Below are 230,686 nucleotides of genomic sequence, written 5' to 3' on the forward strand. Positions count from 1 at the left end.
TGGACGCGATCGACACCCCGGACGGCGTGGCCGCCTGCCAGTCGGTGCGCGCCTGCACCCGACAGTGCCCCCGCGGCATCGACGTCGGCGAGGAGATGTGGCAGATCGTCGCCAAGGTGCGCGAACGATAGGACGAACAGGCCGGCGGGCGACGGACCGCGCACGGCGGACGACGATTCTTTTCCCGGGGACCGCGAGGGTCCCCGGCATCCCAAGGACAGGTTGACGGGTTATGGACAGGAAGCAGTACACGAATCTGGCGCAGGCCTGGCAGTACGTGGAGGACCACGCGCGGGCCGCCCAGTCCCCGGAGCTGCGTGACGTGCGCTCCAGCGCCGAGGAGTCGGGGCTGCCGCAGTCCTCGGCCGCACAGGCGGCCTTCCTCGCCATGCTCGTGCGCATGACCTGCGCCCGTTCGGTCATCGCCGTGGGCACCGGCTCGGTCGTCGAGACGCTCCAGCTCGCCAGCGGCCTCAACGGCGAGGGGCAGCTCACGGCCGTCGACTCGTCCACGCAGGGCATCGCCCTGGTGCGCAGGGCGTTCGACCGCGCCCAGGACTCCACGTCGACGAAGCTGCGCGCGGTCAACGCGCCCGCCCACGTGTTCCTGCCCCGTCTCAACGGCGCGAACTACGATCTGATCGTCGTCTCCGGCGACGCCGGCAACTACGCGACCACCTTCGCCCAGGCCCCGCGCCTGCTGCGCGGCCACGGCGCGATCGTGTTCACCGACGTGCTGGCGTTCGAGGACTCCACGGTGCACGGCGGCGTGCCCGATCCGGCCGACCGGGGCGAGAAGGCGACCGCGATGCGCGAGCTGATCGAGATCGTGGAGTCGGACGAGCGCTTCTCGTCCACGCTCACCGCGGTCGGCACGGGACTGCTTGTCGCCGTCATGAACTGACCGATAGGCCCGCCCCGGCCTTATCGGCCGATCGCGCCCGTCGCGACCGACACGGCCTCGTCCACGTCGTCGGTGATCGTCACCAGACGCGGGTCGACGCCGGAGATCATGCCGTGCCCCCTGACCGGGCCGTTCAGCCAGTCGAACAGGCCCCTCCAGTATTCGGCGCCGTAGAGCGCGACCGGCATGGACGCGACCTTGTGCGTCTGCACCAGGGTGAGCACTTCGAACATCTCGTCGAGCGTGCCGAAGCCTCCCGGGCACACGATGATGCCCGACGAGTACTTGACGAACATGAGCTTCCTGACGAAGAAGTAGCGGAAGCTCATGCCGAGGTTCACGTAGTCGTTGATGCCCTGCTCGTGGGGCAGCTCGATGCCCAGGCCCACCGACTTGCCGCCGGCCTCGGCGGCGCCCCGGTTCGCGGCCTCCATGACGCCGGGGCCTCCCCCGGTGATCACCGCGATCCCCCTGGAGGCGATGAGCCCGCCCATGCGGCGCGCCGCCTCGTAGTCGGGCGAGTCGGCGGGCATGCGGGCGGATCCGAACACCGAGACCGCCGGCCCCAGCTCGGCGAGGGCCCCGAAGCCGTCGACGAACTCGGACTGGATGCGCAGCACGCGCCATGGGTCCATGTGCAGCCAGTCGGTGCTCTCGTCGGGTCTGAGCAGACTCGCGGTCGAGCTGTTCGCGGGGATCATGTCGCCGCGCAGAATGACCGGCCCCTGATGGTAGGTCTGCCCGTACGGGGCCGATGCGGTGGAATCGGATGCGTCGTTCATGGTCGTGCTCCTTGTCCGGCCCCGCCGTCACGGGAGGCCTCGGATACGTGGGGATACGGGAATACGGGATGCTTTTTCGCAAGGGGGCTCAGTCGGCGGATGCGCCGGCCGAACGCGCGCCCTCCCGCTCGTACCGGGCGGACTGGCGGCTGAGCAGCACGCCGGAGAACGCCGCGGCGATCAGGGAGCCGGCGAGCACGCCGAAGCGCGCCTCCGCCGACAGTTCGGGGTTGTCGTAGGCGAGCGAGGCGATGAGGAACGAGACGGTGAAGCCGATGCCGCAGGCGCACGCGGCGGGGAACATGTCGCGCACGCGCAGCCCCTTGGCCATCCTGAGCCCGCCGAGGTGCGTGGAGACCCATGCGGTGGTCATGATGCCCAGGGGCTTGCCGACCACGAGCGCGACGATCAGCGCCACGACCAGCGGCGAGAGCAGGAGCGCGGGGCTCAGGGACTCGAAGTGCACGCCGGTGGCGAACAGGGCGAAGACCGGCAGGGCGAGCAGCGTGGAGAACGGCTGGAGCCTGTGCGCGTAGCGGGAGGCGCGCGGCGTGGTCTCGCCGTGGATCTCCCGCGCCGGGGTGAGCAGGCCCACCAGCACGCCGGCCAACGTCGGATGCACGCCGACCTCGAACATCGAGACCCATGCGAGGACGCCGACGAGGGCCACGAGCGGCCACGGCACGCGCCTCATGCGCACGAGGAGGGCCCAGAGGGCCGCGCACAGGGCGATGCCGCCGAACCAGTACCAGGCGTTGAGCGAGGAGAAGAACACGGCGATCAGGATGATCGCCAGCAGGTCGTCCACGGTGGCCAGCGTCATCAGGAACGCCCGGATCGAACCGGGCAGCGCCTTGGCGAACAGGGCGAGCACCGCGAGCGAGAACGCGATGTCCGTGGCGGTGGGCACCGCCCATCCGCGTGCCATCTCGGCGAACGTGATGACGGATCCGGTGGTGGTCAGGACCAGTCCCCCGGACGGTCCCGGACCGTAGAGGGAGAACAGGGCCGTGACGGCGACGAACAGGATCGGCGGAGTGATCATGCCGCCCACGGCGCACAGCATCGGCACGGCGGCGGCCCTGGGGTTGGCGAGGGATCCGGTGGTGAGCTCCTGCTTGAGGTCGAGGCCGACGGTCAGGAAGAAGACGGTCAGCAGGCCGTCCTGCGCCCAATGGCCGACGGGCAGGTCGATGTTCGTGCGCGGCAGGGCGATGCGGGTCTCGGCGACCGCCTCGAACAGGTGGGCCGTGGCGGGCAGGTTCGCGAGCACCAGACTGAGGAGGGCGAACCCGAGCATGATGAGCCCGGAAAGTCGGTCGGAGGCCGCGACGCGGCGGACCGCCGCCCACGCTCCCCCGCCATGCACGCTGTCCCGATCCGTCATACCGCCACGCTCCTTGCACGAACGACCAGAAAGATTGGAAAAGCCCCTGCCGCATGCGCGGAAGGGGCTTTATCGTGCGCCGGACAGGATTCGAACCTGCGACCTGCTGATCCGTAGTCAGCTGCTCTAATCCGCTGGGCTACCGGCGCATACCGCTTGTTTATCCTCTTGGGTTAAGAGGTGTGCGCCGGACAGGATTCGAACCTGCGACCTGCTGATCCGTAGTCAGCTGCTCTAATCCGCTGGGCTACCGGCGCATACCGCTTGTTTATCCTCTTGCGGTGAAGAGGTGTGCGCCGGACAGGATTCGAACCTGCGACCTGCTGATCCGTAGTCAGCTGCTCTAATCCGCTGGGCTACCGGCGCATGTTGTCTTCGTGAAGCAACTCGAGATATATTACGTGCTTTTGCGTTCTTCGCAAGTCGGCGTGTCGCGATCGCGCGTCGCCCCGCCTCCCGGTCGCGCGCTCACGCGGCGCGGAGCTGCTCGGAGCGTACGAGTTTCGGGGGCGCGGTGCCCAGCACGGCCGCCTCGTCGACGATGACTTGGCCGACGTCGGGCATGCTGGGCAGACGGAACATCGTGTCCTGCAGCGTGCGCTCGATGATCGAGCGCAGTCCTCGGGCGCCGGTGCCCTGGCTGATGGCGGTCGAGGCGATCGCACGGATGGCCTTCTCCGTGAAGGCGAGGTCGACGCCGTCGACGGCGAATAGCTTCATGTACTGCTTGACGAGCGAATTGGCCGGCTTGACGAGCACGGCGGCCAGATCGTCCTCGGTGAGCTCGTCGAGGACGCTGATGACGGGAAGCCGGCCGATGAACTCGGGCAACAGCCCGAAGTCGGCGAGATCGTCGGCGGTGACGTGGCGCAGGATCTCCTCGTCGGGGACCTCGTGGTCGCGCCACGAGGCGCCGAATCCGCTCTCGCGGGCGCCGAGACGGTTCTTGATGATGTCGGCGAGCCCGACGAACGCGCCGCCGCAGATGAACAGGATGCCGCGCGTGTTGATCTGCACGGTCTCCTGATCGCGGTGCTTGCGCGTGCCCTCCTCGGGCACGGAGGCGATGGTCCCCTCGAGGATCTTCAGGAGCGCCTGCTGCACGCCCTCGCCGGACACGTCGCGCGTGATGGAGGTGTTCTCCCCCGACTTGCGGGCGATCTTGTCGATCTCGTCGATGTAGATGATGCCGTGCTCGGCGCGGGACACGTCGCCGTCCGCCGCCTGGATGAGGCGCTGGAGGATGGTCTCGACGTCGTCGCCGACGTATCCGGCCTCGGTCAGCGTGGTGGCGTCGGTGATGACGAACGGCACGTTCATCACCCTGGCCAGCGATTGGGCGAGATACGTCTTGCCCACTCCGGTCGACCCCATCAGCAGGATGTTCGACTTGGCGACCTCGACGCCGGCGAGCGGATCGAGCCCGTCGGCGCCGGGCATGCCGCCGTGCGCCCGGCCGAGCTGGCCGGCGGCCTCATCGAGCTCCATGTTGACGCGCTTGTAGTGGTTGTACACGGCGACGGACAGCGCCCGCTTGGCGTCCTGCTGGCCGATCACGTACTGGTCGAGGTAGGCGTTGATCTGCATCGGCTTGGGCAGCTGCAGCGCGTTGACCTCGGCGTCCTTGCGCCGCTCCTCGGAGATGATGCCGACGCACAGTTCGATGCACTCGTCGCAGATCGCGGCCCCCTGCCCGGTGACGAGCTTGCGGACCTGATGCTCGGTCTTGCCGCAGAACGTGCAGGCCGGAACCCCGTCGTTGTAGCTCACCACGCGACCCATGCGCCACTCTCCGTCGGTTGATGCAGTAGAAACAGTCGAAATACAAGACTACCCCCGGTCCGTGGGAACCGGGGGCATTGACGGGCCGCCTACTGGCGGTGTTCGAGCACCTCGTCGACGATGCCGTACTCCTTGGCCTCCTGGGCCGTCAGGAACGTGTCGACCTCGATGTCCTTGCGGATGCGCTCGACGTCCTGGCCGGTGTGCTTGGCGAGCGTGTTCTCGAGCCACTCGCGCATGCGCAGCATCTCGCGGGCCTGGATCTCGATCTCGGTGGCCTTGCCGAAGCCCTGGTCGATGGCCGGCTGGTGGATCAGCACGCGGGCGTTCGGCAGCATCAGGCGCTTGCCCTTGGCGCCGGCGGCCAGCAGGATCGCGGCCGCGGAGGCGGCCTGGCCCAGGCACACGGTCTGCACGTCGGGCTTGATGTACTGCATGGTGTCGTAGATCGCGGTCATGGCGGTCATCGAGCCGCCGGGCGAGTTGATGTACATCATCACGTCGCGGTTCGGATCCTGGGACTCGAGCACGAGCAGCTGCGCCATGATGTCGTCGGCGGAGGTGTCGTCCACCTGCACGCCCATGAAGATGATGCGGTCCTCGAACAGACGCGTGTACGGGTCCTGCCTCTTGAAGCCGTACGGGGTCTTCTCCTCGAACTGCGGCAGGATGTAGCGGTTCTGCGGGGCGAACGCGGCCTCGCGGCGGGCGGACGGCATGAAGCCGACGACGCCGGCGGGGCCGGCCAGACGGTCGGCGCGGGCGGCGAACTTCGCTTCCTCACTTGCCATATCGGTCACTCTCCCTTCGTCATCGAATCGTGCGTGGTGATGATCTTGTCCACGAAGCCGTACTCCAGCGCCTGCTGGGCGGTGAACCAGTGGTCGTACTCGTTGTCGCGGTAGATCTCCTCGACGGTGTGGCCCGTCTGCTCGGCGGTCAGCTCGCTCATGGTCTTCTTCATGTCCATGATGAGCTCGGCGTTGATGCGCACGTCGGTGGTGGTGCCGCCGATGCCGCCGGACGGCTGGTGCATGAGCACGCGGGCGTGCGAGGTCAGGAAGCGCTTGCCCTTGGTGCCCGAGCTCAGCAGGAACTGGCCCATGGAGGCGCACAGGCCGAGGCCCACGGTCGCCACGTCCGGCTCGATGAGCTGCATCGTGTCGTAGATGGCCATGCCGGCGGTGATGGAGCCGCCGGGCGAGTTGATGTACAGCCAGATGTCCTTCTTCGGGTCCTCCGCGGCCAGCATGAGCATCTGCGCGCAGATGCGGTTGGCCATGTCGTCCTTGACCTCCTCACCCATCCAGATGATGCGGTCCTTCAGGAGACGGTTGAAGACCGGGTCGGCGAATCCGGCCGGCGCGTCGTCGCCCGCCATGACCGGGAGGGTTGCAAGAGTGTTGCTCACCATATTCTCCATTTCGAATGCAATTCGTCAAACATCGTCCAGACTACCGCCTTCAAGCGACGGAGGCGCCCGGAACGGCCGTTTTCGGCTCGCCGCGTAGGATTCGCCGGACGTGAGGGCCCCTACCGATTCGCCCTCGCGCCGCTCCAGGCGGCGAGCAGCCACTGGGAGACGAAGGCCGAGGCGGCCACGGCCAGTCCCACGGGGACGAAGAAGGTCAGCGGCGCCTCGGTCAGCTCCATCACGAGGCACATGGCCATGAGCGGTGCCTGCTGGGAGGCGCTCAGCAGCGCGGCGGCGCCGATGAGCGCGCAGGCCGTGACCGAGTCGGAGGGGAAGGCGAGCATCCAGATCAGGCCGAGCATCGCGCCCAGCGTGGCGCCGAGTGCGATGCCGGGCTGGAGCACGCCGCCCGAAGCGCCGGAGCGGATCGTGACGAGCGTCATCACGGCCTTGGCCGCGAACGTGAGCGCGAGCACGCCCAGGATCGGCCAGAAGGCGGAGAGGGACAGCACGGCGCCGGCGTTCGGCGCGGCTCCCCCATTGGCCGCGAGCAGGGTCCACGGCGACGCCGCGGCGGAGGCGGAGGACTGCGCCGCGCCGGACTCGCCGGCAATCTGCGGGATGAACGTGGACAGGCCGAGCTGCGCGGCCGCGCGGCCGTTGCCCATGACCTGCGGCACGACGAGGGCGACCAGGCCGGTCAGGACGCCGGCCAGCGGCATCTGCCACAGGATGGCGGCCCCCGTGGGCTTGTGCTTCTCGGCCCACGACGATCCCCTGCGGAAGAGCGCGCCGGCCACGCCGCACGCCGCGCCGCACAGCAGGGCGAACAGCATGAGGCTGGGCGTGGACTGCGGCTGCATCGCGGTGATGTCGTAGAAGGTGTGGTGCCCCTTGATGGCGGCCGCCGTGAACGCCGCCGTGGCGGACATGCCCAGTCCGAACGCGACCTTCTCGATGGTCACGTCGGCCAGCAGGATCTCGACGGCGAAGAACATGCCCGCCAGCGGCGCGTTGTAGACGCCGCCGAGACCGGCGCCCGCCGCGACGGCCACGATCATGCGCCGGTCGATCGCGCCGTCTCCGTCGCCGCCGATGTGCAGCAGGTCGCAGAAGCGCTGGGCGAGCATCGCGCCGAGCTCGCGCGGGGCGACCTCACGGCCGATCGAGGCCCCCGAGCCGACGATGAAGATCTGCAGCACGACGTGGGCGATGGTCTGCCAGAACGGCATGCGTTCGCCCGCGACGGCCTTCTTGACGGACGGCACCTTGGCGCTTCTCGTGCGCAGCAGATACCAGGCCACGCCCGCGACGGACAGGCCGACGGTCACGGAGACGGCGCGGCGCAGGCCGGGCACACCGAACGGCCCCGGCAGTCCCGCGCCCTCGACGTAGCCGAGCATCATGTGCTCGATGCCGTAGAGCAGCAGGGTGAGCAGTCCCGCGCCGGCGCCTATCAGCGCGCCGAGCGCCAACGTGGCCGCGGTCAGCCAGCCGATGCGTCTGGGGTCGATGGTCCTCATGTCCGTTCCGTCCTCCATGTACTCCGTCGGCCGCCGGGGATGCCGGGGCCGAATCATGGCGCCACGCCGATGGGCGAACCGTTATTTCAGAGCGACGCCGTGGTGAAATTTTTATTTCACCACGATACCCATCGCTTTGTAACGTCGACGTGTACACGGATCGGCGGCTCCGATACGACGAAGGGCCGGTGCCCCGTATGGGGTCCGGCCCTGAATCGTCATGCGTCAGCGACGGTCATCCGGCGTCGACGCGGCGAGCGAAATCGCTCACTCGCCGTCCTTGGCGGACAGCTCGTCGGCGACCGCGGCGGCGGCGGAAGCGGCCTCGACGGACTCGGCCTCCTCATCCTCGGCGGCCTCGCCGAGGAAGGCGGACAGATCCACCTCCTCGCCGTTGGCGGTGAACTTGACGGCGCGCATGCCGGCCAGCAGACCCTTGGAACGGCCGACCTCCTGCACGGCAGAGCCGAGCTGGCCGTTCTTGATGATGGCCTGGATGAAGGCGTTCGGATCCATGCCGTACTGCTGGGCGATGGAGGCGAGGAAGTTGAACACGTCGGCCTGGGAGACCTGGACGTCCATCTTCTCGGCGAGGGTGTCGAGCAGGATCTGGTCCTTGAGCTCCTTCTCGGCGCCCTCCTCGGCCTGCTGCTTCTGCTCGTCGGTGGCCTTCTCCGGATCCGGGGTCAGGCCCTTGAGGTGCTCCTCGACGGCGGCGGCCTTCACGCCCTTCGGCACCGGGATCTCGAGGCCCTCGGCCAGCTTGGCCAGGAAGGCGTCGCGGGCCTCGGTGGCCTGACGGCCCTTGGCGTCCTCGCCGGCGGCCTTGCGGATGTCGGCCTTGAGCTCGTCGAGCGTGTCGAACTCGGAGGCCTCCTGGGCGAAGTCGTCGTCGAGCTCCGGGAGCTCCTCGGCCTTCACGGAGTTGACCTTGACCTTGACGGTGGCCTTCTGGCCCTCGTGCTCGCCGGCCTCCAGCGTGCCCTCGAAGGTGGTCTCCTCACCGGCGGACAGGCCCTCGAGGGCCTCATCCAGACCGTCGAGCATGGTGTTGGAGCCGAGCTCGTAGCTCACGCCCTCCTGGGAGTCGACGGTCTCGCCGTCGATCTCGGCGGACAGGTCGATGTTCGCGTAGTCGCCCTTGGCGGCCGGACGGTCGACGCCCACCAGGGTGCCGAAGCGCTGGCGCAGGGTCTCGAGGCGCTTGTCGACGTCCTCGTCGGTGACCTCCGGGGCGGAGATGGCGATCTCCATGCCCTCGAGCTCCGGCAGCTCAATGTCCGGGCGGCGCTCGACGGTGGCGGTGAACTTGAGCTTGGTCTCGTCCTTGGCGGATTCCGGAACGTCGACGACGTCGAACTCCGGCTGGGCCATCGGGTGGATCTTCTTCTCCTCGAGGGCCTTGGAGTACAGCTCCGGCACGCCATCGTTGACGGCCTGACCGGCGACGGCGCCGAAACCGAAACGCTGGTCGATGATCTTGCCCGGAACGTGACCCTTGCGGAAGCCCGGCACGTTCACCTGCTTGGCGATGTCCTTGCGGGCGGCATCGAGGTACGGGTCGAACTCCTCCGGTTCGACGGTGATGGTGAGCTTCACCTTGGTGGGTTCGAGGTTACGAACGCTGATCTTCACGCTAAACGCTCCTGAAAAGTCGTGTTTTCCTAATACTGCCCGAAGGCAACCGTCATAGTATAGCGCGCGACACGGACGCGGCGATCAACGCCACCTGCCAGTCGCGGGCTCCCTGCTCCCTGAGGAACGCGTCCACGTCGCGTCCGGCGGGATCGTCGGTCCAGCACAGGTTGCGGATGATCTGCGGCTTGATGATGACCTCGGCCGGGGTGCGCGTGTCCTCGGCGATCTGGTTGATGACGCGCCGCACGCGCTGCAGGCGCTCCCTGCGCTCGGGGCGGCGGTCCCACAGGCGCATCGCGCGCGGCGCGTTCGCCTCGGCGTCGTTCGCGCAGCCGCCGGCCGGCATGGACGGCAGATCCCGGGGCGGCAGGGCCAGGGCCTCCTGGATCGCGGTCTTCCACACGGACGGCTTCACGGCGCGCTGGATCGGCGCGTAGCGTTCGAACATCTTGTCCTGCTCGCCGCCGGTGTGGATGCGCACGCGCTCGTTGAGCGAACGCACGGCGCGGAACTCGCGCGCGTTGCGCGGCTTGCGCTCGGCCGCCTCGATGATGGAGGCGTCGGAGAGCAGCAGCGTGGGGGCGATGTCGTAGCTCCGGGCGAGCTCGTCGCGCCTGGTCCACAGCGCCCGCGCCACGGCCAGGCCCCGACGGTCCCTGGCGAGTCTGGTGATGTGCGAGATGCGCAGCCACGGGACCGGGTGCTCGTGCCGGGGCACGCCGGAGGTGCCCTCGGCGAGGATGTGAGAGAACTCCTCCTCGGCCCAGCCCGTCTTGCCGTGGCGCTCGAGGTCGGCGCGCATCAGGCGTTCGAGCTCGATGAGCAGCTCGACGTCGAGTGCGGCGTAGTTGCGCCAGTCGCGAGGCAGCGGACGGTACGACCAGTCGGCCGCGGAGTGCTCCTTGGCCAGCGTGATGCCGAGGTAGTGCTCGGTGACGGCGGCGAGGCCGAAGCGGTGGAGTCCCAGCAGCCGGGCGGCCATCTCCGTGTCGAACAGGCGGCGCGGTCTCAGGCCGAGGTCGGCGAAGCCGGGCAGGTCCATCATCGCGTCGTGGAGAATCCACGTCGCGTCGCCGACGGCGCCGTTGAACTGGTTCCAGTCGACGCCGGCGCGCGTGAGCGCCACCGGATCGAGCAGGAAGATGCCCGCCCCCTCGCGTTTGAACTGGATGAGCCAGTCCTCGTGTCCGTAGCGGAAGCCGGAGGCGCGTTCGGCGTCAGCGGCAAGCGATCCGGACGCCGAGGCCAGCGCCTCGCATGCCCTGTGGTACCCGGCGATGGTGTCGGTGACGTCCGGCACTCCCCCGCGCGGTTCGGTCTGCAGTCGTGGTTCCTGTCTGGGATCAGTCAACGGTTGCGTCCTCGTTGAAGTGGATGGTGGATCTGAGGAATCGGGCCCATGACGCGACGTACGCGCCGGCGTCGAACGGGACGCCTCCATGGACCGCCGGGGTAAAGGATACACGCATCTCGCAGCCGGCGGAGTCGCCGGCCCCCAGCGAGCCGAATGTGGTGTTCTGCGTGACGGTGACCGTGCCGCCCACGCTGTCCGGCTCGACCCCCTCGAGACGGGCGCACATGTCGTCCCAGTACATGCCCGGCGCCAGGGAGTCGTTCTCGACGCTGGACAGGGGCAGACGCGCGAATGCGACGCAGCGCCAGCGCGACCCCCAGTCGGGACGGATGTCGTTGGAGTAGAGCAACATGATCCAGCCGGTGGCGACGGCCGGGAACGGATCGCCGTCATAGGGGAACCCCGTCGTCCCCCCGCGCGATCCCGATTCGAGCTCCACGCCGATGCCGAAGTCGGCCAGAGTGGAGGGCACGGGGATCTCCCGGTAGCGCACGTCGTCCAGACGGCGCATGGCGCGCACCGACTCGACCGCATCCCACACGGCGTCCGGCACGCCGACGGGCCGCCCCGGCAGATCCGGCGCGGCGTCGCGCGCGGCGTGATGCGGATTCACGCCGGTGGGAAACGCATAGATGTCGGCCATGTCTCCAGCGTACGTGCGCGCGCCTGGTTTCGTGGTATCGACACGTGAATTAATAGACGGTGAAGCCGTGGTCCTTGAACTGGTTGGCGACGCGTTCGCGCGTGGCGGCGTTCGGCCCCTTCTGGTTCTCCAGCGGATACGGGATGCGCAGCTCATGCCATTTGGGGCGTCCGAGCTGATGGAAGCCGAGGACGTCGATGTGCTCGACGGCGTCGCCGAAGCTCTCGCAGATCTCGGCCACCTTCTCGACGTTCTCCTCGGAGTCGGTCAGACCGGGCACGAGCACGAAGCGCACCCAGATCTTCTTGCCGGCCCGTGCGAGTCTGCGGCCGAAGTCGATGGTGGGCTGGAGCACGCCGCCGGTGACCTTGTGGTAGGTCTCCTCGTCGCCGGACTTGACGTCGAGCAGGCACAGGTCGATGTCCTCGAGCATCTCGTCGGTGTAGTTGGTGTTGAGGAAGCCCGAGGTGTCGAGACAGGTGTGCACGCCCATCTCCTTGGCCGCGTGGAACACGCGGGAGACGAACGCCGGCTGCATCATCGACTCGCCGCCGGAGAACGTGATGCCGCCGTGGGTGGCCTTGAAGAGGTCCTTGTAGCGATCGACCTTCTTGATCATCGCATCGAGGTAGACGGGCTTGCCGTCGCGCATCTTCCAGGTATCGGGGTTCTGGCAGTACTGGCAGCGCAGCGGGCAGCCGGACATGAAGACGGTCATGCGGGTGCCCGGACCGTCGACGGACGTGTTGATGTCCCAGGAGTGGACGAAGCCGATGTCGCCGGATTTGAGCGCGGCGATGCGGTCCCTGCGGTCGAGCCCGATCGGGGACTCGAATCCGGACAGGCCGCCCATGAGGGTCTGGGACGCGTACGACTTGGATTCGCGCAGCATATGGCGCGTGGTGGTGCGGAACTGGGTTTCGGGCATCGTTGTCCTCCTGTTCCAAAAACGTGATGCGGGGTGTGTGCGGATGGATGGGGCAAAGGGAAGGGGTGGGACGAATCCCACCCCTTCATCGTGCTACCGTTTCACGCGGTCGCGTCCGTCCGACGGATCAGTCGGTGACGGCGCCCTGGTGGAAGGTACGGGAGATGACGTCGAGCTGCTGCTCCTTGGTGAGCTTGACGAAGTTCACCGCGTAGCCGGAGACGCGCACGGTCAGGTGCGGGTACTTCTCCGGGTGCTCGACGGCGTCCTCCATGGTCTCCTTGCGCAGGACGTTGATGTTCGCGTGGTAGAGGCCGTGGCCGTTGCCGGCGTCGAGGATGCCGACCAGGTTGCCGATGCGCTCCTCCTCGTCGCGGCCGAGGCCGTCGGGGGTGATGGTGTTGGTCAGCGAGATGCCGTCCAGCGCGTCGTTGTAGTCGATCTTGCCGACGGAGAACATGGACGGCAGCATGCCGTGGGAGTCCATGCCGTTCTCCGGGTTGGCGCCCGGGGCGTACGGGGTGCCCTTCTTGTGGCCGGACGGGAAGGAACCGGTGTTCTTGCCGTACTCCACGTTGGAGGTGATCGTCAGGATGGACTGGGTCGGGACGGCGCCGCGGTAGACCGGCAGGCGCTTGACCTGGCCCATGACCGTGGAGACGACCCACTTGGCGATGTCGTCGGCGCGGTCGTCGTCGTTGCCGTAGATCGGGAACTCGCCCTCGGTGCGGTAGCCCACGACCAGATCGTCGTCGGCGCCCTCGACGTACTCGTACTCGTGGCCCTCGAGGTTCTTGGCCTCGGCGTTGGTGATCGGGTACACCTTGGCGTACTTGATCGCGGCGAGGGAGTCGGCGGCGATGGACAGACCGGACATGCCGCAACCCAGGGTGCGGTACACCTCCTTGTCGTGCAGGGCCATCTCGATGGACTCGTACGCGTACTTATCGTGCATGTAGTGGATGATGTTCAGGGCCATGACGTAGGTCTCGGACAGCCACTCGAGAGCCTTCTCGTAGTTGTTCTTGACCTTCTCGTAGTCCAGGGAGCCGTCGGCCTCCGGGGTGATCGGGTCGATCACGCCCTTGTCGATGACCTGCATGCCGGTCATCTCGTCACGGCCGCCGTTGATCGCGTAGAGCAGCGCCTTGGCGGAGTTCACGCGGGCCGCGAAGAACTGCATCTGCTTGCCGACGCGCATCGGGGACACGCAGCAGGCGATGGCCGCGTCGTCGCCCCAGTGGCCGCGGATCTCCTTGTCGGACTCGTACTGGATGGCCGAGGTGTCGATGGAGATCTTGGCGCAGAAGCGCTTATAGCCTTCCGGCAGCTTCGGATCCCAGAAGATGGTGATGTTCGGCTCCGGGCCGGGTCCGAGGTGCTCGAGGGTCAGGGTGTTGAGCAGACGGAACGAGGTCTTGGTGACCAGCGGACGGCCGTCGTCGCCGAAGCCGGCGTCGGACCAGGTCGCCCAGTACGGGTCGCCGGAGAAGATCGCGTCGTAGTCCTTGGTGCGCAGGAAGCGCACGATGCGCAGCTTCATGACGATGTTGTCGATGAGCTCCTGGGCGTCGGTCTCGGTGATCTTGCCGGCTTCGAGGTCGCGCTGGATGTAGCAGTCGAGGAAGGCGGAGTTGCGGCCGAAGGACATGGCGGCGCCGTCCTGGGACTTGATGGAGGCGAGGTAGCCCATGTAGGTCCACTGCACGGCCTCCTGGGCGGTCTGGGCCGGACGGGTCAGGTCGAGGCCGTACTCGTTGCCGAGGTTGATCAGCTGCTTGAGGGCCTTGATCTGCTCGTCGTGCTCCTCGCGGAAGCGGATCCAGTGCTCGATCTCCGGCTCGGTGAAGTCGTTGCGGTACGGCACGGAGTCCTTGTCGCGCTTCTTGAAGGCGATCAGCTTGTTGACGCCGTACAGGGCCACACGGCGGTAGTCGCCGATGATGCGGCCGCGGCCGTAGGCGTCCGGCAGACCGGTGAGGATCTTGTTGTGGCGGGCGACCTTGATCTGCTTGGTGTACACGCCGAAGACGCCGTCGTTGTGGGTCTTGCGGTACTTGGTGAAGATCTTCTTGATCTCCGGATCCGGCTCCTTGCCGGCCTCCTTGATGGCCTGCTCGACCATGCGCCAGCCGCCGTTCGGCATCATCGCGCGCTTGCAGGGGACGTCGGTCTGGAGACCCACGATGACGTTGTCGACCTCCGGGGAGTCGATGTAGCCCGCCGGGAAGGCGTCGATGCCCGCCGGGGTGTGGGTGTCGACGTCGTAGACGCGCTGCTTGCGCTCGACGGCCAGGTAGTTGTCGTCGAGGTACTTCCACAGGTGCTTGGTCTTCTCGGTGGCCGGGGCGAGGAAGCTCTCGTCGCCCTCGTACGGGGTGTAGTTCTTCTGGATGAAGTCGCGAACGTCGATGTCCTTCTGCCAGTTGCCGCCTTCGAAGCCGTCCCACGCCTTGGCGTCGAGCTCTTCCTGGGTAAGTGCAGCAGATTCAACAGCTGTCATAACCACTCCTTGGTGTTGTTCGTTCCGACGCACCTTCGTCGTCGTTGGTTCCCAGTCTAGCCGCTGTTCACTGGGGGTTCGCACAAAATGCGCGTGAGATATCTCACATTCTGTTATCGTTCACAGGCCCGTCTTCCTCCGGCTTCGCGGACCTCGCGGGAGCGTCCCAGCCGAGATTCCACCGCCGGTCCTGCTCCTTCCACAGGGTCTCGCGCTCCTGGAAGATCCTCCACGCGTCGAGCGCGTCCTCGCGGCTGCGGTACGGTCCCATGCGCTGTTCGATCGGGGACTTGGGCCCCAGTTCTGGCTCCCCCGTGCGGATGTTGAAGTACCACTGCTTGCCCTGGTCTGCCATCGTCTTCGTCCTTTCCCTGTCCATCGTCCGCCGCATGCGCGGCCACGGCCATACGGCTATTACATATGGATACGCCCGGATGATGAATCCGGGCGTATGGTTCGTTTCCCGTTCGCTATTCGCGGAACGCGTTGGTGATCGGCAGTCGGCGGTCGCGTCCGAACGCGAGCGCCGTGACCTTGGGACCGAGCGGGTACTGGCGACGCTTCCATTCGGCGCGGTCCACCAGCCTCATCACGGTGTCCACCGTCCGCTCGTCGAAGCCGTCGGCGAGCAGGTCGGCGCGGCCGTGCGCGTGTTCGATGTACGCGGCGAGGACCTTGTCCAGCAGCTCGTATTCCGGCAGCGAGTCGGAGTCCTTCTGCCCGGGGCGCAGCTCGGCGCTCGGCGCCTTCTCGATGGAGGCGACGGGGATCATCACGCCGTCCTTGAGCGGCGTGCCGGGGGCGCCGGCCTCGTTGCCCACGATCCTGAGTCCGCCGATGCCGACGCCGGCGGCCGCGGCCCTGTTGCGCCAGCGGGACAGCTCCCACACGCGCGTCTTGAGCAGGTCCTTGATCGGCGCGTATCCGCCGACGGCGTCGCCGTAGATCGTCGAGTAGCCGCAGGCCAGCTCGGATTTGTTGCCGGTGGCCACGGCGAGCAGTCCCTTGGAGTTGGAGTAGGCCATGACGATGACGCCGCGGATGCGGGCCTGCAGGTTCTCGGCGGCCACGCCGTCGAGGTCGAGCTGGCTCTGGAACGCGGTGAACAGCGGTTCGATGGGCTGGACGTCGTAGTGGGCGCCGATGTTGGCGGCCAGGTCGGCGGCGTCGTCCTTGGAACCGTCGGAGGAGTACATCGAGGGCATGGAGATGCCGTGCACGTTCTCGCCGCCGACGGCGTCCGCGGCCATCGCGGCGACCAGCGCCGAGTCGATGCCGCCGGAGAGCCCCAGCGTCACGCCGGTGAAGCGGTTCTTGGCCATGTAGTCCTTGAGACCGAGCACGCAGGCGGTGTACACCTCCTCGTCCGGGTCGAGCGCGGGCGCGACCTCGGCCTTGGCCTGATGGACCGTGGTGGTGTCGAGCGTCCAGAAGGACAGATCCTCCATGAACATCGGGGCGCGAGCCAGCAGGGTGCCGTCGGCGTCGACGACGAAGCTGCCGCCGTCGAAGACGAGGTCGTCCTGGCCGCCGACCTGGTTCAGGTAGATCAGCGGGGCCTCCACCTCGGCCGCGCGGCGCTTGGCCAGATCGAGGCGGACGTCGGTCTTGCCCTCCTCGTACGGGGAGCCGTTGATGGTGACGAGCGCGTCGATGTCGCGGCCGGCGAGTTCGGCGACCGGGCCGCCGTCCTGCCAGATGTCCTCGCAGATGGCGACGCCGAGGCGTGCGCCGTCCACGTCGAGCACGACGGAGCGGTCGCCCGCCTTGAAGATGCGGAACTCGTCGAACACGCCGTAGTTGGGCAGGAAGTGCTTGTCGTATCCGGCCCACACCACGCCGTCGTGCAGGACGACCAGACGGTTGTAGGGCTTGTCGGTGGCGTGGTCGGTGCCGACGGTGCCGACCACGACGTACAGGTCGCCGAGTCCCTCCCTCTTGAGGCCGGCGGCCAGCTCGTTAGCCTTGTCCCATGCGGCCCGGCGGAAGGTGCGGCGCAGGGCGAGGTCCTCGATCGGGTATCCGGTCAGGGTCATCTCGGGGAAGACGACGACCTGGGCGTGGCCGGCGTCGGCCCGGCGTGCGTAGTCGAGCACCTTGGCGGCGTTGGCGTCGAGCGCGCCGACGCAGGTGTCGATCTGGGCGAGTGCGAAACGAATCTGGGTCATGTTCCTATCCTATGCCCTTCCGCGCGTCAGGCGAGTTCGCGGCCGACGCGGAGCGCCGCGTTGACGTAGAAGTTCACGAACGTCGGCAGCGAGGCGTCGAGGCCGACGAAGTGCGGGCTGTGCCAGTCGGGGCACCCCGGTTCGCCGTTCGAGCCGATGAACGCGAACACGGAGCGGGTCACCTCGGCGAATTCGCAGAAGTCCTCCCCCGCCATCGACGGGCGGATCGGCTCGAGCCGGGCGTAGTCGCGCACGTCGTCGGCGACCTTCGCCACGAGGGCGGCGTCGGAGACGACCGGGTCCTGGAAGTCGTCCCATTCCACGTCGGCGGAGATGCCGAACGCCTCGGCGGTGTGCCCGACGATCGCCTTGAAACGGCGTTCGGCGAGCAGGCTGTCCTCCTTGTGGAAGTAGCGCACGGTGCCCTGGAAGCCGGCCTCGGCGGGCACGACGTTCCACACGCGCCCGCCGTGCACCTCGGTGATGGAGAGCACCAGCGGGTTGAGGGCGGAGATGTTGCGGCTGACGATGGTCTGCAGCTCGAGCACCATGCTCGCCATCGCCTCGATGGGTCCGGTGCCCTTGTGCGGGTATCCGGCGTGCGTGCCGTCGGCGTGCAGCGTGACCTGGAAGCGCACGCAGCCGGCCATCATCGGGGTCGTGCCGACGGCGATCTCGCCGGGCGCGTAGTTGGGGTTGTTGTGCGTGCCGATGACCGCGTCGACGTCGTCAAGCAGACCGGCGTCGATCATCGCGCGGGCGCCGCGTCCGGTCTCCTCGCTCGGCTGGAAGAGGATCTTGATCGATCCGGCGAAGCGGTCGCGGTGGTCGGCGAGCCAGAAGGCGGCGCCCAGCAGGCCGGTCATGTGCAGGTCGTGGCCGCAGCCGTGCATGACGCCGGCGTTGACGGACGCGAAGTCGAGACCGGTGTCCTCGACGATGGGCAGGCCGTCGATGTCGGCGCGCAGGCCGACGCGGGGGCCCGGCCCCGCCTCGCCGCGGATGAGTCCGACGACGCCGGTCTCCAACGGGTTGTCGAGGATCTCGACGCCGTGCGCACGCAGCTGGTCGGCCAGATAGATGCTGGTGTCGAACTCCTTGAAGCTGCGCTCGGGGTGGGCGTGCAGGTAGTGGCGGATGGCGATGAGGTTGGAATCCAACTCGATATGCTCGGTCATAGTCCGTATTATGCCGCGGGACCGTGTCCGAGTCGCGCATCATTCCGATACTCGTCGCGAGGATGCCGCAATCGGCGATGGGTGTCGCCCGGCCGGTGACCCTACACTGGTTGGGTGAGATACGGAGATCCGTACGGTCCGGGAAGACCGGAAAGTCCGGAATATACAGGAAAGGACGGGAACAGCATGACCATCGCCGACGCCGCATCCGCCGTCAGCGCCGACATCAAGGGCGTGTTCTTCGACATCGACGGCACGCTGACGAGCTTCGTCACGCACGTCGTCCCGGATTCCACGATCGAGGCGCTGCACCGGCTGCAGGCCAAGGGGATCAAGGTGTTCATCTGCTCGGGGCGCGCGCCGAGCCACATGACGGTCGTGCTCGACATGATCCCGGTCGAGTTCGACGGCATCGTCGGCCTCAACGGCCAGTACTGCTGCGATCCGCAGGGGTTCCTCGCCAAGGAGCCGCTCGGAGATGACGACGTGCGCACGATCACCGCGTGGCTGGACGCCCATCCGGACATCGTGGCGAACTACTGCGAGTCCGACTACGTGTACTTCAACCAGGTGACCGAGGCGATGCGCGCCACGTGGCGTCAGCTCGGCAAGACGGCGCCCGAGGTCTTCATCGACGACCCGCACACGCGTCCCGCGACGCACGAGACGTTCCAGGTCAGCCCGTACATCGGCCAGACCGAACAGGACGAGATCGTCTCGCTGTGCCGCAACGTGCAGGGCGTGCGGTGGCACCCCGACTTCGTCGACCTGATCCCGGCCGACGGCGGCAAGCCCGTCGGCATGCGCCGCTTCATGGACCGCTACGGGTGGACGCGCGACGAGGTCATGGCCTTCGGCGACGGCGGCAACGACGTCACGATGCTCGAGTTCGCGGGGATCGGCGTGGCCATGGGCAACGCCACCGACGAGCCGAAGCGCGCCGCGGACTGGGTGACCGACGACGTGGACCACGACGGCGTGATGAACGCACTGCGGCACTTCGGCGTTCTCGACTGACCGCGGACGCCCGGCGCAGGCCGGGACGGGGCGTTTCCCGGCGTCCTCCCAGCCCTATGCCGGGCGTGTCGCAACAACGCCGATAACACCCTATAAGCAACGTCGATTACCATGCCGCGCGGTTCCCCCTCGGGGTTTTGTATAGTGGCGAATCGTTGGGACCGGCATGCCGACGCATCGCGGGCGGCACGGTCCATCGTCGATTCACGCGAACACGCACTGAGAGAGGAAGAGATCATGCGTTTCACCAAGACCGCGGCCGCCGTCATCGCGGCCGTCACCCTGACGACCTTCGGCCTGGCCGGATGCGGCAACGCCTCCACCGCCACCAGCTCGGAGGACGACAAGACCATCACCGTGGCCGCCAGCCCGACCCCGCACGCCGAGATCCTCAACAAGGCCGTCAAGCCCCTGCTGGAGAAGGACGGCTACAAGCTGGAGGTCAAGGAGTTCACCGACTACGTCCAGCCGAACACCGCCACCGAGGACGGCGAGGTCGACGCCAACTACTTCCAGCACAAGCCCTACCTCGACAACTTCAACAAGGAGAAGGGCACCCACCTGGTGTCCGTCGAGGCCGTCCACTTCGAGCCGTTCGGCCTGTACCCGGGCAAGACCTCCTCGCTCAAGGACCTCGCCGATGGCGCGACCGTCGCCGTGCCGAACGACGCCACCAACGAGGCCCGCGCCCTCCTGCTGCTGCAGGACGCCGGCCTGATCGAGCTCAAGGACCCCGAGGACATCAACGCCACTCCGAAGGACATCTCCTCCAACCCGAAGAACCTGCAGTTCAAGGAGCTCGAGGCCGCCGTGGTCCCGACCGTCATCAAGGACGTGGACATCGCCGCCCTTAACGGCAACTACGCGATCCAGGCCGGCTTCGACCCGACCAAGGACGCGCTCGAGACCGAGAAGGCCGACGGCCTGGCCGCCAAGACCTACGCCAACATCCTCGTGGTCAAGAAGGGCAACGAGAACACCGCCAAGACCAAGGAGCTCAAGAAGGCCCTGACTTCCAGCGAGGTGCGCGACTACATCAACGACAACTACAAGGGCGCCGTGGTCCCGGTCTTCTGATCGGCGCGCCCCGCGCACTCCACACCTTCCGATACGATGCCGCACGGCACGGGTCCCGATTCTTCTCGCCCGTGCGTGCGGCATCGCCGTGTTTTCCACGACAAGGACAATCACATGATCCAATTCGACCATCTGAAGAAGAGCTACGGCACCGGCGCGGACGCGCACGAGGTGCTGCACGACATCAATCTGACCATCGAGGACGGCGAGGTGTTCGGCTTCCTCGGATCCTCCGGCGCCGGCAAGTCGACGCTGGTGCGCACCATCAACCTGCTCGAGCGCCCCACCGAGGGCAAGGTGATCATCGACGGCGCGGACGTCTCGCACGTCTCCGGCCGCGACCTCGCCGAGCTGCGCACGAAGATCGGCATGATCTTCCAGGACTTCAACCTGTTCCAGCAGCGCACGGTGCTGCGCAACGTGACCTTCCCGCTCGAACTCGCGCACCGCCCCAAGGCGCAGCGCATCGAACGCGGCAGGCGCCTGCTGCGTCTGGTGGGCCTCGAGGGCTTCGAGGACCGCTACCCCAGCCAGCTGTCCGGCGGCCAGCAGCAGCGCGTCGCCATCGCGCGCGCCCTGGCGAACGAGCCGAAGATCATGCTGTGCGACGAGGCGACGAGCGCCCTCGACTCGACCACCACCGTGCAGATCCTCGATCTGCTGCGCCGCATCAACCGCGAGCTCGGCGTGACCCTGGTGATCATCACGCACTCGCTGTCCGTGGCGCGCAACATCTGCGACCGCGTGGCGATGATCGACGGCGGCAACATCGTCGAGGTCGGCGAGACCGCCGAGCTGTTCGCGAACCCGCAGAGCGACATCCTCAAGGCGCTGATCGCCAGCGCGAACGAACAGAACGGACGCGACGAGGAGACCGTCGAACGCGCCGAGAACGAGAAGAAGGGCCGCTGACCATGGGACAGATCGTTTCGCAATTCATCGCCGACTACGGCGAACTGCTGCTCGAGGGCACGCGCGACACCCTCATCATGACCACGGTGTCGACGCTGCTCGCCTACGTGATCGGCGTGCCGCTGGGCGTGCTGCTGACCATCACCGGCCCCAAGTCCATCCTGCCGAACCGTCCGCTCAACACGGTGCTCGGCTGGATCGTGAACATCGGCCGTTCGATCCCGTTCATCATCCTGCTGGTCGCGATCATCCCGTTCACCCGTCTGCTGGTCGGCACGTCGCTCGGCGTGCAGGGCGCGATGGTGCCGCTGGTCATCTCCGCGGCGCCGTTCGTGGCGCGCGTGGTCGAACAGTCGCTGGCCGACGTGGACGGCGGCCTCATCGAGGCGGCGCAGAGCTTCGGCGCGAGCAACTGGCAGATCGTCACCAAGGTGCTGCTGTTCGAGAGCCTGCCCTCGCTGGTGCGCGGCGCGGCCATCACGTTCATCAACCTGTTCGGATACTCGGCCATGGCCGGCACGGTCGGCGCGGGCGGTCTCGGCGACATCGCCATCCGCTACGGCTACCAGCGCTACCAGTACGACGTGATGCTCGTCGCCGTGATCCTGTCCGTCGTGCTCGTGCAGGTCATCCAGTCGTTCGGCGACTGGTTCGCGGCGCGTATCGACCATCACGCGCGCTGAGCCACCCATCCGCGGGCGCACATCGGGGACGGATTCCACACGTCGTGGACCGTCCCCTTTCCTTTGCGTTAGACTGGTGCCCTATGAGCACTATCATCATGCACACCTCCGAAGGTGACATCACGATCAACCTGTTCGACGACAAGGCCCCGGAGACGGTGAAGAACTTCCTCGGCCTCGCCACCGGCGAGAAGGAGTGGAAGGATCCGTACACCGGAGCGCCCTCCCACGAGAAGTTCTACAACGGCCTGACCTTCCACCGCATCATCAAGGACTTCATGATCCAGGGCGGCTGCCCGCTGGGCAACGGCACCGGCGGCCCCGGCTACGACTTCGACGACGAGATCGATCCGTCCCTGAAGTTCGACCGCCCCTACCTGCTGGCCATGGCGAACGCCGGTCTGCGCCGCGGCATGGACGGCAAGATCCACGGCACCAACGGCTCCCAGTTCTTCATCACGACCGTGCCGACGCCGTGGCTCGACGGTCACCACACGATCTTCGGCGAGGTCGCGGACGACGAGTCCAAGGCCGTGGTCGACAAGCTCGAGGCGCTGCCGACCGACCGCATGGACCGTCCGACCGAGCCGGCCGTGATCCTGTCCGTCGACGTGGCGGAGTAACCGCCGGGCCGACCTCGACAACGATATGACAAGTGCGGCTCCCCTCCTTCGAGGGGAGCCGCACTTGTCATATCCGTCCCGAAATCCTACTTCATCTTGCGCAGACGCGGTTCGGCGGAGTCCTTGGCGCCGGTGATGCGGTAGACGTCGAACACGCCGTCGATCTTGCGCACGGCGGCGAGCAGCGTGTTGAGGTGCTGCGGATCGGCCATCTCGAAGCTGAACTGGCTGGTGGCCACGCGGTCGGAGCCCGTGGAGATCGAGCCGGAGATGATGTTCACGCCGTGGTCGGAGAGCACGCGCGTCACGTCGGACAGCAGGTTGCGGCGGTCCAGCGCCTCGACCTGGATCTTGACCATGAACACGCCCTTGGTGCTGGTCCACTCCACCTCGACGACGCGTTCGGACTGCCGCTTCTCCAGATCGATCATGTTCTGGCAGTCGGTACGGTGCACGGACACGCCCTGATTGCGCGTGATGAAGCCGATGATCTTGTCGCCGGGCACCGGCATGCAGCAGCGGGCCAGCTTGACCCACACATCGCCCACGCCCTTGACGGACACGCCGGACGAGCTGTTGACCTTCTGACGGTTCTCGACCGGCTTGAGCGGCAGGACCTCCTGCTCGATCTCCTCGTCGACCTCGTCGGCGCCAGCGTCCTTGACCAGATGGGAGATGACGTTCTGCGTGGAGATCTGGCCGTCGCCGATGGCGGCGAACAGGCCGTCCACGTTCGGGAAGTTGAGTTCGTCGGCGACGCCGACCAGCGCCTCGGGGGTGAGCAGCGTGTTGATCGGCAGACTGCGCTTGCGCATGGCGCGCGTCAGTTCGTCGCGCCCCTCCTCGATGGCCTCGGAGCGGCGCTCCTTGGAGAACCACTGACGGATCTTGTTGCGGGCCTTCGGGCTCTTGGCGAAGCTCAGCCAGTCGCGCGACGGGCCGGCGGTGTCGGACTTGGAGGTGAGGATCTCGACGGTGTCGCCGTTCTCCAGCTTGGTGTCGAGCGGCACGAGACGCCCGTTGACGCGGGCGCCCATCGTGCGATGGCCCACCTCGGTGTGCACGGCGTACGCGAAGTCGATCGGCGTGGCGGCGGCCGGCAGGGAGATGATCTTGCCCTTCGGGGTGAACACGTACACCTCGGCCGAGCCGAGATCCTCCTTGAGGGAGCCGAGGAACTCGTTGGAGTCCGGGGTCTCGCTGGTCCAGTCGGCGAGCTGCTGGATCCACTTGAGGTTGTCGGCCTCGCTGAGCTCCTGGCTCTCGGAGCCCTCGCGCTTGCGATCGGACTTGTCGGGCGAGCTCAGCGCGCGGCCCGCCTGACCGTTCTCCTTGTACTTCCAGTGCGCGGCGATGCCGAATTCGGCGCGGCGGTGCATGTCCCACGTGCGGATCTGGATCTCGACGGGCTTGCCGCCGGGGCCGACCACCGTGGTGTGCAGCGACTGGTACATGTTGAGCTTCGGCATGGCGATGTAGTCCTTGAACCGGCCGGGGACCGGGTTCCACCGCGCATGCACGGCTCCGAGCGCCGCATAGCAGTCCTGGATCGAATCGACGATGATGCGCACGCCCACCAGATCGTAGATGTTGGCGAAATCGTGGCCGCGCACGATCATCTTCTGGTAGATGGAGAAGTAGTCCTTCGGGCGTCCGGTGACGTACGCCTTGATGTGCTGGGCGTCGAGGTCCTCGTTGATCTCGGCCAGGATCTGCTTGAGGTAGACGTCCCGCTGGCCGGCGCGACGGGCCACGAGCACGACGATCTCGTTGTAGATCTTCGGGTAGATGACCTTGAAGCTCAGCTCCTCGAGCTCGGTCTTGATGGCGTTCATGCCGAGTCGGTTGGCCAGCGGCGCATAGACGTCGAGCGTCTCGTGCGCCTTCTTGACAGCGCTGGAGGTCTTCACGTAGCGCCACGTGCGCGCGTTGTGCACGCGGTCGGCGAGCTTGACGACGAGCACGCGCACGTCGCGGCTCATCGCGACGACCATCTTGCGGATGGTCTCGGCCTGGGCCGAGTCGCCGTACTCCATCTTGCTCAGCTTGGTGACGCCGTCCACGAGCCCGGTGACCGTGTCGCCGAATTCGGACCGGCACTGGTCGAGCGTGTAGTCGGTGTCCTCCACAGTGTCGTGCAGCAGACCGGCGGCGACGACGAGCGGACCCATGCCGAGGTCGGCGAGGATCTGCGCGACGGCCAGCGGATGGATGATGTACGGCTCGCCGGACTTGCGCCGCTGCGCCGAATGCTGGATGACCGCGCGGCGGTAGGCGCGTTCGAGGATGGTCAGATCCTCGCCGGGATGGTGGACGCGGCATGCCTGCATGATCGGCAGCAGCGGGTTGATCGGATCCGTGCTGACCTCGCACCCAAGCTTGCGTGCGGAATCGAATTCCATATCATCGCCTGCCATGGCCACCTCCCTCGGTTCGTTCTCTGGCTCTCTATCCTAACGCGTCTCAGGCCACGCCGGTGGAACCGAATCCACGTTCCGCGCGATCGGAGCCGGGAAGGCTTTCGGCGGGAACGAATCTCGCCTCGACGTAGCGCTGGATGACCAGCTGCGCTATGCGGTCGCCCACCTCGAAGTGCGCTGTGCGTTCCGGATCGAGATTGATCAGCGGCACCTTGATCTCGCCGCGGTATCCGGCATCGATGGTGCCGGGCGCGTTGAGCACGGTGACGCCCTGCTTGACCGCCAGTCCACTGCGGGGATGGACGAGGCCCACGTATCCGTTGGGCAGGGCGATGGCCACTCCCGTGGGCACCAGCGCACGTTCGAAGGGCTTGAGATCGAACGCCTCCGCGGCCCTCAGATCGGCACCGGCGTCTCCCGCGTGCGCGTAGAACAGCCGCGCAAGCTCGGCCGGCTGACCGGGATTGACCGCCTTGACGAGAACCTCGGTGTTCTCCGGTTCGTTGTATGCGGGGTCGAAGGTCATATCAGGCGGCGCACTCCTGGCACACGGGCTGGCCGTCGTCGGTCATGTAGGCGAGCTGGCTGCGGTGCTTGACCAGGAAGCATTCGGAGCAGATGAACTCGTCGCCCTGCATCGGGATGACCGTCACGGAGGAGTCCTCGTTGCTCAGGTCCGCGCCCGGCAGCTCGTAGTCCTCGGCAATGGCGTTCTCGTCGTCGTCGATGTCGCTCGAAGAGTTCTGAGAGCTCTTTCCCAGAGCCTGCAGCGATTCCTCGTCCTCGTCCTTGTTGCGGGGGGAATCATAATCCTGAGCCATCGCTATCCTTCCGTCCTTGCGCCGCGCCCCGTGGGAGGCGCGAACATAATGACCAGCTGTGTTTACTCGGCATAGAATACACGATTTGAAATACTCGTAAAGTTCGACACGTGGGGCATACTTGAAGAAGTAACCAAGTTTTACAGAAAGTGGTGCGCGCATGCCTGAGAATTCGCCGAGGGGGGCCCGTCTCGACCATGTTTCCGATGCGGGCGACCTGGTGTTCGAAGCGGGTGGTGAACGGTTCGTCGTCACGGTCGACGACGCGCTGGAGCGTGCGGTGCTCGCGGCGAAGCAGATCCGCATGGAGTCGCGCAGACTGCGTCAGCCGCGCGCGAACGACGCCCTGCCCATCTCCAAGATCCAGCAGCTGATCCGCGCCGGTGCGGATCCCGCCCAGGTCGCGGAGCGCTACGGTCTCGACCAGGCGCTGGTGCGCCGCTTCTCCGCGTCGGTGCAGATGGAGAAGCAGTACGCGATCGAGCAGTTCAAGCGCGTCCCCGCGCCGAAGGAGAGCCGCGTGCGCACGGTGGAGGACCTCATCTACATGACGATGTCGCTGGCGCGCGTCGACCGCAACACGCTCGTCTGGCAGGCCACCCGCCGCGGACACGAGCCGTGGCACATCTGCGCCACGTTCCTCGCCTCGGGGCGCAAGGTGCGCGCCGAATGGACGTGGGACATGCACGACAACACCGTGGTGTGCCTGAACCCGGCTGCCAAGAAGCTGCTGGGCGAGCAGAACCTCGGCCTCGGCGACACGGACGGGCGCCGGGGCGATCTGACGCCGATCATCGAGGAGGGTATGGCCCCGTCCGGCGGGCAGACCTCCGGGGACATGGATTTCCCGTCCGCGAAGACCGATGCCGAGGGCGAACAGGATGTCCGCAATGTGGACTTCTCCGGCGTGGCGCCGGCCGCACCCGCGGTCTCGGCCGCGCCGATCGCGCCGGCCGAAGGCCCCGCCTCGGGCACGGACTCCGGCGTTCCGAACGAGACGCCGTCGTCCACGATGGGAGACATCCCGGCGATCCGGCCCGCGGAGACCACGGCGCCGGCCGCCGCTCCCGCGGACGGCGCCAGCGGCGATCTGCCTCCGGTCCCCGATCCGACCGACGAGGATCGGGCCAACGCCGCGCGCAACTCCGCCAATCCCGCCGCCCCCAACGCCGACGGCGATCAGACGGTCAGAAAGCACCGCACGCGGCGGTCCGCGATCCCGAGCTGGGATCAGATCCTGTTCGGGGAGTGACCCGCCCGACGGACCGGCACGCTCACGCCATGTCGACGAGGCAGGGGATGTCCATCTCCAGCATGGTCTGCGAACCATGCACGCTGGGCAGCCGCGTGGCCTTGTCGGATTGGATGCGCGAATCGACCAGCGTGACCGCCCCGGCGGCCTGCACGACGACGTCGCCGAGCATCGGCTCGACGCGCGGATCCACCGGCCCGAACAGGCCGTCGGCGATGGCCTCGGCCTTCGTGCGCACCAGCGCCCGCTCCCCCAACCGTTCGCGCCATCGGCCGGCCACGTCGTCCGGGCTCGCGTCGTCGTCGACGTAGAGCATGAGCGCACGCGGCTCGCCGCCGACCAGCCTCACGCCGCGCGACAGGAGCGGCTCCTCGGCGATGTCGATGCGCTCGGCCGGATCGGTGGTGACCATACCATGGTCGGCGACGATGACGATCAGCGTGCCCTTCGGGGCCTCGCGGCGCAGCAACGACAGCTGGGCGTCGATGCGCTCGAACATGCCGACCCACTGTTCGGAATCCCATCCGTCGGCATGGCCGACCTTGTCGGCGTCGCGAATGTACAGATAGGACAGGCCCGGTTCTCGCGCGGCGGCAGCGGCTGCGCGCACGCGGTCGTTCGGGGTGACGTTGGGCACGTAGTGCGCCCCGCGCAACGCCGCCTCGGTCAGCGGCGAGCTCCTGAACTTCGCCAGTCCCGAACTCGTGACGCTCACGTCCATGGCGGCGAGCCGCTCGAATACGGTCGGCTCGCGCTGCAGGTCGTGCGGGTCGACGACGGGACCGGCCTTGTCGCTTTCGGCCTTCGGCAGCAGCGGGTCCTTGAACTGGATCAGCTGGACGATCCTCCCGCTCCCGGGATCGAGCTGCGTGTATCCGGCCATGCCGGTCAGGCCGGGGCAGGTGCCGGTGCCGAACACGCCCATCGCGGCCACGGTGGTGCTGGGCGCGCAGGTGGAGATCGGCCGCTGGTTGGTCGTCTCCCGCATCAGGGCGCGCAGATAGGGCGCGTGGCCGAGACGCATGTTGAGGTTCCAGTAGCCGAGGCCGTCCACCAGCACGACGATCGCGGACCGCGCGTCCGGCAGGCCAAGCGCGCGCTGCAGCGCCTTCGGATCGACGTGGACGCGAGTGGCGACCGGATGCCCGATCGCGGCGGACACGGCCGGCAGCACGGAGGACAGGTGCAGCGCTCCCCCGCGCGTCTGCGGGGACCCGGCCGGGCGCTCCCCCACACGCCCCTCCGGCGTCCGGTCCCCGTATTCCGCGGTCGGGACCAGTCGCAGCAATTCGTTCATCTCCGGTACGTCCACACTCATACGGCCCATAGTAATCGTCGCGCGTCGACTTCCCGGTATGCGGGAGACCGTCGCCCCGGTGCCGGCAGCGCTGCTGTTACTATGGTGCGGGTCTGATTTTTCCAAGGAGTCCGCATATATGGCATCGCATCGCAGGAACACCACCTCGGCATATGATCCGCGCACGGTCAAGGAGCATATCGTCGAAACGCCGTTGAACGAGGAGATGAGCAAGTCGTTCCTCGAATACGCGTATTCGGTGATCTACGCGCGAGCCCTGCCGGACGCGCGCGACGGCCTCAAGCCGGTGCAGCGCCGCATCATCTACCAGATGGGCCAGATGAACCTCACTCCGGACCGTCCGTACATGAAGTCGGCCCGCGTGGTCGGCGAGGTGATGGGCAAGCTGCACCCGCACGGCGATTCGGCGATCTACGAGGCGATGGTGCGTCTCGCCCAGCCGTTCGCGATGAGGCTGCCGCTGGTCGACGGCCACGGCAACTTCGGTTCGCTCGACGACGGCCCGGCCGCCTCGCGATACACCGAGGCCCGTCTGGGGCCCGCGGCCCTCGCGATGAACGCGGACATCGACGAGGACACGGTCGACTTCACGCCGAACTACGACAACAAACTCAAGGAGCCGACGGTGCTGCCGTCCGCGATCCCGAACCTGCTGGTCAACGGCGGCTCGGGCATCGCCGTGGGCATGGCGACGAACATGGCCACGCACAACCTCGGCGAGGTGGTCGCGGCCGCCAAGCACCTCATGGCCCATCCGGACGCGACGCTCGAGGAGCTCATGCGCTACGTGCCGGGACCGGACTGGCCGGGCGGCGGCATCGTCATCGGCCGCGACGGCATCCGCGAGGCGTACGAGACGGGCCGCGGCACGCTCACCACGCGTTCGAAGACGCACATCGAGAACGTGACGGCACGCAAGAAGGCGATCGTCGTGACGGAGCTGCCGTACATGGTGGGCCCCGAACGCGTGCTGGAGCGCATCTCCGAGGGCGTCAAGTCGCGCAAGCTGGAGGGCATCACCGGCGCGATCGACCTGACCGACCGTCACAACGGCACGCGCATCGTCATCGAGATCAAGACGGGCTACGATCCGGACGCGGTGCTCGCGCAGCTGTTCCGCCACACCCCTCTGCAGGACAACTTCACCATCAACAATGTGGCGCTGGTCGACGGCCGCCCGCACACGATGGGTCTCAAGGAGCTGCTCGACGTGTGGATCGAGCACCGTCGCGTGGTGGTGCGCCGCCGCAGCGAGTTCCGCCGCAGGAAGGCGCTGGAGCGTCTGCACCTGGTCGAAGGCCTGCTGCTCGCGATGGTCGACATCGACGAGGTCATCCAGGTGATCCGCTCCTCCGACGACGCCGACGCGGCCAAGAGCCGGCTGATGGCCGTGTTCGATCTGGACGACATCCAGGCGCAGTACATCCTGGACCTGCGTCTGCGCAGGCTGACCCGCATGAGCCGCATCGAGCTCGAGGCCGAGCGCGACGACCTGAAGCAGCGCATCGCGGAGCTGGAACGCATCCTCGCCTCGGCCGAGGAGCTGGACCGCGTGGTCGTCGACGAGATGGACAGGACCGTCCAGCAGTACGGCACGCAGCGTCGAACCGTGCTGCTGGACGAGAGCCCGGACGGCTCGCTCGTGCCGGTCGTCGCCAAGGGCGACGACTCCGGGCTGTCGCATGCGGCGTTGGAGGCCGCCCGCGCGGCGACGAACCTCACGTCCGTGCAGGCCGACGTGGCCGCCGCGAACGCCGCAAGGAGAGCCGGCGAGGACGAGGCCGCCGCGGCCGCGCTGCAGATCGGCGACGAGCCGTGCGTGGTGATGATGGGCGCGACCGGGCTCATCGCGCGCACCACGCCGTCGGCGATGGACGTGTACAAGTCGCGCTCCGCCTCCGACAGACGCGTGAAGGACGACCAGATCACGACGATCTTCGCCACGTCCACGCGCGCCACGTACGCGCTCATCACCTCCGCGGGCCGTCTGGTGCTCGCGCACGTGGCGGATCTGCCCGCGCTGCCTCCGTCCGAGACGCTGAGCGTGACGGGCGGGGTGAAGGCCGACGAGCTGATCGGCATGACCGAGTCGACCGACCCGATCCCCGGCGAGCATGTGGTCTCGGCGATCGCGATGGCTCCGGCGGAGGAGGGCGGCGAGCTGCCGTCGCTGGCAATCGGCACGCGCAACGGCGTCATCAAGCGCTGGAACCGCGAGGCTCCGACGACGATGGATTCATGGCCCGTCATCGACCTCAAGGACGGGGATACGGTGCTGTCCGCCGCGCCGGCCGCGGACGAGGACCGTCTGGTCTTCGTCTCCTCCGATTCCTCGCTGCTCACGTTCGAGGCGAGGAACGTGCGTCCGCAGGGCCGCACGGCCGGCGGCATGGCCGGCATCCGTCTGGCCGAGGGCGCGCACGTGGCGGCGTTCGCCGTGATTCCGGCCGGCAAGGTCGCATGGACGTACGAGGAGGGCGAGAACGGGCTGACAGCGGCGTCCGGCGCGGTGGTGCTCACCGTCGCCGGCGACGAGGACGCCCTGCCCGGCACCGAGAACGGATCGGCGAAGGTGACCCCGTTGGAGATGTACCCGACCAAGGGACGCGCGACCGGCGGCGTACGCTCGCAGCGCTTCCTCAAGGGCCAGAACACGCTGATCTTCGCGTGGGTGGGTCTCTACCCGCTCAGGGCCTCGACCGATTCGGGAGCCCCGGTCGAACTACCGAAGCCCGACATGCGCCGCGACGGCTCCGGCGTGGACCTCGCCGCCCCGATCGCGATCATCGGCTAGCCGGAGTCTTCATGGAGGGTCGGGCACCGTCGCGGCACGCGGCGTTGCAGCCATCGCATCCCTCGTATGGGGAAACCGCATGATTCCGCGTACGAGGGATGCGATATCGCGCCATCGTACGCGGAAAACGGTTGATACCGTATACGGAAGTACGGCAGTCAGCCCCGAAAATCATTGAAATTCCGCCGTTTTCCCGTATGGCGACACGAAACGGCCAGGAGATCGCCGTACCCCCCCCCCCCCCACGGAATCTGTACCTTCCGGCCGTACGGGGGCGCACGATTGTTGACAATGTTTGACGGCAACATATGTTGTCAAGTATACTTGTGTTGTGAGATTCGAGAACGAGGACGACGAGCCGTTGATCCTGCCGTCGGCGCTCAAGCACGGGGTATCCGAAAACGACATCCTGCACGCCTGGCGCGAGGCGCGGGGACCGGTGGACATCAACTACGATCGCGACCCGCCCACGTACATGTACGTGGGCCCTGGGGTCTCCGGGGCGGTGTGGTACGAAATCGGCACCGCGTCGAGGGCTGGGTACGACGTGGAGCTGATCGTGCATGCGATGAAGGCCCGGAAACGATACCTGCAAAAGGAAGGACTGCAATGAGATTCGAGGATCTCCCCAAGGCCGAACAGGAGGCACTGGCCGCGTACGGCTATGAAATCGCGGCCGAGATGGAGGCCAAGGACGCGCCTTCGCCGGGCGACCCAACGAAGGATCCGCGCTATGATCCCTCGCGCGAGCTGCGCCGGCTGAACTACCAGCGGCACGCGCTCGACCGCGAGATCGAACGCACGGTCGAGGCCAGCCGCGAGCATGGGCAGTCGTGGAACACCATCGGCAGGGCGCTCGGCGTGACCGCCGAGGCCGCACGCCGACGTTACGGCGTCCGTAAACCCCAGAACATCTGAGCCTCTCGGGAAATCCGCTCACTGCAATCTCAGAGAACGAATTTCCCCGGCTCAAGTCGCCACGTCACAGCGCGGCGGCGGCCATGATGGCGGTTTCGTCGTTGTCGACGGCGCCGATGGCGACGAGCAGGGCGACGACGATCGTGGCGACCGACTCGTCGAGCACGCTCACCTCGCGGTCGTAGGCCGAAAGGAACCGCTGCCGCGCACGGGCGACCGTCTCGCCGTCGCGCGTGACAGTGAGGTCGGAGTTCAACCAGTCGCCCTTCGCCTCGAGACCGACGCCCTCCATGAGATACCGCTTGGTGAAGAACGTAGTCTTCGCGACGATCGACGTGGCCTCGCGACCATCGATCGTGATGGTGAGCTTCGGCGCGAGGCCCGACTGCCTGCGTTGGACCACCGCCACCTCGGGGGCGGAGTCGTCCTCCCCTGCGAAGATGCGGAACGTGCTGGACATGATGCCGACGTTGCCGCGCACGACGTAGCGTACGACGCCGTATTCGTCCGTGACCACGGAGTTCTCCCCCATGAGTCCCTTCTGCTTGATATTGAGGTCCAGCACCATCGCCGACCGCCTTTCATCGCCCTTCACGGCCACGGGATTCCCCATGCCCGCTTCCAGTGTACGGTACGAAACCGGTCCATACGCGGCACTGGATGCGAATTACGGTGATTATCGCGCGTCGTACTGGCTGGCTTCGCGCACGATTTCCCACCATTGTTCGGGAAACAATGGAAACCCGCCCGGCGTCCGCAGCCGAACGTCGCGCTTACGGATTGAGCCCGAGCCATCCGGCGACCCGACGCATGGATACTACACTGGTAGGCGGGAGGCGATTATGAGACTTCTGGTGGCGGTGCGGAACATGGCGTTGTCCCATGCGATCCAGGGCGCGCTCAACAACGCGCGGTACGAGGTCACGGCAATCGAGCCGAAGGACATGGCGGCGGACGGTCCGGCCGCAAAGGCCGTAACGGCGGTATTCGACGAGGAGTCCGCCCCGTTCGACATCGCGGTCGTCGACGCGCCGGGGCTGGTCGCGGCCGCGAAGGCGGCACAGCCGTCGGTACGCACGCTGCTGCTCGCCGCCACATCACTGCGTCGGAATGGCACGTCCACCAGCGGCTCCGCGTCTCTGACTCCGGACTTCCCCGCGACACCGGAAGCGACGCTCAGGCTGCCGTTCTCGGACACCGAACTGCTCTCCTATGTGGAGATGCTGGCGCGCGAGTCGTCCGGCGCCGGCATGGGGACGATGCTCATCCGCGGGGACCTGACGCTGGACCTCAAGAACCGCAAGGCGTACTTCGCGAGCACGCGCAACGCGATGCCGCTCTCCCGCCTCGAATACGACATCCTCGAGACGCTGGTGCGCGCGAGCGGCCGGTTCGTCGGTCTCGACGAGCTCCAGCACGCCGCAGGCGGCTCGTACTTCACGCAGGAGGGACTGGTGCGCCGCGGCGTCGAATCCCTCGACCGCAAACTGCGCAACGCCGGCCTCATCATGACCAAGCGCGACGGCCAATACCGCGTGCTGTAGCCCGTCCGTCCCTCCGCACCCCTCCACTCGCACCGTAACGCTCGAGGCCCGTGCCATGTCCATGGCCATGCCCGCGACGGCATCCGGATACGGCGACATGCGCCCCAAGGCAACATGGCCGATACGTCGCGGGGCTACCATCACGCGCCAACGGAGCAATCCGCGCATCACACGACATCCGGAACGCAAGGGAGGCAGCCGCCATCATGAAGATGCTCACCGTAGGACCGAAGGACATCCACCAGTTCGACACGGTCAAGGAGTTCGCCGAGGAGTTCGGGCTCGGCCCGCGCGATCTGGTCGTCACCATCGGCATGATCCACGACGCGTTCCTCAAGCCGTATCTCAACGGCGCGAACGTGCTGCTCGTCGACAAGTACGGCAACCAGGAGCCGACCGACGTGATGATCGACGCGATCATCGCGGACGCGAAGGCGTTCGACTACGACCGCATCGTCGCGATCGGCGGAGGCGCCGTGATGGACATGTCGAAGATCGTGGCGGTGGCCGGCGGCGCGTCGATCGACGAGGTCATCGACCATCTGCCCGACTTCAAGCGCACGGTGGGGCTCGTACTCGTCCCCACCACGTGCGGCACGGGCAGCGAGGTCACGGAGATCGCGGCGATCAACCGCACGCGCCTCGGCTGCAAGGCGGGCATCGCCGGCCCAGAGATGTTCGCCGACCATGCGGTGCTCATCCCCGAACTGCTGTACGGACTGCCCGACCACGTGTTCATGACCAGCTCGCTCGACGCGCTCGTCCATTCGGTCGAGTCCACGCTCTCGCCGAACGCGACTCCGTACACGCGCCTGTTCGGCTATGAGGCGATGCGCATGATCGTGGGCGGATATCAGGCCATCGTCGAGGCCGGAGGCCCGGACGGCGACGCCGAGAAGCGGCGCGTGAGGCGCAACGAGCTGATGACCGACTTCCTCATCGCCTCCGACTACGCAGGCATCAGCTTCGACACGGGCGGCTGCGCGGCCGTGCATGCGCTGAGCTACCAGCTGGGCGGCAAGTACCATGTGCCGCACGGCGAATCGAACTACGCGATGTTCACCGGCGTGCTGCGCAACTACATGGAGATCAAGCCGGATGGCGAGATCGCGAAGCTCAACGGCGTGCTCGCGGGGCTTCTCGGCTGCGACGTGACGGTCGTGTACGACGAGTTGGAGAACCTCATCAACCGTCTGTTGCCGAAGAAGGCGCTGCACGAGTACGGCGTGACCCGCGAGGACCTGCCCGAGTTCACGGAACGGGTGATGACCACGCAGGCGCGTCTCATGCGCAACAACTACGTGCCGCTCGACGCGGCCCGCGTGCGCAAGATCTTCGAAGAGCTCTACTGACCTCGATTCCCGCCGATGGTTCGTCGGGCCGGACCCGTCTCGCCCCTTCACCGGACGGCCGGCTCCGACGAACCGAACGGATATGGCGGGAGCGCCGTCCAGCGACCGTCCAGCGGCCGTGATGGGAGCGCGGCGGCATGAAACTTGTTTCCGTTGTGGAAAGTGATAGTATTTTCCACAACGGAAAGAGGTTTCGTTCCGAGAGGGGGCATCATCATGACGGACGACATCCGCCGCGAGGCCATATCATCCGGCCCGACGGGCAACGCACCCGACGACGACCGCGACGACTGCTCCGGGGAGGGCGCGGAGCACGCCGCGATGCGCGGCGACGACGTTCCGCACACCGCGTCCGATACGACCGACACGTCCAGAACGTCCGACACGGCCGACGCGACAAACACACCGGACGTTCTGGACGCGCTCGAATCGCTGCACGCGCTGGACACGGACCGCAGGGCGGTCAACGACCGGCTCATCACCGCGACGATGGCGACGTGGAGCGCGGCGCTCATGGGCGTCATCATGGCCATCAACGCCGTCGCCTACTGGCTTCTGGGCTGGACCGTGCTGGGCGGGCACGCTGCGTTCACCTGGACCGAGTACTGGCTCTACATCGGCGGCGCTGTGCTGCTCGTCACGCTGTCCGCCGCACTGCTGGCGTACGGTCAGAAGCACAGCGGCATCGGAATGTGGAACGGCAGGCAGTTCTGGCCCGACAAGCGCCTTCTGAGGGACGGGCGATACCGTCGGATCTTCACCGCCTATCTCGCATGCGTGGTCGTCGTACCCGTGATGATGGCGCTGATCGGCGCCCTCTGCGCGCCGTGGTGGCCGGTCGTCGTGCTCGCGCCGATATGCGGGCTCGTTCCGGCATGGCTCTGCCGCCGGCAGACCGAGGAGTACACGCGGATCATCACCACCCCGCTGGCCCCGGACGCGCCACACGATGCATCGGACTCGCCGGATACGCCGGACTCGCCGCAAGGGACGCACGGAGCACACGAAACGGAGACGTCCCATGGCCTCGAATGATCCGGAACCCGTCTTCAACGAGGTGATCCACGCGCCGGTGCGACTACGGATATGCGGACTGCTCGACACGTACGGCACCGTCCGGTTCGACATGCTGCGCGACACCATCGGCGTGAGCGACGCCGTCTGCTCCAAGCATCTGAAGACCCTCGCCGAGCACGGCTACGTGACGCTCGATAAGAAGGCCGACGGCGGAGGCAGGGCGTACAAGGTCACATGGGTCAGACTCACCCCCGAGGGCGAGGCCGCGTTCCGCTCGCACGTCGCGGCGCTCAAACGCATCGTCTCGGGACAGTAAAGCCGGTCGGGCAACCGTCCGCAACCACACCGTCTCCGACCGGAGACGAATCACACCATCACTTCCCCGTACGGACCATCCCGGCCCGCTTCGCGAGCCGATTCCCACCGGCGAAAGCCGACACACATCACCATCCGGGCGTGAGCCTGCCCGAAAACGGATTCGACCCACCATCCAATTCTCATCCGGCTCATCACCATCACTCCTCGAGGCACATCATGACAGCGATTCTCTATAAGGACCTCATGCAGTTGAGGCACAACACCGCGATGCTGGTCGTCGCCGTTGTCGGCGTCATCATGTCGACACTGCTCGTCGCGCTCATCCCGGTCACGGGCATGGGTGCGACGACGGCGAACGTCGTATACCGGTTCGCCGTGATCGCGCTCGCCATGTGCCTGGCGCCCACGATGTCGTTGGACGCAATCCGCGACGACCTCACCAACGGCGTCATCCCATCGGTCAGGGCGTGCGGACGCCCCTTAAGCCGGTATCTCGCCGCGCAGCTCGTCTACGCACTCGTCCCGATCACCATGCTGTCGCTGGCACTGACGGCGGTCTCGTACCTGTCCGCCTCCGCCCTGCGTCCCTTCATCACGAGCTCCCAAGGCTTGGCGACGGCGTTCATCCCGACGACCGCCGCGCTGGTGATGACCCTGTGGTCGACACTCATCAAAGGAAAGGCAATGACCATGACCGCAACCACGCTTGACCCCGTTCCCACTCCGGTCTCCACCGCATCCGACGCCGTCTCCGCGGCGCACATCCCCTCCGCCCCGACCGCCGTCCGCGTCACGGATATGACGTTCGGTTATCGCCGCAACAAGCCCGTGCTCGAGCACATCGACCTCAACGTGCCGACAGGACAGTCGCTCGGCATCCTCGGCTACAACGGCGTGGGCAAGACCACCCTGTTCGGTGTCATCACGGGACTGTTGCGACCGCGGCACGGCTCGGCCGCGATCAACGCCGACGTGTTCCATTCGATGCGCGAGGTGTTCCAGCTCACCGATTCGGGCAACCTCTCCGCGAACATGACCGTGCGCGAGAACCTGAGGTTCCGCGCGATGCTGTACGCCACGCGCGATGACCCGCATCCGATCGATTTGAAGCACCTGGGCGACCTGCCGATGGTCAGGGCGTTCGAACTTCAGGACCATCTCGACAAGAAGGTCGGGGATCTCTCGTCCGGGCTTCGCAAGCGCGCCGGCATCGTGGCGGGCATGCTCTTCGACCCCAAGCTCATCCTGCTCGACGAGCCGACCAACGCGGTCGACCCGATCACCCGCCAGCTGCTCATCGACCTGATGAGGCAGCTCAAGGCGGACGGCCGCACGATCCTGACCATCACGCACGATCTCGACTACTGCTGGCAGGTCGTCGACCGCGTCGTCATCCTCGACGACAGGCACTTGGTCAAGGACGTCATGCTCGCCGATTTCCCCGACATTGACGCCTTCAAGCGGGCCGCCACGCTCGGCCGCGAGCGCGGCCACGTCGATTTCGGTCTCGGCGTCACCGCCGTCAAGGGGACGGAACCCGCCACCGTCTGAACTTCATACCGGTAAGGAGCATCATCATGAAGGCATTGCTGTATCGTGATTGGCTGTTGTGGCGCAGGAGCCGTCTGTGCGTGGCCGCGGTCGTCGTGGCCTGTCTGTTCATCCCGGTCGTACTGGCGGTGCTCGCGGGCTCGGATCCGCGGGGTGCCGATTCGTTCGAGGCGCTGCCGGTGCTGGAGTCGCTCGGCCCCTGGTACGGCTATGTCGCCGCATTGCTGTCGGCGTACACGTTGTTCTCCAACGCCACCACGATGGATATGGGCGCCACGTTGCTCGCGGACGGCACGTTGGAGAACTACCGCGGGTCGGGACGGTCCATGCTTGGCTACTGTCTGGGCAAGAGTCTGCTGCCGATGCTGCTCGCGGAGGTCATGACGGGTTCGCTGTTCGCGTATCTCCTCTGGGCGGGGTTGGCGCATGCCGGTTCCGGCCCTGTCCTTTTCGTGGTGTTAGGGGCCATCGGCGCGATCGCCGGCCCCGCGGTGCTCGCGTTCGCCACCGTGCAGATGCTGCTCGCCACGCATGCGGCCACGGCCGGTTCGTTCTCGATGGTGACGTTCGTCGCGGCGATTCCGATGACCGTGTTCATCGTGCTTGGTTTGAGGCTTTCCTCCCTCTGGCAGCTGGTCACGTTGATTGCATTCGGCATGATCGCGTTGCTGTATACCGCGGCTTCCGTGCGTCGTCGCTATCCGAACACACTGCGTGCGGTCGACGGATGAGCTACCCGACGGCCGAGCCTACAGGATCGGACGTTTTCGGAACGGAAACGGGGCCGCAAACATCCGAATCTGTAGAATCGGACGTTTGCGCGGCCACGGCCCCGCCCTACACGTCCGATTCTGCAGTATCCGTCGTTCCTCCGGACTGCGGATGTCCGAGCCTGTAGGATCCGTGCGATAATCCATGAGGAAACCCTCGTAGCATCCACACGGAAGGGGCCGGCCATGACACCGATCGAATTGGAGACGCGGCGGCGCGTCACGGGATTGACGTCGAGCGAGTTCGCGAGGCTGTTCGTGACCATCGAGCGGAAGATCGACGGCGAGTCGGCGCAGTGGGACGCCTCCGACGTCGAATCGTGGGAGATCGTGGGACCGCCGGTGACCGCCGACCAGCACATCATCGACACGTTGGCGGCGGCGAACGAGTTCGTCGCGACGCTTGCGCAACGGCTCCACCGCATGATCACGCCGGCCGATGAGGACACGGTCGTCACCGCGTTCGCCGACGATATCACGTTCTGGGCCGACCAACCCGATCTGGGCGGCATCCCGCATGCGTTGTGGAACATCGCCGCGTTGCAGGCCGTCGAATGGGTGCGTCAGGAGACGGGCGTGGTCTGCACGATCGACACGCGCCCGTCGATCGTCTGACGCGAGAGCGACGTCGCGTACGGCCTGGAAACGCACGTATGTGACGTGAAAGGAACCACATCATGACGAAGACGCATGGCCAGTCGTCCACGTCCGACACGACGCCGACCTCGACCGGTGCCCCATCGAAGTCCCGTGGCTGGCCTCAGCCGAAGCGCAACGGCGGTCTGCCGGCGAACGATCCGAAACGAGAGTTCGCGAATGCCGTCCGGTCCAATGCCGTCAGGCGCGCGATGCCGTTCAAGGCCACCGGCCACAAGGGCGGCATCAGTTTCCGGTAGGCATAAGTCCCCCATCCAACTCGCCCACGCCACACATCCGCGAATGCCCGTGTTATGCCCCACGGCTTCTCGGCGCCATGACACGGGTACACGCCACCTTCAGTAGAGTCGCATGCCTTGGGGAACGGGGGTGAAGCCCGACTGGTGGAGAACGCGCGCATAGGGGCTGCGCCCGTTCAGGGGCTCGCCGTTGATGTCGGCAAAAGTGGTTGTGCCGGGCCCTCCGCGACGCATCACATAGGCCAGTTCGGCGAACGCGGGACGCAGGCGGGAAACGTCACCATCCCGCATCACTCCAGCCGATGCCGGCGATGCCGATGGATCCGGCGAGGATGCCGGAGACAAAACGGGCTTACCATCCCCGGCATCCGTCCTGCGTGTTGCGGACCGTTTACGATCGAACACCGTTAGACGTTTGGATTTCGGAGCGGCGTAGATGCGGGGTTCGCCGTCCACGAAGACCACGATGCCGCCTTCACGTCGTACGGGCTTGGCGGCGCCCTTTATCACGGCCGGCCATGCGATCGCGGAACCGTACAGGTTCGCGGGATCGAGCACACTGATAGCCACCGGCGAGCGCATGTGGCCACCATCCGTCGCGGACGATGCCGGGAATGGTTCCGGGACGGTGGATTCCTTCGGACGGGCTCCCCCTCCGGTCATGTCCGAATCGGCGTCCGGTATCTTCGTCCCACCCGCGTCGCCCTCGCCGCGGGCCGAACCGTCCCGTACCGGTTCCATGCGGCGTAGCGCGTCGACGGTGTCCTTCTCGGCGAACTGGGCGGCGCCGAAGCCTTGCACGAACATGCCACGGACGAGGCGTCCGTGTTCCTCCATGCGTTTGAGCAGCGGGTACAGTGCGGAGAAGCCTCCGGGGATGTTCTCCCTGTCGACGAGCGGTTGGGCGATGACGCCGTACCGGTCGAGCAGGATCTCCACCCGTTCGAGGGCCCGTTGCTCTGGGGTGACGGCATCGACGGGCGTGCCCGTGTCGAACGTGTCCGATGACATCGGGACGGTACCGGCGGCGGCATCGGGGCCGTTGCGCCGTATCGACGACGTGATATCGGACTCCTTCGGACCGTCGAGATCCACATCGCCGACCAGCGACCACAGGCCGCCCAAGGTCATCGGGGTACGGACGATCGGCATGCGGACGCGGCGGCGTGACGCCCGGGCGGGGACGCGGACCGCGCGTTTGCCGGAGCCGGCGCACAGCGCGCGCACGGGCGTGAACGAGCTGTTGGTGACCTCGCCCCGCCATACCAGCGACCACAGGGCCTCCTCGAACTGGCTGTCGGACCATGGCGGTGTTCGATCGTCCGGCATGGACGGCATCGTGATGATCTCTCCGGTTTCCGGGTCGACGGTCTCGATGGGTCCGTTGGTCCCGATTGCGTCGCCCTGCCGGCCGGCGTTCGCGGACTGCCACCGTTCGCGGGTCATCGCGGCGAGCTGCGTTGCGTGGTAGGCGCCTCCCGTGGCGAGCACGGCGAGTATGGATTCGGGAATGGTCGTCCGGGATGACATGTTCCCATCGTTCGTGTCGTCTCCCACGACGGCTTCATTGACAACAGTCCGATGTCCGGGTTCCGTCACCGCCCTCTGCAGCAGCATCGAGTCGGCGGGATGGAAGGCGACGAGTCCAGGCTCGTTCGCCCTGGTGTCGCCGGTCTTGGAACCGACCCATACGATCTCGCCGCCGGCGAGCAGTTCGTCGAGCAGCGCGAGCGAGTATCCGGCGACGCGCGCGGGGAACACCGATGATTCCCATACGCCCGCGGGCAGTGCGACGCCTTCGAGCTGTTCGATGACGCGCATCAGCCCGTCCGCGCCCTCGTACCGTTCACCGCCGACCGGGCCGACTCCCTGCCGGTCGAGCAGAAACGACTGGTATACGGCCGGGGCGACAGGTTTGACCGCTTCGCGCGCCTTGGCGAGGGACCGTGCGCGGATGCGGCGGAACACGTCCTTGTGGAGCCATTGCGTCGTATCCGAGACGCCGGACGAACCGTCGACCGCATCGTCACTCCTGTCGACGAAATGGCCGGAGAGCAGTTCGCCGTGTTGCGCGAGTTCGTCAAGTGCGTGTACGACGTCGGCAGCGTCGAGTTTCAGATCGGCGATCATCCGGCTTGCGGTGAACGGTCCGTGGGTCTTCGCGTAGCGGGTCACGCGTCCGGTCACGTCGTCTGGCGCGAGTTCGTTCCAGAACGTGCGTCCGGCGAGCTCCCCCTCGACCTGCGCGATGACGGCCGGGTCGAGCACGGTGGCCATGTCGGTCGTGCCAAGCAGTTTCTCCAGCACCTCGGGGTCCATCGACAGCAGGCGCACGCCGCGTTCGGCCTGCGGCACGTCGTACTGGTACATGACCGAGCCGACGAAGCCGAACAGCAGGTTCTCGGCGAACGGCGACGGGGTGTCCGTCGCCGTCTCCCTGAGCGTGATGGTCCCGACGTTGAGCCCGTTCATGAGCTTGCGCAGCGCATTGAGGTCGTAGACGTCCTGGAGGCATTCGCGGGCGGTTTCGAGCAGCAGCGGGAAATTGCGCCGCGTGCGGGCGGCGTTGAGCAGTTGGGCGGCGCGCAGACGCTGCTGCCACAGGGGCACGCGTCTGCCCGGTTCGGTGCGCGGCAGGAACAGGGAGCGCGCGGCGCATTCGCGGAATCGGGCGGCGTACAGGACGCTCTCCCCCACCCGGGTCTCGACGATGCGCGTGAGCTCGTCCGGGTCGAACAGGAGCAGGTCGCGGATGGGGATCTCGCCGATGCCGTCGGGGATGCGGATGACGATGCCGTCGTCGGCCGCGTATGCCTGTCCATCGAAGCCGTAGCGCTGCCGGAGACGGGTGGCGACGGCCATCGACCATGGTTCGTGGACGCGACGTCCGTACGGCGAGTGGATGATGACGCGCCAGTCGCCCTCCTCGTCGGGGCAGCGTTCGACGACGATGGTCGCATCGGAGGGGACGACGCCGGTGGCCGCCCGCTGTTCGGCGAGGAGCCGGGCGAGGTTGGCGACGGCGTTGCCGTCGAGGCCGTCGGCGTGGAGACGTCGGAGGATGGGCGGAGTGAAGGTGGGGGTGGTGTCCGCGGGGCGCGCGGGACGGCTCCTCTCAGTCTGCATTGCGGACGTTTCCCCTCCCAGAGGGGAAACGGAATGGGACGGAACGCCGGCGTCGTTCCCTGGAAGCCTGAGGCCCGCGGCGACCTCGCGTAGGAATCGGCCCTTGGCGCGGCCGAAGCCGGCGTCGCGGCCGGATTCCTCGCCGTGCCAGAACGGCAGGCGCGCGGTGCGGCCGGGGGCGGGCGTGACGACGACGCGGTCGCGGGTGATCTCCTGGATCTGCCAGGTGGATGTGCCGAGGGTGATGACGTCGCCGACGCGTGACTCGTAGACCATCTCCTCGTCGAGTTCGCCGACGCGGCGTTGCCCCCTGCCGACGTCGGCCTCGGGCAGGACGACCGTGTAGAGGCCGCGGTCGGGGATGGTGCCGCCGGAGGTGACGGCGAGCCGCTGCGCGCCGGGGCGGGCGGAGATGAGGTCGGACTCGCGGTTCCACATGAGGGGCGGGCGAAACGCGGAGAAGTCCTCGGTGGCGTACGCGCCGGTCATCATGCCCATGACGCCATCGAACATGCCCCGGTCGAGGCCGGAGAAGGGCGCCGCGCGGCGCACGGTCGCGTACCAGTCGTCCGGTCTGAGGTCGTCCATCGAGGCAGCGGCCACGGTCTGCTGGGCGAGGACGTCGAGCGGGTTGCGCGGCACGGCCAACGGTTCGATGTCGCCCGCGCGCATGCGTTCGATGGAGGCGGCGACGCCGACGATCTGCTCGCGCGTCAACGGGTAGAACAGGGCGTGCGAGACGCCGCCGACGCGATGGTCGGCGCGACCCACGCGCTGTAGACCGGAGGCGACGGACAGGGGCGGCGAGATCTGGATGACGAGGTCGACGGACCCCATGTCGATGCCGAGTTCGAGGCTGCTGGTCGCGACCACGCACCGGAGTTCGCCCCGCTTCAGCCGCTCCTCGATCTGCTTGCGACGGTCCTTGGAGACGGAGCCGTGGTGGGCCATCGCGATGACGTCGTCCGCGCCGTGCGAGCCGACGAGCATCGTGGTGGAGCCGACGACCGCGTCGTAGTGCCGCGCGAAACCCTCGCGCCCCTCCGGAGAGCCTTTGTCGGCGGACATGCCGGACGACCCGGGAATGTCGAAGCACGCGGACGAGCCGGAACCATCGGACGAACCTGGACCGCCGCTCCCCCGCCGTTCGGCGTACAGGTCGTTCAGCCGGGCGGTGAGCTTCTCGGCCAGTCCGCGCGAGTTGACGAACACGAGCGTGGTGCGGTGCGCGAGGATCTCGTCGAGCACGCTCGCCTCGATCACCGGCCATATCGACCCTGACGTGCGGTCGCCGGCGGCACTGGTGATCGCGGACGAATCGGCGTTCCATCGGCCCGCTCCCGCTCCGCCGGAGTCATCGGAGCCTCCGGATCCGCCGTCGACGAGCCCCCTGCGCTCGGCGAGACGCCGCATGGCCGGAGTCACACCGGAGATATGGGGCGTCGTCAGGCGTTCGGCGTCCACACCACCGGCGCGATGCGTGACGTTCGCGGATTGCAGGTCGCGCATGTCGCTCAGGGGCTCGACGACCTTCAGGTCCATGTCGGGTCGTTCGCCGGGATCGACGATGGTGACGGGCCGAGACCCGCCGAGGAATCGCGCGGCCTCGGCCGGCGGGCTCACGGTGGCGGACAGGCCGATGCGCTGCACCGGACCGATGCCGGAGGATTCCGGCCTTCCCGATTCGTCATCACGCCCCGCGCCCGTACCTTCATGGCCGTTTCCCGACCCTGCCGACGGCTCCGCCCCATCATCCGGTTTCCGTTTGCCTGTGATAAGGTCGTCGAGGCGTTCGAGGCTCAGCGCGAGGTGGGCGCCGCGTTTGGTGCCGGCGAGCGCGTGGACCTCGTCGACGATGACGGTGTCGACGGTTCTGAGGATTCGCCGCGCCTTGGAGGTGAGGATGAGGTAGAGGGATTCGGGGGTGGTGACGAGAATGTCCGGCGGATGCGTGGCGATGGCGCGGCGTTCGCGCGGCGTGGTGTCGCCGCTGCGCGTGGCGACATGGATGGTGGGCGCGGGAAGTCCCATCGCCTCGCATTCGCGGGAGATGCCGTCCAGTGGCGCTTCGAGGTTTTTGGCGACGTCGACGGCGAGCGCCTTGAGCGGCGAGATGTAGAGGATGCGCACACCCTTGGTTTTGCCTCGACGGGGCGCCGTGGAGTCGTCCGTCATGAGCCGGTCGATGGCGGACAGGAAGGCGCACAGGGTCTTGCCGGAGCCGGTGGGGGCGATGACGAGCGTGTTCGCGCCGGAGCGGATGACGGGCCAGGCCTCGCGCTGCGCCTCGGTGGGCGCGTCGAAGGCGTGGCGGAACCATTCCCGGGTGGGTTTCGAGAACGACTCCAGACATTCGCACATATGTTCGATTATGTGCGGCGGCGGGGACATACCGAACCGGGGGCTGCCCCCATGTCCAGAGTCGCGCGCACCGTTCACGCGTCTTGGTCGTCGACGTATTCGAGGATATCGCCGGGCTGGCAGTCGAGGACGCGGCAGATGCGGTCGAGCGTGGTGAAGCGCACGGCCTTGGCGCGCCCGTTCTTGAGGATGGACACGTTGGCGGGGGTGATGTCGATGCGTTCGGCGAGTTCGTTGACGCCCATCTTGCGCCTGGCGAGCATGACGTCGAGGTTGACGCGGATGGCCATTCAGATCACCTCCGCGAGCTCGTCGCGTTGGGCGATGGCCGATTTGAGGAGCGACCGCATGACGAGCATGAGGAGGATGAACGCGGCGACGAGCAGCAGTCCGACGACGCAGCCGGCCGCCACGATGGGCATGGTCATCGACGCCCGGAAGCATTGCCCGTCCGCTGGGTTGCAGTATTGGAAGTCGGCGAGTTCGCCGAACAGGAGCACGAACAGCACCAGTGCGCCTTCGGCGGCCGCGCATCCGATGATGGCGTCGACCAGGGGCACCGCACGTCCGGAGAAGACGTCCCGGCGTTTCGCCAGCGTCAGCAGTCCCCACAGCGGGATCATCGCGGCTTCGAAGCAAGCTACGCCGAGTACGCCGGCGATGGCGTAGGGCCAGCGGGCCGGGGCCGTCTCCGGGTAGAGCGTGGCGATGTCGCCGGACATGACGACGAGCCCGTACTGCATCCACACGCAGATGAGTTCGAACAGCACGATCAGCCCTTTGAGCACGCCGATCGCGAGGGGATGGTATTCGCCGCGCCGAGCGGCGTCCCCGGCGTTGGGCGCCTCGCCCGGCCGGCTGGGGTTCATGTCTGCCATGATATTGCCCTCCATATCGAAACATATCGAAAAATGATTGCAATTCGATAATAACCTATCGTTTTTCGATACGCAACGGCGAAACGGGATGCAGCGGCGCCACCGGCGGACCTTCACCGGACCATCACGGGACGCATCGCGCCGTCACCGCGGGGACGGCGCGGCGGAGCCCGACATCACGCGCGCTTGCGGCGCAGCGATTCATGCATCCACACCATGAGCGCGAGGAAGACGAGCAGATACCACGGGAACAGGTCGATGGTCACGTATTGGGCGATGAGCCCGAACAGCGGGGGCATGAGCATCGAGCCGATGTACGCGCACGCCATCTGCACGCCGACGATGGCCTGCGAGTTCTCCTCGCCGAAGTAGGCGGGCGTGGAGTGGATGATGCACGGGTAGACGGGCGCGCAGCCGAGGCCGACGACCGTGAGCCCGGCGAACACGCCGAGATGGTTCGGCAGCGGCAGCATCATGACGACGATGCCGGCGAGGATGAGCGCCTGTCCGAGCCGGATCATCTCGTGGTCGGCGAGGCGCATGGTGAGGAATCCGCTCAGCGCGCGTCCGACGGTGATGCCGATGAAGAACAGGCTGATCCAGCTGGCGGCGGACGCCTTGCCGATGCCGTGGCCCATGACCATGTAGCTCGCGCCCCACAGCATGCAGGTCGATTCGATGGCGCAGTAGCACAGGAACATGAGGAGGATCTCGCGGGCGCCCGGGATGGCGACCACGCCGCGCAGTCCCAGCGGTTTGCGTTCCGAGGCGCCGGAGGCTGCGGAGTCGTCGACGGCCGAGGCGACCGAGTCCGCCCCCGCGACTCGCGCCTTCCACAGCGGCAGGCTCACGACGATGACGGCGGTCAGCGCGATCTGGATGAATCCGATGTAGCGGTAGCCCCACGGCCAGCCCTGCCCGCCGGAGAGGGCGTAGCCCATCACGTACGGTCCGGTCAGGGCGCCGACGCCCCACATGCAGTGCAGCCAGCTCATGTGCCGGCTCTCGTAGTGGATGGCGACGTAGTTGTTGAGCGCCGCGTCGACGCCGCCGGCGCCGAGTCCGTACGGGACCGCCAGGGCGACGAGCGTCCAGTAGTTCGGCGCGAACGAGAAGCCCATGAGCGCCGCGGCCGTCAGGGAGACGGACGCGGCGGTGACGCGGCCCGCGCCGAAGCGCATGGTCATGCGGTCGCTCATCAGGGCCGAGCAGATGGTCGCCGCGGAGATGGTCATCGAGATGCCTCCCGCCCACGAGACGGGCGCCCCGAGGTCCTGGCTCATCGTCGGCCAAGCGGCGCCGAGCAGCGCGTCGGGCAGTCCCAGGCTGATGAACGACAGATAAATCACGGCGAGCAGCAGGCTTGCCATTCGGCCCTCCTTCGGGTGACGTCACACGATATGTACGACCGTACATAGTACGGGTGCCCGCGGATAACGAAAAGCCGGGGTCTCCGTGCGGAGAACCCCGGCGATTCCTCGTCCGGACATCGGACGGCGCCGGTCAGAACGGCGGCGCGAAGTACTCGGCGACCTCATGCGCGGAGCCGAAGGACGACTGCGCGCCGAGCTTGGTGGCGGCGAAGGCGGCCACGTACGAGGCGATCTGCGCGGACTGGAGCAGCGTGTAGCCGGCGGCGAGGCCGGCGAGCACGGTGCCCATGAACGAGTCGCCGCAGCCGGTGGTGTCCACGGCGTCGACCTTCGCGGCGGACACGCGGTGCCAGCGCCCGTCGTCGATGACGATCGAGCCTCCGGCGCCCAGCGTGACGATCGCCTGATCGAACCCGTAGTCGGCGAAGCGTTCGACCACGTCGGACCAGTCGAGCTCGCCCCAGTCGCCGCCCTCCGGCGGGTCGAGCTCGAGCAGCTGTGCGGCCTCGTGCTCGTTGACCAGCAGGATGTCGGTCGCCTCGACGAGTTCGTGCGGCAGTTCCGGAGTGAACGGGGATTCGTTGAGCAGGACGGCCACCCCGTCGGCGTGCGCGGCCTCGGCGGCGGCGATGACGGTGGTCATCGGGCTTTCGAGGCACAGGCCGAGCACGCTCGCCTCGGTCAGTCCGTCGCGGTGCGACTGCACGTAGCCGGCGCTGACCTTGCCGTTCGAGCCGGGCGAATACACGATGGTGTTCTCGCCGTCGGCATCGACGGTGATGACGGTGGTGCCGCTCGCGCCCTCGGTGTGCAGGATCTCGGAGGTGTCCACGCCGGCGTCGTCGAGCTTGCTCAGGAGGAATTCGGCGTTCGCGTCGTCGCCGACGGCGCCGTACATGCACACGTTCGCGCCCAGACGCGCGGCCGCGGCGGCCTGGTTCGCGCCCTTGCCGCCGGGCAGGATCCTCAGGGCGCCGCCCTTGACGGTCTCGCCGGGCTCGGGCAGGCGGCGCGTGGTGATCGTGTAGTCGGCGTTCATCGAGCCGACCACCGCGACCGTGCCCTCGGCCTGTCCCAGGCTCATCAGACGCTCGCACACCACGTCGGGCATGACCGGATGGCCGGCGGGACCGAGGATGACCGACGGGATGACGCCCGTCGAGGCGAGGGGCCGTACGCGCGTGGCCTGTGCGGTCTGCACGGGCTGCGCCGGGAGGTCGTCCGGAACGGGCGTCTCCTCGGGCTCCGCGGCGCGCTCCCCGGCATCGGCCGTCTCGTCCGATGCCGCGGCCGGTTCCGCGGGCACCTCGACCGGGGACTCCCCCACGACCACGACCGGCGCCTGCTGCGCGGTCGGCTGGATCACCGGGGATGTGGGCGGAATGGCCGGCGGCTGCGGCTCCGCCTCGGAATGGACCACGGGGATGAGTTCCGTGACGGCGCTGGGCTCGTGCCCCTTGCCGCCGTCCGCGGCCGGGACGCCGTCGGCGCCCTCCGCGACGATCGCGATGCCCGAGGGCATGTCGTCGTTCGATGCTGCGTTCTTCTCGCTCTCGCTGTTCACGTTCGACAAGCATAGTCGCGTCCGTGCCGCCCGGCGACCAACGCGTCGTGCGGCACGGACGCCGGATAGCCCGGGGATCAGGTGTCGATCTTGGAGCGGTCGAAGTCGTCCGCGTTCTCGACGATGAACGCCTTGCGCGGCGGCACGTCGTCGCCCATGAGCAGGCTGAAGATGCCGGACGCCTCGGCGGCGTCCTCCATGCGGATGCGGCGCAGCATGCGCGTGCGCGGGTCCATCGTGGTGTCGGCCAGCTGGTCGGCGTCCATCTCGCCCAGACCCTTGTAGCGCTGGATGTCCGGATTGTAGGAGATGCGGCGGCGTTCCAGATCGGCCAGCTTGCCGGCGAGCTCGTCGTCGGAGTACGTGTAGATGTACTCGCCCTTGTGCGAGCCGGCCAGCGCGATGCGGTGCAGGGGCGGCACGGCCGCGTACACGTAGCCGTGCTCGATGAGCGGACGCATGTAGCGGTAGAAGAGCGTGAGCAGCAGGATGCGGATGTGCGCGCCGTCCACGTCGGCATCGGTCATCATGATGACCTTGTGGTAGCGCGACTGCTCGATGTCGAAGCTCTGCCCGGAACCCGCACCCACCACCTGGATGATGGCCGCGCACTCCTTGTTCGACAGCATCTGCGTGATCGACGCCTTCTGCACGTTGAGGATCTTGCCTCGGATCGGCAGCAGCGCCTGGAAGCTCGAGTTGCGGGCCGCCTTGGCGGTGCCGAGCGCGGAGTCGCCCTCGACGATGAACAGCTCGGCCACGTCGTCGTTGCCCGGCTGGCAGTCGGACAGCTTGGACGGCATGGACGCCGATTCGAGCGCGTTCTTGCGGCGCGTGACCTCCTTGGCCTTGCGCGACTGGACGCGGGCGTGCATCTCGCCGACGATCTTCTCGAGGACGCGCGCCGACTGCTCCTTGTAGCCGCGCTTGGCGCCGGAGATCATCTCGCCGAACTGCCTGTCCGCCATGCGGGTGACGATCGGCTTGACCTGCGCGGTGCCGAGCACGTCCTTGGTCTGCCCCTGGAACTGCGGCTCGGCGATGCGCACGGTGACGACGGCCACGAGGCCCGCGGTGATGTCGTCGCGCTCGACGCGCATGTTGGAGTCCTTGAGGTTCACCTTGAGCTTGCGCGCGCTCGCCTCGACGGCCTTGCGCACCTGCTTGGTGACCGAGTTCATGAGGCCGTCGACGTGCATGCCGCCGCCGGGGGTCTCGATGATGTTCACGAAGCTGCGGATCGTGGTGTCGTAGCCGTTGACCCAGCGCAGGGCGATGTCGACGCCGCAGGTGCGGGTGACCATCTGCGCGTGCAGTTCGCCGTTCTCGCCGACGGCCTGCGTCTCCTCCTCGTAGGTGTCCTCGCCCTGGATGCGCCAGATGTCGGAGACGGGTTCGCCGTGCGACAGGAAGTCGACGAAGTCCTTCACGCCGCCGGTGTGGCGGAACTCCTCGACGCGAGCGTGCGTATGGCCGGCGGCGTCGGCCTTGGCGACCGCGACGGCGTCAGATTCGGACTCCGCGGTCCCGGGATCGGAGCCGGCCGTATCCGTGGCGACTTCCGAGGCCGGCACGATGCCGTCCGCGTCGACCTCGAGCATCTCGTCGACGGACGCGTCGCCGGTCTCCGGCACGTTCTCGTCGACGACGGTGATCTTCAGGCCCGGTACGAGGAAGCTGGTCTGCCGCACGCGGTCGATGAGCTGCTCGTACGAGAACTCGGCGGTCTTGTTGAAGATCTCCGGATCGGCCCAGTAGCGGATGCGCGTGCCGGTGCGCTTGGCCGGTACCTTGCCGATGACCTCAAGCTCGGTGGGGCGGTTCTTGCGGGTGCGCTTGAACGGCGAGTCCGGCGAGGGATGCTCCGGATCCGCGTCCGCGTACACGCCGGGATGGCCCTGGTGGAACGACATGTGGTGCGTCAGGCCGTCGCGGTCCACCTCGACGTCGAGCCTCGAGCTCAGCGCGTTGACCACGGACGAGCCGACGCCGTGCAGACCGCCGACCGCGTTGTAGGACGAGTTGCCGAACTTGGCGCCGGCGTGCAGCTTGGTCAGCACGACCTCCACGCCCGACAGCCCGGTCTTCGGTTCCTTGTCGACGGGGATGCCTCGCCCGTTGTCCGCGACCTCGACGGAGCCGTCGGTGTGCAGGGTCACGACGATGTCGTCGCAGAACCCGGCCAACGCCTCGTCGACGGAGTTGTCGATGATCTCCCACAGGCAGTGCATGAGGCCCTGGCTGTCGGTCGTGCCGATGTACATGCCCGGGCGCTTGCGCACCGCATCGAGGCCCTCAAGGACGGCGAGGTCCTTGGCGCCGTATTCTTCCTTCGCCATAAGCTCCTAGTTGGTGTGTGTCCTGCGTCGGGATAATGCCCGCTGATGTCGGCATATGGATGGCTCCGTCGGGGAACGGTCCACCGGACCGTTCCCCCTCCTCGCGTGAGGCGCGCTGCCGAGCGGCGCGCCTCACTGATCGAGGAAGTCGCGCAGGGTCTGCGAACGGGACGGGTGACGCAGCTTCGACATGGTCTTCGACTCGATCTGGCGGATGCGCTCACGGGTCACGCCGTACACGCGGCCGATGTCGTCGAGGGTCTTGGGCTGACCGTCCTCGAGGCCGTAGCGCATCTTGATGACGCCGGACTCGCGCGGGGAGAGCGTCTCGAGCACGCTCTTGAACTGCTCCTGAAGCAGCGAGAACGCGACCGCGTCGGACGGCGCGATGGCGTCGGTGTCCTCGATGAGGTCGCCGAACTCGGAGTCGCCGTCCTCGCCCAGCGGGGTGTGCAGCGAGATCGGCTCGCGACCGTACTTCTGCACCTCCTGCACCTTCTCGACCGGCATGTCGAGCTCGCGGGCCAGCTCGTCCGGCGTGGGCTCGCGGCCCAGATCCTGCAGCATCTGGCGCTGGACGCGGGAGAGCTTGTTGATGACCTCGACCATGTGCACGGGCACGCGGATGGTGCGGGCCTGGTCGGCCATGGCTCGGGTGATGGCCTGACGGATCCACCACGTGGCGTACGTGGAGAACTTGAAGCCCTTCTTCCAGTCGAACTTCTCGACGGCGCGGATCAGACCGAGGTTGCCCTCCTGGATGAGGTCGAGGAAGAGCATGCCGCGGCCGGTGTAGCGCTTGGCAAGGGAGACCACGAGTCGCAGGTTGGCCTCGAGCAGGTGGTCCTTGGCCTTCTTGCCGTCGTTCGCGGCCCACTTGAGCTCGCGCTTGCGCTTGAAGTCCATCTTGTCGCCCTCGGTGTCCAGCAGGTGCTGGGCGTACAGGCCGGCCTCGATGCGCTCGGAAAGATCGACCTCCTGCTCGGCGTTCAGCAGGTTCACGCGGCCGATCTGCTTGAGGTAGTCCTTGACCGGATCGGCGGTGGCGCCGGCGGTGATCACGCGGCGCTTGGGGTTGCCGGCCTTGCCGCGGCGACGGGGCTCGTCGTCGTCATCGTCGTCGCGCACGACGAAGGCGCCCTTCTGCTTGGGCTCCTCGACGACCTCGGGCTTGTCGTCCTCATCATCATCGTCGTCATCGTCCTCATCGGACTCGTCGTCGGCGTCGTCCTCGTCCTCGGCGTCCGGGTCGTCGACGTCCTCGCCGTCGAGATCCTCGTCGATGTCGTCGATGTCGTCGACCTCGAGATCGTCGCCGTCCTCGCCGTCGAGCTGGTCGACGGCCTCCTCGTTCTCGTTGTCCGCGGGCTTGACGGGCTCCTCCGTCTTCTTGCGGCTGGTGCGCCTCGTGGCGGTCTTGCCGGCTGCGGTCTTCTTCGCGGTCGACTTCCTTGCGGCGGTCTTGCGCGTGGTGCTGGCTTTCTTGGCGGAGGCGGCCTTGGTCTCGTCCTTCGTGTCCTCGGTCTTGTCGCCGGCCGTCGTGCTCTTAGTAGCCAAACTTTCCTCCTCGCGTTCCTCGCCCCGGCCCGCATATACCACATGGGCACACTTATGGCAAGGGCAAATCGTCAACTATGTGAGTAAACCACCTCATAGGGACGATTATTCCCGCAGCCGATTCCGCCGCGTCGGATGATGGGGCGCGGGAACGGCGCGCGGCCCACGACTGCACGCCGTGGGCCGCGACGTCGGGCTCCCGGATGAACGTGAGGATCCCGATGAACCGTATCGGGGAGGTCAGCCGCACTCGAAACAGCCGGACGGATGCACGTCATGGTCGGCCGCGGACAGCACGAGCGCCGCCAGGGAGCACGTGTCGTCGGCCTCGAGGCTGCGCAGCGCGTAGAGCGGCGCCCGACGGTCGTCCAGCCACCACAGGATGTAGGCGATCGAGGCCAGCGGCTGCGCGCTCATGCGGTGGGGAACCAGCAGTCCCATGCCGCTGAGCATCGTGATCCCGTCTCGGCAGCGGCGCATGTCCGGACGGCGTCCCTCCCCGAGGGAGCCGAGCATCAGGTCGCGCACGGTCGCCGCCACCTCGGGGGCGTGCGGTCGGGCGATGATGTCCATCATCACGTCCCGGTCGCACTCCTCGCCGTCGAGGACCATAGACAGGATCAGCGCGTCGCGGATCGACAGCGTCTCGTTCATGCCGACGGCGAGCGCGGCCATGACGTCCTCGTCGAGGTCGAAGCGGTGTTCGTCGAGCCGGTCGAGCCAGTCGTCGAGCGGTCCGTCCATCCACGCCGCGTTGGCGCGTTCCGGTCCGCGTTCGCGCCGGTCGCCGCGCAGTCTGGAGCCCATCTCCTCGATGAGTCCCTCGTCGGCGGGCTCGATGGAGTCCAGGAACGCCATGCGCTCGGCGTCGTCCCGTCGGCGGGCGCGTCGGCGTCCCGTCCCGCCGGCGATCGGGGTCTCGTCGTCGTATCGTCTCGTGTGTCCGCTCATGTCATCCTCCTTGATGATCGATGGTGGTTGCATGCGGCCGTGCCCTTCACGTCCGTCGCCAGTCAGTATGCGGTGCCGCCGGTCCCCTGCGCCAAGGTCCTCGCCTGTTGTGGATGGGGCTTCGCGATGCCTTGGAAATACTGGGTTCTTGTGTTCGCGGCGCATTGTGGATAACTTAGAGGCATGTGCAGAATCGACGTTGACCGTTCCCTGATCGAACCCCGTATCGCCGCGTTGGTGGCCCGCCGTTCGGGCGTGCCCGCCGGCGAGGGGGTGCCGGACGCGTGCCGGGCGATGATGGACGAGGTCGTCGCACAGGGCGTGTCGTCGAGCGAGGGGGGCAAGCGTCTGCGCGCGCTGCTCGCGCTGTGCGCCTATGACGCGTTCGGCGGGGATCCGGCGCGTCGCGATGCGATGGTGGACATGGCGTGCGCGATCGAGGTGTTCCAGACGGCGGCGCTGGTGCATGACGACATCATCGACGAGTCCGATCTGCGCCGGGGCAGGCCGAGCGCCCATCGCGCGCTGGAGGATTGGACCGGGGACCGGGCCATCGGCCGCGGTCTGGGGCTGATGCTCGGCGATCTGCTGGCCACCGCGTGCGTGGCCATCGCCAACGACGCGGCGGGTCGGCTGCCGAACTCCCCCGCGCTGGTGGACGCGTTCCTCACCATGCAGCGCGAGGTGGAGATCGGCCAGGTGCTCGATCTGGCGGTGGAGCGGGCGTCCCTGCTCGATCCGCAGGCGCTGGCCGAGGCCTCGCTGGGCGTGTTCCGGTGGAAGACGGCCAGCTATACGACGATCGCCCCGCTGCAGCTGGCGATGCTCGCCTCCGGGGTCGATCCGGAGCGGGCCCGCGGGGTCGCGATGTCGATCGGCGGTCCGCTGGGTCTGGCGTTCCAGCTGGAGGACGATCTCATCGACGTGATCGGCTCGAGCCGCACCAGCGGCAAGCCGGTCGGCGGGGACATCCGTGAGGGCAAGCGCACGGTGCTGCTCGCCGACGCGATCGGCATGGCGGACCCGGACGAGCGCGGCGAACTCGTCGCGATGTTCGAGGCCGGGGCCCGGTCGGAGGAGGATGTGCGCCGCGCGATCGGACTGTTCCGCTCCACCGGGGCCGTGGACCGCTCGAAGTCGCGCATCGAGGCGCTGTGGGCATCCACCCGCGCGGCCATCGGCGACGCAGGTCTGGACGCCGGCGCCGAGGGGCGTCTGACGGCCATGTGCGCCCGGTTCGTCCCGGACGTGGCCGGCCGGTAGAGTAGTCCGTGACATTTCCAGCACATCGAGGAATCTACGATAACCACTATGAGTGAAGCCGCAAACGCGCCCGAAGGCCAGTTGATCGAAGGACGGTACCGCATCGTGCGCAGGATCGCGCAGGGCGGCATGGCCACGGTGTACGAGGCGCGCGACGAGCGTCTGGCGCGCACGGTCGCCATCAAGGTCATGCACACGCAGCTGGCGCAGGGCCCGCACCGCGACCAGTTCATCGAACGGTTCAAACGCGAGGCCCGGTCGGCGGCGCAGATCGCCAACCCGCACATCGTGCAGGTGTACGACACCGGCGAGTTCAACGGTCTCGCCTACCTGGTGATGGAGTACGTGCACGGCGTGAACCTGCGTCACGAGATGAACCTGCAGGGCACGTTCACCGTGCGCGAGACGCTGCGCATCGTGGCCGAGACCCTGGACGGGCTCGCCTCCGCGCACCGGGTGAACGTGGTGCACAGGGACATCAAGCCGGAGAACATCATGCTCAACGACCGGGGCCGCGTGCAGATCACCGACTTCGGTCTCGCGAAGGCGACCTCGCAGGCGACGCTCTCCTCCACCGGCATGCTGCTGGGCACGGCCGCGTACCTGCCGCCGGAGACGATCGAACGCAACGAGGCCACGCCGCAGGGCGACCTGTACGCGGTCGGCATCATGGCGTGGGAGATGCTCTCCGGCGAGGTGCCGTTCATCTCCGACAATCCGGTCACGCTGGTCTTCAAGCACGTGCACGAGGACGTGCCGTCCGTGTCCGTGGTCTGCCCGGGCATCGACCCGGCGGTGGCGGAGTTCATCGAGCATCTGACCGCGCGCGCGATCGAGGCGCGTCCCGCGAACGCGGCGGCCGCGCTCGACGAGCTGCGACGCATCAGCGGCACGCTGTCGATGGACGCGTGGCAGTACCGCAGGCCGGTCGGTTCCGGGCAGGACGTGCATCCCGTCGCCGCCGGCCCCATGCTCGCCGGCGTCGCGACGAACCCGGGCGAGCCCGGGGCGATCGGCTCCCCCGCCGCCGAGCGTTCCCGGGACGAGGCCGGCGCGGCGGACGGCTCCTCCGACATCGAGGCGAACACGCTGCGGTCGTCCCGTCTGCCTCCGGTTCCCCTGGCGCCCGCTCCGTCGGCCGCCGCCGCTCCCCCCGCGCCGCCTACGGCCGACGCAGTGCAGCCGACCGTCGCGATCGGCGACGCCGCGACCCGGATGATGCCGCCGATGGCCCCCACCGGCGAGACGCGGGCGATGCCGGCCGCATCCTCGTCCGGCGACGCCGCGACCCCGGCGGACGACACCGGGCAGGCGGACGCGCCGAAACCGGCCAAGCGCCGCGGGGGCGCGAGGAAGGCGATCATCATCACCGTGTCCGTCCTGCTGACGCTCGCGTTGGCGGGCGGCGGCGCCGGCGCATGGTGGTACTACCTCGGACCGGGCAGCTACTGGGCGCTGCCCAAGCCCGCGGACGTGAGCTGCACGGACGGGCAGGCGTGCACGATCGCCGGCGCGAAGTGGCAGTCGTACGAAAGCACGCTCAAGGTGTCGGGCATCCCGTACAAGACGTCGCAGGAGTACAGCGACACCGTCGCCGCGGGGTCGATCATCTCCGCGAAGATCGGCGGCGCGGACGCCACGGTCGACGCCCACGTGAGCAAGCGGCACACGCAGACGCTCGACGTGGTCGTCTCCAAGGGCGTGAGGATGGCGACGATCCCGACCGACATCCTCGACCCGAGCTCGGCGAACGGCAAGGCGCCGCTGGACGCGCTCAAGAAGGCCGGATTCACGAACGTCAAGCACGACGAGTCGAAGGACGCGTACTCGGAGACGCTGCCCGAGGGCGTGACGCTGAGCGTCTCCCCCGATCCGGGGACCACGCTCAAGCACAACGCCGAGGTGACGGTGACCCTGTCGAAGGGCCCGATGCCGGTGCAGATGCCCGACATCGTCGGCCGTTCCAAGGACGAGGCCGCGCAGTCGCTGAACGATCTGAAGCTCAAGTCGAACTTCACCGAGCAGTACAGCGACACCGTCGAGGCGGGCAACGTGATCTCCGCGTCCGTGACGAAGGGCGCGCAGCTGCACTGGGGCGATTCGGTCGACGTGGTCGTCTCGAAGGGTCCGGAGATGGTGACGATGCCGGACGTGCGCGGCCAGACCTACGACGACGCCGCCAAGACCCTGCAGGCGCTGGGGCTGGACGTGCAGAAGACCGCGCCGCTCGGCGACCTGACGCACACGGTGCGTCTGCAGGACCCGGAGCCCGGCCAGCAGGTGCGTGTGCGCGACACGAGCGGCAAGAAGACCGTCGTCACGCTCACGGTCGTGTGAGATGCGGCGACGGGGCGTACGGCACGTCCCGTCGCCATCGGTGATGCGCGAGGCATACGGAACGGGGCGGGCCCCGACCGGCGATGAGATCCGGTCGGGGCCCGCCCCGTTCGTTTGCCGCGCCCGTCGCGCCCGCGATGCCGAGGGCGACGGGCCGGGAGGGTATCTTCTATCGATCCCCGGCCTCGGCCTCCTGCTTGGCCTTGAGCTCGGCCTTGACCTTCTGCGCGTACTCGGGCACGTACTCCTGACCGCTGAGCTTCTGGATCTCGGCGGTCAGATGGTCGGTGAGCGAACGCAGGTCGTCGTGCGTGATCTCGTCGGCGGGCTTGCGCTCGACCTTGATCGGCTTGCCGTAGATCACCTGGGTCCTGCCCTTCGCGGGGATCGTGGTGCCGATGGGCTGGAGCTTGTCGGAGCCGATCAGCGCGGTCGGCACGATCGGGCAGCCGGTCTCGAGCGCGAGTCTCGCCACGCCGGTGTGTCCCTTGTACAGGCGCCCGTCGGGGCTGCGCGTGCCCTCGATGTGGATGCCGAACAGATGGCCGTCCTCGATGATCTCGCGCGCGTGCTCGAGCGCGCCGAGCGACTTGTTGCCGCCGGAACGGTCCACCGGGAACACGCCGACGGACGTGAACCACCACTTCTTGAACCTGCCCTTGAGGCCCTTGCCCTCGAAGTACTCGGCCTTGCCCATGAAGTGCACCATGCGCGGGCACGTGATGGGGATGAGCGCATCGTCGATGACCGCGAGATGGTTGGCGGCGATGATCGCCCCGCCCTTGCGCGGGATGTTCTCCAACCCCTTGGCGGTGGGGCCGAGACGATGACGAGCGATGGGACCGAAGACCTTGACGAAGAACCAGTAGAGCACTGCGTTTCCCTCCCCGCGCAAACACCCGCGGCAGATTAAAGTGGTGAGTATGACTGAACTCAACAATACCAACGCGGGTGACGAGCGCACAAACCCCGCGCCGGGCGGCAACGGAGCCGCCGGAAACGCGCGGAAGGGACCGGATCTCGGCAATCTCAACGAGGCGTGGGCCGCCTTCCAGGCCGAACACAAGGACGACCTCGACGCCGTGGCCTCCTCGCGCAACGCGAAACGCTTCGAGAAGCACGCCGAGCGCAGGGAGAAGGAGATGCTCCTGCACGTGCGCGACCTCGACCCGTCGTCCTTCTCCCGCACGGGATCGACGCACGGCCCGCGTGACTTCACCGGCTCCAGCTGGCTGGACGCGGACACGGTGCTGGACGCCGGGGAGGACTTCGTTCCCCCGAACCCGAGCATCGGTCCGGTGAGGAAGTCGAAGCTCGTGTTCTGGATCATGCTGATCGCCGGCGTGGCCGGCATCATCGTCTCGGCGTTCCTGCCGTTCCTGACGTGGATCCTCAGCCCGATATTCGGTCTGTGCATGCTCATCGGCGCCGGCGGCCTGATCGTCCAACACAAGGGCCACACCGAGACCCGCGAGGACGAGTTCGACGACGGCGCGCGGGTGTAAGCGGCTCCGACTCATGCAACGGGCCCTCCCCTCGATGATGAGGTGAGGGCCCGTTGCATGTCCGGATCACGGTTCCCGGATCACGACGCGAAGTCGATGGACTCCTGCAGTTCGGCGATCATCGCGTGTGCCGCGTCGATCGCCGAGCGCTTGCCGAAGACGACATCCTGCTGGTAGCGGATGATGGTCTTGTCGAGCTCCGAGGCGCCGTTGGGGGTGATCGACGGTGCGTCGCCCAGCGTCGGCCGGATCTTGTCGATGAAGGCGAGCGCCTTGCGGTCGGTGCCGGTCGCGTCCTTCGCGAGCGCCCTGCGGATGCCGTCGTTGGCGGGGATGCCGCGTTCGGTGCCGAGGATGGCTCCCGCTCCCCCGTCGTTGATCAGATAGTCGACGAGCATGGCGGCCTCGGCCGGATGCTGGGACTGCGACGAGACGGACCAGTACATGCCGGGCTTGAGGTACATGGTCCTGGAGCCCGGATCGATCTGCGGCAGCGGCACGATCGACATGTCGTCGGTGCCGGCGGCCTGGGCGTACGGCGTGATCATCGTGGCCTGCGTGATCATCATCGCCTGCCGTCCCTTGCCGAAGTCGCTGTCGTTGAGCGCGGCGGCACTGTTCTCGCTCCACCGCTCGCGGCTGCCCTCGACGCCGTCGACGGCCCAGTCGGCGGGCAGTTTGAGGAACGAGGCGAGCGTTTCGGGCGGGATGACGATGCGGTTGCCGTCGAACAGCCGATCGCCGTGCTGTCGGGCCCACAGCTGCAGGGCGTAGCCGTTGTTCGGGGCGAGCGATCCGATGATCCTCCCGCCGGATTTCTCGGTGACCTGCCCGGCGAAGTCGGCGAATTCGCTCCACGTCCAATGGTCGGTGTCGGGCAGGGTGAGTCCGAGCTCCCTGAGGACCGCGTTGTTGACGATGACGCCGTACTGGGCGGTGGTGGCGGGCGCGGCGACCTGCCTGCCCTCGACCACGCCCATCGACCTGAGCGATGAGTCCATGCCGTCGAGGTCGAGGTACTTCGACGCCTTGTTCAGGTCGAGCAGCGATCCCATCGACCCGTAGAAGGCGAGGTAGAGCTCGTCCATCTGCATGACATCGGGGGCGTTGCCGCCGGCGGACTGGACGGCGAGCTTGTCCCAGTAGCCGGTCCAGTCGGAGTATTCCATGTCGACGTGGATGTTCGGATGCAGCTTCTCGAACGCGGCGACCGCCTTCTCGGTCGTCTCGACGCGCGAATCGCCGCCCCACCAGTCGAGACGGATCGTCACGTCGCCGTCCGAGGGGACGACCGGCACGTCGGACGCACCGACCGAGCTGCCGCACGCGGCGGACACGCACAGGGCCACGGCCGCCATCACCGCGGCCAGATACCTTCTCCACATACGATTGAACATCACTTGCCTCCCGTGGTGGCGATGCCTTGGACCAGATACTTCTGACCGAACGTGAAGACCAGGAACAGCGGGATGAGGCTCACGACGCTCATCGCGAACATCGGGCCGTAGCTGGACTGGGACTGCGAGTCGATGAACGTGCGCAGCGCGATCGGCACGGTGTACATGTCGGGCTTGGTCAGGTACAGCAGCTGGCTGAAGAAGTCGTTCCACGTCCAGATGAACGTGAACACGGCGCACGTGCCGATGGCCGGCTTCATGAGCGGCAGCAGGATCTGGAAGAAGATGCGCGCGTGCCCGGCGCCGTCGATCTTGGCGGCCTCGTCGAGGTCGCGCGGCAGCCCGCGCAGGAACTGGTAGAACAGGAACGTGAAGAACCCGTCCATCGCGAGGAACTTCGGCACGATCAGCGGCACGAACGTGTTGATCATGTGCAGCGAGTTCCACATGATGTACTGCGGGATGACGACCACGTGGATCGGGATCATGAGCATCAGCAGCATGAAGCCGAACAGGACGCCGCGGAACCGGAAGTTGAGGCGTGCGAACGCGTAGGCGGCCATTGAGCAGGTGAGGATGTTGCCGACGATCGCGAACACGACGATGATCAGCGAGTTGAGGACGTACCGTCCGAACGGGTGGCTCAGCGCGTTCCACCCGGCGACGTAGTTCTCCCACAGCGGATGGGTGACGACGAGTCCCATGTTGGTGAAGATCTCGTTCTGCGGCCGCAGGGAGCTGGCGATCATCCACAGGATCGGGTAGAGCATGAGGATCGCGAGCAGCAGCACGACGACCTGCTTGATGATGGAGATGATCACTCGTCCGGCCGCGCGGACGCGGTCGGGCCGCATGCCCTCCCCCGGCCCCAGGTCGGCGTATGCGGATGTCATATCGTTGGTCATGACGGATGTCCTTGTCGTGTCAGTCATCGTAGTGCACCCAGAACTTCGAGAGCGCGAAGTTGATTCCGGTCAGCGCGGCCACGATCAACACCATGATCCAGGCCAGCGCGGAGGCATATCCCATGCGCAGCGAGGCGAAGCCCTGCTGGTAGAGGTACAGCGTGTAGAAGAGCGTGGAGTCGGACGGTCCGCCGGTGCCGCCGGAGACGACGTACGCCTGCGTGAACGTCTGGAACGAGTTGATGACGCTCATCACGAGGTTGAAGAAGATGATCGGCGAGAGCATCGGCAGCGTGATCGAGCGGAACTGCCTCCACTTTCCGGCGCCGTCGACGCTGGCCGCCTCGTACAGCTCGCGCGGGATCTGGCGGAGCCCCGCGAGGAAGATGACCATCGGCGAGCCGAACTGCCAGACGTGCAGGGCGACGAGCGTCCAGTTGGCGGTGTCGGGGTTGGCGATCCAGCTCATCGAGGTGTCGACGCCGAAGAACCCGAGGAACGCGTTGAACAGGCCGTCGGAGCCGAACACCATCTTCCACAGGACCGCCACGGCGACCGACCCGCCGAGCATCGACGGCAGGTAGAAGGCGGAGCGGTAGAACGACAGACCGCGCATGCCGCGGTCGAGCACCACCGCGAGGGCGAGGGCGGCGACCAGCTGCAGCGGCACGGAGACGACCACGTAGGTGAGCGTCACCTGAAGCGAGCTCAAAAACCTTGGATCGGCGAGCATGTGCCGGTAGTTCATGAGGCCGACGAACCGCGGCGGCTTGATCATGTTGTATTTGGTGAACGAGATCGCGAGCGAATACAGCATCGGGATCAGGCTCAGGAAGAACGCGCCGATGAGCCACGGCGCGAGGAATCCCAATGCCACTTTGGTATCCGTCGGCTTGTCCTTGGGCCTGTGCCGGTTTTTGACCAGCGCCCCGAATTCCGTGAACGAACTCACTGTTGTCCTCCTGCCTGCATCGACCTTCATCGGCCTGATGCCATCCACGATATCGGAGGAGACGTTTTGTTGCCGGCGGTTGCCAAAGTTGCCAAACGGACGGGTCGGGGCGTACGGAAAAGCCCCTTCCGTGGGGAAGGGGCTGTGCGGGTGCGAATTCACAAATCGAGAGCCCGGCCGTGCCGATGCGCATCCGCATCGGCGTCGCGGCCGGACGACCCGGTCAGGCCTTGGACTTGGCCGTGGCGATCCACTTGTCGAGCAGGGCCTGGGCCTCGCCGGAGTCGACGGTGCGCTCGGCGATCGTGTAGGCCTCACGGAAGCGCTCGGCCAGCGTGCCGTCGCCGACCAGATGACCGTCGGCCACGATGGCGGACGCGGCGTTGAGCAGGGCGGTCGTACGGGCCGGAATGTCCTTGCCGGCGAGGAAGTCGCGGAACGCGGCGGCGTTGACCTCGGGCTCGCCGCCCTTGAGCTGCGCGACGTCGATCTTCTCCAGCCCCAGTTCGACGGTCGGGTCGAACTCGGTCTCGGTGACCTTGCCGTCGCGGATCTCCCACACGGAGACCGGGCCGGTGGGCGCGAGCTCGTCGAGGCCCTCGTGGGAGGTGTAGACCATGCCGGACTGTCCGTTGGCGGCGTACACGGCCGCCATGATCGGGCTGACCTCGCGCTTGGCGCAGCCGATGGCCACATGGGCGGGCTTGGCCGGGTTGGTCAGGGGGCCGAGCACGTTGAACACGCACGGGATGCCGAGCGCGGCGCGGATCGGGCCGACGAAGCGCATGGCCGGGTGGAAGGTGCGGGCGAACGCGAAGGTGATGCCCACCTCGTCGCCGATTTCGCCGACCGCCTCGGGCTTGAGCTCCAGCGGCAGTCCGAGCGCCTCGAGCACGTCGGCGGCGCCGCACTTGGACGACGCGGCGCGGTTGCCGTGCTTGACGATCTTCACGCCGGCCGCGGCGGCCACGACCGATCCCATGGTGGACAGGTTCACGGTGGCGAAGCCGTCGCCGCCGGTGCCGACGATGTCGGTGGTCTCGCCGCTCACGTTGAGCGGCACCGCGTGCGAGACCATGGCCTTGGCGGCTCCGGAGACCTCCTCGGGGGTCAGGCCCAGCTGCTGCTGCATGGCCAGGGCCGCGCCCACGGCGGCCGGGTTGGCGTTGCCCCTCATCAGATCATCGACGAACCATTCGGATTCCTCGGCGCTCAGGTGGTCTCCCCCGACCAGCTTGGTGAGAATCGACTTCCATGTGATCTCTGCCATTGTTCCTCCTTGGCGCGATGCGGCGCCCGATTCACCAGTAACGCGGCTCATTGTAGCGGCCGCGGATTTCGCGGAGCCGGGTTTTCCATATTGCAGAACGCGGGACGGCTCCCCCTGAGAACACAGGGGGAGCCGGAACGGGAACGGCGGCGCGTCTGCAACCGCACCGCCGTCGGATCGGCGCCCATCGGGACATGGGCGCCGAACACCGAATCATGATGTCGGTCGGGCGTCACTCGGTGGTCTGCGGCCAGCACTTCTCGTAGGCGATGCCGGTGAGCTGCTCGACGACCTTCTTCGTGTCCGGGTCGACGTCCTTCTTCAGGCCGCCGTTCTTGAGACGGTCGATCTCCTTGAGCAGGACGGCGTCGGTCTTCTTGTCGAGCTTCATCGTGAAGGAGATGATCCAGGCGACGGCGAGACCGGCGATGATCCACCACACCAGCACGGTGCCGATGGCGTTGACGGCCTGGTCGGGCTGGGGCTTGCCCGCCTTGAAGGCGTCCTCGACGAAGCCGTTGGCGCCGAGGAACCAGCCCCAGGCCATCGCGGACAGGCCGGCGGTGATCTTGCGGGCGAACTGCTGGAAGCCGATGTAGAGGCCGCCGCGGTTCTCGCCGGCCATGATCATGTCGACGTCCGGGATGAACGGGAACACGTTCCACGGGATGAACCAGGTCATGGCGCGGAAGATCAGCCACCAGACCATGACCACGTAGAGCGCGGCGTTCCAGGCGGCGGTGTCGTTCTGGGCGGCGGTCTGCCACAGTCCCCACAGGCCGAGCAGGCCGAGGATGGCGCCGGCGAAGTTCAGGGAGAACATCCTGCGCGGACCGAGCTTGGCGAAGATCCAGCCGAAGACCGGCTTGAGCGGCTCGCCGATCAGCGCCATGCCGAGCAGGGCGGAGCCGAAGGCGACCGGCTTGTTGAGGTTGTAGAGCACGAAGAACAGCCACACCTGGCCGAAGATGTCCAGGAAGGACTGGCCGAGCAGGTAGATGAGGATGTGCTTGCGGAAGGTCTTGTTGCGCAGGGTGGAGAAGTAGCCGACGAAGATGTCGGCGACGCCCCTGAGCCACTTGCCGAAGTCGAACGGCTGCTTGGCCTCGGCCTCGATGGCGGCCTCGTCGAATCCGGCCTCCTCGGGGGTCAGCTCCCAGGTGGACTTGTAGGCGATGAACACGAACACGGCGAACAGCACGATGAAGAAGCCCATCGAGATGGTGTAGGAGGAGCTCTGCTTGTCGCCGAGCGCCTTGAGGAAGGCGGCCATGCCCAGCGGGATCACGGCGGTGGAGATGCCGGAGAACAGCATGCGCGTGGTGGACAGCATCGTGCGGCCGTTGAAGTCGGTGGTCATCTCGTTCGGGAGCACCGAGTACGGGGTCATGATGAGCTGGTTGGCGATGATCCACAGCGCGTACATCACGAAGTACGCCCAGAACGGCAGTCCCGGCACGAACATGAGGATCGTGACCAGCAGCAGCGGCACGCCGAGAAGGATCAGCAGACGGCGACGGCCGAACCTGCGGCCGATCCTGTACTTGTACAGGTTGTCGGACAGGGTGCCGAACACCAGCGCGGAGAAGGCGGCGAGCATCGTCGCGATGCCGACGATGGATCCGGCCTGCGCGACCTTGAGGCCGGCGAACGTGGTCCAGAAGAGGGTGAGGTAGGTGGCGATCTGGCCGAAGCCGCCGCCGTAGAAGTCGCCGAACGCGTACCCGATCGCGTTGATGAGCTTGATCTTGCGTCCCTGAGGCGCACTAGCCTTGGGGGTGGTTGTCTGCTGTGTCATTGCAGCATCCTTTCCGTTACCGCACGTGGGAGGCACCCCACGTGCGGGTTCTCCACCGTTCCTCGGGAGGCACCCCGCGGAACGGTTTTTCTTTTCCTTGACGACGACGGAAGGCACTCCGTCATCGCGCATGTCCTTTCCCGGCCCTCCCGGCGGGAGCGCCGGAGGGGAAGGTCACTTGGCCCACTTGGCCTTCATGGCCTCGAAGATCTCCTGATCGGTGGGGTGGTTCTCCATGTTCATGATGACGTACACGTCACGCTCCCACTCGGGGTAGGTGAAGTCGCGCAGCCACTGGAAGTAGTGGGGGCCGTCACCCACGCAGCGCAGGTAGCCCATGAGCTGCCTGGCGACCCAGGCGGACTGCTTGACGTCGGTCAGGCAGTCGTTGCGCCAGAAGTTCGCCCACACGCCGTGCTCGCGGTCGCGCATCGCGCGGTCGCCGGCGGTGAACTCGTCCGCCGCCAGACCCGCGGAGTAGAACGCGTGCTTCCAGTCCTCGTCGTAGCCGGCGAGCAGGGCGTCGCACACGTGCACGGACGCGGCCACCGAGTGCTCGTAGATGCCGGCCTCGACGCCGATCGAGTCGCGGATGAGCTCGGCCGCGTCGTCCTGGCCGCGCAGTTCGGCGGCGATGGCGGCGAGCTCGACGTGGTCGGACAGTTCGCGGTAGCGTTCGACGGCCGGGACGATCAGGCCGCGGTAGAACTCGATCTGCTCCCTGAGCGTGGCGGCGTCGTGCATCCAGCGCAGGTCCTGTGCGGGGGCCTGACGGTCCCGCAGCCACTGGGTGATGAGCATGCGCGGCACATGGTTGAAGTACTGCTCGCCGGCGTGGTCGTCCCAGTTGGGACCGTACTGCACGGCGGCCTTCCAGTACTCCTCGTACAGGCCGAAGACCGCGTCGACGTTGTCGGCGCCGTAGTAGTCGGCGATGTAGTCCCTGGCGACCTTCTCGAAGTCGATCCTCCCCTCGCGCCAGATGGCGGCGATGAAGTTGAGGAAGTACACGTGGGGCTTGATGTTGGAGGCGTTGATGATCCACACGTCGTCGCCGCCGTGCTCGATCACCTGCTCGAGCTCCCCGGCCACGAGGCGCGGGTCGTTGCAGATGTCGGTGGTGTGGTTGGCGGCCTGCAGGTCGTAGAAGCTCGCGTGGTAGTAGATGCCGTTGTCGCCGTCGTTCGTCGGCATGGCGGGCACGCGCGGGTTGTTGTTCTCCTGACGGCGGGAGACCATGCGGCCGAAGCCGTTGTCGGCCCAGATCTTGGCGACCTGCTTCGGGTAGGTCAGCACGCCCGCGCGGTAGAGCTCCATGGCCTCGCCGTACAGGTAGATTACGCACTGGGCGCCCGGATCGGACTCCTGCACGAGGTCGTACTGGCGCTGGATGATCTCGGAGAGCAGCTTGCCTCGCGCCTCGTCGGTCGCGTAGCGCGGGTCGGCGTTCCAGAACGGCTGGTCACCCTGACCGCGGAAGCCGAGGGTCCAGACGGTGCGCTTGCCCTTCTGCGCCTCGATGGCCTCGCGCCACAGGGCCTCGAAGCGGGGCTCCTCCTCCGGCCACTTCGGCTGCACGCCCGGATAGGCGGCGGCGAACATGCGGGCGCCGAGCGGGCAGGCGTGGTGCTGGTTGATGTAGAAGCCCATGTCCTGCGCAAGCCTCAGGTGCGGCTCGCCGCGCTGTCCGGAGCCCGGGATGACCATGTTGCCGCCGAGGCGGTAGACGGTCTCGAAGGCGAGGCGCCACGGCTTGTCCCTGTCGTTGTCGACCTGCCAGTCCTCGAGCAGCACCTCGTCGTTGACGAAGAAGCCCTTGTACTTGACGGCGGTCGGCTTCGAGACGAGCGTGAAGTCGTCAGCGACCTCGATGGACGGGACGGGCTCGAACCGCTGGTCGTTCCAGAACCAGAAGTCCTTGACGCCGAGCAGTTCTCGGCTCACGGCGTACAGGCCGTAGATGAAGCCGAAGTCGTCGCCGGCGTGGATCTCGAGGTTGCCGTCGGCGACGCGCACCTCGTACGTCTCCGGGTTGTGCGGCCCCTCGACCAGCACGATGTCGGCGCCGGCCTTGTCGGACGGGGACACGGTCTTCCCAAGGTCGCGCTCGATGTCCTCGACCGCGAACGCGACCGCCTTCGACGGCGTCGCGCCGGTCACCCTCGTCGCGGATGTGATGAATACGGACATGGTTCCTCCAGGTGAACTTGTCGCTGTACTTGTTCATGTGGCCCGGGCCTCGACGCCCCGGAACCGTTTACAGGATTAATGTTCGCGCGCACGCACCACCACATTGCGATTGTTGCCAAAGGTTGCCATAATGTTGCCGGAACCGTCGTCGACGCCGATCGGAGGCACCGGGCATGAGAGGCAAGACCACCATCTACGACATCGCGCGCGAGGCGGGCGTGAGCCCCTCGACCGTCTCGCGGGCCCTGTCCCAGCCGGGGCGCATCTCGGCGAAGACGGAGTTCCGCATCCGACGCATCGCCGAGCAGCTCGGCTATCTGACACCCGATGCCGACGGCTCGGGCGAAGGGATGCCCGCCACCGGCATGCTCGCCGCCATCGTGCCCACCCTGACCAACTCCCTGTACGCGGCCACGGTCAACGCGATGCAGCGCCGGCTGGAATCCAAGGGGTACGGCCTGATCACCCTGGACACGGACCAGAAGCCCGCGGTCGAACGCAAGGCCATGTCATACGTAATGCGCAACGTGGACGGCGTGGCGCTGCTCTCCTCGAGACTCAGCGAACCGGACATCCGGCGCATCATGCTGGTCAAGCCGGTCATCCTGCTCAACCGGTCCGTGCCGGGTCTGGCGAGCGTCACGGTCGACGCCGCACGCGCCATCGACGACGCGACGCGACGGCTCAAGGAGACGGGGCACTCGTCCATCACCTATCTGGCCGGCCCCGCAAGCTCGTGGTCGAATGAGTACCGGCGCCGTTACATCCGCGCCGCCGCGTTCCGCTACGACATGACCTACCGCGTGGTGCGCGAGTGCGATCCGAGCATCGCCGGCGGCGCCAAGGCGGTCGACCAGTACCTCATCCGCCCCACCGACGCGGTGTTCGCGTTCAACGACAACCTCGCGGCCGGATTCATCACGGCGGCGAGGCGCAACGGCCTGCGCGTACCGGAGGATGTGTCGGTGATCGGCTTCGACAACACGGAAATGTCGTCGCTGCTCTCCCCCACGCTCGCCACCATCGACATGAAGGGCGAGGACATGGCCGTCGCCGCGGCCGACGCACTGGTGAACGCGGTGCGCAACCCGGTCGGCGTCCGTCCCGAACCGATCTCCCTCGAGGCGGCGTTCGTGCCGCGCGACTCGGTGAACCCCCACAAGCGTTCGACGATGAAGCTGGGACCGTATGCGGAGATCAGGCGCTCGAGCGACACCATCGTCGTCACGGTGCTGTCCAATGCCTTCAACGAGACGATGCCGCGCATCAACGAGTTCATGCGCACGCATCCGCACATCGTCATCGACCCCATCGAGGGGCGCACGCAGGACAACACGCTGTCCCTGTACTGGGAGCGCGTCATCAACCACCGTTCGGTGCCCGACGTCATCAACGTCGAGCGCACCGCCCTCCCCCAGCTGGCCGCCTCCGGCGCCCTGCAGGATCTCACCGACGAGCGGCTCGAACGCGATCTGGGGCCGCGCGTAGACAGAGCTGCATGGCGTTCGGCGCACTACGCGGGAAAACTGTACGGCATCCCCGGCGACCAGTCGCAGACCGTGATGTTCTACCGCACGGATCTGCTGGAACGCTACCGGCTCCGGATGCCGCGCACGTGGGACGAGTTCTACGAGGAGGGCGTGGCGCTGCACTCGCGCAACCCCCAGCGGTTCATGGGCGCGCTCGACACCAACGACGTGCAGCACTACCTGTCGTTCTTCCGCGCGGCCGGAGTCCGGCCATGGACGGTCGAGAATGATTCGACGATCGCGTTCCACATGACCGACGAGATGGTCGTCTCGGTGGCCCGCTTCCTCCAGCAGTGCGTCGACGACTCGGTGCTCAAGGCCGAGCCGTTGTGGGACAACCGCTACATGACCCCGCCGGATTCCGGCTCGTACCTGACCATCACCTACGCCAACTGGCTGGGCAAGATCCTCGCCACCTCCTATCCGGCGGACAGGGGCCTGTGGAAGGTGGCGTTGCCGCCGGCGTTCGCCGATCCCTCGACGGTGCAGACGGCGGAGATCGGCGGCTCGACGATGGCGATCAGCGCGGGACTTCCCGAGATCCGCCGACGCGCGGCGCTGACGTTCATCACCTGGTTCCAGCTCGACCCGGCGTCGGTGGAGCTGCGCGCGCCGGGCGGCGTGTCCGCGGCGGCCGGCTACGTGGAGGACCTGACGCGCCGCGGCACGACCGACCCGTACTTCGAGCAGCCGATCTACGACGTGTACGCGAAGTCCGCGACCCGAGTGAACCGCGATTGGGACAATCTGCCGTTCTACAGCCAACTCGACGCCGAGTTCACGCGCCTGATCGCTCCGGCGCTGCGCCCCGGCGGCGACAGCGCCGCCCTCCTGCCCGAGTGGGAGCGGCGCCTGAAGCTCTACGCCGTCTCCCAGGGCTTCACCGTGAAGTGAGCGCGGGGCACGCGGCGACACGCTCACGCGCTGACCGACACACCGCTGACGTCGACGTACGTGTCGGAGCAGCCGTTGCGCTTGCCGCTCTTGTAGAACCATTCGGTCGGGTCGTCCAGGGCGGTGACGCGCAGCCTGTACGACCCGCGGTCGAGCCGGGGACTGACGAAACGCAGCTCATGGTGCAGCCTCGTCGGCCCATAGAACGTCACCAATTGCGAGATCACCGTGTCTCCGTCGCCGTCGACGATCTCGACCCGGCCATAGGCGTTGTCCGGCGATACGTCGGAGTACAGCGCCACTCCCGTACCCGTGAACGGCAGTTCGACGCCGGCCCCCTTCACCTTGGAACGGAACGAGAAGGACTCGTCCACCCCGGCCGGCTCCCGCCTGGCACCGGTGAACGGGTCCCACGAATCCCAGAACTCGTCGGGAAGCCGCAAGGCGCCGTCATCCGTCACCCGCAGCGGCAGCCATACCTGGGTGGCGCAGGATACCTGATGCGGGAATGACCAGCGGTCGCCCATGTAGATCGGCGTGACGCGTCCGTCCGGAGTGCGCAGCATGAGGATGAACGAGCACTGCGAATCGTAGGTGCGGCTGCCCTCCGGGGCGAACAGCCCCCGGTGCGTCCACGGCCCCGCCGGGGACGGCGCGCTCAGGTAGTAGTTGTCGTTCGACCCCCATGAGGTCTTGTTCGAGAACATGATGTAGTAGGTGTCGCCCCATCGGAACATGGCGGGCGACTCCCCTCCCTCGGCGATGTTCTCGGCCACCAGCTCCTCGGCGCTCATGTAGTCGTCCGCGAGGCGATAGATGTTGCCCTCGTGCGTGAGCAGGTATCCGGTGCCGTCCTCGTCCTGGAACGAGCCGATGTCCCACATGCGGATCGGTTCGCCGTGGTATTCGAGCGGCCCGATGAACTCGTACGGACCCGCCGGAGCGTCGCTCACCGCCACCGCCGTGTACGGGTCCGTATAGGTGAGGTCATCGGAATGCATGAGCATCACGTACTTGCCGGTCTTCGGGCTTCTCATGACCTTCGGGCGTTCCCCGATGCGCTTCGATCCCATCGGTCCCCCGTCCTCGGGGGCGAGGGCGAGCCCGTCGAAACGCCAATGGGCCAGATCGTCCGACTCGTAGCAGGAGAATCCCGCGAACCGGTTCTCGTCGTCGGTCTTGTACTCGCCGAACAGATAGAACCGCCCGTCCTCCTCGAGGACGCACACGCCGTGCGCGTTGACCACGTTCCCTTCATCGTCATGCCACGGCACGCCGTTGCAGACCACACGCTGTTCCTCCACCATCGGATTTCTCACCTTTCCGTCTCCCCTCCGGGAAACCATTCGTATGCACGGATGACAAAAGGGCGCCGTATCCTCTGCAACGGACACGGCGCCCACATGTACTCGATTCGGCGGAGGTGCCTCACCGCCGAATCTCATACGGGGCGGGATTCATCGGCCGGCGGCAACCACGGAGCCGACCGCGCATCCCACGTCTATTCGTTCGCGCCGACTCACTTGTCCTCGGGCCAGCACTTCTCGTACCTGACGCCCGTCAGGTTCTCGACGACCTTCCTGGTCTCGGGGTCGACGTCCGCCTTCGAACCGCCGGCCTTCAGACGCTCGACCTCCTTGACCAGGATGCCGTGGGTCCTCTTGTTGAGGTTGTAGGTCAGCGCGATGATCCACACCAGGACGATGCCGGCGACGACGATCCACACGTAGGAGTTCATCAGCGCCTGCAGAGCCGAATCGGGCTGGCTCTTGGCGGACGCGTCGAATCCCTGGGAACCGAGGTAGACGCCGAGCAGACCGACGGCGAGGCCCTGGGTCACGCGGCGGAAGAAGAGGATGGCGCCCATGTACACGCCCTCGCGGCGTTCCTTGGTGACGATCTCGTCGATGTCCGGCAGGTACGGGTAGGTGACCCACACCAGGTAGTAGAGGTTCTGACGGAAGAACATCCAGATGCCCTGCAGGATGAACAGCGCCGGAATCCACATGACGGTCGGGATGGAGTCGTGGTTGATGGCCAGCAGGGCGTAGGCGCCCAGACTTGCGATCGAGCCGAGGCACGCCACGGTGTAGGAGCCGCGCACGCCGGTGCGCTTGAAGATGGCGCCCTCGATCGGGGCGAAGACCGCACCGAGGATCGACAAGGAGCCCAGCGCCGTGGACAGCGCGACGGAACCGGAGAGCACGTACACCACGAAGAAGGTGAAGCAGTAGTTGGCGACGTCGAGGAACGACTGCACCAGCAGGTAGAGGGCGAGATGCTTCTGGAACGCGCGGATGCGCAGCGTGGTGAAGTAGCCCAGCACGATGTGGCCGAACTCCTTGAGATGATCCGACAGGCTCTGCCTCCTGTCGAACTCGGCCTCCGTGATGCCCATCTCCTCGGGGGTGCGCTCCCAGGTGGCCTTCACGGAAGCGCCGATGCACAGCACGTAGATGGCGATCATCACGATGGCGAGCACCGTGTAGGTCCAGGAGTTCTTCTCGCCGAGTCCCTTGAGGATGGCGACGGTGAGCCACGTCAGGCCGAAGTTCACCAGTCCCGGGATCATCGTACGCATCGTCTGGAGCTCGGTGCGCTCCTCGAAGTCATCCGTCATCTCGGAGCTCAGGCAGTAGAACGGGATCATGATGACCTGGTTCGCGGCGGTCCACAGGAAGAAGATCACGAAGTAGAAGCCGTAGTTGAACCCGGGCAGCCACATGCTGATGGCGAGCACCAGGATCATCGCGCCGATGAGCATCAGCGGACGACGACGGCCGAATCTGCGGCCGAACCTCGTACGGTAGAGGTTGTCGGAGACGCCTCCGATGATGATGGCCATCACGGCGGAGAGCACCGTGCTGATGCCCATGATACCCTGGGCCTGGGTGATGGTGAGACCGCAGAACGTGGTCCAGAACAGGGCGAGATAGCCCGACTGGAGACCGCCGTAGCCGCCGCCGTACACATCGCACAGGGAGAACGCGGCCGCACGCAGCTTCGTGACCTTCCGTTTCGAGGACTGCTGCGGTACAGTCCTCGTCACCGTTTGCTCCGTCATTGCAGAGATTCCTTTCCTGACTCTCGAACGGAAACCCCACGGACTGCCACGTCCGAACCAACGGGGTTTCGTTGTTGACGGTTATGAATATATGTCCGCCCGTCATACGGCAAGAATAATATTGCCCTTGTTGCCATAGCCATCGAACAAGCTGGCTCGCACATCCGAGAGCACCGCGCCGAAGCGCCGCGCGGAGTCCGGAGAGGAGGCCTTCATGGGTGCCGGCAGACCATCGACCGGAAAGACGACCATCTACGACATCGCGAGGGAGACCGGACTGTCCCCGTCCACCGTCTCCCGTGCGCTGACCCGTCCGGGCCGGGTGTCGGTCCGCACGGAGATGCTGGTGCGCACCACCGCGGAACGGCTGGGATACCGTTCCCAAACCGGCATCGATTCCACGGCATCCACGTCGAGCGTCCGATCAGAGCTCGTCGCCATCGTCTCCCCGGACAACATCAATCCCCTCTACGCCCGATGCATCCGCAGCGCCCAGATCCGGCTGGAGCGTGCGGGATACCGCGCCGTCATATTGGATTCCCACGGCAGCACCGACGCCGAACGCGATCTCATCCACCGGTTCTCCGGCAAGGCGGACGGATTCATGCTGGTGTCGCCGAGGTTGAACGAACCGGAACTGCGCCGCGCCGCCGCGGCGACGCCGACGATCATGCTGCACCGGCGGATATCCGGCCTGCCCTCGGTCGTCTCGGACGTGTATCCCGCGGTCGTCGCCGCGATACGCACGTTGCACGACACCGGGCATCGAGGCGTCACCTACCTGTCGGGACCGGAATCGTCATGGTCGAGCGAGTACCGGCGGCGTTGCATCTGGCAGGCGGCCGGGCAGTTCGACATGACCTACAGGGTGGTCCGCCAATGCGCCGGCACCATCGACGGCGGACATGATGCGTATGCGCGGTTCGGCGAGCAGCCGACCGACGCCGTCATCGCGTACAACGACCAGCTGGCGGTGGGGTTCGTCAGGGAGGCGACGGCGGACGGCACACGCGTTCCCGATGACGTCTCCGTGATCGGATTCGACGATACGCTCGTCGGACGCATGATCACACCTTCCCTCTCATCGATCGGCCAATCCGACGAGCAGGTGGGCGACATGGCGGCCCAGGAGCTCCTGACCGCCATCCGACGCGGCTCGACCGGCGGGGAGACCCTGTTCAGCGTGCCCGCCGTGTTCCTCCAGCGCGACAGCATCGCCCGCAAACGCCTCTCCGTTCCTCCGCGGACGTTCAGAACCGACACCCTGACCACGTTGCGGAACTCCGAGGTGGAGCTCACGCTGTTGACGGGCATCGCGGAGGAGATGGCGCCCGCGCTCGACGCCTTCATGGAACGCTACCCGAAGTTCCGCATCCGTCCGCTCGAGACCGGCACCCAGGCCGAAAGCGTCGGCCGCCTATGGAACCGTCTGCAGGCCCGTCACAACGTACCCGACCTGTTCCGCATGGAATACGACAAGATGCCTGAGTTCGCCATCAACGGCACGATACTGAACTTCCGCAATCCACGGTTGGAGCGCGAATTCGAATCGCGGTTCGCCCCGCGGCCGTGGAGGGCCTGTCATTTCGCCGGAGGCCTGTTCGGAGTGCCCGCCGACATCACCCCGGTGGCCATGTTTCGCCGTCTCGACGTCCTCGAACGGTTCGGTCTTCCCGTACCGGCCACATGGGAGGAGTACCACGACATCGGCGTCGAGCTGCACCGTGCCGATCCGAGCCGTTACATGGGATTCATCAATACGTCCGATGCCCAGCACTATCTGTCGTTCTTCCGCATGGCGGGACTCCAGCCGTGGCGGGACACCGATTCGATCGAGATCGACGTGGACCTGACGACGGACGCCATGCTCGAGACCTCCGGTTTCCTGCAGCGGTGCATCGACGACGGGGTGCTGAGCGCCGAATCGACGACGGTGCCCGGATTCCGCGAACGGCTGCGCGACGGACGCTTCGTCGCACCGATTCAGGCGGACTGGTTCGGCAACGTCATCATCGCCGCCGACCCCGAAGGCTCGGGACGCTGGGGCGTATCCCTGCCGCCGGCGGTGCGCCCGGGCGAATTCCACTCCGCGGAGGTCGGCGGATCGATCCTGACGATCAACAGCCGGATCCCACGCGAGAAGCAGGCGGCGGCCATCGCCTTCGCGTACTGGCTGATCGCCAATCCGACGGCGGTCGACATGAACCCGCTGCCCGTCTACTATTCGTCGACCACGTACTTCGCGGACAAGCCCGATCTGGATACGCGCATCGATCCTTACTTCGGGCAGAACATCTACGGCGTCTTCCGCGAATCGGCCGCCCATCTCGATGTGCCGTGGCGACCGCTGCCGTTCATGAGTCAGGTGGATGCCGATTTCCGCGACACGATGATCCCCTCGCTCACCCCCGGCGGCGACTCGGTCCATCAAATGGCCGAATGGCAGCAGGGCATCATCGGCTACGCGCAGTCGCATGGATTCAGGATGAAGTGACCGCCGATACGATTGAAGGCCTCCCTCATTGACGAGGGAGGCCTTCAATCGTCATGCGTCACATGACGTTACGCGCGATGCGTCACTTCTCGTTCTGGCCGTGGCACATCTTGTACTTGCGCCCCGAGCCGCACGGGCACAGCGCGTTCTTGGGCGTACCCGGGAAGGTGCGACCGTCGGCCCACGGGGTCTTGAGCTCCTCGTTCTTCGGGCGCTTGTTGGCCGGGACCTTGCCCTCGGCGTGGCTGATCGGAGCCGGGCCGGAGATGGCGGAGGTGGTCTCGCCGGCCTCGGAGGCGGCGGCCGCCTCGGCGATCGCCTGCTTCTCCTCGGCATCCTCCTCGGACTCGGCCTCGCCGGCGGCGGCCTCGGATGCGGTCTCGCCGTTCTCGTCCGGACCGGTGGCGTCGATGACGTCCGCGGCCGCGGCGGCATCGGCCTCCTCCTCGGCGTCCTCGGTCCTGGCGACCTGCTGGATGTCGACGTGGAAGAGCAGCTGGACGGTCTCCTCCTTGATCGCGTCGATCATGGAGTTGTACATCTGGTAGCCCTCGCGCTGGTACTCGACCAACGGGTCGCGCTGACCCATGCCGCGCAGGCCGATGCCGTCCTTGAGGTAGTCCATCTCGTAGAGGTGCTCGCGCCACTTTCGGTCGAGCACGGCGAGCACGACGCGGCGCTCGAGCTGACGCAGGCCGTCGGAGCCCAGCTTGTCCTCGAACTCGGCGTACTTGGCCTTGGCGTCGGCGACGATCACGTCACGCACGGCCTCGACAGCCTTCTCGCCCTTCTTGCCCTCGGCGGCCTTCTCGACCTCCTCGACGGTCACCTCGGTCGGGATCACGGTGTTCAGGGCCTTGAACAGGCCCTCCCAATCCCAGTCCTTCGGCTTGTCGGAACCGTTGTTGGCGCCCTTGACGTAGCTTTCGACGGTGTCGTTGATGAAGCGCTCGATATCCTCGTGGATGTCCTCGCCCTTCAGCACGGCCTGACGCTCCGCGTAGATGACGGTGCGCTGCTTGTTCATCACATCGTCGTACTTGAGGACGTTCTTGCGGATCTCGAAGTTCTGCGACTCGCGGGCCTTCTGCGCGGTGCGCACGCCCTTGGAGACGCTCTTGGAGTGGATCGGCTCGCCCTCCGGCAGACCCTTGGCCATCACGCGGGCGACGAGCTGCGTGTTGAACAGGCGCATCAGGTCGTCCTCAAGGGACAGGTAGAAGCGGGACTCGCCCGGATCGCCCTGACGGCCGGAACGGCCGCGCAGCTGGTTGTCGATGCGGCGGGACTCGTGGCGTTCGGTGCCCAGCACGTACAGACCGCCGAGCTCCTTGACCTCCTCGTGCTCGTCCTTGACCTGGGCCTTGACCTCGGCGAGGGTGCCCGGCCAGCGCTTCTCGTACTCCTCCGGGGTGTCCTCCGGGGAGTAGCCCTCGGACTTGAGCTTGGCGTCGGCGAGGAACTCGACGTTGCCGCCGAGCATGATGTCGGTACCACGGCCGGCCATGTTGGTGGCCACGGTGACGGCGCCCTTGCGACCGGCGACCGCGACGATCGCGGCCTCCTTGTCGTGCTGCTTGGCGTTGAGCACCTGATGCGGGATCTTGGCGACGTCGAGCAGCGTGGAGACGACCTCGGAGCTTTCGACGGACGCGGTGCCCAGCAGGACCGGCTGGCCCTTGGCGTGGCGGGCGGCGACGTCCCTGATGACGGCGGCCAGCTTCTCCTTCTTGGTGCGGAAGATGAAGTCGTCCTGGTCCTTGCGGATCATCGGGCGGTTGGTCGGGATCGGCAGCACGCCCAGCTTGTAGGTGCTCATGAACTCGGCCGCCTCGGTCTCGGCGGTACCGGTCATGCCGGCGAGCTTGTCGTACATGCGGAAGTAGTTCTGCAGGGTGATGGTCGCGAAGGTCTGGTTCTCGGCCTTGACCTCGACGCCCTCCTTCGCCTCGATGGCCTGATGCAGGCCCTCGTTGTAGCGGCGGCCCGGCAGCACGCGGCCGGTGTGCTCGTCGACGATGAGGACCTCGCCGCGGGTGACGACGTAGTCGCGGTCGCGCAGGAACAGCTCCTTGGCCTTGATGGCGTTGTTCAGGTAGCCGATCAGGGCGGTGTTGGCCGGCTCGTACAGGTTGTCGATGCCCAGGAAATCCTCGACCTTGGTGATGCCCGGATCCTTGATGCCGATGACCTTCTTCTTCTCGTCGACCTCGTAGTCCTCGTCGCGGGTGAGCTTGAGGACCAGCTTGGCGAAGGTGCGGTACCAGCGGGTCACGTCGCCCTCGGCCGGACCGGAGATGATCAACGGGGTACGGGCCTCGTCGATGAGGATGGAGTCGACCTCGTCGACGATGGCGAAGTGGTGGCCGCGCTGCACCAGCTCGCTCTTCTCCCACGCCATGTTGTCGCGCAGGTAGTCGAAGCCGAACTCGTTGTTGGTGCCGTAGGTGATGTCGGCGTTGTACTGCTTGCGGCGCTCCGGCGGCTTCTGCTCGGTGAGGATGCAGCCGACGTTCATGCCGAGGAAGCGGTAGATGCGGCCCATCAGCTCGCTCTGGTAGCTGGCGAGGTAGTCGTTGACGGTGACCACGTGGACGCCCTTGCCCTCGAGCGCGTTCAGGTAGCTCGGCAGGGTGGCGACGAGGGTCTTGCCCTCGCCGGTCTTCATCTCGGCGATGTTGCCCCAGTGCAGGGCGGCGCCGCCCATGAGCTGCACGTCGAAGTGGCGCTGGCCGAGGGTGCGCTTGGAGACCTCGCGCACGGTGGCGAACGCTTCGGGCATGATGTCGTCGAGCTTCTTGCCGTTGTCGAGCTGCTGCTTGAACTTGGGCGTCTGGGCCTTGAGCTCCTCGTCGGAGAGCGCCGAGATCTCATCCTCGAGCGCGTTCACGGCCTTGGCCACGTTCTCGAGCTTCTTGATCTGGCGGCCTTCGCCCATGCGCAGGGCCTTATCAACGATATCTACCACTATTCGCTCCTGTGTCGTTCCTTCGGCCCGCCGCGCCGCCCATCCGGTGTGTCGGAACAGGGTATGCGGCGGACACACTGCCGACCATCATACGCGACATTGCCGATAACGTGGGCATATTTCCGTATTCGGTCGCTTTCCGACGGGCCGGATCCGCCGATGAAGACGACGAGGGGGTCTTTCCCGTCGATGCTTTCGACGGGAAAGACCCCCTCGTGGTTCAATCCGAATTCATCGGTCCGCGGAACGTACGTGGACCGGCCGGCACATCACTTCTTGGCGACGTTCTCCGGAGTGTCGATCTCGAACACGCCGTAGCTCCAGCCGTGACGGTGGTAGACGACGGACGGACGACCGGTCTCCTTGTTGACGAACAGGAAGAAGTCGTGTCCGATCAGCTCCATCTCGTACAGGGCCTCGTCGATGCTCATCGGCTCGGCGATGTGCAGCTTGCGGCGGATGACGATCGGCGTGTCACCGACCTGGACCTCCACCGACTCGCCCGGGCCGAGATCGGAGGCGACGGCGGCGGCGGGGCTGTTGTTCGGCTCCTCCGGCTCGCTCTCCTCCGCGGCGGGCTCGACGACGCCCAGATCCACCGGGGCGGGGTTGGTGTAGCCGCGGCGATGGTCCTTGCGGCGGTCGCGGGTGCGGCGCAGACGCAGGGTCAGCTTGTCGAGCGCCATGTCGAGCGCGCTGTACTCGTCGGCGCTCGAGGCCTCGGCACGCACCACGGTGCTTCCGGCGATGATGGTGATTTCCACGCGCTTGGCGGTGTCCGCCTGGCGCGGGTTGCCCTCGTGGGTGACCACGATCTGCGCGCGCTGCGCATCGGGGGCGATAGCGGTCACACGATTCATCTTGTTCTCTACGACATCACGGAACCTCTGCTTGATCTGCGTGTGACGTCCGGTAACGACGATTTCCATGTGGACCTCCCTTAACTCAAGCGGTTTCCCGCTATTTGCGGTCCGATTGGCGTCTTCACCAACCGGGTACGATTCATTGTAGACGACGAGCGCGTAAACGACGGGAGAACTCGCGGGGAGCGATATGTTTCTTTTCCGACTCCCGCGTGAAATATTCCGGTGCATAGACTGTGCGTTTGCCATGCGCTCCGAAGCGGGGCGGAATCCATGGAGATATGAGGTGTGAGACCCCTTATACCCCGGGTTCTGTCGGTTCTCCGCGCGAACGCGGATCCCCGGATGGCCATCCATCTCGACCTGACGTCGCCGCCAGGCTCTAGCAGCCTACCCGATGGCACGGGCGAGCAGCCCTTGCCGCCATCTGCTTGGCCTTGCTCCCGATGAGGCTTGCCATGCGGCCGACTGTTACCAGCGGCCCGGTGGTCTCTTACACCGCCGTTTCACCCTTACCCGTCGTGGACGGGCGGTCTGTTCTCTGCTGCGCTATCTCTCAGGTCGCCCTGGGCGGACGTTATCCGCCATCGTGCTCTATGGAGCCCGGAAGTTCCTCAGTCACTCGCAATGAAGTCCGTGACCGCGGCCATCAAGAGGTCTCACAAGCGGACCATTATACATGGGCCGCGGAGAAGTGCGTACGCGTCGCGACCCGGCGCGTACGATCACGCCCGGAGCGCGAGAAGGAACGCGTGAGGGGAAAGGCGCACGGCACGCAGTGCAATCAGTCGAGCAGCTCCCGGGCGATCCTGCGCAGCGTTTCGGGATCGTGCCCCTTGCGGCCGCCCGCCGACCAGAACCGGCGCTGCCTGACCTGACGGTCGAGGCCATGGGTCCTGCGGGCGACGGAACGCCCCAGCTCCCATGCCGCGTCCTCGAACGCGCCCGCCCGTTCGGCCTCGTCGACGACCTGCGCGGCGACCGCACGGTCCACGCCCCTGCGGGACAGCTCCGCGGCCGCCCCGCGCCTTCCCATCATCCGGGAGACGCAGGAGCGGACCACCGATTCGGCGTAGCCGCGATCGTCGATGAGTCGGAGCTCCTCCAGACGGAGCATAACCCGTTCGACGACGTCGGCATCGTATCCCCTGTCCAGCAGGCGGTCGCGCAACGCGCCGGAGGAACGCGCCGCCGCGTCCAGCAGATGCAGCGCCGACTCGCGGCAGGCGTCGACGTCCGCCGGGTCCTCCACCTGCGCGCCGTTCCTCCACCGCGAGGGTCCCGACGCGCGCCGTCGGAACGATCGCGCGGACCCGTCATCCGACGGCGCGTCGTCGGCGGAAGCATCAATCGGGATGTCGGCGACCTCGATGCCGGGCGCATCCGCCGCCGGGTTCCGCGGAGCCCCGGGCTCCGGCGATGCAACGGGATGACGGCGGAGGAATTCCTCGGCGCTGATCATCGTCAGGCCTTGGCGCCGGACTTCGCGGCGGATGCCGGCGAGGACGCCGTAGTCTTATCCTTGCCCGTGTTGCCTTCGGTGACGGCGACGGACTCGGTGTTGGCGTCGGCCTCGGAGGCGGCCTTGGTGGCGTCGTCCTCGGCGAACTGGTCGGTGGGCTTGATCAGGCCGAACGCGGCCTTGACCTTGTTCTCGATCTCCTCGGTGACGGCCGGGTTGTCCTTGAGGAACTGGCGGACCTTCTCGCGGCCCTGCCCCAGCTGATCGCCCTCGTAGGTGAACCAGGAGCCCGACTTCTTGACGACGCCGACCTGGATAGCCATGTCGAGAGCGGAGCCCTCGCGGGAGATGCCCTCACCGTAGAGCATGTCGAACTCGGCGGACTTGAACGGCGGGGCCATCTTGTTCTTGACGACCTTGACGCGCGTGCGGTTGCCGACGGCCTCCTCGCCGTTCTTGATGGTCTGGATGCGGCGGATGTCGAGACGCACCGACGAGTAGAACTTGAGCGCCTTGCCGCCGGTGGTGGTCTCCGGGCTGCCGAAGAACACGCCGATCTTCTCGCGCAGCTGGTTGATGAAGATGGCGGTGGTGCCGGCCTGGGCGAGCGCGCCGGTCATCTTGCGCAGCGCCTGGCTCATCAGCCTGGCCTGCAGACCGACGTGGCTGTCGCCCATGTCCCCCTCGATCTCGGCCTTGGGCACGAGCGCCGCGACGGAGTCGACGACGATGACGTCGAGCGCGCCGGAGCGGATGAGCATGTCGGCGATCTCCAACGCCTGCTCGCCGTTGTCCGGCTGGGAGACGATGAGCGAGTCGGTGTCGACGCCGAGCTTGCGGGCGTAGACCGGGTCGAGTGCGTGCTCGGCGTCGATGAACGCGGCGACGCCGCCGGCCTTCTGCGCGTTGGCGACCACGTGCAGCGCCAGCGTGGTCTTGCCGGAGGACTCCGGTCCGTAGATCTCGATGATGCGCCCCTTGGGCAGGCCGCCGATGCCGAGCGCCATGTCGAGCGCGAGCGAACCGGTGGGGATGACCTCCACGTTCTGCTCCGGCCTGTCGCCCAGCCTCATCGCCGATCCCTTGCCGAAGCTCTTCTCCACCTGCGCCAGCGCGGTGTCGAGCGCGGCCTTGCGGCGGGGGTCGATCTCGTGCCTCGCGCCCTGCGGCGCCTGCTCCTTGGCCTTTGCGGCGGGAGCGGCGCTTGTCTTCTGTGCCATGATGTTCTCCTTACACGTTGTGGCGAATCGTCGTCCCTCACGCTACGGAACGCATTCCGCTCGGGGCAAGCCGCGGCGGCCATGTGGTCGAAGCCCCTTGCGGAGGGCGTGCTGTGGACAACTATAGACCATAAACGCGAACATTTGTTCGAATGTTCGAAAGGACACGCCGGCGCGACCTCCCCGTCACCTCGCGGGCATCGGCGGCGCGTTGTGGTCGCTCCCCCAACGCTCGGCGTCGGGGATCCCCATCTGATCGCACAGCACGTTCCATACGACGCGGGGCTCCTCCCCCGCGTCCAGCGCCTCGACGACGGTCATGTTGTTCAACGCGGTCAGCTGCTGGTCACGGGACAGGGCCCTGCCGTAGCCGCGCCCGAACACCTCCTCGAGCAGCTGCCAGAATTCACGTTCCCTCACGAACGCCCCAGTGTAGCCGAGGGACCGCGCCGTCGCGAGCGACGCGGGGACACGCGGAACGCGAAAAGGCCCGGCCGGAGACCGTCGTCCCCGACCGGGCCGGTACCCGGTTGCATGTGCTGCCGCCGCATGCCGTTACGCCTCGACCATGTCGAGACGATCGGCGACCATGCGCAGCAGCTGTGCGGTGCTCACGCCGAGCGCCTCGGCGATGGAGCTGAGCAGTTCGGAGCTGGCCTCCTTCTGGCCGCGCTCCACCTCGGAGAGGTAGCCGAGCGACACCCCCGCCTTCTCGCTGACCTCGCGAAGGGTCTTGTGATCACGCGAACGCAGGTCGCGCAGCACGCGGCCGATGGCCTCGCGCAGCGTCAGTTCGGCCGTGTCACGCGTCTCGGCCTTGGCGGCCGCGGTGGCGGCGACGGAGGCGCGGGGCGCACGCTCGGCGTTCTCCGCCTCGTCCCACATGCGGCGACGGGCCTCCTCCGCCTCGTCCTTCGCCTTCTTGGCGGCGCGCGCCCTGATCACCTGCTGCTGGGCGAACATGACCGCGCGGCGCTGGGCCGGGGTCAGTTCGCGCATGCGCGCGGAGCCGGGGCGGACCATCGCCGCGGCGTTGATCTGCGTCTGTTCCTCGGTGCGAGTCATCGTATCCATAATCCCCATCCCTTTCATGCGGGTTCGATTGCTTCTATTACGACCAACAGCGAAAGGGACGGGTTTTATTCCTGTGAAATTCCTAAAAGAACGCTCACCGTTCGCAGGACGCTGCCGACGGTGCGCGTGCGGACCTGTTCGCGGGTGCCGTCGATGCGCAGTTCGACGGCCACGGTGAGACGCCCGTCCCGGCCCTCGACGACACCGCATCCGCCGGGGACGGACTCCATCGCCCGCAGCGGATCGGGCAGGCCGAAGGCCGCGGGGATGGAGACGCCGATGTACACGAGTCCGGCGGGTTTGTCGCCGTCGGGACCGGGACCGGCCACGCCGGTCGTCGACAATCCCACGACCCTGCCGTCGTACTCGGGCTGATCGTACAGACGCGCGGTGCGGGAGGCCATCTGACGCGCGACCTCGGGGTGCACGGCGCCCTCGCGTTCGAGCAGCGCGCGGTCCACGCCGAGGATTTTGGCCTTGGCCCTGATGTCGTAGGTGACGGCGGACCCCAGAAAGACCTTGGAGGCCCCCGGCACGCGCACGAAGGCGTCGGCCAGAAGACCTCCCGTCAGCGATTCGGCGCAGGCGATCCTGAGCCTGTTCCGTTCGCACCACCGCAGCAGCGCAGCGGCGAGCGTCTCGGGTTGCATGATCGCTACTTCTTCTTGGAGCCGATGAACGTGTTGTACAGGTACACGCCGCCGGAGTAGAGGCACAGCACCAGCGCCACGTACAGCAGCGCGTAGGTCAGGAAGTAGTAGACCTGCAGCCACGTCGGCAGCGCCTGGCCGCCGTCGAGGGTCCAGAAGGGCAGGAGCAGCATGGACAGGCCGATGCACTGGAAGAGGGTCTTGAGCTTGCCGGGCCAGGCGGCGGCGATGACCTTGCCACCCGGACGCTCCATCACGAAGAAGCGCATCACGGTGATGCCGATTTCGCGGATCAGGAACAGCGCGGTGGCCCACCAGGGGAATTCGGCGAACACGGAGGCAACGATCAACGCGCCGCAGGTGAGCAGCTTGTCGGCGATCGGATCCATCAGCTTGCCGAGTTCGGTGACCTGGTTGAACGTACGGGCCATCCATCCGTCGAGCTTATCGGTGGACGCGGCGACGATGAAGATGATGGCGGCGGCCCAGCGCATGGCGGGGTTGTCCTCGCCCCAGGAGCCGGCGGCGATGTAGAGCCCGAGGAAGACCGCCACGAGCACGATGCGCGAGTAGGTGACGAGGTTCGGCGGGGCGTTCCAGCCATCAAAAAGCGACGACTTCTTGTTTTCGATAGTCTGTTCGTCTGTCATAATCCTCACACTACCCTTACTTCTCTACACCTTGGCTGGGGCTTGCCTCACCGCGAAGTGCACGGAAGCTGACAATCGGCTGCACGCAGGCGCGGACGACGCCGTGCGCGGACCGCCGGAGGCCGGGCCCCGACCGGCCCGCGCGCCGGACACCGTCAGACGCCGGACTCCGGCGCGGACGTCTGCAGGGAGCCGGTCTCGCCGCGGATGAAGGCGAGCACGGCGGGCAGATCCTGCGGCTGGACGAGGACCTGACGAGCCTTCGACCCCTCGGAGGGGCCGACCACGCCGCGCGACTCCAGCAGGTCCATGAGGCGGCCGGCCTTGGCGAAGCCGACCCTGAGCTTGCGCTGGAGCATCGAGGTGGAGCCGAACTGCGTGGTGACGACGAGCTCGGCGGCCTGCAGCAGCACGTCCATGTCGTCGCCGATCTCCTCGTCGGGTTCGAGCCCCTTCTTCTCCGATTCCTGGGCCATCTGCTCGATGTCCTCGCGGTACTTGGGCTTGCGCTGCGTGCGCACGAACTCGACGGCCTTGCGGATCTCCGATTCAGACACCCACGATCCCTGCACTCGGCGGGGCTTGGCCTCGCCCATCGGCAGGAACAGGGCGTCGCCCTGGCCGATCAGCGTCTCGGCGCCGGTGGTGTCGAGGATGACCCTCGAATCGGTGGCGGACGACGTGGCGAACGCGAGTCTTGACGGGATGTTCGCCTTGATCAGGCCGGTGACCACGTCGACGGACGGTCGCTGCGTGGCGAGCACCAGATGCACGCCGGCGGCTCGCGCGAGCTGCGTGATGCGCTGGATGGAGCTTTCGACGTCGTTCTTGGCGACCATCATCAGGTCGGCCATCTCGTCGACGACCACGAGGATGTACGGGTACGGGGCGACCTTGCGGTTCGAGCCGGCGGGCGCGTGCACCTTGCCGGCGCGCACGGCCTCGTTGAAGTCCTTGACGTGGCGGAAGCCGAAGTACTCGAGGTCGGAGTAGCGCGAGTCCATCTCCTTGACGACCCATTCGAGGGCCTGCGCGGCCTTCTTCGGGTCGGTGATGATCGGGGTCAGCAGGTGCGGGATGCCGGCGTACGCGGACAGCTCCACGCGCTTGGGGTCGACCATGATCAGGCGCACCTGATCGGGCGTGGCGCGCATGATGATCGAGGTGAGCATCGAGTTGATGAAGCTGGACTTGCCGGAGCCCGTGGCGCCGGCGACCAGCAGATGCGGCATCTTGGTCAGGTCGGCGGTGACGAACTTGCCCTCGACGTCCTTGCCCACGCCCGTGAGCATCGGGTTCGGGTCGCTCACCGCGCCCTGGGAGCGCAGCACGTCGCCGAGGTGCACGATCTCGCGGTCCTCGTTCGGGATCTCGATGCCGATGGCGGACTTGCCCGGGATCGGCGAGAGGATGCGCACGTCGGAGCTCGCCACGGCGTAGGCGATGTTGCGTTGCAGGTTGGTGACCTTCTCGACCTTGACGCCGGGAGCCAGCTCCACCTCGTACTGGGTGACGGACGGTCCGCGCAGGAAGCCGACGACCTTGGCGTCGACCTTGAACTGCTGGAACGTGGAGGTCAGGGCCCGGATCACGCGGTCGTTGGCCGGCGTGCGCGCCGCGTGCGGCTGGCCCTTGACGAGCAGGTTCAGATCGGGCAGACGGTACGGCGCCTCGACGGCGGGCATGCCGTCCGCGGTGTCGTCCGACGGCTCGCCGGACGCATCGGACATCGCGGCCGGGGTCCGGTCGGCGGCCGCGGAGACGTCCGCGTCACGGACCCGGCTCTCCTCGCCGGTGTCGGCGCCGTATGCGCCCGATCCGGCGCCCATCGCGACGGTGGCGGGTTCGCCGGCCGGCGTCCCGGAGGCGATCGGCGCCCACGGGTCGACGCCGACGGCGCTCGGCACGGCGGATACGGGCACGGCGGACGTGGCGTCGTCCTGACCGACGGCGCCGAACGACGAGGAGATCGGGACCATCGGCACGGTGGACGACATGTCGACGACCGGCGTCTCGGCGGTCTGCCCGTGATGGCGCGCGGCGTTGACGAAGGGATCGTCGGCCTCGTAGCGGTCCAGGGAGCGGTCCTCGTCCCCCCTGCCGCGGCGGCCGAACAGACGCTCGAACAGGGAGGGGCGGCGTTTGCGCGGCGCGGTCCGGTCATCCTCGTCGGTGCCGTCGTGCGCGGGCACGCCGTCGGCGAACCGGATCGTGTCGTCTCCGACGCGCACCTCGCCGGTCTCGCGGTCGACCTCGGGATCGTCCTCGCCGGCGCTCACCTTGGCGGCCGCCTCCCTCGCCAGATCGGGCAGATCCGTGACGTGCACCCCGGCGATGAGCATGACGGAGAACAACGCGATGACGACGAAGACGACGATCGCGAACGCCTTCGACAGCCCGACCTCCAACGGCATGCCGAGCACGTAGCCGATCAGGCCGCCGGCATTGCGCAGCTCCTCCCAGCTGAAGCCGTTGGCGCCGGCGGCGAGCGCGACGTCGATGATCGAGCACACCGACCACAGCAGCAGCCCCCATCCGGTCATGACGCGGGGGTTGCCCGATCCGGTGCCAGAGTTGCGCATGAGGCGGATGGCGGTGAGGAACAGCAGGACCGGCAGCACGACGCTCATCATGCCGAGCACGCCCGCCGCGATCGCGTGCAGGAGCACTCCGAACGGGCCGGATACGCGGAACCACTCCGAGGCGCAGAAGAGCACCGCCAGCACGATCAGGATGAAGCACAGACCGTCCCGGCGGTATGCGGGGTCGTACTCCCCCACGCCGGATATCGAACGGACCGCCGCGCCGATCGCGCGCGGCACGGCGAGCAGCACCGTCTCCCACATCGGTTCGTCGGGGGACGCCCCGGAACCACCCGCACTTCTTCCAGTGCCTGCATTGGATCGTTTCTTTGCCATAACGCTACCAATCTACCGAACCGGACGTATCCGGTGCCCCGTCTTCACTCAATCGTCGCGAACTCTTCCCGCGCGCGATGGTCTACCATATTGGTATGACTCCTGCAGAACGTGCGAGCGCAGTCGCATTTGCACTCAAGAACTGCGCGCTGGAAGCGATGACGCCGGGCGATGCGACGATGCGCGCCGCGGCGGACTACGAGGCCGGTCACATCGACGTGGCGCGGCTGATCGACGTGGCCGACGGGGAGGGGGCGCCGGCGTCCGGCGTGTTCGCGCGCACCGTGCTCCTCGCCGAACGGGGCTGGCGCCCGACGGGTGATCTGGCCGAGCTCACCGCCATTCACAGGGGGTTGTTCGAGGGCGTGTTCGACGACGCGGGCCTGCTGCGCACGTCGGACACGACGCGCAAGGCGACGCACGACGAGTCGCGGGCGAGCAACCCGGAGGCGTTCTTCCCGGCCGCGCTCATCGAGACCGGCGCGTCGAACATCGCCTCGGAGCTGGCGGAGAAGCGCAATCTCCAGGTGCTGGATCGTCCGGCGTTCGTGCGCGAGTTCGCCCACGTCTACGACGAACTCGGCTACCTGCACCCGTTCCGCGGAGGCAACGCGATGACGCTGCGCGTGTTCGGCTCGCGTCTGGCGCATGACGCCGGCTGGGACCTCGACTGGGGTACGGTGACGCGCGAGGCGTACCGGCAGGCCAAGCATGCGGCGTATCTGGCGGACACCTCGGTGTTCGAGCGGCTGTTCGCCGGGATCGTGCGGCCCGCGAACCCGACGAGGGTGTTCCTCATCGCCGGGTTCGAGCAGGGGCCGGCGCACTGACCGCCGGGTCCGGCCGGACTCAGGCGATGTCGCCGAGGTGATGCTGCGTGTATTCGTCGGCCTGCGCGTCGATGGCGTCGTAGTCGCCGGCGTCGGCGTGCGCGATGATCGCCATCGCGTTGTCCACCAGACGCGGGTTGAGCGCCTCGAGCCAGTGGATGCGCGGGTCGCGGCCGAACCATCCCATCTGCTTGCGGGCCAGGCGGCGGGTCTTCTGCGCGATGTCGAACCACGCGTCGTCGTCCTCATCCCACATGCCGTCCAGCAGATCGATCATCTGCTGGTAGCCGAGCGCGCGACCGGCGGTGAAGCCCAGGTGCGGGCGCAGGCGACGCACCTCCTCGAGGAAGCCCTGTTCGCGCATCCGCGCGGTGCGGATGTCGATGCGGCGGTCGAGCTCCCTGCGGTCCAGATCGAGGCCGATCTGGACGGACGGGATCACGTAGCGGTATCGCGGCAGGCTCGCCGAATACGGCCGTCCGGTGATCTCGATGACCTCGAGCGCGCGGATCGTGCGGCGCGGGTTGCGCGGATCCATGCGGGAGGCGGCCTCGGGATCCCTGTCCCTGAGTTCGTCGAACAGGGCGCCGGCACCCTCCGTCCGTTCGCGCTCCTCGAGCCTCGCCCGCACGTCGGGGTCGGTGCCCGGGAAGCTGATGTCGTCGATCGCGGCCCTGGCGTACAGGCCGGAGCCGCCGACGAGGATCGGGCGCACGCCGCGCGACTTGAGGTCGGCGATGGTTTCGCGCGCGAGCTTCTGGAACTTCGCGACGGTCATCGTCTCGTCCGGGTCGATGATGTCGATGAGGTGGTGCGGCACGGCCGCCAGCTCCTCGGCGGTCGGCTTGGCGGTGCCGATGTCCATGCCGCGGTACATCTGGTAGGCGTCCGCGTTGACGATCTCCGCCCGCTCACCCTGTTCGGCGAGACGCCTGGCGACGGCGATGCCGAGGCCGGTCTTGCCGGACGCGGTGGGACCGACGATGGAGACGACGCGGGGTTCGCGTCCGGTGTCAGTGGCGGACATGGTAGGTCTGCCCCTTCCTCGGATCGGGGTCCGCGATGAGGTTGTGGCGGCCTGCGTGGGTGACGGTGACGGTGACGAAGTCGCCGATGACCGGCTCCGGCTCGCCCTCGGGCACGCCGATGTGGACGAGCACGCCGGTCTTCTCGCGCCCGGTGACGCGGTGCGTGTCGGAGTCCTTCTTGCCGTGCATGCCGGTGATCATCACCTCGACGTCGCGCCCCTCGAACGTGGCGAGGTTCTCCTCGGTGATCCTCTCCTGCAGCTCGACGAGACGATCGAACCGTTCCTGGACCACGTCGCGCGGGATCTGGGGCATGGATGCGGCGGGGGTGCCGGGCCTGGGCGAGTAGATGAACATGAAGGCGGACGAGAAGCGGGCCCGGCGCATCACGTCGAGCGTGGCCTGGAAGTCCTCCTCGGTCTCGCCCGGGAAGCCGACGATGACGTCGGTGGAGATCTGCGCGTCCGGCATGGCGGCGCGGATCCTGCCCAGGATGTCCAGGAATTTCTCGGCGCGGTAGGAGCGGCGCATCGCGCGCAGGATGCGGTCGGAGCCGGACTGCAGCGGGAAGTGCAGCTGGTGCATGACGTTCGGGGTCTCGGCCATCGCGGCGATCACGTCGTCGGTGAACGCGGCCGGGTGCGGCGAGGTGAAGCGCACGCGCTCGAGGCCCTCGATCTCGCCGCAGGCGCGCAGCAGCTTGCTGAACGCGTAGCGGTCGCCGATGCCGTAGCCGAACGAGTTCACGTTCTGGCCGAGCAGCGTGACCTCCTTGGCGCCGTTGGCGACGCACCGGCGGATCTCGTCGAGGATGTCGCCGGGGCGACGGTCCTTCTCCTTGCCTCGGGTGGTGGGCACGATGCAGAACGTGCAGGTGTTGTTGCAGCCCACGGAGATCGCGACCCAGGCGCTCACGCGCGAGGCGCGGGCGGCGGGCAGCTCGCTGGGCAGCAGGTCGAGCTTGTCGGCGACCTCGACCTGCGGCTTGCCGGTGAGGCGGTTCTGGTCGAGGAGCCTCGGGAGCACGTCGATGTTCTTCGTGCCGAAGACGGCGGACACCCAGGGCGCCGTGTCGGCGATCTTGCGGCGGTCGAGCTGCGCCATGCAGCCGCCGACGGCGATCTGCAGGTTCGGACGGTGCAGCTTGATGCGGTTGTAGCGGCCCACGGTGCCGTACATCTTCTCGGTGGCGTTCTCGCGCACCGCGCACGTGTTGAGCACGATCAGGTCGAGGTCGCGGTTGGCGACCTGCTCCTCGGTGGCGGGCACGTAGCCGTCGGCCTCGAGCACGCCGGCGATGCGTTCGGAGTCGTGCACGTTCATCTGGCATCCGAGCGTGTCGATGTGGAACACGCCCTTGCCGCGGTCGCCGGCGATGGCCCGCGCGTCGGCGGAGCCGGCCTCAATCGAGGCGCGCTCCGCCTCGGTCATCATGTCTTCGTTCATAGCCGCTCATTCTATGGGACGGTCGGGTCATGAAGCGGGCGGATCATGTATATGGGGGCGCGGATCGTGCGAAGATTCCCCGGCAACGTTCAGGTTCGGCGGCCAGCGGACGCTAGAATTGTCTTCCGTGATACTTGACCGACAGTCCAAAATGAGCACTACCGACCTCAAGGCCCGGCTCAAGGGCCTGAGTCTGGCGGACGGCACGTTCAACACCGACCAGATCACCGAGTTCATCGACCTCATGCAGGTGTACGAGGGCGCGATGTACGAGATCTCGACGAAGCTGGAGATCCTCGACGGCGAGTTCCAGGTGCGGTTCAGCCACAACCCCATCCACCACATGGAGCGCCGCCTGAAGTCGGTGAACTCGATCATCGGCAAGCTCGAGCGCAAGGGGCTGCCGGTGGCCGTGAACTCCATCAAGGACAACTTGTTCGACGTGGCCGGCATCCGCGTGATCTGCAACTACCGGGACGACGTGTACTCGGTGTCGAACTACCTGTCGGCGCAGTCGGACATCCAGGTGCTGCGCGTCAAGGACTACATCAAGAACCCGAAGCAGAACGGGTACCGTTCGCTGCACGTGATCTACGCGGTGCCGGTGTTCCTGTCCTCGGGCGCGCACTACACGCCGGTGGAGGTGCAGTTCCGCACCATCGCGATGGACTACTGGGCGAGCCTCGAGCACGCGCTGCGCTACAAGACGGATCTGCCGGACGCCAAGCTCAGCGAGCATTCGCAGACGCTGCTCGACTGCGCGCGCAGCCTGCAGAACATCGAGGTGCAGATGCAGAACATCCACCGCGACATCAACGGCGCGCCTCAGGTCGAGGAGACGCCGAAGACGACGAACTGAACCATTTGGGCAGTTTCGCCGGAGCCTGCGCCAGCAGGGTGCCCGCGAAGATGAGGGCGCATCCGAGGTATCCGCGCGGCGTCATCACCTCGCCGAGGAAGACGGCGCCGCCGACCACGGAGAAGAACGATTCGAGGCTCATCAGCAGGCTCGCGCGCGTGGGCGGCACCCACTGCTGGCCCACCACCTGCAGCGTGTAGGCGATGCCCACCGAGCCGATGCCCGCGTAGACGATGGGCGGCCATGCGGCCAGCGCGCCGGACCAGTCGATCGACCCCTCGAAGGCCGAGCCGATCCAGCTCAGGACGGCCGTGGTGCAGAACTGGACGAACGAGAGCGTCAGCGCGTCGACGCGGGCGCCGAGCTCGTCGATGACGAGGATGTGCACGGCGAACAGGACCGCGGTGAACAGCAGCAGCAGATCGGCCAATCCCAGCGAGCCGAAGCCGTCGGTGATGCACAGGAAGTAGAATCCGGCGACCGCGAGGACGACCGCGACGCCGACAAGGACGCCGATGCGCCGGTGCAGGAACGCGAAGGCGAGCAGCGGGACCATCACGATGTACAGGGCCGTGAGGAACCCGGCGCGGCCGGCCGACTTGCCGTACAGGATGCCGTACTGCTGCAGGGTGCTCGCCGTGAACAGGACGACGCCGCAGAGCACGCCCACGGCGACGGGGCTGGAGAGCGGGTTAGCGCGACGGGTCGGCGAAGCGGGCGACGGCTTTCCGCCCCTCTCCCCCGACGAGGCCGCGGCGCCGTCCGACGCATGCGTGCGGCGGGCGCGCAGGACGAGCATCACCGGCAGCAGCGACAGGGCGCCGAGCGTGAATCTCGTGGCGTTGAAGAACAGCGGCGTGACCGCGTCCATGCCCTGCACCTGCGCGACGAACGCGAACCCCCAGATCAGCGCGCATGCCACGAGGCACAGCATTCCCACGATTTCCTGTCTTCTCATAGGTCTCCAACCTAGCGCCGGGCCGTTTCGACGCGAAAAGGCCCGACCACATGGTGGTCGGGCCCGCATGACCGTCACGATCCGACGGTCGAACGTACCGGTCTTTCCGGAACGGGATCAGTCCCTGCTGCCGAACAGCTGGAGGATGTACAGGAACATGTTCACGAAGTCGAGGTACAGGTTCAGCGCGCACAGGATGGAGATCTTCCTGATCATCTCCGGGCCCTGCGCCTCGTACTGGGCGAACAGGGCGCGGGTGGACTGCGCGTCGTACATGGTCATGCCGGCGAACAGGATCAGACCGATCGCGCACATGACCTGGGTCATGCCGGAGACGCCGGGGATGAGCATGAGCACGAACTGGGAGACGACGAGCACGATCAGACCGACCATGAGGATCGGGCCGAACTTGAGCATGTCGAACTTGGTGGTGAGGCTGAACATCGTCAGCGCGAAGAAGAACGCGGCGGTGATGCCGAGTGCGACGCCGATCGATCCGAGATCATAGACCATGAAGATCGAGCTCAGGGTGAAGCCCATGAGCGCGGCGTACACGTAGAACATGACGCGCGCGGAGGTCGCGCTCATCCTCATGATGCGCGCGCCGAGCGCGATGGCCAGACCGATCTGCGCGATGCACAGGGCGATCATGCCGAGCATGCCGGTGGTCATGAGGAAGGCGTAGTACAGGCCGGTGGCCTGACCGAGCACCGCGACCACGGCCGTGACGATCAGGCCGATGGTCATCTCGCCATAGGCCTTGGTGACGGAGGCGCGGCGCGCTTCGTCGTAGGAATAGGCGACCTGGCCGTCGATCGCGGCGCCGCCGGCCGCGCCGTTGCCGGCGTAGGCGTACTGGGGCTGGCCGTACGGCTGCTGGTACTGCGGCTGCTGGTTCGCGTACTGGTACTGCCGGTACTGCGGCTGTGCGCCGTACCCGGTGTTGAGATTGCTGCCGCCCTGCGGCTCGTAGTTCGGATTGGGCTGGGGCTGCTGACCGAATGTCATGATGGCTCCTTTTGTATGCGTTCCACCCATACTAGGGGAACAAAGCTTACGATTTCATGAATACGTTCGCTCTGGACGTACCGCGCGCATGGTCGGCGGACCCGTTTCCGTATGGATTCGGGTCCGCCGACCATGCGCGGACGGGCGTTCCGTCGGGCGTACGGGCCGCAGGTCGCCGTCCGCCCTTTCCCGGCCACGACCGTCCTACTCGCTCAGGTCGTAGATGGTCACGCCGTCCACGGTCTGGGCCTCGTAGTTCTCGGCCACCCAGGAGGCGATCTCGCTGGCGGCGTCGGAGCCGCCCAGCTGGTTGCCTCCCATGCCGCCGCCGGAGATGTAGTAGTGGATGAGCCCCTGCTTCACGTAGCTCTTGAACTGCTCGAGGGTGGGCGCGGGGTCGGACCCGTTGAATCCGCCGATGGCCATGACGGCCTCCTCGCTGGCGAGCTGATAGCTGGCCGCGTTCTGCGAGCCGGTGGTGGCCGCCGCCCAGCGGTACTGGTCGGCGTCCTTCTGGAGCAGGGAGACGACCTCGCTGCTGGCGGTGCCGCCGCCGAGCAGACCGCCGCCCATGCCGCCGCGGCCCCCGGGACCGTTCTGGGAGTTCTGGGATTCGCCGGAGCCGTCGGACTGGGACTGGCCATCGGAGGACTGGTCGTTCTGGTCGTCCTGGCCGTCGGAGGACTGGCCCGGCATGCCCATGCCGCCGCCGGGACCTCCCTGGCCTCCGGGGCCGCCCATGCCGCCGCCGGGACCACCGCCCATGCCGGTGGAGTTGGTGACGTTCGGACCGGCCGTGACGATCGAGCCGGTATGCCCGGTGGAGACGGTGTACGCGGTCCATGCCAGCGGACCGGCCATCAGCGCCACCGCGGCGAGCGCGCCGCCCACGACGCCCATGACGGAGATCATGCGGGTCATGCGCTCCGTGCGCAGGAAGCGCATGTCGCGCATCGGCACCGCGGCCGCGGCGGCGACGATGAGCAGCAGCGTGGCGACGAGGCCCGCGGCCATCACGACGTACTTCAGCCAGGGCAGCCAGGTGGATCGGCCGAGCAGTTCGACGGCCCAGAACGTGTTGACGAGCGTGAGGAGCGCGGCGACAGCGCGGGCCCAGAACAGGTCGCGCTTGGACCACAGCCCCGCGAGCGCGATGGCTACGAGCGCGGCGACCGCCGGCGCGAGGGCGACGGTGTAGTACTGGTGGAAGATGCCGGCCATGAAGCTGAAGGTGAGCCAGGTGACGACGAGCCAGGAGCCCCATGCGAGGACGTTGGCGCGGCGCAGGTCGGTGCGCAGGCTGTGGCGGGCGACGATCAGGCCGATGGCGATGCCGACGAAGGCGATGGGCGCGAGCCATGCGATCTGCCCGCCGTACTCGCCGTCGAACAGTCGGCTCAGGCCGGTCTGCCCCCACATGCCGCCGGCGTTGCCTCCGCCGCCGCCACCGCCCACGACGGCGCCGGTCTCGTTGCCGGTGATGCGTCCGAGGCCGTTGTAGCTGAATGTCAGCTCGAGGAACGAGTCAGTCTGCGAGCCGCCGATGTAGGGGCGGGAGCCGGACGGCACGATGACCGTCAGCGCGACCCACCATCCGGCGGACACGATCACGGACGCCACTGCGACGAAGCCGTCGACGATGCGCCTGACGATGCCCGTGGGCGAGGCGACGAGGAAGGCGAGCGCGAAGCCGGGCACGACGAGGAAGACCTGCATCTGCTTGGTGAGGAAGCCGAGGCCGATGCACGCGCCGGCGAGCGCCATCCACAGGGTGCGTCTGCGGTTGCCGACGCGCGTGGCCGGGTATTCGAGCGAGCGCAGGACGGCGGCGGTGGCGCAGGTCATGAGGAGCACGAGGAGCGCGTCGGGGTTGTTGAAGCGGAACATGAGCGCAGCGACCGGCGTGGTGGCGAGGACGAGTCCGGCGATGACGCCGGCCCAGTTGCCCCACGCGCGCCGGACGGTGGCGTAGAGGATCCAGACGCTCGCCATGCCGCACAGGGCCTCGGGCAGGAGGATGGCGAAGGAGCTCAGGCCGAACACGCGCACGGACAGGGCCATGAGCCAGATGGCTGCCGGCGGCTTGTCGACGGTGATGGCGTTGCCGGAGTCGAGCGAGCCCCACAGGAAGGCCCACCAGTCCTGGGAGCCGGCCTGCGCGGCGGCGGAATAGAACTCGTTGGCGTATCCGGATGCGGTGAGGTTGACGAACATGATGATGGCGGTCAGGCCCATCATGCCGCCGAATCCGATCCAGTCGGCGGTGGTGCGGCGCTCGGCCGCGTTGGACCGCACGGTGCGGACGGATCGGGTGTCGACGAATCGTCCGGCAGGCATGGGGGCGCCGGAGTCCGGGCGGTGGTATCGGCCGTGCGTGTCCGCGGGTGCGGGGCGGCTCGATGGGATGGCCGATGTGGTTGCGGTGGTCATTGGTGTGATGTGTCCTTTGTCATGGGTCCGCGGCCGACGCGTCCGGGCGCGCGGGGCCGTCGGTTTCGTGGGTTCTTCCTGTCCCGTTGCCGGGTGCGGCGCCGTCAGACGGCCGCGGCGAGACGCATGCGTCCCAGCGTGCCGTTCATGCGCCACATGCCCTTGAGGTCCTTCTTGACGGTGTCGGGGATGTTCACGGTGCTGCCCGGGTCCTCGACCCAGCGGACGGGGAACTCGTACATGCGCATGCCGGTCGCCTGGGCCAGCAGCAGCATCTCGGTGTCGAAGAACCATTCGTCGTCCTGGATGTAGGGCAGCAGGTGCCGGGCGGCGGCCGAGGTCATGGCCTTGAATCCGCACTGGGCGTCGTGGAAGGCGGCGCCGAGCAGGACGCGCAGCATGCCGTTGTAGGTGCGGGAGATAAACTCGCGCTTGGCGGAGCGGGTCACTTCGGATTCGTCGAAGAGGCGGCATCCGAAGGAGACGTCGGCGTATCCGTAGACGAGGGATCCGACGAGCGTTCCGGTCTGGGAGATGTCGGTGGACAGGTCGACGTCCATGTAGGCGACGACCCTGGCGAGCGACTCGCCCCAGGCGAGCTTGAGGGCGCGGCCGCGGCCCTTGCGCGCGATGCGCACGGCGCGCACGCGGCCCGGGTACTGGGAGGCGAGGCGCGCGGCGATGGGCCAGGTGTCGTCGGTGCTGGCGTTGTCGGCGATGACGATCTGCCAGGTGTAGGCCCATCCCTCGATCTGGCTGGAGGCCAGATGGTTCATCAGGATGGTGACCGATTCGGCGAGCTGCTCCTGCTCGTTGTAGACGGGGATGACGATGTCGGCGTCCACGGTGCGCGGCCGGCCCACGCGCTCGACGATCTCGGGCGCGGGGACGCGGAACGCGGCGTCCTAGGCGACGGTTCTGGGCTGCGGTGTCGCGGCAGCTGGCGTTGTGGTTGCGGTGCTCATGGCTACTATGGAACCGCCGCTTCCCTAGCGGCGTCTTAGCCGCACGTGAAGCGTACCCGGCAGTCGCGGGGAAAAGCCCTGCAGGTTTCCTGAACGCTTTCTGAATGCGGATGGCCGGGGTGTTGGTCCTCCCCGGAGATGGAGATCCGATCGCGAAGGGCGGTCGGGTACGGATGATGAAGCAGATCCCCATCCGTACCCGACCGCCCTACATCATTGATGCTCCGACTGGTGCGATCGGCGCCGATACCGACAAGGTCGGTTCGTGACATGTTCGCTATTCGTTGAGATGCTGGACGGCGTAGTCGGCCGACTGCCCCGGTTGCTGGGCGATGTTCTGATCGGTCATGGTGGCTTCTTTCTCTCGTGCGCGGACCTGCGCGGTACGTCTTCGACGCTACCGGGGCGGGGACGGGAGCGTCAGTGTACGAACGGACCTTTTCGTCTGCCCGTTCGGGCGAGCGCAGCGGGACGGACGCGCCCGCATGTCCAATGGCACGCGACGCGGCGACGGCAATACAGTGGATGTCATGAGCAGCGAGAGGAAGAGAAACGGATCGTCGACGCCCCGGCACGGCGGTCCGGTAGACCGCACGGGCGGGCGAGGCCGGATCGACGTTCGCGACGGGGCCCGCGAGGAGCCGAACGACGAGGTGACGGTGCGCACGCGGCGCTGGTGCTCGTTCGTCATGATCCCCGTCGCAGCGCTGGCGTGTCTGGCGCAGTGTTCGTACGCGGCGATGCAGTACACGGCGCATCCGGCGGGGGCGATGTACGCGTGGATGATCGCCGCGACGCTGCTGGCACTCGTCCTGCCGTTCGTGCTGGTCCTGCGCGACCGGCATCCCGAAGCGGTGTTCTGGGTCTCGTGCGCGATCGTGCTGGTCTTCCCGTACGACTCGATGCTCGCCCTGATGGCGATGACGTCGCCGCGGGCGCGGGCGCTGCTCGACTCGCTGCCCGGGCGCGAGCGCGAGGCGGTGCTGCTCGCGGCCGAGGGGTTCACGAACGCGCAGATCGCCGAACGCATGTTCATCTCCGAGCGCACGGCGAAGGCGCATCTGTCGTCGGCGGCGGACAAGCTCGCGATGGGCCGCGTGCAGATGGCGCGTCTGGTGGAGCGCGCGGACCTGCCGGCGCGGCCGTGAAGCCCCGCGCGCTGCTAGGCTGGAGAGGCAACGACGTCCGGGAGGATATATGGCCATCAATGCGAAGGAACTGCCGCTTGGCAAGGTGTTCACGCCGGATTTCCGGTTCTTCGTCCCCTCGTTCCAGCGTGCCTACATCTGGCAGCCGGACAACATCCTGCAGCTGGTCGACGATCTGGCCGGGGCCGCCAAGACGCCCGGCACGCCGTACTTCCTCGGCTCGCTGATCCTGGTGCGCGCGGGCGGCAACCGGTTCGACGTGATCGACGGCCAGCAGCGTCTGGTGTCGCTGTCGATCATCATCGCGGCGCTGCGCGATCTGGAGCGCGACCCCGAATGGATGCGCCTGCTCGACGCGCTCATCGTGGAGCCCGGCGACAAGCTGCGCGGCATCCGCAACGAGCCGCGCCTGACGCTGCGCGAGCGGGACGCGGCGTTCTTCCGCGAATACGTGCAGGAGGGCAATCTGGAGGCCCTGTTCGATCTGGGCGAGGAGGACTGGGCGAGCGCCGCGCAGCGCAACATCACCCGCAACACCAGACGCGTCTACGACGAGCTGTCGCGCATGTCCGACGACGAGCGCCGCACGTTCGCCTCGTATCTGGTCAACGAGGTGACGCTGGTGATCGTCACCACCGACGATCTGGACGGCGCGCACCGCATCTTCGACGTGATGAACATGCGCGGACTGCCGCTCACCCCGTCCGACGTGTTCAAGGCGCGCGCCACGTCCGGACTCGGGCCGGCGGAGCTGGACGCGTACGCCGAACGCTGGGACGACGTCATGGACCCGCTCGGGGACGATTCGCCGGCGACCGAGGAGTTCTTCTCGTATCTGCATCTGATCCTCACGCACAAGCCCGACACCGACAAGCTCATCGAGGAGTTCCTCGCCGACGTGATGCAGCCGCATCTCGACGCCGGCACGATGCCGGCGTTCATCGATCAGGTGCTCGCCCCCTACGCGATGGCGTGGCTGGTTCTCTCCCGGCCGGCGGACACGGTGCTTCCCGAGGATGTGCGCGCGCGTCTCGAATCGCTCAACGACTACCGCAACCACGAGTGGAGGCCGGTGGCCATGTGGGCGCTGGTCCATTCGTTCCGCAACCTCGGCGCGCCGGACGTCTCGCCGTTCGCGTCGCGCGGCGCGAGGGCCTCGCGTGCGGCCGTCACCGCGAAGACGCTCGGCATGCACGACGCGCAGCGGCTCAACGAGGTGCTCGCGGCGCTGGAGCGGGTCACGGGCGTCGACACGCTCAACCGCGCGGCGCCGTACCGCCGGCGCGGGCATGCGGCCGCCGCGATCCGCGATCTGGACAAGGGGTATCCGGTGCGCATGGTGCGCGGCCTGTCGATCCTGCCGGACGACCGTGCGGGCGCATTGGTGCGTCTGCACGGCGAGATGCAGGGCGACGACGACCTGATCCGTCTGCTGCTGGTGAGGGCCAACGAGCAGCTGGCCGAGACGCACCTGTCGAGGCCCCGCAAGCTGAGCGCGCTGCCGATCATGCCGGTGTCGTTCGACGCGAAGTCGCCGTTCGCGGCGTCCGGATGGACGCAGGACGCGCACGACTACTGGATGTACCGGCTGGGCAACATGGCGCTCGCGCAGGGGAATGCGGACCAGCTCGACCGGCTGGACGACTACGAACGGCGCCGCGACCGCATGCTGCTGCGTGCGGACTCCCGGCGCTTCCCGCTGACCGATGCGCTGAAGCACTTCAACGAGTGCACGCCGGAGATGCTGCGGCACCGGCACGAGGAGACGGTCCGGCTGATCGCGGACTACTGGGAGATCAGATACGACGAGAACCACACGGATCTGACGCGGCAGGATCCCGAGGAGCTGGGGCGCGCCGCCGCGGTGCGGCCGCAGCGCAGCTCGAAGCGCGTGACGATCGGACAGGTCGTCGCGGCCGGACTGCTCATTCCGGGCGAGAAGCTGGTCTGGGAGCGTCCGTGCAAGGGCGAGCGGTGGTTCGCGACCGTCACCGAGGAGGGGCGGTTCCGTCTCGACGACGGCTCCGAATACTCGTCGCCGACCGCCGCCGCGAAGGCCGCGGCCGGCGGCAGGAGCGCCGGCGGTCTGGATGTGTGGCGCCGCACGTCCGACAACCGCAGGCTGTCGGACATTTGGAAGGAGTACCGCCAGCAGTCCGGGTGAGCCGGCGGGTGGCCGTCGGCGCTAGCCGATCGTGGTGACGGCGATGGTCCGTTCATGGGGCTCGTCGTCGATGACGCTCATCGCGGCGTCGTCGACGGGCGTCGCCTCGGCGTCCCGGTCGTTGAGGATGAAGGCCGCGGCATAGAGCGTGTCGTCGTCGGGGGCATGGCGGAGGTCGAGCAGCGCGACGGGGATGCCGGCGTCGCGCGCGGTCCCGAGGGCGCGGTCCCAGCCATCCGCGTCGACGCCGTCGGCCGACGTATCGAGGTCGGAGACGACGATGAGGTCGACGGCGCGCCGGACCATGTCCGCGACTCCCCCGCGCCGCGTGTCGTCGGGTCTCGCGGAGTCCCTGGCGGACACGTACACGGCCCGCAGACCGGCGTCGGCCAGCGCGTCGAGCACCGTGGAGTCGGCGGTCGCGTCCTTCGAACCGATCAGCGCGATGGTCACGTCGTCGCGCGGGACGCCGACGTGCGCGACCGCGGGACGCTCCGTCTGCGTGTCGCCGACGGCCCGCCCGGACGGCGTGCATCCGGCGAGCGGCAGACAGAGCGCAAGGCAGAGCGCGGCGGACGCGCTCCGGCGGACGCCCGCGGGAACGTGCACCGCCGACGGCGCACGGCCGAGCGGCCGGATCATGCCGCGTTCCTGCGGAACAGGGCGACGGTCTCGACGTGGTGGGTCATCGGATAGATGTCGTAGGCGCGGATGTCGGCGAGCGAGTAGCCGAGCGAGACGAGCGTGCCGGTGTCGCGCGCGAGGCTGGTCGGGTCGCAGGCGATGTAGATGACGGAGCGCGGCGCGGCGTCGGCGATCTGACGGCACACCTTGGCGTGCGCGCCGGCGCGCGGCGGGTCGAGGACGACCACGTCGGGGTGGGCGAAGTTCGCCGGTACGTGCGCGAGGGTCCTCGCGACGTCGCCGCATCGGGCGTCCACGTCGTTCAGGCCCAGCGCGCGCAGGTTGCGCTGCTGGCTTCTGACGGCCGTGCGTCCGCCTTCGACGCTGAACACGCGCGTGCGTTCGGTGGTGAGCGTCGCCAGCGGCAGGGTGAACAGGCCGGAGCCGGAGTAGAGGTCCCAGATGACGGCGGATTCGGCGCCGTCGAGTTCGCCGCGCGTCAGGTCGATGACGTGGTTGGCGAGGGCGACGGGCGCCTGACGATGGATCTGCCAGAAGCCGTTCGCGTCGACCTCGTACGTGAAGGTGATGCCGCGGACCGTGACCTGCTCGGTCAGCGTCTGGGAGCCGGCGGTGAGCTCGCCGTCGACGAGGACGGCGTAGTCGTCGTCCTGTTGGTCGGCGGTGCGGGGCTCGGGCGCGGACAGGCGGATCTGCGCGCCGGGCGTGAAGCCGCCGTCCCACACGTGGTGCTCGCCCGCGATCTCGAGAAGACGCCTCGTGGCGAGCGGCATCGTGTCGATGGGCACGCGGGTGTGGGACCCGCGGCGGCGCATCGAGGGCATGCCGTTGTCGTCGGCGATCATCTCGATGCGGGTGCGCCAGTGGAGACCGTCGAGCGCCTCATCGCCGTCGATGCGCTCGATCGGCACGGTGACGTCGACGTGGCCGAGACGGCTCATCTGCTCGCTGACGGTCACGGCCTTCCATCTGAGCTGGCCGGGCAGGGAGACGTGGACGAGGTCCGCGCCGCCGACGCCGCCGCCCATCGACAGGGGGCCGGCGAGCGGCCATGCCGGGGCGACGCGGTCCTCGCTCGCCTCGATCACCTCGATGACCTCGCCGGTCCAGAACCGTTCGTCCCGGTCGTGCGGCTCGTCGAGGACGATGCGCACGAGCTCGCCGGGCAGGGCGAAGCGGACGAAGACGACGCGACCGTCGATGTGGGCCACGCAGCGGCCCTGATCGGCGTATCGTTCGATGCGGACTTCAGCTTCCATATGTTCCTTATTCGTTGGTTTCGTTGCTCTCGGATGCGCGCGCCCCGGCGGCCTTGTGTCGGTGCAGCGGCGTGGCGATGATGAGGTAGCTCACCCAGATGGCAAGGGCCCAGAACGGGATGCCCATGATCAGGCGCGCCACGCCCAGCGCGGCGACGTGGTCGGTCAGGTACAGCGGCACCTGCACCGCCAGGCGCAGCAGGAACAGGCCCATCCACAGGCCCGTGATGATCATGTACGCGCGCTTGAGGGCCCTGTCCCCCATCCAGTCGCGGAACCAGTCGCCGAACCGTTCGGTGGGCAGCTGGCGGATGAACTCGATGACGAGGCCGAGCCCCGGCACGCGCGCGGCGAGCGAGACCGCCAGCAGCGCCGCGTATCCGGCGTTGGTGAGGAAGCCGAACATGTAGTAGTTGCGGGCCTCGTGGCTCTTCCACGCCCAGATCAGGCAGATGCCCACGGCGATCAGGCCGGAGAGGGCGCCCATGACGGACTGCCGCTGGACGAGCCGGACGACGACCTGCACGACGGCCAGCGCGGCGGAGACGCCGATGGTGAGGTTGAGGTTGTTCGTCGCCACGAACATGACGACGAACAGCACGCCCGGCAGCATCGACTCGACGACGCCGCGCGGGCCGCCGATCGCGTCGATGACGGAGAAGTCCTCGTCGCCGTCGGCCGTGGCGAGCGCGCCGAGGCCGGTGCGCCTCTTCGTCTCGGCCATGCGTCAGCGGACTTCGGAGAACATCGGGCCGCGCGAGAGCGTGGTCTTGACCTCGGTCTGCTGGTCCTGGCTCAGCGGGCCCTTCGGGCGGGTGGGCACGTCCTTGAGGTGCTCCTTGCCGTTCGCCCCGTCCTCGGCGTTCTCGGCGGCCTCCTTGGCGGCCTTGCGCTCGGCCGGGCTGACCGGCGGGTGCATCGGGATGAGGTCGCGCGGGGCGAGCGGCTCCTCGCCGCGCTCGACGACGATCTTGGAGAAGAACTCGTTGAGGGCGCGGGTCTCCTCGGCGTCCGGATCGACTGCGGCGACGCCGGAGAAGATGCCGCGCAGCATCCAGCGCGGGCCGTCCACGCCGACGATGCGGGTGGTGACGGTCTTGCCGGCCTTGACCTCGACGGGCAGCTTGACCTCGGTGCCGAACACGCCCTGCTCGGCGGAGGCCTTCCTGTTCGCCTCGAGGAAGTCGGAGCGCCAGTCCTCCCACAGGCCGAGCGTCTTCGGGGCGGCGTACGCCTCGATCTCGAGGCTGGAATGCATGTAGGTGATGGTGGAGCCGAGGATGGCGCGCGTGGCGCGGTTGGCCTTGATCCTCAGCTCGATGTGCTGCATGAACGGCAGGTAGTAGGCGCCGAGGTCGAGGTAGTCGTCGTAGTCGGGCACGTTCTCGTCGTCGACGTCCCAGGGGCCGCGCTCCTCGCCGCGGCCCGCGTACTCGTCGCTCGCCTCGGGCAGCGTCTCGGCCGCGGTCTTCTCGGCGGTCTCGCTGTCGGCCCTGGCGGCGGCGTTCGCGGCCTCGGCGGCCTTGACGTCCTCGTCCTCGGTCTCGACGGCCTTCTTCTCGGCCTTGTCCTTCTTCTTGCCGAATCCGAACAGTCCCATGTTCCGGTACCTCATTTCGTAACTGCGTCTACGGTTGCAACCCTGCCAAGCCTAGCACCTCGGCTTGGAACTGGCTGAATGTCGTCTTCGGGCGGGCTCACACGTCGTAGGTGATGGTCAGCGGCGCGTGGTCGGACCAGCGCATGTCGTAGGTGGGGGCCTTGTCGATGACGAAGCCGCGCGCCGTCTCGGCGAGCTCCGGGGTGGCGAACTGGTAGTCGATCCTCCAGCCGACGTTGTTGTCGAAGGCGCGCCCGCGCTGGCTCCACCACGTGTACGGGCCCTGGATGTCGCCGGCCAGATCGCGCATCACGTCGACGAACTCGTATTCGTCCAGCCATTTGTCGACGTAGGCGCGTTCGGCGGGCAGGAATCCGGCATGCGTCTCGTTGGCCTTGGCGTTCCTGATGTCGAGCGGCGTGTGGGCGATGTTGAAGTCGCCGCACAGCACGGCCTGGCGACCGCCGCGCGCGGCCTCGTCGCGCAGCTGGCCCATGCGCACGAGCATCGCGTCGAGGAAGCGGTACTTCTGCGCCATCTTCGTCTCGTCGTCGGCGTTGCCGGCGTGCACGTACACGCATGCGACGGTCAGGGTGTATCCCTGCGGGGTGACGACGTCCGCCTCGATCCAGCGGCCGGAGTCGACGTCCTCGTCGAGGCCGGGCAGCCCGTGGCGGCGCGCGACGACCTCGAGATCGGTCACGAGTCCCACGCCGGCGCGCCCCTTGACGCGACACACCTCGTTCATGCGGTTGAGGCCGCTCGGGTCGGACACCTTGCCGCGGGTGGCGTAGTCGAACGCGAACGCGTCGAAGATGGGGTCGATCTCGCTCTGCGGGGCGCGTACCTCCTGCATGCACCAGACGTCCGGGGTGTTGCGGCCGGCCCACGTCTCCACGCCCTTGCGCCGGGCGGCGCGGATGCCGTTCATGTTCGAAGTGGTGATGGTGATCATGCCTACCGAGCCTACCACCGCAACGAACAGGGCCTCCCCGCACGGTGCGGGGAGGCCCTGACGCCGGTCATGCCGGACTGCCGTTCCTATACTCAGTCGAGGCCGAGCTGGAGCTTGCCGCCGGGGATCGCGTCGAGCAGATCCCTGGTGTACTGCTTCTTCGGGTTGTTGAAGACCTCGTCCGTGGTGGCGTGCTCGACGAGCCTGCCGTGCTGCATGACGACGACCTCGTCGGCGATCTGGCGGACGACCGCGAGATCGTGGGTGATGAACAGGTAGCTCAGTCCCTTCTCGGCCTGCAGGTCGTTGAGGAGGCGGAGCACCTGGTCCTGCACGAGCACGTCGAGGGCGGAGACCGCCTCGTCGCACACGATGACGTCGGGGTTGAGGGCCATGGCTCGCGCGATGGCGATGCGCTGGCGCTGTCCGCCGGACAGCTCGTTCGGGTAGCGGGTCATCACGGACTCGGGCAGCTCCACCATGTCGAGCAGCTCGCGCACGCGCTTGGCGCGGCTCTTGTTGTCGCCGATCCTGTGGATGCGCAGCGGCTCCTCGATCGAACGGTAGATGGAGTACATCGGGTCGAGCGAGCCGTACGGGTTCTGGAAGACCGGCTGCACGTGACGGCGGAACTCGAGGAGCTTGGCGCCGGTGAACGTGGAGATGTCCTCGCCCTCGTACAGGGCCTTGCCGGAAGTCGGCTCGAGGAGCTTGAGCACCATGTTCGCCACGGTGGACTTGCCCGAGCCGGACTCGCCCACGATGGCCAGCGTGGAGCCGCGCTTGACGGAGAAGGACACGTCGTCGACGGCCTTGAACATCTCTTTCTTGCGCGGGAGCTTGAACTCCTTGGTCAGGTGGTCCACGACGATGATGTTCTCGCTCTTCTCGAGCCTGTCCTCGCCGACCACGTGGTGCTCGAGCAGCGCGTCCGTGTTCTCGCCGCGCTCGTGCGCGGAGATGATGCGCTGGGAGGCCAGGGACGGGGCCGCGGCGACCAGACGCTTGGTGTACGGGTGCTGCGGGTGCTGGAGCACCTCGAGCGACGGGCCGGACTCGACAACCTGGCCCTTGTACATCACGACGATGTGCTGGGCGCGCTCGGCGGCCAGGCCCAGATCGTGGGTGATGAACAGCACGGCGGTGCCGAGCGAGTCGGTGAGCATGTGCAGGTGGTCGAGGATCTTCTTCTGCACGGTCACGTCGAGCGCGGAGGTCGGCTCGTCGGCGATGAGCAGGTCCGGACGGCAGGCCAGACCGATGGCGATGAGTGCGCGCTGGCGCATGCCGCCGGAGAACTCGTGCGGGTACTGGCGGGCGCGGGTGGCCGCGTCGGGCAGGCCGGCCTCGGAAAGCAGGCCCGCGATGCGGTCGTCCATCGTGGAGCCGGTGACGTGTGCCTTGGCGATGGCCCAGGCCTTGTCGTCGGACACGCCGGCCTTGATGAGGTCGTCGGCCACGCGCCAGCGGGTCTCGGAGCCCGGGACCCACTCGCTCTCGAAGTACTTGACGGACTTCTCGGCGGCCTCGCCGGTGATGCCGGCCTCGGCGAGGGCCTTCCTGGCGGCGTCCATCAGGGCGGGCAGCTCGGCGGAGCCGATGAAGGTCTCGTCGTCGTTGCCCTTGAGCTGGACGTCGGCCTCCTCGCCGGCCAGGGCCTTGGCGAGGGCGGAGCGCTTCTCGTGCGCCACGTCCATGTTGTTGGCCTTGAGGGCCTCCTTGACCTGGGTGCCGATGCGGTACACCGGGTTCAGGTTGCTCATCGGGTCCTGGGGCACGAGGCCCATCTTGTCGCCGCGCAGCTTGTCGAAGTCCTTCTGCTTGAGGCCGGTGAGCTCCTGGCCGTCAAGCTTGATGGAGCCGCCGACCACATGGCCGGTGCCGGGCAGGAGGCCGAGGACGGCCATCGCGGACGTGGACTTGCCGGAGCCGGACTCGCCGACGATGGCCACCCACTGGCCCGGGTAGACGGAGAAGGAGGCGTTGCGCACGGCGTGCACGGCCCTCTTGTCGTCGGTGGTGAAGTCGATGGCGAGGTTCTTCACCTCGAGCAGCGGGCCATGGGCCTTCTGCATCTCGACGATCTTGGCGTCATTGGTGTTTTCCATAAGTCTTCCCTACCTCACACTCAGGCCGTGCGGCTCTTCGGGTCAAGGGCGTCCTTGACGGCGTCGCCCATCATGATGAAGCTCAGCACGGTGATGGCCAGCGCCATCGACGGGTAGAACAGCACCATCGGGTTGGTCATCAGGTTGACCTGAGCCTGGGAGATGTCGCCGCCCCAGCTGACGGTCGTGGTCGGCAGACCCACGCCGAGGAAGCTCAGCGTGGCCTCGGAGACGATGTACGAGCCGAGGGACGTGGTGCCGATGACGATGATCGGCGCCAGTGCGTTGGGGATGATGTGGCTGAACAGGTTCCTGATCGGCGTGGAGCCGAGGGCGGTCGAGGCGGTGTTGAACTCGAGGTTCTTGGCCTCCATCACCGAACCGCGGGCGATACGCGCGGTCGACACCCAGCCGAAGAGGGCGAGCACCAGGACGACCTTCCAGATGGAGCTGGAGGTGCGGAACATCTGGAGGACCACGATCGCGCCCAGCAGGAACGGGATCGAGTAGAAGATGTCGATGATGCGGCTCAGGAGCGCGTCGACCCAGCCGCCGAAGAAGCCGGCGACGGCGCCGATCAGCGTGCCGATGAGCACGACGATGATCGTGGTCAGCAGACCCACGGACAGCGAGGTGCGGGTGCCGTAGACGGTGCGGGCGAACACGTCGCAGCCCTGCATGTCGTAGCCGAACGGGTGTCCGGCCGCGGGATCGGACAACGAGTTGTCGAGGTTGCAGTAGTTCGGGTCCTGCTTGGTCAGGACGCCCGGGAAAAGCGCCACGAACACCACGCAGATGATGAGCAGTCCCGAGATGATGAACAGCGGGTTCTTGCGCAGCGTGCGCCACGCGTCGGCCCACATGCTGGTGGCGGGGGCGGAGTCGTCGACCTTGTCGACGGCCTGCAGCGGCGTCTCCTCGATCGGGGCGACGTAGCGCTCCTGGCCGGGCAGGGTCTCGTAGAGGTTCTGGTTGTTGTCGGTCATGATGTTCCTCTCCCCCATGTCACTCGTAACGGATGCGCGGATCGAGCGCCGCGTACAGCATGTCGACGATGAGGTTGCAGATGACGAAGACGAGCAGCAGGATCGTCACGATGGAGACCACGAGGTTGCCTTCGCCCTTGAGGATGGACTGGTAGGTCAGGAAGCCGACGCCGTGGATGTTGAAGATCTGCTCGGTGATCATGGCGCCGCCCATCAGGGCGCCGAGGTCCTGGCCGAGGTAGGTGACGACGGGGATCAGGGAGTTCCTGAGGACGTGGCGCATCATCACGGAGCCGTTCGACATGCCCTTGGCGCGCGCGGTGCGCACGTAGTCCTGGGCGATGTTCGACGAGATCTCGGAACGGGTCAGTCGGATGATGTAGGCCATCGAGACGGAGCCCAGCACCATCGCCGGGAAGAGCATTTCGGTGAACGTGGTGTTCGAGCTGACGGTCACCGGTATGAGGCTCCACTGCACGCCCAGGAAGTACTGGCCGGCGAAGCCGGTGACGAAGGTCGGCACGGAGATGAGCAGCAGGGAGACGATCAGGATGACCGAGTCGTACCACTTGCCCTTCTTCAGGCCGGAGATGATGCCGAACACGACGCCGAAGATCGCCTCGAAGCAGAACGCCATGACGGCGAGCTTGATGGTGACCGGGAACGCGCGGGCGATCTCTCCGATGACCGGCTGGCCGGCGAAGGTGTTGCCGAAGTTCAGCGTGAACGCGTTCCTGAGGAACAGCAGATACTGGATGATGAACGGCTTGTCGAGGTTGTATTCGGCGCGGATCTGGGCTGCGACCGCCTCGTTGACCGGCTTGTCTCCGAACATCGCCTTGACCGGATCGCCCGGGAGCGCGAAGACGAGAGCATAGACCAACAGGGTCGCACCGAGAACCACGGGGATCATCTGCAGGATACGACGCAGAAGATATTTGCCCATCGGTTTCTCCTTGATTTCACGCGACCGGTCTTCATCGCCCTGACGCGACGCGTCCGTTGTGCGGGAAGGGCGCGTCAAAGCGCCCAGCCGGCCGCTAAGTACCCCGTAAGTTTACCCCACGGGTTGACACCAATGTTTCACAAGCGTGAATCCCGGCTGAAAAACCGGTGCCGCCCTGCACGGGCGCGCATATGAAAAGGGCCGGAACCCTTGCGGATTCCGACCCTTTTCGGTTCGATCGGTCAGGCGATCAGGCGAGCGTCAGGCTCACTTGGTCAGCTCCTCGTAGACCGGCAGGTTCTGCCAGTTCATCTCGAAGCCCTTGACGCTGGTCGCGGCGACGCCGACGGCGTTGCTGTAGTACAGCGGGAAGGCCGGGAGCTGCTGGAGCAGGATCTCCTGGGACTGCTGGTAGATCTTGTTGGCCTCGTCGGTGGTCTTGGCGGCGTAGGCCTCGTCCATCAGCTTGTCGAAGTCGGCGTTCTTGAAGTCGCCGTCGTTGGAGCCCTTGCCGTCGGCGGCGGCGGAGGCGTACAGCTGGAACAGGTAGTTCTCGGCGGACGGGTAGTCCGGCTGCCAGCCGGTGCGGAAGGCGCCCTTGATCTGACGGTTGGTGACCGCGTCACGGAACTCCTGGAAGGTCGGCATCGGGTTGGTGGCCGCGTCGATGCCCAGGTTGTTCTTCAGCTGGTTGACGATGGCGTCGTAGATCGGCTTGGCGCCGCCGTCGGCGTTGTACGCGAAGGTCAGCTGGCCGTCGTACTTGGAGATGGCCTCGGCCTTGGCCCACAGCTCCTTGGCCTTGGTCGGGTTGTACTCGAGGTTCTCCTCGCCCTTGATCGAGTCGGAGTAGCCCGGGGTCAGCGGGGAGGTGAACTCCTTGGCCGGGGTGCCGATGCCGTTGAGGACCTTGTCGACGATCTGCTTGCGGTTGATGGCCATGGAGATGGCCTGGCGACGAAGCTGGCCCTCCTCGGTGTTGGTCTGGAAGTGCTCGAGGCTGGACGGGATGGTGAAGGTCTGGGACACGGAGCCGGCCTTGTTGTAGGCCTGGACCTTCGGGTTCTTCTGGAAGGTCTTGGTGGCGGAGGCCGGGACGGACTCCATCACGTCGAGGGCGCCGGACTGGATGTCGGCGTAGGCGGAGGTGTCGGAGGTGTAGATCTTGAAGGTGATGCCGTCGTTCTTGGCCACGTCGTTACCCTTGTAGTCGGGGTTCTTGACGAGGTCGATCTCCTTGTTGTGATCCCACTTGGAGAACTTGTACGGGCCGTTGCCGACCGGGGCCTGGCCGAAGGCCTTCGGATCCTTGTAGAAGGACTCCGGCAGCGGGGCGAACGCCAGGTAGCCGACCTTGATCGGGAAGGTGGCGTCCGGCTGGGACATGTCCACGGTGAAGGTCTTGTCGTCGACGACCTTGAGGCCGGAGAGCTGCTCGGTGCCCTTCAGACCGTCCTTCTGCAGGTCGTCGAAGCCGGCGATGGTGGAGAAGAAGGAGGAGCACTTCTGGGCGTTCTTCGCGTTGGCGACGTAGCTCCACGCCTTGGTGAAGGACTCGGCGGTGACCGGCGTGCCGTCGGTGAACTTCCAGCCGTCCTTGAGCTTGATGGTGTACTGGGTGGCGTCGTCGTTCGGGGTGATCGACTCGGCGACCTCGTTGGAGGCGTTGCCCTTGGCGTCGAAGGAGACGAGGCGGGCGAACAGCAGGTCGCCCGGCTTGCCGCCGCCGGTCTCGTTGGTGTTGCCCGGGATGAGCGGGTTCTGAGGCTCGGAGGCGTAGGAAGTGATGATCATCTTGCCGCCGTCGGTGGAGGCGGAGTTGGTGCTGCTGGAAGAACCGCAGCCGCCCATCAGGGTCGCGACGGCGCACACGGCCGCGGCGATCACGAAGGCTTTCTTCTTCATGTGTATCTCCTGTTTCATCCGGGATGCGGGGTTCGCATCCCTTGGGACCGCACGGTGATGCGGACCCGGGTTGAGCAATCGGGGGCCGATCGCGGCTCGCACCGCGGCCAACCCCCTTGCTGATCGCGGTCCATTGTGCCGCAGATTGGAGACAGCACGTTACCGAAATGTGGAGGTTACGTGAATACGGACTGGGTTGTTTACGTTAACGGATGGGTTTCTTGGGAGACCGCGGCGGGTCGCGATATGCGGCGCCCGACACACTCAAGGCCGTTCGGCCAAGCCTACGGTCGGGCACCGCATATCGGGACCCGCCGCTCCGTTGGGCCGTCATCGTCCGTTGCGTAAATCGGGGTGAGGGGTGTTAAGCCCTTGGAAACGCTTGCGTGTAGCGGGCCTTGAGCTGTTCGATGGAGACGTGGGTGTAGCGCTGGGTGGTCTTGAGGGACGAGTGGCCGAGCAGCTCCTGGACCTCGCGCAGGTCGGCGCCGCCGTCGAGCAGATGGGTGGCCGCGGAATGTCTCAGCGCGTGGGGTCCAATATCTGGAACGCCCGCCCTTCTCGACTCGCGGTGGACCACCTCGCGGGCGATGCGCTGGTTGAGACGGCCGCCGCGTGCGCCGAGGAAAAGGGCGCGGGGATCCGCCGTCCCGAGTCTCGCCTCGCGCAGGATCTCGGGCCGCCCCTCCTCGATCCATCGGGTCAGCGCCTGGGCAGCGGGTCCCCCAAATGGGACGACACGTTGTTTATTTCCTTTGCCGAGGACCTTCATCGTGCGGTTGGAGAAGTCGATGTCGCCCACATCGAGCCCCACGAGCTCGGCGACGCGGATGCCGGTGGCGTACAGGGTCTCGAGGATCGCGGCGTCGCGCAGACGGATCGGCAGCGGATCCCCGTCCCCACCGTCGGGGGAATCGGACAACGTGTCGTCCGTTTGTGACGGATGACCGTCACGACGATCCGCATTGTTCGCCATGAGCGAACCCACCGGGACGGCGATCGTATCGTCGGGGTCCCGTTCGGGGGTTTTCGCATCGGGACGGACGGGACGTCCCGACGCGGAGGCGATGCGCGCCCCCTCCCCCGTCTCCGCCTCGACGTCGTCCATCAGATGCTCGGCCTGGGCCTCGGTCAGCACGGTGGGCAGCGTATCGGGGATCCGCGGGGTCAGGAGCATCGCGGCCGGATCGGTGAGCGTCACGCCGTGCTCGTGCGCCCATGAGAAGAAGGAGCGGACGGAAACGGTCTTGCGGGCCATGCTGGAGCGGGCGTGGGTGCGCGACTCGTGCGCCATCCACCCGCGCAGGTCGTCGAGCGTGATCTCGTTGAGGTCCGCGGCGCCGCGCAGGGCGAGCACGTGCAGGCATTCGGCCACGTCCGACAGATACGCCTTGCGCGTGTTCCCGCTCAGGCCCCTGTTCGCCCTCAGGAACGCCTCGTACGCCTCCAGCTGGTCATCGAACGGCATCTCACCCCTTTTCCCCGAAATCCTGTCGGATAGACTATAACCATCCGGAAACGACTGGAACGGGGCGGAAAATCATGGCACGGCATTCGGTGAAATCAGTCAGGGCTGCGGCGCGCAGGACGACGAGGACGGCGTCGAGTTCGGGGGCGATCGTCTCGCCCGTACCCATGTCGGGTTCCCCCTCCCCCGCGACCGACGTCGTCGCCCGGGCAATCGATCTGACGAAGACGTACGGCGAGCGCGACTCGCGGGTGGTGGCGCTCGACCACGTGGACGTGGGGTTCGTGCGCGGCGAGATGACCGCGATCATGGGACCGTCCGGTTCGGGCAAGTCGACGCTGATGCACTGCATGGCGGGGCTCGACCGTCCGACCTCCGGCAAGGTGGTCGTCGAGGGGCTCGAGGTGTCGTCGATGAGCCAACGCGAGCTCACGCGGTTGCGCCGCGAGCAGATCGGCTTCATCTTCCAGTCGTTCAATCTGGTGCCGACGCTCACGGCCGAGGAGAACATCCTCCTGCCGCTGCAGATCGCGAAGCGGCCGATCGACCGCGAGTGGTTCGACCGGGTCGTCGACGTGGTGGGGCTGCGGCCGAGGCTCACGCACCGGCCGAGCCAGCTGTCCGGCGGCCAGCAGCAACGCGTCGCGTGCGCACGCGCGATCATGGCGCGTCCGGCGGTGATCTTCGCCGACGAGCCGACCGGCAACCTCGACTCGCGCTCGAGCCGCGAGGTGCTGGGCTTCCTCAAGGATTCGGTGCGCGAGTACGGGCAGACGATCGTGATGGTCACGCACGACCCGCGCGCCGCCAGCTACGCGGACCGCGTGCTCGTGCTCGCCGACGGCCGCATCACGCGCGATCTGCGGCATCCGTCGTACGAGGAGATCCTCGAGGTGTTCGCCACCGAGGGCGATGAGGACGACTCCCGCGACTCGCACGTGGAGGCCGGCGCATGATCCGCATCGGTCTGCGCGACGCACGTGCGCATTTCCCGCGGTTCGTGATGTCGATCATCGCGATCGCGCTCGGCGTGTCCTTCGTGGTCGGCTCGTTCTGCTTCCGCGAGATGATGAACGACCAGGTCGACCAGATGCTGGGGTCGAACACCGACCATGACGTGTACGTGCGCGGCACGACGGAGAAGAAGGACGACGCCTCGGGGACCGCGTCGACCGGATCGTCCGGCTCGTCGTCCTCGCTCAGGACGTACAACGACGTCGACGACTCGTTGGTCGACGACGTCGCTGGGGTCGAGGGGGTGAAGACCGCCGAGATCGTCTATTCGACGTCCGGTTCGCTGGTGCTCGCCAGGAAGGACGGCAACGCGGTCTCGACGATGGGGTCGCCGACGATGGGCATCGGTCTGGCGAAGGGCACGTGGCGCTCCGCGCATCTGACGCGCGGGCGCTGGGCCCGAAACGACGGCGAGATCGCCCTGCATGCGTTCGCCGCGAAGACCGCCGGGCTCGGGGTCGGCGACGTCACGAAGCTCGTCTACCCGTCCGGGCCGAAGGACGTGAGGGTCGTCGGCGTGTTCGACACCGACTCCTCGCAGGCGGGGGCGATCATCATCGGGTTGGCGCCGTCGGTCGCGAAGTCGCTGGTCCAGGAGCAGACCGGCGAGATCGGCACCACGCAGTACATCGGCGTGTACGGTTCGGGCAACAAGGGCGCGCCGCTGACGCACGCGCAGCAGGAGGAGCTCGCCGCACGCGTGCGGCGGGCGCTGCCCAAGGGGTCGAAGGCGACCGCCATCACCGGCGACCAGCTGCGCGACGAGTACTCGCAGGCCATCAAGGACCAGCTCGGCTTCATTCAGCCGCTCATCCTCATCTTCGCGGTGATCGCGCTGTTCGTCGGATCGTTTATCATCGCGAACACGTTCTCGATGATCGTGCGCGAGTCGATGCGCGGCTACGCGCTGCTGCGCTCGGTGGGAACCTCCCCCGCGCAGGTGTTCTCCACGGTGATCGTGCAGGCCCTCATGCTGGGTCTGGTCGGCTCGGCCGCGGGCATCGGACTCGGCTGGGGCATGGTCCGGCTCATCGTGGCCGGCATGGCGCGCATGGGCACCCCGATGAGCGGGACGGCCACCCCGGGGGCGACCGACATGCTGGCCGGACTCGCGGTCGGCGTGCTGGTCACGTTCGCCGGCGCGGCGCTGCCCGCCCGTCGAGCGGCGATGGCCCCGCCGATCCAGGCGATGAACGAGACGGTGAACCCGGAGAGACCGGTGGCGCCCCGCGGCATCGCGGGGGCGGCCATGATCGCGCTCGGCGTGGTCTCCTGGATGTTCTGCGTGGCGATCGCCGCGGCCGGCGACGACGGCGACCCGACGCCGGTCGCGTTCCTCAACGACCTGGCCTCCCGTCTGGGCGTCGGCTGGCCTCTCGGCGTCGGCGCGGGGCTCATCGTCGTCGGCGTGATCACGCTCGCCCCGGCGCTGGTCGGGCCGACGGGCGCAGTGCTCGGCTGGCTGCCGTCGCACGTGTTCCCGGTGACCGGCCGGCTCGCCGTGCGCAACCTCTCCCGGCAGAAGCGGCGCACCGCGAACACGGCCGCCGCGCTGTTCGTGGGCGTCGCGATCGTCAGCTGCCTCGGCGTGGTCGCCTCGTCGGCCAAATCGTCGGTCGCCGGCATCGTCGACACCGGCCTGAAGTCCGACTTCACGGCGATGTCCGCCTCATCCGGACGCATCCCGGACGAGGCGATCACGGCGATCGAGAAGACCCGCGGCGTCGACTCGGTGTCGCGAAGCCGCATGCTGATGGGCGTGACGTACGGCTCCGGCAAGGACAAGGCGCAGGCGATGACGTTCGCCGAGCAGCCGTCGCTGTTCCGCAGGGTGTTCGCGCCGGTCGAGAACTCGGGCGACGCGGACCGGGCCCTGAGGGACGGCGAGCTCGTCGTCGGCCTCACCGTGGCGCAGGACAACGGATGGAAGGTCGGCGACACGGTGCGGGTCAACGGCAGACGGGTCGTCGTCGACGAGGAGGCGACCGCCAAGGCGCGGGCCGACTATCAGGCGCGGGTCCGGTCCGAGGTGGCCGGGCTGCAGGCCGAGGCGCAACGGCTCGCGGCGGGCGGCGACGCGGCGGGCGCGCAGACCAAGCTCCGGGAGGCGCAGCGAACCGCGGACGACGCGAGTAACGTCGACCCGTCGACCCTGGTCAGAACGAAGACCGAGACCACGCACCGGCAGGTGAGGGTCGGGGCGATCATCGAGAACTCGGTGTACCGCTCGATGGTCCTGATGAACGACGATCTAGCGGAACGGATCGCCAACGAGTACACGATGTTCACGATCATGCTGTTCGTCAACGCGCGCGACGGCGCGGATCTCACGGCGCTCAAGACGCGTCTGGTGAATGCGGTCAAGCCGTTCTACGTGATCACCGTGCAGGACCGCGACGAATTCAAATCGTCGATGAGCTCGATGGTCGACCAGATCCTCATCATCCTGTACGCGCTGCTGGCGCTGTCGATCGTCATCGCGGTGTTCGGCATCGTGAACACGCTGGCGCTGAGCGTGTCGGAACGCACGCGCGAGATCGGGCTGCTGCGGGCGATCGGCACGTCACGCGGCCAGGTGCGCGGCATGCTCGCCATCGAGGCGTCGCTGATCGCGGTGCTGGGCACTCTGCTCGGCGTGGTGGTCGGCGTCGGCGCGGGCGCGGTCATCCAGCGGGTGTACGAATCGAACGGCCTGGAGCGGCTCGCGGTGCCGTGGGGCCAGCTGGGGCTGTTCCTCGCCTTGTCGGTCCTCGTGGGCGTCGTCGCCGCGCTGCCTCCGGCCCGACGGGCGCTGAAGGTCCCGGTCCTCGACGCCGTCGCCACCGATTGACCCCGGGCCGCTCCACGGATAGGCGCGGGAATTTTGCGCGAAACGGGCTGTGAGCGCAAGATTCTCGCGCCAAGGGGCGCGGCGTCCGTCATGGGACCGCCCGACCGGGGTAGAGTGGAGGGACGGACGTCGTGGTCCGCCTATCGTTCGCATGGTCGTCTTCCGGGGAGGGTGTCATGGCATTGCCGCAATCGATTCCGAACGGCGCACGCATCGTCGTGCGCGTCATCGAGGGCGTGGACCCGTCCGACGGGCGCACGAAGTTCCGCGACTACGTGGGGCATGTGCTCTCGTGGGACGGCCGCACGCTGGAGCTGTCGCGCGACGCGGCCGCGAACGGGTCCCGGCCGAGGCAGCACGTGATGATCGACGCCGACACCATCGCCACGCTGAAGCCGGTACCCGAACGGCCGCACGTGCGTCCGTAGCGGGGACGACGCGGTTCCGGCCTCCTCCGAAAGGAGACCGGCGTATACGTTCACACCGTCACAGCGCGGAACGCCGCTGGACCCGGACCTTGTACGCGTCCTCGAACGCGACGATGTGCTCGCCGCGACGGGCCGACGCCAGCAGATCGGACTGCCAGCGGTCCGGGGAGAATCCGATCTCCCGCTCCTCGTAGCGGGGCATGTCCGCGGAATCCGTCTCCGTCGACGCGGTCCGTCCGGCGATCGCCTTCTGCCGCGCCTTGTAGTCACGGAACGGCTGCCCCTCGGCGAAGAAGGCGCGCATCGCGGTCCACGCGGCCACATCGACGGCCTCGCCATCGCCGTTCACGCCCGTGCGCTCATCGTGCAGCAGGTCGGCGACGGTGGTGAGGCGGTCGGCCATGTGCCGCAGCAGCGTCTCGACGTTCTCGGCGTCCTCCTCGACCATCGCGCGCGTGCGGTCGGGATCGGTCAGGGCGACGCGGGTCATGTCGCGCCAGCTGCCGGCGGCGAGCGCGGCGGCGATGTTGCGGTTCGCGTCATCGGTCAGTTCGTTGATCAGGGCGGTGGCGACGACGTGCGGCATGTGGCTGATCATCGCGGCGGCCTTGTCGTGCGTGTCGTCGTCGAGGACGATGAGACGGTCGCCGACGCCGTCGACGATGAGACGCGCCACGGCGGAGAACCGGTCGAAGTCGGTGTGGTCGGTGACGGTGATCGCCCACAGGGCGTCGTCGTAGAGGTGCGGGTCGGCGGCCGTCCAGCCGGACAGCTCGTTGCCGGCCATCGGATGTGCGCCGACGTAGCGCTCCCCCAGTCCGGCGGCCTCGACCTGGTCGCGCACCATGCCCTTGACGCTGCCCACGTCGGTCAGGGTGATGCCGGGTGCCGCGTCGAGCAGGGGCCTGAGCTCGGCGAGGATCGCGGGCATCGCCTTGAGCGGGTTGCACAGGACGATGACGTCCGGCGCGGCCTCGACGAGGTCGGCGAGCGTCGCGACGCAGCGGATGCCGTCCCTTTCGGCCTGTTCGTACGGGTGCGGACGGTGGTTCCATGCGACGACGGCCGTGCCGCGTCCGACGAGGCGCCGGGCGAGCGATCCGCCGATCAGTCCCATGCCGACGACGCCGACGAGGCGGGGCGTCGCCATATCCGTCATGTCCTTCGCGTCTACCACAGCAGCTCCCTTCCGACCGTGTCCGCGTGCTCCCAGTCGCGTTCGATGCGCATCGCGTCGAGGTGGATGCCGCCCTCGGGCAGCCTCCACGCGTCGACCGGCGGACTGGGACGGTCGCGCCGCGGGTAGACGGCGAGGGTCTTGAGCCAGATGCCGTGGATCGCGAGCGTCTCGAGCACGTCGCGGAAGCGCGGCTCCCACGGGGCGGCGTCGAGCGTGTCGATGAAGCTGTAGGTGCCGTCGGTGCCCTTGATGGGCCGGGACATGAAGCTGGTCATGTTGAGGCCGGCGTCGCGCATCACGTCGAGCATGTTAGCCAGGACGCCGGGGCCGGTGACGAGCGGGATGAGCGTGATGATGGTCTCGAATTCTCCCGTGCCGGCGTCGCGGAACCTGCGGGACAGGTCGCGCACGTCGTCGCGGCGGGCGAGCACGAGGAATTCGGTGTGCGCGCCCTCGAAGTCCTGTACGCGTTCGGCGAGCGTGTCGAGCCCGTACAGTTCGCCGCAGATGCGCGGGCCGAACGCGACGCGTCCGGGCTCGAGGTCGCGGCAGGCGGCGGCGTTGGACGAGGCCGGCACGGCCCTGAGCCCATGCTCGGCGATGAATCGTCTGCATTGGGCGAGCCCGTGCGGGTGGGCGGACACGACGACGGGATCGGCGTCGCCGTCCGCGGCGGCGCGGGCGATCGGGTCGTCGCCGGCGACGGCGAACGCGTCGAACGTCACGTCGACGCGCACGCGCGCGAATCCGGCGATGTCGGCCGCGTCGATCAGGGCGTCGAGGTTCGGCACCACGTAGCCCTCGACGTTGTTCTCCCAGGCGATGACGCCCCAGCCGCGTCCCGACTGGACGGCGTCCATGATGGCGGGGACGTCCGGCAGGGCGATGAGATCGAAGCCGTCGGCGTCCCCGCCGAGCGACGGACGGAGCCGTTCGGCGGCCTCCATCGCCGCCTGATGGGTGAAGGTGCCTTCGGGGCCCAGATAGAACAACCGTTTACGTGTCATAGCCCACCACTGTACCGGGCGCGGCGCGGGGCGCGCGGCAGCGGCGCACCTCGTGGACACGGCCGGAGCCGGATGGGTCAGGAGCGAAGCAGGATCTCGGCGAGCGCACCGGCGACCGAGTCGGGCATCTCGCCGACCCAGAAGTCGTGTTCGTAGCGGGGGCCGCGGTCCAGCGTGCGGATCGCGTCGAGCGCGCCCACGCCGAGGTCGCGCACGGCGTCCAGGGCGAGCTCCTTGGTGCGGTAGCGCATCTGGGCGTGCAGCAGCAGGTCCGTCGCGTCCCGTTCGATCGGGTTTGCGGCGATCGCGAGACCTCCGTCGATCTCGACGCGCAGGACGTCGGAGGACGGGATTCCACGCACCGCGACGGACAGGCTCAGCGTCGCCTCGTCGTACGCCACGTCCACTTCCCCGGCGACGGGCTCGCGGCCGTCGCCGGCGAGGACGTGCACGCGGGAGGCCTCGACCGGCGCGACGCCGCGGAACACGACCGTCCAGTCGCGCGACCGCGGCACCGCGGAGGCGTCGCCGCGCACCGGGCCGACGGCGAGGACGCTCGTCGCGCCGGTGTCCTCGCCGGACCTCCACGAGAACGTCATCGGGGTCTCGGCCTCGGGCGCGCCCCATGTGCCGTCATCCTCGACCATCGTGAACGATCCGTCGGCGCCGGGGAAGACGAGCACGCGCAGGGCGCGCGGGTTGTCGACCGAGTTCACCGACTCGTCGCCCGCGGCCGGCACCTCCTGCAGCGGCACGATGCCGCCCGCCTTGGCGAACACGGGGATGCGGTCGATGCCGCGCCACGCCTCGATCCTGCGGCCGCGGCCGGAGCGCGAGCGCGAGACGTACCGGCGGCCGTCGAACAGGTCGAACCATTCGCCGTCCGGCAGCCACGCCTCGGCGCGGCCGCGCTGCACGGCGCGGTCGTTCGGCGAGACGATCGGGGCGACGAGGAGCTCGGTGCCGAAGCGGAACTCGTTCGGCACCTCGTACGCGTCGGCGGTGTCGGGCGACTGCCAGTACATCGGCTCGACCAGCGGGCGTCCGTCCTTCGCCGCGCGGTGGTCCATCGTGTACAGGTACGGCAGCATCGCGTGCCTCAGGCGCAGCATGCCGGTCATCGACTCGCGCACGGCCGGGCCGAAGTTCCACGGCTCCTTGCCGACGAACGGCGAGTTGGACGAGTGCAGGCGGTTGATCGGGCTGAACACGCCGAGCTGGTACCAGCGGGCCTCCAGCTCCTCGTCGCGGTAGCCGAACATGTGCCCGCCGATGTCGTGGCTCCACCAGCCGTAGCCGATGTTCGACGCGGTCGCGGTGAAGCGCGGCTGGAACGCGAGCGACTCCCAGGTCACGATCGTGTCGCCGGAGAAGCCGACCGGATAGCGGTGCGAGCCGGGACCGGCGTAGCGGGAGAACGTGAGCGGCCAGTGCCCGTCGCGTCCGGAGTCGAGGTAGTGCATGTGGTTGAGCATCCACAGCGGGTCGAGGCCCTTCTGCCGGGTCACGCCGCCCTGCTGCCAGTCCACCCACCAGAAGTCGACGCCCTCGTCCTCCATGCGGTGGTGCATGGCGAAGTACGCGTCCATGAAGTCGGGGTCGGTCAGGTCGAACTCGACGGGCTCGCCGCTCGCCGGATCGATGCCGACGCGTTCGGCCACGGCCGGGTAGTCGTCCTCGAAGGCGCGCACGCCGTCGCGCGGATGCACGTTGAGCGTGGTGTGCAGCCCGCGATCGTGCAGGTCGCGCAGGAAGGCCGGCGGGTCGGGGAACAGCTCGCGGTTCCACGAGTAGCCGGTCCAGCCGGAGCCGTACTTCGGGTCGACGTCGTCGACGCGGTGCCAGTCCATGTCGATCACGGAGGTGGTGAACGGCAGGCCCTCGCGCTTGAAGCGGTCCATGAGGGCCAGATAGCCGTCCTGCGTGTAGCGGTAGAAGCGGCTCCACCAGTTGCCCAGCGCCCAGCGCGGCAGCAGCGGCGTGGGGCCGGTGAGGCGGTAGAGGTCGCGCACGGCCTCGATGTAGCGGTGGCCGTAGCCGAAGAAGTACAGGTCGGTCTCCTCCACGTCGCGCGGGGTGATCCAGCGGCCGAACGGGTTGCGTCGGCCGTTCACCTCGTCGGCCTCGACGATGAGGTTGGACGCGGAGTCGTCGATCACGGCCCATCCGTCGCGCGAGATCACGCCGTCGCCGAGCGGGATCTCGCCGTCGGCCTCGTCGAGCGTGCGCGCGGTGCCCTTGAGGTTGCCGCGCTGCACGTCGCCGTAGTGCCAGGTGTTGAACTGCGTGTCGGACACGCCCTTGACCACGACGCTCAGGCCCTCCTTGCTGAACGGCCCGCCGTCGTAGACGATGCGGAGCGCGTCGGTGTCGACGATCACGCGCCCGTCGCGCTCCGTGACCGTGCGGCGCACCGGCTCGCCGAAGTCGCGGTTGAGCACGGTCTGGGTGGGACGGTCCTCGAACACGCCCGAGTCGGACCATTCGAGGCGCACGAGCGAGGCGGTGAGCAGCGTGATGCGCCAGCGATCGCCGGCGATCACGGCGTCGGCGCGGGCCAGAGGCGACGCGTCGAGCGCGAAGTCGCGCGGATCGGGAGACTGGACGGCGGCCGGCACGGACCGGGTCTGCGGTGTGGACGACGTTGTCATGACGATGGTTTCCTCCATACGATGGAATGATATCCCCGGTCCGCCACGTCGACGGACCGGGGACGATTACGCGGTGCGACCGGACTCGGGCCCGCTCACTTGCCGGAGCCGGTGGCGATGCCGGCGATGAACTGCTTCTGGAAGCACATGTACACGATCACCACCGGGATGATCGCCACCGACGTGGCGGCGAACAGCCCGCCGTAGTCGGTGCCGTACTGGCCGGAGAACATCTTCAGGCCGACCGACAGCAGCTGCTTGTCGTCGTCGGTGATCATGAGGAACGGCCACAGGTAGTCCTCCCAGTTCCACAGGAACGTGAAGATGGCGAGCGCGGCGATCGAGTTGCGGCTCATCGGCAGCACGACCTGGTGGAAGATGCGCCAGTCGCTGGCGCCGTCGAGGCGGGCGGCCTCGATGATCTCGTCGGAGATGCCGCCGATGGACTGGCGGAACAGGAAGACGCCGAATCCGGAGACGAGGCCGGGGATGATCAGGGAGCGGTAGGTGTCGAGCCAGCCGAAGCGGACCATCATGTCGTACTGCGGGATGATGGTCACGGCCCACGGCAGCATCATCGTGGCGAGCACCATCGCGAACAGGAGGTTGCGTCCGCGGAAGTGCAGCTTGGAGAACACGTAGCCGAGGACGGCGCTGATGTAGATGATCAGGACGGTCTTGAGCGTGGCCACGAACAGCGAGTTCGCGAACAGGCGCATGAAGTTGAACCTGTCCTGGATGTTGACGTAGTTGTCGATGGTGCTGGGTGTCGGGAAGACGCCGCCGGTGAGCTTGACGATCTCGCTGTTGGGCGCGAACGAGGAGACCAGCATCCAGATGAACGGGATGATGGTGACGGCCGCGGGCGCGAACAGCAGCGCGGTGACGACGATCGATGCGATGGTGTGCCTCTTCATCGGGTTTCCTCCAGGTTGTCGCCGGACGCCTTGAACATGAGCAGGGTGAGCACGCCGGTCAGTGCGAACAGGATGACGCTCATCGCGGAGGCGACGCCGAAGTTGTACTTCTGGAACGCCTGGTCGTAGATGAGGTAGCTGATGGTGTAGGTGTCGGTGCCGGGGCCGCCGCCGGTCATCACGAGGATCTGCACGTAGGCCTGCAGGTAGCTGATGAGCGAGGTGATGACGATGAGCAGCGTGGTCGGCCGCAGCAGGGGCAGGGTGATCGAGCGGAAGGTCTGCCACTTGTTGGCGCCGTCGAGCGAGACGGCCTCGTAGACGTCGCGCGGCAGGGACATGATGCCGCCCATGTACAGGACGGTCGCGTAGCCGAAGTCCTTCCAGACGGTCATGATGATGATCGCCGGCATGGCCCACTTGGAGTCGTTGAGCCAGCTGATGTCGAGGCCGGTGATCTTGTCGATCATGCCGAACTGCGGGTCGAACATCCACATCCACACGAACGAGACGGCGACCAGCGGGGTGATGGTCGGCATGTAGAACAGGCCGCGCAGGGAGTCCTTGGCCCTGACGAGCCTGGAGGTGAGCAGCATGGCGAGCGCCAGGCCGATGACCACGCGGAAGAGGATCGAGAAGAAGGAGAACACGGCGGTGTTCCAGATCGACTTCCAGAACAGGGCGTCGGTGAGCACCTGCCGGAAGTTGGCCAGACCGACCCAGTCGTAGGTGTCGGTCAACGGGTTCCAGTCGTGCAGGCTGCCGGCGAACGCCTTGAAGATCGGGTAGGCCATGAACACCGCGAAGTAGACGATGAGCACGGTCACCGCGACGTTGCGCATGGACAGGATGTCGCCGAGCGCGAGGCGCGTGCGGGGTTTGGGCGCGGTGCCGCCGCGTTCCGCGGCTGCGTTGTGTGCTGACATTGCGGGGGTTCCTTTCCGTTCAGTCCTGCTTGGCTTCGTCGTAGTGCCGGTACATGCGCTCGAGCGACGTGAAGTCGCTGCCCTTCATGTCGGTCTCGATCTGGGCCTGCGCGGCCGCGACGGCCTTGGCGATGTTCTGGTGGTTCTGGAAGACGTTCTGGAAGGCGATCTTCGGGCTGCTCTCCAGCGTGGAGGGCGTCGGTCCGGGCCAGATCAGACGGTCGAGGCGCGGCTTGATGGCGGCCATGACCGGATTGGCGAGGATCTCGGGATCGTTCTGCAGGGACTTCTTGCCGGGGAACGAGTTCTGCAGCTTGACGGCGGTGCGCACGTAGTCGTCGCCGGCGAGCATGAAGCGGATGAAGTCCTGGGCCACGGCCTGCTGCTCGTCGCTCTGGTGGACGTTGATGCCGGGCGTGGATTCGCCGTTGTAGCGGTCGTAGGCGAACGGCACGGCCTTGGTGAAGGTCGGGGTCGGGAAGACGCCGTAGTCGATGTCGGGGTACTTGGTCTCGAGCGTGCCCTGGAGGGCGCCCCACGCGTAGATCATCGCGGTCTGCCCGTTGCCGAAGCTCTGCTCGGAGTTGTCGCCGAACTTGACCGATCCGACCTTGTCCTTCTCATACAGGTCGAGCAGGAACCTGAGGTTCTCGCGCGTGGCCTTGCTGTCGTAGTTGGCCTTTGTGCCGGATTTGTCGAACATGAGCGTGCCGCGCTGGTAGTTCAGGCCCTGCCACAGGCCGTCGTAGCGGCCGTCGCCGTTCATGTTGAAGCCGGCCTGCACCATCTTGCCGCCGTCGAATTTGGTGAGCTTCCTAGCGACCTCGGCGAACTCGTCCCAGGTGGTCGGGATGTCGTCGTCGGTCAGCCCGGCCTGCTTCCACAGCGTCTTGTTGTAGTAGATGTTGCCGGTGTTGATCACGGAGTCGATGTAGTCGACCTTGCCGTCGACGACGTGGGTCTCGACGTTCGTGTAGTCGGCCTCGAGGTCCTTGAGGTCGATGTCGTACGCCGCCATGTGCGGACGGAGCAGCGCGTCCTGCGAGTTGTGGACGTTGAACAGGACGGGCGCGTTCTTGTTGCCCTTGAGCGAGAGCGGGGTCTTGACCCAGTAGTCGCTCCATGCGACCTGGGAGATCTTGAACGTGACGTTCGGATGGATCTTCTCGTACTTGTGCAGCATGGTGATGACCGGATCGGTGCTGGCGTCGCCCCACGACCAGTAGCCCAGTTCGATGGGCTGGCCGTCGTTGACCAGATGGTTGGGGTCGTAGGTGACGTGGTCGCCCAGCACCGCGAGGCCCTTGTCCGCCTTGGTGTCGATGACGCCCGATGAGGTATTCGAACTGCAACCGGTTGCACCGGCGAGTACCGCAACAGCTGCGGTCAGCGCGGCGAGGGATCGCTTGACGTTCATATTCTCCCTTACTTCCTCGTAAAGCTCCCGTGGACAGGCTTCAGGATAGCGCCATCGAACCTGTTCGGCAAATGGTCGGCACGACGGATTGCAACCCGTTACATTTGCAACCCGTTACATTACCGGCATTGTGTGCGCTAACATGACGGTTTGATGCGGCGTGTCGCAAATGCAATCCGTTGCATGCCAAGTTGAGGCGTCGCGCCGGGGAGGCTAGAATGGTCGGCATGACGGGCCGGCCGCATGCGCGCCGCCGGCACGCACGACGAGGACGCGGAACCGCGGAAGGGAGCCATGGACATGAAGGCCAGTATCGAGGACGTCGCCGCACGGGCGGGCGTCTCCACGGCGACGGTGTCGAGGGCGTTCTCCAAGCCGGACCTCGTGTCCGACAGGACGCGCGACAAGGTCATGCGGGCCGCCGGCGAGCTCGGCTTCTCGATCTCGCGCACGGCCGGCGTGCTGCGTTCGGGCCGTTCCTACCGCATCGCCCTGCTCGTCGGCGGCGGACGGATCGAATGGTTCACGGCCGGGCTGATCGAGGGCCTGAACTCCGTGTTCCGCGACGCCGGCTACGACCTGGTCATCTATCCGATCGACACCGTCGAGGCGCGCCACGCCTTCTTCGAGGAGCTTCCCGTCTCGGGCAACGCCGACGCGGTCGTCATCTCCTCGTTCCCCGCCAGTCCGGAGGAGATCCGCCGGCTGCGCGACGCGATGCGCATCCCCCTGATCGGCATCAACATCACCGGCGACGGGTTCGACGCGTCCGCCGGAATCGACGACCGGCTGGGCATCCGGCTCGTCGTGCGGCATCTGGCGCAGCTCGGCCACCGCGAGCTCATGTACCTGTACGAGGACTTCCCCACCACACTCGGTTTCAGCTCGAACAACCGCATCGAGGGGTTCCGCGAGGCCTGCGCCGCACTGCCCGGCGTCACCGGGCACGTCGTCCCCGCGCGCCCCGGCGACGCCCCGCTCGACGTGCTGACGTCGGCCCTGTACGCCGCCGACCGACCGGTCACCGCCGTGTGCTTCCATCAGGATTCGCTGGCGATCCCGCTGCTGCTCAACCTGCGCCGCTACGGGCTCGACGTGCCCGACGGCCTGTCGGTCGCGGGATTCGACGACAGCACCTTCTCCGAGGCCGCCGGACTCACCACGGTCCATCAGGACCCGTACGCAATGGCCGTCGCCGCCGCGCACAAGACGCTCGCGCTCATCGAGGGGCGCTCGTTGGACGAGCCGCACGAGACGTTCCCGGTCCGTCTCGTCGTGCGTTCCACGACCGCCGCGCCCGCGCCGGGACGCGTCTGAGCGGTCGGATCCCGGTCAGTCCTCCCGGCGCGGAGGCACGACGAACCAGCGCGACGGCAGGACGAGCATGACGACCTGCAGCACGACCACGCCGTACAGCCAGACGTAGCCGGCGTGCTGGCTCATGAACGGCATGTCGCCCGAGAAGCCGGCGACGGTGAGCGCGTCGCCGCCGGGGCCGCCGACGATGGCGATCCCCCATGCCGCGGCCGACGAGACGATCAGATGCAGCGCGAGGCCGGTCACGCCCTGACGCGCGCGGGCCGCATACGTGGAAAGCCCGACGATCAGGAACGCCAGCACGAGACCGTATGGAAGGTTCCCCGTGGCGCCCATGCGGTGCGCGAGCGTGCCGACGAACGCCGCGCCGACGCCCGAGGCGAGCGTGACGAGGGTGCGGCCGGCGGCGCCGAACCGGTGCGACCACGGCATGAGATTCGCTTGCTGCTTCATACCGGACCACTGTACCCGCATCGATGCCGGACGCCGGAGACGGGCGGCGGGACGCAACTGTGACAAACATGACATTTTCCCCTCCGGCCTCCTTGACGGGCGATGCGGACAGTCGATCCGGCCTACTGCCGACTCGGCTCCCAAACACTACATGTAGTGGAGACACGCTCGACATGCCACAACGGATAGTGTTTTCAATCCGACGGAGCGGATGTACTCTCAAAACCCGACGCACGAGCGCAGCCTCGTCGCCGCCAGTACAGACCGATCCGGACGCGAGTCCGACCCGAGAAGGAACCGCCATGACCGTCACCGTCTTCACCAAACCCCGCTGCCCGCAGTGCGACGCCACGAAACGTCAGCTCGCCAAGCTGGGCATCCCCTTCGAGACCGTGGACCTGTCCGAGAACCCGTCCACGCTCGAACAGCTGCAGGCCGCGGGCTTCCGCCAGGCGCCGGTCGTCATCACGCCGGACAACTCCTGGACCGGCTACCGTCCGGACCTCATCCGCGAGCTGGCGAAAGTGCAGGCCGCATCGCAGCAGGCCGCCGACGCGCACGTGGTCGTCGCATGAGCGTCACCCCGAAGATCAGTGCCGGCGCGAACGGCGCGCGTCTGAGTGGACTGACCGGCGCGGAGCCCCCGACGTCCCGCCGCGCACGCGCCGCGCACGGTGCCGTCGACGTCGGCGCCCTGACCGGAACGGCCTCCCCCGCCGCGCCCTCCGACCGCGCGGGCGCCGCGCCGAACCGACGCAGCGCCCCGGTCGCGCTGCACGGCATGAGCGAGACGCCCGACCACGACGACGCGACGCCGAGTACGCCGGAATCGACGGCGAACCGGGGCCGCGCCAAGGCGATCGGCGCGCTCGTGTACTTCTCCTCCGCCTCCGAGAACACCGCCCGCTTCGTGGCGGGACTGAAGCTCGGCGAGGCGGGCATCAACGTGTACCGCATCCCGCTCAAGCCGAACGCGCCGACCATCAACGTGCGCGAACCGTACGTCATCATGGTGCCCACCTACGGCGGCGGCGACGCGCGCAAGGCCGTGCCGCCCCAGGTCAAGCGGTTCCTCAACCACGCCGGCAACCGCGCGTGGATCCGCGGCGTCATCGCCTCGGGCAACACGAACTTCGGCACCGCGTACGGCGCGGCCGGCGACGTCATCGCCGCGAAATGCCGCGTGCCCTACCTCTACCGCTTCGAGCTGATGGGCACGCGCGAGGACTCGCGCAAGGTGCGCGACGGACTCGTCGCGTTCTTCACCCGTCAGCACGACGATCGCTGACGCACGCGGACTCATATCAGGCATCGGCCCCCGGTCGCGCCCGCCGCCCCGGCCCACCCGACGCCCCGCACCATCGGACAACCATTCACAAGGACCACAGGAAGACATGACCACCACCTACGATCCGTCCACCGACTACCACGCGCTCAACGCGATGCTCAACCTCTACGACGAGCACGGCCTCATCCAGTTCGGCAAGGACAAGGAGGCCGAGCGCGCCTACGTCGCCTCCGAAATCGAGCCGAACACCATGAGGTTCACCTCGACGGCCGAACGCCTCGGATACCTCATCGAGCACCGGTACTACGACGGCGACGTGTTCGCCCGCTACTCCCCCGGGTTCCTCGACGCGTTCTACGCGAAGGCCGAGGCGAGCGGCTTCGAGTTCGAGACGTTCCTCGGCGCGTTCAAGTTCTTCCGCTCCTACGCCCTGAAGTCCTTCGACGGCGGGACCTATCTCGAGGACTTCCCGCAGCGCTGCGCCGCCGTGGCGCTCGACCTGGCCGCCGGCGACGAGCACGCGGCCGTGCGCTACCTCGACGAGATGCTCTCCGGCCGCTTCCAGCCGGCCACCCCGACGTTCCTCAACCTCGGCAAGGCGCAGCGCGGCGAGCCGGTCAGCTGCTTCCTCGTGCGCATCGAGGACAACATGGAGTCGATCTCCCGCGGCATCAACGCGGCCCTGCAGCTGTCCAAGCGCGGCGGCGGCGTGGCGCTGCTGCTGAGCAACCTGCGCGAGCTCGGCGCGCCGATCAAGCACATCGAGAACCAGTCGAGCGGCGTCGTGCCGGTCATGAAGCTCCTCGAGGACTCGTTCTCGTACGCGAACCAGCTGGGCGCGCGCCAGGGCGCCGGCGCCGTGTACCTCAACGCCCATCACCCGGACATCATGCGATTCCTCGACACCAAGCGCGAGAACGCGGACGAGAAGATCCGCATCAAGTCGCTCGCCCTCGGCGTCGTCGTCCCGGACATCACGTTCGAGCTGGCCAAGCGCAAGGAGCGGATGGCCCTCTTCAGCCCGTACGACGTCGAGCGCGTGTACGGCAGACCGTTCGCCGACATCTCCGTGACGGAGAAGTACGACGAGATGGTCGCCGACGAGCGCATCGGGAAGACGTACATCGACGCCCGCAGGTTCTTCACGACGCTCGCCGAGCTCCAGTTCGAGTCCGGATACCCGTACATCGTGTTCGAGGACACCGTCAACCGCGCCAACCCGATCGACGGCCGCGTGACCATGTCGAACCTGTGCTCCGAGATCCTGCAGGTGCAGGAGCCGAGCGCGTACGCCGAGGACCTCTCCTACACGCACGTGGGCCGCGACGTCTCCTGCAACCTCGGCTCCCTCAACATCGCGAAGGCGATGGACGGCGGGCTCGCCGGCACGGTCGAGACCGCGATCCACGCCCTGACCGCCGTGGCCGAGCACACGTCGATCGACGCGGTGCCCTCGATCCGCCGCGCCAACGAAGAGGGGCACGCGATCGGCCTCGGACAGATGAACCTGCACGGCTTCCTCGCCCGCGAGGGCCTCGAATACGGCTCCGACGAGGCGCTCGACTTCACCGACATGTACTTCATGACGGTCGCCTACCACGCCTACCGCGCCTCGCATGACCTGGCGGTCCGCCACGGCCATGCGTTCGTCGGCTTCGAGCGCTCCGACTACGCCAAGCCGGCAGGAGCGGGCAACTACTTCGACAAGTACACCGACGGTCGCCGCTCGATCGAACCGCGCACGACCCGCGTGCGCGGGCTGTTCGCGCGCTTCGGCGTCGCGATCCCGACCGTGGCCGACTGGCAGGCGCTGCGCGACGCGATCCTCAAGGACGGCGTCTACAACCAGAACCTGCAGGCCGTGCCGCCGACCGGATCGATCTCGTACATCAACCACTCCACGTCGTCGATCCACCCGATCGCCTCGAAGATCGAGATCCGCAAGGAGGGCAAGATCGGCCGCATGTACTATCCCGCGCCGTACATGACGAACGACAACCTCGAATACTTCAGGGACGCCTACGAGATCGGCTGGAAGGCCATCGTCGACACATACGCCGAGGCCACGCAGCACGTGGACCAGGGCCTGTCGCTGACGTTGTTCTTCCCGGACACCGCCACCACGCGCGACGTGAACAAGGCGCAGATCTACGCCTGGCGCAAGGGCATCAAGACCCTCTACTACATCCGCATCCGCCAGCAGGCGCTCGAAGGCACCGAGGTCGCCGGCTGCGTGTCCTGCATGCTCTGAGCCACTGTGGCCGCGGAGGATGTCGATATGCGTCGTCCGACACACTCAAGGCCGTTCGGCCAAGCCTACGGTCGGCCAACGCATATCGACATCCTCCGCTCCTCCGGCACGGCAACGCACGAAACGCAAGGGAACAACGCAAGCGAGCGGACGGTCGTGCAGCGCGACTCGAGACCGTGAAGACTTGGCCAGAGCGGCCCGGAGCGTGTCACGAATCGCACTGCACGACCGTCCGCGGTCACCAACACGAAGGGAAACACACATGTCGAAGACCGTATACCGTATGCTCCTGCGCCTGACGGCGCCGGAGGAGTTCACCGACCGACGTAACGAAAACGACGATAACGAGTAGAAAAGAGACACCCATGGCACCGATCTCCGTTCCGCGCAGGCCGTTGAAGCTCATCGACCGCGTCACCGCGATCAACTGGAACCGTCTCGAGGACGACAAGGACCTCGAGGTGTGGGACCGCCTGACCGGCAACTTCTGGCTGCCGGAGAAGGTCCCCGTCTCCAACGACATCCCCTCCTGGCAGTCGATGAGCGAGGAGGAGCACACACTCACGATGCGCGTGTTCACAGGGCTCACGCTGCTCGACACGATCCAGGGCACCGTCGGCGCGGTCTCGCTGATCCCCGACGCCCTGACCCCGCACGAGGAGGCCGTGTACACGAACATCGCGTTCATGGAGTCCGTCCACGCGAAGTCGTACTCGTCGATCTTCTCGACCCTCTGCTCGAGCGAGCAGATCGACGCCGCGTTCGACTGGAGCGAGGAGAACGAGTTCCTGCAGAAGAAGGCGCAGATCGTCCTCGACTACTACGAGGGCGACAGCCCCCTCAAGCGCAAGGTCGCCTCGACGCTGCTCGAGTCGTTCCTCTTCTACTCCGGCTTCTACCTGCCGATGTACTTCTCGAGCCACGCGAAGCTCACGAACACGGCCGACGTGATCCGCCTCATCATCCGCGACGAGGCCGTGCACGGCTACTACATCGGCTACAAGTACCAGAGGGGCCTCGAGCGCGTGAACGAGGCGAAGCGCGAGGAGATGCGCGAGTACACGTACGGCCTGCTCAACGAGCTGTACGACAACGAGGTGGAGTACACCGAGTCGCTGTACTCGGGCGTGGGCCTCGTCGACGACGTGGAGAGGTTCCTGCGCTACAACGGCAACAAGGCGCTGATGAACCTCGGCTACCCGGCCCTGTTCCCCGCGGAGATCTGCGACGTGAATCCGGCGATCCTCGCGGCCCTGTCCCCCAACGCCGACGAGAACCACGACTTCTTCTCCGGCTCCGGCTCCTCCTACGTGATGGGCAAGGCCGAGGAGACCGACGACGACGATTGGGACTTCTGAGGTCCCGCCCACGCTACGAGCCGCGCCGGGTGAGCCAGATGGCCACGGCGTGGCTCAGGGTCCTCGCCCCGAGCTTCTCACGGATATGACGGGTGTGCGAACGCACGGTGGCGGGGCTGACCTCCAGCGTGGCCGCGATCTCCTCGTTGGAGTATCCCTCGGCCACGCTGGACAGGATGCGCCGTTCGAGCGCGCTCAGCGTCGAGACGGCGTCCCTCGGCGTCTCCGCCGCTCGCCCCGCATGTCCTCCCGCGCCTAGACGCCGGTGCGCCTCGTCCGCGGTCGGGAAGTCCGTGCCCGTCACCGGCGAGAAGGTGTCTCCCGATGCCACCCGCCGCAGCGCCGCGGTCATCTGGGTCATGTCGCCCTTGACCATGAGCCCCTGCGCCCCGGATTCGGCGAGCCTGGCGGCATAGGTCTTCGGATTGTACGAGGTCATCGCCAGCAGCAGCGGCTCCGGACCGGCCGCACGGATGCTCCGGCACACGTCCATGCCGGTTGTGCGGTCCAGCTCCACGTCGGTGACGAGCATCCGCGGCCGCCACTCCTCGTCCAGACAGCGACGGTCCGCCTCGGGCGCGCTCGACGTGGACCATGCCACGTGCAGTCCCGGCAGCAGCTTGGGCAGCACGGCCACCAGCCGTTCCAACGCCATGCTGTCGTTGTCCAGCACGGCGACATCGACGATGCCGGACGTCCCGTTCATGACGGCGCCTCCCCTCCTCTAGACGGGTACCCGATCGGACGAATACCCGTTGATTATCATGATGAGGCATGACAATGCTTCATACCCTGCGACGGGGATCGGGCCCGCATCCGGCCGTCACGGCGATCGCCGTGCTGGACTGCGTGCTGGTCGTGGTGGAGATGGCCGCGAACCGGCCCGCCGACCCGCTCTCCTGGCTGGTGTTCGCGGTGCAGCTGACGGTCTGCGCGGGGCTCGCGTTCGCTCCGACGCCCGCGTGCGCCCTGTCGCTCGCCATCTGCGTGGCGGCCGCGATGCTGCCCGGCTCCCCGTCGTTCTGCGCGCTGCTCGCGTTCCCCACGCTCGGTTTGCTGGCGTATCTGACGTCGCCGGCATGGACCTGTCTCGCGGCCATCGCACTGAGCCTCGCGCCTACCGGCACCGGCGTCTCGCTGTCGGTGGGCGGCGACGGGAGCGACGTGCGCATGACGGGGTTCACGGTGAACGTGGTGTGCTATCTCATCGCCGTGGGCGTGGGCGTGTCGCTGCGCCGCCGCTCCGATGCGCGACGGGAACGGGATCGGCGCGCCGTGTACGAGCGTTCGCTGCGGGAGCTCGAACAGGTGCGCCGCAACCGGCGTCTGGCGAAGGCGCTGCACGATTCGGTGACGCGCGAACTGTCCTCCATATCGATGCTCGCCTGGCAGCTGGGCCGGAACGACGACGCCGATCCGGCGGTCCGCGAGGCGATGGACGTGATGTACCGGGACGCGCGGTCCGCGCTGGACCATGTGCATGAGGTGATCGACCTGATCGACGGCACGACGCCGGACGGCGCCATGCCCGGCGTCACCGGTGCGGACGCCGACGACGAGGCCACGGACGCCGCCCGGAGGAGCGACCCCTCCCCCGAGGCCGTCGACCGCATGGACGAGCTGCGCCGTCTGGTCGACGCCGAGCAACGGTCCATCACCGTCCTGGGGTTCTCCGGCACGTCATCGGTCCACGGCGCATCGGCGGTCATGGACGAACGGACCCGCGAAACGGCGTTCGATCTGATACGCGAGATCTACGCGAACATCATCCGCCATGCGATGCCCGGCGATGACGGGTACATGGTCATGGTCGACGTCCGGGACGGCGGGCTGGCCATCACGCAGACGAACACCGTGCCCGAGACGGCGCCCCGGCACCCACTGGAGGGCGTCCGCCACGGATTGGGGCTCGACGCGCATCGCAGGGCGGTCGAACAGCTCGGCGGCGTGCTGCGCACCCGGTGCGAGGACGGCGAATGGTTCCTGCACGCCGAGCTGCCGTTGTCCGCGGCCGGCTGACGGTCGGCGGTCGGCGCCCGGCCGGCATCGTCGGCGCCCGAGGCCCGGTCGGTCCGATCAGTATTCGATGCGGGAGAACCGACGGCGCGCGTAGACGTACAGTCCGGCGACGTAGGCGGCGGTGAGGACGAGCATCGACGCCATCGCGAGCGGCAGGCCGAGATCCGGCAGGAGACGGGCATAACCGCCGGGCACCGCGTATCGGGCGGCGGGCAGCTGCGGCAGCGTGGCGCACAGGCACAGCCACAGGATCGAGCCGAACATGACGATGCCGGTCCGGAACCGGGTGGCGAGCGCGGCGGCCACCAGCATCGTCACCAGATCCGCGCACAGGACGCCGACGATGGACACCACATCCGCCGCGACGCTCCGGGCGTCGCCGGGCAGCAGCGCGCCGGAGGCGTAGTCGAAGCGCGTGATGTACAGGAAGTAGACGCCGGACGTCACCGCGGTCTGCAGCGCCATGTACAGCGCGTACACGCCGGCCAGGGCGAGGATCTTCGCATCGATGATCACGGCGCGGCTCAGATCCTTGTACAGGAACATGCGTCCGGTGGCGATGGGCGTGCGGATGGCGTCGGCCACGAGATAGATCATGACGACCATCGGCAGCATCAGCATGCGCTGCACGTCGAACTCGCCGGCGAGGAAGTCCAGGAGACCGACCGAGCCGGCCGCGCCGCTGACCCTCATGAAGTCCGAATCGAACAGGTTCACGATCGGCAGAACGAGGATGAAGCAGGCCAGAGCGAGCAGGATGGCGGCTTCCCTGGTACGGATGAGGTTCGCGAACATCGGCGCGGTCATGGTGATGGACTCCTTGGTCTTGGCGGAAACGATGGAAACGATGGGAACATCTGGCGATGTGCGCGGCATCACGCCTCCCCGAAGCATTCGGCGAGCCTCGTGGCCTTGTCGTGGATGGCCGCGATGCCGGCGGTGGAGGCGAGGGTCCCGACCACACGGTTCAGGGACGCGCCCTCGGCGGCGATCTCGACCGACGCCCCGTCGTCGCGGATGACGGCGGACGGATCCAGCATCGCGATCGTCGAACGCTCCCCCGCCCCGAGCGGCCGGGAGAGATCGACGACGATGGTGCTTCCGCGCTCCCCGGCGAACTCATCGGCGAGCCGTCCGTTCTCGAGGAACAGGAAGCGTCCGCACAGCTCCTGCAGTTCGTTGAGCTGATGACTGGAGACGAGCATGGAGACGCCGCGGTCGACGGCCCATCGCCTGAGCACCGTGATGAGCTGGAGCACGCCGTCCGGGTCGAGCCCGACGAACGGCTCGTCGAGGATGAGGAACTCCGGATCGTTGACCATCGCGATGGCGAGCGCCAGCCGCTGCTTCATGCCGAAGGAGAATCCGGAAGGTCGCCGCGTGCGGTACCGCCACAGCCCCACGAGTTCGAGCACCGGCCGGATGTTGCGTTCGTGGGCCTTGTCGCCGTGGACGCCCAGGTAGAAGCGCAGGTTGTCCTCGGCGCTGATGTGGGGCAGGAACACCGGCTGGATCATGATGCCGAACCGGTCGAGCGCGTCGTCGCGGGAGAGGATGTCGACGCCGCGGTAGGTGATGGTGCCGGTTGTGGGGCGCCGCGCCTTGGCCATCATCGCCATCAGCGTGGTCTTGCCGGCGCCGTTCCTGCCGATCAGTCCGACGATCTCGCCGTCCCCGATGGTGAAGCCGACGTCGTCGAGCGCGGGCGCGGAGCTACCCGGGTAGCGTTTGGACAGATGGCTGACGGTGAGCATGGCGTGTTCCTCCGGACGGTTCGGTGCGATGGCGGGATCGCCGCCTTGGTGATGCATCCGAATCTACCGTTCCGTTCCGGCCCGGTCCGCGACGGCGGGCTCCGGCGTGCACGGACGTGCAGCGATCCGCCGCGGCATTGCACGTACGTGCAGTCCACGCTCAGCGAGAGACGACTGCCGCATCGTGGCGGTTTTCTCTCACTGGGGGCTCCTTGGCGAGAGTTTTCTGCCACCATGCGTCGGAAAGCTCTCGCCGATGTGCGTATGCGAGAGGTCGCCGACGCATGGTGGCGGTTTTCTCTCGCTGAGTCACCTCTCAGCGAGAGAAAACCGCCACGATATGGCGAGGGGCTCTCGGGAAGCACGCGATGTGCGCTTCCCGAGAGCCCCTCGGCTTATGCAGGCGGGTCGCCTACGGCAGAATCACTTGCCCTGCGCCGCGGCCTGGGCGGCGTTCTGGCGGCGCTGCTTGGCGCGCCACTTGTACCAGTCCTCGCGGCCGAGGATGATCTTGCGCACGCGGATGGACTCCGGGGTGACCTCGACGCACTCGTCCTCGTTCGCGAAGTCGAGGGACTCCTCGAGGCTCATCTTGATCGGCGGGGTGAGGGTCTCGAGCACGTCGGCGGTGGAGGAGCGCATGTTGGTCATGTGCTTGGCCAGCGTGATGTTGACGTCCAGCTCGTCAGGCTTGTTGTTGACGCCGACGACCTGACCCTCGTAGACCGGGGACTGCGGCTCGACGAAGAAGTTGCCGCGGGCCTGCAGACGCTGCATGGCGTACGGGGTGGCGATGCCCTTGCGGTCGGAGACCATGGAGCCGTTCTGGCGGGTCACGATCTGGCCGGCCCACGGGGCGTAGCCGGCGGAGATGGAGGCGGCGATGCCGGTGCCGCGGGTGGCGGACAGCAGCGCGGTGCGGAAGCCGATCAGGCCACGGGACGGCACGGTGAACTGCAGGCGCACCCAGCCGGAGCCGTGGTTGGACATGGAGTCCATGCGGCCCTTGCGGTCGGCCATGAGCTGCGTGACGGTGCCCATGTACTCCTCGGGCACGTCGATGGTGGTGTTCTCCATCGGCTCGTTGACCACGCCGTCGATCTTCTTGGTGACGACCTGCGGGCGGCCGACGGTCAGCTCGTAGCCCTCGCGGCGCATCTCCTCGGCGAGGACGGCCAGCGCCAGCTCGCCGCGGCCCTGGACCTCCCAGGCGTCCGGACGGTCGGTGGGCAGCACCTTGATGGACACGTTGCCGATGAGCTCGCGGTCGAGGCGGTCCTTGATCATGCGGGCGGTGAGCTTGTGGTCCTTGCCCTCGGTGCCGGCCAGCGGGGAGTCGTTGACGCCGAAGGTCATGGAGATGGCCGGATCGTCGACGTGGATGAGCGGCAGCGGCTTGGGATCGTTGGGGTCGACGATGGTCTCGCCGATCATGATGTCGTTGACGCCGGCGACGGCGACGATGTCGCCCGGGCCCGCGGACTCGACGGACTCGCGCTCGAGGCCCTGCGTGCGCAGCAGCTCGGTGACGCGGAAGTTCTCGATGGTGCCGTTGACGCGGCTCAGTCCGTAGTTCTTGCCCTTCTCCAGCGTGCCGTTGTAGATGCGGACCAGGCCGAGTCGGCCGAGGAAGTCGGAGGAGTCGATGTTGGCGACGTGCGCCTGCAGCGGGGCGCCCTCCTCGTACTCCGGGGCCGGAATGTACTTGATGATGTCCTCGAAGAGCGGCTCGAGGTTGTCGTTGTCCGGCAGGGCGCCGTCGGCCGGCTGGTTGATGGACGCGTATCCCGCCTTGGCGGCGCAGTAGACGACCGGCAGGTCGAGCAGGTGGTCGAGGTCGAGGTCGATGCCCTCCTCGACGACGTCCTGGGCGAGGCCCAGCAGCAGGTCGGTGGACTCGGAGACGACCTCGGAGATGCGGGCGTCCGGACGGTCGACCTTGTTCACGCACAGGATGACCGGCAGCTTGGCCTCGAGGGCCTTGCGCAGCACGAAGCGGGTCTGCGGCAGCGGACCCTCGGAGGCGTCGACGAGCAGGACGACGCCGTCGACCATCGAGATGCCGCGCTCCACCTCGCCGCCGAAGTCGGCGTGGCCGGGGGTGTCGATGATGTTGAGGGTGATGCCCTCCGGGTGGCCGTACTTGGCGGCCAGCGGGCCGGTGTACTCGACGGCCGTGTTCTTGGCGAGGATGGTGATGCCCTTCTCGCGCTCGAGATCGTTGGAATCCATCACTCGATCCGGCACTTCCTCACGCTCGGAAAAGACGTGGGACTGCTGGAGCATCGCGTTCACCAGCGTGGTCTTGCCGTGATCGACGTGAGCCACAATCGCCACATTACGAATATCACCGCGAACCGCCATCGAAACCTCTCTTAGATACTGATCTGATTGCATTTGTGTTGGTTCACGCCGCGTGGCCGCCGGCCATGAGGCCGCCCGGCACCGACGTGCTTGCCTGGTACTTGCTTCGGTTCTTCACCTGTCACTGACACACAAACCGTCACGATGATACCCACACGGCCCGACCGGGCGACGTATAGTGGCCTCGTTTGGCAACGGGACGGAGAAGTGCGAGGTGGTTGCGATGGATGACGGGCGCCGACGGTTCTCACTGGCGATGGTGGACAACGACGAACTGACTCTGGGCATGCTCACGCTCATGGTCCGCCGGCTGCTGCCCGAGGCCGACGTGCTCTGGACGTGCCGCGACGGCGCGGAGGCGGCCGCACGATGCCTTTCGCCGGCCACAAGACCCGACGTGCTGCTGGTGGATATGTCGTTGGAGGGGCTGTCCGGCGTGGAGACGTGCCGTCGGATCGGCGCGGCGAGCCCGGATGTCGCGCTGATGGGCATCACGTCGTTCTCGCTGGAACGCTATGCGGCGGCCGTGCTGGACGCCGGAGCGCGCTGTCTGATGGACAAGGCGAAGGTGCGCGACGTGTGCGCCGTCGCCCGGGATCTGGCCGGCGGATGCCGCCCATCGACGTTGTCGCGGTACACGCCGTACGTGTCGAAGGAGTCCGCGGCGCAGGCGCACGCGCGGCTTGCGGCGACGGGCGCGACCGGACGGAATGTCGCCGATGACGGGGAGCGCACACGGGAGGCGAACTCCTCCGCGGCGGCCCTTCCCGACGAGCGCTCGCTGACCGCACGCGAACGGGAGGTCATGCGGCTGTGCGCGACAGGCCGTAGCACGCGCGAGATCGCCGAGACCCTGCATGTGGGCGAATCGACGGTGAAGACGTACGTGATGCGGGCGGCGAGGAAACTCGGCGCGCGCAACAGGACGCAGGCGGTGGCGCGATGGTTGGTCTCACGCGGCTAGCCCGCATGCGCAGGACGCTGACGGCCCGTCTGATGCGGGGACGTCCGGTCATGATGTTCGCCGCGGCGCTCATGGCCGCGGAGACCGTCTACGAGATGATCGTCTACCCGGCGCATCTTCCCGTCACGACGGTGCTGTCGGTAGTCCATATCGCATGCGTGCTGGCGCTGCCCTGGGCGCCCCGAGCGATGGGCGCCGGCGTCATCGCCACGTTCCTCGCCTGCTGTCCGCTGCCCGACACCGGCGGGCCGAGCCTGCTCTTCGGCACATGGCTCGCGCTGGTCGCGCTCGGACTGCACGCGAGATCATGGCGCGGATGGCTGTGGCCCGCACTGGTCTCGGCGGCGCGCGCGGCGAAGTTCACCATCGACGGCTTCCCCTTCGACTACTACGCGTCGCTGATCATGCTGTTCGTCGTCTCCTACGCGTTGGGACGCATGCTGGCGTGGCGTGATGCGGCGGCGAGCGCGGAACGCGACCGTCTGCGCTACGAGCGGACGCGCCAGCGGGTCGAGACGATGCGTCGCGAATCGCGGGCGGCGAGCCGCATCCACGACTCGGTGGCGAACAACCTCGCGTATATGGCCATGCGGCTCGACTACGAACGGACGCGCGACGTGGACGACCGGACGACGGAGCTAATCGACGACCTGTACGACCGGGCGATCGACACGTTGGGCGAGGTGCGTGCGGTCATCGACATGCTCGACGTCGACGCCGCCCGGGAACCGGACGACGACGGAGGCTCCGATGCGACGGATCCCATGACGGGACATCGGTCGGAGAGCGACTCCGATGATTCGGACCGTCCGATCGACCGGGGCTCATCGTTCCCGGACCGGATGCGCGCCGGCATGACACGCGGCGACCGGTATCTGTCACGGCTCGGCTTCACCGGCGACTCGACGATGATCGACGATTCCCGTTCGACGGCCGACGCGGGACCGTCCTGCGACGCCGACGGCACCGGCATCTCTGACGGCGCGGTTCCGTCGGACGAGGGCATGTCCCGCGAACGCGAGGACGCGGCCGTCGCGCTGCTGCGCGAACTGTACACCAACATCGCCGTGCATGCCGACCGTCGCGGCGAATACCATGTGATCGCGCGCCGCACGGCCGACGGTATCGACGTCGACGAGGTGAACGACGACGCCGGCCCCGACGCCTTCCCGGACAAACCGTCGTCAGGACGGGGTCTGGCGATGCACCGACGGCGCTTCGCCTCGCTCGGCGGCGTCATCCGCACGTCCCGCGAGGACGGGACATGGATACTCCACGCGCATCTGCCGGCATGACGCGCCCCGGCATTCCGACCGCACGTCGTCTTCGCATGTCGTCTTTGGATGACAGGACGGTCGTCCGATTGGCACGACCGGCCGTTTCGCCCCATCATTGTTTCCATTGATCGCAACCGTCCGAAGGAGTGAGATGAGCGAAACGATTGGGACCGAACGGCTGCTGCTGCGTCCGTGGAGGGTGGACGACTCGGCGGAGGCGGCCTCGCTGTTCCGCTACGCCTCCGACCCCGAGATCGGCCCGCACTGCGGATGGCGCCCGCACACGAGCGTCACGGGCAGCATGCGCGACATCCGCGACATCCTCGCGGTCGAGAACAACTGGGCCATCACGTTCAGAAGCGGTGTCGTCGGGTCGGAACAGTCCGACTCGGCCGCGGGCGACGCGGCGCCGGGTACCACATCCCTGTCCAACGCGGCGTCGGACAAGGCCGCTCCGGGAGAGCCGGTCGGCAGCATCGCGCTCAAGCCGGTCGGTGAACACATCGTCGGCGCGGTCCATGCCGACCCTGAGCTCGCCTCCCGATACGGCTCGCTGCTCGGCGACGACGCGATGGAGCTCGGCTATTGGATCGGCCGCCCGTTCTGGAATCGCGGCTATGTGACCGAGGCGCTGCGCGCGACGCTCGCCCATGCCTTCGACACGCTCGGCAAGACCGCAGTGTGGGGCGGTCACTACGTGGAGAACCCGCAATCGGGCCGCGTGATGGCCAAATGCGGCATGACGTTCGCGTTCCGCACCAAGGGCACGTGCTTCCCTCTCATCGACGAACGCCACGACTGCGATTTCCGCATCATCACCGCCGTCCAATGGCGCACATCCACCCGCTGACGCGACCAACAGCCGTCGCCCCCGCCGGCGGGGCTGCCGTCGGAAGATGACTGGGGGTGGTTCATCCCATCACGCCCCATTCCAAACCCCCATTTCCCCTAACTCCCCAGACCCCATCCGAAAGAAAAGAGCATCACATGACATGGGAGGAAACCACCATCGCTACGGTGACCACCGGTCGGCAGCTGCGCGACGCACTTACCGCGGCGGGATTGGAGCCGACGGACTCGTGCATCGTGCATACCCGGCTGAGCGCGTTCGGGTTCATTCCCGGCGGCGAGCGCACCGTGGTCGATGTGCTCAAGGAGGTGCTTCGCGGCGGCGACATCGTGATGCCCGCGCAGACCACGGACCTGTCCGACCCGAAGGATTGGGGCGCGCCGCCGGTCGAACCGTCGCTCGTGCCTCTCGTCCGCGACGCATTGCCGGCGTTCGGCCCGACGGCCACGCCCGTGCACGGCATCGGACGCACGCCCGAGTATTTCCGCACGACGCCCGGCACCCGTCGCAGTCTTCATCCGTTGTATTCGATGTGCGCATGGGGCGCCCATGCCGACTGGCTGTGCGGATTGGCCGGGGAAGGCGTGACGCCGGACGACGATCCCGCCGAGAACATGGACGGACGGGCATCGGCATCCTCGGCGACCCCATCCGACTACGACATGCCGTTCGGCGAACACAGTCCGCTCGCCCGCCTCTACGAGCTTGACGGCAAGGTGCTGTTCCTCGGCACCGGATTCGACACCTGCACCGCCATCCACTATGCCGAATCGACCATCGGCAGGCCACGCATCCGGGAGTCCGCGCCCGTATCCCGGCCGGACGCCGCGACCGGCGCACGCACGACCGCATGGGTATCCTTCGATACCGTCGAACTGGACCGCTACGACGATTTCGACTCCTTCGGCGAGCGGTTCCTTGTCGACCACGTCGCCGAGGTCCGGTCCACGACGCTCAATGGCGCCCGCATCCTTGCCTTTCCCATCCGCGTTCTCGTCGACGCCGCCCGCACCCATTACCGGACCAAGGACGCCCGATAATGGTCTTTCCCGTATCGTCGCCTTTCGGGGGAAAGGACTTTCCGGCTAGAATGGAGGCATGAGCACGGTTCGGACGACGGATGACATTCATCGGGATTCGCGCGCCCGATTCGAAGGCATGAGCGGCGCGGAGGCGCCCGTTGTCGCAACAACGAGCGCCAAGGAACAACCGGAGCGGGCCGATTCCAACGGCGCGGAGAACTGCCTCTCCCCCGCTCGAATCGCCTCCATCGCGCGCCCCATAGCGATGCGCAACAGAATCGACGAACTGTATCTTTTCGGTTCGATGGCCCGAGGCGAGGCAACGGAGGATTCCGACGTCGACTTCATCTACCAGTTCTCCTCCATGGCCAATCCGGTCATCGACCTTATCTCGTTCCGCGACGATTTGGAAGGCGCCTTGCATCGCAGAGTCGACCTCGTACGCAAGAGCTATATCACCGAGCCGCAGTCGGATAGATTGAAGGAAATCCAACGTGTGCTTTTCGTCAACAGCATCACCTCGAAACCCATGTTCAGAATCCTGTGAGGTTGAAAGCCGGAAGAAACCAAGTATGACGCGGCAACATGTCGAAGGCGGACGACCCTCGGGAATCGGCGATCGTGATCTCATCCACATCGTCGCCATCGTACGTGCCATGAGGGATGCCCAACGCTTTCTCGGCACGCTTACCGTGGACGAGTTCGAAGCCGATGACAAGACCCAGAATGCCGTGGCCATGGCGGTGGCGCGCGCCGGTGAGCACGTCAAGGGATTATCCGCGACGTTCCGGGAGCATGAGCCGGAAACCGAATGGAAGGCGATCGCGGGTACGAGGGATTGGATCGTACATGGCTACGACGAACTCGATTTCGGCCGTCTGTATTACGCGGTCACGAAGGAACTGCCGCTGGTGCTCGCCGTGCTGCAGCCGTACATCGAGCACCAGTCCGACGTCGTCATCCGCAACGAATCGCCGTTCGATGTGCCGCGGATATGACGTGATGGCCGGGATGATTCCGCTCACCGTCGGGTGAGGGCGGTGTAGGAGTCCTCGATGGCCAGGGAGATGCGTTCGATCTGTTCGCGCGTGAGGGGTTCGCGGAAGGTCATGCGCAGGGCCGATTTGGCGATCGACGGCTCGACGCCCATCGCCAGAAGCGTGGGCGGTATCTCGTGACGGCCGATCGCGCAGGCGGAGCCGGACGAGCATGCGATGCCGCGCGCGTCGAGGTCGACGAGCAGCGCCTCGCCGGTGACGCCGGGGAACACGAACGAGACGTGTCCGGGAAGCCTGCGTTCCGGGTCGCCGGTCAGTTCCGCGCGGGGCACCACGCGTCGGACCGCGTCGATGAGCATGTCGCGCGAGGCGACCAGTTCGCGGTAGTGCGCGGCCATGCGGGTGTCCGAGCGCCGCAGGGCGATGGCGAGCGCGACGGCGCCGGCCACGTTCTGCGTGCCGGAGCGCAGCCCGCGTTCCTGCCCGCCGCCGGAAAGAATCGGCTCGATGGGGACGCGCCCGCGCACGAGCAGGGCGCCGAGCCCCTTGGGCGTGCCGAACTTGTGTCCGGAGACGGCGAGCGAGTCGACGTCCCAGTCGCGCATGCGGATGGGGATGAGCCCCGCGGCCTGCACGGCATCGACGTGGACGGGCACGTGGTGTGCGTGCGCGATCTCGACGATGCGTTCGACCGGTTCGACGGTGCCGACCTCGTTGTTGGCGAGCATCGTGGCGACGAGCGTGGTCCGCTCCCCCGCCTCGCCGGCGAGCGCCCGTTCGAGCGCGTCGAGGTCGAGGTGGGCTTGCGCATCGACGGGGATGCGCACGACCTCGAAGCCGAACCAGCGTTCGAGCCATGCGGCGGATTGCATGACGGCCGGGTGCTCGATCGCGGAGACGACGATGCGCGGACGGCGCGCGCGGACGACGGGATCATCGGCGATGTCGGCGCCTCCACCCGGCGCCCCGGACTCATCGGCCGGCCATGACGGGTGCAGTCCGAGCCGCCGCATCCGAGCCAGTGCGATGCCCTTGACGGCGAGGTTGTCGCCTTCGGTGCCGCCGGAGGTGAAGATCACGTCGTCGGGTTTGGCGCCGAGGTCGGCGGCGAAGGAGGCGCGCGCCGCGTCGAGCGCCCTGGCGGCGGTTTTGCCGGGCTGGTGGACGCTGGCCGGGTTCGCGTACGCGTCGGTCAGGAACGGGAGCATCGCGTCGATGACGTCCCGGCTGACCGGTTCGGTGGCGGCGGCGTCGAGATAGAGTTCCTCGGGTTCGTCGCTCATGCCAGCCAGTCCAGTCCCAGGTCGATGGAGCGCACGGAGTGGGTCAGGGCGCCTACGGAGATGATGTCGACGCCGGTGGCGGCCACGGCGGCGACGCGCTCGAGGCTCATGTTGCCGCTGGCTTCGACGATGGCGCGCCCGTCGATGAGCTCGACTCCCCTGCGCGTGTCCTCGAGCGTGAAGTTGTCGAGCATGATGGTGTCGGCGCCGCCGTCGATGACGGCGGGGATCTGGTCCAACGAGTCGACCTCGACCTCGATGTGCGTGGTGTGGCCGACCTGTTCGCGCACGTGGCGGATCGCGCCGGCGAGGTCGATGCCGCGCGCGGCGAGCGCCGCCAGGTGATTGTCCTTCATCATGACCGCGTCGGACAGGCCGTAGCGGTGGTTGTGCCCGCCGCCGCAGACGACCGCGTACTTCTCGAACGGGCGCAGTCCCGGCGTGGTCTTTCGGGTGTCGGCGATGCGGGTGCGCGCGTAGCGGCGGGGGCGCACGACCGGACCGACCGACGCGTCCCTCCCCTCGTGCCCGTCCTCGTAGATCGCGTCCACCGCGTCGGCGAACGCGGCGGTCATCGTGGCGATGCCGCTCATGCGTTGGGTAAAGTTGAGGGCGACGCGCTCGGCGGTCAGCAGGTCCCGGACGGGCCCCGACACGGTGGCGAGCGTCCGCCCGGCGCGGAAGCGTTCGCCGTCTGCGATGGACGGGACGACCTCGATGAGCGGGTTCTGCGTCCGGAAGGCGGCGGCGAACACGTCGATGCCGCTCATCACGCCGTCCTCGCGGGCGGTGAGGGCGGCCGAACCGGTCTCGTCCCGCGGGATGGTGGTCTCGCAGGTGATGTCGCCGTAGGGCGCGTCCTCGGCGAGCGCCGTCTCGACGGCGGAGCGGATGATGTGCTGGGTGAGCATGGATGAATCCCCTTCGAATGGATACGGATGGCGGATGGCCGGGGCGGCTATCCCCTGACGTAGGCGACGGAGTGCGCCCATTCGTCGCGGGGTTCCGCGAAGTCGGTGCGCGCGTGGGCGCCTCGCGATTCGGTGCGCGCGAGCGCGGCCACGGCGGCAATGCGTCCGACGGTGAGCATGTCGCGGTTCTCGAGCGCGGCGACGTCGGCCGTGTCCGGGGCGGCGGCGTTCGCCGCGGCGAGGCCGCGCGCCAGTTCGTCGGCCGCGTGCGCGAGCCCGTCCGCGTCGCGCAGCACGCCGACGCCGGCCCACATCGTGTTCTGGATGCGTTCGCGGTCCCACGCGCCGTCGGCGTCGTCCGTCGCGTCCTCCGGGTCCGGCGTGGCCGGATCGGCCAGTCGGATCGGTTCGGCCTCGTATGCCTTTCCGGTCGCGGAGTTGAGGAACGGCTCGGGCGACCAGACCGTGTCGTCCGCGTCCGCGACGGCGGCGAGTCCCGCACGTCGCCCGTAGACGAGCCCTTCGAGCAGCGAGTTGGAGGCGAGGCGGTTGGAGCCCATGACGCCGGTGCGGGCGCATTCGCCGGCGGCGTAGAGTCCCGGGATGGACGTCCGGCCGTTCAGGTCGGTGCGCACGCCGCCCATGTAGTAGTGCGCGGCAGGCGCGACGGGGATCGGCTCGCGGCTCCAGTCGAAGCCGAGCGAGCGCGTGTAGGCGTCGATGGTCGGGAACCGGTGCTTCAGGAACGCGGCGAGGTCGGGGTTCTCGGCGCGCATCGGCGAGACGTCGAGCATGACGGGCCGGCCTCCCTGGCGCTGCATGACGCGGAAGTTCTCGCGGGCGACGACGTCGCGCGGGGCGAGCTCGGCACGCGGGTCCACGTCCGTCATGTAGCGGCGGCCGTGCTCGTCGAGCAGGACCGCGCCCTCGCCGCGCACGGCCTCGGAGACGAGGAAGTGCTCGCCGACGGCCATCGCGGTGGGATGGAACTGGTAGAACTCGAGGTCGGCGACCTGGGCGCCGGCGCGCCATGCGGCGGCCAGTCCGTCGGCGGTGGCGACGGGCGGGTTGGTGGTGTACGGGTACATGCGTCCCGCGCCGCCGGTGGCGAGGATGACGCGGCTCGCGACCAGTGTCATCGGCCGGGCCCGGCGCGCGTCATCGTCGTCGATCAGGAGGTCGACGCCGGCGATGCGGCCGTCGCGCACGACGAGGTCCCTGAGGAACGCGTGTTCGACGATGCGGATCGACGGATTGGCGCGCACCATCGCGGACACGTCGAGTTCGAGCACCTTGCCGGTGGCGTCGCCGCCGGCGTGGACGACGCGGGCGCGCGAGTGGGCGGCCTCGAGCCCGCGCAGCATGCGGCCTTCGGCGTCGCGGTCGAACCGGACGCCGCGCGCGGCGAATTCGCGCACGCGGTCGGCGCCCTCGCGTGTAAGGATGTCGACGGCCTTCGGGTCGCACAGGCCGTGGCCGGCGGCCATCGTGTCGGCGGCGTGCAGCTTCGGGTCGTCGTCGGCGAAGATGGCCGCGGCGATGCCGCCCTGCGCGTGGTAGGTGTTCGATTCGACCAGTTCGGATTTGGCGACCAGCGTCACGTCGCGGCCGGCCCCGGCCACGGCCAGCGCGGCGGACAGGCCGGCCACGCCGGCGCCGATGACGATGATGTCGCTATCGCTCATGACTGCTTCCTCGACTACTTCCTCATGACGTATGGCTCCATGTGGCTCACGGGTGGACGCGCAGCATACGCTCCAGCGCGACCTTGGCCTCGCGTGCGGTGTCCTCGTCGACGGTGATGCGGTTGACGACGTTGCCCCGTTCCAGGTTCTCCAGCGCCCAGGCGAGGTAGGCCGGGTGGATGCGGTACATCGTCGAGCACGGGCAGACGACCGGGTCGAGGCAGAACACGGTCTTGTCGGGGTACTGGGCGGCGAGGCGGTTGACGAGGTTGATCTCGGTGCCCACGGCGATGGCGGAGCCGGCCGGCGCGTTGGCGATCTCCTTGACGATGTACGCGGTGGAGCCGGTGCCGTCGGCCGCGTCGACGACCTGCATCGAGCACTCCGGGTGCACGATGACCTTGACGCCCGGGTACGCCCTGCGCGCGCGTTCGATCTGCTCGACGGTGAAGCGCTGGTGCACGGAGCAGAAGCCCTTCCACAGGATCATCCTCGCGTTCGCGTAGTCGGACGGATCGGCGGCGCCGCCCTGCGCCTTGAACGGATCCCACAGCGGCATCTGGCTCAGCGGGATGCCCATCGCACGTGCGGTGTTGCGCCCGAGGTGCTGGTCGGGGAAGAACAGGACGCGCCGGCCTCTCGCGAAGGCCCATTCGAGCACGGCGTGCGCGTTGGAGGAGGTGCACACGATGCCGCCGTGACGACCGCAGAACGCCTTCAGGGCGGCGGAGGAGTTCATGTAGGTGACGGGGATGATCGGCTGCAGGCCGTCGGCGTCGGGACGGGTGCCGCAGATCTCGCCGAGCTGCTCCCACGCCTCCTCGACCTGGTCGATGTTGGCCATGTCGGCCATCGAGCAGCCGGCGGACAGGTTCGGCAGGGTCACGGTCTGCTCCGGCGTGGAGAGGATGTCCGCGGTCTCGGCCATGAAGTGGACGCCGCAGAAGACGATGTGGTCGGCGTCGGGGCGTTCGGTCGCGTTCTTGGCGAGCTGGAAGGAGTCTCCCACGAAGTCGGCGTGCCTGATGATCTCGTCGCGCTGGTAGAAGTGGCCGAGGATGAGCAGCTTCGAGCCGAGACGGCGCTTGGCGTCGGCGATGCGCTGCTGGAGCTCGTCCTCGGAGGCGTTGCGGTATTCGTCGGGCAGGACCTGCTGGCGGGGCGCGTTCGAGGGCAGTCGGTCGAGCATCGAGGCGCCGGGGCCGTAGCTGGGCTTGGTGGTATCGAAGTGCCACGGGTCGAGGGTCAGACCCGCGTCGCAGGTGCTCTGCGCGCCGAGTCGGGCGATGATCTCGTCGACGGACGGCGCGGTGAATGCTGAGGTCATGATGGTTCCTTTCTCTGGTGTGCCCCGGTCCCGCGCGATGGTGGACGCGCGGGGATCCGGGTCGGTTGACGTATGTTCAGCGTGCAAGCGCCGACAACGCGTCGGCGTGCGCACGCGCATCCTGATTGCCGGCCCTCTCGCCCGCCGTTCGGGTCGTGCCGTCCGAGCGGTCCGACCGCGCCCATTGCGCGGGGTTCCACAGGTCGGGCCGCTCCCCGTCGTCCGGGTCGGCGGGGCGGGAGACGTACCGGTAGACGGCGGCCGGCCGGTGCCGGCCGATGCGCTGCTTCGCGCCGGTGTCCTCGAGCTGTCCGGAGGCGAGGATGCGGCGGCGGAAGTTCGCGAGGTCGATGGATTCGCCGGTGATGGCCTCGTACACGTCGTGCAGCTGGCCCAGCGTGAAGGTCTCGCCGACCAGACGCACGGCCACGTCCGGGTATTCGATCTTGTTCCTCAGACGCCACAGCGCGTAGTCGATGATGCGGCGGTGGTCGAAGGCGAGCTCGGGCAGCTCGTCCTCGGGGAACCATTTGACGTTGTCCGCCTCGGCGAGGTCGCGCGTCTCGGCCTGGCCGACGAGCGCCCAGTAGACGATGGAGACCATCGGCAGTCCGCCGCGCGAGCGGTCCGGGCCGCCGAACGTGTACAGCTGCTCGAGGTAGCGCGGATGCAGCGAGGTGGTCGATTCGAGCGCCTTGTAGGCGGAGCTTTCGAGCGTGCGGTCGGCCGAGAGGCCGCCGCCGGGCAGCGCCCACATACCCAGGTACGGCTGGCGCACGCGCCGGACCAGAGGCAGCCACAGCCGTCCGCGCCCCGCCTCGCCCCGATCGGGCGCGAGCGCGAGGATGACGACGGAGATGCCGACCTGCGGCGGCGCGAGGCGCCGTTCGGTGACGTTGCCTATGCCCATTCGTCCTCTTTTCCGTGTCGATCGTGCGGCGCGGGGCCGCAGGTCATGCAACGGACAAGAAGCATAACACCATTTATGGTCATTATGACCATAAATGGAAACGCCCGGCATTCCAAGGCTTGGACGGCGTGCATATACGCGAACGCCCCGGCGGGCGAGGCCGTCGTGCACGGCCACGCCCGCCGGGGCGAAAGCGAAACGGAAAGGTGGGGACGGTCCTATCTGGACTCGACGCCGTCCTCGGCCACCTCCTCGAGGACCTCGTCGGCCTCTGGCAGGAACGGGGCGAGGGACGGCAGGTCGTCGAGCGACTCCACGCCCATCTTCTCCAGGAACAGGTCGGTGGTGACGAGCCGCGAGGCGCGCGACTCCTCGTCGACGCCGTCCTCGCGCACGAGGCCTCGCACGAGCAGCGAGCGGACCACGCCGTCGCAGTTGACGCCGCGGATCGAGGAGACGCGGGCGCGGGTGACGGGCTGCCGGTAGGCGATCACCGCCAGCGTCTCCATCGCCGCCTGGCTCAGCCGCACGGACTGGCCGTCGGTGACGAACGCGGCGACGACCGGCTCGAACTCGACGCGACTGGCGAACCGCCATCCGCGCGCGGTGCGTCGCAGCTCGAAGCCATGTCCGGCCGTCTCGTAGGACGCCTGCAGCCGCTCCAGCGCCCCGGTCACGGCCTTCTCGTCGACGCCGAGCGCCCGAGCCAGATCGCCGGCGTGCTGCGGTTCGCCGGCGGCCATGAGGATCGCCTCGAGGCACGCCCCGAGCCCGCCGGGGAACCGGTCCGCCGCGTTCGTGTTCACATCCATGGTTCTGTCGGTCCTGTCGGTCATGCCCATCAGGCGAAATCTCCTTCGTCGATCACCAGCGAAGCCTGCTCGGGCGAGGCTCCGGCCATCCATCGCAGATGCAGCGGCTCGTAGGGGCCGTCCTGTCTGAACTGCACGACGCCCTGCTTGAAGAACGCGAGCAGGGCGAGGAAGCGCGCCGCCACCTCGACGCGGCGCGAGGCGTCGGAGACGAGCTCGTCGAACGTGGTCGTCTCCCCCTCGCCGAGCGCGAGCAGCCGCTCCATGACGATCCTCGACTGCTCACGCAGATCCGCGGGCGGCACGTGCAGCTGACGCACGCTCACCTCCTCGACCGGCGCGTTGGCGATCGCCCGGGCCGCGAGCTTCGCCAGATCGTCCGGCGAGACGGTCCAGACGAGCTCGGGCATCATGGCGCGTACGCCCTCCTCGACGACGCCGGGATGCGGGTAGCGTCCGCCGGCGCGCGCCATGCGTTCGCGGAACTCGCGCGACGCCTCCTTGTAGGCGCGGTACTGCAGCAGACGCGCGAACAGTAGGTCGCGCTCGCGCAGGGCCTCCATGCTCGATTCGTCGCGCACGCCATCCTCGTCGGACGGCAGCAGCGACGCGCTCTTGGCCTCGATGAGCACCGAGGCCACGTCGATGAAGGCGCTGGCCTCGTCCATGCCGGACGGGGCGGACGGACCGGACGGACCGGACGCGGCGGACAGGTCGAGTCCGCGCACGTAGTCCAGGAACTCCTCGGTGATCGAGGAGAGCGATACCTCGGTCAGATCGAGCCGACGGGCCGTGATCATGGACAGCAGGACATCGAACGGGCCGGAGTAGACGTCGAGATCCACCGAGAACCCGGTGCCGGCCTCCTCCTCGCCGTTCAGGCGATCACCCCGTTCGCCACGAGCTCGCGCGCCACCTCGCGGTACTCCCGGCTGGTCTTGTGGCTGGGGGCGTACATCGTGATCGGCGCCGCGGCGACGGTGGAGTCGGGCAGTTTGATCGAGCGGGAGATGACGGTGTGGAACACCTTGTCCTGGAAGGCCTCGTAGATGCGCTGCATGACCTCCTCGCAGTGCAGGGTGCGCGTGAACATCGTCACCAGCACGCCGTAGACCTTGAGGTTCGGGTTGATGCGGCTCTGCACCTTCTCGATGGACTGCATGAGCAGGGCCACACCGCGCAGGGCGAAGAACTCGGCCGCCACGGGGATGATCACGCCGTCGGCGGCGGTCAGCGCGTTCACGGTCAGCAGGCCCAGCGAGGGCTGGCAGTCGATGATGATCACGTCGTACTCGTCGCGCAGGGGGCGCAGGACGCTGTTGAGGATCTGCTCGCGCCCCACCTCGGTGACGAGCTGCACCTCGGCGGCGGACAGGTCGATGTTCGCCGGGATGATGTCGAGGTTCTCGAACGCGGTGTGGCGCACGACGTCGTGCACGTCGACGCGCGTGTTGAACAGCACGGTGTAGATGGTGTTCTCGACGGTGTTGGCGTTGATGCCGAGGCCCACGGTGGCGGCCCCCTGCGGGTCGAAGTCGACGATCAGGCAGCGGCGGCCGTACTGGCTCAACGCGCCGGCGATGTTGATCGAACTGGTGGTCTTGCCGACGCCGCCCTTCTGGTTGCACATGGCGATGACCCTGGCCGGGCCGTGCTGTTGTAGGGGTTCGGGGACCGGGAAGGTCTCGTATTCGCGTCCAAGCATATCCGTAGGCATACTGTTCACCTTATCATCACCGTCACTTCGCACGCGGATGGGCCGTCAGGTACGTCGCGATGAGGTTCTCGGGGCTCACGTGCGTGTAGATCTGGGTGGTCGTCACCGAGGCGTGGCCGAGCAGCTCCTGCACGGTGCGCACGTCCGCGCCGCCCTGGATCAGATGCGTGGCGAAGGAATGACGCAGCGTGTGCGGGTGCAGCGGCTTGTCGATGTGCGCGCGCTCCCCCGCGCCCCGCACGACCTCCCACACCGACTGGCGCGACAGACGCCGGCCGCGCTTGTTGAGGAAGACCGCCCGGCGTTCGGGCGTGGGCGCGTTGCGGATGCGCGACTCGAGCTCCGGGCGCCCCTTCCGCAGATAGCGGGTCATCGCCGCGCACGCGTAGGTGCCGATCGGCACGAGCCGCTGCTTGGAGCCCTTGCCCGTGAGGCGGACGACGTGCTCGTCGCCCAGATCGAGATCGTCGAGGTTGACTCCGACCGCCTCGGAGACGCGCGCACCGGTGGCGTACATGAACTCGAGCAGCGCCTTGTCGCGCAGCATCACCGGGTCGTCGCCCTCGGTCGGCACCGCGTCCAGCAGCCGCGACACCTCGTCGACGGTGAGCACGTCGGGCAGCGTGCCCGCGCCCTTGGGCGCCTTGACCGCGGCGGACACGTCGTCGTGGACCAGATGCTGCCCCAGGGCGAAGCGGTGGAACTCGTGCACGGACGCCAGACGCCGGGCCTTCGAGCGCGCCGACTCGCCCAGATCGTCGAGGAACGCGACGTAGTCCTCCACGTCGTAGCGGGTGACGTGCGCGACCCCGTCGACGCCGCGGGAGCGCAGCCAGGAGACGTACCGCCTCAGATCGGACTCGTACGCCCCGACCGTCGACCGGGTGAGTCCGCGCTCCACGTCGATATGCGCGAGGAACTGCTCCAGCAGCCGGTCGAATTCGTCCTTCGCCATGGCATCGGCCATCATGTCACCCCCGTACGTCCCGTGCCCTCCACCGAAAACACGAAGACCCCGCGCAGTGCGGGGTCTTGCCGATCATGCGTCCGATCCGGCGGGACCGGACGTCACCTGACGATCATAGCGTCGTCTCAGGCCTCGACCGGGGCGTTGACGTCCTCCGGCAGAGCGGCCTTGGCGGCCTCGACGATGGCCTTGAAGGCGTCGGCGTCGGAGACGGCCAGCTCGGCGAGGGCGCGACGATCCAGCTCGATGCCGGCGAGGTGCAGGCCCTGGATGAAGCGGTTGTAGGTGATGCCCTCGGCGCGGACGGCGGCGTTGATGCGCTGGATCCACAGCTTGCGGAAGTCGCCCTTGCGAGCCTTGCGGTCGCGGAAGTTGTAGTTGAAGGAGTGGAACAGCTGCTCCTTGGCCTTACGGTACAGGCGGGAGCGCTGGCCGCGGTAGCCGGAAGCCCTCTCGAGAACGACGCGACGCTTCTTGTGGGCGTTCACTGCGCGCTTGACACGTGCCATAATCTATTTCCTCAGCTTTCTAAATGTCTTGTCTCGAAACGTCGGCTCACTTGGCGAGCATGCGGTTGAGCTTCTTGGCCTGCGCGGTCGGGATGACGGCGTCGGCCTTCAGCTGACGACGCTTGCGGGCGGACTTGTGCTCAAGGTTGTGGCGCATGGAGCTGCCGACCTGCATCAGCTTGCCCGTACCGGTGCGACGGACGCGCTTGGAAGCGGCGGAGTTAGTTTTCATCTTCGGCATTGCTGCCCTCCTTATTGATGTGCTTCTTGCTGGAAGTCGAGGGGGAAATCGCGGTCTTCGCTTCGGCCGCGGCCTGGGCCTTGGCGTCCTGCTTGGCGGCCAGACGGGCGGCCTGGCGGGCCTGACGCTCAGCGCGGGATTCCGCGCCGCGACGGCGCTGCTCGGACTGGGTGTGCACCTTCTTGCCCTTGGGCGCAAGCGTCATGATGATGTTGCGACCCTCCTGCTTCGGCTTGGACTCGACGGTGCCGTATTCCTCCACGTCGGCGGCGAGGCGCTGCAGCAGCTCGACGCCACCGATCGGACGGGACTGTTCGCGGCCACGCAGCATGATGGTGACCTTGACCTTGTCTCCGCCGTTGAGGAAGCGGACCACGTGGCCCTTCTTCACTTCGAAGTCATGGTCGTCGATCTTGAGGCGGAAGCGAATCTCCTTGATCTCGGCCGTGTTCTGATTGCGGCGAGCCTCACGAGCCTTGATCTTCTCGTTGTACTTGAACTTGCCGTAATCGATGAGCTTGGCGACCGGAGGCTTCGCGTTGGGCGCCACCTCGACGAGATCGAGGTTCGCTTCCTTCGCCAGGTTGAGGGCGACCGAGGTCGCGATGACTCCCACCTGCTCGCCGTTCGGGCCGATCAGGCGCACCTGCGAGACGCGAATCTCGTCGTTAATGCGTGGTTCGTCGCTGATGATGACTCCAATCCTCAAATTTCCTCTACGGGACCGGGACTCACTTGGACGTCGTTCATCGTTTCGGTTTCACGGCAGGCCGATGTGCGCCTTGTGGCGCTGTGTTGCAACTTCCGCGCTGATGCGCGCTCTTGTGGGCTTTCCACGCGCATGCGACATGCGAATGCATGGAAAGGAAGGCCATTGCCTTGAACCCGAGGCCATGAAAGGCTTCCAGGTGGGGTTGCCCCGCTTTCTTGATTTCTCAAGCCGAATAGGTACTATACCACATCCCCGGACCGGGCGTGTCGCGCCCGCCGCGTTCACTGCACCGCGCGCAGCAGACCGCCGATGCCCTCCTTTTCGAGGATGTCGCGGTAGGGGCCGGCCTCCTCGGCGATGAGCTGGTCGATGGCGCGCATGCCGAGCAGTTCGACCGGCGCGTGGTCGTCGGTCAGGATCAGCGATCCGTCGCCGTCGTCGTTCGAGGGGTCCCCGACGGCGGTCATCCGCCCGCCGACCCCGCTCATGTACGCGGCGAGCTCGCCGTCGGCGGTGCGCTCCCACGTAGCGGCCCTCAGCGCGTCGGCCCTGACGTCCGAGCGCATCGAGGAGCCGATCGGCTCGGAGACCGTGGCGATCTCGCCGGTGCGTCTCCACGAGTCGGAGCATCCGTCGTAGCGGGCGAGCTCGGCCCGGGTGGGCGCCTTGGCGAACAGCTCGCGGTTGGTGGTGCCGGGCACATCGGCGGTGTACGTCGTGCCGATGCGGCACGCGCCGTCGAACACGTTGGCGATGGTCGTCTGCAGGGCCTCGTTGATCGAGCCCTCGCCGTCGGAGATCATGTTCATGTTGACGACCATGACTCCCCCGGGATTGAGGTGGGCGCGCACCATCGTGAAGAACTCGTCGGAGCTCATCTGGAACGGGATGGTGATGTCCTGGTACGCGTCGACCATGATCACGTCGTACCGCTCGCGCGAGGCGGCGAGCCATGCGCGGCCGTCGTACGTGGAGACCGGCACGTCGTCCGGCTCGTCGAAGTATCTGACGGCGAGGTCGGTGATCTTGCGGTCGATCTCGACGCCGGTGACGCTCATCTTCGGGTAGTAGCGCCTGAGCTGTCTCGCGTAGGTGCCGGTGCCCATGCCGAGGATGAGGGCCGAGCGCGCGTGGTCGGCGAGCGCCGGCGCGGCGAGCGCGGTGTCGTAGTACATGCCGGTCAGGCCCTCGTCCTTCATCGTGACGGACTGGACGCCGAAGAGCACGTTGGTCGACAGGATGGTGCGGTCGGACAGGTTCTTGACCTGCAGGTAGTTGTAGATGGACTCGCCCTCGTAGGCGAGGGTCGTGCGGTTCTCCCAGAACGCGAATCCGGTCATCGGCGACAGGACGGCGGAGACGGCGAACACGACGGCCGAGACGGCGCAGGCGACGCGCCTCGCGCGCATCGAGACGAAGTAGACGAGCGGGATCGCCAGGAGCGCGCCGGAGAAGAGCAGGAACGTGACGAACGTGCCGGCCGCGGGGATGGTGACGAACGTGGGCAGGAAGGTGCCGAGGATCGAGCCGACGGTGTTGCATGCGGACAGGCGGCCGACGACGGAGGCGTTGTCGTCCAGGGAGTCGGTGGCGAACTTGTTGAGTCCGGCGGTGACGGTGCCGAGCAGGAACAGCGGGGGCACGAAGACGAGCATGCAGGAGACGAACGCGGCGATGACGAGGAAGTTCGTCGAGACGGTGACGATGAGGAGCCCGGAGACCAGGAGGATCACGAACTTGCCGACGAGCGGGATGAGCGAGATCCACACGGCGGCGGCCATGATGCGCAGGTAGAGCTTGTCCGGGTCGGGGTCGCGGTCGGCCCACCGCCCGCCGAACACGGCGCCAAGGGCCAGGGCGATCATGATGGTGCCGATGATGATGGTCCATACGATCTGCGAGCTGGAGAAGTAGGGGGCGAGCAGGCGCGAGGCGCCGAGCTCGGCCGCCATCACCGCCATGCCGGAGAAGAACTCGGTGACGTAGAGGAACGTCTTGGATCTGAGGATCGGCCTGTCGCTCGCCGCTGTTTTCACTGCCATAAGCGTCCACGGTACAACGACGGGAGGGTGAGCGGCGCGGGGCGCATCGGATCGCGGGCGCGTAGACTGGGCCGGTATGAACGAGACGACTGGGCGGATGACGGACGGCGCGGACGCGGGCGCCGGCGGCGGAGAGGTGTGCGTGGTGTTCGCCGCGGGCGAATACTACGACGTGCGGGACAACCCCGCGAACGCGGTCGAGGTGCCCCGCGGCGCGTTCGTCGTCGCAGCGGACGGCGGGCTCGACCATACGCGCGCGCTCGGCGTCGAGCCGGACGTCGTGGTGGGCGACTTCGATTCGCTCGAGGGCGCGCGGCCGGCCGCGGGCGGGCGCACGATCGCGCTGCCCCCGCTCAAGGACGATCCGGATCTGCTCAGCGCCCTGAAGATCGGCTGGTCGCACGGCTGCCGCACGTTCCATATATATGGTGCGCTGGGCGGACGCATCGACCATACGATCTCCTCGATCCAGCTGACGGCGCTGATCGCGCACCACGGCGGCATCGGGTTCCTGCACGGCGACGGGACGATCGTCACGGCGATCTGCGACGGCGGGCTCGCCTGGCCGGCCTTCGACGCGAGGGCGGGGCGCATGGTGTCGGTGTTCTCGCATTCGGACGTCTCCCGGGGAGTGGACGAGCCCGGTCTCAAATACCGGATGATGGACGGCACGCTTCATGGCGACACGGTGCAGGGCGTGAGCAACGAGTTCCTGCCCGGCACGGCCAGCGCCGTGAGCGTGCGCGAGGGCACGCTGATCGTGACCTATCCGGCGGAGGCGCCGGCCCCGCAGGTGACGCGGTACCATGGGTTCTCGGGCGATCTGGGGCCGCTCGACACGGCGGTCTCCCCGCTGCTGGCGGGCTGACCGGAGGGTCCGCGCCCACCTCTCATCACGCCACCGGATCGGCGCGCCCGGAATGTGAACGCTCACAAAATTTCCGGGGTTTTCACTGGAAACACCCCGGAAAACATTGCCCGAAGTACAGGTGAGGCATTACAGTAAATACCGTTGGTAAACAATGGTTCCATGTGCGTCCACGCGCGTGGGGCCTTCCCCAAGGGAGAATTACATGACAGTTAAGATTGGTATCAACGGCTTCGGTCGCATTGGTCGTCTCGCCTTCCGTCGCATCTTCGAGCTCCAGGCTCGCGGCGGCCAGGCTGGTGACATCGAGGTTGCCGCCATCAACGATCTGACCACCCCGGCCACCCTGGCCTACCTGCTGAAGTACGATTCCACCCACGGCACCTTCCGCCATGACGACGGCACCCCGGTCGACGTCAAGGCCACCGAGGACTCCATCGTCGTGGACGGCAAGGAGTACAAGGTCTACGCCGAGAAGGACGCCAACAACATCCCGTGGGTCAAGAACGACGGCGTCGAGTACGTGCTCGAGTGCACCGGCTTCTACACCTCCGCCGAGAAGTCCCAGGCCCACATCAACGCCGGCGCCAAGAAGGTCCTGATCTCCGCCCCGGCCAAGGACGACGTCACCCCGACCGTCGTGTTCGGCGTGAACCACGACATCCTCAAGGCCTCCGACGTGATCGTCTCCGCCGGCTCCTGCACCACCAACTCCATGGCCGCCATGGTCAAGCTGCTGGACGAGAAGTTCGGCATCAAGGCCGGCTTCATGACCACCATCCACGCCTACACCGGCACCCAGATGCTGCTGGACGGCCCGCGCGGCACCAAGACCGGCCGTAACCTGCGCGCCGCCGCCATCAACACCATCGCCCACTCCACCGGTGCCGCCAAGGCCATCGGCAAGGTCGTTCCGTCCGTCAACGGCAAGCTGCAGGGCCACGCCCAGCGCGTCCAGGTCCCGGACGGCTCCGTCACCGAGCTGACCACGGTCCTCAACAAGGAGACCACCGCCGACGAGATCAACGCCGCGTTCAAGGAAGCCTTCGAGAACTGCGAGTACTACGGCTACAACGACGAGGGCATCGTGTCCTCCGACATCCTGGGCGACACCCACGGTGGCGTCTTCGATCCGACCCAGACCGATGTGAACAACATCGACGGCCTGACCCTGGCCCGCACCGTCTCCTTCTACGACAACGAGTACGGCTTCACCTCCAACATGATCCGTACCCTGCTGTACTTCGCCGAGATCTCCGAGTGAGTCGCCGCGGGACGTCCCGTTCCGCATGATTCGCCGGTTTCCCGAGTGAGGAAACGGCCATAGGCTGATGAGACCCCCGCCCCGCGCGGGGGTTTTCTCGTATCGGCTCCGATCCCGCATCGCGGACATCCGCTCTCTTCCACCGGCCGCGAGACGCGCTCCGTCACCGAACGGGAGTATGACTATGAGGCATGACCAAGAAAAAGAAGCATGAGAAGGGCGCCGGCTCGACACCGGCGACCGTGGAACTGGAACGGGCGGGCGTCGAGTTCACCCCGTACGAGTACGAGCATTCGAACGACCACATGGACGACGGCTACGGCGTCGAGGCCGCCACGAAGCTCGGGTTCGACGAGCATCAGGTGTTCAAGACCCTGATGGCCGACACCGGCGACGAGCGCGTGGTGGGCGTCGTCCCCGTCTCCGGGCACATGGACCTCAAGGCCCTGGCCGCGGCGGTCGGCGCGAAGAAGGCGGCGATGGCCGACCCGAAGGTCGCGATGCGTGAATCCGGGTATGTGGTCGGCGGCATCTCGCCGCTGGGGCAGCGCACGCGGCACAGGACCGTGCTTGACGAGAGCGCCCTGCAGTTCGACGTGATCCTCGTCTCCGGAGGCAAGCGCGGCTTCTCCGTCGGTGTGAACCCGCACGACCTCATGAAGGTCCTCGACGCCGTAGCCGCCCCCATCGGCACGTGGTAGACCGCTGCGAAGGCTACCGGCGGCGAAGCTCCGCCGGCTGAGCCGTGAAGCGGACAGTCCGGTGGACTGTCCGTAGGCGAAGTGAGCGGTTTACCGCGAAGGTTGCCTGCGGAGTTCCGCAGGCAACACGAAATGCATGTTCTCCTTCGTGGTCTCCACGGAGGAGATCTCCGTATACCCCTTCTCCCTGAGCGCGGCGATGACGCCGTCGACGTACTCCTCCGGCACCGAGGCGCCCGAGGAGACGCCCACAGCCTCCACGCCCTCGAACCACGCGTCGTCGAGATCGCCGGCGTCGTCGACGCGGTGCGCGCGCCCGCGCTCCCCCAGTCCCTCCTGCGCGACCTCGACGAGACGCACGGAGTTCGACGAGTTCGCCGATCCCACGATCACCACGCAGTCAGACTCCTCGGCGACGACCTTCACCGCCGCCTGACGGTTGGACGTCGCATAGCAGATGTCCGAGCTGGGAGGCATCTCGATCCAGGGGAAGCGCTCCCTGAGCGCGGCGATGGTGCCGGCGGTCTCGTCGACGCTCAACGTGGTCTGCGTGAGCAGCACCAGCTTGGTGTCCGGGGTGAAATCGAGCGAGGCGACGTCGTCCTCGTGCTCGATCAGATGCACGTGCTCGGGGCTCTCCCCCACCACGCCGACGGCCTCGTCGTGCCCCTTGTGGCCGATGTAGACGATCTCGTAGCCGCCGCGCGCGAACCGCGTCACCTCGCGGTGCACCTTGCCGACCAGCGGGCAGGTGGCGTCCACGACGTTGAGGCCGCGGGCCTTCGCCTCGGCCTTGACCGACGGCGAGACGCCGTGGGCGGAGAACACGACCGGCACTCCGGCGCGCGCCGCGGCGTCCGGGATCTCGGCGAGCTCCTCGACGAACACCGCGCCCTGCGAGGACAGGTCCTCGACCACGTGCTTGTTGTGCACGATCTGACGGCGCACGTACACCGGCGGCAGGCCCTCGGCCTCGAGCGCGGCGCGGTCCGGCGCCGAAACCGGGCTTCCCTTGAGGATCGTGTGCACGGTGAGGATCGCGCGGTCCACGCCCGCGCAGAACCCTCGGGGATCGGCCAGCACGATGCGCTTGCCCATAAGTCCGTCTCCTTCATGTCTTGTCGCCTCGGACCCGCCGAATCGTCTCCGGCCGGATCCATCCGTCCCAAGCCTATCAACCTGCGGCCGCCCGCCTGAGGCGGAACGCGCGGGGAACGTGAAGAAACGGCGTGTGCGAAGCGCAGGAAAACACCATAAACGCCAGAAACCGCATGTGCGTCGAGACCGCCCACGCACTAGGATGGTAGCGGTAACACCACCTCTCACTACGGAGTGAATCATGAGCACGACACCGCGCACCGGCAACCAGTATTCGATCCACTACGGCGACTATTCCGCCGTGGTCTGCGAGCTCGGATCGAAGCTGCGCCGCTTCGACTGGCAGGGCGAGGAGATCTTCTGCCCGTTCGGCCCGGACGACCTGACCCCCACCTGCAACGGCTACATCCTGGCCCCGTGGCCGAACCGCATCAAGGACGGCGAGTACGACTTCAACGGCAAACACTACTGCGCGCCGGTCAACGAATGCCACCCCTCCCCGCGCCACAACGCGAACCACGGCTACGCCTACCACTACATGTGGAGGCTGGAGTCCCTCACGGACAACGCCGTCACGCAGTCGCTGCGCTTCCCGAACCTCGACGGCTACCCGTTCGACGTGACCGTGACCGCCACCTACGAGCTCGGCGAGGACGGCCTGACCGTGACCGTCGCCGCGTCCAACGGCGGCGACGAGCCGGCCCCGTGGGCCCTCGGCCTGCATCCGTGGCTGGCCAACGGCAGGCAGGGCGCGACGAGCGAGGAGCGCGACGCCGACTCGGCCGCCTGCCGTCTGAAGATCGACGCGAACGAGCACGTGGTCGTCGACGACGGCCTCATCCCGACCGGCGTCGAACCGGTCGCCGGCGTGACCGACCTGCGCGAGGGCCCGACGCTCGAGGGCCGCTCCTTCGACGACGCGTGGCTGGACGTCAATCGCGCCGCCGACGGCACCACGACCACCGTGTTCACCCGCCCCGACGGCATCGAGGTCAAGCTCGTCGGCGATAAGACCATCAACGCGTGGCAGTGCTACACCGCCACCGGCGCGCCGTTCGAGGAGCACCCGTACGGCGTGGCCGTCGAGCCGATGACCGCCCCGGCCAACGCGTTCCGCTCCGGCGACCATCTGGTCACGATCGCCCCGGGCGAGACCTACACCACCGTCGTGCGCTACGAGGTGACGCGCAGGTAGCGACGGCCGGCATGCCCTGACGGCATGAGCATGGACGAGTATGGAAAGGGGCGTCGATCCTCCCTTTGAGGGGAAGGATCGACGCCCCTTTCGCGTCATGTCACGAGGCGGAGCCCCCGGCCGTCACGGCCGTCGTCTCGTCTCTCCTCGCCCCGGACCGTTTGCGGAATTCGAGCGGCGAGACACCCATGCGCTTCTTGAAGGCGGCGCAGAACACGGACGTGGTGGAGAACCCGCACGCCGCGCAGATCTCCTTCAGAGTGGCCTGCGAGTTGACCAGCATGTACTTCGCGGTGTCCAGACGCGCCTGCACCACGTACGCGTGGGGCGTGTATCCGGTCTGCGCCTTGAACACGCGGATGAAGCCGTACTCGCCCATGTAGGCGACCGAGGCGAGCTCCCCCACCGTCAACGGCTCGTCGAGGTGCTGCGAGATATAGGACATCACCCGGCGAATGTCGTCCTGCTCCCTGCGTCGGGACGGCTCGACGCCGTTGTCCTCGACGAGCATCTCGCACAGGATGTCGACGATGTACTTGCCCAGGATGGGTTCGCGGATGCGCTCGCCGTTCCTGAAGATCTCGTAGATGCGGGCCAGCTGGTTCAACGCGTATGACGGGTTGCGCAACGCGAAGGCGAGTCCCTGCCGCTGGTGGATCAGATCGCAGTAGGCGCGGGCCGCGTTGCCGTCGAAGTGCATCCACAGCACGTCGGTGGGCTCCAGCGCCTGATAGTAGTGGTAGTCGTAGCAGTCGAGCAGCACGAAGTCGCCCTCGTGCGCGGCGATCTCGTCGTCCTTGGTGCGCACGAGCATCGAGCCGTTGCGCAGGTACATGATCAGGAAGCTGTCGAACCGGTTGCGTTCGGCGAGCATGCCCTCCTCGTAGTGGAACATGCCCGTCTGCAGCGGGTAGAGGAAGGTGTCGCGCGCCACCTTGCTGGGCGTGTGGATGTAGTAGTCGTAGTCGCCGCCCCAGACCAGATGCGAGGCGGCGTCCGAGTACTCGATCTCGTTGATGTCCATCGGCCGTCTCCTCGATCGTCCCGCCGCATACGATGCATTCCAGTGTACAACGGGAAGACGGGACGGCGGCCTCTCCCCCGGCCCGGAGAGGCCACGCCGCGGATACGCCGTCGAATACGCGAACGCCCCGGCGGATACCGGGGCGTTCGGCGTCATCGTCGCGGGTCGGCCGTCGGCATCACTCGCCGTTCATATCGAGCAGGTGCAGCTCGAACCTGGCCTTGGGGTTGTCGGGGTTGAGCCTCAGGCTCTCCTCGAACAGCTTGCGGGCGCCGGCCTTGTCGTCGAAGAACAGGCGGCCGTAGGCGAGCGCGCGGACCGTTTCGGCCTTGTGCTCGCTCACGCCGTCGGGTACGAACGACAGGTGCAGCGAGGTGACGATGGGCTTGCGGTCGAGGTCGTTCCCCGCGTCCTCCTCCCACTTGACCACGGAGGCGCTCATGTCCCTGCGGGAGATGATGTTGTCGCCGAGCAGGCGTTCGGCGAGCGCCACGTAGTAGTCGGTCTCCGGCCCCATGTACGGGCTGTAGTTGCTGTGGATGAAGGGCAGCAGGCGGGATGCGGCCTTGCGGGCCTCGTCCTCGCGGCCGAGCTTCTCCAGCGCGGCGGCCTCGAACCAGCGGGCGTAGTACAGCTGCTGGGTGTCCCACCATCCGGCGCGGAAGTTGGCGGGGACGATCTGCGCCTGGCGGTAGCATTCGAGCGCCTCCTCGACCTTGCCGTCGCGTTCGAGCAGCCGGCCCTTGCAGCACAGCGCGAAGGTGTACGACTCGGTGAGGTAGGTCTCCTGGCATTCGGCGGCCACGAACTCGTGGTTCCTGAGCACGTCGAGCGCCTTGTCGAATTCGAACACGTTGCTGTAGGCGTCGGCCAGATCCCAGGCGAGGGTGTCGGAGGGTTTGTCGGGCAGGTTGGCGAGCAGCCAGTCGAGGCGTTCGCGTCCGTCCACGCCGAGCCTGGCGGCCACGTAGTTGGTCTCGCGTACGAGCGTGTCGTCCTTCGGCTTGACCTCCACGGCCTTCTTCATCAGCTCCAGCGCCTCCTCGCGGCGGTCGAACTTGCTGAAGTAGGCGATGGCGAGGTTGCGCCATGCGATGTGGAAGTCGGGCTTCAGTTCGGTGACTTTCCTCCACTGGTCCGCGGCGGCCTTGTACTGCAGCTTGTCGTACAGGATGCAGCCGTACAGGTAGGCGGCGGTGTAGTCGGTCGGGTCGGCTTCGACGGCGGCCTTGAGCACGGGCAGCTCCTCGAGGCGGTACGGGAACACGTCCACGATCGGGCTGTCGGACACGGCCTTGCGGTTGGATGCGGCGGCTTCGGTCTTGCCGAGCGCGTCGTAGACGAAGGCGAGCGTGTAGTGGGTCATCGGCGTGGACTGCCCGGCGAGCTTGGCGCCTTCGAGCAGGGCGACGGCCTCGTCCTTCAGTCCGGCGAGCAGCAGGTCGAACGTGACGTCGAGGATGGTCTGCGCGGGGTTGCTCAGCAGGATCGAGTAGAACTCGCCGAGGTCCCTGCCGGAGTAGTAGAGGTGGGCGAAGCGGGCCAGGTGGTCGAGTCGGTCGCGGGCGATGATGCCTTCGAGCTCCGTCAGACCCGCCTCGCGGTCGCCGAGCTTGATTTCGGCGATGGCCTTGTAGGTGCCGCAGACGGCGTGGTCGGCCTCCTTCCTGAGCGCCTGCCCGGCGTGCTCCCTCATCCTGACCCAGTCGCCGCGCTGTCCGTCGATGCCGGCGATGTAGGTCATGGCCGGGGAGATGACGTTGTTGCTCCACGCGGCCTTGAAGAAGGTCTCGTAGGCGGCGTCGACCTCGCCCTTGCCGTACTCGCACAGCGCCTTGAGGTAGCTGTAGGTGCCGTCGTACGGGTTGTGGTTGTACCGGTTGAGCACCTTGTCGGCGCGGCGCAGGTATCCGAGCGCCTCGTCGTACAGGGCGTTGTCGTAACGGTCCTCGGCCATGGCGAGCAGCGACGGCAGGTGTTCGGGGTCGCGTTCGAGCGCCACGAGGTAGTAGTCGCGTCCCTTGAACGACGGGTCGCGGTACTGGTCGATGTGCTGGCCGGCCACGTAGATCTCCTGCGCGGTGGTGAGCTCGTGCGGGGTGGGGATGCCGGGGTTGTCCTCGGGGATGCGCAGCACGTCGGGCTTGTCCTCGGTGTAGTCCATGAGCACGGTGCCGTCGGCGGCGGTCAGGCGCAGCGTGTAGACGTCGGCCGGCAGCGCCACGTCGAACTCGCGGTAGTCGCCCGGGTCGAGCGTGATGCTCTCGCGCAGCACCGTGTCCTCGCCGTCGGACACTTCGAGTACGGCGTCGGCCACGCTCCTGGTGACGGCGACGCGCACCTCGCCGTCGGCCTTGTCGAGGGTGACCACGCCGTGGATGTTGGCGAAGGTCGGGGCCTTGGTGCCGTGGATCGGGTACCAGAACTGCGACCAGGTCTTCACCTCGTAGGGCGCGATGTACGTGAAGTCGGGCTGGTCGTCGGAGTAGGCGCCGGCCATGAGCTCGGCGTGCTCGCCGTCGTTGTCGGTGAGGTTGCCGTTCCAGGCGTCGCCGAGGTCCTCGAGCGCCCACATGAACTGCTTCTTGCCGGGGACCATGTGGTGGTCGGCCACGTGCACGGTGCCGCAGTCGCGGTCGTGGTCGTAGCCGCCGAAGAAGTCGTACTTCGAGGGGGCGGCGAAGTAGGAGTTGCCCTTCAACGTGTTCCTGTGGACGCTGATGTCGGTCTCCTCCTCGTGGTTCTCCACCGCGTACCAGCCCTTGGTGATCGGGAAGGTGGCGTGGTGGCGGTCGTAGTGGTGGTGCACGTAGCCGACGTCCTGCGGGAAGAACAGCTGGTAGTCGGCGTTGACGTGGATGCCGGCGTTCTCGTACCACAGGAACGGGTGCTTGACGGGAGTGCGGTTGTCGATCTTCACCACGGTCTCGTAGTAGGAGACGTCCGGACGCAGCTTGACGCCCCACGTGCCCTTGAGACGGTACTGGCCCGGCGAGGGCGCGGCCTCGGAGCACCAGACGATCGCGGTGCCGTCATCGAGCCGCTCGATGCTGTAGTCGACGGGCATGTAGGTGCCGGGACGGTGGTGGAACGGGAAGTTGAACTCCATGCCGCCGGAGATCCAGTTGCCGTAGGAGCCGACGATGACGGGCTTGATGCGGTGGTGGCGGTAGAGGAAGTTGTAGTCGTTGACCTTGTCGTAGCCTTCGAGGATGCGGCCGCCGAGCTCGGGCAGGATCAGCAGGCGGATGTAGTCGTTCTCGAGGCGGACGACGGTGTACTCGTGATCGGTGAGCCTGTCGCGTTCCACGCCGAGCGTCACGCGGTTCGGGTAGGCGTATCCGGTGGAGCCCTGGTGCTGGCGGAACTCCGAGTACATGGGCATCTCATCGGGGGCGGGCGGCTCGTAGGTCGGGATGATCATCCTCTCGACGCCGGCGGTCACGGGGTTGTGGGACATGATGGACTCCTTCGTTGGACGAATGTCGATTGTGGATTATTGCCATCGACTGCGTTGTCACCATCAACGGTATTCCCGAAACGATGCCCGGAATGTATAGAAAATGCTCTGCGATTATCGCGGAATGCTCAAGGCTTCGCGGCCGACGCCCGGGGCGGCGTCGCGCATCGATCGACGGTACTCCAGCGGGGTCATCCCCTCCAGTCGCCTGAACGCCAGGCAGAACGCGCTGGGCGACGAGAACCCGCAGCGCGTGCAGATGCGCCTGAGGGAGGCGTCCGAGCCGGCCAGCATCCGCTTCGCGGCGTCCATGCGCGCGTTGACGACGAACGCGTGCGGCGTCGTGCCGGTGGCCCGCCGGAACTCCTTGATGAAATAACCGGTGCTCATCGCGGCCATGTCGGCCAGGTCGTCGTTCGTCAGCTCGCGCGACAGGTTCGCCACGATGAAGTCCTGCACGTCCTCCATCGTGTAGCGGTGGGCCGACTCGTCCGCGGGACCGTCGTCGGGAACGCCGGCGCATTCGGTGAGGATGTCGGTCAGGTAGCGCGCCATCACCGGCTCCGACATGCGCGTCCCCGCGCGGAACCCCGCGCATATGCGCTGCAGTCGGTTGACCGCGAACTGCGAGTTGACGGTGGAGAACACGTTCCCCCTGCGTGCGCTGATGAAGTCGTAGTACATGCGCGCCGAGACGCCGTTGAAGTGTATCCACAGGGCCTCGCCGGGCTCCAGCGCCCGGTAGGACTGCGGCGCGTAGCAGTCGATCAGCACGAAGTCGCCGGCGTGCGCGACGATGCGCTCCCGGTCGGGCAGGTCGATCGAGAACCTGCCGGAGCGGATGAAGAACAGCAGGAAGTTGTCCAACGGGCCGCGGTTCAGCGTGTATCCGGCGGCGTACCGGTACACGCCGAGCCATTCGGGGTACAGGAACACCTGCGCCCCGGAATTGGACGGGCGGTACTGGTAGTGCTCGGACTGCTCTCTGATGACGTTGCGTTCGGCCGGTTTCATGGCGGGCGCCTTTCCGGTTGGTCTGGTGGGGATTGACAGGAAAGGGGCGCCGAACGACGATGCGTTCGACGCCCCGGGAAACAGGAGACGGAAGGATGGCTACGCGCTACGCCTTGGCCAGACGCGTGGAGTACACCGGCTGCAGGCTCACGGAACCGAGTCCGGCGACCGTGCTTTCGGCGTTCTCCATGCGCGCCGCCATCGTGGACTCGACGTTCACGTTGGCGCCCTCGCGGATCGGCGTGATGGTGAGGACCAGCTGGTTGCGGTTGTCGGCCAGCAGCTGCGCGTACTCCTTGAGGCCGACCTCCCAGACGTCGCCGTTGCAGAAGTTGTCGTCGACGAGGACTCCGCCGCACCACAGCCAGCCGATGTCGCCCGAGTAGCGGATGCGCAGGAGCGCGTCGTCCACGCCGTCGCCGGTCAGCCACTCGTCCGGCAGGTCGATGATGTATCGGGTGTCGGAGTGGCGCGTGACCGTCGGCTGGACGTCGGCCGCGGCGGCGTCGCCGAGACGCACGTCGCCGTCGGCCGGGACACCCTCGAGGTATCCGGCCGGATAGGTCGCGACGGCGACGGTCGGACGCGTCGATTCGACGACGACCCTGCCGTCCGTCTCGTACACGACCGCGCCATCGTTGGCGATGGACGGGGCCGAGGCGTCCTGCGACACCGCATCGCCGGCGAACACGAGCGCCTCGCCGCCGAGGACGGTCATCGCGTCGGCGTCGGCGCGGCTGACGCACAGGATCGTGGCCGCGTGGCCCTCGCCGTCGGCGACATCGAACAGCTCGCGGTCGCCGGAGATGCGGCGCACCGTGCCGTCGGCGAACCTGAACCAGCAGTCGTCCATGCCCTCGGGGCGCATGAACACGAACGTGCGGTTCGCGGCGCCCGGCGTGCGGATCACCGTGACCGGCTGGGCGGTGGCGGCCACGAGCGTCACGCCGTCCAAGTCCATGTTGAACGGCAGCATGCAGTTCTCGTCGGCCGCCAGACCGATGCCGTCGAACGTGACCGTCGAGCCGTCGGCGAGCGCGACCTCGATCGTCTCGCCATGCTTGGCCGGCATCGACGCGTGGTCCTGGAAGTTGTCGATGAACACGAAGCCGCGTTCGCCGTCGGTGCGCACGCACCAGCGCAGCGTGTCCGTGTCCGCGGGGTCGACGTCGCTCTGGCCCTCCGGCACGACGACGCCCAGCGGGCACAGGCGGTCGGCGAACGCCAGACCGAAGTAGTGCAGCGCCTTGAGGCGGCGGTAGGATTCGCGCGCCTGGCCGAACTCGCCGAGCGCTGCCTGGAAGTCGTAGGAGATCTTCGGCAGCTGGCCCTCGTTGAGGTAGATGCCGTCGCCGATCGGGTTCGAACCACCCTGGAACATGTAGTATCCGAGGAAGTTGCAGCCGGACGCCATCTTGATGTTGGCCATCGCGTCGACCGACTTCATCGGCAGCACGAAGCGGTAGTTGTAGGAGCTGAACATGCCGCCGCCCATCTCGCAGCAGGCGTAGGGCTTGCTCTCCGGCTCGTAGGTGGGGTCGAACGCCTCGTTGCGCGGGCAGTCGTCGGAGTGGAAGTCGCGGTAGAGGTACTCGTCGGTGATCGGGTGGTCGCCGGGGCCGGCGTAGAACAGCCACGGGCGGTACGCGTAGCCGCCCCACAGCGGCAGCACGTCGTCCGGGACGGGCGAGCCTCCCCAGCCGGTGTTGGTGTAGAACGGCACCGAAATGCCCTCCTCCTCGGCGATGCGGCGCAGCGCGTGCACGTAGTCGAAGCCGTCGTGGCCGCCGGGCACCCATTCGTCGGTGATGCCGGTGGTCATCTCCCACGGGGAGGACGAGTGCATGTACTCGTTGTCGAGCTGGGCGGCGACGATCGGGCCGCCGTCCTTGAAGTAGAGGCCGTCGAGCTGGGCCGCGATGTGCGCGTAGAGGTCGCGCACCTTGTCGAGGAAGCCGGGGTCGACGGAGCGCACCTCGTAGGGCTTGCCGTACATCCAGTCGGGGATGCCGCCGTTGCGCACCTCGCCGTGGTCGAACGGACCCATGCGCACGATCACCTTGAACCCGTGCTTGGCGCACAGCCTGATGAAGCGGCGCAGGTTGCGGCGGCCGGTGAAGTCCCACTGGTCCTCGTGCTCCTCGTGGTGGTTCCAGAACACGTAGGTGGCGATGACGTTGACGCCGCCGGCGGCCATCTTGGCGAGTTCGGCGTCCCAGCGGGAGGGGTCCATGCGCGAGTAGTGGAACTCGCCGCACACGCCGTAGAACGGCTTGCCGTCGAAGGTCATGTAGTAGTTGGTGAAGTCGACGGACGTGCCGTCCGGGGCGGTGCCCCAGTCGCCGCGGGTGATCGGGAACGGGGTGATGGCCTTGGGCTTGAAGCTGGTCAGGTCGAGGGTGTGGGTCATGGGATTGCCTTTCGAGGGTCGGGCGGGGTCGTCTTCGGCCCCGCCGTGGGGTGGGTGCAAAGGATGGTTGGGGTATGTGTGTGGTGGATGTGTGGGTCGTATGGGGTTCCGGGTTCGATGCCCGGGTTTCCTCGCGGCTGTCGCCGCTCGGCTGACGCTACGGGGAGTCCACCGGACTCCCCGCTTGACGCGTCAGCCCTTTACCGATCCGGCGACCAGGCCGGCGACGATCCACTTCTGGCAGAAGATGAAGAACAGGAACACGGGGATGAGGGCGATGGTGGTGATGGTCATGAACAGCGGCCAGTTGGTGCTGAACTGCCCCATCGCGTTGAAGACCTGCAGGACGAGCGTCTGCTTCTCGGTCGAGGAGATGTAGATGTTCGGCGTCATGAAGTCGTTCCACGTCCACATGGTCTCGAACACCACCACGGTGGTGAGGATCGGGCGGATGAGCGGCAGGACGATCTGCCAGAAGATGCGCAAGGGGCTGGCACCGTCGAGGCGGGCGGCCTCGAACAGCTCCTGCGGGAGTCCGCGCATGTACTGCACGATGAGGAAGTAGCAGAACGTGGCGCCTCCCAGGTAGAGCACGATCAGGCCGAGCAGGGAGTCGACGAGGCCGAACTGCGCCTCCATCTTGTACTGCGGGATGAGCAGGGTCTGGCCGGGGATGACGAACGAGAGCATGAGGAACGCGCCGATGCCGGCGGTCAGGCGGCTCTTCTTCTGGATCATGCCGTAGGCGGCGAGCGCGCCGATGATGACCATGAAGAAGACGCCGACGACCGTGACGATCAGGGTGTTGACCGTGGCCTGCACGATCGGCAGGTTCTCCAGCGCGTACGCGTAGTTCTCCAGGGTGGGGTGCACGGGCAGTCCGAACGGGTCGGCGGCCATGTCGCCGGAGTTCTTGAAGGTGTTGACCACCACCACGTAGAGGGGCACGGCGCAGATGAGGGCGATGGCGATGACCACCACCGAACGGACGGCGGCGCGGATGCGTTCGCGCTGGCTCAGGGTGAGTCCGGATTTCATGACAGCCTCTTTTCGATCAGCGAGGTGACGACCTGCTGCAGTGCCACGAGGATCACGCAGCACAGGAAGAACATCACGCCGAGCGCCGATCCGACGCCGTAGCGTCCGGAGCCGATGCCGGTGACGATGATGGATTGGGTGACGGTGTAGGTGGCGTTGCCGGGACCGCCGTTGGTGAGGGTGAACGGCAGGTCGTAGACCTTCAGGCCGCCGGTCAGCAGCATGAAGATGGACACGCCCATGGCGGGGACCATCTGCGGCAGGGTGATGTGGACGAACTGCTGGCCGCGGGTCGCGCCGTCCACCGACGCCTGCTCGTACAGGTCGGCGGGGATCGCCTGCAGGTAGGCGAGGTACAGTGTGGCGTGCCAGCCGACCTGGGCCCACACGGCGATGAAGATCACGCAGAACTTGGCGAGCGCGGGGTCGGACAGCCACGGCACCGGGCTCACGCCGAGGCGGCCGAGCAGCGTGTTGACCGCGCCGGTGCCGAGCGGGGAGAAGATGTACTGCCAGACCAGGCCGAGGACGGCCATCGACGGCACCGAGAAGAAGAAGAAGAACAGGGAGCGCGCGAAGTTGCGCCCGAAGAACTTCCGGTTGAGCGTCACGGCCAGGGGCAGGGCGATGGCGGTGATGAGCACGGTGGTGGCGATGGTGTACAGCAGCGTGAATCCGAGGCCGGCGAGCAGCGTCTTGTCGGAGAAGATGGCCGCGTAGTTGGCCGCCCCCACGAACGTCGCGTTGGCGAAGTCGTAGCCGTCGTAGTCGGTGAGGCTGAAGACGATGCTCTGCAGGAACGGGATGAGGATGATGACGATGTAGACGGCGAGCAGCGGCAGCAGGAACTTCACGGAGGTCAGGTTCTCCATGAGGTTGCGGCGCCTGCGGGCCTTGAGGTGGATGGCTTCGGCGTCGACGACGTGCGCGTCGAGGGGGCCGGCCGCGGCCGTCGCCGGCATGATGGCGGCGGCCGTTGCGGATGTTGCTTGCGTGGCTGACATGGCGTTCACCTTCAGGACAGGGTCTTGAGCTTAGCGTCCAGGTTGGCGGTGGCCTGGGCCGGGGTGATGGAGCCGAGGGCGACCTGCTGGAGCTGGGCGAAGGTCTCGGCGCGCAGGGCGCTGCGTCCGGAGGTGGGCCAGCCGAGCGTGTTGAGGTAGACGTGGCCGGTCTTGAGGTACAGGTCGTACGGCTCGGAGAAGGTCTTGTCGATCTCGGGCGTGTAGTTCTTGGTGGCGGGGATCAGGCCGATGTTGTCCTGGATGAGCTTGAGGCCCTCCTTGGAGGAGAGGAAGTCGAGGAACTTCTCGGCGTTCTCGAGCTTCTTGCCGTCGATCTTGGCGTTGATGGCGTAGCCGGAGTCGGCGGAGCCGGGCGCGTACGGGGTGTCGCCCTTGTGCAGCATCGGCATGCGTCCGAACGCGAAGTTGATGCCGGCGTCCTTGAACGTGTTCACGTCCCAGTATCCGGAGGGCATCACGGCGAGGCGGCCGGCGGCGAACTCGGAGCGGACCTGGTCGTCGGCGAGGCCGGTGACCTCGGAGCCCATCACGCCCGCGTCGAAGAGCTTGGCCCATTCCTTGTAGTACTTGGTGTAGCTCTTGGCGAAGGTGGAGTCGCCGTCGCCGATCTGCTGGTCGATGCTCTTGGACTGCTTGGAGGAGTCGTAGCCGATCCAGCCCTCGACCAGCGCGCCGAGTCCGGCCTTCGGCTCGAGGTACGGCTTGTCGACGCCGGCGTTCTTGAGGGCCTTGAGCATGTCGATGAACTCGTCCCAGGTCTCCGGGATGGAGTCGTAGCCGGCCTTGGCGAGCAGGTCCTTGTTGTAGGCGTAGGCGTTGGTCCATGCGGTGACGGACATGCTGTAGACCTTGCCGTCGATGGTGGACTGCGCCTTGTTGGTGTCGCCGATGCGGTCCATGAACGATTCGTCGGTCAGGTCCTTGGCCACGCCGTTCTTGACCAGGTCGTTGAGCTGCTCGGGCGGCGCCACGTACACGTCGGCGAGCTGGCCGCCGGAGATGCGGGTCTGCAGCGTCTGCTGGTAGCCCGCCTGGGATCCGTTGGTGGTGCTGAACTTGACCTTGACGCCCGGGTTGGCCTTCTCGAACGCGTCGATGACCGGCTGGTAGACGTCCTGGGTGTTGTTGGCGAAGAACGTCAGGGTGTTCTCGTCTCCGGCGGCGCTGCCGGAACCGCAGGCGGCCAGCGGGGCGAGCATCGCGACGGCCGCGGCCGCGGCGATCACCGTCTTCATGTTGTGCAACTTCATTGTTTTCTCCTTATCCTATCCCGTGTGGGGCGGGATTGATAAAAACCAACAGGGTCCATCTCCGTCGGATCAGGATCGGCATTGATAATCCCCGTCGATCATTCCTGCACTCCCGGCCGGGCACCTACCACTTCGTTGTCGAGGTTTGGTATGAGGCCCAACGTTTTGAGTAATTCCAGTGTACGGTCGGCCCGTCGTGGGACCTTCACTTAATTTGACTTCCGATATGAAAAAATTGCGTATCGACGGCGGCTTTGGATAGTGGAAAATTGCCTCGCCGACAACGAAAAGGGGCATACGCGTGCGCGTATGCCCCATGCGCGGGTCCGGCCGGCCCGTCGCCGGATCCGGCTTCGGGCCCGCCGTGTCCGCCCGCGGCGGTCACATCACAGGATGTGGCGGTTGGCGACCTCGTCGGCGAACAGGTTCGCCTGGATGTGGCTCGGGTCGAGCTTCACGGCCTCGCCGAGCAGCTCCGCCGCCTTCTCCCCCTCGCCGTTGCCGATGCTGGCGAGCGCCATGAGGTACAGGCAGTGGATGCGGTTCATCTTCGTGTAGTCGTTCTCGAAGATGAGGAAGTCCGGCAGCGAGACGGCGAAGTAGTCGATCCTGACCTGGTCGTCGAGGTGCTGCTCGCCGTAGTCCAGCAGACGGTAGAAGCGGGCGTTGGCCGGGCCGTCCTCGCCGAGCGCCTTGTGGGCGAGACCCTGGAAGAGGATCATCTCGGCGGGCTGGTCGTTGTAGTACATTGCGCCCTTGACCTCGTCGGGGCCGATGGTGGCCCTGCGGAACTCGTCGCGTGCGGCCGTCTCGTCGCCGAGATGACGGTCCACGACGCCGAGGTAGTAGTGGATGTCGTTGTCCTTCTGCCCCTCGAGCTTGCCCTCGCCGAGGTTGTGCGGGTAGGACAGGGTGCGCTCGAGCAGGTCCTTGGCCTTCGCCCAGTCGCCGGCGGCCATCGCGTCCTTGGCGAGCAGGGTCAGCGCGATGCGGTACTGCGCGGTGACCTTGCCCTCGCCGCCCTCCCACGGGTGGAAGTGGCGCTTGCCCATGAGCTCGTAGGCCTTGGCGTAGTTGCCGGTGAGGTTGAGCACGGTGAGGTACTCGATGAACAGGTCGTCGCGTTCGGCGACCACGTCGAGGTGCTTCTCGAACTCGGTCAGGCGCCGGGCGTAGGTCCAGCCGACCTTGCGGTGCAGCTGGTCGAGCTCCAGGAAGACGCGCGCGTCGGATTCGTCGAGGCGGTAGGCCTGCTCGATCTCCCGGCCGGCGGAGGCGGCGTCGCCGCGCTTGTTGTAGTAGGCGAGCGCCAGGTTGCGGTGCACGGTCGGGAACTCCGGATCGAGGTCGCGCGAGCGCTCCCACAGGGCGATGGCCTTCTCGGCCTGGACCTTGTCGTAGTACAGGCAGCCGAGGTAGTAGGGGGCCTTGGCACCGTTCACGACCTCGATGGCCTTGGTCAGCGGGGCGATGTCCTCGAGCTTGTTCGGGAAGCAGTAGTCGCTCGGCGCCGCCTCGGCGGCCTCGAACGCGGCCCGGGCCTGATCGTCGCGGCCGAGCTCGGACAGGTAGTAGCCCTCGTAGTACCTCACCATCGGCTTGGACCGGTCGGCCTCGGCGAGCAGCGCCAGCGCCTCCTCGTACGCGCCGAACAGGGCGTAGTCGCGGGCGGCCTGCAGGTAGTTCTCGTGGAAGCCGCGCATGAGGACCGCGAGCTCGGACGGGTCGGCGCCGGCGATCACGCGCTCGTTGCCGGACACGAAATCGAACTCGTCGACCCTGAGGTTCTCCTCGAGGGCCTCGGCGGCCTCGTCCGCGCGGCCGAGCCTGCGCAGCACGTACGCCTTGAGGGCGCGGGCCTTGATGTTCATCGTGTTGCGGGTCAGGGCGTTCTCCACGTATTCGAGGGCGTCGGCGAAGTCCCCGCGACGGGCGGCGATGGCGGCCATGTAGAAGAAGGCGCGCTCCTTCTGCGTGTCGTCCCAGGTCGCCTTGAAGAAGGCGTCGAAGGCCTTGTCGTATTCGCCCTGGTAGAAGAGCGCCAGGCCGAGGTTGTAGTGCGGCTCGGAGTCGTACGGCTGGGTGTTGTGCTTGGTCAGGCGCTTGATGGCGGTGCGGAAGTGGTCCTCCGCCTCGTCGAACACGCCGCGGCGCAGCAGCAGACGGCCGTACGCGTTGTTGATGCGGGCGTCCTGCGGGTCGCGCTTGAGGCCCTCGAGGTAGTACGGGTCCGGCATGTAGGTGGCGTGACGGTACTGCTCGAGATGCAGGCCCGCGAGCAGCAGCTCCTCGTTGGTGAGGATGTCCTGCGGATCGTCGGCGGCCTTGGCCGGCTCCGGGAGCTTCTCGATCTTCTTCGGCTGCGGGGTGTAGTCGATGAGGACGTCGCCGTCCGCGTCGGCGACGGTGGCGGTGATCTCGGTGGCCGGGACGCCTTCGGTCTCGAACTCGGCTCTGACGATGTCGTTCGGGCTGATGCGGCCGGTGTGGGAGTAGAGCGTCCGCCCGTCCTTGGTGGTGACCGTGACGGTGGCGTTCTCGTACACGGCGGTGGCGTACACGGTCACGCGGCCCTGTCCGGCCTTGAGGCCCTGGGCCTCGACGCCCTCGGTCTCGCCGGCGGCGCCGAAGGTGTCGGCCGGTCCGATCTCGAGGTTGACGGCGGCCTTGATGGAGGCGTTCTTGACCTGCCCGACCTGCTTGTACGGCATGAAGTACTGGGTGAAGGTCTTGCCCTCGTAGGGCTTGAGCCAGGTGAAGTCGGGCTGGTTGTCGGTGAAGACGCCGGTCATGAGCTCGACGTACGGGCCGTTCGCGTCGGTGAGGTTGCGGTCCCAGGCGCGGCCGAAGTCGCCGTTGCCCCAGGTCCACTGCTTCTTGCCCGGCGAGACGTGGTGGTCGGCCACGTGCAGGATGCCGGCGCCGACGCCGAAGTCGTAGCCGCCGACGAAGTTGTAGTCGGAGTGGGCGGCCATGTAGGAGGTCGGGACCGGCACGTTCTTGTAGCGGCCGATGTCGACGCCCTCGGAGTAGTCGTGCTTGTAGTAGGTGCCGGTGGCGATCGGGTAGCGGGAGACGTCGCGCTTGCCGTGGTCCATGACGGCGGTGACGTCCGGCGGCATCACGGTCTTGGTGTGCTGGTTGACGGGCACGGCCGGATTGGCCCACCACAGGAAGGTCTGCGGCAGCGCGGTGCCGTTGTACAGCTGGGCGGAGATCTCGATGTACGCCTTGCCGGGGTGCAGCGCGATCCTGGTGATGACCTGGGTGCCGTACATCTGGTCGGTGTCGTGGCACAGCACGGCCTTGCCGCCGTCGGCGAGGTCCTCGACCTTGTAGTCGACCGGCAGGTAGGTGGTCGGGCGGTGGTGCTGCGGCCAGTTGAACTCGATGCCGCCGGAGATCCACGGGCCGGTCAGACCCACGAGGGCCGGCTTGATGACGTCGTTGCGGTAGACGAAGTCGTAGTCGTTGGTCTTGTCCTTGGCGTACTGGATGCGGCCGCCGAGCTCCGGCAGGACGGTCACCTCGAGGTACTCGTTCTCGATGATGACGGCCTTGTACTCCTTGTCGCGCTTCTCGTCGCTGATCGTCTCGATCACCGGGTACGGGTAGACGCGGCCCGAGCTTCCCTGGTAGACGCGCTTCTCGATGAACTCCGGGTTCTTGTCCGCAGCGCCGATCTCGTAGGTCGGGATCGTGATGACGGTGTCCCTGATGGTCACCTCAGCCATTGTTCTGCTCCTTCGTTGGATACTGCAATGTGGGTCACTGCATGAGTAATGTGTTGATTACTTGCCTACAAGCCTAAAGCCGCGTTTCCGCCTCCCACACAGTTTTTCTGCTCTGGAATATGCGAAAATTGCCATCCCTCGCCCATGGCCGCACACTATTCGCCGCACCCGCGGCGCATCCCCGCGACTCCCGTGTTCCTGACGTTCACGGCCACCATCGGCTTCCATGAACCACGCTCCTCGTCGATCGACAACGCAAAATTGCGTAAAACGATGGAAAAATTGCGCTTCTCGCCCGACCGGTGCCCGGGTGCCCCTTTTCCGCCGCCGGATATGAAATAATTGCGTCCATCACACGTCGAGGACCCAAGGGTGGAGGAACGATGAAGCCGGCCGAGAGGAACATCAGCAACGAGGGCTCGGAGTTCTACATCTACACGCCCAGCAAAACGGCGGTGCAGACCTTCCTGTACCCGCTGCGCGTGGGGCTGTTCCGCTACGAGCCGGGGTACCGGCAGGAGCGCAGCTCGTTCGACAGCTTCCTGCTGATGGCCGTACGCCGCGGGTCGTTCACCGTCACCACCGAGAAGGGCACGGCGCGCGCCGGCAGGGGCGACTTCGTGCTGCTGGACTGCTACCGGTACCACTCCTACGGCACCGACGAGGACAGCGAGGTCCTGTGGCTGCATTTCGACGGCGAGACGGCCCGCGCGTACTTCGACCTCATCGACGACAGGCTCGGACCGGTGTTCGCGCTCAAGGACCCGGTCTACGTGATGACGAGACTCACGAACATCTACGACACGTTCCACGCCGCCGAACGCGTGAGCGAACCGCGGATGTCGAAGTACATCACCGACATCCTCACCGAGTTCGCGATGGCGGCCTGCGACCACGACGTCTCCACGCAGCGCCAGCCGCACGCGATCGAGGACGTGCTCGCCTACATCTCCGGCCATCTCAACGAGCCGCTGTCCATCGGGGAACTGGCCGCGCGCGCGTTCATGAGCGAATACCACTTCATCCGCGTCTTCAAGAAGAAGACGGGGTACACGCCGCACGCCTACATCGTCGACGCGCGCATGCACGCCGCGAAGTACCTGCTCATCAACTCGGACATCCCGTTGAAGCAGCTGTGCGAGGAGTGCGGATTCACCGACACGAGCTCCTTCTGCGCGGCCTTCAAGCGCAAGAACGGCGTCTCCCCCATCGAGTTCCGCAAACAGAGCGAGATCAGGCAGATGTAGACGCCAGTCCGCGCAACGAGGCGATCACCGGGTACCCCGCGTCCCGCGGCAGAGGCGTGCGGGCGCATGCCTCGACGCCGACGACCCTGGCCCCGGCGGCGATCCCCGCCCGCGCTCCGCCGTCCGAGTCCTCGAGGACGAGGCAGTCGCGCGGATCGGCGCCGGCGAGACGGGCGCCGGCGAGGTACGGCGCGGGGTCGGGCTTGTGTGCGATCCCCTCGTCGTCGCCCGCGACCGCGCCGACGAACGCGCCCGCGGGCGCGGCGGCGACCACCCGCTCGGCGAGCGAACGCGGCGACCCGGTGACGAGCACCGAGGGGATCCCCGCGCCGCGCAGGGCGACGAGCAGGTCCCATGCGCCGGGCGTCCACGGGATGCCCTCGCCGACCACGTACATGGTGGTCACGTCGTCGATCAGCGCGGCGACGATCGCGTCGGCCGGCTCGTCGACGCCGGCCTCGCGCAGGACGCGCGCGCACACGGGCAGCGGCGCGGCCGTCATCTTCAGGCTCAGGTCGTCGTTCCACGACACGCCGTGACGTTCGGCGCAGCGCCGTTCGGCCGCGACCCACATCGGGTCGGAGTCGACCAGCGTGCCGTCGAGGTCCCACAGCACCGCCTTCGGCGTCCATGCCGCCGTCCCGGATCCACCGGTCCCACCGACGGCCGCGCCCCCGTCGCCAATCATCGATCCATGCATACCGTCCACCGTAGCGGCGGGCGGACGGGCGCCGACGCCGACGCGCGGAAATTCGGCGCGGAACGGCAATTCCGGCACACGTCCGAGCAACTTTACGGTACCATTGTGAGCGGTAACAATCCGCTGTTCAGCTCACTTCACGAAGGAGTGTCACGTCATGGTCCTCAAGCCCCGCACCGGCAACCAGTATTCGATTCGCAAGGGAGAGTGGAGCGCCGTTGTCACCGAGCTCGGCGCGAGTCTGCGCGAGCTCAAGTGGCAGGGCGAGGACATCATCGTCCCGTTCGACCCGAACAAGGTCATCCCCTGCTGCAACGGCTGGGTGCTGGCCCCGTACCCGAACCGCGTGACCGACGGCCAGTACACGTTCGACGGCGAGGACTACCAGATGCCGATCGACGAGTTCGACCGCTCCGCCTCGCTGCACGGCTACGCGTACCGCTACATGTGGCGGCTCGAGGACCTCGGCGAGTCCCACGTCACGCTCTCGTGGCGCTCCCCCGATCTGGCCGGCTACCCGTTCGACATCACCGTCACCGCGACCTACGCGCTCGAGGAGGACGGCCTGCACGAGACGTTCACCGTGCACAACAACGACGAGGTCAAGGCGCCGTGGGCGTTCGGCATCCACCCGTGGCTCGCCAACGGCAGGCACTCGCGCGGTCCGGCAATCACCGCCGACAACGAGCCGTGCCGCCTGACCCTGCCGTGCGCCACGCACGTCACCGTCGACGCGCACCTGCTGCCCACCGGCGAGGAGCCGGTCGCCGGCATCTACGACCTGCGCGACAACCCCACGCTCGAGGGCCGCGGCTTCGACGACGCGTGGACCGACATCGTGGACCGCGGCGAGGACGGCTCCACGTCCGCCGTGTTCACCCGCCCCGACGGCATCAGGGTCACCCTGACCGGCGACAAGACCATCAACTCGTGGCAGGTGTGCACCGGCAACGAGATCGGCGAGAAGGTGCGCCAGCCCGGCGTGGCCGTCGAGCCGATGACCGCCTACGCCGACGCGTTCCGCACCGGCAAGGATCTGGTCGTGCTCGAGCCCGGCGACGACTACACCACGCGCGTCACGTTCCGCGCCGATCGCGTCTGAGTCCTTCCCGCCGCGGGCCCGTCCGTCCGAGTCGTCGAATCCGGGCCCGCGGCGACCGCATTGCGGCGCGCGGTTGAGAACGTCGCGCCGATGTGGCATAATTCCGAAGGCTTAATTATCTTTCCAGCAAAGGAGTCCAATCATGGGCATGCGCGGACGTAAGCGCAAGGATCGTCGTAAGAAGGCCGCCAACCACGGCAAGCGCCCCAACGCCTGATCTTTGTCGTAAGACATGCGAAAACCCGCCTGAACCGATCGGTTCGGCGGGTTTTCTTATTGATTCGTTGCGCAACGCATGCGGCACGTCGGCCGTCTATTGCTCGCAGCAGTGGTCGAGACACGCCTTGATGCGGGCCTTGAGGCACTCCGGCGCCTCCTCGGGCCGCAGATAGGCGCGCAGGGAGGCGATCATCGCCTGCTCGCGCTCCGAGCAGCAGGTCGACGGATCGAAATGGTCCCCGGCCATCGCCGGATCGAAGGGGACGGGAACGGGGAACGCGCCATGGAAGGCGCCGACGAAAGCCGAGGCGCCCTCGGCCGGTCCGGTCTCGGTGATGTGCACCTCCGTATGGCTGACCGTGCCGTCCGCCGATGTACGTGTGATCGAGATGTGCCGCACGCTCTCCACTGACCGCTCGCTCATCGCGTCTCCTTCCGCTGGATCTTCTCTTCCCCATTATCGCCGGAACGGCGCGACCGCGCGGGGCTTTCCCCGGACTTTGCCTTCGGCGAACCGGAGGCGGCGGCCGGAGCGGGCGGCAGCTGCGTGCCGTAGCCGTGCTCGCGCGCGTAGGCGGCGAGCTCGCGCTTCAACTGCGTGCGGGCGCGGTTGAGCCGGCTCATCACCGTGCCGATCTTCACGCCCTGCTCGTCGGCGACCTGCTGGTACGACTTGCCGTCGATAGCCGCGTCGATGAACACCTGGCGGCGCTCCGGGGACAGCTTGGCCAGCGCCTGCATGATCTCCTCGGGCGCGAACGCGTCGAGGTACTCGTCCTCGGCGGACTTGAGCCCGTCGGAGGTGTGCTCGGACGCCTCGTAGATGTCCCAGTCGTCATACTCGCCGTCCGAGGCGTTGGCACGCTGCGGGCGGCGCTTGGCCTTCGCGTACTGGTTGAAGTAGGCGTTGCGCTCGATCGTGGTCATCCACGCCTCGAAGTTCGTACCCTCCCGGAAGGAGTCGAACGCCTTGAATCCCTTCTCGAACGTGTCCTGCACGAGGTCCTGCGCGTCGTCCGGGTTGTTGGTGAGCTTCATCGCCTGCCGGTAGAGCGCGTTGAGCGCGGGCATGGCGAGCTTCTCGAACCGTTCGCGCCGTTCGGCCATGGTCTCGTTCTTCTGTATGGTCACGGTTGCCCATTGTAATCGGCCGTATACTGGGGATCCATGAGGAACCGTCCAGCCGGCTCCCAGAATCGCCGCGCACAGTAGGAGCGACATTCGAGACCCCCATCCGCCACGAAAGGACATCCCCCGATGGCACTGACCCTGAACTCCGCCGCCGAACTGCTTGCACGGCACCACCTGCTGCGGGAGGTGATCCATGACGGTTCCTGGACGCGCGGCGCCTCCGGCATCGACGGCGCCGACGCGCCGTTCGCATCCGTCACCTACGACACGCGCACGGTGGCCGAGGGCTCGCTGCTGGTGTGCAAGGGCCGGTTCCGCCCGGAATTCCTCGACGGCTGCGACGACAAGGGGTTGGCCGCGTACGTGGCCGAGACCGACCTGTCCGAGCACTCCCACGCCCCGGGTCTCATCGTCGACGACGCGCGCAAGGCGCTCTCCCTGCTCGCCGCCGAGTTCTACGGACGCCCGCAGGACGAGCTGACGGTCATCGGCATCACCGGCACCAAGGGCAAGACCACCACCGCGTACTTCACGCAGGCCGTGCTCAACGCGCATTCGGGCGGACGCTGCGCGCTGTTCTCGTCCGTCGACAACTGCCTCGACGGCCACACCTACTTCGAGTCCGATCTGACGACCCCGGAGTCGCTCGACGCGTTCCGCATGATGCGCGAGGCCGTGTCCAACGGCATGCGCTACCTCGTCATGGAGGTCAGCTCCCAGGCGTACAAGGTGCACCGCGTGTACGGACTGACGTTCGACGTGGGCGCCTTCCTCAACATCTCCCCCGACCACATCTCCCCCATCGAGCACCCCACGCTCGAGGACTACCTGTACTGCAAGCGCCGGATCACGGCCAACAGCCGCACGCTGGTGCTCAACGCCCGCGCCGCGCACGCCGACCTCATCCGCGAAGATGCCGCCGCGGCCGGCGTGCCGGTGCGCGACTTCGCGCTGCTCGACGCGGCCCCGGCCGGCGCCGGCGACGCGTCCGAGGGCCCGTCCGCCGTCGCCTGGCCCGCCGACGTCTCCCACGACTCCTATCTGATGCGCCTCGACGGGCGCGATCTGGGACGCTACCGTCTGCATCTGGTCGGCGACTTCAACTACGAGAACGCCCTGGCCGCCGTGACGATCGCCCATGCGGCCGGCGTCGGCGCGGACGAGATCGAGACGCTGCACGCGATGGAGCCCACCCGCGTCTCGGGACGCATGGAGCGCTACCGCGACGAGGCGAGCGACACCGACGTGATCGTCGACTACGCGCACAACTACACGTCCGTCAAGGCGCTGCTCGACTTCGTCGACGCCCGCTACGGCGCAAGGCGTCCGCACATCACGCTCGTCGCCGGATCGGCCGGCAACAAGGCGTACGACCGCCGCCGCGAGATCGTCGAGGCGGCGCAGGACCGCATCGCGCGCTTCGTGTTCACCGCCGAGGACACCGACACCGAGCCGTACGCGGACATCTGCCGCGACATGCTCTCCTTCGTGACGAACCCGTCGGTCGCCACGGCCACGATCCTCGACCGCGTCGAGGCGATCACCGACGCCCTCGCCGACGCGCGGTCCCACGCCGAACGCACCGACGTCGTCCTGATCATCGGCAAGGGCCACGAACGCTGGATCAAGGACCTCAACCGACACGTGCCGTACGAGGGCGACGACCATGTGGTCGAACGCCTGCTGAACGCGTGACGACCATCGGATGAACACATCCGTGGAGTAGTATCGTGCGGTGACGCACGCGAGACCCGCGCGCCGCACGATACTAGGAGAGAGACCATGCCCACCACGACTTCGCCGTTGAGCCTCGCCTCCGCGGCCAAGCTGCTGGAAGACCACCACCTGCTGCGCGAGATCATCACACCCGACCGCTGGACGATCGACGCCGAGTCCCTGCCGGACGCCCACCGTCCGATCCCGGCGATCACCTACGACACCCGTCAGGTGCGCGAGGGCTCGCTGCTGTTCGTCAAGGGCCGGTTCAAGCCCGAGTTCCTCGACGGCATCGACGAGCGCGGCCTCGCGGTCTACGTGGCGGAGACCGACCATTCGGACCGCACGAGGGCGACCGGCCTGATCGTCGAGAACGTGCACCAGGCGATGAGCCTCCTCTCCGCGGAGTTCTACGGCCGCCCGCAGGACGAGCTGACGCTGATCGGCGTGACCGGCACCAAGGGCAAGACCACCACGAACTACTTCACGCACGCGATCCTCAACGAGTACTCCGACGGCCACGCCGCGATGATGAGCTCGATCGCCGTGTGCCTCGACGGACGCACGTGGCGCCCCTCCCAGCTGACCACCCCCGAGCCGCTCGACGCGTTCCGCATGATGCGCGAGGCGGCCGACAACGGCATGCGCTACATGGTGATGGAGGTCAGCTCCCAGGCGTACAAGATCCAGCGCGTGTACGGCCTCACGTTCGACGTGGGCGCGTTCCTCAACATCTCCCCCGACCACATCTCCCCGATCGAGCACCCCACGTTCGAGGACTACTTCCACTGCAAGCGCCAGATCATCGCCAACTCGCGCACGATGGTGATCGGCGCCGACTCGGCGCACTTCGACCTGCTCGCCGAGGACGCCGCCGCGCACGACGTGCCGGTGACGACGTTCGCGCTGCACGATCCGTCGGCCGGCCGCCACACGCCCGCCGATGTGGTCGTCGCGGCCGATCCGGGCCGCAAGACCGGGTTCGTCGTGGCCCACGGCGACGACGCCGACCTGTTCGAACTGGACATGCTCGGCGAGTTCAACTTCCTCAACGCCGCCGCCGCCATCACCATCGCGGCGAAGGCCGGCGTGCCGTTCGACGACGAGGCGATGCACGCGGTCGACACCGTGCAGGTGCCGGGCCGCATGGAGCGCTTCATTGGCGCCGACGGACTGCACGTGTACGTGGACTTCGCGCACAACTACCTGTCCACCAAGGCGCTCGTCGACGAGATGATCCGCGTGTACGGCGAACGGAACCCGCGCATCACGCTGGTGTCCGGCACGACCGGAGGCAAGGCCATCGACCGGCGCGAGGGCATCGTCAAGGGCGCGCTGGGCCGCGCGGAATCGTTCGTCTTCACGCTCGACGACCCGAACTTCGAGGATCCGCGCAAGATCTGCGAGGAGATGGCCTCGTACGTGCCGGACGACGGCGCGCAGCGCGTGCAGATCATCGTCGACCGCGAGCAGGCGATCGTCACCGCGATCCGTCAGGCGCGCGAGTCCGTCGAACGCGACGGACGGTTCAACATCGTCCTGGTCATCGGCAAGGGGCACGAGACGCGCAACATCATCAACGGCAAGGCCGTCGCATGGCCCGGCGACGCGACCGTCGTGCGCCGCGAGCTCGGCCTCGACCGCGCGTGACCGGCCCACGACCGGACGCTACGTTTCTTCATGGAGTAAGGTGAGCAATCATGACCCGATTCCAACCGATTCTGCTTGGCAGCGACATCAATGTGTACGGCATGGCCCGCGCGTTCCACGAGGAGTACGGCATCGTCTCCGACGCCTACGCCTACTTCCAGCTGAGCCCCACGAAGTTCAGCAAGATCGTCAACGTGCACATCGTGCCCGACTTCGACAACTTCGTGACCTTCCGCGACTTCATGCTCTCCCTGGGCAGGAGGATGAAGGCCGAGGACCCGGATCGCGCGCTGCTGCTCATCCCCTGCGGCGACGTGTACGCGAACCTGCTGAGCCAGTGCGGCGACGACCTGCGCAAGTACTTCGTCTACAACACGCTCGACATCCGCCTGTCGCGCGAACTCGCCTACAAGGCCACGTTCTACCAGCTGTGCGAGCGGTACGACCTGCCGCACCCGAAGACGAAGACGGTCACCGCCGAGGACGTCAGGCTCGGCGAGTACAAGCGGCTGCCGTTCGACTACCCGGTGGCCATGAAGCCCGCCAACTCCGTCGAATGGCTCGACATCGACTTCGAGGGCCGTCGCAAGGCGTACATCTTCGAGCGTCCGGAGGACCTCGACGTGATGATCCGCCGCGCCTACGACGCCGGCTACAAGTCCGAGATGGTCATCCAGGACTTCATCCCCGGCGACGACTCGCGCATGCGTGTGCTCAACGCCTACGTGGACCACCACCACCGCGTGCGCATGATGTTCCTCGGCCACCCGCTGCTCGAGGACCCCTCCCCCGTGGCCGCCGGCAACTACGCGGCCATCATCCCCGACTTCAACCAGGGCGTGTTCGACCGCATCAAGTCGTTCCTCGAGACCATCGGCTACGAGGGCGTCGCGAACTTCGACATGAAGTACGACGAGCGCGACGGCGAGTACAAGCTCTTCGAGATCAACCTGCGCCAGGGCCGCTCCAGCTACTTCGTGACGCTCAACGGCTTCAACCTCGCCAAGTACTTCGTCGACGACCTCGTCGAGGACACGCCGTTCGACGGGAACACCGTGTTCGGCCGCGGCTCCAAGCTGTGGCTCGAGATCCCGCGCTCGATCTTCACCGACTACGTCGCCGAGGGCGAGGACAAGGCCCGCGGCATGCAGATGCTCAAGACCGGGAACTGGGGCACCACGCTTGAGTACTCGAAGGACATGAATCCGCTGCGCTGGCTGATGATCCGCCACATGTTCTCGATCTACAAGAAGAGCTACGCGAAGTACTTCAAGCAGAAGGGCGATTTGAAGTGAGAAGACCGTTCTTCGCCGTTCTCGGCGGCATGGGCTCCCTGGCCACGGAAAGCTACGTGCGCCTCGTCAACGAGGGCATGCACGCCACGTGCGATCAGGACTACCTCGACTACGTCGTGTTCAACGACGCCGGCGTGCCGGACCGCACCGCCTTCATCACCGGCCAGTCGGACGACGACCCGTTCCCGGTGCTCGCCGACGACATCGCCAAGGCCACGGCCATCGGCGCGAGCTTCATCGTGCTCACCTGCAACACGGCTCACTATTTCTACGACCACTTCCAGTCGCTCACCCCGGTGCCGATCCTGCACATGCCGCGCGGCGCCGTCGCGCGCCTGTCCTCGCTCTACCCGGCGGCCGACCACCCGCGTCTGGGATTCCTCGGCACGATGGGCTCGCGCGCCTCGGGCGTGTACCGTCAGGCGGCCGAGGAGGCCGGATACACGTTCGTCGAACCGGACGACGCGCTGCAGGAGCGCATCACGTCGCTCATCTACGACGACGTGAAGGGCGACCGCGGACTCGACCTCGACCGGTACCGGTCGGTGCTCGACGACATGCTCGACCCTGACGGGGACTGCCGCGCGGACGCGCTCGTGCTCGGATGCACCGAGCTGAGCGTGCTCAACGAGGCGTTCCCGATGCCGGGGCTGCCGATCGTGGATGCGCAGGCGGTGCTGGTGGAGGATACGATCGCGCGGGCGAAGGCTCTGCGGGAGTCGTAATTCTTTAGGTACGGTTTTTCGTACGTTGCCGTAGGGGGCGGCGATCGACGATACGCGACACACTCAAGGCCGTTCGGCCAAGCCTACGGTCGCGTATCGTCGATCGCCGCCCCCTACTCCTTTTTGCGGAAACGACGCGGTGGCTCGGTGGCATGGTGGCCGCGCCCCGTCTCACTCTTGGGAGGGTGAGGGGGCGAGACGGGGCATGCGTTGGCTTACCACGGTGGTGACGCCGTCGGCTCGCATCGTGACGCCGTAGAGGGCGTCGGCGATGGACATCGTGCGCTGCTGGTGGGTGATGACGATGAGCTGGGCACGCTCGCGCAGACGGTTCAGCGCGTTGATGAGCCTCGTCAGGTTGACGTCGTCCAGCGCGGCCTCGACCTCGTCCATCACGTAGAACGGGCTGGGACGTGCGGTGAAGATCGCGAACAGCAGGGCGAGCGCGGTCAGCGAGCGTTCGCCTCCGGACAGGAGACTCAGCTGCCTGACGCGCTTGCCGGCGGGGCTCGCCTCGACGATCACGCCGGTGGAGAGCATGTCGTCCGGGTTCTCGAGGCGCAGACGGCCCGTGCCGCCGGGGAACAGGGTCGAGAACATCGATTCGAACGCCTTGGCGGTGTCCTCGTACGCGGTGCGGAACACGTCGACCATGGTCGCGTCGAGTCCGTCGATCAGGCTCATCAGGTCGTCGCGCGACTTGGCCACGTCGTTGCGCTGCTCGTTGAGATAGCGGTTGCGCTCCTCGAGCGCGGCGTACTCCTCGGTGGCCAGCGGGTTCACCTTGCCGAGCGCCGCGAGGTCACGCTTCGCCTTCTCCAGACGCTTCTCCTGCTCGGCGCGCACGTACGGCACGCTTCGGTAGCGCGGTTCGCCCTCGCCCTCGTCCTCGTTCTCCGGCGTCTCGTCCACGGGGACCGGATTGCCGGACTCGTCGAGGACGGGGACCGGCCGATCGGGACCGTATTCGGCCGTCAGCTCCTCGAGGGTGAGACCGAGCTCGTCGTTTACCGTGTCGGTCAGACGCTCGTATTCCGAGGCGAGACGGGCGCGGGTCACGTCGAGATCGTGCTCGCGCGCGGACAGGTCGCCCACCGTCGGCTCGATGGCGTTGCGCCGCTCGCGCAGGGTCCTGAGCTCCGCGTTGTGGCCGGAGGCCGCGGACTGCAGCCGCTCGCGGCGTTCCACGACCCCGGCGATGAGATGCTCCGTCATCGCCGTGAGACGACGGGCGTCGTCGGCGATGCGGCCCGCACGCCCGGCCTGGACGCGGAGGCGTTCGTTCAGCTCCTCGACGCGGGCTCGGCGTTCGGCCGCGGCCCGTGCGTTGTCGCGCAGCAGTCCCGCCTGGCGGCTCAGGGATTCGGCCCTGCGGCTGGCCTCGGTCCATGCGATCTTCGCCGCGGTCTCCTGGTCGCGCGCGGTGCCCACCTCGGATTCGAGGGCGCGTTCGCGCTCGACGAGCTCGTCCGCGTCGGCATGACCGTCGTCGACGCCTTCGGCGGCGTCCAGCGCGGCTTGGAGATCGGCGAGCCTCGTCCGATGCGACGTGCGTTCCTCGTCGACCTGTGCGGCCCGGTCGCGCAGACCGGTGATGCGGCGTTCCAGATCGGCGACGTCCCCGGCGGCCTGCCTGAGCGATTCGGCGGCCTGACGGGCGCGCAGACGCAGCTCGGTGCGGTGTTGCGCGGCGGCGTCGACGGCGCGGGACGCCTCGTCCCGCGCGGCCCTGGCGGCCTCCACGCGCCTGTCGAGATCGGCGAGTTCGGCGTTCAGCTCGGTGGTCCGTCGGATCGCGCGGTCGCGTCTCGCGGCCAGCGACAGATCGCTCTGCGACAGCGACGAGCCGCCCGACGCGGCGACTCCGGCGGCGAACACCTCGCCCTCGCGCGTGACGGCGTGTGTGGCCCGTCGTCCGTCCCCGCCGCGGCCGACCAGCCGCTGCGCCTGGGCGGCGTCCGCGGCGGCCACGTATCCGTCGAGCAGGACGCGCACCGCGTCGACCACGCGACGGGTCGTGTCCGGATCCGTGGCGTCGGGATTCGCGCCGACGAGCGAGGCGAGCGGCCTCGGGAGCGAGTCGTCGTCCCGGCCCGTGGGATCCTCGGACGCGGGAGACGCGGACGGCGCGGCGTCGACGTTGATGACGACCGTCTTGCCGAGACGGTCGGCGCGGGCGCGTTCGAGCGCATGCAGCATGTTCGCCTCGCCGGGCACGACCAACGCGCCGGCGTACCGGTCGAGGGCGTGCGCGACGGCCTCCTCCCAGCCGTCGGCCACGCGGATGAAGTCGGTCAGGCGTCCCAGCACGCCGACGCCCTCGTCCGAGGCGAGCGAACCGGAGGCGTTGCGCGACTCCAGCGTGTCCTTCAGGGCGTCGGCCTTGGCCTCGAGCGAGATGATCCTCGCCCCCAGCTCGCGCTGGCGGTCGAGCAGCTCGTTGAGCTCGTCGCGACGCTCGGCGAGGACGGCGCGGGACTCGTCCAACGCGGCGGAGCCGTCGTCGCCGTCGGGGTCCGATTCGGCCTCCAGACGGGCGCGGCGGGCCACGGCGCGGCCATGGTCCTCGGCCAGTGACTCCAGCTGCGCGGCGAGATCCCTCGCACGGGACTCCCCCAGCTGCACGGCGGACTCCTCGCGCGCGATCAGCTCGCGCAGACGGGCGACCCGCGCGTCATGCTCCTTGGCGGTGCGGCGCAGCTCGGTCAGGGTCTGTCTGGCGGACGCCAGACGCTGCTCCCCCGCGGCGCGCGCCTGGGTGGCCTGATCGAGCGCGAGCCGCGCGTTGTCGGCGGCCGTGGCCTGCACGCCGGCCTGCTTCTCGAGTTCTCCGGCGCGGTGCTCGAGCACCGACGGGTCCTCGCCCGGATTGGCGACCACCTGCCCCTCCAGGGATCGGCGGCGTTCGTCGGCGAGCGCGGCGAGCGCGTTCAGACGCTCCTGGATCTGCGTGAGCGAGCGCCAGGTCTGGTTGACCTTGTCGATGGCGGGGCTGGACTGGCTGGCCGCGGCCTCGACCTGTTCGATGCGCACCTTGACCTGCGCGAGGTCGCGTCGGGCCGAGGCGAGGTCGGCGCGCACGCGCGTCAGGTCGGCGCGCACGGCGTCGCGGCGTCGCATCGCGGCGACGGCGTCGTCGGCGTACAGGCGCGATCTGGCGTCGCGCAGGGAGACCTGGATGGCGTCGGCGCGTCTGGAGATGCGCGCCTGACGGCCGAGCGGGCCCATCTGGCGGCGCAGTTCTCCCAGCAGATCGTCGAGTCGGCTCAGGTTGGTCTGCGTGTTGGCGAGCTTGCGCAGCGCGCGTTCCTTGCGCTTGCGGTGCTTGAGGATGCCGGCGGCCTCCTCGATGAACGCGCGGTGGCCGGACGGGTCGGCCCTCAGGATCGAGTCGAGGCGTCCCTGTCCGACGATCACGTGCATCTGCTGGCCGAGGCCGGTGTCGCTCAGGAGCTCCTGGATGTCGAGCAGACGGCACTGCGTGCCGTTGATCGCGTATTCGGATCCGCCGTTGCGGAAGAGCGTGCGCGTGATCGTGACCTCGCTGTAGTCGGTGTCCAGCGTGCGGTCGGTGTTGTCGATGGTGAGGCTGACCTGCGCGCGTCCGAGGGCGGGGCGGGAGGACGTGCCCGCGAAGATCACGTCCTCCATCGAGGTGCCTCGTAGGTTCTTCGCGCCCTGCTCCCCCATCACCCAGGTCAGGGCGTCGACGATGTTCGATTTGCCGGAGCCGTTGGGGCCGACCACGGCGGTGATGCCGGGCTCGAAGCGCAGGGTCGTCGCGGAGGCGAAGGATTTGAAGCCTTTGAGGGTGAGTTCCTTGAGATACACCGGGTCTACTCGTCCTTTTCCGCGGCTTCTTCCGTCTCGTCCGCGCCGGTCTCCATGCCGTCGATGCCGCCGAGGGCGCCGAACGTGTCGAGATCCGCGTCATCGGAGTCGGCGCCGTCCGCGCCGTCGGAGTCGTCGGGCTCGACGACCGGCTGGTGGATGCTCATGGCCTTCCTCATGACGGGGCTCATGTGCTCCTCGAGCATCGTGCGCGCGTCGCCGGCGGTGACGAAGCTGCCGCAGATGAGCACGCCATGGCCGTAGCCGACGCCGAGGTCGTCGGACTCGTCGACGAGGTTGACGGCGGTCTGGATCGCGTCGGGCAGTTCGGGCTCCTTGATGACGCGGTCGCGGCCGAAGACCTCCACGGCGATCTTCTCCAGCTCGTCGGCGGGCATGACGCGGTCGCGCCACGAGTTCTCGGTGACGACGACCTGGCTCAGGATCGGCTCGAGGACGCCGAGGTATTCCTCGACCTGTTTGTCCTCCATCATGGCGACGACGCCGACGAGCTGTTCGAAGTGGTAGTTCTCCTCGATGGCGGCCCTCAAGGATTCGGCGGCGTTCACGTTGTGGCCGCCGTCGACGATGATGGTCGGCGAGGTGCGGATCTGCTCGATGCGGCCCGGGATCTTCACGCCGGAAAGCGCCTCGGCGACGATGTCGCCGTCGAGCGCGCCGGAGACGGGGATCACGGCCTCGCAGGCGGCGAGCGCGGCGAGCGCGTTGTGGGCCTGATGCTCGCCGAACTTGGCGATCGGGACCTCCTCGTAGGTGCCGAGCGGCGTGTTGAGGGTGGCCACCTGACCACCGACGGCGGGGGCGCGGGAGACGACCTCCATCTCGTAGCCGTCGCGCACCAGCTTGGCGTGGTTGCGTTCGGCGGCGGCCTCGAGGATCGGCAGGACGGCCTCGGCGTGCGGCTGCGGGCCGATGACGGCGGTGCAGTCGGGCTTGATGATGCCGGCCTTCTCGGTCGCGATCTGCTCGACGGTGTCGCCGAGCCACTGCATGTGGTCCATGTCGACCGGTCCGATGATCGCGGCGTCGGCGTCGAGCACGTTGGTGGCGTCCCAGGCGCCGCCCATACCGACCTCGACGACGGCCACGTCGACCGGGGCGTCGGCGAACTTCCAGATGGCCATCGAGGTCAGGACCTCGAAGAAGCTCATGCGGGGCTTGCCCTGCTCCTCCATCCTCGCGTCGACCATCGCGACGAGGTCCTTGATCTGGTCCCAGGCGTCGATGAAGTCGTCGTCGGAGAGCTGCTGGCCGTCGATGGCGATGCGCTCGTTGATCTTCTCGAGGTGCGGCGAGGTGTACAGGCCGGTGCGCATGCCGTAGGCTCGGCAGATGGCCTCGGCCATGCGCGCGGTGGAGCCCTTGCCGTTGGTGCCGGTCACGTGGATCACGCGGAACGACTCCTCCGGGTGTCCCAGAAGATCGAGCATGAGGTTCATGCGGTCCAGGTCGAGGTTGGTGGTGTTGTGCTCCGGCGGCCGGCTCATGATGTCCAGCTCGACGTCCTCGATCGACTCGTTGTTCCGGTTCGGATGTTCGAATGACATGGTTCCTCCTGTGCTCCCTGACTTCGGATTCACGAAAAACTTCCCCTAGTGTAGCCGCACGCCCGCACCGGCGCCGGTTCGCCGACGGCTCATCGCGGAGACCGCGTCAAACGCAGCCGCCGCCGGTTCGTTCGTTTCACGCCGAAACGTGCACGGTGCCCGTCAGTGTGACGCCGTGCTCGGAGAATATGCGACGCCGCCGTCGACGAACGGTCCGTCCAACGGCTGCGTGTGACGGGCAACGAAAGACAGGTCGTAAGATCCCGAACGATCAGCCCCTCGGGCAGCGCGAGTAACCGTACACCCACGTCCGACGCCTGATGCGCGTACCGCCCAATCACCGCAAGATTGTCCTCGGAGCACTCACCGCGAATGGATGAGAAAACAGACATGGTAGCTGTTGCAGGACCTGAACAAGACAATGCGTCCAGCGTTCATTCTCCATCATCGATGGAACCGTTCCGGTTCTCATCCACAGGTATATATTCGAAGCCGTACTGGTCATCGGCCGGAGCGTTCTCCTTGCCGAATGGCAGATACTTCATTCCCGTCCCCATACTCGCGTATATATCGCTGCAGGGAGCAATCGCTCCGGTCGTGCCCGCGGCACAGTCGTAGTCCTTGTACTTCTCGTAGCCGACCGCATCCTCGGGCGAGCCGAAATCGGAGGATGAGTCATCGTTCGCGGCCGGTACCTGCTCAGTCGACGAACTCTCCTGACCGGACGTGGCATCTTCCTGCGTGCCCGCATCGATCTGGGAACCATCCCGATCACCGATCTCACAATATGCCAGCAATGAAGAGATATTCTTTATCACGCAGCGAGTCTGCGCATTGCTGCCCAATTCAGTGAAACCGAGGGATTGGATACCGGAATTGGAATTCTGGAATCCATCCATTGCCAGTTGGGTGAGAGTTACCCATAACTTGGCACCATTCAAATATGCTTCCTGCTGCTGAGACGGCATCCCAACCTGCTCGCGAATGCAATCCATATCCTGTGAAACTGCAGCCTTGTCAACAGCTGCGTTCATTGAGAAGCTCACACCTGCGTATTGCCCGTTTTCAGCTGATTCTACAAGCACATTATTGGTGGAGGGGCAATTCGCAAGGATCGCCGACACCACCGGATGCTCGTCCTGTTGGTCTTCACCGTCATCCTGCTGAGCACTACTCGTCGCACCGCCGGCAACGGAGTCACCGCCGATACCCCCTCGTCCCGCCATGATTCCGATAACGGCGAGCGCGACGAATACGCCAAGTATCAGAATGAGGACAATGGCGGCCCTGACCGAGTTGGAGGGTCTGGTCATATTTGCCCGCGGATCGGAGTCTCCCCTTTGAGGAGGCGTGCGGGGAGCCGACTCCTCCTTCGCGGGATGGCCGTATGACTGTTCAGGCGCATCGCCTTGCCAGACCTGGGCGCCGCATCGAGCGCAGAACCGGGAATCCGGCGACAGACCGGCCCCGCATTTATGGCAGAACGAAGACATCGTCCTTCCTCTCACTTCTTTTCGAAGACGATATTCAATCCGTTATCGGCTTGATAGCTCCACGTTATCTTCATGTGATCCCACTCATCGGTCAGGGTGCCGTCAAGGGGACGGGTATGGAGAATCTTCGACCATACCGATTGGGGCATGTCAAGTTGGTCGGTGACGCAATTGAGGATTGCGTCATTGGGATCGGATAGCCCCTCAACGGTCAGGGTATTGCCTCTATCGGATAATTCGAAATACCTGTAATCCCCTTCGACTTCGCGGGACCACACACTGGAGTCGACTCGCTGCTGACAGGCATACATCGCTTTGCCCAATGTCCCGGAGCCTTGTCCCGCATTGAAAAGAGCGACGACCACTATGACGAACAGGAAAAGGAAGATCGCGAACATGATCGGCTTGCCGGGGAATTGTCTGGCTGCGGCATGACCTTTCGTCGAGAACGCCGACAGTTTTTGCATAGCGGGCATAGGCCGCCCATTGCCGGCTCCCGCATGCCCATACCGCCCATTGGGGGAATCGTATGTCTGCTGTCCCCAGGAAGGCATGGGCGCCTGTTGTCGCGCCGGAGCACCGGGAGCGGGCCGCATCATTGGACGAGGGGCGGGTTGGGGCATTGGCTGCCGCAACCCGGCGATCGCGCGGATATCCGCTCCGCAGTATGGGCAAAACGCCGAATCCTCAGGAATCCTTTTGCCGCATTTATAGCAGAACACATCTACTCCTGTCGATAAAAAACGGTGCTGTCGGACACTTCCGTCGTCCATCCGATGACCAGATAATCCTTGGTGGTATCCGGAGGATTACCCGAACTGATCCGCTCCGAAAATTCGTCGGTTTTCGCATTGGACGCGACATAGGATACCCCGGAGACGCACGAGGCATCGGACGCGGCATCACATCCGGTGGTCATGGTCTGCAGATCGATCGGTACAGCCGAGGTAGGGGTATCCTGCTGCTGATACGCGAAGCTCAAATCCAATGTCGACGCACCTTGCGGCAGAGGGTTCAGGGATGAATCTCCCGAGACGAAACCAATGGTTCCGGGATTGGTCGAATAATCGCCCGCGACATGATCGCCATTGGCGTTAATACTCACACAGGCGCCGTCTTTACGACAGTATTTCCCCGCGATCCTCGAGAGATTCTCGTTGACCACGACCGATGTCCACAAATCATTGAAATCCGTATCGACGGATTGCCCCTTCTGAGTATTCGCAGGAGTACCCTGATCGGAGGATCCGTCGGATTCTGTTTGCGCCGGCTTCGACTCCTGGACCGTGATGGTGCTGGGAACACTCGATGTATCATACACCGTCACACCGATCACAATCCTATTGGATTGAGCCCCCTTGATGAGAAAACCTATTCGATAGACAAAATCGCCATATCCCGCTATATGAGCGCGATACCAAGGGAACGAATCTTCAATACTCTGCCTTTTCTTATAATCGGCGGTATCTTCCATATAAATGGAAGCCGTGTCTGAGGGGACAAGACTCTGGTAGAACGCGGCAGCGTCATCCTCGCCGAGCAATGACGCCAATCCGTTCGCCGCACTGGCATTCCTCCCGGACCCCAGATTGTCCATAGCCGACGTCAGCATCAGATCCGGCTGCTGATCACCCTTGTACTTTCCACCCACAAACACTTGTTCGTCATTTATTACAGAACTTTTTAGAGCCTCATAGAGAGCCAGCAGGCCCTTTGACAGCGCAACGGTTCCTTCTCCGCCCCTCGTGCAGTCCCCGACTACTATTTCGCCTTGCACTGTCGTCGCCTTCGAGCAGGTCTCAGCCGACCGGGCATTCGAAGCACTATCGGCGGCATCATCACCGGAGGATGATCGCCCCTGATGAGTAGCCATATAGCCAATGGTCACCAAAGCGGCGAGAACGGCCAGTATCGCCAATATGACAATGACATGCGTCAGCCTCGTTGTCTTTCGGCTCTTCCCACCACGGCTCCCCGCGTCCGCGGAGCTCCCATCGTCCACGATGCCGCTGCAGGAATCGCCATCGGATGCGTGCGGGCCATCCGGCTGAACCGGAACGGGCTCCGGCGGCAGTGTATCGACCGTCGCCTGCGAAGCGACGTCCGTCCCCGAGAGATTTCTCCCGCATCTCACACAGAACGAAGCGTTCTCCGGCAACCTTGCCCCACAGAATCGGCAGTACATGGCTTCACCCAATTCCTTTCACTCTCAATCTCCATATTGCCACACAATCGGAGGCGCACCTCCGTCGATGCATCGTGGTCTCGCCGCATCGGCGTAGAGTGGACCGGGACGGCAGTCACACGAACCAACGAAGGGAACCATCATGACACTGCTCGAACCGCCGGCCATCCCCACCAGACGCGCGCACGACGGGCTGGAGCTGCCGGCCATCGGCTTCGGCACGTACAAGGTCAACGGCTTCGCCGGCGTCGAGGCCATCAGGTCGGCGCTTGAGGTCGGCTACCGCCTGATCGATTCGGCGTTCAACTACGAGAACGAGGGCGTGGTCGGCAGGGCGATCCGCGAGTCCGAGGTGCCTCGCGAGGACATCATCGTCGCCTCGAAGCTGCCCGGCCGCCACCACCAGTACGACCAGGCGCGCGCCACCATCGAGGAGTCCGTGGCGCGCATGGGCCTCGACTACATCGACCTGTACCTCATCCACTGGCCGAACCCGTCGCAGGGCCAGTTCGTGGAGGCGTGGCGCGCGCTCGTCGACGCGCAGCGGCAGGGCATCGTCAGGCACATCGGCGTGAGCAACTTCCTGCCCGGGCACATCGACCTGCTGATCCGTGCGACCGGCGTCACCCCGGCGGTCAACCAGGTCGAGCTCCACCCGTTCTTCCAGCAGGCCGAACAGCGCGCCTACGACGACGCGCACGGCATCATCACCGAGGCGTGGAGCCCGCTGGGTCGCGCCAACCAGATGCTGTCGGACCCGACGATCACGCGCATCGCCGACAAGCACGGCGTCTCCCCCGTCGCGGCGATCCTGCGCTGGCACCTCCAGCTCGGCGACGTGGCGATCCCGAAGTCGCTCGACCGCGGGCGCCAGCGCGCGAACATCGATCTGACCGGCTTCGAGCTCGACGAGCAGGACATGCGGGACATCGCCGCGATGGACAATCCGGAGGGCTACACGTTCGGTCAGAACCCCCGTTGGCACGAGGAGGCGTGAGCCCGGATTGGGGTCGTTGACGGGAGGCCGGCCGGCGCGTCCGGATACGACGCGACGGCCGACCGGCGGACGGAGGGGACACCGGCATGTTCCGGGCCGCCCCCGCGCCGGGCGGTCGTCGTCCCGCGAGCGGCTCAGCGGCCGGCCGCGTCCCACTCCGGCTTCCACGAGTACTGCATGTCGTAGGCGCTGGACCAGAACATGTACTCGTTGCCGACGCCGTGGACGAAGATGTCCACGAGCTCGCGGCGGCGAGGCTCGTCGAGGTCCTCCACGAGCCGCTCGATGTGCTCGAGCAGCCATGCCGTGCCGCTCCAGAACTCCTCCGTCTTGTACATGTCGACCCAGCTTTTGTACGGGTTGGTCTCCAGCGCGTCGCCGAGCTCGCGGGCGAGCCTCTGGCCGTAGTCGGCGTACACCCACGCGCACGGCAGCACGGCGACGAGGATGTCGATCAGCTGTCCGGAGTACGCGATCTCGAGGATGTCGGCCGTGTAGGCGCGCGCGAACGCGGACTGGCGCACCGAGTTCATCTGCTCCTCGGTGATGCCGAAGCCCTTGAGGTACGTGCGGTGCAGTTCGGACTCGACGTTGAACACGCCGTTCTGCACGTTCGCCATGAAGCGCATGACCTCGACGTCCCGCGTCTTGGTGAGGGCCAGCGCGTGGACCTTCGCGTAGTCGTTGACGTAGCGGTAGTCCTGCAGCAGGTAGAACGTGAAGCGCTCGCGCGAGAGGGTGCCCGAGGCGAGCTCGCGCAGGAACGGCTGGCGGTAGCCCTCCTCCCAGATGACGTCGGCGGCCTTACGCAGGCGCTCGGCGAACGGCGGCAGATGGTCCGGGGTGACCGCTCCGAACGTCTCGATGTCGAAAGTCATGGTCCTGTTCCCTTCGGTGGAGGTGTTGGCGTTACAGAAGGACACAGTACTAGGATGGGACCGGTAACACGAGACCTTTTCTTCATAAAAGGAGCATTTCATGGGTGATGTGGTCACCGAGAAGGACAAGGAGTACGAGGCCGAGGAGCGCAAGGCCGCGCCGGGCCCAGACCAGGCGATGAGCGACCGCGTGAACAACCGCTCGCTGCGCCCGCGTTCCGAGGCGTTCAAGGAGTTCATGCGCTCCGGCTGGGCCGACGACGAGCCGGACATCGAGCCGCTCGAGTCCTCGAAGTTCACGCCGGCCAGGCTCAAGGCCCTGGGCGCCGCGTTCCCCGGCGAGCGCCTGGTGATCCCCGCCGGCAGCCCCAAGGTGCGCAACAACGACTGCGACTACATGTTCCGCCCGGACACCGCGTTCGCGTACTACACCGGCCTCGGCGTCGACTACGAGGCGGGCGCCGTGCTGGTCCTCAACCCGGTGGACCCGGACTCCCCCGAGGCCAAGGCCGGTCAGACCCACGTGCCGGAACTGTTCGTCGCCCCGCGCGCCGACAACTCCACCACCGACTTCTTCATGAACCCGCACTACGGCGAGTACTGGGTCGGCCCGCGCGCCGGCCTCAAGGAGATGACCGCGATGACGGGCATCGAGACGCACGACATCGCGCAGCTGGCCGACGCGCTGAGCAAGGACGTCGGCTCGGAGGCGGGCGCGGTCCGCGTGCGCGTGATGCGCGAGACCGACCCGCAGATCACCGCGCTGGTCGAGTCGGTGCGCGAGGCGAACGGCGCGGCCGATCCGGACCGCAACGCCGCCGACGACGACAAGCTGCACGAGTTCACGTCCGAGGCCCGCATGGTCAAGGACGACTACGAGATCGGCGAGATGCGCAAGGCCGTGGCCGCGACCAAGGCCGGCTTCGACCGTCTGCTCTCCTCGCTGCCGGGCGCGCTCGACAAGCCGCGTTCCGAGCGCATCCTCGAGGGCGCGTTCAACGCGGTCTCCCGCGAGCTGGGCAACACGGTCGGCTACGACTCGATCGTCGCCTCCGGCCCGCACGCCCCGATCCTGCACTGGATGCGCAACACCGGCGTCGTGAGGACCGGCGACATGCTGCTCGTCGACGCGGGCGTCGAGGTCGACTCCCTGTACACGGCCGACATCACCCGCACGTTCCCGACGAACGGCAAATTCACCGACCTGCAGAAGCGCCTGTACCAGGCCGTGCTCGACTCCCAGCAGGCCGGCTTCGAGGCCGCCAAGCCGGGCGCCACGTACTCGGACATCCACCACGCCTGTATGCGCGTGATCGCCGAGCGTCTGCACGACTGGGGTCTGCTGCCGGTGGACGTGGAGACGTCCCTGTCCCCCGAGGGCCAGCAGCACCGCCGTTGGCTCGCCTGCGGCGTGGCGCACCACCTCGGCCTCGACGTGCACGACTGCGCGCAGGCCCGCTTCGAGTCCTATCAGGGCGCGCCGATCCGTCCGGGCATGATCTTCACGATCGAGCCGGGCCTGTACTTCCGCGAGGACGACATGCTGATCCCGCCGGAGTACCGCGGCATCGGCATCCGCATCGAGGACGACGTGCTCATGACCGAGGACGGCCCCGAATGGATCTCCGCCGGCATCCCGAAGCAGATCGAGGACGTGGAGGCCTGGATGGCCGACCGCGCCGCGGCGGCCAAGTGACCGTAACCGTCATCGCCATATGACGATCGGGCTTTCCCTCACCGGAAAGCCCGTTTTCGAAAGGAGAACACATGCCGACACCGCAATTCGTGCTTGAACTGCGCAAGAAGATCGGCCACGACCTGCTGTGGATGGTGGGCGTGACCGGCTGCGTGCTTGACGAGCGGGGCCGCGTCCTGCTCGGCCGCCGTTCCGACACCGGTCAGTGGGCGATGGTCTACGGCATCAACGAGCCGGGCGAGCAGCCCGCGGACACGGTGGTGCGCGAGATCAAGGAGGAGACGGGCGTCGACGCGGTCGTCACCGACCTGGTCGCCGTCACCTCCGATCCGAATCCGATGACGTACGCCAACGGCGACATCGCGCAGTACATGGACCACTCGTTCCTGTGCGCCTTGAAGCCCGGCGGCAACGCCGAGCCGTTCGTCGGCGACGAGGAGAGCCTGTCGGTCGGTTGGTTCGACCTCGACGACCTGCCGCAGCCGCTCGCGAAGAGCACGGTCGAACGGCTGAAGCTGTTCCGCACGTACATCGAGAACAAGCGGCGCGGCGACAGCCACGCGCTGTTCGTCTTCGACGGCGAACGGCACTGAGACCGACGCCGAACGGCCGTTCCCCGAGAATTTGTGCCGCTGGACGACTCCCAGCGGCACAAATTCTCGAGAATGACCCGTATCTCGAGAAAAAGGACCGCTGAGTGGTGCTCAGCGGTCCTTTTTCTCGCGTGTTCTGCCTTTCTACGCCTCGGCGGCGAGCAGCTCGTGGAGCTGGGCGCGGTGGATCTGCTGTTCGCGCGGATCCGGCACCGGCAGCGAGGCGAGCAGCTTCTTCGTGTACGGGTTCTGCGGGCGCTGCATGATGTCGTCCGCGTCGCCGTGCTCGACGATCCTGCCCTTGTGCATCACCATGATGCGGTCGGCGAGCATGTCGACGACGGCCAGATCATGGGTGATGAACAGGCAGGCGAAGCCGATCTCGACCTGCAGCTTCTTGAACAGCTCGAGCACCTTGGCCTGCACGGACACGTCCAGGGCGGAGGTCGGCTCGTCGGCGATGAGCAGCGACGGCTTCAGGGCGAGGCCGCGCGCGAGCGACGCCCTCTGGCGCTGGCCGCCGGACAGCTCGTGCGGGAAGCGGTTCATGTACGCGCGCGGCAGCTGGACCATCTCCAGCAGGTCGCCCACGTAGTTCCTCGCCTCGGCCACGGAGCCGTACTTCTTGTGCACGATGAGCGGCTCGGCCACGTTCTCCGCGATGGTCATCAGCGGGTTGAACGAGGAGCCCGGATCCTGGAACACGAATCCGATGTCGGCGCGCTTGGGCTTGAAGTCACGCTCCCTGACGCCGTTCATCTCGATGCCGAGCACGTTGAGCGAGCCGCCGGAGACCTTCTGCAGGCCGGCGATCGCGCGGCCGGTGGTGGACTTGCCGGAGCCGGACTCGCCCACGAGGCCGAGCACCTCGGAGCGGTGGATGGTGAAGTCGATGCCGTCGACCGCCTTGAAGTCGGGCTGCATGAGGTGACCCGGATAGGTGATGGTCAGGCCCTTCGCCTCGACGGCGACGGGCTGGTCGCGCCAGTCGACGGCGCGCTCCATCGGTTTGCCCTCTCGGTCGCGCACGACGAGCTTCTGCCCGATGCGCGGCACGGCGCCGAGGAGGCGCCTGGTGTAGTCGGCGCTCGGATGGTAGAAGACCTGCTCGACGGTGCCCTGCTCGACCACGTGGCCGCGGTACATGACGACGACCTGGTCGGCGATGTCGGCGATGACGCCCATGTTGTGCGTGATGATGAGCACGGAGGCGTCGAACTCGTCGCGAGCCAGACGCAGCAGGTCGAGGATCTCGGCCTGGACGGTCACGTCGAGCGCGGTGGTCGGCTCGTCGGCGAGGATCAGGCCGGGGTTCAGGACCAGCGCCATCGCGATGACGATGCGCTGCTTCTGGCCGCCGGAGAACTGGTGCGGGTAGTAGTCCACGCGCGTCTCGGCGTCCGGGATGCCGACCTTCTTGAGGATGTCGATGGCCTTGGCCCTCAGCTCCTTCTTGTCCTTCATGCCGTGGGCGCGCAGGCCCTCCTCGATCTGCCAGCCGATCGTGTAGACCGGGTTCAGGACCGAGTTGGGCTCCTGGAAGACCATCGCGGCCTCGGAGCCACGCACCTCGCGCAGCTGCTCGCCGCTCAGGGAGAGCACGTCGAGCGAGTCGGAGCCGTCGCGCTTGGACAGGTAGACGGCGCCGGAGGTGGTGGCCGTCTCGGGCAGCAGCTTGATGATCGAGCGCGCGGTCACGGATTTTCCGGAGCCGGATTCGCCGACCACGCCGACGACCGTCTTGCGCGGGATGGTGAAGTTGATCTTGTCGACCGCCTTGATGGATCCGGCGTCGGTCATGAAGGAGACGGACAGGTCCCTGATCTCGGCGAGATTGGCGGTTGGGGTCGATGCGGTTGCGTCAGCCATGGTTCACTCCTTCTCCTTGCCGGCGTCGGGGGCCTTGCCCTCGCCGGTCCATTCGCTGCCCGGGAACGCCGGGTCATGGTCGGTGACCGTGGCCGGGGTCTCGCCCGGGGTGAGCGGGTTCCTGGCGGCGTCCAGCTCGGCGACGACCTCGTTGCGCACGCCCGGCTTCTCGTTCGGGTCGACGGAGGTGTCCTCGATCGAGCCGACGACCTCGCCGGCGGACTTGCGGGCGCGCAGTCGAGGATCGGCCAGATCGTTGAGCGATTCGCCGACCAGCGTGATGCCCAGCACGATGAGCACGATCGCCAGGCCCGGGAAGATGGCCGTCCACCAGATGCCGGCGGTCACGTCGGCGACGGATCGGTTGAGGTCGTAGCCCCATTCGGCGGCGGAGGTCGGCTCGATGCCGAAGCCGAGGAAGCCCAGGCCGGCGAGGGTCAGGATCGCCTCGGAGGAGTTGAGCGTGAGGATGACCGGCAGGGTGCGGGTCGAGTTCTTGAGCAGGTGCTTGGTCATGATGCGCCAGGTGGAGGCGCCGACGACCTTCGCGGACTCCACGTAGGCGGAGTTCTTGATGCGCACCACCTCGGCGCGGATCGTGCGGAAGTACTGCGGGATGTAGACCACGGTGATCGAGATGCCGGAGGCGAGGATGCCGCTCCACAGGCCGGACTGGCCGCCGGAGATCATGATGGCCATGAGGATGGCGAGCAGCAGGGACGGGAACGAGTAGATCGCGTCGGCGATCACGACGAGCACGCGGTCGACCCAGCCGCCGAAGTAGCCGGAGACGAGGCCGAGGAACACGCCGGCGAAGATGGACAGCAGCACGGCGATGATGATCGCGATGATGGCGGTGCGGGCGCCCCACACGGTGCGGCTGAATACGTCGAAGCCGGCGACGGTGGTGCCCCAGATGTGCTGTGCGCTGGGCGCCTGCTGCGGCGTGAACGCCACGCCGTCGTCGCCCTTCATCTGCGCGTAGTCGTAGGGGGCGATGACGGGGGCGAAGATCGCCACGAGGATGAAGAAGGCGGTGATCGCCAGGCCGGTGACGAGCATGCCCTTCTGCCAGCCGACGGCGATGCGCAGGTCCTTGATGATCGGGGCCTTCGCCCACCAGGGGGCGGGCTTGTTGACCTTGAGGCCGTCGAGGCGCTTGTCGCCGGGCACGCCGACCTTGTTGACTGTGCTTTCGGTCATGTCAGTACCTCACTCTCGGGTCGATGAGGGCGGCGACCACGTCGACGATGAAGTTGACGACGGCCACGATGATGGCGATGAGGATCACGATGCCCTGCACGGCGACGAAGTCGCGGGCCTTCAGATAGGTGGAGAGCATGAAGCCCAGCCCCTTCCATTCGAAGGTGGTCTCGGTGAGGACCGCGCCGGCGAGCATCATGGCGATCTGCATGCCCATGACGGTGATGATCGGGATCAGGGCCGGACGCCACGCGTGCTTGTTGAGCAAGCGGGACTCGGAGACGCCGCGGGAGCGGGCGGCCTCGACGTAGCCGGAGTTGTAGGTGGCGATCACGTTGGTGCGCACCAATCGGATGAACACGCCGGCGGTCAGAAGTCCCAGGGCGAGCGCGGGCAGGACGGCGTGGCGCAGCACGTCGACGAGGACGGTCATGTTCCCCAGCTGCAGGGCGTCGATGATGTAGAAGCCGGTCGGCGAGACGAGACGGCCGAACTGCATCTCGCTGGACAGGTCGGAGCGGCCCGAGGAGGGCAGCACGTTGAGCCACACGGAGAAGATGAGCTTGAGGACCAGGCCGAGGAAGAACACCGGGGTCGCGTAGCACAGGATGGCGAAGACGCGGATGCCGGCGTCGGCGGCGTGGTCGCGGTGCTTGGCGGCGAGGCGGCCCAGGCCGATGCCGACCACGAGGGCGACGACGAGCGAGAGCAGCGCGAGCTCGAAGGTGGCGGCGCCGTAGCGGGTGAGGATGGTGATGACGGGCTGGTTGTCGGTGAGCGTCGTGCCGAGATCGCCGTGGAGCAGACCGCCGAGGTAGTCGGCGTACTGGACGATGAGCGGTCGGTCATACCCGGCGGCGTGGATGCGCTTCTGCAGTTCGTCCGGCGTGAGTCGTCCGCCCAGCGCGGCGGAGATCGGGTCGCCGGTGGCTCGCATCACGAAGAAGACGATGGTGACGAGGATGAAGACCGTGGGAATGATCAGCAGGAACCTGGTCAGGATGAAGCGGAAGAATCCGCCCGACAGCCGGTTCCTCTTGGTTTGTTTCGGCTGGTCCGCGTTCGCCGCGGCAGCCGGAGCCGTGGTGTGTGACACGCGACGCTCCTTTTGTTTAGTTGGAATACGAATAGGGCTCCCCTCGATCGCCCGAGGGGAGCCGGAATCAGGGCCTACGACTCAGCCCTTGGATGGAACCTCGTCCATGGCCGCGGGAACCTGTCCGGCCCCGCGGCCGCCGGATTCAGCTCTTGGTGACGGAGGCGTAGCGGAAGCGGAACGACGCGTCGAGCGTGACGCCCTTGACGTTCGCGCCGGTGACGGCCACCTGGGCGCCCTGCAGCAGCGGGATGGTGGACAGATCCTCGGTCTCGAGCTTCTGGATCTGCTTGAGGATGTCCTCACGGGCGGAGGCGTCCTTCTCGCCGGCCTGCTTGACGATGAGGTCGTTGACCTCCTTGTTCGAGTAGGCGTTGTTCACGAAGTTGCCGTCGCGGAAGAACGGGGACAGGTAGTTGTCCGGATCGGAGTAGTCCGGGAACCAGCCGAGCTGGTAGACCGGGTAGGAACCGTCGGAGTCCTCGGTGACGTTGCGCTCCTTGTTGTACTGGGTCCACTCGGTGGACTGCAGGTCGACCTTGAACAGGCCGCCCTCCTCGAGCTGGTTCTTGATGGCCGCGTACTCGTCGGCGGAGGAAGAGCCGTAGTGGTCGTTGTTGTACTGGAGCTTGAGGTCGACCGGGGTCTTGACGCCGGCGGCCTCGAGGACCTGCTTGGCCTTCTCGGTGCTGGGCTTGCCGTTGCCGTCGCCGTAGGCGGACTTGAGGGTGTCCTCATGGCCGGCCAAGCCGTCCGGGATGAAGGAGTACATCGGGGTGTAGGTGCCCTTGTAGACCTTGGTGGCGAGCTCCTCGCGGTCGATCAGGTTCGCGACGGCCTGACGCACGGCCTTGGCCTTGGCGGCGTCGGCGTCGGGCTGGGACTCGCCGTAGGGCTGGATCTTGAAGTTGAAGGCGAGGAAGCGCTCCTCGCCGCCCGGGCCCTTGACGACCTTGACCTTGGAGTCCTTGGACAGGTCCTCGATGTCGGTCGGGCTCAGGGAGCGGTAGGCCACGTCGATCTGGCCCTGCTGCACGGCGAGCTTGAGGTTGGAGGCGTCGGCGAAGTACTTGACCTGCACGGCCTCGTTCTTGGCCGGGGTCAGGCCCTTGTAGGAGTCGTTCTTGGCGTAGGCCAGGGCCTCGTTGTTCTTGTAGGAGGTGAGCTTGTACGGACCGGCGAACGCGTTCTTGGAGACGATGGTGTCGGCGTCGGTGAGCTTGTCGGCGGAGAAGGAGTCCTCGTCGACGATCGGGCCGGCCGGGCTGGACAGGACCTGCTTGAGGGTCACGTCGTAGGGCACGGAGTCCTTGAACACGACGGTGGTGTCATCCTTGGCGGTGACGGAGTCGATGTTGGCGAGCAGCGAGCTCGGGCCGTTCTCGTCGTTGATCTTCTTGACGCGGTCGAAGGAGAACTTGACGTCGGAGGCGGTCAGGTCGTTGCCGTTGGCGAACTTCAGGCCGCTCTTGAGCTTGACGGTGAACTCGGTGCCGTCGGAGTTCCACGTGCCGTCGTCGGCGGCGATGTCGGGGCTCAGCTCGGAGGTGTTGTAGTCCTGCGCGTACAGGAACGGGAACACGTTGATCTGCACGGCGTAGGAGCCGTTGTCGTAGGAGCCGGCCGGGTCGAGGCTGGTGATCTTGTCGGTGGTGCCGATGGTGATGGCGGAACCGTCGGCCGCGCCCGCGCCGTCATCCTTCACGCCGCCGCATGCGGCGAGCGAGGCGATGGCCGCGACGGATGCGATCAGCGCCATGACTTTCCTGGATTTCATTAGGAATCCTCTCTCTAGTTTCCTAAGCCACACCTCGTATTCCCGGCGTGGATTAGGGCCCACCATACGGATTTCCCGTGTTAACCCGACGTTTCCTTATGTAACATCCAAGCGTCGCGAACGCGGGTTTTCCCCGGAATTCCGCCGTTTCATGGAATCGTCCGCATGGCGGATTCCCGTTAACACGCCGTTCACATCGTGAGACCGGCATGCAAGACGGGTCCGCGGGCCGAACGACGGACGCGGCCGCGGCCGATCGGCGCCTCCCGGACGCCCGCGGCCGCCGCGGATGGGCCGATCGAAAATGTTAAGAAAGCACGCAGAATTCAAACGCGCTGTTTTCAGCGGTTTTCGAGACTGTCGACAACATTGTTCCCCTATAATGGAAACTACGTTTTCTTATGTGTCGGCAGTGTCGCGACGCATCCGGTATCCTTTGGTTCCGCATCCAGAGCCGCGGCCCGCATCCGTTCACGCGGGGACGCGCGGCATGTCGAGGAAGGTGGCATCATGCCCGATCAGGCGTACACAGGTTCGCTCCCCCTGCGGACCCCGGGCCGGACGACCAAGGCCAGCCCCTCCGATGTGCGGCGGCTCAACCGCGCGCTCATCTTCAACCTGCTGTTCCCCTCGAACCAGTGCTCGCGCGCCGAGCTCGGCCGTCTGACCGGCCTGTCGCGCGTGGCCGTGTCCGACGTCGTCAACGACATGCTCGACGAGGGGCTGATCCGCGAGAACGGCCACGTCTCCCCCGCCACCGGCAAGGGCAAGCGCGCCACGCTGCTGAGCGTGGACACGACCCGGCTGCGCATCATCAGCATCGACCTGTCGCAGGCGTATCTGATCCAGGGCGCCGTGACCGATCTGCTGGGCGTCACGCACCAGCACATGGAGATCGCGCTCGGCCCGGACAACCGCATCGACGTGGACGCGATCGTCCAGCTCGTCGACCAGCTGCGCGCCGACCTCGACTCGGACACCGTCATCGGCATCGGAATCGGTCTGCCCGGCGTGGTGTGCGACGGCGTCGTGCGCGAATCCACGGCGCTCGGCTGGCACGACGTGGATCTGAGGACCATTCTGGAGACCAGGTTCACGGTCCCCGTCACCGTGGCCAACGACGTGATGTGCGCGATGCTCACCGAGCGGTTCTTCGGCCAGGGCGGACCTAACCTCATGTTCGTCAAGCTCGACCGCGGCATCGGCTCCGCCACGCTGATCAACGACGTGCCGGTCGTCGGCGAGCATCACGCCGGCGGCGAGATCGGGCACATCTCCCTCGATCCGGAGCACGGCCCCGACTGCCCGTGCGGCAAGCGCGGCTGCATGGAGATGCTGATCTCGGCGCCGGCGCTGCGCGAGCGCATGATCGGCGCCGACGAGGAGACTCAGGCGTCCATCATCCACGAGGCGGGCGAGTACTTCGCCTCGGCGATGGCGATGCCCGTCGGACTGCTCGACGTGACGGACATCTGCCTGTGCGGGCCGGCGGACGTGGTCAACAACGCGTTCCTCGAGGCGGCGCAGCAGCGGCTGGACGCGATGACCCAGTCCAAGTTCCACGAACGCACCACCATCCGCCGCTGCCAGTGCGGCGCCGGCATCGCGCTGCGCGGCGCGGCGATCAACGTGGTGCTGCGTCATCTCGAGGAGGCATAGGGTCATAGGGGCCCCGGATGGCATGGGAAGGCCCCGGACGCGGGATCAGACCGAAAGCGCCGCCGGCCCCGCAGACAGCGCCGCGCCCAGCGCCCCGAGCGGCGCGTCCGCCGGCGCCAGACGCAGACGATCGGCCAGATGCAGACCCCTGAGGAACGGGCAGGGCTCCTCGCGCGCCGACAGCTCGTCCTCGATCACCCGCATCAGCGGCTCGCCGGTGCGGGACATGCCGCCGCCGATGATGATCACGTCCGGGTCCAGCGCCTGCACGACGATCTGGATGACGTCGCCGATGGCGTGCTTGACCATGCCGAGCACGCGGCACGCCTCCACCTCGCCCTGCGCGGCCCGGATGATGAGGTCGGGCATCGCCGCCTCTCCCCCGGCCACGGGCCACAGCTTGGCCACGGCCGCGCCGGAGCACACCGTCTCCAGGCATCCCCGCTGGCCGCACGGGCAGTCGAATCGGTTCGGATCGACCGGGATGTGCCCGACCTCGCCGAGCGCGCCGCTGGCGCCCCGGCACAGCTCGCCGTCGACGATGACGCCGGCCGCGAGCCCGGTCCCGAAGTTGAGGAAGGTCACGACGCCGTCCCCCCGCGCCTCGGGCAGCAGCCGGGCGGCGCCGAGGGCGGCGGCGTTCACGTCGTTCTCGACGTGGACGGGCACGCCGATCGCCCCGCTCACACGCGGCCCCAGCGCGACGGCCTCGACGTCGAGGTTGACGATGTGCTCGACGATGCCGGCGTCGTTCTCGACACGGCCGGGCGTGCCGATCCCCACCGCCGCGACGTCGGCGAGCCTCGAGCCCGCGACCTCGCGCACGACGGCGACGACGTCCTCGACGAGGTTGTCCTCGCCGCGTCTGGCGGGCACGCGCGCCGTGGAGCGGACCTCGCTGTCCGGATCCACGAGCGCGGCCTCGATCTTCGTGCCGCCGACGTCCACGCCGACGAGCCATCGCCGTTGCTCCGCATGCGCCGTTGCATGCGTCGGTTCAGCGGTCATGGTGTTTTCTCTCCTTTCGGTCAGCAGTCGCGCCATGCGATGGCGCTGGGTTCCAGATCGAAACGCTCCGACGAGCCGTCGGGCAGCGTCACGTCGGTGGTCTGCGGGCGGTCGGTGTTGTTGACCACGCAGTAGATGCGGCGTCCGGCGAAGTGGGCCACCTCGCATTCGGGGTTCGTGGAGCTGAACGCGGCGTAGCGGTCCTCGTTGCGGCTCGCATGGAACAGGATGCGTTCCAGGAGGCGCGCGTTGGCCGCCGAGTACGGCAGTCCGGACACGTACACGCCGCGTCCTCTGCCGTATTCGTTGACCGCGAGCTGCACCTGACCGCCGTCGGCGCGCAGCAGCGTGACGTCCTCGTCGATCGGGAAGGTGTTGGGGATCGGCTCGCCGAAGTCGATGCCGCCCAGCGGCGCCCTGCCCTGGCCTCCGCCGCAGCCGCTCAGGGGCGCGCGGTATCCTGCGCTCTCCCACGCCTCGCGCGCGGCCGGATCGACCGGCACGTCGGCGGTGATGAAGTGGTCGGGCGTGACCGGCGGGAAGTACTTGTCGACGGACAGCGTCTGGAAGCGCTCCTCGTCGACGCCGAGCACGTCGGCGAGCTGGAAGAAGCGTCCGCCCTGCCATCCGGCCACGGCGGTCGGTTCGCCGACACCGACGAACGCGCCGCCGGCGCGCACCCAGGAGCGGATGGTCTCGAGCAGCTTGGAGTCCCGCCACACGTCGCCTCCGGAGAACGCGGTGCCGACCGGGCCTCCGTTGATGATCACGTCGACGTCCGGGTCGATGCCGTGCTCGAGCACGTCGGCGAAGCTGATGAACCGCACGTTGACGCGCATGCCGGAGAGCGCCTCGAGCAGGCCGTAGTAGGAGTACGTCTGCTTGTTGGGCAGCGCGTGCGCGACGGTGAACGCCATCCAGGAGCGCATCGCGCCCCACGAGTTGAGGATCGCCACGTTGAGCTCGCCCTCGGCGGCCTCGCCTCCGGTGCGCTCGTGGATGTCGCGGAACTCGTCGGCGATGTGCGTGACGGTGTCGACGAACTTGGGGAACTTCGCGGCCAGCGACAGGTAGCCGCCGTAGCCCATGCGGTCGATCGGCGAGCGCAGGATGGCGCGCCGCGCCTTGCGCCAGTTGTCGAGTCCCTCGATGCTCGGATCGTTGCCCTCGTGGAACGTGTCGGGGAAGAAGTACGGCAGGAAGCGCCCCTCGGTGTACCTGACCCCCGGGATGTCGGCGATCATGCGGGTGGTGGTGCCATCGCCGATCGAGCCGACCACGGCGTCGAGGCCGAGGTCGCCGAAGCCCTCCTTGTACGGCTCGGTGCCGATCCACTGGTCGCCCAGGAACATGATCGCCTCCTTGCCGGCGGCGTGCGACATGTCGACGAGGCGCTTGACGTTCTCGCGCACGAAGCCGGACAGGAAGTCGATCCAGTCGCGCTGGTGCCTGCCGGGCACGCGCCAGGCGGAGTTGTAGCAGCCCTCGTCCACGAAGTCCTCGGGGCGCAGACGGTAGCCGTAGTGCCGCTCGAAGTCGTCGAGGGCGGCCGGCGAGACGGTGCAGGCGCTGCCGAACCAGTCGACGATCTTCTCGCGGTGCCGCTGGTCGAAGAGCAGCGTGAACTGGTAGAAGAACGTGGTGAAGCGCACCACGTCGACGGCCGGGTTGTCCTCGAGCCACTTGGCGAACGTGTCGAACACGAACCGGCGCGTGGCGGGATGGTAGATGTCGAACGGGATCTCGTGCTCCTTGTCGCCCCAGTCGTTGGTCAGGTGGTTGTACATCTCCACCGGATCCCAGATGATGTAGGCGAGGAACGAGACGGTGTACTCGTGCATCGGCACGGCGTTGATGACGGTGACGGAGCCGGCCGAGGCGTCGACGCTCCAATCGACCGGGTCGACGGCGCGGCCGGTGGTGCGGTCGACGACCTCCCAGTACTTCGCCGGCGAGGCGTCGTAGTTCGGGGTGAGCTGCTCGGCGTAGAACGTCCTCATCAGGTCGATGGAGATCGTGTCCGACTCGGCGAGCACGCGCTGGGTCATCAGGTAGACCTGCGGCGTCTCGTCCATGTGCAGCGTGATCCACTCGTTGTGGGCGCGCGTCGGGAAGTAGGCGCTGTACACCTTCTTGCCGAGGGCGAGCACCGCGTCGTCGAGGTGCGTGCCGTCGGAGTTGCGGATGGCGTCGGCCCCCCACAGCTCGGCGAGCTCGCGGGTCTTCTCGGCGAAGTTCTCCTCGGTGGGAAGGGTGAATCGTCCGGTGGTCATATGTCTTGTACTCCTTTGTGCAATTACGGACCGGCCTTCGGACTGTCCGCTTCACGGCGTCTCCTCCGGCCCTGCAATTATCGACTCGCGCTACGCGCGAGACTCAATCCTGCCCTCGCTCGGCTTTCGCCTCACTCGGGCTGAGCCTACGGACAGTCCACCGGACTGTCCGCTTCACGGCTCAGCCTTTCACGGATCCGGCGGCGAGACCGGCCTGCCAGTAGCGTTGGAGGCCGAGGAAGAGGACGATGACGGGCAGGACTCCGAGGAGGGCTCCCATCATCAGGGCGCCGCGGTCGTTGAACGTGGCGAGCGAGACCATGCCGTACAGGCCGAGCGTGACGGGCTTGAGGGTGTCGGCGGAGATCATCATGAGCGGCAGCAGGAAGTTGTTCCATGTCGCGACGAACAGGAACAGGAAGATCGTCACCATCGCGGGCGCGAGGATCCGCAGGACGATGGTGAAGAAGATCCTCGCCTCGCTGGCGCCGTCGATGCGCGCGGCCTCGAGCAGCTCGTTCGGCACCGAGGTCTGCGCGTACACGCGGCCGAGGAAGAAGCCGAACGGCGAGACGCAGCACGGGATGATGACGGCGAGCATCGTGTCGGTCAGGTGCATCGCGTGGAAGATCGAGTACTGCGGAATGGTCAGCAGGGCGGCGGGCATGAGCATGCAGCCCATGATGACGCCGATGGCGAGGTTCTTGCCGCGGAAGTTGAACTTGGCGGTCGCGTAGCCGGCCATGACGGCGACGAGCGTGCCCACGGCGGCGGAGACGCCGGAGTAGATCAGGGAGTTGAGGACCCAGCGCCAGAAGTTGCCGCGCGTCCAGCCCAGCAGCTTGGAGTAGTTGGCGGCGATCGCGTTCGGCAGCTGGTCGATCCCGACCGCGAACCACAGGCCGTTGCTGCCGGTCATCTGGCTCGGCGTCTTCGTGGACGCGATGATCGCCCAGTAGATCGGGAACAGGAAGTAGATCAGCGTGATCACCAGCGCGGCGATGGTGACGATCCTGACGGCCGCCGACGGCTGCATGGAGCGCGGCAGGTCGTTGGCGTGCAGGTCTCGGATGCGGTCGGCCTTCCGGCGGGCGCGCCTCGCCTCGCGCTCCTGGCGGGTCATGGGGGTGGTTGCGCTCATTGCTCGTTCACCTTCCTTTCGGCGAGTGCGTAGAGCGCGGCGAGCACGCCGGCGATCAGCGCCATGACGATGGCGATGGCCGAGGCGGGTCCGTCGCCGCTGGGGGTGAGGGTGCCGCGCGAGGTGTAGAGCGCCATCATCATCGGCGTGAACGACTTGGAGATGCTCGGGTCGGACACGGACATGATCTCGGGCTCGTTGAACAGCTGGATGGTGCCGACGATCGACAGCAGCATGGCGAGCAGCGCGGCGGCGCGCACGTTCGGCAGCTTGATGTGCCACGCGATCTGCAGGCCGTTGGCGCCGTCGATGCGCGCGGCCTCGTACAGGTCGTGCGGGATGGCCTGCAGCGCGGCGAGGAAGATCAGCATGTTGTAGCCGGTGAACGTCCAGGTGGTGATGTTGGCCATCGAGCCGATGACGATGTTCTTGGCGAAGAAGTCGACGTTGACGCCGATCGCGGCGAGCCCCTTGACGATCGGCGAGATCTGGCCGTTGTACAGGAACACCCAGATGATCGACGCGACGATGCCGGGGATGGCGTACGGCAGGAAGTAGCCGAGGCGGAACACGGTGACGCGCTTGACGATGTACGAGTCGAGCAGCATCGCCAGCACGAGCGCGGCGATGATCATGACCGGCACCTGGATGAGCGTGTAGAGCAGCACGCGCCCGATGCCGGACCAGAACGTGGCGGACGTGACGACGTACTGGAAGTTCTGCAGGCCGACGAACTTGTTGACGAGCTTGCCGCCGCCGTACGCGCCGCCGCCCTCGGCGACCTGGCGGAAGAAGCTGGAGTAGATGGCCCAGAAGATGGGCAGGATGAACACGAGCGCGAACAGGATGGCGAACGGGGCCATGAAGGCCCAGCCGGTGCGGTGCTCGCGCTTGGCGGCGTCGGAGCGCTTCGGCTTGGAGGACCTGCGGTCCCCCGCCGCGTTCGCCGCATGCGTGGTGGTGGTCATGGAAGCACCTTTGCTTTCGGACGGGATGTGTGTGATGAGGATGCGATGGATGTGGGGGCGCGTCACGAGGAAAGGCCGGAGCCCCGGACTCCGGCCTTTCCTTCCGATGGCGTCGCGACGCCCGTCACCTGCCGGGAAAGGCCCGGTCGGCGTGGTGCCGCGCTACTCCTTGACGGACAGGTTGAGGTTCTTCAGCGTGTCGATGGAGGTCTTCTGCGCCACGGAGAAGATGTCCTCGACCTTGCCGGAGCCGTCGACGGCCTTGGCGGCGGTCTCGTTCATCGCGGTGGCGACGGCGGAGAAGCCCGGCATGTAGGTGAAGTCGCCCATGTTGTTGTTCGCGGTCTTGAACTCGGCCATGATGTCCTGGCCGCCGAAGAACTTCGACCAGTCCTCGGGGGTCTCGGCGTCCTCGGTGGTGGCGGCCGGCACGAGGCCCTGCGAGACGAGGTCGGAGACCTGCGTGTTGAACCAGTCGAGGAACTCCATGGCCTCCTTCGGGTGCTTCGAGTTCTTCAGGACCACGACGCCGGAGCCGCCGTCGGGGCCGGTCTTGCCCGCGTTGTCGAACCAGTCGCCGAGCTGGGCCACCTGCCAGTCGCCCGCGCCGGTGTCGCCGGCGGAGCCCATGAACAGCGGCGCCTCCCATGCGGCGGCCACGGTGCCGATCAGCGAGCCGTCCTGCAGCGAGGCGTCGAAGGACGCGTCCCAGCGGGCGTTCGTGGTGGCGGCCTTCGCGTCGAGCAGCTGCTGGTAGAGATCCGCGACGGCCTTGGAGCCGTCGGTCTCGGTGTCGACGACCCACGCGTCGTCGACGACCTTGTACCAGCCGCCGGAGGCGCCCGCCAGACCGGAGATCATGTTGCCGGCCTCATCGGGCTGGTAGGACATGATGTACTTGCCGGCGGCCGCGGCCTTCTTGGCGGACTCGACCATCTCGTCGGCGGTCTTCGGCACGCTGATGCCGAGCTTGTCGAACTCGGCCTTGTTGTAGAAGTAGACCAGCGGGCCGGTGTCCTGCGGCAGGCCGAAGTACTTGCCGCCGACCTGCATCAGGGAGTACGGGCCGGACGCGAAGTGGTCCTTGTACTGCTCGGCGTACTCGCTGACGTCCTGAAGCATGTCCTTGGTGAAGACCTCGGGCAGCTCCGCGTAGCCGACCTGCGCCAGATCGGGCGCGTTGTCGTTCTTGACGTCGGTCTCGAGCTTCTTGATCATCTCGGAGGCCTTGCCGTCGAACTTGGTGGCCTTGACCTGGATGTTCGGATGCTCCTTGTTCCACTTGGCGACGATGTCCTTGACGAGCACCATGCCGTCGTTGTCGGGAAGGCGGTGCATGTAGGTGATGTTCACCACGCCGCCGTCGGACGAATCGTCGGAGGCGTTGCCGTTGGCGTCGGACCCGCAGCCGGCGAGGCCCATGGCCATGGCGGCGACGGCCGCCGCTCCCGCAATCAGTCGCTTCTTGTATGACATTGTTTCCGCTCCTCTTCGAGTTGGGTGTCACCACTCCTTCGTGGCAACTACAGGTAACTTTAAAGGGTCGGAAAACCTATGTCAACTATCTTTGCATTAACAGCGTGTCATCGTTCACAGATGCATGTCGATACATCAAAAACCGCACGATCATGCGGTTTTACACATTATGACAACATCGTTTACATTGGAGCCTCATCCGGCGGCGCCGCCCCACCGGAAACGACTCCGCCGCCGGCGCTAGAGCGCGTGCGCGAGCGCGACGGCCGCGCGCACCACGTCGCGGTCGGTGACCTCGATCGGGGCGCCGCCGCCACCGCCGGGACCGCCCTCGGCAGGGACGAGCCGCTTGGCGGACAGATGCAGCGCGTCCACGCCGGTCGCCCTCGCCGCGGGGATCGACTCGGGCGTCAGCCCTCCCCCGGCCTCGATCTGGATGCGCCCCGCGGCGAGGGCCGAGAGCGCGCGCAGCTCGTCGAGCCCCTCGGGCACGCGCGGGGCGCCGCCGGAGGTGAGCACGCGCGTGTACCCCAGTCCGACGAGCGTCTCCAGCGCGGCGGCGCGGTCGGGCACCATGTCGAAGGCGCGGTGGAAGGTGACCTGCACGTCGCGGCCGGCCGCGCGACCCTCCGCCCGTGCGGCGTCGGCCAGCGCGGCCGCGAACGGCGCGTCGACCGCCCCCTCGGGAGTCAGGCCGCCGACCACGACGCCGCGGGCCCCGGCGCGCACGGCCATGCGCACGTCGTCGAGCTGGACCGCCTTCTCGTCGGCGTCGAACACGAAGGAGCCGGCGCGGGGGCGGATGAGGACCTGCACGCCCTGCGGCACGCCGACGACGGCGCAGGCTGCGATCAGCCCCGGACTCGGCGTGAGGCCGCCGGTCGCGCCCAGCGCGACGCACAGCTCGATGCGGTCGGCGCCCTCCTCGGCGGCGATCCTGGCTCCGGCGACGTCCTGGACGGCTATCTCGATCATCGTCATGGCTTCATCGTAGCCGACGACGCACCCGGCGTGTCTTAATTGCCTTCATACATTAACCGCGTTAACATCTAAGCAAGTTCAGACTTCAAGGACGATACGGACCATCAGTGACGAGCGACGCAAGGAGGTGTCAGGCATGAACAACGGCAGAAACGCCGCCACCGCATCCCAGGCATCACTCGCCGAGTTCAATCGCTCCCGGATTCTGCAGCACCTCTACCACAACGGCGTCAGCTCGCGCGCCCAGATCGCCAAGGCGCTGGGCCTCACCCCCGCCGCCATCACCAAGATCACCGCCCAGCTCATCGAGGCCGGCGCGATCGCGGAGACCGGCGACATGGAGGGCGAGAAGAACCGCCGGTCCATCGGACTCGAACTCGACACCACGCGCTTCCACGTCATCGGCGTCAAGTTCGCCCGGTCCCTCGTGCAGATCGGCGTGTTCGATCTGTGCGGCAACACACTGAGCGTCGAGGACATGCCCCCGGTCACCAACGACACCATCGACGACGCCGTGCGGCTGCTGCACCGGCGCATCGAGTGCCTGATGGCCGCCGACAGGCGCGTCTTCGCCATCGGCATGGCCATCCCCGGCCCCTACATGCGCGACGAGGGCTACACCGCCGTCGTCTCGTCCATGCAGGGGTGGCGCGACGTGAACTTCATCGACGAGTTCGCCCACGCCTTCTCCGTGCCCGTGTTCATCGAGCAGGACGCGCGGGCCGGGGCCCTGGCCCACTACCTGTTCGACCCGAAGTCGCACGGCGACACCAATCTGGCGTACTACCTCGTCGGCGAGGGCGTCGGACTGGGCGTCATCGACAACGGCCACATCGTCAACGGCGCGCTCGGCGCCGCCACGGAGATCGGCCACGTGTCGATCGACGTGAACGGCAGGCCCTGCGACTGCGGCAACGTCGGCTGCCTCGAACGGTACTGCTCCACCCCCGCCATCCACGAGATGCTCATCGAGGACGGCATCCTCGTGCCCGGCGTGCGGGACATGTCCAACGCGGAGGCGGCGCGCGCGCTGTTCGCGCTGGAGCGCGACGGCGACGAGCGGGCCCGCGAACTCGTGCTGCGCATCGCCCGCTACGTCGGATACGGCTGCGTCAACATCTTCAACGCCTTCAACCCCAGCCACATCATCATCGGCGACATCGTCTCCGAAGCCGGGGCGACGTTCCTCGACGAGGTGCTCGCCACGGTGCGCAGGCGCTCGATCCCCGAGATCTACGACTCCACCGAGATCACGCTGTCCACCATGTCCACCGACGCCATCGTGTGCGGCGCCTCGGCCATAGCGGTCACCCAGTTCCTGGACCATCCGTCGATGTTCTTCGATCTGAGCTAGCCGCCCCGGGGCGCAACGCCCCGGACCACCAAGATTTCCCAAACGGAAAAACCACCACAAAGGAAAGGAACCCACCATGTCCAAGCCCATCGTTCTCTCCCTCGGCGAACTTCTGTGGGACATGCTCCCCACCGGCAAGCGCGCCGGCGGCGCCCCCGTCAACTTCGCCTACCACGCGATGATGAACGGCGCGGACGGTTACTCCATCTCCGCCGTCGGCGAGGATGAGCTCGGCGACGAGCTGCTCGCCGAGACCGCCAAGGCCGGCATCCACGCCGTCATCCAGCGCAACGCCTGGCCGACCTCCACCGTCGAGGTCGAGCTGCGCAACGGCATCCCGGAGTACACCATCGTCAAGGGCGTGGCCTGGGACCACATCCTGTACACCAAGCAGCTCATCGACGTCGTCAAGCAGGCCGACGCCGTGTGCTACGGCACCCTGGCCCTGCGCTCCCCGGAGTCCCACGCCACCATCACCGAGCTGCTCAAGCACACCAAGCCGGGCGCGATGAAGTTCTTCGACATCAACCTGCGCGGCGACCACTACTCCAAGGAGCTCATCGAGGAGCTGCTCGGCTACGCCACCGTGTTCAAGATCAACGACGAGGAGCTGCTGCTCCTGCGCGACATGTTCGACATCCGCGGCACCTCCGGCGATGACGCCTCCCGCTGGTTCCTCGAGCAGTACGATCTCGACTACGTGATCCTGACCGCAGGCTCCGCCTACTCCACGATCATCTCCAAGAACGGCGAGATCTCCACCGTGGACACCCCGCGCGTCGAGGTCGTCGACACCGTCGGCGCCGGCGACTCCTTCTCCGGCACGTTCACCGCCCGCACCCTGCTGGGCGACTCCCTGTCCGAGGCGCACCGCACGGCCGTCAACACCGCCGCCTTCGTGTGCACCCAGGCCGGCGCCTGGCCGGAGTACCCGGCCCAGATGCCCGACTACCTGGCCGAGGCCGGCAAGTAAGCCGATCCCCCATTTCGTCCCGCATGGCCGATGTGAACGCGGCGGCCATGCGGGACGATTGCGGTCTCACCGCATTTTCGATTTTCGGCACCCCTCTCCCCCAGGGGCATGGCTTGCGCCGGGACAACGGCGTCCCGGATTCACACCGATACGACCGGACTCCCGGCGCGAGCCATGCCCTTTCGGGTGCGGGACGCCGCTCATAACTGAATATCGATAACTGAACGACAACCAAGCAACGGCAATTTCGTCCGTCTCATTAACAAGCAGTAGAAAAAGGGAATTTCTAATGAGCAACGAAACCACCAAGACCGGCAACGCCGGATTCGCCAAGATCCTCCCGGTGATGTTCGCCTTCTTCGTCATGGGCTTCGTCGACCTCGTCGGCACCGCGACGAACTACGTCAAGGGCGAGTTCAACCTGGCCGACGGCACCGCGAACCTGTTCACCACGATGGTGTTCTTCTGGTTCCTGATCTTCTCCGTGCCCACCGGCATGCTGATGAACAAAATCGGCCGCCGCAAAACCGTCCTGTGGTCCATCCTCGTCACCCTTGTGGCCATGGCCCTGCCGATCATCGCCTACACGGTCCTGTCCGGCACCGCGCGACTGGTCCTGATCGTCGCGTCCTTCGCGTTCCTGGGCATCGGCAACACCCTGATGCAGGTCTCCCTCAACCCCCTGCTGACCGTGTTCGTCAAGGGCGACAAGCTCGCCTCGACCCTCACCACCGGCCAGTTCGTCAAGGCCTTCGCCTCCCTGTTCGCCCCCTACATCGCCATCTGGGGCGCCACCAAGCTCGGCATGTGGTGGATCCTGTTCGTGATCTACTTCGTCATCGGCATCGTCGGCTACATCCTGCTCGCCTTCGACAAGATCGACGAGCCCGCCCCCGACGCCGGCACCACCACCATCGGCCGCTGCTTCAAGCTCCTGTTCTCCGACGCCATCGTGTTCCTGTGCTTCCTGGGCATCGTGGCGCACGTGGGCGTCGACGTCGGCATCAACGCGCAGGCGCCGCGCATCCTGACCGAGCACACCGGCGACCAGTTCACCGAGATCGCCGCCACCGCCACGATGGTGTACTTCATCGCCCGTATGATCGGCTGCTTCACCGGCGGCATCGTCCTGCAGAAGATCAGCAACAAGGTCGGCCTGCGCGTGTGCGGCGTGATCATGACCCTGTCGGCCGTGTGCTTCGCCGCGTTCACGCTCGTTACGGACAACCCGCCGGTGTGGCTGTTCTGGACCGCGGTCGCGCTGGTCGGCTTCGGCAACTCGAACGTGTTCTCCCTGTTCCTGTCCCACGCGCTCATGTACCGTCCGGACCGTCAGAACGAGATCTCGGGACTCATGCTCATGGGCCTGATCGGCGGCGCGATCTTCCCGCCGGTCATGGGCGTCGCGGCCGACGCGGCCGGCCAGTTCGGCGGCATCCTCGTCATGGCCGTCGGCTGCCTCTACGTCCTCATCATGGGCTTCGGCTACAGGCTGCTCGAAGGCAAGCGCGCCTGAGCCGACGAGTCTGACCCGACGGCCTGCCCCGGTTCCGGGACGCATAGATGCCTCGGAGATGAGAAGAAGCGCCGTTCCTCCCCTCGGGAGGGGCGGCGCTTCTCGCGTTCCTCCGGCCGGATACCCCGATCAAGCGGACAGCCGGGCATGGTCACGCGCGGCGGATGCGCAGCGTGGCCAGCTGGAACGGCGCGAACGTCAGGGCGGCGCCCTCGGCCGGGACGGCGTCCTCTCCCCCGGCCAGCGCGCGGGGCAGGTCGTCGGGCAGCTCGGGCTCCTCCAGGAGGTTCACCTCGCGCACCGTCGCCCCGGCGAGCGCCGCGTCCACGTGCAGCACGGCGGACGCGGCGCCTCCCGCGGCCTCGTACAGACGCACGACGAGATCGTCGGAGCCGTCGTCGGCGAGCTTCACCCAATCGAGCGCGACGACGCCGGACACGTCGCCGAGCGAGACCGGCGGGGCGAACGCGGGCAGTTCGCCGACGACGGGACAGTTGAGCCTCGCCGCCTCGGCCAGTACGGCGTCCATGCCGGCTCCCGCGAGGACGGACCATGCGAACGCGTGTCTTCCCCGGTCCGTGTCCGGATCGGGGAAGCGCGGCGCGGAGAGCAGGGACAGGCGCACCATGACGCCGCGTCCGGCACCGTACGGGGCGTCCCCGCGGATGGGGCTCACATCGGAGCCGTACGTGGAGGCGTTCACGACGGCGGCCGCGTAGCCCGACTCGGCAACGCGCACGAAGCGGTGCGTGCAGCTTTCGAACATGGCCTCGTCGGACCGCGTGTTCCCGGCGACCGGACGCTCGACCAGACCATACTGACACTCGTACTGGGCGCGGTCGGCAAGCAGAGCCACCGGCAGATCGACCTTGAGGAAGCGCTCGTCGGCATGCCAGTCCACGTCGGCGGCGAAGTCGAGCGAGTCGGCGCCCGGGCGCAGCGTGATGCGGGTGCGGATGACGACGCCCTCGGCCTCGGCGCGGGTCTCGACGCTCGCGGCGCCGTCCGGTTCGGAACGCGAGTCGACGATCGAGGAGCCGGCGAGCGCGGCGGCGGTGAGGAGCGCGTCACGCTGGATCTCCCACGCATCCCACTGGGACGGTTCGTCGCGCAGCAGCTCGTAGCGGCCCAGCCGGGCGCCCTCGGGCACGAGCTCGCGCCCACAGCGTCGGTCGACGAGCGAGGAGACGGTGCCGTCGGCCTCGACGCGTACGGCGAGGATCCCGTTGTCGAGTGTGGTCCCGGCGTCGTCGCGTGCGATGCGCACGGGCGTGACCGGCTCCGATGCGCCGGCGCGGGCGAGGTCGCGCGCGGACATGACCGTCCACGCGTCGCCGTGGTCGCGCGCATACGGGACGATCACCGCGCCCCTCACGATGCGGTCGGACGGTTCGGCGGCGGCGATGGCCGCCCCGGCCCCCGCGGCGAGGTCGCGCAGCCGGGCGAGGTCGCGCGCGTATTCGGCGCGGGCCCGGCGATGCACCCAGGCGATGGCGGAACCGGGCAGGATGTCGTGGAACTGGTTGAGGAGCAGCGTCCTCCAGATGCGCTCCAGCTCCCCGCGCGGGTAGGCGTACGTCGGGTCCTTGAGTCGGGCCGCGGCGCACAGGTATTCGGTCTCGCGCAGCAGGGCCTCCTCCGCACGGCAGTCGCGCTTCATGTCCTGCTGGGAGGTCAGTGTGCCGCGGTGCAGCTCCAGGTACAGCTCGCCCCGGTATACGGGGGTCTCGCCGCGCGCGTCGTCGACGATGTCGCGGCGGACGCGGTCGAACAGCTCGTCGGGCGTGCCGAAGTCGACCTTGGGGGCGCCGGCGAGGTTCCGGGCGCGGCGGATGCGCGCGGCCATCTCGCGGGTGGGGCCGCCTCCCCCGTCGCCGTGGCCGTACAGCAGGATCGCGTTGCGCGACAGGTCCTTGTCGAGGAAGTTGCGCTGCGAGTGCATGAGCTCGTGCATCTCCACGGTCGAGGCGTACGTGTCGGACGGCGGGAAGTGGACGAGGATGCGCGTGCCGTCGACACCCTCCCACAGGAACGAGTGGTGCGGGAACCGGGTCGTGTCGTTCCAGGAGATCTTCTGCGTGAGGAACCAGTCGAATCCGGCGCGGCGGGCGATCTGCGGCCACGCGCCGCTGTAGCCGAAGCTGTCCGGCAGCCATACGCCGCGGGGCTCGACGCCGAGGCGCTCCCCGAAGTAGCGGCGACCGAACGTGATCTGGCGGACCAGCGACTCCCCGGCGGGCATCATGCCGTCGGATTCGACCCACATGCCGCCCACGGGGACGAACCGTCCCTCGGCGACGCGGGCGCGCAGCCGTGCGAAGAGGTCGGGATGGCCCTCCTCGAGCCATGCGTACTGCTGGGCGGAGCTCATCGCGTAGGTGAGGTCGGGGTCCTCGTCCATCAGGGCGAGCACGTTGGCGACGGTGCGCGCGACCTTGCGCCGGGTCTCCCTGACGGGCCACAGCCATGCGGAGTCGATGTGCGCGTGGCCGACGGCGACGTGGGCGATGGCGCTGGAGGAGGCCGGCTCGGTCAGCACGCCGGCGAGTTCGGCGCGTGCGGCGGCGAGCGTGCCGGCGATGTCCTGCTCGTCGTAGGCGTTGAGCGACCGCTGCAGCGCCTTGGCGAGCTGCCAGTAGCGAGGATCGTCGTCGTGGAGCTCGCGGATCAGCGAGGAGACGGTCTCGAGGTCCATGTGGTAGGCGAACACGTCCCCGTCGAACGCGGCGACGTCCACGCGGCGCATCGTGTACGGGGTGTGCGGACGGTCGACCCGGCCGGTCGGCCCCTCGCCGAGCCGGGTGGGTGCGAACGACGGCTCGCATGCGATGTTCGGGTTGGCGGCGGCCTCGATGTAGAGGGTGAAGCGGCCGTCCCCGTCGAGGTCGACGGCCGTGGCCCCGTCGGCGCCGGCGAGCGGCACCCAGTGGTTCATCGGGTTCACGGCCTTGACGGCGGTGCCGTCGGCACGGTAGACAAGGCCCTCGGCGTGGAATCCGGGCCACCGGTCGATCCAGCCCAAGTCGACGAGCAGTTCGATCCCGCGCCCCGCTGCCGCCCCGGGATCGACGCGGCCCCGCACCTCGAACCATGTGGTGCCCCATGTGGTGCCCCACTCGCCGGGGACCTCGAACGGACGGAACGCGACGGCTCCGGCGCGCGCACGGGCGAGGAACTCCCCCGAGGGCTCCGGCTCGCCGGGGTTGTCGTACGCCCGGAGCGTGCACGAGGACAGAACGGTGTGGATATGCGGCGCGACGCGCTGCCGCATCACGCGCTCGCAGCGCTCGAGCTGCTGTTCGGGCAGAAGAAACATGTGGCCGCGGCCCTCCTTCGGCGATGTGGACGGATACGAAAAAGCGCCACCCCGGGTGGGATGGCGCTTCGTGATGGTGGAGATGCGGGGAATTGAACCCCGGTCCGGTGACCGTACCCTCAGTCTTCTACGTGCGTAGTCTGCTGGCCGTGCGGCGGTTTTTCTGCCCCCAACTGTGTCGCAGACGACCGTTGGCGAGCATATCCGCAGTCAAAGTCCCGATGCGGCCCTGAGGCTCAGCCGTATCAGCAAGTCCTCTAAACGACGCTCAGCATTCCCCCGAAGACGAGGGGAAGTGAACGGAGCGGCTGCTCACTGGTTAATCCTGGCGCGAAGCTCAGGCAGCGAGAGCGAACTCAGTGCGGTTAGATTTAGCACTTATTTTTTTGCCGGGGGCATCCACGAGCGGACCCGGCGTTCTCGGCACGCTTCCCTGCGACGAACAGGTCACCGTCGAAACCGATCATCCCCAATCTTGAATTATCAAGCCCCGCCCATTCAGGCGGACACCTCAGCATACAACCGTCCGGCACCGGAACGCAAATCGGCGGCGTCGCTCACGCCGTCGGCGAACAACGGACGACGGGCGGACGCGCCGCCGGCAGCGTCTCAGCGCAGCACCGGCCGCAGCGGCGCGGAGACGTCGACCTCCGTCTTGTCGCCGATGACCTTCTTGTCGGACAGGATCTTGTCGACGACGGCCTTCTTGAGCTTCATCTGGGAGGAGTCGCCCCATACGACCGTGTGCTTGCCGCCGTCGAGCTGGGTGGTGATGGAGTCCTGCGTGGCGGCGGTGACCTTGGTGATCCGGTTGCGCATCGACTCGGGCAGCGAGTCCAGCACCTTGAGCGCCTCCTTGACGGCGCGGCGTTTGAGTCCCGCCGACACGTCCTTCACCTCGATCACGGGGATGCCGTCGACCGACGCCCCGGCCACGGAGTTGAGCACGCGCGCCTTGGAGTCGACGGCGGTCATCGAATCGCCGCCGGACGCCTTGAGCATCGCCGCCGGACGCTGCGATTCGACGGCGACGGCCAGGCCGTGCGGCCAGCGCTTCGTCGCCGTGGCGCTGGTGACGCCCGGGATGGACGACATCCGCTCGGTCATGTCGCTGGTGTTGACCAGCACGAGCGACCGGCCGGTCTGCTCGTCGACGATGTCGCGGATGTCCGACTCGCTCACCCACTTGTTGGCGCCCGTGACCGTGACCTGCGACGCGTCAAGACGCAGCGCCGGCGAGAGGAACAGCAGCCAGCACAATCCGACGACCAGGACGACGGCGAGCGCCGCGATCCCGGCGCGCAGGGCGATCGCCCGCACCCCGGCGCGCTTGCGCTCCCTGGCCCTGGCGGTGAAGTCGACGACCTTGGGCCTGGTGGCCAGTCCCAGCGTGCCGGAGTTCTCCCGGAGCGTCTTGGCGACGAGGTCCTCGCTGCTGAGTCTGCGGGCATCGACGAACGCCCCCGGCTTGGAGCGCGACGGATCGGCGGACGAGCCGGAGACGGTCTTGCGCGGCTGGCGGCGCGGCGGCTGGGACGGCTTCGACGGCTGCGCGCGGCGGACGAGCCGTCCGCGGTTGCCTCGTTCCGGACCGCGTCCCGGCTCACCGCCGGAGCTGACGACCCTGCCCGCCATCAGTCGCAGCTTTCGCGATGCGCCTCGAGCGCGTGGAGGATCACCTCGCCCATGTCGGTGATGTCGCCGGCGCCGACGGTGAAGACGACGTCGCCGTGGTGGGCGCGCATCGCCATCATCCGGGCGGCCAGCTCCATGTCCTCGACGGCGCGGAACTCCACGCCGGTCATGCCCTGCGCCTCGCGCACGATGGTCACGGGGCCGACGCCCGGGAAGTCGGCCTGCTTCTCTCGGGCCGGGTAGATGCCGGTGACGATGACGTCGTCGGCCTTGGACAGGGCCTGCGCGAACTCGCGGGCGAAGAACTTCGTGCGGCTGAACAGGTGCGGCTGGAAGAGCACGCGGATCACGCTGTGCGGGTAGCGGCGGCGCGCGGCGTCGAGCAGCGCGGCGATCTCGGTGGGATGGTGCGCGTAGTCGTCGACGACGGTGACCTGCTTGACGACGCCCTTGATCTGGAAGCGTCGCACGGCGCCGCGGAAGGACGCGATGGCGCCGGCGGCGTCGGCCGGGGAGACGCCCAGCAGCACGGCCGCGGTGATCGCGGCGGCGGCGTTGCGCGCATTGTGCAGACCCGGCACCTCGAGGCTGACGGCCTGTTCGACGTCGGCGCCTGCGGTGACGGCAGCCGGCAGATGGAGCGTGAAGTGCTCGGCGCCGGACTCGGCGGACTCGCTTTCGGATTCGATGTGCACGTACGCGGCGCCGTTCAGTCCCCCGAGCGCGGGGTCGTCGGCCGGCGTGGTGCCGTAGGCGACGGCGTGCGCGGCGACGGCGGGGTCGAGCGCGAGCAGCACGGCCAGCGCGTTCGGGTCGTCGGCGCAGATGACGATATGGCCGGTGGCGTGGCCGGCGTGCTCGACGAAGGCGGCGCGGTAGTGCGCCTCGTCGCCGTAGTGGTCGAGATGGTCGGCCTCGCAGTTGGTGATGACGGCGATCTGCGGACGGTACTTCTCGAAGCTGCCGTCGGATTCGTCGGCCTCGGCGACGAGGGCCTCTCCCCCGCCGACGTGGCCGCCGTCGATGACCGCGCCGTCCCTGCCCTGGATGGAGCCGCCGATCGCGTAGCTGGGGTCGGCGCCGCAGTGCTCGAGCACGTGGGCCAGCATCGAGCTGGTGGTGGTCTTGCCGTGCGCGCCGGCCACGGTGACCGCGCGGCGGCCGTGCATGAGCAGCGCGAGGATGTCGCTGCGGTGCACGATGCGCTTGCCGGCCTCGTGGGCGGCGACGATCTCCGGGTTGTCCGGCTTGATCGCGCTCGAGTAGACGATGGTGTCCGCGCCGGCGACGTTCTCGGCCCGCTGGCCGAAGGCGACCGTGATGCCCAGGGCCTCGAGGCGGTCCGTCTTGGCGCTGCGTTCGCGGTCGGAGCCGGACACGGCCACGCCGCGCTGGTGCAGCATCTCGGCGAGGACGGACATGCCGGCGCCTCCGATGCCGATGAAATGCGTGGCGCCCAGCGCGTCGACGGTCTCGTCGTCGGCGAACGCGGCGTGCTCGGGGTTGAGGATGATGGGTGAAGTGGTGTCTGCGGTCACGGAAACGTACTCCTTGCAGGAAAAGTCAAATCCTAAATCATTATGTCGGATGCGGTGACAGGGCCCGGGGCCAGGCCGGCGCCTCAGGCGAGGTCGAGGATGCGCCCGGCCATCGTGTCGGCGGCGTCGCGGATGCCGTACTTCCACGCGTTCGCGCCCATGGACCGCAGTCGCTCGGGATCGGCCAGCAGGGCGGGCACCTCCTCGCGCGCCCACGCCGGCGTCAGGTCCGCGTCGGCGACCATGAGGCCGCCGTCCGCCTCGACGACGGGCTGGGCGTTGAAGCGCTGCTCGCCGTTGCCGATCGGCAGCGGCACGTAGACGGCGGGCAGGCCCAGCGCCGTCAGCTCGGCGACGGTGCCGGCGCCCGAACGGCACACGATGAGGTCGGCGCACGCGAACGCGAGGTCGATGCGCTCGAGGTATTCGGCGACGTGGTAGTCGCCCCTGCCAGCCGAGTCCGGTCCGATGCCGGTCAGGTGCTCGGCGCCGGCGTTGACGTCGACGAGTTTCCTGACCTCGTCCGATTTGCCCCTGCCGGTCAGATGCACGACCTGCGCGGCCTTGAGGACGTCGCCGGAGGCGGCGGCCATGGCCCTGTTGAGGCTCGCCGCGCCCAGCGAGCCTCCGGTGACGAGCACGAGCGGGCGGTCCGGGTCGACGCCGAGTTCGGCGGCGGCCGCGGCGCGCGCGCCGGCGCGGTCGGTCTCGAGTCTGGTCACGAGGGATGCGATGGCGGGGCGCAGCGGCAGGCCGACGCGTGCGATCTCGCCGCCCTTGGCGGGTCTGAGGCCGGTGCCGTCGTACACGGTGCCGATGAACTCGGCCCAGCGGCTGCCCAGCTTGTTGGCCATGCCGGCGCGGGCGTTCTGCTCGTGGATGACGATCGGGATGCCCATCCTGTGGGCGGTCGAGTAGACGGGTGCGGAGGCGTATCCGCCGAATCCGACGACCACGTCGGCCTCGCGGGCCTCGAGGATGGAGCGCACCTTGCGCGTCTCGGCGGCCCACTTGCCCGGGAACTTCAGGGCGTACAGGTTGGGGCGCCTCGGGAACGGCACCTTCTCGATGGTGTCGAGTTCGAGGCCGGCGGCCGGGACCAGATCCTTCTCGAGTCCGACGGCGGTGCCGATGACGCTCACCTTCGCGTCGGGGTCCATGCGGCCGATCGCGGCGGCGACGGAGAGCAGCGGGTTGACGTGTCCGGCGGTGCCGCCGCCGGCGAGGACGATATGCTTCATGGTCCTAGAGCATAGTCGCCCCGCGGCCCGTGCGAGGCCGCGACTCACAACTTGGAGACGTCGGCCTTGATCTGCTCCTGCTGGCGCATCAGACGCATCGCCACGCCGGAGATGCCCAGGCACATGATCATCGACGAGCCGCCGGCGGAGATGAACGGCATCGGCACGCCGAAGACCGGGAAGATGCCGACGACGACGCCGATGTTGACCATCGCCTGGCCCACGAGCCACACGAGGATGCACATCAGGGCCATCGAGCTGTAGCGGTCCTTGAGCTGCAGCGCGCTGAACAGCAGGCACCAGCCGAGGATCACGAAGATGAGGATCACCATCGCGCAGCCGAGGAATCCGGTCTCCTCGCCGATGATCGCGAAGATGAAGTCGTTGTGCGCGGCGGGCAGGTAGTTCCACTTCTCGCGCGAGTTGCCCAGACCCAGACCCAGCAGACCGCCCGAGGCGATCGCGTAGCGCGCGTGCATCGACTGGAAGCAGATGCCCTGCGCGTCCGCGGCCGAGCATTCGCTGTAGGCGGCGAGCACGCGCTGGCGGCGGTTGGGGCTGGAGGCGATCAGGGCCACCACCATGACGGCCATGACCGCGACGAGCGCGGCCATCCACTTGCCCGGGAATCCGGCGATCAGGAAGGCCACGACGCCGATGAACACGATGATCATGGCGGTGCCGAGGTCCTTGCCGCCGAGGATGAGCAGCAGACACGCGCCGTACACGCCGCCGGCCGCGCTGTACGCCTTGAGCTGCTCCTTGAAGGTGCGGGCGCGATCGTACTTGCGCTTGGCGATGATCAGGGCCGTGGGCAGCCAGATGCACAGCGCGAACTTGACGAACTCGGCCGGCTGGATCGTGACGCCGCCGACGCCGATCCAGCCGTTGTTGCCGTACTGGCCGACGCCGAGCGGCGTGAAGGTGAGCAGCTGCAGGAACATGGCGACGACCACGGCCGCGAAGCCCCAGCGCCGGTACAGGCGCACCGGCAGCATGGAGCAGATGAAGCCGAAGACGAGGCCGAGCACGCAGAACATCACCTGGCTGAGCGATTCGGTGAACGGCGATTTGCCGGACGAGGCGGCCGACACGGCGGAACTGGAGAAGACCATGATCACGCCGAAGACGCTCAGGCCCAGCACGGACATGCGGAACCCGTGGTAGCACCACAGCGGGTTGAGCAGGCTCTGCGGGCCCGAGGGACGGCGCTCAGCGTCCGTCATGCGCATTCACCCATCGCTTGGCCGCGTCGGTGAACTTGTCGCCGCGGTCGGCGTAGGAGACGAACTGGTCCATGGAGGCGCAGGCGGGCGCCATGAGCACCACGTCGCCGGGTTCGGCGTAGGATCCCGCGGCCTCGACGGCGCGCGCCATCACGTCGTCGTTCGGCTCGGGGTCGATGACGGTCAGCGGCGTCTCGGGCGAGGAGGCGGCGAACGCGTCGAGCATCGGCTGCTGGTCGCGGCCGATGATGACGGCGGCCTTGATGGTGTCCTTCCTGTCGGCGACGAGGTGCTCGAAGCGGCTGCCCTTGGCCAGGCCTCCGGCGATCCAGACGACGGAGCCGTCGGCGAAGCTCGACAGGGAGGCGTTGGCGGCATGCGCGTTGGTGGCCTTGGAGTCGTCGACGAAGCGGATGGCGCGGCCGGAGGCGTCCGGCCTCGTGGCGGCGACGGTGGCGATGCGGTGGCCGCCGGGCCTGAAGCCCTTGAGCGCCTCGAGGGCCTTGTCCCTGTCGGCGCCGAAGCCGAGCACGAGGGCGAGGGCGGTCAGGGCGTCGGCCAGCAGATGCGGGTAGATGGTGCCGTCGGGCTCGGTCAGATGCGTGAACTCGGCGATCGGCGCGACCCTGACGGTCTCGCCGGGCTCTCCCCCGGCCACGCCGCTCCTGTCGACGATCCAGCCGTCCTCGACGCCGATCTGGCCGGCCTCGGGCGCGCCGAGCGTGAAGCCGACCCTGCGGCAGCCCTCGGCGGGCTCGGCGGCGAGAGCCTTGGCGGTCACGACGGGGTCGTCGGCGTTGTAGACGAGGGCGCGCTTGGCGCGGTGGAACACCTTGGCCTTGTCGGCGGCGTAGTTCTCGCGGCCGCCGTGCCAGTCGAGGTGGTCGTCGGCGATGTTGGTGATGGCCGCGCAGTCGAGCGCGAGCGAGTCGGTGAAGTGCAGCTGGAAGGAGCTCAGCTCGACGCACAGCACGTCGTGCTCGGGGTTGGTGGCGCATCGCGACAGGGACATCGCCATGTTGCCGGAGGCGATGTTTCCGGCGGTGGGCGCGTCGTAGCCGCACGCGGTGAGCATGACCGAGGTCATCTCGGTGGTGGAGGTCTTGCCGTTGGTGCCGGTGATGCCGATCCACGCGGCCGGGCGTCCGGTGCGGCGCGAGTCGACGCGCAGACGCCATGCGAACTCGACCTCGCTCATGACCGGGATGCCGCGGCGCCGGGCCTCGAGGATGAACGGGGTGCGCGGGTTGAAGACCGGGGACGACATGACGTAGTCGACCCGATCCCAGTCCACCTTGTCGAAGGAGTCGAGATCCGCGGTCGGCTTCCTCTCGTCGACGCCGATGACGTGGGCGCCGAGCTCCCTGAGGACCTCGCCCAGCGAGGTGCCGGAGACGCCGAGTCCGGCGATGACTACGGTCTTGCCATTGATATCCATGATGCTTTTGCCTCTGTGTCCCTATGAGATTATGGCTGTGTGGTTACGAGATGCGGATGCGGCGGGTCAGCCGAAGAGCAGACCGGAGCGGGTGGCCCAGTCGCCGTAGAAGATCACGAGCGAGATGAGCACGAACATGAGCTCGATCATCCAGAAGCGGACCACGACCTTGGACTCCTGCCATCCGCACAGCTCGAAGTGGTGGTGGATCGGCGCCATCTTGAACACGCGCTTGTGCGTGGCCTTGAAGTAGCCGACCTGGATGACGTCGCTCATCGCCTCGATCACGTACAGGCCGCCGAGGATGACGGCGAGGAACTCGGTGTGGGTGGCGATGGAGAGCGCGGCGAACAGGCCGCCCAGCGCCAGCGAGCCGGTGTCGCCCATGAAGATGGTGGCCGGGTTGGTGTTGTACCACAGGAACCCGATGCAGGCCACGGCCGCGCACACGGCGATGATGGTCAGGTCGAGCGGGTCGGAGACGGCGTACGCGTAGCCGGAGTGGCCGGCGCCCCTGAGGTGGTAGCTCTCCCAGAACGCGATGACGCCGTATCCGGTGAACGCGATCATCGAGGATCCGGCGGCCAGGCCGTCGAGGCCGTCGGTCAGGTTCACGGCGTTCGTCCATGCGGTCATCAGGAAGTTGACCCACACGACGAACAGGACGATGGCGACGGCGCGGCCGGCGAACTCGAAGCTGAAGAACGGGCGCTCGATGAAGCTCATGCCCGCCTGCGCGCTCGGGAAGCCGCTCTTGGTCGGGATGATCAGGGCGAGCACCGCGTAGATGGTGGCGAAGATGAACTGGCCGATGAACTTGCCGCGCACCGTCAGGCCCTCGCTCTGCTTCTTGCGCACCTTGGCGAAGTCGTCGATGAAGCCGAGCAGACCCATCGAGAGCATCGCGAAGAGCACGAGCACCGCGGACCAGGAGGGCACGTCGCCCATGTGCAGATAGCGGTAGAGGGCGGAGGATCCCCAGCCGAGCACGATGGCGATGTTGATCACCACGCCGCCGAGCGTCGGGGTGCCGCGCTTGACCTGATGCGACTTCGGACCGTCCTGGCGGATGTACTGGCCGTAGTGGAGCCGGTGCACCAGACGGATGAGCATCGGGGTGCCGACGAGCGTGACGACCAGCGTCACCAGCATTCCTATGATTAGCGCAATCACTTGGGATCTTCCTCTTCTTGGTTTCTTGACCCCCGGACCTTCGCGCCCGGGGGCATGTCGGACGACAGGTTACTTGGCGGTCTCGGCGGGGGCCCAGCGTTCAGCCAGCGCGCTCAGTCCCGAGGCGTGGGACCCCTTGAGCAGGGCGACCGTGCCGGCGTGCTCGCGCGCGACGGCGGTGACGAGCTCGTCGGCCTGATCGGCGTCGTGGACCCAATCGACCGGCACGTCGTTCACCCCGCGCCCGGCGAGCTCCTCGCGCGCGCCCTCGGCCAGCGACTCGGCGAGCGCGTCGAACTCCGGGTCCGAGGCGGAGCCGACGGCGACGATGCGGTCCAGGCCGAGGCCGGCCGCGTACGCGCCGATCGATCGGTGCAGGCCGCGCTCGTCGCCGCCGAGCTCGAGCATCGCGCCGAGCACGGCGACGCGGTACGGCGCGGGATCGGCGCCGGCGCCCCAGCGGGCCAGGCCGTCGAGGCCGGCGCGCATCGAATCGGGGTTGGCGTTGAACGAGTCGTCGATGAGGGTGAAGGTCGCGCCGTCGTGTTCGACGGTGGAGACGGCCATGCGGTGGGGGCTGATGCGGCGCTGCTCGCCGAGCACGCGGGCGATGTCGTCGAGGTCCATGCCGAGCATGCGCGCCACGGTGGCGGCGGCCAGCGCGTTCATCACGTTGTGCGCGCCGGGGATGCCGAGGCTCACGTGCGCGCCCGCGCCGTCGGCGGCGACGAGGTCGAAGGAGGGGCGGTCGTGGTCGTCGGTGGTCAGACCGCGCGCGGTCAGCGCGTCCCTGCCGGCGTTGGCCGGGTCCACGCCGAACCACACGACGTCGGCCGGGGCGATGGCGGCCATCGCGGCGACATGCGCGTCGTCGGCGTTGAGCACGGCCGTGCCGCCGGGCACGAGGCCGCGCACGATCTCGGACTTGGCCTGCGCGATGCGTTCGACCGAGCCGAACTCGCCCAGATGCGCCACGCCCACCTTGAGCACGATGGCGACGTCCGGCGGTGCGATGGTGGTCAGCCTCGCGATCTCGCCGACGTGGTTGGCGCCCATCTCGGCGACGAAGTAGCGGGTGCCCTCGTTGACGGTCAGGGCCGTCAGCGGCAGGCCGATCTCGTTGTTGAACGAGCCGACCGGCGCGACGGTCTCGTCGAGCGTGGACAGCAGGGCCTTGAGCAGGTCCTTGGTGGTGGTCTTGCCGACCGAGCCGGTCAGCGCCACGATGGTGAACGGCTTGCCGCCCTCGGCGCCGTCCGCGGCCGCGCGGCGGCGGACGATGTTGTGGCGGGCCAGCGCGCCCAGCGCCTCGACCGTGTCGTCGACGACGATCTGCGCGATGTCGCAGTCCGGCACCTCGTGGTCGACGATGGCGGCCACGGCGCCGGCGGCGCCCACGCGGGCCACGTAGTCGTGGCCGTCGACACGCTCGCCCTTGATGGCGACGAACACGCCGCCCTCGCCCACCTGACGGGAGTCGCTGACCGCCGAGACGGCGACGGCGCACTCGGGCACCTGCCCCGCGTGCGCGCCCGCGGCAGGGGCCGCGACCCTTCCTCCGACCGCCTCG

General features: G+C 67.3%; 182 protein-coding genes, 3 tRNA genes, 2 other RNA genes and 4 pseudogenes (2 of these 191 cut by a window edge). 61 read left to right on the top strand and 130 right to left on the bottom strand.

Going from position 1 to position 230,686, the window contains the following annotated elements:
- A protein-coding gene (locus JS528_RS01615; RefSeq protein WP_214357347.1) for a succinate dehydrogenase/fumarate reductase iron-sulfur subunit crosses the window boundary here: on the top strand, positions 1-131 show its final stretch. Its footprint begins 808 nt before the window's first position; the window shows 131 of its 939 coding nt (coding positions 809-939); the start codon falls outside the window, past its left edge; its stop codon occupies positions 129-131.
- 101 nt (positions 132-232) lie between these two features.
- Positions 233-904 (top strand): O-methyltransferase, encoded by a 672-nt coding sequence (locus JS528_RS01620; protein WP_214357348.1) that lies wholly within the window; start codon positions 233-235, stop codon positions 902-904.
- 20 nt (positions 905-924) lie between these two features.
- Here JS528_RS01620 and JS528_RS01625 read toward each other — a convergent pair whose 3' ends face one another.
- The 17 genes from JS528_RS01625 to JS528_RS01705 form a co-directional block, all read right to left on the bottom strand.
- Positions 925-1,686, bottom strand: coding sequence for an LOG family protein (locus tag JS528_RS01625; RefSeq protein WP_240541236.1), 762 nt, complete (start codon positions 1,684-1,686; stop codon positions 925-927).
- An 88-nt stretch (positions 1,687-1,774) separates the two neighbouring features.
- Complete coding sequence (locus JS528_RS01630) at positions 1,775-3,073, bottom strand: Na+/H+ antiporter NhaA (RefSeq protein WP_214357349.1); 1,299 nt, start codon at positions 3,071-3,073, stop codon at positions 1,775-1,777.
- 75 nt (positions 3,074-3,148) lie between these two features.
- Positions 3,149-3,222 (bottom strand) — tRNA-Arg (locus JS528_RS01635).
- 34 nt (positions 3,223-3,256) lie between these two features.
- Positions 3,257-3,330 (bottom strand) — tRNA-Arg (locus JS528_RS01640).
- Between the two features lie 35 nt (positions 3,331-3,365).
- Positions 3,366-3,439 (bottom strand) — tRNA-Arg (locus JS528_RS01645).
- A 102-nt stretch (positions 3,440-3,541) separates the two neighbouring features.
- Positions 3,542-4,855, bottom strand: coding sequence for an ATP-dependent Clp protease ATP-binding subunit ClpX (clpX, locus tag JS528_RS01650; RefSeq protein WP_214357350.1), 1,314 nt, complete (start codon positions 4,853-4,855; stop codon positions 3,542-3,544).
- Between the two features lie 89 nt (positions 4,856-4,944).
- Entirely contained in the window at positions 4,945-5,646 is a 702-nt protein-coding gene (locus JS528_RS01655; protein WP_214357351.1) for an ATP-dependent Clp protease proteolytic subunit, read from the bottom strand.
- Positions 5,647-5,651: 5 nt separating this feature from the next.
- Positions 5,652-6,266 (bottom strand): ATP-dependent Clp protease proteolytic subunit, encoded by a 615-nt coding sequence (locus JS528_RS01660; RefSeq protein WP_214357548.1) that lies wholly within the window; start codon positions 6,264-6,266, stop codon positions 5,652-5,654.
- 122 nt (positions 6,267-6,388) lie between these two features.
- Complete coding sequence (locus JS528_RS01665) at positions 6,389-7,792, bottom strand: chloride channel protein (protein WP_214357352.1); 1,404 nt, start codon at positions 7,790-7,792, stop codon at positions 6,389-6,391.
- 267 nt (positions 7,793-8,059) lie between these two features.
- Positions 8,060-9,427: a trigger factor gene (gene tig, locus JS528_RS01670; protein ID WP_214357353.1), complete on the bottom strand. Its 1,368-nt coding sequence runs from the start codon at positions 9,425-9,427 to the stop codon at positions 8,060-8,062.
- Between the two features lie 52 nt (positions 9,428-9,479).
- On the bottom strand, positions 9,480-10,730 hold the full coding sequence (locus JS528_RS01675) for an HRDC domain-containing protein (protein ID WP_420838171.1): 1,251 nt from the start codon (positions 10,728-10,730) through the stop codon (positions 9,480-9,482).
- 43 nt (positions 10,731-10,773) lie between these two features.
- On the bottom strand, positions 10,774-11,427 hold the full coding sequence (locus JS528_RS01680; RefSeq protein WP_214357355.1) for a DUF3000 family protein: 654 nt from the start codon (positions 11,425-11,427) through the stop codon (positions 10,774-10,776).
- A 49-nt stretch (positions 11,428-11,476) separates the two neighbouring features.
- Complete coding sequence (pflA, locus tag JS528_RS01685) at positions 11,477-12,355, bottom strand: pyruvate formate-lyase-activating protein (RefSeq protein WP_214357356.1); 879 nt, start codon at positions 12,353-12,355, stop codon at positions 11,477-11,479.
- A gap of 127 nt (positions 12,356-12,482) precedes the next feature.
- On the bottom strand, positions 12,483-14,858 hold the full coding sequence (gene pflB / locus JS528_RS01690) for a formate C-acetyltransferase (RefSeq protein ID WP_214357357.1): 2,376 nt from the start codon (positions 14,856-14,858) through the stop codon (positions 12,483-12,485).
- A 103-nt stretch (positions 14,859-14,961) separates the two neighbouring features.
- Positions 14,962-15,213 (bottom strand): hypothetical protein, encoded by a 252-nt coding sequence (locus JS528_RS01695; protein WP_214357358.1) that lies wholly within the window; start codon positions 15,211-15,213, stop codon positions 14,962-14,964.
- Between the two features lie 115 nt (positions 15,214-15,328).
- The gene (locus JS528_RS01700) at positions 15,329-17,026 is read right to left on the bottom strand and encodes an NAD+ synthase (protein WP_214357359.1); all 1,698 of its coding nucleotides are present in this window, start codon (positions 17,024-17,026) and stop codon (positions 15,329-15,331) included.
- A 26-nt stretch (positions 17,027-17,052) separates the two neighbouring features.
- A complete protein-coding gene (locus tag JS528_RS01705) occupies positions 17,053-18,204 on the bottom strand; it encodes a M20 metallopeptidase family protein (RefSeq protein ID WP_214357360.1) in 1,152 nt (383 codons plus the stop codon).
- Positions 18,205-18,390: 186 nt separating this feature from the next.
- Between JS528_RS01705 and JS528_RS01710 the strand changes: the two genes are divergently transcribed.
- From JS528_RS01710 to JS528_RS01730, 5 genes are all read left to right on the top strand, one after another.
- Entirely contained in the window at positions 18,391-19,221 is an 831-nt protein-coding gene (locus JS528_RS01710) for a Cof-type HAD-IIB family hydrolase (protein ID WP_214357361.1), read from the top strand.
- A 237-nt stretch (positions 19,222-19,458) separates the two neighbouring features.
- Positions 19,459-20,298 carry a MetQ/NlpA family ABC transporter substrate-binding protein gene (locus JS528_RS01715; RefSeq protein ID WP_214357362.1) on the top strand — a complete coding sequence of 280 codons (840 nt, stop codon included), beginning with the start codon at positions 19,459-19,461 and terminating at the stop codon, positions 20,296-20,298.
- Positions 20,299-20,412: 114 nt separating this feature from the next.
- Positions 20,413-21,210, top strand: a complete 798-nt coding sequence (locus tag JS528_RS01720) for a methionine ABC transporter ATP-binding protein (protein ID WP_214357363.1) — start codon at positions 20,413-20,415, stop codon at positions 21,208-21,210.
- Positions 21,211-21,212: 2 nt separating this feature from the next.
- Positions 21,213-21,893: a methionine ABC transporter permease gene (locus JS528_RS01725; protein ID WP_214357364.1), complete on the top strand. Its 681-nt coding sequence runs from the start codon at positions 21,213-21,215 to the stop codon at positions 21,891-21,893.
- 83 nt (positions 21,894-21,976) lie between these two features.
- Positions 21,977-22,516 carry a peptidylprolyl isomerase gene (locus JS528_RS01730; RefSeq protein ID WP_214357365.1) on the top strand — a complete coding sequence of 180 codons (540 nt, stop codon included), beginning with the start codon at positions 21,977-21,979 and terminating at the stop codon, positions 22,514-22,516.
- 86 nt (positions 22,517-22,602) lie between these two features.
- On the opposite strand, the gene JS528_RS01735 is transcribed toward JS528_RS01730, so the two are convergent.
- Genes JS528_RS01735 through JS528_RS01745 form a run of 3 tightly spaced genes read right to left on the bottom strand, consistent with a single transcriptional unit; the run spans position 22,603 to position 25,757 of the window.
- Complete coding sequence (locus JS528_RS01735) at positions 22,603-24,933, bottom strand: RelA/SpoT family protein (protein ID WP_214357366.1); 2,331 nt, start codon at positions 24,931-24,933, stop codon at positions 22,603-22,605.
- Positions 24,934-24,979: 46 nt separating this feature from the next.
- A complete protein-coding gene (dut, locus tag JS528_RS01740) occupies positions 24,980-25,462 on the bottom strand; it encodes a dUTP diphosphatase (protein ID WP_214357367.1) in 483 nt (160 codons plus the stop codon).
- Position 25,463: 1 nt separating this feature from the next.
- Positions 25,464-25,757, bottom strand: coding sequence for a DUF4193 domain-containing protein (locus JS528_RS01745; protein WP_043163868.1), 294 nt, complete (start codon positions 25,755-25,757; stop codon positions 25,464-25,466).
- Positions 25,758-25,917: 160 nt separating this feature from the next.
- On the opposite strand from JS528_RS01745, the gene sepH reads away from it, so the two are divergent.
- Complete coding sequence (gene sepH / locus JS528_RS01750) at positions 25,918-27,009, top strand: septation protein SepH (protein WP_214357368.1); 1,092 nt, start codon at positions 25,918-25,920, stop codon at positions 27,007-27,009.
- 22 nt (positions 27,010-27,031) lie between these two features.
- Here the strand turns inward: sepH and JS528_RS01755 are convergent, their stop codons facing one another.
- Positions 27,032-28,327 carry an alkaline phosphatase family protein gene (locus tag JS528_RS01755; protein ID WP_214357369.1) on the bottom strand — a complete coding sequence of 432 codons (1,296 nt, stop codon included), beginning with the start codon at positions 28,325-28,327 and terminating at the stop codon, positions 27,032-27,034.
- A gap of 118 nt (positions 28,328-28,445) precedes the next feature.
- Here JS528_RS01755 and JS528_RS01760 point away from each other — a divergent pair, with 118 nt between their 5' ends.
- From JS528_RS01760 to JS528_RS01770, 3 genes are all read left to right on the top strand, one after another.
- On the top strand, positions 28,446-31,121 hold the full coding sequence (locus JS528_RS01760) for a DNA gyrase/topoisomerase IV subunit A (protein WP_214357370.1): 2,676 nt from the start codon (positions 28,446-28,448) through the stop codon (positions 31,119-31,121).
- A 331-nt stretch (positions 31,122-31,452) separates the two neighbouring features.
- Positions 31,453-31,734: a hypothetical protein gene (locus tag JS528_RS01765; RefSeq protein ID WP_214357371.1), complete on the top strand. Its 282-nt coding sequence runs from the start codon at positions 31,453-31,455 to the stop codon at positions 31,732-31,734.
- On the top strand, positions 31,731-32,039 hold the full coding sequence (locus JS528_RS01770; protein WP_214357372.1) for a hypothetical protein: 309 nt from the start codon (positions 31,731-31,733) through the stop codon (positions 32,037-32,039). The genes JS528_RS01765 and JS528_RS01770 overlap by 4 nt, the downstream gene beginning before the upstream one ends.
- 64 nt (positions 32,040-32,103) lie before the next feature.
- On the opposite strand, the gene JS528_RS01775 is transcribed toward JS528_RS01770, so the two are convergent.
- Positions 32,104-32,652 carry an LURP-one-related/scramblase family protein gene (locus JS528_RS01775; RefSeq protein ID WP_214357373.1) on the bottom strand — a complete coding sequence of 183 codons (549 nt, stop codon included), beginning with the start codon at positions 32,650-32,652 and terminating at the stop codon, positions 32,104-32,106.
- A gap of 229 nt (positions 32,653-32,881) precedes the next feature.
- On the opposite strand from JS528_RS01775, the gene JS528_RS01780 reads away from it, so the two are divergent.
- From JS528_RS01780 to JS528_RS01815, 8 genes are all read left to right on the top strand, one after another.
- Positions 32,882-33,583 (top strand): response regulator transcription factor, encoded by a 702-nt coding sequence (locus JS528_RS01780; protein WP_214357374.1) that lies wholly within the window; start codon positions 32,882-32,884, stop codon positions 33,581-33,583.
- A gap of 206 nt (positions 33,584-33,789) precedes the next feature.
- Complete coding sequence (locus tag JS528_RS01785; protein ID WP_214357375.1) at positions 33,790-34,935, top strand: 4-hydroxybutyrate dehydrogenase; 1,146 nt, start codon at positions 33,790-33,792, stop codon at positions 34,933-34,935.
- Between the two features lie 216 nt (positions 34,936-35,151).
- Positions 35,152-35,970 carry a hypothetical protein gene (locus tag JS528_RS01790; RefSeq protein ID WP_214357376.1) on the top strand — a complete coding sequence of 273 codons (819 nt, stop codon included), beginning with the start codon at positions 35,152-35,154 and terminating at the stop codon, positions 35,968-35,970.
- Positions 35,957-36,268, top strand: coding sequence for a transcriptional regulator (locus JS528_RS01795; protein ID WP_214357377.1), 312 nt, complete (start codon positions 35,957-35,959; stop codon positions 36,266-36,268). The genes JS528_RS01790 and JS528_RS01795 overlap by 14 nt, the downstream gene beginning before the upstream one ends.
- Before the next feature lie 218 nt (positions 36,269-36,486).
- Entirely contained in the window at positions 36,487-37,821 is a 1,335-nt protein-coding gene (locus JS528_RS11470; RefSeq protein WP_240541238.1) for an ABC transporter ATP-binding protein, read from the top strand.
- A 26-nt stretch (positions 37,822-37,847) separates the two neighbouring features.
- Positions 37,848-38,552: a hypothetical protein gene (locus JS528_RS01805; RefSeq protein ID WP_214357378.1), complete on the top strand. Its 705-nt coding sequence runs from the start codon at positions 37,848-37,850 to the stop codon at positions 38,550-38,552.
- Positions 38,553-38,777: 225 nt separating this feature from the next.
- Positions 38,778-39,206: a hypothetical protein gene (locus JS528_RS01810; protein ID WP_214357379.1), complete on the top strand. Its 429-nt coding sequence runs from the start codon at positions 38,778-38,780 to the stop codon at positions 39,204-39,206.
- A 62-nt stretch (positions 39,207-39,268) separates the two neighbouring features.
- Complete coding sequence (locus tag JS528_RS01815; RefSeq protein ID WP_214357380.1) at positions 39,269-39,487, top strand: hypothetical protein; 219 nt, start codon at positions 39,269-39,271, stop codon at positions 39,485-39,487.
- Positions 39,488-39,862: 375 nt separating this feature from the next.
- Here the strand turns inward: JS528_RS01815 and JS528_RS01820 are convergent.
- The 8 genes and pseudogenes from JS528_RS01820 to JS528_RS01855 all read right to left on the bottom strand — a co-directional run.
- Positions 39,863-44,974, bottom strand: a pseudogene (locus tag JS528_RS01820) (Lhr family helicase); the annotation flags it as partial.
- A gap of 74 nt (positions 44,975-45,048) precedes the next feature.
- Complete coding sequence (locus tag JS528_RS01825; RefSeq protein WP_214357382.1) at positions 45,049-45,264, bottom strand: helix-turn-helix domain-containing protein; 216 nt, start codon at positions 45,262-45,264, stop codon at positions 45,049-45,051.
- Positions 45,265-45,852: a DUF2975 domain-containing protein gene (locus tag JS528_RS01830; protein ID WP_240541239.1), complete on the bottom strand. Its 588-nt coding sequence runs from the start codon at positions 45,850-45,852 to the stop codon at positions 45,265-45,267.
- A gap of 176 nt (positions 45,853-46,028) precedes the next feature.
- A complete protein-coding gene (locus JS528_RS01835) occupies positions 46,029-47,222 on the bottom strand; it encodes an MFS transporter (RefSeq protein WP_214357383.1) in 1,194 nt (397 codons plus the stop codon).
- A gap of 133 nt (positions 47,223-47,355) precedes the next feature.
- The gene (locus tag JS528_RS01840) at positions 47,356-48,336 is read right to left on the bottom strand and encodes a ribokinase (protein WP_214357550.1); all 981 of its coding nucleotides are present in this window, start codon (positions 48,334-48,336) and stop codon (positions 47,356-47,358) included.
- A gap of 530 nt (positions 48,337-48,866) precedes the next feature.
- Complete coding sequence (locus tag JS528_RS01845; RefSeq protein WP_214357384.1) at positions 48,867-51,128, bottom strand: DNA gyrase/topoisomerase IV subunit B; 2,262 nt, start codon at positions 51,126-51,128, stop codon at positions 48,867-48,869.
- Positions 51,129-51,260: 132 nt separating this feature from the next.
- Positions 51,261-52,685: an RNA polymerase sigma factor gene (locus tag JS528_RS01850; protein WP_214357385.1), complete on the bottom strand. Its 1,425-nt coding sequence runs from the start codon at positions 52,683-52,685 to the stop codon at positions 51,261-51,263.
- A gap of 240 nt (positions 52,686-52,925) precedes the next feature.
- Complete coding sequence (locus JS528_RS01855) at positions 52,926-53,636, bottom strand: DUF4192 domain-containing protein (RefSeq protein ID WP_214357386.1); 711 nt, start codon at positions 53,634-53,636, stop codon at positions 52,926-52,928.
- 183 nt (positions 53,637-53,819) lie between these two features.
- On the opposite strand from JS528_RS01855, the gene JS528_RS01860 reads away from it, so the two are divergent.
- Complete coding sequence (locus tag JS528_RS01860) at positions 53,820-54,899, top strand: polyprenyl synthetase family protein (RefSeq protein WP_214357387.1); 1,080 nt, start codon at positions 53,820-53,822, stop codon at positions 54,897-54,899.
- 48 nt (positions 54,900-54,947) lie between these two features.
- Positions 54,948-57,236 carry a protein kinase domain-containing protein gene (locus tag JS528_RS01865; protein ID WP_214357388.1) on the top strand — a complete coding sequence of 763 codons (2,289 nt, stop codon included), beginning with the start codon at positions 54,948-54,950 and terminating at the stop codon, positions 57,234-57,236.
- Positions 57,237-57,405: 169 nt separating this feature from the next.
- On the opposite strand, the gene JS528_RS01870 is transcribed toward JS528_RS01865, so the two are convergent.
- Positions 57,406-58,110 (bottom strand): lysophospholipid acyltransferase family protein, encoded by a 705-nt coding sequence (locus tag JS528_RS01870; RefSeq protein WP_214357389.1) that lies wholly within the window; start codon positions 58,108-58,110, stop codon positions 57,406-57,408.
- Between the two features lie 49 nt (positions 58,111-58,159).
- On the opposite strand from JS528_RS01870, the gene JS528_RS01875 reads away from it, so the two are divergent.
- Positions 58,160-58,741: a hypothetical protein gene (locus tag JS528_RS01875; protein WP_214357390.1), complete on the top strand. Its 582-nt coding sequence runs from the start codon at positions 58,160-58,162 to the stop codon at positions 58,739-58,741.
- Positions 58,742-58,821: 80 nt separating this feature from the next.
- Here JS528_RS01875 and JS528_RS01880 read toward each other — a convergent pair whose 3' ends face one another.
- The 6 genes from JS528_RS01880 to JS528_RS01905 form a co-directional block, all read right to left on the bottom strand.
- Entirely contained in the window at positions 58,822-60,138 is a 1,317-nt protein-coding gene (locus JS528_RS01880; protein ID WP_214357391.1) for an ABC transporter substrate-binding protein, read from the bottom strand.
- Positions 60,138-61,043, bottom strand: coding sequence for a carbohydrate ABC transporter permease (locus tag JS528_RS01885; protein ID WP_240541240.1), 906 nt, complete (start codon positions 61,041-61,043; stop codon positions 60,138-60,140). Before JS528_RS01885 ends, JS528_RS01880 begins: the two co-directional genes overlap by 1 nt.
- A 19-nt stretch (positions 61,044-61,062) precedes the next feature.
- Positions 61,063-61,995 carry a carbohydrate ABC transporter permease gene (locus JS528_RS01890; RefSeq protein ID WP_214357392.1) on the bottom strand — a complete coding sequence of 311 codons (933 nt, stop codon included), beginning with the start codon at positions 61,993-61,995 and terminating at the stop codon, positions 61,063-61,065.
- Between the two features lie 223 nt (positions 61,996-62,218).
- Positions 62,219-63,265 (bottom strand): anthranilate phosphoribosyltransferase, encoded by a 1,047-nt coding sequence (gene trpD / locus JS528_RS01895; RefSeq protein WP_214357393.1) that lies wholly within the window; start codon positions 63,263-63,265, stop codon positions 62,219-62,221.
- A gap of 232 nt (positions 63,266-63,497) precedes the next feature.
- Positions 63,498-65,063: an MFS transporter gene (locus JS528_RS01900; RefSeq protein ID WP_214357394.1), complete on the bottom strand. Its 1,566-nt coding sequence runs from the start codon at positions 65,061-65,063 to the stop codon at positions 63,498-63,500.
- 174 nt (positions 65,064-65,237) lie between these two features.
- Entirely contained in the window at positions 65,238-67,253 is a 2,016-nt protein-coding gene (locus JS528_RS01905; protein ID WP_214357395.1) for a glycosyl hydrolase 115 family protein, read from the bottom strand.
- Positions 67,254-67,426: 173 nt separating this feature from the next.
- On the opposite strand from JS528_RS01905, the gene JS528_RS01910 reads away from it, so the two are divergent.
- On the top strand, positions 67,427-69,676 hold the full coding sequence (locus tag JS528_RS01910) for an extracellular solute-binding protein (protein WP_214357396.1): 2,250 nt from the start codon (positions 67,427-67,429) through the stop codon (positions 69,674-69,676).
- A 23-nt stretch (positions 69,677-69,699) separates the two neighbouring features.
- Here JS528_RS01910 and JS528_RS01915 read toward each other — a convergent pair whose 3' ends face one another.
- Together JS528_RS01915 and JS528_RS01920 are read right to left on the bottom strand one after the other, a co-directional pair.
- Entirely contained in the window at positions 69,700-70,983 is a 1,284-nt protein-coding gene (locus JS528_RS01915) for a family 43 glycosylhydrolase (protein ID WP_214357397.1), read from the bottom strand.
- 212 nt (positions 70,984-71,195) lie between these two features.
- On the bottom strand, positions 71,196-72,740 hold the full coding sequence (locus tag JS528_RS01920) for an MFS transporter (protein ID WP_214357398.1): 1,545 nt from the start codon (positions 72,738-72,740) through the stop codon (positions 71,196-71,198).
- Between the two features lie 214 nt (positions 72,741-72,954).
- Between JS528_RS01920 and JS528_RS01925 the strand changes: the two genes are divergently transcribed.
- The gene (locus JS528_RS01925) at positions 72,955-75,234 is read left to right on the top strand and encodes a substrate-binding domain-containing protein (protein WP_214357399.1); all 2,280 of its coding nucleotides are present in this window, start codon (positions 72,955-72,957) and stop codon (positions 75,232-75,234) included.
- A gap of 82 nt (positions 75,235-75,316) precedes the next feature.
- On the opposite strand, the gene secA is transcribed toward JS528_RS01925, so the two are convergent.
- The 10 genes from secA to JS528_RS01975 form a co-directional block, all read right to left on the bottom strand.
- Positions 75,317-78,202 carry a preprotein translocase subunit SecA gene (gene secA, locus JS528_RS01930; protein ID WP_214357400.1) on the bottom strand — a complete coding sequence of 962 codons (2,886 nt, stop codon included), beginning with the start codon at positions 78,200-78,202 and terminating at the stop codon, positions 75,317-75,319.
- Positions 78,203-78,471: 269 nt separating this feature from the next.
- Positions 78,472-79,131 carry a ribosome hibernation-promoting factor, HPF/YfiA family gene (hpf, locus tag JS528_RS01935; RefSeq protein WP_214357401.1) on the bottom strand — a complete coding sequence of 220 codons (660 nt, stop codon included), beginning with the start codon at positions 79,129-79,131 and terminating at the stop codon, positions 78,472-78,474.
- Positions 79,132-79,350: 219 nt separating this feature from the next.
- Positions 79,351-79,727: RNase P RNA component class A (gene rnpB, locus JS528_RS01940), an RNA gene on the bottom strand.
- A gap of 122 nt (positions 79,728-79,849) precedes the next feature.
- Positions 79,850-80,527, bottom strand: coding sequence for a regulatory protein RecX (locus JS528_RS01945; protein WP_214357402.1), 678 nt, complete (start codon positions 80,525-80,527; stop codon positions 79,850-79,852).
- A gap of 2 nt (positions 80,528-80,529) precedes the next feature.
- Positions 80,530-81,747 carry a recombinase RecA gene (recA, locus tag JS528_RS01950; protein WP_214357403.1) on the bottom strand — a complete coding sequence of 406 codons (1,218 nt, stop codon included), beginning with the start codon at positions 81,745-81,747 and terminating at the stop codon, positions 80,530-80,532.
- Between the two features lie 186 nt (positions 81,748-81,933).
- On the bottom strand, positions 81,934-82,167 hold the full coding sequence (locus JS528_RS01955; RefSeq protein ID WP_214357404.1) for a DUF3046 domain-containing protein: 234 nt from the start codon (positions 82,165-82,167) through the stop codon (positions 81,934-81,936).
- A gap of 135 nt (positions 82,168-82,302) precedes the next feature.
- Positions 82,303-82,821, bottom strand: coding sequence for a helix-turn-helix domain-containing protein (locus JS528_RS01960; RefSeq protein WP_214357405.1), 519 nt, complete (start codon positions 82,819-82,821; stop codon positions 82,303-82,305).
- Positions 82,822-82,886: 65 nt separating this feature from the next.
- Positions 82,887-83,471 (bottom strand): CinA family protein, encoded by a 585-nt coding sequence (locus JS528_RS01965; protein WP_214357406.1) that lies wholly within the window; start codon positions 83,469-83,471, stop codon positions 82,887-82,889.
- Positions 83,472-83,476: 5 nt separating this feature from the next.
- Positions 83,477-84,121, bottom strand: coding sequence for a CDP-diacylglycerol--glycerol-3-phosphate 3-phosphatidyltransferase (pgsA, locus tag JS528_RS01970; protein ID WP_214357407.1), 645 nt, complete (start codon positions 84,119-84,121; stop codon positions 83,477-83,479).
- A gap of 155 nt (positions 84,122-84,276) precedes the next feature.
- Positions 84,277-86,967: an FtsK/SpoIIIE family DNA translocase gene (locus JS528_RS01975; RefSeq protein ID WP_420838172.1), complete on the bottom strand. Its 2,691-nt coding sequence runs from the start codon at positions 86,965-86,967 to the stop codon at positions 84,277-84,279.
- A gap of 167 nt (positions 86,968-87,134) precedes the next feature.
- Here JS528_RS01975 and JS528_RS01980 point away from each other — a divergent pair, with 167 nt between their 5' ends.
- Positions 87,135-87,869: a Fic/DOC family protein gene (locus JS528_RS01980; protein ID WP_214357409.1), complete on the top strand. Its 735-nt coding sequence runs from the start codon at positions 87,135-87,137 to the stop codon at positions 87,867-87,869.
- A 19-nt stretch (positions 87,870-87,888) separates the two neighbouring features.
- On the opposite strand, the gene miaA is transcribed toward JS528_RS01980, so the two are convergent.
- Positions 87,889-88,896 carry a tRNA (adenosine(37)-N6)-dimethylallyltransferase MiaA gene (gene miaA / locus JS528_RS01985; RefSeq protein WP_214357410.1) on the bottom strand — a complete coding sequence of 336 codons (1,008 nt, stop codon included), beginning with the start codon at positions 88,894-88,896 and terminating at the stop codon, positions 87,889-87,891.
- Positions 88,883-90,343 (bottom strand): tRNA (N6-isopentenyl adenosine(37)-C2)-methylthiotransferase MiaB, encoded by a 1,461-nt coding sequence (gene miaB, locus JS528_RS01990; RefSeq protein ID WP_214357411.1) that lies wholly within the window; start codon positions 90,341-90,343, stop codon positions 88,883-88,885. Before miaB ends, miaA begins: the two co-directional genes overlap by 14 nt.
- Before the next feature lie 151 nt (positions 90,344-90,494).
- On the opposite strand from miaB, the gene JS528_RS01995 reads away from it, so the two are divergent.
- The gene (locus JS528_RS01995; protein ID WP_240541241.1) at positions 90,495-91,202 is read left to right on the top strand and encodes a GTP pyrophosphokinase; all 708 of its coding nucleotides are present in this window, start codon (positions 90,495-90,497) and stop codon (positions 91,200-91,202) included.
- On the opposite strand, the gene JS528_RS02000 is transcribed toward JS528_RS01995, so the two are convergent.
- From JS528_RS02000 to JS528_RS02015, 4 genes are all read right to left on the bottom strand, one after another.
- Positions 91,156-92,136 carry a DMT family transporter gene (locus JS528_RS02000; RefSeq protein WP_214357552.1) on the bottom strand — a complete coding sequence of 327 codons (981 nt, stop codon included), beginning with the start codon at positions 92,134-92,136 and terminating at the stop codon, positions 91,156-91,158. The genes JS528_RS01995 and JS528_RS02000 overlap by 47 nt on opposite strands.
- 141 nt (positions 92,137-92,277) lie before the next feature.
- Complete coding sequence (locus JS528_RS02005) at positions 92,278-93,168, bottom strand: Bax inhibitor-1/YccA family protein (protein ID WP_214357413.1); 891 nt, start codon at positions 93,166-93,168, stop codon at positions 92,278-92,280.
- A 204-nt stretch (positions 93,169-93,372) separates the two neighbouring features.
- Entirely contained in the window at positions 93,373-95,598 is a 2,226-nt protein-coding gene (locus tag JS528_RS11700; protein ID WP_276312600.1) for an ArnT family glycosyltransferase, read from the bottom strand.
- A 104-nt stretch (positions 95,599-95,702) separates the two neighbouring features.
- Positions 95,703-96,461, bottom strand: coding sequence for a dolichyl-phosphate beta-glucosyltransferase (locus JS528_RS02015; protein WP_338069754.1), 759 nt, complete (start codon positions 96,459-96,461; stop codon positions 95,703-95,705).
- 632 nt (positions 96,462-97,093) lie between these two features.
- Between JS528_RS02015 and JS528_RS11485 the strand changes: the two genes are divergently transcribed.
- Positions 97,094-97,711 carry a helix-turn-helix transcriptional regulator gene (locus JS528_RS11485; protein WP_240541242.1) on the top strand — a complete coding sequence of 206 codons (618 nt, stop codon included), beginning with the start codon at positions 97,094-97,096 and terminating at the stop codon, positions 97,709-97,711.
- A gap of 49 nt (positions 97,712-97,760) precedes the next feature.
- Positions 97,761-99,875 carry a GmrSD restriction endonuclease domain-containing protein gene (locus JS528_RS02025; protein ID WP_214357414.1) on the top strand — a complete coding sequence of 705 codons (2,115 nt, stop codon included), beginning with the start codon at positions 97,761-97,763 and terminating at the stop codon, positions 99,873-99,875.
- Positions 99,876-99,896: 21 nt separating this feature from the next.
- Here the strand turns inward: JS528_RS02025 and JS528_RS02030 are convergent, their stop codons facing one another.
- The 11 genes from JS528_RS02030 to JS528_RS11705 form a co-directional block, all read right to left on the bottom strand.
- Positions 99,897-100,517, bottom strand: a complete 621-nt coding sequence (locus tag JS528_RS02030) for a type 1 periplasmic-binding domain-containing protein (RefSeq protein WP_214357415.1) — start codon at positions 100,515-100,517, stop codon at positions 99,897-99,899.
- The gene (locus JS528_RS02035; protein WP_214357416.1) at positions 100,514-101,779 is read right to left on the bottom strand and encodes a class I SAM-dependent RNA methyltransferase; all 1,266 of its coding nucleotides are present in this window, start codon (positions 101,777-101,779) and stop codon (positions 100,514-100,516) included. Before JS528_RS02035 ends, JS528_RS02030 begins: the two co-directional genes overlap by 4 nt.
- Positions 101,780-101,786: 7 nt before the next feature.
- The gene (locus JS528_RS02040; protein WP_214357417.1) at positions 101,787-102,503 is read right to left on the bottom strand and encodes a DUF3159 domain-containing protein; all 717 of its coding nucleotides are present in this window, start codon (positions 102,501-102,503) and stop codon (positions 101,787-101,789) included.
- A gap of 3 nt (positions 102,504-102,506) precedes the next feature.
- Positions 102,507-103,379 carry a DUF3710 domain-containing protein gene (locus JS528_RS02045; RefSeq protein WP_214357418.1) on the bottom strand — a complete coding sequence of 291 codons (873 nt, stop codon included), beginning with the start codon at positions 103,377-103,379 and terminating at the stop codon, positions 102,507-102,509.
- A gap of 97 nt (positions 103,380-103,476) precedes the next feature.
- Complete coding sequence (locus JS528_RS02050; RefSeq protein WP_214357419.1) at positions 103,477-104,334, bottom strand: exodeoxyribonuclease III; 858 nt, start codon at positions 104,332-104,334, stop codon at positions 103,477-103,479.
- 92 nt (positions 104,335-104,426) lie between these two features.
- Positions 104,427-106,442: a dipeptide ABC transporter ATP-binding protein gene (locus JS528_RS02055; RefSeq protein ID WP_214357420.1), complete on the bottom strand. Its 2,016-nt coding sequence runs from the start codon at positions 106,440-106,442 to the stop codon at positions 104,427-104,429.
- Positions 106,443-106,462: 20 nt separating this feature from the next.
- Positions 106,463-107,428, bottom strand: a complete 966-nt coding sequence (locus JS528_RS02060) for an ABC transporter permease (RefSeq protein WP_214357421.1) — start codon at positions 107,426-107,428, stop codon at positions 106,463-106,465.
- A gap of 19 nt (positions 107,429-107,447) precedes the next feature.
- Positions 107,448-108,374 carry an ABC transporter permease gene (locus JS528_RS02065; RefSeq protein ID WP_214357422.1) on the bottom strand — a complete coding sequence of 309 codons (927 nt, stop codon included), beginning with the start codon at positions 108,372-108,374 and terminating at the stop codon, positions 107,448-107,450.
- Between the two features lie 267 nt (positions 108,375-108,641).
- On the bottom strand, positions 108,642-110,279 hold the full coding sequence (locus JS528_RS02070; protein ID WP_214357423.1) for a peptide ABC transporter substrate-binding protein: 1,638 nt from the start codon (positions 110,277-110,279) through the stop codon (positions 108,642-108,644).
- A 364-nt stretch (positions 110,280-110,643) separates the two neighbouring features.
- Positions 110,644-111,747, bottom strand: a complete 1,104-nt coding sequence (locus tag JS528_RS02075) for a tyrosine recombinase XerC (protein WP_214357424.1) — start codon at positions 111,745-111,747, stop codon at positions 110,644-110,646.
- A 34-nt stretch (positions 111,748-111,781) separates the two neighbouring features.
- The gene (locus JS528_RS11705; protein ID WP_276312601.1) at positions 111,782-111,916 is read right to left on the bottom strand and encodes a hypothetical protein; all 135 of its coding nucleotides are present in this window, start codon (positions 111,914-111,916) and stop codon (positions 111,782-111,784) included.
- Between JS528_RS11705 and JS528_RS02080 the strand changes: the two genes are divergently transcribed.
- The 3 genes from JS528_RS02080 (at position 111,915) to JS528_RS02090 (ending at position 116,019) form a co-directional block, all read left to right on the top strand.
- The gene (locus tag JS528_RS02080) at positions 111,915-112,703 is read left to right on the top strand and encodes an ABC transporter ATP-binding protein (protein ID WP_214357425.1); all 789 of its coding nucleotides are present in this window, start codon (positions 111,915-111,917) and stop codon (positions 112,701-112,703) included. The genes JS528_RS11705 and JS528_RS02080 overlap by 2 nt on opposite strands.
- Positions 112,700-115,591, top strand: a complete 2,892-nt coding sequence (locus tag JS528_RS02085; RefSeq protein WP_214357426.1) for an ABC transporter permease — start codon at positions 112,700-112,702, stop codon at positions 115,589-115,591. Before JS528_RS02080 ends, JS528_RS02085 begins: the two co-directional genes overlap by 4 nt.
- A gap of 176 nt (positions 115,592-115,767) precedes the next feature.
- Complete coding sequence (locus JS528_RS02090) at positions 115,768-116,019, top strand: DUF6725 family protein (protein ID WP_214357427.1); 252 nt, start codon at positions 115,768-115,770, stop codon at positions 116,017-116,019.
- Positions 116,020-116,077: 58 nt separating this feature from the next.
- Here JS528_RS02090 and JS528_RS02095 read toward each other — a convergent pair whose 3' ends face one another.
- From JS528_RS02095 to JS528_RS02120, 6 genes are all read right to left on the bottom strand, one after another.
- Entirely contained in the window at positions 116,078-117,169 is a 1,092-nt protein-coding gene (locus JS528_RS02095; RefSeq protein ID WP_214357555.1) for a prephenate dehydrogenase, read from the bottom strand.
- Between the two features lie 20 nt (positions 117,170-117,189).
- The gene (locus tag JS528_RS02100; protein ID WP_214357428.1) at positions 117,190-118,206 is read right to left on the bottom strand and encodes a prephenate dehydratase; all 1,017 of its coding nucleotides are present in this window, start codon (positions 118,204-118,206) and stop codon (positions 117,190-117,192) included.
- A gap of 77 nt (positions 118,207-118,283) precedes the next feature.
- Entirely contained in the window at positions 118,284-120,857 is a 2,574-nt protein-coding gene (locus JS528_RS02105) for a glycoside hydrolase family 31 protein (RefSeq protein ID WP_214357429.1), read from the bottom strand.
- 95 nt (positions 120,858-120,952) lie between these two features.
- Positions 120,953-121,774: a carbohydrate ABC transporter permease gene (locus JS528_RS02110; protein ID WP_214357430.1), complete on the bottom strand. Its 822-nt coding sequence runs from the start codon at positions 121,772-121,774 to the stop codon at positions 120,953-120,955.
- Positions 121,771-122,616: a carbohydrate ABC transporter permease gene (locus tag JS528_RS02115; protein ID WP_240541267.1), complete on the bottom strand. Its 846-nt coding sequence runs from the start codon at positions 122,614-122,616 to the stop codon at positions 121,771-121,773. The genes JS528_RS02110 and JS528_RS02115 overlap by 4 nt, the downstream gene beginning before the upstream one ends.
- Positions 122,617-122,719: 103 nt before the next feature.
- Positions 122,720-124,117 carry an extracellular solute-binding protein gene (locus JS528_RS02120; protein WP_214357432.1) on the bottom strand — a complete coding sequence of 466 codons (1,398 nt, stop codon included), beginning with the start codon at positions 124,115-124,117 and terminating at the stop codon, positions 122,720-122,722.
- A gap of 300 nt (positions 124,118-124,417) precedes the next feature.
- On the opposite strand from JS528_RS02120, the gene JS528_RS02125 reads away from it, so the two are divergent.
- A complete protein-coding gene (locus tag JS528_RS02125; protein WP_214357433.1) occupies positions 124,418-125,434 on the top strand; it encodes a LacI family DNA-binding transcriptional regulator in 1,017 nt (338 codons plus the stop codon).
- A gap of 15 nt (positions 125,435-125,449) precedes the next feature.
- Here JS528_RS02125 and JS528_RS02130 read toward each other — a convergent pair whose 3' ends face one another.
- A complete protein-coding gene (locus JS528_RS02130; protein ID WP_214357434.1) occupies positions 125,450-125,887 on the bottom strand; it encodes an alcohol dehydrogenase in 438 nt (145 codons plus the stop codon).
- A gap of 302 nt (positions 125,888-126,189) precedes the next feature.
- Between JS528_RS02130 and JS528_RS02135 the strand changes: the two genes are divergently transcribed.
- From JS528_RS02135 to nrdF, 4 genes are all read left to right on the top strand, one after another.
- Positions 126,190-126,462, top strand: a complete 273-nt coding sequence (locus JS528_RS02135) for a glutaredoxin family protein (protein ID WP_214357435.1) — start codon at positions 126,190-126,192, stop codon at positions 126,460-126,462.
- A 206-nt stretch (positions 126,463-126,668) separates the two neighbouring features.
- Positions 126,669-127,175: a class Ib ribonucleoside-diphosphate reductase assembly flavoprotein NrdI gene (nrdI, locus tag JS528_RS02140; protein WP_214357556.1), complete on the top strand. Its 507-nt coding sequence runs from the start codon at positions 126,669-126,671 to the stop codon at positions 127,173-127,175.
- 106 nt (positions 127,176-127,281) lie between these two features.
- Positions 127,282-129,426 carry a class 1b ribonucleoside-diphosphate reductase subunit alpha gene (gene nrdE, locus JS528_RS02145; RefSeq protein WP_214357436.1) on the top strand — a complete coding sequence of 715 codons (2,145 nt, stop codon included), beginning with the start codon at positions 127,282-127,284 and terminating at the stop codon, positions 129,424-129,426.
- 365 nt (positions 129,427-129,791) lie between these two features.
- Positions 129,792-130,784, top strand: a complete 993-nt coding sequence (gene nrdF, locus JS528_RS02150) for a class 1b ribonucleoside-diphosphate reductase subunit beta (protein WP_214357437.1) — start codon at positions 129,792-129,794, stop codon at positions 130,782-130,784.
- A 13-nt stretch (positions 130,785-130,797) separates the two neighbouring features.
- Here nrdF and JS528_RS02155 read toward each other — a convergent pair whose 3' ends face one another.
- A complete protein-coding gene (locus JS528_RS02155; protein ID WP_214357438.1) occupies positions 130,798-131,490 on the bottom strand; it encodes a response regulator transcription factor in 693 nt (230 codons plus the stop codon).
- A 68-nt stretch (positions 131,491-131,558) separates the two neighbouring features.
- Here JS528_RS02155 and JS528_RS02160 point away from each other — a divergent pair, with 68 nt between their 5' ends.
- Positions 131,559-132,803, top strand: a complete 1,245-nt coding sequence (locus tag JS528_RS02160) for a histidine kinase (protein WP_214357439.1) — start codon at positions 131,559-131,561, stop codon at positions 132,801-132,803.
- Positions 132,804-132,860: 57 nt separating this feature from the next.
- On the opposite strand, the gene JS528_RS02165 is transcribed toward JS528_RS02160, so the two are convergent.
- The 3 genes from JS528_RS02165 to typA form a co-directional block, all read right to left on the bottom strand.
- Positions 132,861-133,610 carry a hypothetical protein gene (locus tag JS528_RS02165; RefSeq protein WP_214357440.1) on the bottom strand — a complete coding sequence of 250 codons (750 nt, stop codon included), beginning with the start codon at positions 133,608-133,610 and terminating at the stop codon, positions 132,861-132,863.
- Between the two features lie 68 nt (positions 133,611-133,678).
- Positions 133,679-134,557 (bottom strand): ABC transporter ATP-binding protein, encoded by an 879-nt coding sequence (locus tag JS528_RS02170; protein ID WP_214357441.1) that lies wholly within the window; start codon positions 134,555-134,557, stop codon positions 133,679-133,681.
- A 423-nt stretch (positions 134,558-134,980) separates the two neighbouring features.
- Entirely contained in the window at positions 134,981-136,921 is a 1,941-nt protein-coding gene (typA, locus tag JS528_RS02175; protein ID WP_214357442.1) for a translational GTPase TypA, read from the bottom strand.
- Between the two features lie 223 nt (positions 136,922-137,144).
- On the opposite strand from typA, the gene JS528_RS02180 reads away from it, so the two are divergent.
- From JS528_RS02180 to JS528_RS02205, 6 genes are all read left to right on the top strand, one after another.
- Positions 137,145-137,885 (top strand): response regulator transcription factor, encoded by a 741-nt coding sequence (locus JS528_RS02180; RefSeq protein ID WP_214357443.1) that lies wholly within the window; start codon positions 137,145-137,147, stop codon positions 137,883-137,885.
- A gap of 5 nt (positions 137,886-137,890) precedes the next feature.
- Positions 137,891-139,180, top strand: a complete 1,290-nt coding sequence (locus JS528_RS02185) for a sensor histidine kinase (protein ID WP_214357444.1) — start codon at positions 137,891-137,893, stop codon at positions 139,178-139,180.
- Positions 139,181-139,313: 133 nt separating this feature from the next.
- Positions 139,314-140,012, top strand: coding sequence for a GNAT family N-acetyltransferase (locus JS528_RS02190; RefSeq protein WP_214357445.1), 699 nt, complete (start codon positions 139,314-139,316; stop codon positions 140,010-140,012).
- Between the two features lie 137 nt (positions 140,013-140,149).
- The gene (locus JS528_RS02195) at positions 140,150-141,052 is read left to right on the top strand and encodes an AAC(3) family N-acetyltransferase (protein ID WP_214357446.1); all 903 of its coding nucleotides are present in this window, start codon (positions 140,150-140,152) and stop codon (positions 141,050-141,052) included.
- Positions 141,053-141,110: 58 nt separating this feature from the next.
- Positions 141,111-141,581 carry a nucleotidyltransferase family protein gene (locus JS528_RS02200; RefSeq protein WP_214357447.1) on the top strand — a complete coding sequence of 157 codons (471 nt, stop codon included), beginning with the start codon at positions 141,111-141,113 and terminating at the stop codon, positions 141,579-141,581.
- 25 nt (positions 141,582-141,606) lie between these two features.
- Positions 141,607-142,032 (top strand): HepT-like ribonuclease domain-containing protein, encoded by a 426-nt coding sequence (locus tag JS528_RS02205; RefSeq protein WP_240541243.1) that lies wholly within the window; start codon positions 141,607-141,609, stop codon positions 142,030-142,032.
- Positions 142,033-142,055: 23 nt separating this feature from the next.
- Here JS528_RS02205 and JS528_RS02210 read toward each other — a convergent pair whose 3' ends face one another.
- The 13 genes from JS528_RS02210 to JS528_RS02270 form a co-directional block, all read right to left on the bottom strand.
- Positions 142,056-143,315, bottom strand: coding sequence for a cysteine desulfurase family protein (locus tag JS528_RS02210; protein WP_214357448.1), 1,260 nt, complete (start codon positions 143,313-143,315; stop codon positions 142,056-142,058).
- Positions 143,312-144,226 carry a carboxylating nicotinate-nucleotide diphosphorylase gene (gene nadC / locus JS528_RS02215; protein WP_214357449.1) on the bottom strand — a complete coding sequence of 305 codons (915 nt, stop codon included), beginning with the start codon at positions 144,224-144,226 and terminating at the stop codon, positions 143,312-143,314. The genes JS528_RS02210 and nadC overlap by 4 nt, the downstream gene beginning before the upstream one ends.
- Before the next feature lie 47 nt (positions 144,227-144,273).
- Entirely contained in the window at positions 144,274-145,911 is a 1,638-nt protein-coding gene (nadB, locus tag JS528_RS02220) for an L-aspartate oxidase (RefSeq protein WP_214357450.1), read from the bottom strand.
- 46 nt (positions 145,912-145,957) lie between these two features.
- Positions 145,958-147,238, bottom strand: a complete 1,281-nt coding sequence (nadA, locus tag JS528_RS02225; RefSeq protein ID WP_214357451.1) for a quinolinate synthase NadA — start codon at positions 147,236-147,238, stop codon at positions 145,958-145,960.
- A gap of 76 nt (positions 147,239-147,314) precedes the next feature.
- Positions 147,315-148,148 (bottom strand): NUDIX hydrolase, encoded by an 834-nt coding sequence (locus JS528_RS02230; RefSeq protein ID WP_214357452.1) that lies wholly within the window; start codon positions 148,146-148,148, stop codon positions 147,315-147,317.
- A 218-nt stretch (positions 148,149-148,366) separates the two neighbouring features.
- Positions 148,367-148,990, bottom strand: a complete 624-nt coding sequence (gene scpB / locus JS528_RS02235; RefSeq protein ID WP_240541244.1) for an SMC-Scp complex subunit ScpB — start codon at positions 148,988-148,990, stop codon at positions 148,367-148,369.
- Positions 148,990-149,805: a segregation and condensation protein A gene (locus tag JS528_RS02240; RefSeq protein WP_420838168.1), complete on the bottom strand. Its 816-nt coding sequence runs from the start codon at positions 149,803-149,805 to the stop codon at positions 148,990-148,992. The genes scpB and JS528_RS02240 overlap by 1 nt, the downstream gene beginning before the upstream one ends.
- 32 nt (positions 149,806-149,837) lie before the next feature.
- Positions 149,838-150,677, bottom strand: coding sequence for a ParA family protein (locus JS528_RS02245; RefSeq protein ID WP_214357453.1), 840 nt, complete (start codon positions 150,675-150,677; stop codon positions 149,838-149,840).
- A 22-nt stretch (positions 150,678-150,699) separates the two neighbouring features.
- Positions 150,700-151,632, bottom strand: a complete 933-nt coding sequence (xerD, locus tag JS528_RS02250) for a site-specific tyrosine recombinase XerD (RefSeq protein ID WP_214357454.1) — start codon at positions 151,630-151,632, stop codon at positions 150,700-150,702.
- A gap of 137 nt (positions 151,633-151,769) precedes the next feature.
- Positions 151,770-152,153: a 50S ribosomal protein L20 gene (rplT, locus tag JS528_RS02255; protein WP_214357455.1), complete on the bottom strand. Its 384-nt coding sequence runs from the start codon at positions 152,151-152,153 to the stop codon at positions 151,770-151,772.
- A gap of 46 nt (positions 152,154-152,199) precedes the next feature.
- Positions 152,200-152,394, bottom strand: a complete 195-nt coding sequence (rpmI, locus tag JS528_RS02260; protein ID WP_214357456.1) for a 50S ribosomal protein L35 — start codon at positions 152,392-152,394, stop codon at positions 152,200-152,202.
- Positions 152,375-153,103 carry a translation initiation factor IF-3 gene (gene infC, locus JS528_RS02265; RefSeq protein WP_214357457.1) on the bottom strand — a complete coding sequence of 243 codons (729 nt, stop codon included), beginning with the start codon at positions 153,101-153,103 and terminating at the stop codon, positions 152,375-152,377. Before infC ends, rpmI begins: the two co-directional genes overlap by 20 nt.
- A 284-nt stretch (positions 153,104-153,387) precedes the next feature.
- Positions 153,388-155,148, bottom strand: a complete 1,761-nt coding sequence (locus tag JS528_RS02270; RefSeq protein WP_240541245.1) for a spermidine synthase — start codon at positions 155,146-155,148, stop codon at positions 153,388-153,390.
- 97 nt (positions 155,149-155,245) lie between these two features.
- Between JS528_RS02270 and JS528_RS02275 the strand changes: the two genes are divergently transcribed.
- From JS528_RS02275 to ybaK, 3 genes are all read left to right on the top strand, one after another.
- Entirely contained in the window at positions 155,246-156,016 is a 771-nt protein-coding gene (locus JS528_RS02275; protein WP_214357561.1) for a thiamine diphosphokinase, read from the top strand.
- A 205-nt stretch (positions 156,017-156,221) separates the two neighbouring features.
- A complete protein-coding gene (gap, locus tag JS528_RS02280; protein ID WP_214357458.1) occupies positions 156,222-157,280 on the top strand; it encodes a type I glyceraldehyde-3-phosphate dehydrogenase in 1,059 nt (352 codons plus the stop codon).
- 191 nt (positions 157,281-157,471) lie between these two features.
- Positions 157,472-157,981: a Cys-tRNA(Pro) deacylase gene (gene ybaK / locus JS528_RS02285; RefSeq protein WP_214357459.1), complete on the top strand. Its 510-nt coding sequence runs from the start codon at positions 157,472-157,474 to the stop codon at positions 157,979-157,981.
- Between the two features lie 90 nt (positions 157,982-158,071).
- Here the strand turns inward: ybaK and JS528_RS02290 are convergent, their stop codons facing one another.
- Positions 158,072-159,079: a 4-hydroxy-3-methylbut-2-enyl diphosphate reductase gene (locus JS528_RS02290; protein ID WP_214357460.1), complete on the bottom strand. Its 1,008-nt coding sequence runs from the start codon at positions 159,077-159,079 to the stop codon at positions 158,072-158,074.
- A gap of 238 nt (positions 159,080-159,317) precedes the next feature.
- Between JS528_RS02290 and JS528_RS02295 the strand changes: the two genes are divergently transcribed.
- Positions 159,318-160,274, top strand: a complete 957-nt coding sequence (locus tag JS528_RS02295) for an aldose 1-epimerase family protein (RefSeq protein ID WP_214357562.1) — start codon at positions 159,318-159,320, stop codon at positions 160,272-160,274.
- Between the two features lie 100 nt (positions 160,275-160,374).
- Here the strand turns inward: JS528_RS02295 and JS528_RS02300 are convergent, their stop codons facing one another.
- The 8 genes from JS528_RS02300 to JS528_RS02335 form a co-directional block, all read right to left on the bottom strand.
- Positions 160,375-161,298 (bottom strand): AraC family transcriptional regulator, encoded by a 924-nt coding sequence (locus JS528_RS02300; RefSeq protein WP_214357461.1) that lies wholly within the window; start codon positions 161,296-161,298, stop codon positions 160,375-160,377.
- 178 nt (positions 161,299-161,476) lie between these two features.
- Positions 161,477-164,758, bottom strand: coding sequence for a tetratricopeptide repeat protein (locus JS528_RS02305; RefSeq protein WP_214357462.1), 3,282 nt, complete (start codon positions 164,756-164,758; stop codon positions 161,477-161,479).
- A 114-nt stretch (positions 164,759-164,872) separates the two neighbouring features.
- Complete coding sequence (locus JS528_RS02310; protein WP_214357463.1) at positions 164,873-165,772, bottom strand: AraC family transcriptional regulator; 900 nt, start codon at positions 165,770-165,772, stop codon at positions 164,873-164,875.
- Positions 165,773-165,878: 106 nt separating this feature from the next.
- A complete protein-coding gene (locus tag JS528_RS02315; protein WP_214357464.1) occupies positions 165,879-168,182 on the bottom strand; it encodes a beta-galactosidase in 2,304 nt (767 codons plus the stop codon).
- 192 nt (positions 168,183-168,374) lie between these two features.
- Positions 168,375-169,220: a carbohydrate ABC transporter permease gene (locus tag JS528_RS02320; RefSeq protein ID WP_214357465.1), complete on the bottom strand. Its 846-nt coding sequence runs from the start codon at positions 169,218-169,220 to the stop codon at positions 168,375-168,377.
- The gene (locus tag JS528_RS02325; protein WP_240541246.1) at positions 169,217-170,224 is read right to left on the bottom strand and encodes a carbohydrate ABC transporter permease; all 1,008 of its coding nucleotides are present in this window, start codon (positions 170,222-170,224) and stop codon (positions 169,217-169,219) included. Before JS528_RS02325 ends, JS528_RS02320 begins: the two co-directional genes overlap by 4 nt.
- Before the next feature lie 11 nt (positions 170,225-170,235).
- Positions 170,236-171,495: an ABC transporter substrate-binding protein gene (locus JS528_RS02330; RefSeq protein ID WP_214357466.1), complete on the bottom strand. Its 1,260-nt coding sequence runs from the start codon at positions 171,493-171,495 to the stop codon at positions 170,236-170,238.
- 386 nt (positions 171,496-171,881) lie between these two features.
- Positions 171,882-175,229, bottom strand: coding sequence for a DUF5107 domain-containing protein (locus JS528_RS02335; RefSeq protein ID WP_214357467.1), 3,348 nt, complete (start codon positions 175,227-175,229; stop codon positions 171,882-171,884).
- A 383-nt stretch (positions 175,230-175,612) separates the two neighbouring features.
- Here JS528_RS02335 and JS528_RS02340 point away from each other — a divergent pair, with 383 nt between their 5' ends.
- Complete coding sequence (locus JS528_RS02340) at positions 175,613-176,476, top strand: AraC family transcriptional regulator (protein ID WP_214357468.1); 864 nt, start codon at positions 175,613-175,615, stop codon at positions 176,474-176,476.
- On the opposite strand, the gene JS528_RS02345 is transcribed toward JS528_RS02340, so the two are convergent.
- Positions 176,463-177,164 (bottom strand): HAD family hydrolase, encoded by a 702-nt coding sequence (locus JS528_RS02345; protein ID WP_214357469.1) that lies wholly within the window; start codon positions 177,162-177,164, stop codon positions 176,463-176,465. The genes JS528_RS02340 and JS528_RS02345 overlap by 14 nt on opposite strands.
- Positions 177,165-177,333: 169 nt before the next feature.
- On the opposite strand from JS528_RS02345, the gene JS528_RS02350 reads away from it, so the two are divergent.
- Both JS528_RS02350 and JS528_RS11825 read left to right on the top strand, forming a co-directional pair.
- Complete coding sequence (locus JS528_RS02350) at positions 177,334-178,278, top strand: aldose 1-epimerase family protein (protein WP_214357470.1); 945 nt, start codon at positions 177,334-177,336, stop codon at positions 178,276-178,278.
- A 142-nt stretch (positions 178,279-178,420) separates the two neighbouring features.
- Positions 178,421-178,495 carry a 50S ribosomal protein bL37 gene (locus JS528_RS11825; RefSeq protein ID WP_003817083.1) on the top strand — a complete coding sequence of 25 codons (75 nt, stop codon included), beginning with the start codon at positions 178,421-178,423 and terminating at the stop codon, positions 178,493-178,495.
- A 96-nt stretch (positions 178,496-178,591) separates the two neighbouring features.
- Here the strand turns inward: JS528_RS11825 and JS528_RS02355 are convergent, their stop codons facing one another.
- Both JS528_RS02355 and JS528_RS02360 read right to left on the bottom strand, forming a co-directional pair.
- Positions 178,592-178,921, bottom strand: coding sequence for a hypothetical protein (locus JS528_RS02355; protein ID WP_214357471.1), 330 nt, complete (start codon positions 178,919-178,921; stop codon positions 178,592-178,594).
- Positions 178,918-179,604: a sigma-70 family RNA polymerase sigma factor gene (locus tag JS528_RS02360; RefSeq protein ID WP_214357564.1), complete on the bottom strand. Its 687-nt coding sequence runs from the start codon at positions 179,602-179,604 to the stop codon at positions 178,918-178,920. Before JS528_RS02360 ends, JS528_RS02355 begins: the two co-directional genes overlap by 4 nt.
- A 150-nt stretch (positions 179,605-179,754) precedes the next feature.
- On the opposite strand from JS528_RS02360, the gene JS528_RS02365 reads away from it, so the two are divergent.
- From JS528_RS02365 to JS528_RS02380, 4 genes are all read left to right on the top strand, one after another.
- Complete coding sequence (locus JS528_RS02365; protein WP_214357472.1) at positions 179,755-181,323, top strand: UDP-N-acetylmuramoyl-L-alanyl-D-glutamate--2,6-diaminopimelate ligase; 1,569 nt, start codon at positions 179,755-179,757, stop codon at positions 181,321-181,323.
- An 87-nt stretch (positions 181,324-181,410) separates the two neighbouring features.
- On the top strand, positions 181,411-182,994 hold the full coding sequence (locus tag JS528_RS02370; RefSeq protein WP_214357473.1) for a Mur ligase family protein: 1,584 nt from the start codon (positions 181,411-181,413) through the stop codon (positions 182,992-182,994).
- A gap of 50 nt (positions 182,995-183,044) precedes the next feature.
- Positions 183,045-184,289, top strand: a complete 1,245-nt coding sequence (locus JS528_RS02375; RefSeq protein ID WP_214357474.1) for a carboxylate--amine ligase — start codon at positions 183,045-183,047, stop codon at positions 184,287-184,289.
- Positions 184,286-185,014, top strand: coding sequence for an aspartate/glutamate racemase family protein (locus tag JS528_RS02380; protein WP_214357475.1), 729 nt, complete (start codon positions 184,286-184,288; stop codon positions 185,012-185,014). Before JS528_RS02375 ends, JS528_RS02380 begins: the two co-directional genes overlap by 4 nt.
- Positions 185,015-185,185: 171 nt before the next feature.
- Here the strand turns inward: JS528_RS02380 and smc are convergent, their stop codons facing one another.
- The 8 genes and pseudogenes from smc to JS528_RS11840 form a co-directional block, all read right to left on the bottom strand.
- The gene (smc, locus tag JS528_RS02385; protein WP_214357476.1) at positions 185,186-188,845 is read right to left on the bottom strand and encodes a chromosome segregation protein SMC; all 3,660 of its coding nucleotides are present in this window, start codon (positions 188,843-188,845) and stop codon (positions 185,186-185,188) included.
- Positions 188,846-188,850: 5 nt separating this feature from the next.
- Positions 188,851-190,413: a bifunctional folylpolyglutamate synthase/dihydrofolate synthase gene (locus tag JS528_RS02390; protein ID WP_214357477.1), complete on the bottom strand. Its 1,563-nt coding sequence runs from the start codon at positions 190,411-190,413 to the stop codon at positions 188,851-188,853.
- 434 nt (positions 190,414-190,847) lie between these two features.
- Complete coding sequence (locus JS528_RS02395) at positions 190,848-191,726, bottom strand: hypothetical protein (protein WP_240541247.1); 879 nt, start codon at positions 191,724-191,726, stop codon at positions 190,848-190,850.
- A 111-nt stretch (positions 191,727-191,837) separates the two neighbouring features.
- Positions 191,838-191,906 (bottom strand): annotated as a pseudogene (locus JS528_RS11830) (zinc-ribbon domain-containing protein); the annotation flags it as partial.
- Between the two features lie 11 nt (positions 191,907-191,917).
- Positions 191,918-192,382, bottom strand: coding sequence for a hypothetical protein (locus tag JS528_RS11490; RefSeq protein WP_240541248.1), 465 nt, complete (start codon positions 192,380-192,382; stop codon positions 191,918-191,920).
- Between the two features lie 183 nt (positions 192,383-192,565).
- Positions 192,566-192,679, bottom strand: a pseudogene (locus tag JS528_RS11835) (zinc-ribbon domain-containing protein); the annotation flags it as partial.
- Positions 192,631-193,779, bottom strand: a complete 1,149-nt coding sequence (locus tag JS528_RS02405) for a hypothetical protein (RefSeq protein ID WP_214357480.1) — start codon at positions 193,777-193,779, stop codon at positions 192,631-192,633. The gene JS528_RS02405 and the pseudogene JS528_RS11835, both read right to left, overlap by 49 nt.
- 249 nt (positions 193,780-194,028) lie before the next feature.
- Positions 194,029-194,091, bottom strand: a pseudogene (locus tag JS528_RS11840) (zinc-ribbon domain-containing protein); the annotation flags it as partial.
- 148 nt (positions 194,092-194,239) lie between these two features.
- Between JS528_RS11840 and JS528_RS02410 the strand changes: the two are divergent.
- Positions 194,240-195,088, top strand: a complete 849-nt coding sequence (locus JS528_RS02410; RefSeq protein ID WP_214357565.1) for an aldo/keto reductase — start codon at positions 194,240-194,242, stop codon at positions 195,086-195,088.
- Positions 195,089-195,222: 134 nt separating this feature from the next.
- Here JS528_RS02410 and tenA read toward each other — a convergent pair whose 3' ends face one another.
- The gene (gene tenA / locus JS528_RS02415; RefSeq protein ID WP_214357481.1) at positions 195,223-195,966 is read right to left on the bottom strand and encodes a thiaminase II; all 744 of its coding nucleotides are present in this window, start codon (positions 195,964-195,966) and stop codon (positions 195,223-195,225) included.
- Positions 195,967-196,066: 100 nt separating this feature from the next.
- Between tenA and JS528_RS02420 the strand changes: the two genes are divergently transcribed.
- Entirely contained in the window at positions 196,067-197,662 is a 1,596-nt protein-coding gene (locus tag JS528_RS02420) for an aminopeptidase P family protein (protein WP_214357482.1), read from the top strand.
- A gap of 71 nt (positions 197,663-197,733) precedes the next feature.
- Positions 197,734-198,255 carry an NUDIX hydrolase gene (locus JS528_RS02425; protein WP_214357483.1) on the top strand — a complete coding sequence of 174 codons (522 nt, stop codon included), beginning with the start codon at positions 197,734-197,736 and terminating at the stop codon, positions 198,253-198,255.
- A gap of 144 nt (positions 198,256-198,399) precedes the next feature.
- Here the strand turns inward: JS528_RS02425 and JS528_RS02430 are convergent, their stop codons facing one another.
- The 4 genes from JS528_RS02430 to JS528_RS02445 all read right to left on the bottom strand — a co-directional run bounded on the left by JS528_RS02430 (position 198,400) and on the right by JS528_RS02445 (position 204,200).
- On the bottom strand, positions 198,400-200,124 hold the full coding sequence (locus JS528_RS02430) for a dipeptide ABC transporter ATP-binding protein (protein WP_214357484.1): 1,725 nt from the start codon (positions 200,122-200,124) through the stop codon (positions 198,400-198,402).
- Between the two features lie 3 nt (positions 200,125-200,127).
- The gene (locus tag JS528_RS02435) at positions 200,128-201,327 is read right to left on the bottom strand and encodes an ABC transporter permease (RefSeq protein WP_214357485.1); all 1,200 of its coding nucleotides are present in this window, start codon (positions 201,325-201,327) and stop codon (positions 200,128-200,130) included.
- A 1-nt stretch (position 201,328) separates the two neighbouring features.
- Positions 201,329-202,423 carry an ABC transporter permease gene (locus JS528_RS02440; RefSeq protein WP_214357486.1) on the bottom strand — a complete coding sequence of 365 codons (1,095 nt, stop codon included), beginning with the start codon at positions 202,421-202,423 and terminating at the stop codon, positions 201,329-201,331.
- 145 nt (positions 202,424-202,568) lie between these two features.
- Positions 202,569-204,200: an ABC transporter substrate-binding protein gene (locus tag JS528_RS02445; protein ID WP_214357487.1), complete on the bottom strand. Its 1,632-nt coding sequence runs from the start codon at positions 204,198-204,200 to the stop codon at positions 202,569-202,571.
- A 510-nt stretch (positions 204,201-204,710) separates the two neighbouring features.
- On the opposite strand from JS528_RS02445, the gene JS528_RS02450 reads away from it, so the two are divergent.
- The gene (locus tag JS528_RS02450) at positions 204,711-205,859 is read left to right on the top strand and encodes an ROK family transcriptional regulator (protein WP_214357488.1); all 1,149 of its coding nucleotides are present in this window, start codon (positions 204,711-204,713) and stop codon (positions 205,857-205,859) included.
- A 45-nt stretch (positions 205,860-205,904) separates the two neighbouring features.
- On the opposite strand, the gene JS528_RS02455 is transcribed toward JS528_RS02450, so the two are convergent.
- The 6 genes from JS528_RS02455 to JS528_RS02480 form a co-directional block, all read right to left on the bottom strand.
- A complete protein-coding gene (locus JS528_RS02455; RefSeq protein WP_214357489.1) occupies positions 205,905-206,867 on the bottom strand; it encodes an ROK family protein in 963 nt (320 codons plus the stop codon).
- Positions 206,868-206,887: 20 nt separating this feature from the next.
- On the bottom strand, positions 206,888-209,140 hold the full coding sequence (gnpA, locus tag JS528_RS02460) for a 1,3-beta-galactosyl-N-acetylhexosamine phosphorylase (RefSeq protein WP_214357490.1): 2,253 nt from the start codon (positions 209,138-209,140) through the stop codon (positions 206,888-206,890).
- 181 nt (positions 209,141-209,321) lie between these two features.
- On the bottom strand, positions 209,322-210,281 hold the full coding sequence (locus JS528_RS02465; RefSeq protein ID WP_240541250.1) for a carbohydrate ABC transporter permease: 960 nt from the start codon (positions 210,279-210,281) through the stop codon (positions 209,322-209,324).
- A complete protein-coding gene (locus tag JS528_RS02470) occupies positions 210,278-211,249 on the bottom strand; it encodes a carbohydrate ABC transporter permease (RefSeq protein WP_214357491.1) in 972 nt (323 codons plus the stop codon). The genes JS528_RS02465 and JS528_RS02470 overlap by 4 nt, the downstream gene beginning before the upstream one ends.
- Positions 211,250-211,411: 162 nt before the next feature.
- The gene (locus JS528_RS02475) at positions 211,412-212,725 is read right to left on the bottom strand and encodes an ABC transporter substrate-binding protein (protein ID WP_214357492.1); all 1,314 of its coding nucleotides are present in this window, start codon (positions 212,723-212,725) and stop codon (positions 211,412-211,414) included.
- Positions 212,726-212,965: 240 nt separating this feature from the next.
- Positions 212,966-213,706, bottom strand: a complete 741-nt coding sequence (locus tag JS528_RS02480) for a copper homeostasis protein CutC (protein WP_214357493.1) — start codon at positions 213,704-213,706, stop codon at positions 212,966-212,968.
- A gap of 136 nt (positions 213,707-213,842) precedes the next feature.
- Between JS528_RS02480 and JS528_RS02485 the strand changes: the two genes are divergently transcribed.
- The 3 genes from JS528_RS02485 (at position 213,843) to JS528_RS02495 (ending at position 217,549) form a co-directional block, all read left to right on the top strand.
- Positions 213,843-215,060, top strand: a complete 1,218-nt coding sequence (locus JS528_RS02485) for an ROK family transcriptional regulator (protein ID WP_214357494.1) — start codon at positions 213,843-213,845, stop codon at positions 215,058-215,060.
- A 76-nt stretch (positions 215,061-215,136) separates the two neighbouring features.
- A complete protein-coding gene (locus JS528_RS02490; protein ID WP_214357495.1) occupies positions 215,137-216,033 on the top strand; it encodes a carbohydrate kinase family protein in 897 nt (298 codons plus the stop codon).
- Positions 216,034-216,322: 289 nt separating this feature from the next.
- Positions 216,323-217,549: an MFS transporter gene (locus tag JS528_RS02495; protein ID WP_214357496.1), complete on the top strand. Its 1,227-nt coding sequence runs from the start codon at positions 216,323-216,325 to the stop codon at positions 217,547-217,549.
- A gap of 151 nt (positions 217,550-217,700) precedes the next feature.
- Here JS528_RS02495 and JS528_RS02500 read toward each other — a convergent pair whose 3' ends face one another.
- From JS528_RS02500 to JS528_RS02540, 9 genes are all read right to left on the bottom strand, one after another.
- Positions 217,701-220,865 carry an alpha-mannosidase gene (locus JS528_RS02500; RefSeq protein ID WP_214357497.1) on the bottom strand — a complete coding sequence of 1,055 codons (3,165 nt, stop codon included), beginning with the start codon at positions 220,863-220,865 and terminating at the stop codon, positions 217,701-217,703.
- A 74-nt stretch (positions 220,866-220,939) separates the two neighbouring features.
- Positions 220,940-221,336, bottom strand: a transfer-messenger RNA (tmRNA) gene (gene ssrA / locus JS528_RS02505).
- Positions 221,337-221,474: 138 nt separating this feature from the next.
- Positions 221,475-222,500 (bottom strand): cell division protein FtsQ/DivIB, encoded by a 1,026-nt coding sequence (locus tag JS528_RS02510; protein WP_214357498.1) that lies wholly within the window; start codon positions 222,498-222,500, stop codon positions 221,475-221,477.
- A complete protein-coding gene (murC, locus tag JS528_RS02515) occupies positions 222,500-224,038 on the bottom strand; it encodes a UDP-N-acetylmuramate--L-alanine ligase (RefSeq protein WP_214357499.1) in 1,539 nt (512 codons plus the stop codon). Before murC ends, JS528_RS02510 begins: the two co-directional genes overlap by 1 nt.
- 83 nt (positions 224,039-224,121) lie before the next feature.
- Positions 224,122-225,279: a UDP-N-acetylglucosamine--N-acetylmuramyl-(pentapeptide) pyrophosphoryl-undecaprenol N-acetylglucosamine transferase gene (locus tag JS528_RS02520; RefSeq protein WP_214357500.1), complete on the bottom strand. Its 1,158-nt coding sequence runs from the start codon at positions 225,277-225,279 to the stop codon at positions 224,122-224,124.
- Positions 225,280-225,323: 44 nt separating this feature from the next.
- Entirely contained in the window at positions 225,324-226,505 is a 1,182-nt protein-coding gene (locus tag JS528_RS02525; RefSeq protein WP_240541251.1) for a peptidoglycan glycosyltransferase FtsW, read from the bottom strand.
- Positions 226,492-227,943: a UDP-N-acetylmuramoyl-L-alanine--D-glutamate ligase gene (gene murD, locus JS528_RS02530; RefSeq protein WP_214357502.1), complete on the bottom strand. Its 1,452-nt coding sequence runs from the start codon at positions 227,941-227,943 to the stop codon at positions 226,492-226,494. Before murD ends, JS528_RS02525 begins: the two co-directional genes overlap by 14 nt.
- Before the next feature lie 66 nt (positions 227,944-228,009).
- The gene (mraY, locus tag JS528_RS02535) at positions 228,010-229,116 is read right to left on the bottom strand and encodes a phospho-N-acetylmuramoyl-pentapeptide-transferase (protein ID WP_214357503.1); all 1,107 of its coding nucleotides are present in this window, start codon (positions 229,114-229,116) and stop codon (positions 228,010-228,012) included.
- A gap of 69 nt (positions 229,117-229,185) precedes the next feature.
- Positions 229,186-230,686, bottom strand: the 3' portion of a protein-coding gene (locus JS528_RS02540; protein ID WP_214357567.1) for a UDP-N-acetylmuramoyl-tripeptide--D-alanyl-D-alanine ligase. The gene runs 29 nt beyond the window's last position; only the last 1,501 of its 1,530 coding nucleotides appear in the window; its start codon lies off the right edge, out of view — the gene reads right to left on this strand; it ends in the stop codon at positions 229,186-229,188.

Origin of the sequence: Bifidobacterium santillanense, assembly GCF_018555385.1 — a bacterium.
Taxonomy (GTDB): Bacteria; Actinomycetota; Actinomycetes; order Actinomycetales; family Bifidobacteriaceae; genus Bifidobacterium; species Bifidobacterium santillanense.

Bases quoted from the DNA above. Each gene is read 5' to 3' on its own strand.
- JS528_RS01620 (WP_214357348.1), top strand. From the start codon at position 233: ATGGACAGGAAGCAGTACACGAATCTGGCGCAGGCCTGGCAGTACGTG.
- JS528_RS01625 (WP_240541236.1), bottom strand. From the start codon at position 1,686: ATGAACGACGCATCCGATTCCACCGCATCGGCCCCGTACGGGCAGACC.
- JS528_RS01630 (WP_214357349.1), bottom strand. From the start codon at position 3,073: ATGACGGATCGGGACAGCGTGCATGGCGGGGGAGCGTGGGCGGCGGTC.
- clpX (WP_214357350.1), bottom strand. From the start codon at position 4,855: ATGGGTCGCGTGGTGAGCTACAACGACGGGGTTCCGGCCTGCACGTTC.
- JS528_RS01655 (WP_214357351.1), bottom strand. From the start codon at position 5,646: ATGGCAAGTGAGGAAGCGAAGTTCGCCGCCCGCGCCGACCGTCTGGCC.
- JS528_RS01665 (WP_214357352.1), bottom strand. From the start codon at position 7,792: ATGAGGACCATCGACCCCAGACGCATCGGCTGGCTGACCGCGGCCACG.
- JS528_RS01680 (WP_214357355.1), bottom strand. From the start codon at position 11,427: ATGGCCGACATCTATGCGTTTCCCACCGGCGTGAATCCGCATCACGCC.
- pflA (WP_214357356.1), bottom strand. From the start codon at position 12,355: ATGCCCGAAACCCAGTTCCGCACCACCACGCGCCATATGCTGCGCGAA.
- pflB (WP_214357357.1), bottom strand. From the start codon at position 14,858: ATGACAGCTGTTGAATCTGCTGCACTTACCCAGGAAGAGCTCGACGCC.
- JS528_RS01695 (WP_214357358.1), bottom strand. From the start codon at position 15,213: ATGGCAGACCAGGGCAAGCAGTGGTACTTCAACATCCGCACGGGGGAG.
- JS528_RS01700 (WP_214357359.1), bottom strand. From the start codon at position 17,026: ATGACCCAGATTCGTTTCGCACTCGCCCAGATCGACACCTGCGTCGGC.
- JS528_RS01705 (WP_214357360.1), bottom strand. From the start codon at position 18,204: ATGACCGAGCATATCGAGTTGGATTCCAACCTCATCGCCATCCGCCAC.
- JS528_RS01710 (WP_214357361.1), top strand. From the start codon at position 18,391: ATGACCATCGCCGACGCCGCATCCGCCGTCAGCGCCGACATCAAGGGC.
- JS528_RS01715 (WP_214357362.1), top strand. From the start codon at position 19,459: ATGCGTTTCACCAAGACCGCGGCCGCCGTCATCGCGGCCGTCACCCTG.
- JS528_RS01720 (WP_214357363.1), top strand. From the start codon at position 20,413: ATGATCCAATTCGACCATCTGAAGAAGAGCTACGGCACCGGCGCGGAC.
- JS528_RS01725 (WP_214357364.1), top strand. From the start codon at position 21,213: ATGGGACAGATCGTTTCGCAATTCATCGCCGACTACGGCGAACTGCTG.
- JS528_RS01730 (WP_214357365.1), top strand. From the start codon at position 21,977: ATGAGCACTATCATCATGCACACCTCCGAAGGTGACATCACGATCAAC.
- JS528_RS01735 (WP_214357366.1), bottom strand. From the start codon at position 24,933: ATGGCAGGCGATGATATGGAATTCGATTCCGCACGCAAGCTTGGGTGC.
- dut (WP_214357367.1), bottom strand. From the start codon at position 25,462: ATGACCTTCGACCCCGCATACAACGAACCGGAGAACACCGAGGTTCTC.
- JS528_RS01745 (WP_043163868.1), bottom strand. From the start codon at position 25,757: ATGGCTCAGGATTATGATTCCCCCCGCAACAAGGACGAGGACGAGGAA.
- sepH (WP_214357368.1), top strand. From the start codon at position 25,918: ATGCCTGAGAATTCGCCGAGGGGGGCCCGTCTCGACCATGTTTCCGAT.
- JS528_RS01755 (WP_214357369.1), bottom strand. From the start codon at position 28,327: ATGAGTGTGGACGTACCGGAGATGAACGAATTGCTGCGACTGGTCCCG.
- JS528_RS01760 (WP_214357370.1), top strand. From the start codon at position 28,446: ATGGCATCGCATCGCAGGAACACCACCTCGGCATATGATCCGCGCACG.
- JS528_RS01770 (WP_214357372.1), top strand. From the start codon at position 31,731: ATGAGATTCGAGGATCTCCCCAAGGCCGAACAGGAGGCACTGGCCGCG.
- JS528_RS01775 (WP_214357373.1), bottom strand. From the start codon at position 32,652: ATGGGGAATCCCGTGGCCGTGAAGGGCGATGAAAGGCGGTCGGCGATG.
- JS528_RS01780 (WP_214357374.1), top strand. From the start codon at position 32,882: ATGAGACTTCTGGTGGCGGTGCGGAACATGGCGTTGTCCCATGCGATC.
- JS528_RS01785 (WP_214357375.1), top strand. From the start codon at position 33,790: ATGAAGATGCTCACCGTAGGACCGAAGGACATCCACCAGTTCGACACG.
- JS528_RS01790 (WP_214357376.1), top strand. From the start codon at position 35,152: ATGACGGACGACATCCGCCGCGAGGCCATATCATCCGGCCCGACGGGC.
- JS528_RS01795 (WP_214357377.1), top strand. From the start codon at position 35,957: ATGGCCTCGAATGATCCGGAACCCGTCTTCAACGAGGTGATCCACGCG.
- JS528_RS11470 (WP_240541238.1), top strand. From the start codon at position 36,487: ATGACAGCGATTCTCTATAAGGACCTCATGCAGTTGAGGCACAACACC.
- JS528_RS01805 (WP_214357378.1), top strand. From the start codon at position 37,848: ATGAAGGCATTGCTGTATCGTGATTGGCTGTTGTGGCGCAGGAGCCGT.
- JS528_RS01810 (WP_214357379.1), top strand. From the start codon at position 38,778: ATGACACCGATCGAATTGGAGACGCGGCGGCGCGTCACGGGATTGACG.
- JS528_RS01815 (WP_214357380.1), top strand. From the start codon at position 39,269: ATGACGAAGACGCATGGCCAGTCGTCCACGTCCGACACGACGCCGACC.
- JS528_RS01825 (WP_214357382.1), bottom strand. From the start codon at position 45,264: ATGGCCATCCGCGTCAACCTCGACGTCATGCTCGCCAGGCGCAAGATG.
- JS528_RS01830 (WP_240541239.1), bottom strand. From the start codon at position 45,852: ATGGCAGACATGAACCCCAGCCGGCCGGGCGAGGCGCCCAACGCCGGG.
- JS528_RS01835 (WP_214357383.1), bottom strand. From the start codon at position 47,222: ATGGCAAGCCTGCTGCTCGCCGTGATTTATCTGTCGTTCATCAGCCTG.
- JS528_RS01840 (WP_214357550.1), bottom strand. From the start codon at position 48,336: ATGCCCGACGTGGTGTGCGAGCGTCTGATGAGCCTGGGACAGGCCGAG.
- JS528_RS01845 (WP_214357384.1), bottom strand. From the start codon at position 51,128: ATGGCGAAGGAAGAATACGGCGCCAAGGACCTCGCCGTCCTTGAGGGC.
- JS528_RS01855 (WP_214357386.1), bottom strand. From the start codon at position 53,636: ATGAGCGGACACACGAGACGATACGACGACGAGACCCCGATCGCCGGC.
- JS528_RS01860 (WP_214357387.1), top strand. From the start codon at position 53,820: ATGTGCAGAATCGACGTTGACCGTTCCCTGATCGAACCCCGTATCGCC.
- JS528_RS01865 (WP_214357388.1), top strand. From the start codon at position 54,948: ATGAGTGAAGCCGCAAACGCGCCCGAAGGCCAGTTGATCGAAGGACGG.
- JS528_RS01875 (WP_214357390.1), top strand. From the start codon at position 58,160: ATGACTGAACTCAACAATACCAACGCGGGTGACGAGCGCACAAACCCC.
- JS528_RS01880 (WP_214357391.1), bottom strand. From the start codon at position 60,138: ATGTTCAATCGTATGTGGAGAAGGTATCTGGCCGCGGTGATGGCGGCC.
- JS528_RS01885 (WP_240541240.1), bottom strand. From the start codon at position 61,043: ATGACCAACGATATGACATCCGCATACGCCGACCTGGGGCCGGGGGAG.
- trpD (WP_214357393.1), bottom strand. From the start codon at position 63,265: ATGGCAGAGATCACATGGAAGTCGATTCTCACCAAGCTGGTCGGGGGA.
- JS528_RS01900 (WP_214357394.1), bottom strand. From the start codon at position 65,063: ATGACACAGCAGACAACCACCCCCAAGGCTAGTGCGCCTCAGGGACGC.
- JS528_RS01905 (WP_214357395.1), bottom strand. From the start codon at position 67,253: ATGTCCGTATTCATCACATCCGCGACGAGGGTGACCGGCGCGACGCCG.
- JS528_RS01910 (WP_214357396.1), top strand. From the start codon at position 67,427: ATGAGAGGCAAGACCACCATCTACGACATCGCGCGCGAGGCGGGCGTG.
- JS528_RS01915 (WP_214357397.1), bottom strand. From the start codon at position 70,983: ATGGTGGAGGAACAGCGTGTGGTCTGCAACGGCGTGCCGTGGCATGAC.
- JS528_RS01920 (WP_214357398.1), bottom strand. From the start codon at position 72,740: ATGACGGAGCAAACGGTGACGAGGACTGTACCGCAGCAGTCCTCGAAA.
- JS528_RS01925 (WP_214357399.1), top strand. From the start codon at position 72,955: ATGGGTGCCGGCAGACCATCGACCGGAAAGACGACCATCTACGACATC.
- hpf (WP_214357401.1), bottom strand. From the start codon at position 79,131: ATGGAAATCGTCGTTACCGGACGTCACACGCAGATCAAGCAGAGGTTC.
- JS528_RS01945 (WP_214357402.1), bottom strand. From the start codon at position 80,527: ATGATCAGCGCCGAGGAATTCCTCCGCCGTCATCCCGTTGCATCGCCG.
- recA (WP_214357403.1), bottom strand. From the start codon at position 81,747: ATGGCACAGAAGACAAGCGCCGCTCCCGCCGCAAAGGCCAAGGAGCAG.
- JS528_RS01960 (WP_214357405.1), bottom strand. From the start codon at position 82,821: ATGGATACGATGACTCGCACCGAGGAACAGACGCAGATCAACGCCGCG.
- JS528_RS01965 (WP_214357406.1), bottom strand. From the start codon at position 83,471: ATGCAACCCGAGACGCTCGCCGCTGCGCTGCTGCGGTGGTGCGAACGG.
- pgsA (WP_214357407.1), bottom strand. From the start codon at position 84,121: ATGACAGACGAACAGACTATCGAAAACAAGAAGTCGTCGCTTTTTGAT.
- JS528_RS01975 (WP_420838172.1), bottom strand. From the start codon at position 86,967: ATGTGGGAGACGGTGCTGCTCGCCGTGCCGCGCGCGATCGGCGCGGCG.
- JS528_RS01980 (WP_214357409.1), top strand. From the start codon at position 87,135: ATGACTCCTGCAGAACGTGCGAGCGCAGTCGCATTTGCACTCAAGAAC.
- miaA (WP_214357410.1), bottom strand. From the start codon at position 88,896: ATGTCCGCCACTGACACCGGACGCGAACCCCGCGTCGTCTCCATCGTC.
- miaB (WP_214357411.1), bottom strand. From the start codon at position 90,343: ATGAACGAAGACATGATGACCGAGGCGGAGCGCGCCTCGATTGAGGCC.
- JS528_RS01995 (WP_240541241.1), top strand. From the start codon at position 90,495: ATGAGCACTACCGACCTCAAGGCCCGGCTCAAGGGCCTGAGTCTGGCG.
- JS528_RS02000 (WP_214357552.1), bottom strand. From the start codon at position 92,136: ATGCTGTGCCTCGTGGCATGCGCGCTGATCTGGGGGTTCGCGTTCGTC.
- JS528_RS02005 (WP_214357413.1), bottom strand. From the start codon at position 93,168: ATGACATTCGGTCAGCAGCCCCAGCCCAATCCGAACTACGAGCCGCAG.
- JS528_RS11700 (WP_276312600.1), bottom strand. From the start codon at position 95,598: ATGACCACCGCAACCACATCGGCCATCCCATCGAGCCGCCCCGCACCC.
- JS528_RS11485 (WP_240541242.1), top strand. From the start codon at position 97,094: ATGAGCAGCGAGAGGAAGAGAAACGGATCGTCGACGCCCCGGCACGGC.
- JS528_RS02025 (WP_214357414.1), top strand. From the start codon at position 97,761: ATGGCCATCAATGCGAAGGAACTGCCGCTTGGCAAGGTGTTCACGCCG.
- JS528_RS02030 (WP_214357415.1), bottom strand. From the start codon at position 100,517: ATGATCCGGCCGCTCGGCCGTGCGCCGTCGGCGGTGCACGTTCCCGCG.
- JS528_RS02035 (WP_214357416.1), bottom strand. From the start codon at position 101,779: ATGGAAGCTGAAGTCCGCATCGAACGATACGCCGATCAGGGCCGCTGC.
- JS528_RS02040 (WP_214357417.1), bottom strand. From the start codon at position 102,503: ATGGCCGAGACGAAGAGGCGCACCGGCCTCGGCGCGCTCGCCACGGCC.
- JS528_RS02045 (WP_214357418.1), bottom strand. From the start codon at position 103,379: ATGGGACTGTTCGGATTCGGCAAGAAGAAGGACAAGGCCGAGAAGAAG.
- JS528_RS02050 (WP_214357419.1), bottom strand. From the start codon at position 104,334: ATGATCACCATCACCACTTCGAACATGAACGGCATCCGCGCCGCCCGG.
- JS528_RS02055 (WP_214357420.1), bottom strand. From the start codon at position 106,442: ATGGAAAACACCAATGACGCCAAGATCGTCGAGATGCAGAAGGCCCAT.
- JS528_RS02060 (WP_214357421.1), bottom strand. From the start codon at position 107,428: ATGACCGACAACAACCAGAACCTCTACGAGACCCTGCCCGGCCAGGAG.
- JS528_RS02065 (WP_214357422.1), bottom strand. From the start codon at position 108,374: ATGGGCAAATATCTTCTGCGTCGTATCCTGCAGATGATCCCCGTGGTT.
- JS528_RS02070 (WP_214357423.1), bottom strand. From the start codon at position 110,279: ATGAAGAAGAAAGCCTTCGTGATCGCCGCGGCCGTGTGCGCCGTCGCG.
- JS528_RS02075 (WP_214357424.1), bottom strand. From the start codon at position 111,747: ATGCCGTTCGATGACCAGCTGGAGGCGTACGAGGCGTTCCTGAGGGCG.
- JS528_RS02080 (WP_214357425.1), top strand. From the start codon at position 111,915: ATGTCGGGTTCCCCCTCCCCCGCGACCGACGTCGTCGCCCGGGCAATC.
- JS528_RS11705 (WP_276312601.1), bottom strand. From the start codon at position 111,916: ATGGGTACGGGCGAGACGATCGCCCCCGAACTCGACGCCGTCCTCGTC.
- JS528_RS02085 (WP_214357426.1), top strand. From the start codon at position 112,700: ATGATCCGCATCGGTCTGCGCGACGCACGTGCGCATTTCCCGCGGTTC.
- JS528_RS02090 (WP_214357427.1), top strand. From the start codon at position 115,768: ATGGCATTGCCGCAATCGATTCCGAACGGCGCACGCATCGTCGTGCGC.
- JS528_RS02095 (WP_214357555.1), bottom strand. From the start codon at position 117,169: ATGGCGACGCCCCGCCTCGTCGGCGTCGTCGGCATGGGACTGATCGGC.
- JS528_RS02100 (WP_214357428.1), bottom strand. From the start codon at position 118,206: ATGACACGTAAACGGTTGTTCTATCTGGGCCCCGAAGGCACCTTCACC.
- JS528_RS02105 (WP_214357429.1), bottom strand. From the start codon at position 120,857: ATGACAACGTCGTCCACACCGCAGACCCGGTCCGTGCCGGCCGCCGTC.
- JS528_RS02110 (WP_214357430.1), bottom strand. From the start codon at position 121,774: ATGAAGAGGCACACCATCGCATCGATCGTCGTCACCGCGCTGCTGTTC.
- JS528_RS02115 (WP_240541267.1), bottom strand. From the start codon at position 122,616: ATGCGCAACGTCGCGGTGACCGTGCTCATCGTCTACTTCGCGGTGTTC.
- JS528_RS02120 (WP_214357432.1), bottom strand. From the start codon at position 124,117: ATGAACGTCAAGCGATCCCTCGCCGCGCTGACCGCAGCTGTTGCGGTA.
- JS528_RS02125 (WP_214357433.1), top strand. From the start codon at position 124,418: ATGAAGGCCAGTATCGAGGACGTCGCCGCACGGGCGGGCGTCTCCACG.
- JS528_RS02130 (WP_214357434.1), bottom strand. From the start codon at position 125,887: ATGAAGCAGCAAGCGAATCTCATGCCGTGGTCGCACCGGTTCGGCGCC.
- JS528_RS02135 (WP_214357435.1), top strand. From the start codon at position 126,190: ATGACCGTCACCGTCTTCACCAAACCCCGCTGCCCGCAGTGCGACGCC.
- nrdI (WP_214357556.1), top strand. From the start codon at position 126,669: ATGAGCGAGACGCCCGACCACGACGACGCGACGCCGAGTACGCCGGAA.
- nrdE (WP_214357436.1), top strand. From the start codon at position 127,282: ATGACCACCACCTACGATCCGTCCACCGACTACCACGCGCTCAACGCG.
- nrdF (WP_214357437.1), top strand. From the start codon at position 129,792: ATGGCACCGATCTCCGTTCCGCGCAGGCCGTTGAAGCTCATCGACCGC.
- JS528_RS02155 (WP_214357438.1), bottom strand. From the start codon at position 131,490: ATGAACGGGACGTCCGGCATCGTCGATGTCGCCGTGCTGGACAACGAC.
- JS528_RS02160 (WP_214357439.1), top strand. From the start codon at position 131,559: ATGACAATGCTTCATACCCTGCGACGGGGATCGGGCCCGCATCCGGCC.
- JS528_RS02165 (WP_214357440.1), bottom strand. From the start codon at position 133,610: ATGACCGCGCCGATGTTCGCGAACCTCATCCGTACCAGGGAAGCCGCC.
- JS528_RS02170 (WP_214357441.1), bottom strand. From the start codon at position 134,557: ATGCTCACCGTCAGCCATCTGTCCAAACGCTACCCGGGTAGCTCCGCG.
- typA (WP_214357442.1), bottom strand. From the start codon at position 136,921: ATGGCGGTTCGCGGTGATATTCGTAATGTGGCGATTGTGGCTCACGTC.
- JS528_RS02180 (WP_214357443.1), top strand. From the start codon at position 137,145: ATGGATGACGGGCGCCGACGGTTCTCACTGGCGATGGTGGACAACGAC.
- JS528_RS02185 (WP_214357444.1), top strand. From the start codon at position 137,891: ATGCGCAGGACGCTGACGGCCCGTCTGATGCGGGGACGTCCGGTCATG.
- JS528_RS02190 (WP_214357445.1), top strand. From the start codon at position 139,314: ATGAGCGAAACGATTGGGACCGAACGGCTGCTGCTGCGTCCGTGGAGG.
- JS528_RS02195 (WP_214357446.1), top strand. From the start codon at position 140,150: ATGACATGGGAGGAAACCACCATCGCTACGGTGACCACCGGTCGGCAG.
- JS528_RS02200 (WP_214357447.1), top strand. From the start codon at position 141,111: ATGAGCACGGTTCGGACGACGGATGACATTCATCGGGATTCGCGCGCC.
- JS528_RS02205 (WP_240541243.1), top strand. From the start codon at position 141,607: ATGACGCGGCAACATGTCGAAGGCGGACGACCCTCGGGAATCGGCGAT.
- JS528_RS02210 (WP_214357448.1), bottom strand. From the start codon at position 143,315: ATGAGCGACGAACCCGAGGAACTCTATCTCGACGCCGCCGCCACCGAA.
- nadC (WP_214357449.1), bottom strand. From the start codon at position 144,226: ATGCTCACCCAGCACATCATCCGCTCCGCCGTCGAGACGGCGCTCGCC.
- nadB (WP_214357450.1), bottom strand. From the start codon at position 145,911: ATGAGCGATAGCGACATCATCGTCATCGGCGCCGGCGTGGCCGGCCTG.
- nadA (WP_214357451.1), bottom strand. From the start codon at position 147,238: ATGACCTCAGCATTCACCGCGCCGTCCGTCGACGAGATCATCGCCCGA.
- JS528_RS02230 (WP_214357452.1), bottom strand. From the start codon at position 148,148: ATGGGCATAGGCAACGTCACCGAACGGCGCCTCGCGCCGCCGCAGGTC.
- scpB (WP_240541244.1), bottom strand. From the start codon at position 148,990: ATGGGCATGACCGACAGGACCGACAGAACCATGGATGTGAACACGAAC.
- JS528_RS02245 (WP_214357453.1), bottom strand. From the start codon at position 150,677: ATGCCTACGGATATGCTTGGACGCGAATACGAGACCTTCCCGGTCCCC.
- xerD (WP_214357454.1), bottom strand. From the start codon at position 151,632: ATGGCGAAGGACGAATTCGACCGGCTGCTGGAGCAGTTCCTCGCGCAT.
- rplT (WP_214357455.1), bottom strand. From the start codon at position 152,153: ATGGCACGTGTCAAGCGCGCAGTGAACGCCCACAAGAAGCGTCGCGTC.
- rpmI (WP_214357456.1), bottom strand. From the start codon at position 152,394: ATGCCGAAGATGAAAACTAACTCCGCCGCTTCCAAGCGCGTCCGTCGC.
- JS528_RS02270 (WP_240541245.1), bottom strand. From the start codon at position 155,148: ATGGCAGTGAAAACAGCGGCGAGCGACAGGCCGATCCTCAGATCCAAG.
- JS528_RS02275 (WP_214357561.1), top strand. From the start codon at position 155,246: ATGACGGACGGCGCGGACGCGGGCGCCGGCGGCGGAGAGGTGTGCGTG.
- gap (WP_214357458.1), top strand. From the start codon at position 156,222: ATGACAGTTAAGATTGGTATCAACGGCTTCGGTCGCATTGGTCGTCTC.
- ybaK (WP_214357459.1), top strand. From the start codon at position 157,472: ATGACCAAGAAAAAGAAGCATGAGAAGGGCGCCGGCTCGACACCGGCG.
- JS528_RS02290 (WP_214357460.1), bottom strand. From the start codon at position 159,079: ATGGGCAAGCGCATCGTGCTGGCCGATCCCCGAGGGTTCTGCGCGGGC.
- JS528_RS02300 (WP_214357461.1), bottom strand. From the start codon at position 161,298: ATGGACATCAACGAGATCGAGTACTCGGACGCCGCCTCGCATCTGGTC.
- JS528_RS02305 (WP_214357462.1), bottom strand. From the start codon at position 164,758: ATGTCCCACAACCCCGTGACCGCCGGCGTCGAGAGGATGATCATCCCG.
- JS528_RS02310 (WP_214357463.1), bottom strand. From the start codon at position 165,772: ATGAAACCGGCCGAACGCAACGTCATCAGAGAGCAGTCCGAGCACTAC.
- JS528_RS02315 (WP_214357464.1), bottom strand. From the start codon at position 168,182: ATGACCCACACCCTCGACCTGACCAGCTTCAAGCCCAAGGCCATCACC.
- JS528_RS02320 (WP_214357465.1), bottom strand. From the start codon at position 169,220: ATGAAATCCGGACTCACCCTGAGCCAGCGCGAACGCATCCGCGCCGCC.
- JS528_RS02325 (WP_240541246.1), bottom strand. From the start codon at position 170,224: ATGTCAGCCACGCAAGCAACATCCGCAACGGCCGCCGCCATCATGCCG.
- JS528_RS02330 (WP_214357466.1), bottom strand. From the start codon at position 171,495: ATGAAGTTGCACAACATGAAGACGGTGATCGCCGCGGCCGCGGCCGTC.
- JS528_RS02335 (WP_214357467.1), bottom strand. From the start codon at position 175,229: ATGGCTGAGGTGACCATCAGGGACACCGTCATCACGATCCCGACCTAC.
- JS528_RS02340 (WP_214357468.1), top strand. From the start codon at position 175,613: ATGAAGCCGGCCGAGAGGAACATCAGCAACGAGGGCTCGGAGTTCTAC.
- JS528_RS02345 (WP_214357469.1), bottom strand. From the start codon at position 177,164: ATGATTGGCGACGGGGGCGCGGCCGTCGGTGGGACCGGTGGATCCGGG.
- JS528_RS02350 (WP_214357470.1), top strand. From the start codon at position 177,334: ATGGTCCTCAAGCCCCGCACCGGCAACCAGTATTCGATTCGCAAGGGA.
- JS528_RS02355 (WP_214357471.1), bottom strand. From the start codon at position 178,921: ATGAGCGAGCGGTCAGTGGAGAGCGTGCGGCACATCTCGATCACACGT.
- JS528_RS02360 (WP_214357564.1), bottom strand. From the start codon at position 179,604: ATGGCCGAACGGCGCGAACGGTTCGAGAAGCTCGCCATGCCCGCGCTC.
- JS528_RS02365 (WP_214357472.1), top strand. From the start codon at position 179,755: ATGGCACTGACCCTGAACTCCGCCGCCGAACTGCTTGCACGGCACCAC.
- JS528_RS02370 (WP_214357473.1), top strand. From the start codon at position 181,411: ATGCCCACCACGACTTCGCCGTTGAGCCTCGCCTCCGCGGCCAAGCTG.
- JS528_RS02375 (WP_214357474.1), top strand. From the start codon at position 183,045: ATGACCCGATTCCAACCGATTCTGCTTGGCAGCGACATCAATGTGTAC.
- JS528_RS02390 (WP_214357477.1), bottom strand. From the start codon at position 190,413: ATGTCATTCGAACATCCGAACCGGAACAACGAGTCGATCGAGGACGTC.
- JS528_RS02395 (WP_240541247.1), bottom strand. From the start codon at position 191,726: ATGACCAGACCCTCCAACTCGGTCAGGGCCGCCATTGTCCTCATTCTG.
- JS528_RS11490 (WP_240541248.1), bottom strand. From the start codon at position 192,382: ATGCCCGCTATGCAAAAACTGTCGGCGTTCTCGACGAAAGGTCATGCC.
- JS528_RS02405 (WP_214357480.1), bottom strand. From the start codon at position 193,779: ATGGCTACTCATCAGGGGCGATCATCCTCCGGTGATGATGCCGCCGAT.
- tenA (WP_214357481.1), bottom strand. From the start codon at position 195,966: ATGACTTTCGACATCGAGACGTTCGGAGCGGTCACCCCGGACCATCTG.
- JS528_RS02420 (WP_214357482.1), top strand. From the start codon at position 196,067: ATGGGTGATGTGGTCACCGAGAAGGACAAGGAGTACGAGGCCGAGGAG.
- JS528_RS02425 (WP_214357483.1), top strand. From the start codon at position 197,734: ATGCCGACACCGCAATTCGTGCTTGAACTGCGCAAGAAGATCGGCCAC.
- JS528_RS02430 (WP_214357484.1), bottom strand. From the start codon at position 200,124: ATGGCTGACGCAACCGCATCGACCCCAACCGCCAATCTCGCCGAGATC.
- JS528_RS02435 (WP_214357485.1), bottom strand. From the start codon at position 201,327: ATGACCGAAAGCACAGTCAACAAGGTCGGCGTGCCCGGCGACAAGCGC.
- JS528_RS02445 (WP_214357487.1), bottom strand. From the start codon at position 204,200: ATGAAATCCAGGAAAGTCATGGCGCTGATCGCATCCGTCGCGGCCATC.
- JS528_RS02450 (WP_214357488.1), top strand. From the start codon at position 204,711: ATGCCCGATCAGGCGTACACAGGTTCGCTCCCCCTGCGGACCCCGGGC.
- JS528_RS02455 (WP_214357489.1), bottom strand. From the start codon at position 206,867: ATGACCGCTGAACCGACGCATGCAACGGCGCATGCGGAGCAACGGCGA.
- gnpA (WP_214357490.1), bottom strand. From the start codon at position 209,140: ATGACCACCGGACGATTCACCCTTCCCACCGAGGAGAACTTCGCCGAG.
- JS528_RS02465 (WP_240541250.1), bottom strand. From the start codon at position 210,281: ATGAGCGCAACCACCCCCATGACCCGCCAGGAGCGCGAGGCGAGGCGC.
- JS528_RS02470 (WP_214357491.1), bottom strand. From the start codon at position 211,249: ATGACCACCACCACGCATGCGGCGAACGCGGCGGGGGACCGCAGGTCC.
- JS528_RS02475 (WP_214357492.1), bottom strand. From the start codon at position 212,725: ATGTCATACAAGAAGCGACTGATTGCGGGAGCGGCGGCCGTCGCCGCC.
- JS528_RS02480 (WP_214357493.1), bottom strand. From the start codon at position 213,706: ATGACGATGATCGAGATAGCCGTCCAGGACGTCGCCGGAGCCAGGATC.
- JS528_RS02485 (WP_214357494.1), top strand. From the start codon at position 213,843: ATGAACAACGGCAGAAACGCCGCCACCGCATCCCAGGCATCACTCGCC.
- JS528_RS02490 (WP_214357495.1), top strand. From the start codon at position 215,137: ATGTCCAAGCCCATCGTTCTCTCCCTCGGCGAACTTCTGTGGGACATG.
- JS528_RS02495 (WP_214357496.1), top strand. From the start codon at position 216,323: ATGAGCAACGAAACCACCAAGACCGGCAACGCCGGATTCGCCAAGATC.
- JS528_RS02500 (WP_214357497.1), bottom strand. From the start codon at position 220,865: ATGTTTCTTCTGCCCGAACAGCAGCTCGAGCGCTGCGAGCGCGTGATG.
- JS528_RS02510 (WP_214357498.1), bottom strand. From the start codon at position 222,500: ATGGCGGGCAGGGTCGTCAGCTCCGGCGGTGAGCCGGGACGCGGTCCG.
- JS528_RS02520 (WP_214357500.1), bottom strand. From the start codon at position 225,279: ATGAAGCATATCGTCCTCGCCGGCGGCGGCACCGCCGGACACGTCAAC.
- JS528_RS02525 (WP_240541251.1), bottom strand. From the start codon at position 226,505: ATGACGGACGCTGAGCGCCGTCCCTCGGGCCCGCAGAGCCTGCTCAAC.
- murD (WP_214357502.1), bottom strand. From the start codon at position 227,943: ATGGATATCAATGGCAAGACCGTAGTCATCGCCGGACTCGGCGTCTCC.